Source organism: Pseudomonas sp. USHLN015 (assembly GCF_037153275.1).
Classification (GTDB): domain Bacteria; phylum Pseudomonadota; class Gammaproteobacteria; order Pseudomonadales; family Pseudomonadaceae; genus Metapseudomonas; species Metapseudomonas tohonis.
Genome location: NZ_JBBCKP010000001.1, coordinates 1 through 223,532, shown reverse-complemented (window position 1 = coordinate 223,532; position 223,532 = coordinate 1). Strand labels below are relative to the sequence as shown.

Below are 223,532 nucleotides of genomic sequence, written 5' to 3'. Positions count from 1 at the left end.
GGTGGAGCCCCGGCGTGACAGCCAGGGCAGTCCGACGAAATACACGCCCGGTTCGCTGGAGACGCCGCGCTGGTGGCGGGGCTTGCCCTGGTCGTCGAAGGCGTTCACCTGCAGCCAGCTGAAGTCCACGGAGTAGCCGGTGGCCCAGATGATCGAGGTGACGCCGGCGGCGGCCAGGTCCAGCTCGAGCAGCGGATGGGTGATGCATTCCGGGTCCGGCCGCTTGCGGCGCGCCTCGGGCTCCTCCGGCAGGTCGAGGCCGTTGCGGGCGATGTAGGCATCGGCGGCATCCAGCAGCGACAGGTAGTTCTCGTCGCCCCGGGCGATGTTCTCGGCCAGGTCGTCATTGAATTTCGCCACCCCGTTCTCGAAGGATTTCGTCAGCCCCACCAGGGTGATGCCCTGGCTGGCCAGGTCGCGGAAGTCCACGGTGTGGCCGCCCCGGGCGCCGCTGACGGCGATGGTGACGTGCTCGCGGCCCGGTTGCGCGGCTTCCGCGTCCCACAGGCCGAGTACGCCCAGCCACCAGCAGAAGTCGCGGTTGCGGTAGCTGCGCGGCGGACGGTCGTGGGCGCCCACCGAGAGGTAGACCTTGCGCCCGGCCCGCATCAGCTCGTCGGCGATCTGTACGCCGGAGGAGCCGCCCCCGACCACCAGCACGGCGCCGGCGGGCAATTGCTGCGGGTTGTAGTAGGCGGCGGAGTGGATCTGGTGGAGCGTGCCCTGCGTCGGGGCGATGGCCGGGATCACCGGGCGCTGGAAGGGGCCGGTGGCGGAGACCACGCGGTTGGCCTGGATCACGCCGATGGAGGTCTCGACGGTGAAGCCCGGGCGGTCGGGGTTGCGCACCACCTTCTTCACCTCGACGCCGGTGCGGATCGGTGCGTTGATCTGCCGGGCGTAGGCGACGAAGTAGTCCGCCACCTGCTCCTTGCCGGGGAACTCATCCGGGCCGACGTCGAATTCCATGCCCGGGAAGCGGTCGTGCCAGGCCGGGCCGTTGGCCACCAGCGAATCCCAGCGCCCGCTGCGCCAGGCTTCGGCGATGCGGCTGCGTTCCAGTACCAGGTGCGGTACGCCGAGCTTGCCCAGGTGTTCGCTCATGGCCACGCCGGCCTGTCCCGCGCCAACGACGAGCGTATCGATTTCTATGGTTTCAACGGTCATGTGTCTGTCCTTCTGCAAGGCGATTCGCGGTTGTCGGGCGGTGCTGCGGGGCGGGACGGGGGCGAGGCGCGAGGTGGCCGGGGGCGGACAGGCTGCACTTGCTCGCCGACCGTCTGCGCGGTCCGGGCTTCGTGAGTCGAGTGCAGCGGATGGTGCGATAGAGCTCGGCCGAGGAAAATTATTAAAAATATGCTCGGTGGATAAGAAAAAGCTCGGCAGCGCGGCAGCCCATGCCGCGATGCCTGGGGTATGTTTCGCAGGGACGATCCCCGCCCACAACAAGCTGCCCGGCCATGACCGCAGGTGGCACGCGACGCCGAGGTGCCCCGTGGCGAACTACACCCTGCGACAACTCAAGTACTTCGTGACGACCGTGGAGTGCGGCAGCGTGGCCGAGGCGTCGCGCAAGCTGTACATCGCGCAGCCGTCCATCTCCACCGCCATCAAGGGGCTGGAGGAGAGCTTCGGCGTGCAGTTGTTCATCCGCCACCACGCCCAGGGCGTGTCGCTCACCCCCAGCGGCTCGCGCTTCTACCGCAAGGCCCAGGACCTGCTGCGCATGGCCTGGGAATTCGAGCAGAACGCCCTGGCGGTGAACGACGTGGTGGCCGGGCAGATCGACATCGGCTGCTTCGAGACCGTGGCTCCGCTCTACCTGCCGGGGCTGATCGCGGGCTTTCGCGAGCGCTACCCGGGGGTGGAGATCCGCATCGGCGATGGCGAGCAGCAGGAGCTGGTGCAGGGGCTGACCGCCGGGCGCTTCGACCTGGCGATCCTCTACCAGCACGAGCTCGACGCCACCATCGAGACCGACCCGCTGATGCCGCCGCAGCGACCCTACGCGCTGCTGCCGGAGAACCACCGCTTCGCCCGCCAGGCCCAGGTGTCGCTGCGCGACCTGGTGCTGGAACCGATGATCCTGCTCGACGTGCAGCCGAGCCGGACCTACTTCGTCAGCCTGTTCGAGGAGCTCGGCCTGAGCCCCAACATCGGCTTCAGCTCGCCCTCCATCGAGATGGTGCGCGGCATGGTGGGGCAGGGCTTCGGCTTCTCGGTGCTGGTCACCCGGCCGCATTCCGAGTGCACCTACGACGGCAAGAAGGTGGTGATGGTGGACATCGCCGAGCCCGTCACCGGCTCCGGCCTGGTGGCCGCGTGGCTCAAGCGCGCGCAGCTGACCAAGCCGGCGCAGCTGTTCGTCGACTACTGCAAGGAACACCTGCCCGGCGGCAGCGCGCCGGTGCCCTCACCGGGCTGAAACCCGGGCCACCGGTTGACCACCGGTGGGGGCGAATTCATTCGCGAAAGCGGCGTCCTGCGATGTGTAGGATGGGTAGAGGTACGAAACCCATCGATGCGGAGCAACCCGTAACCGCATGGGTTTCGCTTCGCTCTACCCATCCTACGAAGAGCGCCGGTGCCTGGGGCTAGGCCTCAACCCGCCCCGCCTCCTTCAACAACGCCTTCAGCCGCTCGCCGTCCAGCGCCGGGCAGAGGCCGGCCGGCTTCTGCATCACGGCGTCCTCGGCGGCGAGCATGGCGTTGAGGATGGCCTCGTCGGTGCTTTCCACCGCCGCCAGGTAGAGGGCGTCGATGTGTTCATCGTTCAGGCACTCCAGGCTGAAGCGCCCGCCCGGGGTGAGCTGCGGCAGGGGGCGCGGGTTGGCCACGCTGAAGGCGAGGAAGATGTCCCCCGAGTTGTTGCCCCCCGGCGTGCCGCCCAGGCCGATGCCGAGGCCGGCGCGCTGGGCCAGGCGGCGCAGCTGGTGGGGCAGCAACGGGGCGTCGGTGGCGAGGATGACGATGATCGAGCCGCGCTCGCGGTCGAGCCCGCCGGGTTGCTCGCCCAGGGCCTTGCCCACCGGTACGCCCAGCACCTTGAGCCAGTCGCGCTGGCCATGGTTGGCCTGCACCAGGGCGCCCAGGGTATAGGCCTGGCCGTCGATCTCCAGCATCCGCGAGGCGGTGCCGGTGCCGCCCTTGAAGCCGTAGCAGATCATGCCGTTGCCGCCGCCGACGTTGCCTTCGGCGATGGCGCCGTCGCGGGCGTCCGCCAGCGCCGCCAGGGCGTCGGCCTCGGTGACGTGCTGGCCGTTGATGTCGTTGATCACCCCGTCGTAGGTCTCGGCCACCACCGGCATCGCCCACAGGTGGCTGGCATCCCAGGCCTGCGCGTAGTGGTCGATGGTCCAGCGCGTGGCGGCGTGGTGGACGATGCCGACGCTGTGGGAGTTGGTGATGCACACCGGGCCGACGAAGTAGCCGCCGTGCTCGATCCAGTGGGTGCCGGTCATCTCGCCGTTGCCGTTGAGGGCGTGGAAGCCCGCCCACACCGGCTGCGGCTCGCGCTCCAGGCCCCGGGGGAGGATGGCGGTGACGCCGGTCTTGATGCGCTTGCCGTTGGCGGCGACGGCATCGAGGGTGCGGTAGCCGACGCGCACGCCGGGCACGTCGGTGATGGCGTTGTTGGGGCCGGGCCGGCCGGGGACGGCCAGCCCGAGTTCACGGGCGCGTGGTTTAGCCATGGGCATTCTCGGCAGGGGACGTGGCGGGCTTGCGGTTGCGCAGGTAGAGCCCGAGGGAGGCGATGAGCAGCGAGGCGATCAGCAGCAGGGTGGCGATGGCATTGATCTCGGGCTTGATGCCGCGACGGATCATCCCGTAGATGAACACCGGCAGCGTGGTGGCATCGACCCCGGAGATGAAGTAGGTGATCACCAGGTCATCCATCGAGATGATGAAGGCCAGCAGGGCGCCGCCGAGCACGCCGGGAAGGATCTGCGGCAGGGTGATGCGGCGGAAGGTGGTCCAGGGCGAGGCGCCGAGGTCCGCCGAGGCTTCCTCCAGGCGCGTGTCCATCCCCGCCAGGCGGGCGCTGACGATGAGGAACACGTAGCTGATGAGGAAGGTGCAGTGGCCGATGATGATCGACGTCTTGCCCAGGGGGATGCCGCTGCCGACGAAGAAGATCAGCAGGGCGATGCCGAGGACGATGTCCGGCATCAGCATCGGCAGGAACAGCAGCACCCGGTAGAAACCCTGCAGGCGGAAGCGGTAGCGCGCCAGCGCCAGGGCGGTGAGGGTGCCGACCAGGGTGGCGATCAGTGTGGTGCTCAGGGCCACGATGAGGCTGGTGCGCAGGGCGGCCACCAGCTGGTCGGTGGATTCCACGTAGAGCGCGTTCTCGTTCAGCGCGCTGGAGAAGCCGAACAGGGTGCGGTACCAGTCCAGGCTGGCGCCGCTCCAGATCATCATGTTCACCGGGTTGGCGTTGAACGAGTAGGCGACGATCAGCGCGATGGGCAGGTACAGGAAGGCGAAGAAGGCCAGGCTGTAGCCGCCGAGCAGGCCGCGGCCGAGGCGGGCGAGGAGGGCGCTCATGCCAGGCCCTCCCTGGATTGCGAACGCGACTGCCAACGCACGTAGAGCAGCAGGAACACCAGCATCGCGGCCATGATCAGCATCGCCAGGGCGGCGCCGAAGGGCCAGTTGCGCGCGGCGAGGAATTGCTGCTCCACCAGGTTGCCGATCATCACCACCCGTGCGCCGCCCAGCAGCGAGGGCACGATGAAGTTACCCAGGCTTGGGATGAAGACGATGATCGAGCCGGCGGCGATGCCCGGCAGAGTCAGCGGGAAGACGATGCGCCAGAAGCTCTGCCAGCGGCTGGCGCCGAGGTCGGCGGAGGCTTCCAGCAGCTTGCGGTCGAGCTTCTCCACGCTGGCGTAGATGGGCATGAACATGAAGGGGATGAAGATGTAGGTCATGCCGATCAGCACGGCGGTTTCGCTGTAGATCAGGTTCAGCGGCCGGTCGGCCAGGCCCAGGGCCTGCAGGGCCAGGTTGAGGAAACCGGTGGGCCGCAGGATCAGCACCCAGGCGTAGAGCCGCACGATCAGGCTGGTGAAGAACGGCAGGGTGATCAGGAACAGGAAGAAGTTGCGCCGCCGCTCCGGCTGCCGCGCCACCCAGAAGGCCGCCGGGTAGCAGACCGCGAGCGTCAGCACCACGGTGATCGCCGCCAGCTTGAACGAGCGCAGCAGGATCTCCAGGTAGACGATGTCGAACTCTTCGTTGCTGCCGTCGGCCCATCCGAGGATGCGGCCGAAGTTGTCCGGGTAGAAAGACCATTCCACGCCGCCGTACAGGCCCGGTTCGAGCAGGCTGTAGAGCGCCATGATGGCCATGGGCACGAGGAAGAAGCCGACGATCACCAGGGTCGCCGGGCCGAGCAGGGCCACCAGGCGCAGGCGTGCGCGGGCGGCGAGGGAGAGCGCGATCACGGGTGGGCCTCCTGCGCCAGCAGCAGGTGCGGGGCATCGGTGGCGTACCACAGCTGCACCCGCGCGCCGGCCTCGAGCGTGCTCATCAGCTCCCGCGAGGGGGCGCGCAGTACCGCCTTCACCGGGCTGCCGTGCAGGGTGCGCACGCTCAGCTCGAAGTCCTTGCCGATGAACACCTGCTGCAGCACGCGGCCCTCGATGAAGGCGTGACGGGCCGGGTCGCCCGGGCAGGCGAGGTGGAACTGCTCGGGACGCAACATGGCCTGGAGCTTCTGCCCCGGCACCAGGTCGGTGCGACGCAGGCGCAGGGTGTCGCCCTGGGCGGTGAGGAACTCCACGGCGTCGCCGTGGTGGCGGGTGACGCGGCCGTCGAACAGGTTGCTCTCGCCGATGAAGCCGGCGACGAAGGCGTTGGCCGGGCGGTCGTAGATGTCTTCCGGGCTTCCCAGCTGCTGCACGTGGCCGCCATTGAGCACGACGATGCGGTCGGACATGGTCAGCGCTTCTTCCTGGTCGTGGGTGACGAAGACGAAGGCGATGCCCAGCTCGCTCTGCAGGTTCTTCAGCTCGCGCTGCATGCTCTGGCGCAACTGGCGGTCGAGGGCCGAGAGCGGCTCGTCGAGCAGCAGCAGGGCGGGCTTGTTGACGATGGCGCGGGCCAGGGCGATGCGCTGCTGCTGGCCACCGGAGAGCTGGCCGGGCTTGCGTTTCTCCAGCCCCGCCATGCCCACCAGTTCGAGGGCGTCGGCCACCTGGTGGTTGCGCTGGGCCTTGGCCACGCCACGGATGTCCAGCGCGTAGCCGACGTTGTCGCCGACGCTGAGGTGGGGGAACAGGGCGTAGCTCTGGAACACGGTATGCACCGGGCGCAGGTGCGCGGGTACGTCGTTCATCAGCTGGCCCTGGATGCGCAGCTCGCCGCCGTCGAGGCCTTCGAAGCCGCTGATCACCCGTAGCAGGGTGGTCTTGCCGCAGCCGGAGGGGCCGAGCAGGGTGACGAACTCGTTGCCGCCGACGCACAGGTCGACGCCATCGAGGGCGCGGACGGCGTGGCCTTCCGGGGCGCGGTAGTGCTTCACCGCAGCGGTGATCTGGACCACCGGTGCACTGTTGACGATGCAGGTCATGGAGAACTCCGGCGGGCGCGTCGCGCACCCGCTCTCTTGCTGGCTCAGTTGGCGGTGCGCACGCGGGTCCAGGCGCGGTCGTACTTCTTCAGGTCCTTGCCCAGGTCGTTGAAGATCTGCAGCTTGGCCATGACATCGGCCGGCGGGTTGACCTGCGGGTTGTCGCGCAGCTCGGCGGGCAGCAGCTTGAGCGCCTCGCGGTTGGGCGTGCCGTTCATCTGCTGCCGGGTGTTGAGGGCGGCGATCTCGGGGGTGAGGAAGAACTCCATGAAGCGCTTGGCGTTGGCCTTGTTCGGCGCGCTCCTGAGCACGCACATGTCTTCCTGGTACATCGTCGCGCCTTCCCTGGGGATGACGTAGGCGAGGTTCTGCGGGTCCTGCTTCACGTACATCATGGCGCCGACGAAGTAGTGTGCGGCGGCCACGTCGCCCGACTGCACCATGGGCACGCTGTCGTAGGTGAAGGCCGAGACCAGCGGCTTGCGCTCCAGCAGCCACTGCTCGGAGACCTTGAGGTCGGCGGCATCGGTGGTGTTGACCGACTTGCCGTTGACGATCAGGCCGACGCCCAGGGTCTCGCGCATGTCGTCGAGCAGGATGACCTTCTTGCCGGATTCGGCCAGGGCGAAGAAATCCGCCCAGGATTCGATGGGGCGGTCCACCTTGGTCTTGTTGTAGAAGATGCCGACGGTGCCCCAGGCGTAGGGCAGGCACTGCTCGCCCCTGGGGTCGGACTTGGCGCGGAGGAAGGCCGGGTCGATGTTGGCGAAGGCCGGGCTGGCGCCGATGTCGGTCTTCTCCAGCAGGCCCAGGGCGGACAGGGTGTCGTGCATGTGCACGGAGGGGAACACGATGTCGTAGCCGGTGGCACCGGCCTGGAGCTTGGCGAGCATTTCCTCGTTGCTGCCGTAGGTGTCCAGTGACACCTTGATGCCGGTCTCGTCGGTGAAGCGCTTGAGCACCTCGGGGTTGATGTAGTCGCCCCAGTTGTACAGGTGCAGCTCCTCGGCGGCCTGTGCGGCGCCGAGGGTGAAGGCCAGGGTGGTGGCGAGCAGCGGCGCGGCGAGGCGGCGCAAAGGATGCAGCAGGGGGTGAGCGGGCATGTTCCTGTTCTCCGTTCTGGGCCCGGCGCGGCTGGCGCGGGCCTGGCTGGGGCAGCTCTTGCATGGCCGATGGGCCGAAGGGATAGCGGAAGAAACGGTGTTTTTATTTTTTGCCTCGCCGTGGAGCATAAAGTATCTTTCTTCCAATATTCAATACAGTGACATTAATCTTCCAATATTGGGCGGGAACCGAGGCATGCTGGACAGCAAAGTGGAGCAGATCGAAGGCAAGCTCACGCCGAACGAACGCACCCTGTGGGCCTATATCCAGGCCAACCTGGAGACCATCGCCTTCGAGAACGGCGCCAGCCTGGCGGAGAAGAGCGGGGTCAGCCCCAACACCGTCAGCCGCTTCCTGCGGCGCCTCGGCTACAAGGGGCTGAAGAGCCTGAAGGAGGAGCTGCGCGACGACATCCGCGTGCAGTCGCTGCTCAATACCACCCTGATCGAGCGGGTGGAGAAGCAGCCGGATGACCTGCTGGACCACCTCAACGAAGAGATCGACGCCCTCGTCAGCTTCGGCAACCAGCTCAACAGCCAGCACTGGCAGGACATCGTCACGCGCGTCGCCGAGGCCGAGCGTGTGTTCGTCTGCGGCTTCCAGACCATCCGCGGCCTGGCCGAGGACTTCGCCAGCCGCCTGTCGCTGGTGCGCTCGGGGGTGGAGTTCCTCGACCTCTACCGGGGCGTGCTCGGCCAGTGGGTGGACAGCCGCGACGAGCGCTGCTGCGTGGTGCTGATCGACATCGCCCCCTACGCCGATGTCGGCATCGCCTTCGCCAACACCCTCAAGGAGGACACGGACCTCGTGGTGTTCACCGACGAATACGGCATCGCCCGGCACATCTCCACGCCCTGGATCGTCACCATGAAGACCAAGACCGGGCTCATCCTCGAATCCACCGGCGGCCTCACCAGCGCCCTCAACGTGCTGCTGCACTGCGTCGCCTCCAGGCGCAAGGGCGAACTCAAGGACCGCCTCGCCGCCTACCGGGCGCGGGTCGAGAGCCTGAAGCTGTATCGGAGTTGAGGGCCTTGTCCGCTGGATAGGTCTTAGTGGGCCCCCGCGTGCGCGGGGGTGACGGTGGTTGGGGGGGCGCTTCGCCTCACTCCGTCATGCTCGCGAATGCGGGGATCTTGTAGAGGCGCTGTTCAGTGGGCCCCCGCGTGCACGGGGTTGACGGTGGTGTGGGGACGTTCCGCTTCACTCCGTCACCCCCGCGAACGCGGGGATCCACTAAAAGCCCTGGCTGACCAGTTCATCCCACAGGTCTAGCCACTGAGGGTTCGTCGACTCGATCAGCTCCACCTTCCACTCCCTGCGCCATTTCTTCAGGCGCTTCTCGCGCTGGATGGCCTCCAGCATCGACCCGTGCATTTCGAAGTGGACCAGGCGTTTGATGCCATGACCTTGGGTGAAGCCGTCCACATAGCTGTTGCGATGCATCCAGATGCGCTTCACCAGGTCGGAGGTGACGCCGATGTAGAGGCTGCCGTTGAAGCGGCTGGCCAGGATGTAGACGGCGGGCTGGCGGGTGGCCATGGAATTGCTCCTCGGGATGGGAGCGGATCATGGTGCTATCAGTCGTTCTGAGAGGTTTCCGAACATCGGGTAGGGGATTTCTGGCGTGGCGGGTTCAGTGGATCCCCGCATTCGAAAGGATGACGAGGTATGCGGAACTTCGCGCCACTGCGTCACCCCCGTGAATGCGGGGGCACCCAAAGGCCCAAGGAACGGGGCCCCGCATCCGCAGGGCCCCGTCATGCCTGGTTGCGACCTACCTGGCAGGCACCAGCTTCAGCGTTCCCTGGGTATTGGCCTTCACGTCCTCTTCGCTCATGTGCATCGGCACGTACTCGCCCTTGACGTAGCGCTCGGCCTGGTCGTCGTAGTGGCGGTCGAAGACCACGCCGCTCTGGCCCACCGGGTTGATGCCGATGGCGTGGGCCGGGTCGGCCATGTCGACCAGGCGGCGGGTGGAGGGGCCGTAGACCACTTCCCAGGGTGCCGGGCCGACGCGGTTGGACAGGTTGTTGGGCACCTCGTGGCCGCCGGGGGCGGCGAAGGGGCCGACGTTGAACAGCTTGTCCAGCGGCTTCTGCATGCCCAGCGGGTGGCCGTGGGTGAGGGTGTGGGCGCGGCCCCAGGCCCATTTCGAGCTGTCCGCGCCGAGGGTCTGCTCCAGGTGGGCGAGGCTGGCCTGCCAGGCGGCCTTCACCGTATCGGCGCGGGTCTCGCGGGCGTCGGTGCTGCGCACGTCCCACCAGGGCGAGTCGGCGTCGGCGGCCAGGCGCGGCAGGCCCACGTCGAGCACGCGGGTGGACAGCAGGTTGTCGAAGAAGGCGTCGCCCAGCTCGTCGTGGAAGGCGCCACGGGCCAGCTCGTAGACCAGTTGTTCGAAGACCGTCGCGGCGGTGGAGTCCAGCGGGTGGTCGCCCTGCCAGGCGGCCAGTTGCTCGACCAGGGCGCGCTCGGCGTCGTCGGCCGCGGCGGCGCGCAGGTCGCCCAGCAGCGGGGCGAGCAGGCGCGGGCCGTAGCCGGTGGCGGTCTCCAGCTGCAGGGCGCGGCTGTTGTCCTGGTCCCACTTCACGTCCTTCTGCGCGAGCAGCTGGTCCAGGCGCTGGCCGCGGTCCGGCAGGTTGTAGTAGCCGGGGATGGCGACTCCGGTGGGCGACTGCGGCTGGTAGTTGGCCGAGACGATGTAGCCGCGCTCGGGGTTCTCCTCATGGGGGTTGGCGCTGAAGGGCAGGTAGCCGGGCTTGTCCGCCTCGCCGCTGGCACCGTCGAGGATGAAATAGGGGTTCACCCCGTCCGGGCGCTGCGGCAGCTTGGCCGAAGCCCACCAGCCGATGTCGCCGGCGGCGTTGGCCCAGACGACGTTGAGGCCGGGGGCGTGGATCTTCTCGGCGGCGCTGCGGGCCTTGTCCAGGGTGTCGGCGCGATTGAGCTGGTAGAAGGCGTCGAGGATGGGGTTCTCGGTTTCTAGGAAGGCCCACCACATGGCGATCGGGGTCTTGCCGGGGGGCGCTCCGAGGGCGTCGTTGACGATGGGGCCGTGGGGCGAGCGGCGCAGGGTCAGCTTCACCGGCTCGGCGTCCTTGACCTGGATGGTCTCCTCGCGGCTCTGGAGGTCCACCCACTGGCCCTGGTACCAGACCTGGCCGGGGTTGTCCGGGTTGACCTTTTCGGCGATCAGGTCGAGGTCGTCGTTCTGGAACATGGTCAGGCTCCAGGCGAACTGCCCGTTGTGCCCCAGCGACGCGGTGGGGTTGAGCGCCTGGTAGTGGCCGTAGAGCTCGAAGCCGGGGTAGGAGGCCTGGGCTTCGTACCACACCGCCGGGACGGCGAAGCGGATGTGCGGGTCACCGGCCAGCAAGGGCTTGCCGCTGGCGGTGCGGCTGCCGGAGACGGCCCAGGCGTTGCTGCCCTCGAACTGCGGCAGTCCGGCTTCGACCAAGGCCTGGTGGCTGAGGCGGGCGAGGCCGTTGAGGGCCTGCCAGTCGCTGGCGGCGAGCTTCTGCCCGACCACGCCCTCGGGGTGCCAGTCGAGGTCGAAGGCCTTGAGGTAGTCGGCGCCCAGTTCGTCACGCACGTAGGTCAGCACCGGCTCGGTGCGGAAGGCGGCGGCGAAGCTGTAGGCCATGTAGCCGGCGACGGAGAGGGTGTCTTCCACCGTGAAGGGGCGCTTGGGGATGCCCAGCAGGTCGAATTCCACGGGTGCCGGGCGGCTGGCCTGGTACTGGTTGATGCCGTCGAGGTAGGCGGTCAGCGCCTTGGCGGCGGGGCTGTCCATGTCCATCTTCTTCGCGTAGACGGCGGCGTGCTGGCGCAGCTCCAGGGTGCGGAACATGCGGTCGGTATCGACCAGGCGAGCACCCAGCACCTCGGCCAGTTCGCCACGGGCGAGGCGGCGCAGCATCTCCATCTGGAACAGGCGGTCCTGGGCATGGACGAAGCCCAGGGCGCGGTACATGTCGGCCTCGTTGGCGGCCTGGATATGGGGCACGCCGCGTTCGTCGTAGCGGACGCTGACCGGGGCCTGCAGGTGTTCCAGGGCCAGCTCGCCGTCGCGCAGTGGCTTCTTGCCCTGGGCGTACCAGGCGCCACCGGCGGCCACTGCGGCCACGATCACGGCGAGGGCTGTGAGGGTGCGTTTCATGGAGGGTTCTCCTTGTTGTAGTGGGCGCATTCTGCGCAGCCGGGAGCACCCTCGCATTGACCAAATGCAGCGAAGCGCGAAGCATAGGGTCAAAACCGGAGGCCCCCATGATCCCGCCCCTGCTGCCACGCACCGCGCTCACCCATTCCTCGACCCTGCGCCGCCTGCTCTACGAGGCGCTGGCCGAACTCGGCCTGGACCCGACCGATACCTACCGCCGGGTCTACGGCCAGCCGCCGTCGGTGCCCTGGCTGGACGGCCGCGAGGACCACGACAGCGCGCCGCGTTTCTGGCAGGCGCTGGCGGCCATCACCGGCGACGAGGACATCGGCCTGCACCTGGCCGAGGTGATGCGCCCGCGCCCCATGGACGTGATGGGCTACCTGCTGCAGTCGGCGCGTGACCTGCGCCAGGGCCTCGACGCCTTCGTGCGCTACCAGCACGTGGTTTCCGGGGGCTTCGCCGCGCGCCTGGAGGAGGACGGCGAGCAGGCGCGCCTGGTGATCGACCTGCACTACCGGGGCATCGGCCACCTGCGCCAGCAGGTCGAGTGCGTGGCGCTGCTGATGCAACGGACCCTCGCCAGCATCATCGGCGGCCCGTTGCCGGTGCTCGGCGTGACCTTCCGCCACCCGCGCCCGCGACGCCTGGGGGAGCACCGGCGGCTGTTCGCCATGGAGCCCTCGTTCGGCCAGCCCCACGACGCCCTGGTGCTGCCCCGCGAGCTGCTTGGCCGGCCCCTGGGCAGCGCCAGCCCGCGGGTGTTCGAGGTGCTGCTGCAGGAGGCCGCGCTGCAGCTGGAGCAACTGGTGGAGAACCAGTTGCTGGAGCGGGTGCGCTATTGGCTGGCGCTGCACATGGAGCGTGGCGAATGCACCCTGGCCGCCTGCGCCGCCGCGCTGGGGCTCGGCCGCAGCGCCCTGCAGCGCAGCCTGGCGGAGCAGGGCAGCAGTTTCCGGGCGCTGCACGACGAGGCACGGCGCATGCGCGCGCGGGAGCTGCTGGCCGAGGGGCAGGGCATTCGCGAGGTGGCGCGGGCCTGCGGCTTCGCCGAGCTGTCGCCCTTCTACCGCGCCTTCCGTCGTTGGGAAGGGGTCACTCCGCGCGGCCTGGGTCGCGACGCCTGAGCGCCTGCGCTGGACTATGCTCGGTCGACCGCTCGCGCGGTGACCCGGCGTCTCAGGGAGGGACGCCGCATGGGCAGGGAGGCGGTCGATGCCACCCGTACGAGGGTTGTCGGGATGTCCTACCGACTCATCGCAGGTTGCCTGCTGGCGGCCAGTCTCGGTCTCGAAGCTTCCGAGCCGGTGAAGATCTGCCTGGGCGACAGCAACGAATGGCCGCCCTACACCTTCTGGGAGCGCCGGGATGGCCAGGCGGACCGCGAGCGCCTCAGCGGCTCGGCGACGACCCTGGTGCTCACTGCCCTGGACCGACTCGGGCTGGCTTACCAGGTGACCTACTGGCCCTGGGCGCGGGTGCAGCAGGAGCTGGCCGGCTTCGCCGAGCGCGGCCGTTGCGAGATGACCTGGGACGCCAGCTACACCCGCGAGCGCGCCGCCTTCGCCCACTACAGCGAGCCGCTCTACCGCACCCGCCTGGGGCTGTTCTATTCGAAGCAGCGCTTCCCCCGCTCCCCCGGCATCAATGGCGCCGCTGCCCTGAGCAACTTCCGCCTGTGCGGGGTCATCGGCTACAACTACGAGCCCTACGGCCTGGTGCGCGAGCCCACGCGCTACGCCAGCGTGCAGCAGAACCTCGACCTGCTGCAGCACCTGCGCTGCGACTTCTTCCCCAGCGAGATCGAACCCCTCTACGGCGGCATCGCCTTGGGCGCGTACCAGGGGCACACCGACCTCGGCTTCGTCGAGCTGCCGGCCAGCAAGGCCTTCTACCTGCTGCTGAGCAAGGGCTCGCCCCGCGGCGAGCAGCTGCTGCAGGCACTGAACCGGGAATTGCAGGTGTTGCGCGAGAGCGGCGAGGCCGAGGCCATCTTCCAGCGCTTCCAGCCGGTGCAGTTGAAGGAGCGCTGAGTGCAGGTCAGTGCGCTGTTTCGTCGGCCCAGGCGCAGAAGCAGCCGACCGCCAGGGTATTGCTGGCTTCCACCGGGCGATCGGCCATCAGCGCTTCGAGCACCGGCTCGATGAAGCTGTTGGCGGAATTGCAGGTCAGCCCCTCGCTGTAGGGGCCGAAGTAGGCGAGGTGGCCCTGGCGGTCCCAGATCGCCACCGCAGGGCTGGCCGGCAGCTGCTCGCTGCCCGGCAGTGCCTCGATCTCGCGCAGGGCCTGGAGGTTGGCCGGCAGGTTCCCCTCGCTGCCGGGCTTGCGCACCCGGTAGAAGTCGACGCCACGTGGCCCATAGCGTTCCAGCAGTTCCGCCAGGTGCTGCTGGTTGCCGACGTTGCAGGGGCAGGCCGGGTCCCAGAAGTGCACCAGGCGGATGTGGCCCTCGCCGGCCAGCGCCGCCGGCAGCTGCAGGTTGGCGCCGGAGAACACCGCCGCTCGCTGGTCGAAGGGGCGCAGGTAGCGGCCTTCGAACCACCAGAAGGCGACGGCCATGGCCACCAGCCAGAGGGCGACGAGGATCAGGCCGAGCAGGGTCTTGCGGGTGGGGCGGCGCATGGGGGAACCGGTCAGGTGGGGGCCGATAGCTTGCCATGAGCGGCCGCTCAGCTGAATATCGGCAGCCTTCGCCGCCCGTGCTGCCGTGACCGCCCGGTCCGGCCGCGCCCCTGCACAGCCCCTTGGAAGTACCGATGCCAGACGCCCCGAACCCCGATCAGCTGCGCGCGCTCCTGCGACCCTTGGCCGCAGAGGGGGACGAGCCGGAAATGTTCAGGGCCTACCGTGCCTACTACGGGCTGGACTTCCCGGCGCGTGGGGACAGCGTGCGCAGCCGCCTGGGCTGCGTGCAGGTCGCCGGCTATTGCGTGGCCACCCAGGCCTGGTGGCCACGGGAGCCGCGCGGCACGCTGGTGTTGCTGCATGGCTACTACGACCACATGGGGCTTTACCGCCACCTGATCGACTGGGCGCTGGGGCTGGGCTTCGCGGTGATCGCCTGCGACCTGCCGGGCCATGGCCTGTCCAGCGGCGCGCCGGCGAGCATCGGCGACTTCGCCGAGTACCAGGCCACTCTCATGGCGCTGCTGGGCGAGGCCGGGCGCCTGCAGCTGCCCGCGCCCTGGCACCTGGCCGGGCAGAGCACCGGCGGGGCGATCGTCCTCGACTTCCTGCTCAACGGCGCGGTGCCCGACGGGCTCGGCCGCAGCCTGCTGTTCGCGCCCCTGGTGCGCCCCCGCGCCTGGGGCTGGTCGAAATTCAGCTACCGCATGCTGCGGCCCTTCGTGGAGTCCATCCCGCGGCGTTTCAGCGTCAACTCCAGCGACGCCGAGTTCATCGACTTCCTCCACAACCGCGACCCGCTGCAGCCGCGCAACCTGCCCACCGCCTGGGTCGGCGCACTGGCGCGCTGGGTGCCGCGCATCGAGGCGTCGGCGCCCTGTGGGCACAGCCCGCTGGTGATCCAGGGCGACGCCGACATGACGGTGGACTGGCGGCACAACCTCAGGGTGCTGGATGCAAAGTTCGCCAGCCCCGAGGTACTGATGCTGGAGGGGGCGGGGCACCACCTGGTGAACGAGGCGGCGCATTACCGGGAGCGCTATTTCGCCTTCCTGCGCGAGCGCCTGGGGCTCTAGGTCGGCGTCGAGCCGCCGCGAGGTGCGGCATGCGCACCGCGGCAGCTCGAGGAGAGGACGGGCTCAGTAACCCTGCTGCGCCGGCGCCAGGCTGGCGGCGTCCTGGCCCACGGCGAGCCCGGCACGCACGGCGGCCAGGGCGGCCTGGTAGTAGGCCTTGCCCTGTGCGGACTCGGCGAAGGTGACGAACTCCTCCAGCTCCGGATCGGACAGGTCGCGATAGACATAGAGCAGGGTGTTGTCGAGGTCGTTGCTGATCTGCTGCATCACCCGCTGGCGCTGGCTTTCCAGCAGGCCCTGGGCCTGGCCGCCGCCGAGCAGGCCGGGCAGCATCTGGCTCAGGCTGTCGGCGGCGACCCCGGCCAGGGCCAGGCTGACTTCGGCACCGGCTTCCTTGGCCGGCAGCGCCTGGGCCAGATGGCGCACCTGCAGGCGGCGGGTGGCGCTGGCGTCGATGCGCGGCAGGCCGTTGGCGTTCTTGGCCAACTGGTCGCGGCGGGTGGCGAGCACTTCGGCGGCGGTGATCTTGCGGCCCAGTTCGGACTGGAAGAAGGCCAGCGCGGGGCGTGGGTCCTGCAGCTGGCTGCGCAGGGCGGCCTGGGCGCGCTGGTCGATGGCCTGGGCCTGGAAGCGCTGGTTGCTGTTCTCCACCAGCGCCTGGTAGACGGCTGGCGGCAGGGTCTTCTGGTAGCGCTGCTGGGCGGCCGCCAGGGCGTCGTTGAAGTGCGCCCGCTGTTCCGGCCAGCCCGCCGCCTGGTACAGGCTGGCGTGGTCGTCGGCCAGCGCCGGCAGACCGATGAGCAGGAAGGTGACGGCAAGAAGCAGGCGCATGGTGACTCCTGGAGGCGCTATCCGGTGTTGTTCTAGGACCCCGGGGCTGCGGGTTCGGTTCGGCCGGGGGGATGGGCTGCATGACGGGAGGGGGCGGCTGCCGGGGCTCCGGCCATGATGGCGCGGGGGCTATTCTCCGTGCTGCTGCCGGGGCTTGTCGAGGCGCGCAGGGGGTGGAGTCAGAAATTTATCAGAACGCTGTAGGCGGCATTCTGCGGCCTGATTAGAATGCGCCGACCATGCCGAATCCCCACGCTTTCATCCCCTTCGAGCCCACCAGTGACGACATCGCCCAGCGAGGCTGGTCGTTGCAGCGGGGCGCCGTCGACGCCGATCTGGTCGCCGCCCTGGCCCGTGAATGCCGTGCCAGGGCGGCGGCGGGCGAGCTGAGCCCGGCGGGGATCGGCCGTGGCGATGGCCAGCAGGTGCGCGAAGGCATCCGTGGCGACCGCATCGACTGGCTGGAGCCCGGCCAGGCCGAGCCCTGTGATCGCTACCTGGCGCTGATGGACGAGCTGCGGCTGCGCCTGAACCGCGAACTGTACCTGGGGCTGGAGGACTTCGAGGCGCACTTCGCCCTCTATCCGCCGGGCGCCTTCTACCAGAAGCACCTGGATCGCTTCCGCGACGATGATCGCCGCGCGGTTTCGGCGGTGCTCTACCTCAATCCCGAGTGGTTGCCCGGCGAGGGCGGCGAGCTGCGCCTGTACCTGGACGACGGCTCGACGCGCGACGTGCTGCCCGAGGCCGGCACCCTGGTGGTGTTCCTCTCTGGCGAGCTGCCCCACGAGGTGCTGCCGGCCAGCCGCGAGCGCCTCTCGCTCACCGGCTGGTTCCGCCGCCGTGGTGACGGTCCGCTCTGAAGCGCACGGGGCTCAGTGGCCCCAGACCTTGATGGTGCCGCGCAGGTCGACGATGTCGCGGATCTCGATATTGCCCAGGCTGCTGTCGCCCACGTACATGTCGGCGCCGACCCGCATGCGGATGCGCTGGGCGGGCAGGCCCGACTGGAGCAGCTGGTCGTTGATGGTGGTCAGGTCCGGCAGGGTGAGCACCAGTTGGTCCTTGCCGCTGGCGTTCTTGACCACGTCGATCATCAGGGTCGGCTGGTTGACGCCGAAGATCGGCAGGGTCAGGCCGAGCTGCGCCGGCCCCAGGGCGAAGCTGCCGCCGGCGCCATTGGGGCAGGCGCTGGGGCTGTCGCAGCCGTTGTCGATGCGGATGTTGCGCAGCGAGGCGCTGTTGCCGCTGTCCGTCCAGCTCAGCTTGTCGATGCGTGCCATCACGTCCAGGCGGATGCTGATCCCGGCCTGGCCGGTGACGTCGGCCATCTGCTGGTTGTCGAGGGATTCCATGGCGGCCTGGCCGGTGGTGCAGAACAGCAGGGCGGAGCAGGCGAGGAGCGGGTGCAGGATCGTTCTTGTTATGGGCATGACGGCTGTCCTTCGCGGGTTGGCCGGCGCAGTCTGGTGAGGCCCCCGCCGCTGCGCCAGTGCCCGCTGGCGCTTCCCGCCTAAGGATGGGCCAGCCAAAGGCTGGCGCCGGCCCGCGCAGCCGGTGGGTGTTACGTGCGGTGACCGTCGCGGCGTGGCGCGCTAGGCTGGCGCCCTTCGAGGAGTGATTTCATGCAGAAGATTCTGGTCAGCCGCTGCCTGCTGGGGCAGCGGGTGCGATATGACGGCGGCGCCCACGGGCCCTTCGATTTGCTGCAGCGCTGGCAGGACGAGGGGCGCATCGTGCCGGTGTGCCCGGAAGTCGCCGGCGGCCTGCCGACGCCCCGCGCGCCGGCCGAGGTGCCCGGCGGGCAGGGGGCGCAGGTGCTGGAGGGGCGGGTGCCGGTGCTGACCGATGGCGGCGAGGACGTCACCGCCGAGTTCGTCGCCGGGGCGCGCATCGCCCTGGAGCTGGTGCGCCGCCACGGCATCGGCGTCGCGGTGCTCAAGGCGCGCAGCCCTTCCTGCGGCAACGAGGAGGCCTATGACGGCACCTTCAGCGGCACCCGCGTGCCGGGAGAGGGGGTGACGGCCGCGCTGCTGCGTGCCGAGGGCGTGCGGGTGTTCAACGAGACGCAGCTGGACGCCGCCGCCCGCTACCTGGCCACGCTGGAGGGCGCGCCGGGCTAGTACTGCTCGGAATCCCCTGGCGGCTGGGGTTGCGACGCCGGCGGTGGTGCCGGCTGCTCCGTCGGGGCGCCTGCTTCGGTCGTGGGCGCCTGGCCTTCCAGCCATTTGCGCGAGAGTTCGTCGAGACGGCCGCTGCTCTTGAGCTTGCTCAGGGCGTTGTTCAGGGCGCTGCGGAAGGCCGGGTTGTCCTTGCGGAAGGGGATCGCCTGTTCCTCTTCGCTCTTTTCGGCTGGCTGCGCGGTGGGCTTGCCCGGCGCCAGGGACTGGGTCAGGCCGCCTGCATCGGCGCCGCCGGCGAGCTGCCGGCCGCCGCCCTTGCCATAGGGTTCGCTGAAGTCCAGTTGCTGGTCCTCGCGTGCGGCCTGGGCCTCGCGGCTCAGCACGATGTCGACGTTGCCGCTGCGCAGGCCATCGAGCAGCTTGTCCCGGGGCACGGGGATGAAGTCCGCCTTGACGTTGAGTTCGTCGGCCAGGGCGTGGCCCAGTTCGACCTCGTAGCCGGTCAGCTTGTCTTCCTGGCGGAAGCTGTAGGGCGGCGCGTCCTCCACCAGGGCGATTCGCAGGCTGCCGCGCTCCCAGACGTCGTCGATCAGGTCGGCGCGGGCCAGGGGCGCGACGACCAGGGGGAGCAGGGCGAGCAGGCAGTGCAACAGGCGCATTTTCAGGTAAACCTCTGGTTCTTCTCGATGGGTGACCCGGGCTGGTCAGTTTCAGCGTAGCCATTGCCGGCTAGGCTGCAGGTGAACCTCCGCCGCCGCGAAGGGTCAGTGTGTTGCTTACCAACAAGGAGTCAGTCATGAAGCTTGCGTTCGCTCCCCTGGGCCTTGCGGCCCTGCTGGCGGTGGTTTCCACCGCGACGTTCGCCGAGATGCCGCGCACACCGGCGCCCGAAGGCGCGAAGGTCTATTTCATCGAGCCCGCCGACGGCGCCACTGTGGACAAGACGTTCAGCGTCAAGTTCGGTTTGCAGGGCATGGGCGTCGCCCCGGCCGGGGTCGATTCGCCCGCCACGGGCCACCACCACCTGCTGATCGATGTCGACAAGGAACCGGCGATGAACATGCCGCTGCCGATGACCGACAACCTGAAACACTTCGGCAAGGGCCAGACCGAAACCCAGATCACCCTGCCGCCGGGCAAGCACACCCTGCAGCTGCTGGTGGGTGACAAGAACCACGTACCGCTGGACCCGCCGGTCATCTCCGAGAAGATCACCGTCACCGTGAAATGAACGTGAAATCGCGGGCATGAAAAGGGAGGCCGAGGCCTCCCTTTTCATTGTCCAGCTCTGTCGAGCACCGTGCGGCGGTGCGCGCGGCACACCCTGCGACACGAGACGCAGCGCCAATCGCAGGTATGAAAAAGGGGAGACCGAGGTCTCCCCTTTTTATTTACCCAGCGCGCTCGTCAGGGCTCGCGAGCTAGAGCGAGACAAGGCGGGAATGGCCGAGAAGCGCGGAGTTCACCTCTGTGAATGAGCACTTCGAGGCCGTTCCCAACGCCGTATCGCCGACGCGCAGCAGCCCTGAGGGTCAGAACAGGACGCGGCTGCGAATGGTGCCGTTGACGTGCTGCAGCTTCTCCAGCGCCAGGTCCGAGTACTCGGCGTCGACGTCGATCACCACGTAGCCGACCTTGGCGTTGGTCTGCAGGTACTGGCCGGAGATGTTGATGCCATTGTCGGCGAACACCTTGTTGATCTCGCTCATCACGCCGGGAACGTTGGCGTGGATGTGCAGCAGGCGGTGCTTGCCGGGGTGCGACGGCAGGGCCACTTCGGGGAAGTTGACCGAGGACACGGAGGTGCCGTTGTCGCTGTACTTGACCAGCTTCTCGGCCACTTCCAGGCCGATGTTGGCCTGGGCCTCGGCGGTGGAGCCGCCGATGTGCGGGGTGAGGATCACGCGATCCAGGCCACGCAGCGGGCTTTCGAACTCCTCGTCGTTGGACTTGGGCTCGACCGGGAACACGTCGATGGCGGCGCCGATCAGGTGCTCGTCCTTGATGGCGGCGGCCAGGTGGTCCAGCTCGACCACGGTGCCGCGCGCGGCGTTGATCAGGATGCCGCCCTTCTTGATGGCGCGGATTTCCTTCTCGCCGATCATCCACTGGGTGGAGGGCAGCTCGGGAACGTGTAGGGAGACGATGTCGCTCATGCCCAGCAGCTCGTGCAGGTCGCCGATCTGCGTGGCGTTGCCCAGCGGCAGCTTGGTCAGGGTGTCGTAGAAGAACACCTGCATGCCCAGGGCCTCGGCCAGTACCGAGAGCTGGGTGCCGATGGAGCCGTAGCCGACGATGCCGAGCTTCTTGCCGCGGATTTCGAAGGAGTTGGCCGCCGACTTGATCCAGCCGCCACGGTGGCAGGAGGCGTTCTTCTCCGGGATGCCGCGCAGCAGCAGGATGGCTTCGGCCAGGACCAGCTCGGCGACCGAGCGGGTGTTGGAATAGGGGGCGTTGAACACGGCGATGCCGCGTTCGCGGGCGGCGTTCAGGTCGACCTGGTTGGTACCGATGCAGAAGCAGCCCACGGCGATCAGCTTCTTGGCGCAGTCGAACACTTCCTCGGTCAGCTGGGTGCGGGAGCGGATGCCGATGAAGTGGGCATCGGCGATCTTTTCCTTCAGCTCGTCATCGGAGAGCGCGCCCTTGAGGTACTCGATGTTGCTGTAGCCGGCGGCCTTCAGGGTGTCCACGGCGTTCTGGTGGACGCCTTCGAGGAGAAGGAACTTGATCTTGCTCTTGTCGAGGGAGGTCTTGCTCATCTGCGTACCTATTTGTCCCGGTAGAAAAGTTCAGAAGGCTGTGCGGCAGCTACCCCGGAAAAGGCCTGTGAGGCATGATTCACGGGGTGCGTATGCTAGCATGTTCTCCTTTTTCCTTGCTCGGTTGCGACCTGAAACGTTCTCAGGGCGACCATGAATGATTCGAGAGTTCCCTTGATGACCAACGTTGCCCTGATCGAAGAGCTGAAGACCCTGGTTGAGCCTGGCAAGGTGCTGACCGACGCCGATTCCCTGAACACCTATGGCAAGGACTGGACCAAGCATTTCGCCCCGGCGCCCACCGCCATCGTCTTCCCCAAGACCATCGAGCAGGTGCAGGCCATCGTCCGCTGGGCCAACCAGCACAAGGTCGCCCTGGTGCCGTCGGGCGGCCGCACCGGCCTTTCCGCCGCCGCCGTCGCCGCCGATGGCGAGGTGGTCGTGGCGTTCGACTACATGAACCAGATCCTCGAATTCAACGAATTCGACCGCACCGCCGTGTGCCAGCCGGGTGTCGTCACCGAGCAGCTGCAGAACTTCGCCGAGGACAAGGGCCTGTACTACCCGGTGGACTTCGCGTCTGCCGGTTCCAGCCAGATTGGCGGCAACATCGGCACCAATGCCGGCGGTATCAAGGTCATTCGCTACGGCATGACCCGTAACTGGGTCGCCGGCCTCAAGGTCGTCACCGGCACCGGCGAGCTGCTGGAGCTGAACAAGGACCTGATCAAGAACGCCACCGGCTATGACCTGCGCCAGCTGTTCATCGGCGCCGAAGGCACCCTGGGCTTCGTGGTCGAGGCCACCATGCGCCTGGATCGTGCGCCGAAGAACCTCACCGCGATGGTCCTCGGTACTCCGGACTTCGACTCGATCATGCCGGTGCTGCACGCGTTCCAGAGCAAGCTCGACCTCACCGCCTTCGAATTCTTCTCCGACAAGGCCCTGGCCAAGATCATGGCCCGTGGCGACGTGCCGGCGGCCTTCGAGACCGAATGCCCCTTCTATGCGCTGCTGGAGTTCGAGGCCACCACCGAGGAGGTGGCCAACGACGCCCTGGCCACCTTCGAGCATTGCGTCGAGCAGGGCTGGGTGCTGGACGGCGTGATGAGCCAGAGCGAGCAACAGCTGCAGAACCTGTGGAAGCTGCGCGAGTACATCTCCGAGACCATCTCCCACTGGACGCCCTACAAGAACGACATCTCGGTGACCGTTTCCAAGGTGCCGGCCTTCCTCAAGGACATCGACACCATCGTCGAAGCCAACTACCCGGACTTCGAAGTGGTCTGGTTCGGCCATATCGGCGACGGCAACCTGCACCTGAACATCCTCAAGCCGGACGCCCTGTCCAAGGACGAGTTCTTCGCCAAGTGCGCGACCGTCAACAAGTGGGTGTTCGAGACCGTGCAGAAGTACAACGGCTCGATCTCCGCCGAACACGGCGTGGGCATGACCAAGCGTGACTACCTCACCTACAGCCGCTCGGAGCCCGAGATCGCCGTGATGAAGGCCATCAAGGCGGTGTTCGATCCCAACGGGATCATGAACCCCGGCAAAATCTTCAACTGAGAGCTACTGCGCTCGGCCATGCTGCGTTGAAAACAGGTTCGGACTGCTCATTTACGGCTCGTAAACTCCGCTTCCTCACCTGTTTTCGCCTTGCCTGACCTTCGCTCGTGACGCTCTCAAGCCCGAATTTTTCAAGGAGTCGGTAAATGAGCTATCAGCACCAGTACGTCGACGGCACCCGCATCCACTTCCCCCTCGGCAAGGTCGTGTGCATCGGACGCAACTACGCCGAGCACGCCAGGGAACTGAACAACCCGGTGCCCACCGAGCCACTGCTGTTCATCAAGCCGGCGTCCAGTGTGGTGGCCATCGAGGGCGGTTTCTCCATTCCCGAGGACCGCGGCGTGGTGCACTACGAAGCGGAGATTGCCGTGCTGATCGGCAAGCCGCTGTCGCGCAACCCCAGCCTGGAAGAGGCCCGCGATGCCATTTCCGGTTTCGCCCCGGCCCTGGACCTGACCCTGCGCGACGTGCAGGCCAAGCTGAAAGAGAAGGGCTGGCCCTGGGAAGTCGCCAAGGCCTTCGACGGCGCCTGCGTGCTGGCGCCCTTCGTGCCGGGCGATGCCATCGAGGCGCTCGACGACATCGGCATCCGCCTGACCATCAACGGCGACGTGCGCCAGGACGGCAACAGCCGCGACATGCTCAACCCGGTGCTGCCGCTGCTCCAGGCCATCAGCCAGCACTTCAGCCTGCAGCCGGGCGACGTGGTGCTGACCGGCACCCCTGTCGGCGTCGGTCCGCTGAGCAAGGGCGACGCCCTGACCCTGGAACTGGTCGGCCACTCCTCGTTCGACAGCGGCGTCATCTGAGGGCCACCAGGGAACTTCGGCGGTGGCAGGCGATCTGACTGCCACCAGCTGAAGCCGTAGCCAATGGCCATGTCCTTTCCCCGCCCCAATTTCCGCACCTGTACCCTTCTGGTGCTGTTCGCGGCCTGCGTCGCCTCCATCCGCTATCTGCACCTCGATGACCGCGCCTCCCTCTGGCTCAGCGAACGCAACCTGAGCAAGGGCGAGCGTGCCGCCAGCATCTGGCTGCCGGGCTACAAGGCGGTGCTGCAGGGCAAGCCCCTGGCGGGCCTCGAGAACGACGAGACCTCCGATCTCGCCTACAACCCGGTCACCGGCACCCTGTTCACCGTCACCGGCAAGGTGCCGCAACTGGTGGAGCTGACCCGCGACGGCGACGTGCTGCGACGCATCCCGCTCAAGGGCTTCTCCAACCCCGAGGGCGTGGCGGTGCTGGAAAACGGCAACGTCGCGGTCACCGACGAGCGCCGCCGCAGCCTGTCGATCTTCCGCCTCGACCCGCTGACCCGCGAGCTGGACGTGAGCCAGGGCGACGAGTTCGACCTGGGCTTCCCGGATTCCGGCAACAAGGGCTTCGAGGGCATCGCCTGGGACCCCGCCCAGGGCCGCCTGCTGCTGGGCAAGGAGCGCACGCCGGAGATGTTCAGCCTGGCCAGCGACGGCAGCCGCCACCTGGAAGGCGCCCTGCGCCCTCTGCCGGGCTACGGACTGGGCATGCGCAACCTGTCGGCCCTCAGCGTCGACCCGCGCACCGGCCACCTGCTGGTGCTCTCCGCGCAATCGAACCTGCTGCTGGAGCTGGACGAGACCGGCGAGCCGGTGAGCTTCATCAGCCTGCTGGGCGGGCTCAATGGCCTGGCCAAGCGCATCCCCCGTGCCGAAGGCGTGGCCATGGACGAGCGCGGCGACATCTACATGGTCAGCGAGCCCAACCTCTTCTATGTATTCCGCAAGTCCGACGACATCGATGGCCCCGAGCGTGGCTGACGCGATTCAGCTTCGCTTAAGGCGCTTTTAAGCCTCGCTTCAGCGCGCGGCCCTAGCCTGATCCCGTCAACCACATCGAACGGGATCAAGCCCATGAACACCAAGTACCTCGCCCTGCTCCTCGCCCCGCTGTTCTCCACCGCCGCCCTGGCCTCCAGCTACACCGGCCCCGGCTCCACGCCCCAGGTCACCACCGTGGCCGCCGCCATGGAGGCCGCCGACGACGCCGCCGTGGTGCTGCAGGGCCAGATCGTCAAGCGCATCAAGGGCGATATCTACGAATTCAAGGACGCCACCGGCACCATCAAGGTCGAGATCGACGACGAGGACTGGCCGCCCCACGCCATCGACGACAAGGCCCAGGTCAAGCTCACCGGTGAAGTGGACCGCGACCTGATGGGCCGCGAGATCGACGTCGAGTTCGTCGAGCGGGTCAACTGATCCAACCCCCAAACGGCCCCTTTCGGGGCCGTTTTTCGTTGGGGGGATTTGCTGTTCCGAAAGAGAGGATGGCGCATGCCGGGTACGACCCGACGTGCCCGTACATGATGGGTTTCGCTTCGCTCTACGCCATCCTACGAAACCCGCCATCCGGGCCGTAACCGCGGTGACCTCACGCCACGCTCTCGAACCCCTGCAGCACGTTGATCGCGTTGATGCCGATCTCCTCCACCGCGTAACCCCCCTCCATCACGAACAGGGTCTGCAGGCCGAGCTGGCCGATGATCTCGCCCATGCGCAGGTAGTCCGGGCTGTCGAGCTTGAACTGCGAGATGGGGTCCTCCTTGAAAGTGTCCACACCCAGCGAGACCACCAGCGCATCCGGCGCGAAGGCCGCTATCTGCCGGCAGGCGTCGGCCAGGGCCTGGCTCCACACCGACCAGTCGCTGCCCTCGGCCAGCGGGTAGTTGAAGTTGAAGCCGGCCCCTGCGCCCACGCCCTTCTCGTCGGCGAAACCGAGGAAATAGGGGTACTCGAAGCGCGGGTCACCGTGGATCGAGGTGAAGAGCACGTCGGCGCGGTCGTAGAAGATGTCCTGGGTGCCGTTGCCGTGGTGGTAGTCGACGTCGAGCACCGCGACGCGCCGGGCGCCCTTGTCCAGCAGCGCCTGCACGGCGATGGCGGCGTTGTTCAGGTAGCAGTAGCCGCCCATGTAGTCGGCGGCGGCGTGGTGGCCCGGGGGGCGGCACAGGGAGAACACCCCGCGCGCGCCCCTGGCCAGTTCGGCCTGGCCGCTGAGGGCGACGTTGGCCGAGCTGGTGATGGCCTGCCAGGTGCCGGCGGTGATGGGCGCGCCGGCATCGAAGGAGTAGTAGCCCAGGCGGCCGTCGATGTCGGTGGGTTCCACCTGGCGCAGGCGCCGGGTCGGCCAGGCGATGGGCAGCATGTCGTGGCTGCGGCCCTTGGCCTGCCAGTCGGCCCAGGCGTTCTGCAGAAAGCGCACGAAGCCTTCGCCGTGCACCCGCAGGATCGGCGCGAGGCCGAAGTCCTGTGGCGCCTGGATGGCGCCGAGTTGAACGGCCTTGGCGCGGTCCAGCACCATGTCGGCGCGGCTGGGCTTCTCGAAGCAGGGGGTGAACTGGCCGCCGATGAGTTCGTGCTTGCCGTGGTGCAGGTGGTGGTCGTCGCTGTAGATGGTCAGCATGTCCGGCTCCTTGCGGGCTGGGTGGAGGGTCGGTTCGATCAGTGTTCGGAGAACTGCACCTGGGGTGCCGGCCGCCTGAAGCCGCCGGTGTGCCAGGCCAGGTAGAGCAAGCCCGTGGCGAACCACGCCAGGCCAATGCCCAGGGTCAGCGCCGAGAGGCTGGTCCACAGCCAGGCGATCAGGCCGAAGCCGATCAGTGGCAGCAGGCCGTAGCGCAGCGTGTCGCCGAGGCCGTGGGGCTGGCCGTCCAGCAGGTGGCTGCGGATCACCGCCAGGTTGACCACGGAGAAGGCCACCAGGGCGCCGAAGCTGATCATCGAGGCCAGGGTGGTGAGGTCGATGACGATGGCCAGCAGCGAGACCAGGGACACCAGCAGGATCGACAGGGTCGGCGTCCGGTAGCGCGGCGAGAGGCGGCCGAAGAGGCGGCGCGGGAGAATGCCGTCGCGGCCCATGCTGAACAGGATGCGCGACACCGAGGCCTGTGACGCCAGGGCGGACCCGGCGGCGCCGGCCACGTAGGCGGCGGTGAAGAAGGCCTCCAGCAGGCCGCCGCCGGCCTTGAGCATCACCTCGGTGGCCGCGGCGTCCGGGTCCCTGAAGGCGCTGCCGGGGAACACCAGTTGCGCCACCAGGGCCAGGAGGATGAACAGCAGGCCGGCGGTGACCGTGGTCATGACGATGGCGCGGGGGATGTCGCGGCGCGGGTCGCGGGCCTCCTCGGCCAGGGTGGACACCGCGTCGAAGCCGAGGAAGGACAGGCACAGCACCGCCGCGCCGGCCATCAGCGGCGCCAGGCCCGGCTGGGTGCCGTCGCCCAGCAGCGGGGCCAGGAGATCGACTTCGCCGCCGGCCAGGGTGCGCGCCGACATCGCCAGGAACACCACGACGAACACCAGCTGCGCGCCGACGATGGCGTTGCTCATGCCCGACACCGAGCCGATGCCGCGCAGGTTGAGCAGGGTGACCAGGGCCACCGCCGCCACCACGAAGGCCCAGGCGGGCACGGCGGGGAAGGCGATGTTGAGGAACAGGCCGATCACCAGGTAGTTGATCATCGGCAGGAACAGGTAATCGAGCAGCAGCGACCAGCCGGCGAGGAAGCCCACCGCCGGGCCGAAGCTCAGGCTGGCGTAGGAGTACGCGGACCCGGCCACCGGGTACTTGCGCACCATGAAGCTGTAGGAGAAGGCGGTGAAGAGCATCGCCGCCAGGGTGGCGACATACGCCAGCGCGGTGCGCCCGCCGGTCATCTCGGTGACCACGCCGTAGGTGGTGAACACCGTCAGCGGCACCATGTACACCAGGCCGAAGAACACCAGCGCCGGCAGGCCGAGGATGCGTCGCAGGTGGGTGCCCTGGGCGCTGTGGGTGAAGTCGTCGAAGGCTTTGCTCATGGGAATACCTCGCTGGCACCTGCCGGGCAGGCGCTGGGGTGGATCGTCGGGCGCGTCGTGCGTCGATGGGCGGGCCGGGTGGCCCGGTGTCAGCTGGCGGGTGGTCGGCCGCTGCGGGGGATGGCGCTGTGGCGGGTGATGCGGGGCATGGCGGTCACTCTCTTGTTCTTGTCGGTGGGCGCGGCAGGGCGCGGGTCGCCGGCGCATCGCTCCCATCGACGCGCCTGCTGGCTCGGGGTCGTCCGGCCCGCCGGGCGACGGGCCGGATGGTGGTCATTTCTTCAGCTTGGTCCATACCTTGCTGCGCAGGTTCAGGGCCTTGGGCGAGCAGAGCTTGAAGCTCTTCAGGCGGTCCAGCTTGTCCGGCGGGGTGTTGATCGCCGGGTCGTCGAACAGCTCTTTCTCCATGAACTTCTCGGAGCCGGCGACGGCGTTGTTGTACTTGGCGAAGTTGGAGGCGGCGGCGATGTTCTCCGGCGCCATCATCCAGTTGATGAAGGCGTGGGCCTCCGCGACGTTGGCCGCGTCCTTGGGGATCACGAAGTTGTCGATGAACAGGTGGATGCCTTCCTTCGGATAGACGTACACCAGGCTGTCGCGCTGGGCGTGGGCGCGGTGGTAGGCGCCGTTCCACTGCATGTGCATGGCCACTTCGCCCGCGGCCATGCGCTCGATGGTGCCGTCGCTGTTGTACATGGCCAGCAGGGGCTTCTGGCCCAGCAGCAGGTCCTGGATCTTCTTCGCGTCCTTCGGGTCCTCGGTGCACTGGTCGATGGACAGGTAGTGGGACGCGGCGATGTACAGGTCTTCGATGGAGTTGAGCGCCACCACCTTGCCCTTGAGTTCGGCCGGCGGCTCGAAGAAGGGTTTCCAGCTTTCTTCCAGGGCGCCGCCTGGCACCTGCTTGCTGTCGTAGCTGTAGCCGGTGGTGCCCCACAGGTAGGGCACGCTGTAGTCGTGGCCGGGGTCGAAGTCGAGGCTCTGGAAGTTGGCCTTGAGGTTCTTCAGGTTCGGCAGCTGGGCCTTGTCGAACTTCTGCAGCAGGCCGTCGGTGGCCATGATCTGGATGAAGCTGTCCGACGGCACCACCACGTCGTAGGCGCCGCCACCGGCCTTGAGCTTGGCCAGCAGCGTCTCGTTGCTGTCGTAGGCGTCGAGGGTGGCCTTGATGCCGGTGTCCTTCTCGAACTTCTTCAGCAGCTCCGGTGGGAAGTAGTCCGACCAGTTGGCCAGGTGCAGGGTGCCGGCCGCCTGGGCGGTGCCGGACAGGCCCAGGGCGAGCAGCAGGGAGAGCGCGAGCGGTGTGGTGCGGGTCATGACGGGCTCCTTTGGGCTCAGCGCTTGCGCTGGCCGATGTAGTAGGACAACGCAACAAACGCTATGGAAATCACCAGGATGATCGAGGAAATCGCGTTGATCTTCGGCGATATTCCCATCCTGATGGAGCTGAAGATGTACACCGGCAGGGTGGTCGCGCCGGCCCCGGCGACGAAGTAGGTGATGACGAAATCGTCCATGGAAATGATGAAGGCGAGCATCGCCCCCGAAAGGATGCCGGGCGTCAGCAGCGGGAAGGTGATCTTCCAGAAGGCCTTCCAGGGCGAGGCGTAGAGATCGGCGGCGGCCTCGGCCAGGCGCGGGTCCATGCCCTCCAGCCGTGCGCGGATCGGCAGGTAGGCGAAGGGGATGCAGAACACCACGTGGGCGATGAGGATGGTGAACAGCGACAGCTTCAGGCCGACGAAGGCGAAGAACATCAGCGTCGCCACCGCGGTGACGATCTCCGGCACCAGCAGCGGCAGGCCGAGCACGCCGCTCATGGCGGTCTGCCCACGGAAGGCGCGGCCGCGCATGCCCAAGGCCGCGAGGGTGGCCAGGGCGGTGGCGATCAGGGTGGCGAAGGTGGCCACCAGCAGCGAGTTCTTCGCCGCGCGGACGATCTCCGGGTCGTTGGCGACCACCGCGTACCACTTGAGGCTGAAGCTCTCCCAGATGGTCGCCGACTGGCCGCCGTTGAAGCTCAGCGCCACCAGCACCAGGATCGGCACGTAGAGGAAGGCGAAGAACAGCCAGGCGGTGGGGCGCACGCCGGTGAAGCGCCAGAGCGGGCCTTGCAGGTTCATGGGTGGCCTCCGGCGGTGCCCGGCTTGAAGCGCAGGCTGTAGAGCAGCATCGCCAGCAGCACGAAGCCGAGCAGGGCGAAGGACAGCGCCGCGCCCAGCGGCCAGTTGTGCGAGGCGCCGAACTGCAGCTGGATGAGGTTGCCGATCATCAGCGACTTACCGCCCCCCAGCAGCTCGGGAATGATGTAGTTGCCGAGCGAGGGGATGAACACCAGGATCACCCCGGCCATCACGCCCGGCATCGCCAGCGGCAGGATGATCCGCTTCAGGGCCTGGAAGCGGTTGGCGCCCAGGTCGAAGGCCGCCTCCACCAGGCGCCAGTCGAGTTTCTCCAGGCTGGTGTAGATGGGCAGCACCATGAACGGCAGGAAGGTATAGAGCAGGCCGATGATCACCGCGCCGTCGGTATAGAGGATGCCCAGCGCCTTGTCGGTGAGCCCCAGCCCGTGCAGGCCGCTGTCCACCAGCCCGCCATTGCGCAGCAGCAGGATCCACGCGTAGACCCGCACCAGCAGGTTGGTCCAGAAGGGCACCGTGACCAGGAACAGCAGCAGGTTGCGCTTGCGCTCGCTCTGCAGCGCCAGGTAGAGCGCGGTGGGGAAGCCGATCAGCAGGCAGCCGGCGGTGGTCATCACCGACAGCCAGAACGAGCGCTGGAAGATCTGCAGGTAGTCGGTGTTGAACACCAGGCTGTCGTCCAGGTCCCGCTCGTAGAGGAAGTTGACGTAGGCCTCCAGCGAGTACTCGCCCCACTTCACGCCGCCGTAGTCGCCCGGTTGCAGCAAGGACACCAGCAGCATGATGCCCAGGGGCAGCAGCAGGAACAGGCCGAGAGTGAGCATGGCCGGCGCGGCCAGCAGCAGGCGCCGACGCAGCTGGCGGGCCTCGGCCTGGGCGCGCAGGCTGCTCATCGCGGCAGTACCCGTACCGCGCTGGCGGGCACCTGCAGGCGCACGTGGGTGCCGGCCTCCAGGCAGCCACCGGCGCCGTCGCGGTTCTGCCGGCGTACGCGGAAGCCGCTCTGCCCGGCCACGCGCAGCAGGTAGAGGGTGTCGGTGCCGACGTAGACCACCGTTTCCACTTCGCCTTCGAGATTGCCGTCCCGGTCGATGGCGATGCGCTCCGGGCGGATGGCCAGGGTCACCGGGCCACGGCGTTCGCCGGGGGCATCGAGCATCTGGCCATCGGCCAGGCGCACGCCGGCGTCCAGCGCCTCGGCATCGAGGAAGTTGGTCTCGCCGATGAAGTCGGCCACGGTGCGGTCCACCGGCGCTTCGTAGATCTCGGTCGGGCTGCCGACCTGGAGGATGCGCCCCTTGTGCATCACCGCGATGCGGTCGGACATGGTCAGGGCTTCTTCCTGGTCGTGGGTGACGAAGATGAAGGTGATGCCGGTCTCGTGCTGCAGGCGCTTGAGCTCGATCTGCATGTCCTTGCGCAGCTTCTGGTCCAGCGCCGAGAGGGATTCGTCCAGCAGCAGCACCTTGGGCCGGCTGGCCAGGGCACGGGCCAGGGCGATGCGCTGCTGCTGGCCGCCGGAGAGCTGGTCGGCGCGGCGCCGGCCGACGTCCGGCAGTTTCACCAGCTCCAGCATGCGCTGCACCGTGGCCTCGATCTCGGCCTTGGGGCGGCCCTGCATCTCGAGGCCGAAGCCGATGTTCTGCGCCACCGTCATGTGCGGGAACAGCGCGTAGCTCTGGAACACGGTGTTGACCGGTCGGCGGAAGGGCGGCAGGCCCTGCATCTCCTCGCCGTAGAGGCGGATGGCACCGGCGCTGGGCTGTTCGAACCCGGCGATCAGGCGCAGGAGGGTGGTCTTGCCGCAGCCGGAAGGGCCGAGGAGGGTGAAGAACTCGTTGGCGCGGATCTCCAGGGAAACCTCGTCCAGGGCGCGGACGCCCTGCCCCGGATCGCCGAACTCCATGCAGACACGGTCGATGCTGATCGCACTGGACATGCTTATCGCAAGCTCTAAGGGATTGTTCTTATTGGGCTTTTTCGTATGACGCAAAGGCCCCTGGCGCCTTTGATTCTGTCAGCGGCGTGCGGGGCGAAGAACGATAGAAACGGTCAAAAGGGGATAATTTCGGACAATTTGCTGGCGGGTGCCGGTGGGAAGGATGGAGGCCCGGGCTCTTTCAGTGGGGCCCCGCGTTCGCGGGGATGACGGCCGGCGAAGGCACCCCGCGACAGTCGTTTTCGCGAATGCGGAAATCCGCTGGATTGCGCCAATAGGAGGCGTAGCCCGGGCTGCAGCCCGGGAATGCCCGGAGTGGGTGGTGCCGGCGAATGCGGAGCCGGATCAGCGCCGGTACTGGCTCGGCGGCTGGCCGCTCCAGCGCTGGAAGGCGTGGCGGAAGCTGGCGGTCTCGGCGTAGCCGAGCTGTTCGGCGATCAGGTAGATCGGCAGGTCGGTCTGCAACAGCAGCTGGCGGGCCTTGTCGTAGCGCACTTCATCCAGCAGCCGCTGGTAGCTGGTGTTGAGGCGCTGCAAATGGCGGCGCAGGGTGCGTTCGGAGCGGTGCAGGCTGCGGGCGACGCGGTCCAGGTTGCTGGCTTCGCTGAGGTGGCCGGCCAGGTGCTCGCGGATCTGGTCGAGCACGTCGTGGCGGCTGGTGAGCTGGGCGTCGAGCTTCTGGCACTGCTGCAGGCCGTGGTGGCAGGTCACCGGGTCGGCCAGAGGCAGGGTACGGTCGAGCAGCGCGGCGTTGAAGCAGAGCGCTGTGCGCGAATCGCCGAAGTCCACCGGGCAGCCGAGCTTCTCCGTGTAGGCGGCCGCATGCAGCGGCGGGCGGTAGGGCAGGCGCACCCGCCGCGGGCGCACGGCCTCGCCGAGCAGGTCCTGGATCACCGTGAGCAGCGAGGTGAGGCACAGCTCGCTGTTGAACACCATCAGCTCCGGCGCATAGCGGTAGCCGGTGGCGACCAGCCGGGCCTCGGCGCCGTCCTCCTCCAGGGCCAGGGTGAAGTAGCTGCCCAGCAGCGAGGCGTTGGCCAGGGCGATGTTCAGCGCATCGCGCAGGGTGCGGCTGGCGAGCATGGTGTAGCCGAGGATGCCGTAGGCGGAGACGTGCATGCGCAGGCCCAGGGACAGCCCCAGCGCCGGGTTGCGCGTGCAGCTCAGGGCGTTGGCGAAGACGCGCAGTTCCTGGGCGTGGGTGATCAGCTTGTCGGGGGTGTCGAGGTCGCTGCAGGCGACGCCGCTGCCTTCGAGCAGGCGCGGGCGCGGCACCTCCTCGGCGAGGGTCTCCACCGCCAGGGCGATGGTGTGCAGGGTGGTCATGACCCGTTCGGGTAGCAATGGCGCCGCCATGTTTCGTCCCCTTTGGTAACGGTGGGGGGCCGGGAGGGTGCATGGGCCTGTGCATTAAGTTTCGGTTCAGGCATCACAATGGCGCACTCTTGTATCCTCGGCGCGCCCCTGAACCCTAGAGTTTGTCCCGATGCGATCCTTCCTGACTCCCCGTTGGCTGGTTTCCGGCCTGTTGTTCTGTGTGCTGCTGGTGCTCGGCATCGCCGCCCAGGAGTTTCGCCTGTTCGAGCGCGGCTGGTTCATCGTGCAAGAATGGCGCCACGCTTCGGAGTGGCGCGAGCGCTCGATCTGGCTGCCGGACTACCGGGTGACCGTCGAGGCCCGGCCCATCGAGGGGCTGGACGACGATGTCTCCGCGCTTACCTACGACCCGGACCGCCACAGCCTGCTGACGGTCACCAACCAGCGCCCGCAGATCATCGAGATGTCCCTGGATGGCCACATCATCCGGCGCATCGACCTGCAAGGCTTCGGCGATCCGGAGGCCATCGAGTACATCAGCAAGGGCGTCTACGTCATCACCGACGAGCGCCTGCAACGCCTGGTCAAGGTGCGCCTGGACGAGGACACCACCCGCCTGGACGCCAGCGAGTCGCAGCAGCTCTCCCTGGGCATCGGCCTCAACGGCAACAAGGGCTTCGAGGGCCTGGCCTACGACCCCGCCGGGCAGCGCCTGTTCGTGGCCAAGGAGCGCGACCCGGTGCGCATCTACGAGGTCCACGGCTTCCCCCACACCAACCCGGACAAACCCTTCGCGGTGCACGTGGTGGACGACCCCAAGCGCGACGCCGGGCTCTTCGTCCGCGACCTTTCCAGCCTGCAATACGACGACCGCAGCGGCCACCTGCTGGCGCTGTCCGACGAGTCGCGGCTGGTGCTGGAGATCAACGCCGACGGCAAGCCCATCAGCAGCCTGTCGCTGCTGCGCGGCATGCACGGCCTGACCCGCGGCGTGCCGCAGGCGGAGGGCGTGGCGATGGATAACGACGGGAATCTGTACCTGGTCAGCGAGCCGAACCTGTTCTACAGGTTCAGCAAGCCGGCGGGGGAGTGACGCTCGATGTTCCACGGGGCGCTTCGCACGCGACGCGCCCCGTGGGCTGGGCTCAATACCAGGGACGCTCTACCTGGGGCAGGCTGAGGGTCTTGTCGCGGTAGTTGGCCTGGGCGGCCTTGATGTCGGTGCGCAGGGCTTTGGCTTCCCGCAGCAGGTCGTTCACCTCGGCTTCCGGGGGGTTGAAGCCGGCCCCTGCGAGCCGCGTGATTACCAAGGTGCCGTCACGGTTACCTTCCACCAGGGCGATGGTCGCCCAGATGAATGCCTGCTTGTACTCGCCCTTGAGCAGGTTGAGGGCGGCGACAGTGCTCTGGCCGAACGGTTCGCCCTTCCGGGCCTCGGCGTCGCACCAGGCGAGCACTTGCTGGGCTTGGGCCGGATCGCCGGCGCCATTGGCGCGTATCAGGCCCGGTGCGAAGATGCGGCAACCCAGGCTCGATGCCAGGCGATCGCCCTTGGCGGACGCGTCAGCGAGCAGCTTGCGGTAGTCCGCCTCGCTGATGAGCGCCCCCTCACCCTCACCGAAGGCCCCGGCCAGATAAAGCATCTTCACCTGGGCATTGCTCGGGCCGTATTGCTCGTAGACCGCCTTGCGCCGGGCCGGGTCCTCCAGCGCGGGGATGTGGCCGTCGAACAGCCCCATCAGCACCGACGGGTAGCCGGAAGGGCCGTGCTGAGCCAGGTACTCGTAGGCCTTCACGACCTTTTCCTGGTCGAGCTTGCCCAGGGTGGCATCGCCATACAGGGTGGCCAGGCCCTGCTGGGCATGCAGGCGATGGCCTTCGACGGCGGCTTTCTCGGCGACTTCCTGCAGCAGGCTCTCCGCCTTGTCGAGGTCCTGCTGGAAGGGGGCGTTGCCGTTGAGCAGGGCCAGGCCCAGCAGCAGCTTGGCGGTGTAGGAGCCTTGGGCGGCACCTTTCTCCAGGAAGCCCTTCGACTGCTGCAGGTCGACCTTCTGGCCGAACTGCTCGTCTTCCAGGTACCGGCTCAGCATGTAGGAGGCATCACCGTTGCCGTTGAGGGACGACTGGGTGTAGAGCGCGAAGGCCTTGTTGAAATCCTGTGCGACGCCGTCGCCGCGTTCGTACATCTTGGCCAGCATGTACTGGGCGCGGGGTTCCTTTTCCTCGGCGGCGCTTTCCAGCAGCTCATGGGCTTCCTGCATCTGCTGCGGTGCGGTGGTATCGGGGCGGTACAGGCCGATGGCCTTGTCGGTCTTCTCGACGGGGGTTTCGAAGCAGCCACTGAGCAGCAGGCACAGCGACAGCGTGATGAAGGCTTCCTTCTTCATGGCATTCCTTGATGGGAGGGGAGTGTTTCGCGGGGGCAGAGCCTATCAGAGGTGGAGGCTTGATGGCATTTTGATGCTGAGGTGCCGGACAGTGGTCGGTTGTCGCATTACAGGAGCCCGGCACGTTGCATGCCGGGCTCGGATTCTTACGCCTTCAGCGTCTTCACGCCTTCGGCTGTGCCGAGCAGCAGCAGGTCGGCGGGGCGGGCGGCGAAGAGGCCGTTGGTGACCACGCCGACGATGGCGTTGATCTGCGCTTCCAGGGTCACCGGGTCGGTGATCGAGAGGTTGTGCACGTCTAGGATGATGTTGCCGTTGTCGGTGAGCACGCCTTCGCGGTAGACCGGGTCGCCGCCCAGTTTCACCAGCTGGCGCGCCACGTGGCTGCGGGCCATGGGGATGACTTCCACCGGCAGCGGGAAGGCGCCGAGCACCGGCACCAGCTTGCTGCCGTCGGCGATGCAGATGAAGGTGCGCGCCACGGCGGCGACGATCTTCTCGCGGGTCAGTGCGGCGCCGCCGCCCTTGATCAGGTTCAGGTGTGCGTCGCTCTCGTCGGCGCCGTCGACGTAGAACTCCAGGGCGTCCACCGCGTTCAGGTCGTAGACCGGGATGCCGTGGCCCTTCAGGCGCTGGGCGGTGGCTTCGGAGCTGGCGACCGCGCCGTCGAAGGCCATCTTGTGCTGAGCCAGGGCGTCGATGAAGAAGTTGGCGGTCGATCCGGTGCCGACGCCGACGACGCTCTTGCTGTCGAGCAGCGGGAGGATATGGTCGACTGCGGCCTGGGCGACTGCCTGCTTGAGCTGGTCCTGGGTCATGCTGGTGGTCCACGTATGAAAGGAAATGCGGGCGCGGATTATAGCCGGTCGGCGCGGCAAAACCCCGCATTCTCTGTGGTCGGGCGACGAAGCCCTGGGGTAGACTCGCCCATCCCCGCATGCCCCGCCAGTGAAGCCGTGATGCTCGAAGACTACGTGAAGAAGACCCTCACCTCGCGCGTTTATGACGTGGCGGTGGAAACCCCCCTGCAACCCGCGCTGCGCCTGTCCGAACGCCTCGGCAACCAGGTGCTGCTCAAGCGCGAGGACCTGCAGCCGGTGTTCTCCTTCAAGATTCGCGGCGCCTACAACAAGCTGGCGCAGCTCACTGCCGAGGAGCTGGCGCGTGGCGTGGTCACCGCCTCGGCCGGCAACCACGCCCAGGGCCTGGCCCTGGCGGCCCGCGAGCTGGGCATCAAGGCGACCATCGTGATGCCGCGCACCACACCCGAGCTCAAGGTCCAGGGCGTGCGCGCCCGGGGCGGCAAGGTGGTGCTGCACGGCGATGCCTTCCCCGAGGCGCTGGCCTATTCGCTGAAGCTGGTGGACGAGAAGGGCTACGTCTACATCCACCCCTACGACGACCCGCACGTGATCGCCGGGCAGGGCACGGTGGCGATGGAGATCCTCCGCCAGCACCCCGGGCGCCTGGACGCCATCTTCGTGCCGGTGGGCGGCGGCGGCCTGATCGCCGGCATCGCCGCCTACGTCAAGTACCTGCGCCCCGAGGTGAAGGTGATCGGCGTCGAGCCGGACGACTCCAACTGCCTGCAGGCCGCCATGGCCGCCGGCGAGCGCGTGGTGCTGGGCCAGGTCGGGCTGTTCGCCGATGGCGTGGCCGTGGCGCAGATCGGCCAGCACACCTTCGACATCTGCCGCGAGCACGTGGACGAGGTGATCACCGTCAGCACCGACGAGATCTGCGCGGCGATCAAGGACATCTACGACGACACCCGCTCCATCACCGAGCCGGCCGGCGCCCTGGCCGTGGCCGGGATCAAGAAGTACGTGGAGCGCGAAGGCAGTACGGGGCAGACCCTGGTGGCCATCGACTCGGGCGCCAACATCAACTTCGACCGCCTGCGCCACGTGGCCGAGCGCGCCGAACTGGGCGAGAAGCGCGAGGCGATCATCGCGGTGACCATCCCCGAGCGCCCGGGCAGCTTCAAGGCCTTCTGCGAGGCCATCGGCAAGCGCCAGATCACCGAATTCAACTACCGCTACAACACCGAGGCCGAGGCGCACATCTTCGTCGGCGTGCAGACCCACCCGGAGAACGACCCGCGCGAGGCTCTGGTGCAGAGCCTGCGCGATCAGGGCTTCCCGGTGCTGGACCTGACCGAAAACGAACTGGCCAAGCTGCACATCCGCCACATGGTCGGCGGGCATGCGGCGCGGGTGGAGGACGAGTCGATCTTCCGCTTCGAATTCCCCGAGCGCCCCGGCGCGCTGTTCAACTTCCTCAACAAGCTGGGCGGGCGCTGGAACATCACCCTGTTCCACTACCGCAACCACGGCGCCGCCGACGGCCGTGTGGTGGCCGGGCTGCAGGTGCCGGCGGACGAGCGCCACCTGATCCCCGCGGCGCTGGAAGAGATCGGCTACCCCTATTGGGACGAGAGCGACAACCCGGCCTACCGGCTGTTCCTCGGCTGACGGCGGCGGCCATCTACACTTTGCTCGTCGCCCGGATGGAGTGAATGACAATGGATGACTACCTGATGCTGCAGATACTGCACGGTTTGCTGACCTTCCTGCTGTTCGCCGTCGCCGGCGGCCTGCTGTGGGGCGTGCTGCGAGCCTGGCACGGCGGCCTGGGGGGCTGGGCGCCGAACCTGCGGCAATCCGTGCTATTCGGCGTGCCGGCGTTGCTGGCCCTGGGCGTGGCCCTGCCGATCACCGGCTGGTGGCTGCTGGCCCTGGCGCAGATCCCCTTCGGCCTGACCTGGGTGCTGGGAAGCTCCATCCTCTATCTGCTGGCCGGCATCGCCTGGCTGGCCTTCACCCGGCGCCTGCTGGTGCTGCACGCCGGCGACGCGCCGAATGCCGCCCCGCGCAGCCGTTTCCTCGGCTTCAGCCTGGGTTATGGCGCGGTCGGCTTCCTGCTGCTGCTGGCCATCCTCGTACTGACTCTGGCCAAGCCGGCCTGAGCTTGACCAGGCGCATCCTGCTGGTCGGTGCCAGCGGCTTCATCGGCCGTCATCTGCTGCGTGCCCTGTCCGCCGGTGGCCACGAGGTCGTCGCCACCTCCCGCTCGGGGGCGGGTGACGACCTGCCGGGCGTGGCCTGGCAGCCGCTCGATCTGCAACGCCTGGCTGACGAACCCCTTCAATTTCCCTGGCCTGCCGGCATCGACCTGGTGATCAATGCCGCCGGTGCGCTGGACCCTGACCTGGCGCGCCAGGCCCGCCTGCAGTCCGACGGCGCCTGTGCCCTGTTCGACCTCGCCGCCCGCCATGGTGCGGCGGTGCTGCAGGTTTCCGCCCTCGGTGCCGGGGACTGCGAGGTGCCTTTCCTCGCCAGCAAGGCGCGCGCGGATGCGCACCTGCTGGCCCTGGGCATTCCCGCCGTGGTGCTGCGCCCCTCCCTGGTGTTGGGCGAAGGCGGGGCCAGCAGCGCCTGGCTGGAGCGCCTCGCGCCCCTGCCGCTGGCACCCCTGCTGGACACCCGCGCGCGAAGCATGCCGCTGCATGTGGATGACCTGGTCGGTGCGGTGCTGGCGTTGCTGCGGCGCTGGCCGGAACAACCGCAGGTGCTGGAGCTGGTCGGGCCCGAGGCGCTGACCCAGGGCGAGCTGCTCGACCGCCTGCGTGGGCGCCTGCTCTGGAGCCCGGCGCGCTATCTCCAGCTACCGGGAGCGCTGGCGGGCATCGCCGCTCGCCTGCACCTGCTCGATCCGCAACTGCTGGAGCTGGCACGGCGGGACAACCTGGGCGACGCCGCGCCGCTGGAGCGGCTCGGTGGCTATCGCCCGGCGCGGCTCGACCAGCGCCTGGATTCGGCCTGGCCGCAGAAGGCCCGTGCCGTGAACGGCTGGCTGCGCCCGGCGATGATCATCGTCCTGGCCTTGATCTGGCTGGGCACCGCGCTGGTCTGCCTCGGCCCGGGTTTCGACTGGGGGCTGAGGATCATGGCGGAGATGGGCGTCACCGGCCTGCTGGCCAAGCTGGCGGTGGTCGGGGGCGCGATGCTGGATGGGCTGCTGGGCATCGGCATGCTGCTGCGTCGCTGGCGCCGCCACGCGCTGCTCGCGCAGCTCGGCCTGATGCTGGCCTATACGGCGCTGATCAGCCTGCTGCTTCCGCACTACTGGGCCGACCCTTATGCTGCGGTCGGCAAGAACCTCGTGCTCATGGTCGCCACCCTCTGGGTGCTGTGGCTGGAGCCCTCGCAACGGAAAACCGGATGAGCCTGTACCTGCTGCTGAAGACCCTGCACATCATGTCCTCGACCCTGCTGTTCGGCACCGGCCTGGGCTCGGCCTACTACGCCCTGCGCGCCTGGCGCAGCCAGCGGGTGGAGGTGATCGCCGTGACCTTCCGCCACCTGGTCACCGCCGACTGGCTGTTCATCGCCACCACGGCGGTGTTCCAGCCGCTGAGCGGCCTGGCCCTGGCCAAGCTGGCGGGCTGGCCGCTGAACCAGGTCTGGCTGCTGTGGAGCGTGGGGCTCTATGTGTTCGCCGGGCTCTGCTGGCTGCCGGTGGTGTGGCTGCAGATCCGCGTGCGCGACATGGCGCGCGATGCGCTGGCCGGAGGCCAGGAACTGCCGGCCAGGGCCCACCTTTATATGAAGGTCTGGTTCGCCCTGGGCTGGCCAGCCTTCATCGCCTTCGTCGGCATCTTCTTCCTGATGGTGATCAAGCCGCTCTCGCTCTGAGGCGGCTCAGCGCAGGGAGATCACCGGCCAGCCGCGCCGCTCGGCCTCGGCGCGCAGCTTGGGGTCGGGGTCGACCGCCACCGGGCGGGTCACCCGCTCCAGCAGCGGCAGGTCGTTCAGCGAGTCGCTGTAGAAGCTGGCGCCTTCCAGGCTCAGGCCGGTCTCGGCGAGCCAGCGCTCGAGGCGGGTCACCTTGCCTTCGCGGAAGCAGGGCACGTCGGTGGTGCGCCCGGTGTAGCGGCCGTCCGCCATCTCGCACTCGGTGGCCAGCAGGGTCTCGACCCCCAGGCGCGCGGCGATGGGGCCGGTGACGAAGCGGTTGGTGGCGGTGATGATCACCAGCTTGTCGCCTGCCGCGCGGTGCTCGGCCAGCAATGCCTCGCCCTTGGCCAGGATGATCGGCTCGACGCAGTCGCGCATGAACTCGCGGTGCCACTGGTCCAGCTGGGCCATCTCGGTGCGGCCGAGGATCTCCAGGCTGAAGTTCAGGTAGTCGGTGATGTTCAGGCGGCCGGCCAGGTAGTCCTGGTAGAACGCGTCGTTGCGGGACTTGTAGGCATCGCCGTCGAGGATGCCGCGTTCGCACAGGTAGTCGCCCCAGGCGTGGTCGCTGTCGCCGCCGAGGAGGGTGTTGTCGAGATCGAAAAGGGCCAGGCGCACGTCAATTACCTTGGATCGAAACTACGGAGGGCGGCCAGAATAACCACTTTTCCCCGGCCTGCCCATTGCGCGAAAAGCCCGCATTGCCGCGTTTACGGGCTTTGTGGAACAATGCCGGAACATGCGTATGCGAGGTTGTTCGTCGTGATCGATCCCGATGGTTTCCGCCCCAATGTCGGCATCATTCTCGCCAATGATGCCGGGCAGGTGCTTTGGGCGCGGCGTATCAACCAGGATGCCTGGCAGTTCCCCCAGGGAGGCATCAACCCCCGCGAGACGCCGGAAGAGGCGCTGTTCCGCGAGCTGAACGAGGAAGTCGGGCTCGAGGAGCGGGATGTGAAAATACTTGCATGCACCCGGGGCTGGTTGCGCTATCGTCTGCCGCAGCGTCTGGTGCGGACCCACAGCCAACCCCTGTGCATCGGGCAGAAACAGAAATGGTTCCTGCTGCGCCTGCAGTCGGATGAGAACCGGGTACGCATGGACCTGACCGGCAAGCCCGAGTTCGATGGCTGGCGTTGGGTCAGCTACTGGTATCCGCTGGGGCAGGTCGTGACCTTCAAGCGAGAAGTCTACCGCCGTGCCCTCAAGGAATTAGCCCCGCGCCTGCTGGCGCAAGACTGACCCGGAGAAAGGCTACAAGGCCATGCTCAATACGCTGCGCAAGATCGTCCAGGAAGTGAACGCCGCCAAGGATCTGAAGGCGGCGTTGGCGATCATCGTGCTGCGGGTCAAGGAGGCCATGGGTAGCCAGGTCTGTTCCGTCTACCTGCTGGACCCCGAATCCAACCGTTTCGTGCTGATGGCCACCGAGGGCCTGAACAAGCGCTCCATCGGCAAGGTCAGCATGGCCCCCAACGAGGGCCTGGTCGGCCTGGTCGGCACCCGCGAGGAGCCGCTCAACCTCGAGCACGCCGCCGACCACCCCCGCTACCGCTACTTCGCCGAGACCGGCGAGGAGCGCTACGCCTCCTTCCTCGGCGCGCCGATCATCCACCACCGCCGGGTGATGGGCGTACTGGTCGTGCAGCAGAAGGAGCGTCGCCAGTTCGACGAGGGCGAGGAAGCCTTCCTCGTCACCATGAGCGCCCAGCTCGCGGGCGTCATCGCCCATGCCGAGGCCACCGGCTCGATCCGTGGCCTGGGTCGCCAGGGCAAGGGCATCCAGGAAGCCAAGTTCGTCGGTGTGCCCGGTGCCCCGGGCGCTGCCGTGGGCACCGCCGTGGTGGTGCTGCCGCCGGCCGACCTGGAAGTGGTGCCCGACCGCGCCGTCGATGACATCGAGGCCGAGGTCGAGCGCTTCAAGCAGGCACTGGAGTCGGTGCGCGAGGACATGCGTCGCCTGTCGAGCAAGCTGGCCACCCAGCTGCGCCCCGAGGAGCGCGCGCTGTTCGACGTCTACCTGATGATGCTCGACGACGCCTCCATCGGCCTGGAAGTCAAGAAGGTCATCCGCTCCGGCCAGTGGGCCCAGGGTGCCCTGCGCCAGGTGGTGATGGAGCACGTCAAGCGCTTCGAGCTGATGGACGATGCCTACCTGCGCGAGCGCGCCTCCGACGTCAAGGACCTCGGTCGCCGCCTGCTCGCCTACCTGCAGGAGGAGCGCAAGCAGAACCTGGTGTACCAGGACAACACCATCCTGGTCAGCGAGGAGCTGTCCCCGGCCATGCTGGGCGAAGTGCCCGAGGGCAAGCTGGTGGGCCTGATCTCCGTGCTCGGCTCCGGCAACTCCCACGTCGCCATCCTAGCCCGCGCCATGGGTATTCCCACGGTCATGGGCGTGGTCGACCTGCCGTACTCGAAGGTCGACGGCATCGAACTGATCGTCGACGGCTACCACGGCGAAGTCTTCACCAACCCCTCCGCCGAGCTGCGCAAGCAGTACAGCGAAGTGGTCGAGGAGGAGCGCCAGCTGGTCAAGGGCCTCGACGCCCTGCGCAGCCTGCCGTGCGAGACCCTCGACGGCCACCGCATGCCGCTGTGGGTGAACACCGGCCTGCTGGCCGACGTGACCCGTGCCCAGGAGCGCGGCGCCGAAGGCGTCGGCCTGTACCGCACCGAAGTGCCGTTCATGATCAACGAGCGCTTCCCCAGCGAGAAGGAGCAGCTCGCCATCTACCGCGAGCAGCTCGCCGCCTTCCATCCGCTGCCGGTGACCATGCGCACCCTGGACATCGGTGGCGACAAGGCGCTGTCCTACTTCCCGATCAAGGAAAGCAACCCCTTCCTCGGCTGGCGCGGCATCCGCGTGACCCTGGACCACCCGGAAATCTTCCTGGTGCAGGTGCGCGCCATGCTCAAGGCCAGCGAAGGCCTGAACAACCTGCGCATCCTCCTGCCGATGATCTCCGGCGTGCAGGAGCTGGAAGAGTCCCTGCACCTGATCCACCGCGCCTGGGGCGAGGTGCGCGATGAGGGCGTCGACATCCCCATGCCGCCGGTCGGCGTGATGATCGAGATCCCCGCCGCCGTGTACCAGACCCGCGAGCTGGCGCGCCAGGTCGACTTCCTCTCGGTCGGTTCCAACGACCTGACCCAGTACCTGCTGGCCGTTGACCGCAACAACCCACGCGTCGCCGATCTCTACGACTACCTGCACCCGGCGGTGCTGCAGGCGCTGGTCAAGGTGGTCAACGATGCCCACACCGAAGGCAAGCCGGTGAGCATCTGCGGCGAGATGGCCGGTGATCCCGCCGCCGCCGTCCTGCTGCTGGCCATGGGCTTCGACAGCCTGTCGATGAACGCCACCAACCTGCCCAAGGTGAAGTGGCTGCTGCGCCAGGTCAGCCTGAGCAAGGCGCGCGAGCTCCTCGATCAGCTGATGGGCATCGACAACCCGCAGGTCATCCACAGCTCCCTGCACCTGGCCCTGCGCAACCTGGGCCTGGGCCGCGTGATCAACCCGGCCGCGACCATCCAGGCCTGAGCCCCCGCCGGCGGTCGCGTCCAGCCCAACCAGATGCCATGGGCCTGCGCTGGCATCGCCGGAAAGGTGGCTTATGGACGAGCTGGCATCCGAAGAACATCCCTACGGCACGACCCGCGAAGAAATAGAGCGGACCCTCCGCCACGCCCTGGAGATCGTCAGCGACGGCATCTGGGACTGGAACATGATCACCCACCATGTGCACCGCAGCCCCGGCTGGTACGCCATGCTCGGCTTCCCCCGCGACGGCCTGCCGGAGGACGTGGACACCTGGAAGAGCGTGATCCATCCCGATGACTTCGACGGCGTGATGCAGGGCTTCCAGGCCTACCTCGACGGCCACCGCGCCGAATACGCCGAGGAGTACCGTTGCCTCTGCCAGGACGGCAGCTACCTGTGGATAAGCGATCACGGCCGTTTCGTCGAGTTCGACGACCAGGGCCGGCCGACGCGGATGATCGGCGCCCATCGCAACATCCACGAGCGCAAGCTTGCCGAGCTGGCGCTGCAGCAGCGCAACGAGGAGCTGCAGCACATCAACCGTGATCTCGAAGCCCTGATCGAACTGCGCACCGAGGCCCTGGCCGAGGCCAATCGTGCGCTCGCGGACCAGGTCAGGGCCGCGGTGCAGCTGGCCGAGACCGACCCGCTCACCTCGGTGTTCAACCGTCGCAAGTTCCAGGCCTGCCTGGAGCACGAGTGGCAGCGCTTCGTGCGCCATGGTCACCCCACCGGCCTGCTGATGTTCGACCTCGATCACTTCAAGCGCATCAACGACAGCCTGGGCCATGCCGTCGGCGACCAGGTGCTGGTGGCGGTCACCGCCTGCCTGGGCGCGATGCTGCGCGAGGAGGATTGCCTGGCCCGCTGGGGCGGCGAGGAATTCATCGTGCTGTTGCCGGACACCGGCCCCGAAGCCCTGTTGCTGCTGGCCCAGCGGCTGCACGCACGGGTGCCGGAAGCCTGCCCGCAGTTGCCCTGGCGGCTCACGGCCAGTTTCGCGGTGGCCGGCATGCAGCCGGGGGAGAGCGTCGAGGCGCTGTTGCGGCGCCTCGACGAGGGGCTCTACCGCGCCAAGGAACGGCGCGACTGCATCGAGCGCTGCTAGAGCTGAAGCGCCACATCCCCCAGGTGCCCGCCGTGGGGGCCGTAGCTGCGCTCCACCAGCTCGCGGCGCCCATCGGCATGGACGATCAGCGCGGTGCTGGCGCGGGTGCCGTAGGTGCGGGTGGCGATGAACACCGGTGAAAGCATGCGCTCGGTGTTCAGGCCCACACCGGTGTCGGGGAGGATCGCGTCCGGCGCGGCCTCGGGGTCGTGCATCAGGTTGAGCAGGGTGTCGGTGTTGACCTGTTCCAGGCATTCGGCGAGCGCCGCCTTGGCTCGCTCGACCTTCGGCCAGGGCGTGTCCAGGTCGGCGTTGGACAGCCCGTAGATGCCGGCGGCCAGCCTTCTCGGGCCGCCGCTGCGGGGGTTGAGGAAGCACAGCTCGCGGGCATCGCCCACCAGCAGATTGAAGCCGGCGTAGTCACCGGCGCGGCGCTGCGCGTCGGCGAGGAACTCGCCCGGGCCCATCTCGCCGCTGAGGAACTGCACGCACAGCTCGCCACGGGAGCGGCCCACCGGCGGCAGGCGCGGGTCGCGGATATTGGTCAGCGCGGCGAAGCGGCCATCCGGGCCGAGGCCCAGCCAGGTCCCCCCGGCTTCGAGGTCGCGTCCTGCGTACAGCCCCGGCGCGTCTTTCCATGCGGCCAGTGGCTGGGTGGGACGGGCGTAGAACTCATCACGGTTTGCGGCGAGCACCAGGGGAGTCTGGTGACCCGGTCGCCAGGCGAATGCGATCAGGCACATCTGGAGTGGTCTCCTTGTTTGTCGGCGAGTCTAGCAGCCCGCTGCAGGACATCCATCGTCCCGATTGGAGCGCGACGCGGGCTTCCGTTACCATGCCGCTTTGCTCTCGGGGGTGTCGATGGAATTCCTGCTGTACCTGGTACTCGGCGCCTGCGCCGGCGTGCTCGCGGGGCTGTTCGGCGTCGGTGGCGGCATGATCATCGTGCCGGTCCTGGTGCTCAGCTTCACCGCCCAGGGATTCGACCCCAGCGTCCTCACCCACATCGCCGTGGGCACCTCGCTGGCGACCATCATCTTCACGTCGGTCAACGCCGTGCGCGAGCACCATCGCAAGGGCGCCGTGCGCTGGCACATCTTCGCCTGGATGACCCTCGGCATCCTCCTCGGCGCCGCGCTGGGTTCGCTCACCGCCAAGGCGATCCAGGGGCCCATGCTGCAGAAGATCATCGGCAGCTTCGCCATCCTGGTTTCCATCCAGATGGCCCTGGACCTCAGGCCCAAGGCCAGCCGCGAGGTGCCCGGCAAACCCGGGCTGACCGGCGCCGGCGTCTTCATCGGCTGGGCCTCGGCGATCTTCGGCATCGGCGGCGGCTCGCTGACCGTGCCCTTCCTCACCTGGCGCAGCGTGCCCATGCAGCAGGCGGTAGCGACCTCCTCCGCCTGCGGGCTGCCCATCGCCCTGGCCAGTGCCCTGTCGTTCATGGTGCTGGGCTGGAACGAGCCGCACCTGCCGCAGTGGAGCCTCGGCTTCGTCTATCTCCCCGCGCTGGCCGGCATCGCGCTGACCAGCATGTTCTTCGCCCGCTTCGGCGCGCGCCTGGCCCATCGCCTGTCGCCGCGTCTGCTCAAGCGCCTGTTCGCCCTGCTGCTGTTCGCGGTCGGGCTGAGTTTTCTGATCTAAGGAGTCGTGATGCTGGCTTATCCCCAGATCGATCCGGTGGCCCTGAGCCTCGGACCCCTGAAAATCCACTGGTACGGGTTGATGTACCTGATCGGCATCGGCGGTGCCTGGTGGCTGGCCTCGCGCCGGCTCAAGGCCTTCGACCCGACCTGGACCCGCGAGAAGCTCTCCGACCTGGTGTTCTGGGTCGCCCTCGGCGTGATCGCCGGCGGGCGCCTGGGCTACGTGCTGTTCTACGACCTGCCGGCCTACGTCGCCAACCCGCTGCTGATCCTCGAGGTGTGGAAGGGCGGCATGTCGTTCCACGGCGGTCTGATCGGCGTGATGCTGGCGACCCTGTGGTTCGGCCGGCGCAACGGCAAGAGCTTCTTCCAGCTGATGGACTTCATCGCCCCGCTGGTGCCGATCGGCCTGGGTGCCGGGCGCATCGGCAACTTCATCAACTCCGAACTCTGGGGCAAGGTCACCGACGTGCCCTGGGCGATGATCTTCCCCAACGGCGGCCCGCTGCCGCGCCACCCGTCGCAGCTGTACCAGTTCGCCCTGGAGGGCGTGGCGCTGTTCGCCATCCTCTGGTTCTACTCGCGCAAGCCGCGCCCGACCATGGCCGTTTCCGGCATGTTCGCGCTGTGCTACGGCATCTTCCGCTTCATCGTCGAGTTCGTCCGCGTGCCGGACGCCCAGCTCGGCTACCTCGCCTTCGGCTGGCTGACCATGGGCCAGGTCCTCTGCGTGCCGATGATCCTCGGCGGCATCGGCCTGATCGTCTGGGCCTACCGCCGCCAGCCCGTCCAAGGAGTCGCTTCGTGAAACAGTACCTCGACCTGATGCGCCTGGTGCGCGAGACCGGCACCTTCAAGAGCGACCGCACCGGCACCGGCACCTACAGCGTGTTCGGCCACCAGATGCGCTTCGACCTGGCCGACGGCTTCCCCTTGGTGACCACCAAGAAGTGCCACCTGAAATCCATCATTCACGAGCTGCTGTGGTTCCTGCAGGGCGACACCAACATCCGCTACCTGAAGGAAAACGGCGTCTCCATCTGGGACGAATGGGCCGACGAGAACGGCGACCTGGGCCCGGTCTACGGCTACCAGTGGCGCAGCTGGCCGGCGCCCAACGGCGAGTCGATCGACCAGATCGCCAAGCTGATCGAGATGATCCGCAAGAATCCTGACTCGCGCCGCCTGATCGTCTCCGCCTGGAACCCGGCCCTGGTCGACCAGATGGCCCTGCCGCCCTGCCACGCGCTGTTCCAGTTCTACGTGGCCGACGGCAAGCTCAGCTGCCAGCTGTACCAGCGCTCGGCGGACATCTTCCTCGGCGTGCCCTTCAACATCGCCAGCTACGCCCTGCTGACGCTGATGGTGGCGCAGGTCTGCGGCCTGGCGCCCGGCGATTTCGTCTGGACCGGCGGCGACTGCCACCTCTACGCCAACCACATCGAGCAGGCCGACCTGCAGCTCACCCGCGAGCCGCTACCCCTGCCGACCATGAAGCTCAACCCCGAGGTGAAGGATCTGCTGGCCTTCAAGTTCGAGGACTTCGAGCTGGTGGGCTACCAGGCGCACCCGCACATCAAGGCCCCGGTCGCGGTCTGACCCCGCCACGCTTCCGCAGGCGCGGCTCCCTGGCTGGGAGCCCGCCTTGTGGGAGCGAATTCATTCGCGAAAGGGCACCCCGGGCTGGTACGAACAGGCTCGTGTAGGGGCGAATTCATTCGCCCAGGGCGGCGCAGCCGCCTCTCTCCATCACCCCAGCTCCGCCGCCAGCGCCTTCACCTGTTCCTGCCGCTCCGCCTGCTCCAGCTCCGCCCCGGGGTTCAGCGATGACCATTCCGGGTGCGCCCGTGCCTTGCCCAGGGCCGGGGGCAGCTTGCCCTGGCGCCATTGCTTCTCGTCCGGTGCCGCGACCCGTATGGCGTCGACGGCGGCGTGCCCGCGCGCGTCCAGGGCCTGCAGCAGCTGGCGCTGGCGCAGGGCGAGCAGTCGCAGGATGGCATCGTCCACGGTCAGCTCGCGCTGGCCCCTGATCTTGCCCAGCAGGCGTTCGCCGTAGTGGCCGACGGTCTGCCAGGCACCGCCGGCGATGGCGCCCAGGGCCGCCGCCGCGCCCAGGGTCAGGCCGCCCACCAGCAGGTCGACGCCGGCGCCGGCAGCCGCCCCCGCCGCCATGCCGCCCCCCAGGCGCACGCCGAGTTGCTTGAGGGTCTCGGGGTTGAACAGGTCGTCGCCCCAGCGCCCATCCAGCAAAGGGAGGTCTCCGGCGGCGGCATCTTCCGGGCGGAAGGCGTGCAGGCGCAGCAGGGCGTCGACGCAGGCCTGCTCGCGGGCGCGTACCTGCTGGCGCAGGGCCTCGGTGGCACGGGCCAGGCTGGCCTCGTCGGCCGCCACGCTGCGCCGGCAGGCGGCGACATCCAGCAGCAACTCGGCGATCAGTCGCGCCCCGGCCCGCTGGCGCAGGCCGCGCTGGGCCTCGTGGTCCTCGATCAGCCGTTGCAGTTGTGGCCGTGCCCGTTCCAGCAGCAGGGCCAGGCTCTCGTAGAGGCGGCGCTCGCCATCCAGCGGCGGCGCCACGCTGTCGAAGCGCACCAGCGCATGCAGGCCCAGGCGGGCCAGGGCTTCGCGCCATTCGGCCTCGCGGTGGTCGTCGACCGCGACGAAATTCAGCACCGGCAGCAGCGGCCGGCCGCACATGGCCAGCACCGCCAGCTCGTCGCGGTACTTGGCCAGCACCGGCTCGCGGGCGTCGATCACGTAGAGGCCGGCATCGGAGGCCAGCAGCTGGCGCAGCACCTTGGCCTCCTGCTCGAAGCGCTGGCGCGCCTCGCTGCCGTCGAGGAAGCGTGCCAGCCGCGCCGGGCCGTCCAGGCGCTCGCCGGGGCGCTCCAGGCGTTCGAGGTAATCCAGCAGCGCGATGGCGTCTTCCAGGCCGGGGGTGTCGTAGAGCTCCAGCAGCGGCTGGCCGTCCACCGACAGGCGCGCGCCCTCGACATGGCGGGTGGTGCTGGGGCGGTGGGACACCTCGCCGAAGCCGCGGTCGCGCAGCAGGGTGCGCAGCAGCGAGGTCTTGCCGACGTTGGTGTGGCCGACCACGGCCAGTTTCAGTGCGTCAGTCATGGCCCTTCTCCAGCCAGGCGAGGGGCGAGCTGTCGGCATGCTCCAGCTCCAGGCGCGAGAGGGCCTGGTGCCATTCGCCCAGGCGCAGGCTGTCCAGCGCCGCGCCCGGTGGGGCCGGCAGCAGCCAGATGCGCGTGGCGGCGGCGCAGCGCGCCAGTTCGCCGATCAGCGCCAGGGTGCCGCGGTCCGGCGAGCGGCGCGGGTCGCAGGCGATGGCCAGGCGTTGCGGGGGGAAGCGGGTGAGCTGCTCCAGCAGGCGCTGGCGTTGCTCGCGGCTGTCGAGGATGCCGGCATCGCCCACGCCGCGCGGCAGGCTGGGCGGCCAGGGGCGGCTGTCGTCCAGCTCGATGGCCACCAGCAACGCACCACTGCCGCTCTCCGGCAGGGCGGATGTCGTTCCGGGCGGCGAAAGGCCCGGATCGGCATCCAGCACGCCGAGGCGTTCGCTGGCCGGCTGCAAGCGCTCGCGCAGCAGGCCGTAGCCGGGCAGGGTGAGGTCCAGGTCGAGCCGCTCGCGGCCGCTGTGCCAGCGCCACAGGCACAGCGCCGTCAGCAGCAGGCGGGGCAGCAGGCCGTAGACCAGGGTCACCCCCAGCAGCCAGCCGGACCAGGCCTGGCGCGCATCGGCGGCGGCCACCACGTCGCTGCTGGCGCGGATGGTGCCGGCGTCCGGCAGGGCGAAGCCGAGCAGGGCGGGCAGGGCGCCCAGGGCCTGGGTCAGGGTGACGAAGGTATCGCTGCCGAGGATGGTGGTTTCCCAGACGAAGCCGTAGCGCCGGGTGGCCAGCAGTGCCAGCAGGCACAGCAGGGCGGTGCCCAGGCTGAGGCTCCAGAGCCCGTTGACCAGTGTGCCCAGCCCCCAGCGGGCGAGGCGGCGGCGTTGCAGCAGCACCATCAGTGCCGGGCCCAGCTGCGCGGCGGCGGCATCCCGGGCGAGCTTGGTGCTGAGCCACCACCAGAGGCGGCCGAGGATGCTGGAGTGGCCGCCGAAGACCAGCCCCAACAACCAGCCGAGCAGCATCAGCAGGTGCAGGCCGAGCAGGCTGCCCAGGGCCCAGAACACATTGACCGGGCGCTGGCCGTCGCCCAGGGCGGCCACCGCCAGCGTGGCGCCGGTGGCAAGCGCCACCAGCAGCAGCGCGGCGAATGCCAGGCGTGCACCTTGCAGCCAGTGCAGCAGGGCAGCCAGTTGGCCGTCGCGTTCGGCGAGCCACAGGGCGCGGGTCTGGATGCGCTGGGCGAGGTCGCCGCCGGCGGCATTGGCGCGGCGGTTGGCTTCGCCGTCCTCCAGGGGGCCGGCATGTTCTTCGCGCAGGCGCACGGCTTCGGTCAGCCAGAGGCGTTGCAGGGGAGTGAGGTTGGGCGGCGGGCTCTCGGTCACGCGGGTTCTCTTCCGGTGGGACGAGGCAGAAGCATAACCGCTGAACGGCAGGAGGGTGGAACCCCGGCCGCTGGGCCGGGGCGTCGCTGGGGGCGGTCAGGGGGCGGCCCGTTGCGCCCTCACGCGCACGGCGATGTCCGGCTGGTCGATGAACAGGCCGTCGATGCCGGCATCGAGAAAGGCGTTGATCTCCGCCTCGATGTCGCCGCGCACCTGCGGGTCGCTGCCGTTGCGCAGGTTGGCGGGGAGGAAGGCGTTCTCCGCGCGGAAGGTGTAGGGGTGCACCTTGAGCCCGGCGGCGTGGGCATCGGCGACGAAGCGCGTGGGCTGGCCCAGGTTGCCGGCGGCATCGCGGGGGATCACGTAGCTCTTGTCCGGGCCCACGCCGGCGGCGTAGCGGGCCACGGCCTTGAGGCCGGCGGCGCTGGCCATCCGGGCGTAGGTCAGGCCGCTGCCCAGCACCTGCTGGTCATAGGGCTGGCCGGCGCCGTAGAGCTGGATCAGGCGGATGCTGCTCTGCCGGGCGATGCGCTGCAGGTTGTCCACCTCGAAGGACTGGATGTACACCGCCGAGCGGCGGTCGGTGTAGCCGTTGCGCTGCAGGGTGCGCAGCAGCGGCTTCTCCATGGCCAGGCCGAGCTGCTGGAAGTGGGTGGGGTGCTTGGTCTCGATGTACAGGCCGATACGGCGCTGCTGGCTGAGTTGCAGGCTTTTCACCAGGTCGATGATCTCCTGCAGCGTGGGGATCTCGAAGGCGCCGTCCAGACGCGCATTGCCCGGGCGTACCTGGGGGATGCGCTCGATGGCCTTGAGGGTCTTCAGCTCGGCCAGGGTGAAATCCTCGCTGAACCAGCCGGTGAGCGGTACGCCGTCGACGTTCCGGGTGCGCTTGCGGTCGGCGAACTCGGGGTGCTTGCCGACGTCGGTGGTCAGTCCCAGCTCGTTGTCGTGGCGGGCCACCAGCTGGCCGTCGCGGGTCATCACCAGGTCGGGCTCGACGAAGTCGGCGCCCTGCAGGGCGGCCAGGGCGTAGGAGGCCAGGGTGTGCTCCGGCACGTAGCCGCTGGCGCCGCGATGGCCGACCACCAGCGGCTTGCCCTCGCCCTGGGCGTGGCCCTGGGTGGCGCGGGGCTGCTGGGCGGCCCAGTCGATGGCGGATTGCACCGGGTCCGGTGCGGCGAACGAACAGAGGGGCAACGTCAGGCTGCAGACCGCCAGCCAATGCCGCAGGGTAGAAGTGGATGCCATGGGGCGTCTCCTTGCGGTGGGGAAAGCGCAAGCCTGCCGCAGGATAGATGACGGTTTGTGGTGCGCCGCGCGGCAAGTGTTGCCGGGCGTGACCGACACGACAGGCAGAAAGAAAGGCCGGCTGGCCTGGCTGCCGTGCTCTGGTATTCTCGCCGCCATGAAAAAGACCCTGCCCCTCGCCCTCATCGCCGCCCTCGCGCAGAACCGCGTGATCGGCCGCGACAACCAACTGCCCTGGCACCTGCCGGCGGACCTCAAGCACTTCAAGGCCCTGACCCTGGGCAAGCCGATCATCATGGGTCGCAAGACCTGGGATTCCCTCGGCCGCCCGCTGCCGGGTCGCCTCAACCTGGTGGTCAGCCGCCAGGCCGGCCTGCAGCTGGAGGGCGCCGAGGTGTTCGCCAGCCTGGAAGACGCCGTGGCCCGCGCCGAAGCCTGGGCCCGTGAGGAAGACGCCGAGGAAGTGATGCTGATCGGCGGTGCCCAGCTCTACACCCAGGGCCTGGAGCATGGCGATCGCCTGTACCTGACCCGCGTGGAACAGGCCCCGGAAGGCGATGCCTTCTTCCCCGAGGTGCCGGATGCCGATTGGCACCTGGCCTCCAGCATCGAGCACGAGGCCAGCGACACCACTCCCGCCTATGCCTTCCAGGTGTGGGAGCGGCGCTGAGCCGGCGAGAACATCGTCGGTGGACGCAAGACGCGCCGTCCGCCCTGCGCCCGGATCGACCGCCACAGGCGGGCCGGGCGATACCCCGTTCGGATCTTCATCCCTGCAGGACGGGTAGCGGTACGAAACCCATCGATGCGGCGTGCCCCGTGACCGCATGGGTTTCGCTCCGCTCTTCCCATCCTACGGATGGGAGCTCGCCACCTCATAATTCCTGGCGTTCAGACTTCCAGCTCGAGCAGCTCCGCGCGGATTCGCCCGTCCTCGATCAGCAGCAATCCCACCGATATCGGCAGCTTGAAGCGCCGTGGCCCGGCGCTGCCCGGGTTGATGTGGAGGATGCCGTCGCGGCGGGCGATCAATGGCTTGTGGGAGTGGCCGGTGATGATGGCGTCGACGCCGCGCGTGGCGAGGTCGGCGGGGATGTCCGCCTGGTCGTGGATCAGGTAGAGGCAGGTGCCGCCGGAGCGCAGGGTGGCGTCGTGAGGGATGCGTTGCGCCCAGTGCTCGGTGTCGTTGTTGCCGCGCACCACGGTCAGTGGCGCCAGGCGGCGCAGGGTGTCGAGGATCTCGGGCTTGCCGATGTCGCCGGCATGCAGGATGTGGTCGCAGCCTTCAAGGGCCGCCAGGGCCTGGGGCCGGAGCAGGCCGTGGGTGTCGGCGATCAGGCCGATGCGCAGGGTCATGGAAGGGGCCTCGTGGGAATGCGAGGCCCATTCTGCATCACTGGGGCGTGCGCGGGGATTCCGGCAGGAACCAGTTCAGCAACAGTGCGCAGATGCCGCCGGTGGCGACACCGGATTCCAGCACGTTGCGCAGCGCCGCCGGCATGTGCGCGAGGAACTCGGGCACCTGCGACACGCCCAGGCCGAGGGCCAGGGACACGGCGATGATCAGCAGCGCGCGGCGGTCCAGCTCGATGCCGGCGAGGATGTTGATGCCCGAGGCGGCCACCGCGCCGAACATCACCATGGCCGCGCCGCCGAGCACCGGCTCGGGCACGGCCTGGATCACGCCGGCCACCGCCGGGAACAGGCCGAGGATCACCAGCACCACGGCGATCCACAGGCCGACGTGGCGGCTGGCGATGCCGGTGAGCTGGATCACGCCGTTGTTTTGTGCGAACACCGAACTGGGGAAGGTGTTGAACACGCCGGCCAGCAGCGAGTTGGCGCCGTTCACCAGCACGCCGCCCTTGATGCGCTGCATCCACAGCGGGCCTTCCACCGGCTGGCGCGAGACCTTGCTGGTGGCGGTGACGTCGCCGATGGCTTCCAGCGAGGTGACCAGGTAGATCACCAGCATCGGGACGAACAGGCTCCAGGAGAAGCCGAGCCCGAAGTGCAGCGGCATCGGCACCTGGAACAGTTCGGCCTGGTGCATGCCGGTGAAGTCCAGGCGGCCCAGGTAGCCGGCCAGGAGGTAACCCACGGCCAGGGCGATGACGATGGCGCAGCTGCGCAGCCACACCACGGGGATGCGGTTGAGTACGACGATGATCGCCAGCACGGTGCCGGACAGCAGCAGGTTCTCGCCGTTGGCGAAGGTGCCGTTGGCCATGGCGCCGAAGCCGCCGCCCATGCTGATCAGGCCGACCTTGATCAGGGTCAGGCCGATCATCAGCACCACGATGCCGGTCACCAGCGGGGTGATCAGGCGTTTGACGAAGGGCAGGATGCGCGAGATGCCCATCTCCACGAAGGAGCCGGCGATCACCACGCCGAAGATGGCGGCCATCACCGCTTCCACCGTGGTGCCCTGCTTGACCATCAGTGCGCCGCCGGCGATCAGCGGGCCGACGAAGTTGAAGCTGGTGCCCTGGACGATCAGCAGCCCGGCGCCGAATGGGCCGAAGCGCTTGCACTGGACGAAGGTGGCGATGCCGGAGATCACCAGCGACATGGAGACGATCAGGTTGGTGTCGCGCGCCGAGACGCCGATGGCCTGGCAGATCAGCAGGCCGGGCGTGACGATGGGCACGATGATCGCCAGCAGGTGCTGCAGCGCGGCGAGCAGCGCCACCAGCGGGCGCGGTTTGTCGTCGAGGCCGTAGACCAGCTCGTTGCGGGACTCGGGGGCGGAGGGGTTTTCCAGTGTGGTCATGGTGGGGGCCGGCGAAAAAGCGGCGATTCTACCTGAATGGTCAAGTGCGGCGAGGGGCGTTGAGCGCTTCGTAGGAGCGAGCTCTGCTCGCGAATCGCCTGCTGCGGACGCGTTTGTGCAGGGGCGAATTCATTCGCCCGCTTCGGGCCGGGCATGGGGCCGCTGCACGGCCTTGGGCGACTGAAGTCGCCCCTACATGACAGGCGCACCCTACGGAGCACTGAAGGCGCGAATGATCAGGCTCGTTTCGCGGTTATCGATGGAGCGTTGGCACCGGTCCAGTGCATCGATCATGCGTTGTAGCGTGGGCTGTGGGTCTATGCCGAGTTCGGCCAGGGCGTCGAGCTCGTCGAAGCCTTCCAGAACCTCCATCAACTCCGTGCTGATAGAGGTGATTGCCAAGGCGTTGCGCAATACAGGGCGGCCCAGGGACCAGATTCCGGTCTCCGCAGTCAGGGCGCCGCTCTTGATGCCTTCGAGAATTCCTCTCGCAAGTGAGGCGATGTAGAACTCGGCGGCGTTCTCTTCGAATTCGAGCTTCAGGTTCTGCATGAGGTCCGGCGGGCTCCTGATGAACAGCAATGGGAATAAAAAGCCCGGCACGAGGCCGGGCTTTTCCGTTCGCAGGCAGCGCTTACAGGTCTTCCAGCATCGCCTTGTTGCGCACGGCGCCCTTGTCGGCGCTGGTGGCGAGCAGGGCGTAGGCCTTGAGGGCGGTGGTCACCTTGCGCGCGCGCGGGGCGGCGGGCTTCCAGCCTTTCTTGTCCTGCGCGGCGCGGCGGGTGGCCAGCTCTTCATCGGAGACCAGCAGGTTGATGCTGCGGTTGGGGATGTCGATCAGCACCTTGTCGCCGTCCTGCACCAGGCCGATGGCGCCACCGGCGGCGGCTTCCGGGGAAGCGTGGCCGATGGACAGGCCCGAGGTGCCGCCGGAGAAGCGGCCGTCGGTGAGCAGGGCGCATTGCTTGCCCAGGCCCTTGGACTTCAGGTAGCTGGTGGGGTACAGCATTTCCTGCATGCCCGGGCCGCCTTTCGGGCCTTCGTAGCGGATGATGACGATGTCGCCGGCCTTCACTTCGTCGGCGAGGATGCCCTTGACGGCGCTGTCCTGGCTCTCGAAGATCTTCGCGGTGCCTTCGAACACGTGGATGGACTCGTCCACGCCGGCGGTCTTCACCACGCAGCCGTCGAGGGCGATGTTGCCGTAGAGCACGGCCAGGCCGCCTTCCTGGGAGTAGGCGTGCTCGACGCTGCGGATGCAGCCTTCGGCGCGGTCGTCGTCCAGGGTGTCCCAGCGGGTGCTCTGGCTGAACGCGACCTGGGTCGGGATGCCGGCCGGGCCCGCCTTGAAGAAGGTGTGGACCTTCTCGTCATCGGTCTGGGTGATGTCCCACTGCGCGATGGCATCGCTCATGCTCGGGCTGTGCACGGTGGGCACGTCGGTGTGCAGCAAGCCGCCACGGGCCAACTCGCCGAGGATGCTGAAGATGCCGCCGGCACGGTGCACGTCTTCCATGTGGTACTTCTGGATGTTCGGCGCCACCTTGCACAGCTGCGGCACCTTGCGCGACAGGCGATCGATGTCGCGAAGGTCGAAGGCGATCTCCGCCTCCTGGGCGGCGGCCAGCAGGTGCAGGATGGTGTTGGTGGAACCGCCCATGGCGATGTCCAGGGTCATGGCGTTCTCGAAGGCCTTGAAGCTGGCGACGTTGCGCGGCAGCACGGACTCGTCGCCCTCGCCGTAGTAGCGCTGGCACAGCTCGACGGCCAGGCGGCCGGCACGCAGGAACAGCTGCTCGCGATCGCTGTGGGTGGCCAGGGTGGAGCCGTTGCCGGGCAGCGACAGGCCCAGGGCCTCGGTCAGGCAGTTCATCGAGTTGGCGGTGAACATGCCGGAGCAGGAACCGCAGGTGGGGCAGGCGCTGCGCTCGTACTCGGCGACCTTCTCGTCGGAGCAGGAGTCGTCGGCGGCCACCACCATGGCGTCCACCAGGTCCAGGCCGTGGTTGGCCAGCTTGGTCTTGCCGGCTTCCATCGGGCCGCCGGAGACGAACACCACGGGGATGTTCAGGCGCAGGGCGGCCATCAGCATGCCGGGGGTGATCTTGTCGCAGTTGGAGATGCAGACGATGGCGTCGGCGCAGTGGGCGTTGACCATGTATTCCACGGAGTCGGCGATGATCTCGCGGCTCGGCAGGGAATAGAGCATGCCGTCGTGGCCCATGGCGATGCCGTCGTCGACGGCGATGGTGTTGAATTCCTTGGCCACGCCACCGTGCTTCTCGATCTCGCGGGCGACCAGCTGGCCCAGGTCCTTCAGGTGCACGTGGCCGGGCACGAACTGGGTGAAGGAGTTGGCGATGGCGATGATCGGCTTCTTGAAGTCTTCGTCCTTCATCCCGGTGGCGCGCCAGAGGGCACGGGCGCCGGCCATGTTGCGGCCGTGGGTGGAGGTCTTCGAGCGGTAATCGGGCATGTCTTCTGTCCTGCAGGCTGATCAGGTTATAGGTCGTATCGTGAGCGCGGTGGGTGCCGTTGGCAAACGGATGTGGTCGTCGCGTCCGGAGGTGGCGTGAGGGCATCGCGGGATCACCGCGCGCTCGGCCGGGGCTCACTGGCCCGCCTGAGGGTGTGGCAGGGAAGCGGGGATTCTAATCCCAGGTGCGCTCCGGGCGGAAGGCCGGGGGCCGAGCGGTCGGCGCGCACCTGGGTGACGAGCGGTCAGTCGACGCGGAAGTTCAGCTCATCGGCGAAGGGGAAACCCGCGCCGCTGCCCTTCTCGAAGCGCAGCTCGACCTCGACCGACGTGGCCCCGGCCGGCACCGTGCCGTAGAGGTTGCGCGCCAGGGCCTGGCCGTTGCGCTCGGCGGCGCCCAGGGAGGGCGTGGCGAAGGCGCTGCCGGCCTCGACGAAGCCATCGAGCCCCGGCCAGGTGGCACCATCCACCGGGCGTGGGTAGCCGCTCTCGGCCTTGTCGGTGATCAGGTTGTAGCGCACGTACTCGCCGCCGTTGAACAGGTAGGCGATGGATGCGTTGCGCTTGACCGCCGCGTCCAGGCCCAGGGGCCACTGCTGCACGCCCGACCAGGTGGCGCCGGAGAGGTCCAGCGGGTAGTTCTTGTCCGCCTTGTCGCCGGTGGTCAGGTTGTAGCGGATGTACTGGCTGCCCTTGAAGAAGTAGAGCCTGGAGCCGCTGACTTCGAGCACGTCGTCGATGTCGCGGGCGCCGCCGGTGAAGCGCTCCAGGCCCGCCCAGTTGCTGGCGATGGGCTTGGGGTAGCCGGGGTCGACGCGGTCGCTGGCGATGTCGAAGCGCACGTACTGGGTGCCCTTGAAGAAGTACGCCTTGCCGTTGCCGGCGTTGAAGCCGGCGTCGATGTCCCGCGCGCCGCCCTCGAAGCCTTCGAAGCCCATCCAGTTGCCGGCTATGGGCTGTGGATAACCGGCGTCGACCTTGTCGTCGCGGTAGTTGTAGCGGTAGTAGCGGTCGCCGGCGAAGAAGTAGCCGGTGTCGTCGTTCCAGTACACCGAGCTGCGCTTCTCGGCGGTGTGGAAGCGCACCAGCACGCGGGCGTCATGGCTGCTGCCGGCGCTGGCGCCGAGCAGGGCGTCGAGCTGGAAGGGGCGACCGGCGGCTTCGGGCGGCAGCGCGATGCGCTGGGTCAGCGAGCCCTTGCCCTGGCCGACGAAGAGTTGGCCCTGGCCGGCCGGCAGTTCGCTGCGGGCGCCGTAGCGCATCACCGTCTGCAGGCCGCCCTTGGTCCAGCCGGCGATGTCCGGGTCGTAGGCCAGGTCGGTATGGGCCGCGCCGTACTCGGCGCCGGGGTTGGCCAGGAGGTTCTGGCCGAAGGCGAAGGTGCGCGGCACGGGGTGCAGGCGCGAGCGGCCGTCGAGGGCCAGGCCCTGGGTGGAGACGCCCAGGTGCTCGAACAGGGTGGGCACCACGTCCACCTGGCGCAGCGGCGTGGCCAGTCGGTTACGGCCGAGGGCGGGGATGCCGGCGCCACTCATCACCACGGCCACCTTGCGATGCTCGGGGCGGTTGGCTCCGTGACCGGTGCTGGTGCCGCCGTGGTCGGTGCTGACCACGATCAGCCAGTTCTCCTGGGCGTAGGTCGGGCGCGACTTGATCGCTTGCAGCAGCCGGCCGAGGGCGGCGTCGGCCTGGCCCATGGCCTGGACGTATTGCGGGGTATCGGAATGGAAGCCATGGCTGTGGCCGGCTTCGTCGACGCCGTAGTAGTACGCGCTGAGCACATCGAGGTCGGCGCGGTTGCGCAGCCAGTCCTCGGCCTGGGCGATGAGAACCGGGTCGTTGGCCTCGGGGCCGTCGAACCTGAGGTCGGCCTGGGGCTTCATCTGCGCGTACAGCGGCGACCAGTTGTAGGCGTAGGCGGTGACCAGCTGGGGCTTGCGCTGCTCCAGCAGGGTGAGGAAGTGCGGGTACTGGGCGTAGTTCTGCCCGGTGAAGTTGTTGTCGCGCACGCCGTGCTTGTCGCGCTCGACGCCCATGAACAGGGTCGACCAGCCCGGGCCGCTCATGGAGGTGTCCGGCGACCAGCCGCCGTCGGTGTACACGCCGCTGGCGATCAGCTGTTCGAGGTTGACCATGTTGCCGGCGGGAATGGCATCGGCCTTGAAGCCGTCGATGCCGAAGAACAGCACCTTGTTGGCCCCGGCCTGGGCCTGCAAGGCGAGCAGCGAGGCGGTTGCGAAGGCGAGCAGGCGCCCCGCGCGTTTCATCGTTGTCATGACGCATCCTTGATTGTTGTGGTTGCAGCGATGCGATGCAGACGGCTGGCTTGCCTCGCGGTGGTCTATACCAGCGTGGCCGGATTGCGGGGGAATGACAGCGAAGCGGGAGGGGATGAAATTTTGGTGAAGGGAATGCGGCAGGCGGATGACGACGCCCCGGCACAAGGGCCGGGGCGTGGTCGGAACCTCAGCTGTTGGGCAGCAGGCGGCAGGTGATGCTCTTGATGTAGCGGGTTTCCGGGATGGCCGGGTGCACCGGGTGGTCCGGGCCCTGGCCGCCGCGTTCCAGCAACTGGATGTTGCGGTCCAGGTGGCGGGCGCTGCCGAGCAGGATGTTCTGCAGGTCGTCCTCGGGCAGGTGCATGGAGCAGGAGGCGCTGACCAGGATGCCGTCCTTGTTGAGCAGGCGCATGGCCTGTTCGTTGAGGCGGCGGTAGGCGGCCTCGCCGTTCTTCAGGTCCTTCTTGCGCTTGATGAAGGCGGGCGGGTCGGCCACGACCACGTCGAAGCGTTCTTCGGCGGCCTTCAGCTCCTTCAGGGCTTCGAAGACATCGCCTTCCACGCAGGTGACCTGCTCCGCCACGCCGTTGAGGGTGGCGTTGCGCTCGACGCCGTCGAGGGCGAAACCGGAGGCGTCGACGCAGAACACTTCGCTGGCGCCGAAGGCCGCGGCCTGCACGCCCCAGCCGCCGATGTAGCTGAACAGGTCGAGCACGCGCTTGCCTTTGACATAGGGCGCCAGGCGCGCGCGGTTCATGCGGTGGTCGTAGAACCAGCCGGTCTTCTGGCCTTCCAGCACCGGGGCTTCGAACTTCACGCCGTTCTCTTCCAGGGCGACCCACTCGGGCACCACGCCGAAGGCGGTGTCGACGTAGCGCTCCAGGCCCTCGGCGTCACGGGCGGCGGAGTCGTTCTTCCACAGTACGCCACGGGGCTTGAGCACTTGCACCAGGGCATCCAGCACAGCGTCCCTGTTGCGCTCCATGGCGGCGGAGGCCAGTTGCACCACCAGGTGGTCGCCGAAGCGGTCCACCACCAGGCCGGGGAGGAGGTCGGAGTCGCCGTAGACCAGGCGGTAGAAGGGCTTGTCGAAGAGGCGCTCGCGCAGGCTCAGGGCGACGTTGAGGCGGTGCACCAGCAGGGATTTGTCCAGCACGTGCTTGACGTCGCGGGACACCAGGCGGGCGCAGATCAGGTTGTTCGGGCTCAGCGCGACCACGCCCAGGGGCTTGCCGCCAGCGGCTTCGAGGATGGCCTGGTCGCCGGGCTGGAAGGCGTTCAGCGGAGTGGCGACCACGTCGATCTCGTTGCTGTAGACCCACAGGTGGCCGGCGCGCAGGCGTCGATCGGCGTTGGCTTTGAGGCGCAGGCTGGGCAGGGACATGGGTCGCTCTCCGGAAAAAGAGCGGGATTATAACCGAAGGCGCCCGCCGATCCTGCTACCGGCGGGCGCTCGTGCTCAGGCCGCGAGGGCCTCGATCAGCTTGCGGTTGAAGGCCGGGAGGTCGTCGGGCTTGCGGCTGCTGATCAGTTTGCCGTCGACCACCACTTCCTCGTCCACCCAGTTGGCACCGGCGTTCTTCAGGTCGTCGGTGAGGGAGGGCCAACTGGTCAGGGTCTTGCCCTTGACCAGGTCGGCGCTGGCCAGCAGCCAGGCGCCATGGCAGATCACAGCAATGGGCTTGTTGGCGCGAGCGGCGTCGCGCACCAGTTCCTGGGCCATTTCGTCCAGGCGGATGGTGTCGGCGTTGACCACGCCGCCGGGCAGCACCAGGGCGTCGTAGTCGTCGATGCGGGCGGTGTCGAAGGTGCGGTCGACGGCGAAGCTGTCGGCCGGGGTGGTGTGGTTCCAGCCGGTGACCTTGCCGGTGCTGGCGGACACGATCTCGGCGATGGCGCCGGCGTCTTCGAGGGCCTTCTTCGGCCCGGTCAGCTCGACCTGCTCGAATCCGTCGGTCACCAGCAGGGCCACGCGCTTGCCCTTGATGGACTGGCTCATTGGGGGTCTCCCGTCGTTGTGGGGTGTTCAGTTTCCGAGCCGACCGTTAGGCGAAAGTTCAGGTAAATCGATGGCCTCTTCACCAGCGGCTGGAGTTAGACTGTCACCCCAACTCCCCGCCTCAGTCTCGCTGTCATGGCCCAAGAACTCTCTGCAGAACAGATTCGCCATTTCCTCCAGGGCATCAGCGTGCCGCCCCAGCCGCAGATCATGGTCGACCTGCAGATGGAGCAGGTCATGCCCAGCCCGGACCTGCGCACCATCGCCAAGCTCATCAGCCAGGACCCGGGCCTGTCGGGCGCACTGCTGAAGATCGTCAACTCGCCGTTCTACGGGCTGACCAACCGCATCGCCTCGATCCAGCAGGCGGTCAACCTGCTGGGCTGCAACACGGTGATCAACCTGATCAACGCGCAGTCGATCAAGGGCGAGATGACCGACGAGACCATCGTCACCCTCAACCGTTTCTGGGACACCGCCCAGGACGTGGCCATGACCTGCCTGACCCTGGCCAAGCGCATCGGCCACCAGCAGGCGGACGAGGCCTACGCGCTGGGGCTGTTCCACAACTGCGGCATCCCGCTGATGCTCAAGCGCTTCCCGGACTACATGACGGTGCTGGAGGAGGCCTATGCCAGTGCCAACGCCGAGCGCCGCATCGTCGACACCGAGAACCGCCTGCTCAATACCAACCACGCGGTGGTGGGCTACTTCACCGCGCGCTCCTGGCGCCTGCCGGAGCACCTCTGCGAGGCCATCGCCAACCACCACAACGCGCTGTCGATCTTCAGCGACGACTCCGGGCGCGATGCGCCGCTGAAGACGCTGCTGGCGATCCTGAAGATGGCCGAGCACGTCTGTGCCTCGCACCTGGTGCTGGGCAACCAGGCCGATGACCACGAGTGGAACAGCGTCAGGGCGCTGGTGCTCGACTACGTCGGCCTCTCGGAGTACGACTTCGAGAACCTCAAGGAAAGCATCCGCGAACTGGGCGCCAACTGATCGCCCGCAACGCTGCACGTCGAGACATCCATGCCTGAACTACCTGAAGTCGAAACCACGCGGCGGGGCATCGCGCCCTACCTCGAGGGCCAGCGCGTGAGCCGCGTGGTGGTGCGTGAGCGCCGCCTGCGCTGGCCCATCCCGGAGGACCTCGACGTGCGCCTGTCCGGCCAGCGTTTCGTGGTCGTCGAGCGCCGCGCCAAGTACCTGCTGCTGCAGGCCGAGGCGGGCACGCTGATCAGCCACCTGGGTATGTCCGGCAACCTGCGCCTGGTGGAGACGGGGACGCTGGCGGCCAAGCACGAGCATGTGGATATCGAGCTGGAGTCGGGCCTGGCGCTGCGCTACACCGATCCGCGGCGCTTCGGCGCGCTGCTATGGAGCCCGGATCCGCACAACCACGAATTGCTGCGCAACCTCGGCCCCGAGCCGCTGACGGACCTGTTCGACGGTGACCGCCTGTACCAGCTCTCCCGCGGGCGCAGCATGGCGGTCAAACCCTTCATCATGGACAACGCCGTAGTGGTGGGCGTGGGCAACATCTACGCCACCGAGGCGCTGTTCGCCGCCGGCATCGACCCGCGCCGCGAGGCGGGCAGCGTGTCGCGGGCGCGCTACTTGAGGCTCGCCGAGGAGATCAAGCGCATCCTCGCCCACGCCATCGAGCGCGGTGGCACCACGCTGCGCGACTTCGTCGGCGGCGACGGCCAGCCGGGTTATTTCCAGCAGGAGCTGTTCGCATATGGGCGCGGCGGCGAGTTCTGCAAGGTCTGTGGTTCCACCCTGCGCGAGGTCAAGCTGGGGCAACGGGCGAGCGTCTACTGCCCGCGCTGCCAGCGTTAGCGGGGCGCACTCTCCCGTACCGTGCCGAGAACAATAAGAAGAGGTGAAGGATGTCCGGCAACTACCTGCCCCGCAACGCGGTTGCGGAGGCCATCGGCCATGGGGTCTTCCGGCTCCTGGGCTGGCGCATCGAGGGGCAGCTGCCGCCCCTCGACAAGTTCGTGGTGATCGGCGCGCACCACACGTCCAACTGGGATTTCGTGCTGTTCATCGCGGCCAAGTTCATCCTCCGCCTGAACGCCCGCTGGTTCGGCAAGCACAGCATCTTCCGCTGGCCGTTCGCCGGGCTGATGGAGCGCTGGGGCGGCATTCCCATCCAGCGCCACCTCAAGCTCAACCAGGTCGAGCAGGCCGTGCAGGTCTTCGCCGAGAACCGCGAATTCATCCTCGTGCTGTCGCCGGAAGGCACGCGCAAGCGGGTGGAGCGCTGGAAGATGGGCTTCTACCACATCGCCCGTGGCGCGCAGGTCCCGGTGGTGCCGGCGGCACTGGACTACCGCAACCGGCGCATCGTCATCGGCGAGCCGTTCTGGACCACCGGCGATGCCGCGGCCGATCTGCGCCGCCTGCTGGCGTTCTACCTGCCGTACGAGCCGAAAAAACCCGACTACGCTTTTAACGGCGATTGAAGGCCGTCACGCTGAAAAGCGCGCGGGCACTGTTATAGTTAGCCGCATTACTCCTCTAATAGCCGAAGGATTGCATCATGAACCTGTTCCGCACTTCCGCTGCTGTCTTGGCGCTGACCACTGGCCTCATGGCGCTGCAGGCGCAGGCTGAGGTGGTGCAGCAGAACGCCAGCGGCGACCCGATGTACACCGCCGACGCGCCGCCCGCCTATTCCATGGTCGGCGACCTGCTGATCGCCCGTCCGCTGCTCATCGGTGCGACCGTCGTCGGTGCCGGACTGTTCGTGGTGAGCCTGCCCTTCAGCGCCCTGGGCGGCAATGTCGGTGCCGCCGGCAAGGCCCTGGTGGTCGATCCGGGCAAGGAAGCCTTCGTGCGTTGCCTGGGCTGCACCAGCAGCGGTTACCAGAAAGACTGATCGCGCTATTCTCGGCTCCTCGAGCCGGAGACGGCCCCTTGCCCAGCGATGAGCAAGGGGCCGTTTGCATTTATGGCGCCCCGTTCGGCGCCTGCCAGGGAGGGGGATGAGGTGAAGGGTTTTCCAATTACCGCGCTGCTGGTGCTGGCGGCCGTCGGGCTTGCCGGCAGCTTCTGGATGAGTGCCGGCTGGCTGCAGCTTTGCGCGGGGCTGGCGCTGTTCCTCTTCGGCATGCAGTGCCTGGAGGAGGGGCTGCGTGACCTGGCCGGCGGCAAGCTCGAGCAGTTGCTGGGGCGTAGCACCTCGACGCCGTTCAAGGGCCTGATGTTCGGTGTCTGCGGGACGCTGCTGCTGCAGTCCAGCACCCTGGTTTCCCTGCTCACCATCGCCTTCATCAGTACCGGGCTGATCCAGCTGGCCGGCGGCATCGCCATCCTCTTCGGCGCCAACCTCGGGGCCACCAGCGGCATCTGGCTGCTGGCCATGGCTGGGCAGAACCTCAGCCTCAGCCCCATGGCCCTGCCGCTGCTGGTGTTCGGCGTGCTCGCCGGCTTCGTCGGCCCGCGCAGCAAGGCGGCCGGGCGCATCGTGCTGGGCATCGCCTTCATCTTCCTCGGCATCGACCAGATCAAGGATGGCTTCGCCAGCTTCGGCGGTGGCTTCGACATGAGCGGCCACCAAGTCGACGGGCTGGCCGGAAGCCTGATGTTCGCGGTCATCGGCCTGCTGGTCACCGTGGTGCTGCAATCGAGCCATGCGGCCCTGATGCTGACCCTCGCGGCCCTGGCCGGCGGCCAGCTGGAGCTGGGTCAGAGCCTGGCGATCGCCATCGGCTCCAACATTGGCAGCAGCGTCACCACCGCCTTCGTCGGCTCGCTCGGCGGCAACCGCAGCGGCCAGCGTCTGGCATTGGCCCATGTGCTGTTCAACGTCGTCACCGGCGTGCTCGCCTTCGCCCTGCTCGGCCCCCTGACCTGGCTGGTGCATGCCCTGGCGGAGCCGATGGGTCTGGGAGACAACCCGCTGATCCAGCTGGCGATGTTCCACACCCTGTTCAACGCGTTGGGCGTGATGCTGTTCTGGCCCGGGCAGGCGCTTCTTGCGACCCTGCTGGTGCGCTGGCTGCCCGAGCGCAGCGAGCCCCAGGTGCTGATCACCGAACTGGCGGTGGGGCCGGCGGAGGCGGAGCGGATCCGCGCGCGCTACCTCAGCGAACGCGCCCTGGATTCGGCCGACGCGGCGGCCAGCGCGGTGGTGCAGGAGCTGCGCCATCTCGGGCGCCTGAGCCTGGAGGTGATCTGCCACGCGCTGTTTTTGCCGGTGGACCTGCTGGGCAAGGACCGCCCCGACGAGGCCGCGTTGCAGGCACCGCCCGTGCGCCATCACCTGGATGCCGAGACGCTCTACCAGCGCCACATCAAGGGTGTGTACGGCGACCTGCTGAGCTTCATGGGGCGCCTGGAGGTGACGCTGGACGAGGCGCACCAGCAGTTCTGGGTCAGCTGCCAGGTGGCGGCGCTGCAGCTGGTGGATGCGGTGAAGGATGCCAAGCACCTGCAGAAGAACCTCGGCCATTACCTGGAGGGCGGGCCGTCGGCGACGCGGGATGCCTACGTGGAGCTGCGCCGCCACTTGCTGGCGACCTTGCACCAGGTGCGCGAGCTGAGCCGTTCGGAGCTGCCGGACGAAGTCTGGTCGCAGCACCTGCAATGGCTCGACGAGAAGGCCGCGGATTTCGATGGCGACTTCCGTGACCGCCTGTTCGCCGCGGTGCGCAGTGGCCAGCTGGATGGCCTGCAGATGAGTTCGCTGATGAACGACCTGGGCTATGCCAGCCGCATCATCCAGAGCCTGCGCAACGTGCTGATGATCGGCCAGGGCCAGGGGCTGTTCCGCAAGGCTGCGGCGATGGACGACGAAGGGGTGATCGAGCTGCCCTGAGCCGCGAGGCTCAGCGCCGCTCCTCCTCCAGCGTCTTGGCCAGGCCCACGCCGCGCGGGTCGCTGGCGGCTTCGATACGGCCGCCGTCCTTGTCCCAGAACAGCACTTGCTGGTTGCCGTAGCCGCGCTCGACGCGTTTCAGGCTGTAGCCACGCGACTGCAGTGCGGCGATCTCGGCGTCGCTGAAGGTGCTCGGCTCGTGCTCGATGACGTCGGGCAGGTACTGGTGGTGGTAGCGCGGCACCGCCGGCCAGCGGGCGACGGGCTGGCCGTCGAGGTATTCCAGTATCGACAGCAGCACCATGCTGGGGATGCGGCTGCCGCCCGGGGTGCCGAAGGCGGTGAATTCCTTCGCGCTCTCGATGAAGGTGGGGCTCATGCTCGACAGCGGGCGCTTGCCGGCGGCCACCGCGTTGGCCTGGCTGCCGGCCAGGCCATAGGCGTTGGCGCCGTGGGTGTCGGCGGCGAAGTCGTCCATCTCGTCGTTGAGCAGCACGCCGGTGCCCGGGGCGACGAAGGCGGCGCCGAAGGGCAGGTTCACCGACAGCGTGGCGGCGACGGCGTTGCCGTCCTTGTCGATCACCGCGAAGTGGGTGGTGTGGTCGCCCTCGCGCCAGGCGGGGGCGGGCGGCAGGCTGGCGCTGGGGGTGGCGCGCTGCGGGTCGATGCCGGCGGCCAGGCGCTTCAGGTAGTCCGGCGCGAGCAGCTGGCTCACCGGGTTGGCGATGAAGTCGGGGTCGCCCAGCAGGCCACGGTCGCGGTAGGCACGGCGCAGCGCCTCGACCACGTAGTGGGTGCGCTGCAGCTTGTCGCCTTCACGCCAGGGCAGCTGCTGCAGCATCGCCAGGCTCTGGGCCAGGGCCACGCCGCCGGCCGAGGGCGGCGGTGCGCTGATCAGTTCGCGGCCGTCGGCCAGGGCGTAGCGCAGCGGTTGGCGTTCCACCACGCGGTAGCTGTCCAGGTCCTGCTGGGTCCAGATGCCACCGGCATCGCGCACGCCCTTCACCAGCTTTGTGGCGGTCTCGCCGGCATAGAAACCGGCCTTGCCGTAGCGGGCGATGCGCTCCAGGGTGCGCGCCAGGTCGGGTTGGCGCAGCAGGCTGAATTCATCGGGCACCTCGCCCTTGTCGTCGAGGAAGATGCGCGCCGTCTCGGGGTCGTCGCGCATCGCCGCGAGGCGGAAGCCGGCGCGCTCGATGTACACGCGATCGACCGAGATGCCGTCGCGGGCCAGGCGGATGGCCGGGGCGAGGGCGTCACCGAGGGGCAGGCGGCCGTGGTGCTGGGACAGGTCCACCAGCGCGGCGGGCAGGCCGGGAATGGCGGCGGCCAGCGGGCCGTTGATGGACAGCTGCGGCTGTACCTTGCCGTCGCGCATGTAGAGATCAGGGCGCGCGGCGAGGGGCGCGCGTTCGCGGGCGTCGAGGAACAGGTAGGTGGGTTGCTTGTCGCCGGCCTTGCGCAGGAGGAAGAAACCGCCGCCGCCGAGGCCGGAGCCGTGGGGCTCGGCCACTGCCAGGGCGGCGCTGATGGCCACCGCGGCGTCGAAGGCGTTGCCGCCCATGGCCAGGGTCTCCAGGCCGGCCACGGTGGCCGAGGGCTGGGCGCTGGCCACGGCCGCCTGGTCGGGAGGCGCCGCCCGCAGTGCGACGCTGAACAGCAGCAGCGCCGCGAGCAGGGCGGGGCGCCAGGCCGTGTCACGGAGCTGGCGGCCCATGGCGTCAGGCCTTGCCCGTGAGCTTCAGGTACTTGTCCATCAACTGCTCGCGGGTTTCGACACGGGCGTCGTCGAGGGGGATGCAGTCCACCGGGCAGACCTGCTGGCACTGCGGCTCGTCGTAGTGGCCGACGCACTCGGTACACAGGTTCGGGTCGATGACATAGATCTCCTCGCCCTGGGAGATGGCCCCGTTGGGGCACTCGGGTTCGCAGACGTCGCAGTTGATGCAGTCGTCGGTGATCTTGAGGGACATGGAACAACTCCTACCGTCGCCGTGCGGCGGCGGTGCTCAGCAGACAATGGCGGAATTGTGCCGGAATGGCGCGGTCGGCGCACCTTTTGCGCGCGCCGACCGCCGTATCGCGGGGCTCAGCGCTTGAAGCGCTCGGCCAGGGCCTCGGCCACCGCGGGGTGGACGAACTTGGTGATGTCCCCGCCCAGGGCCGCTATTTCGCGCACCAGGGTGGAGGAGATGAAGGAGTACCGCTCCGACGGGGTGAGGAACATGCTCTCCACGTCCGGCGCCAACTGGCGGTTCATGTTGGCCAGCTGGAACTCGTACTCGAAATCGGAGACGGCGCGCAGGCCACGGAGGAAGACATTGGCCTTCTGCTCCTTGACGAAGTGCGCCAGCAGGGTGGAGAAGCCCACCACCTCGACGTTGGGCAGGTGCTTGGTGACTTCCCTGGCCAGCTCGACGCGTTGCTCCAGGGAGAACAGCGGGTTCTTCTTGGGGCTGGCGGCCACCGCGATGATCACGGTGTCGAACAGGCGGGAGGCACGTTCGATCAGATCGCCGTGGCCTTTGGTGATCGGGTCGAAGGTGCCCGGATACAACACTCGGTTCATCGCTACGTCCTGGCAGGGGTCCGTAAGGGAATCGGATGGTAGCGCAGCATGCCCCGGCGGCCAAGACGCCGGAGCATGCCGGTTTATCCCGCTCAGGCGCTCTTGAGGCGCTCGGCGAGGGCGGTGGATAGCTGTGCGGTCAGCCCGTAGACCGACAGCTGCGGATTGGCGCCGATGCTGGTGGGGAACAGCGAGCCGTCGTGGATCGACAGGTTGGCCAGCTGGTGGTGACGGCCGAGGCTGTCGGTGACCGCCTGCTTGGGGTCCTCGCCCATGGCGCAACCGCCCATCACGTGGGCGCTGCCCAGGCGGGTGCGGTACAGCTCGAGCGACAGGCCGTCGATCAGCGTGCGCGCCTCGGCGGCGGTCTTCACGTAGCCGGCGTCGGCATGCAGCGGCAGCACGGCCTTGGCCCCGGCGGCGAACTGGATCTCGGCCATCACCTGGAAGGCGCGGCGCACGCCGTCCCAGGTGTAGTCGGTCATGCGGTAGTCGAGCACCGGGCTGCCGTCGCCGCGCAGTTCCACCGTGCCTTCGGCGCTGTCCGGGTGGAAGCCGTCGCGCAGCAGGGCGAGCATCACGTTGGTGTGCGGCAGCTGCTCCATGCGCAGGGCGTTGTCGATGCCGAAGCGGCCGAGCAGGGTGGCGGTGAGCGCAGGCTGCAGTGGCGGCACTTCGAGCTTGTAGGACATGCGCCCGGTGGTGCCGTCGTCCCACTGGTAGTGGTCGGAGTAGATGGATTGCGGCGCGCCATAGAACGGGTTGATCACCTGCTCGAACTGGGCGGCGGAGAAGTTCACCAGGTGCAGGAAGGTGCGCTTGCCGGTGCGGCCGTGCGGGTCGGGCGCGTCGGAGCGCAGCAGCAGGCCGGGGGTGTTGATGCCGCCACCGGAGAGCACGTAGTGCCGCGCCTTGACGGTGATGGTACGGCCGGTGGGCGCCACGCAGCGCTCGTCCATGCCCTGGCATTCGATGCCGGTGACCTTGTCGCCGTCGATCAGCAGGCGATGGGCGCGGGCCAGGTAGAGCAACTCGCCGCCCTTGTCGAGGGTCGCGGGGATGGTGGTGACCAGCATCGACTGCTTGGCGTTGGTCGGGCAGCCCATGCCGCAGTAGCCGAGGTTCCAGCAGCCGCGCACGTTGCGCGGGATGACCTTCCAGTGCAGGCCGAGCTTCTCGCAACCGCTGCGCAGCACGTCGTTGTTGGGGTTCGGCGGAATGGCCCAGGGCGCGACGCCCAGGCGCTGTTCCATCTTCTCGAACCAGGGGGCCATCTCTGCCGGGCTGTGGCCCTTGACGCCGTGCTCCCTGGCCCAGTGCTCCAGGGTCGGGTCGGGGGTGCGGAAGCTGGAGGTCCAGTTGATCAGGGTGGTGCCGCCCACGGCCCGGCCCTGGAGGACGGTCACCGCGCCGTCCTTGGTCATGCGGCCGATGCCTTCCTGGTAGAGGCTCGGGTAGGCCTCGGCTTCCTGCATCTTGAAGTCGCTGCTGGTCTTCAGCGGGCCTTCCTCGATGATCAGCACCTTGTAGCCGGCGGCGCTGAGTATCTCGGCGGTGGTGCCGCCGCCCGCGCCGGAGCCGACGATGGCGACATCGGCCTCCAGGGTCAGGTCCTGCTCGAGTCGCGAGCCATTGTGGGTCTTCCAGCCGCGGGCCATGCCGTCGGCGAACAGATCGGGTACGGGCATCAGTCAATCCTCGGTCTCGCCGAAAGCGGCCGGTCGTCGCCGGCGCCTGGTCGAGTGGTGCTTCTTGTCGTTGTGGTGGGCGCGGTCAGACGGTCGGCGGACCGGGATAACCGCAATGCGCCCAGGCTTCCTGCCTGCTGTACCAGGCCATCATCACCAGCTGCAGCAGGGAGGCGTGCCCCATCTTCAGCAGGCCGATGAAGCTGTTCTGCCAGCGGTCGAGGAAGTTGCGCACATCCTCGGCGCTGGCGTTCTCCCAGCTGCCCCAGACGCCGGTCAGCGGACCCCGGGTGATGGGCAGGGCGAGCACGTCGAAGAGCTGCACGGTGAGCTTGAGCATCTCCGGGGACAGCCGGTCCAGGGCGTAGTCCAGGCTCTGGATGGTGCCGGCCACGGCTTGCGGCATCTGCTCGGCACTGACCGCGCCATCGAGCATCACCGGGATCAGGGCGCGCAGGAAGGGCAGGTCGGAGTCGCGCAGGATCGCCAGGCCGTTGGCCGGGACGCTGGCGGAGCAGCCGGAGAGGGTGGCGGTGACGCCGGCCGTGGCGAGGAAGGCAGAGCCGAACAGGCCGACTTTGAGCAGGCTGCGCCGGGAAAGTCCCGGCGCGTTCAGGGTGGTCTCGGTCATTGTTGTTATGTACCCGTCTGATCCTTAGGGGGGCGTTAGCGGACGAACAGCTTGTAGACCAGCTTCTGGATCGATTTGCCGTAGGGCGGGTAGATCATCCGCGCGGCGTTGAAGCGCTGCTTGATGAACACGCCCTTGGCCTTGCTGAAGGTGAGGAACCCTTCATGCCCGTGGTAGTGGCCCATGCCCGAGGGGCCGACGCCGCCGAAGGGCATGTCGTCCTGGGCCACGTGCAGCAGGGTGTCGTTCAGGCACACGCCGCCGGAGTGGGTTTCATGCAGCACGCGCTGCTGCTCGCGCTTGTCGTAGCCGAAGTAATAGAGCGCCAGCGGGCGCGGGCGCTGGTTGATATAGGCGAAGGCCTGGTCGAGGCGCTCGTAGGGGACGATGGGCAGCAGCGGGCCGAAGATCTCGTCCTGCATCAGCTTCATGTCGTCCTTCACATCGAGCACCAGGGTGTGCGGCAGGCGGCGGCCCTGGGCCTCGGGGAACAGCGGCACCAGGCGCGCGCCCTTGGCCTCGGCATCCTGCAGGTAGCCGTTGAGACGCTGCAGCTGGCGTTCGTTGATGATCGCGGTGTAGTCCGGGTTGTCCTTCAGTTGCGGGTAGAAGGATTTCACCGCGGTGCGGTAGGCCTCGACGAAGCCTTCGACGCGATCCCTGGGCACCAGCACGTAGTCGGGGGCGACGCAGGTCTGCCCGGCGTTCATGGTCTTGCCGAAGGCGATGCGTTCGGCGGCGTGGTCCAGCGGCACCTCGTGGGAGACGATGGCCGGCGACTTGCCGCCCAGCTCCAGGGTCACCGGGGTCAGGTTCTCGGCGGCGGCACGCATGACGTGGCGGCCGATGCTGGTGGCGCCGGTGAACAGCAGGTGGTCGAAGGGCAGCTTGGAGAAGGCGACACCGACATCGGCCTTGCCCAGGCAGACGGCGACGAGGTCCTCGGGGAAGATGCGCGCCATCAGCTCCTTGAACAGCTGGGAGGTGGCGGGGGTGGATTCGCTCATCTTCACCATCACGCGGTTGCCCGCGGCCAGGGCGCCGACCAGCGGGCCGATGGCGAGGAACAGCGGGTAGTTCCACGGCACGATCACGCCGACCACGCCCAGGGGCTGGTAGATGACCTTGGCCGATGCCGGCTGGAAGGCCATGCCGACGGCGCGGCGCGAGGGCTTCATCCAGCGGCGCACGCGGTTCTTGGCGTAGTGGATGCCGTGCAGGCTGGGCATGATCTCGGCCAGCAGGGTTTCATCCGCCGAGCGGTTGCTGAAGTCCTGGCTGATGGCGCGGATCAGCGCGTCCTGCTCGTCGAAGATCAGGTCGCGCAGGGATTTGAGCCACTGGATGCGCTGGTCGGCACTGGGCATCGGGTTGTCGCCATAGGCGGCACGTTGGCGGGCGAACAGCTCCTCGAGCTGGTTGATCTGCTGCTGGGCCTGCTGCAGATAGGCTACGTCGGCGACCATGAGCGACACCTCTCTAATTATTGTTGAAAACCGCTGCTGGATTTTTAGAGTAATTGCTCTAGTGTGTCAAATAGCATGGCGCGACAGGGCTCGCCCTGCCTACCGAACGAAAAGTTGGGCCGGCCTCCGGGCGGCCTGTAGATGGGGCAGGGAGGCCACACGAACAGGGTGCGATACGGAACGCGGAGCGCCGTGGAGGCACTCTCTGTTCCGGGACTCTGTGTAGTTTTGTTACCCTCGCCGGCTCCCCGGCAGCAGTGAGACCGATCCGCGCATGGCCCCACGTATCAAGACCCGCGAGCGAATCGTGCAATCCAGCCTGGAGCTGTTCAATGCCCAGGGGGAGCGCAACGTCACCACCAACCACATCGCCGCTCACCTGGGGATGTCGCCGGGCAACCTCTATTACCACTTCCGCAACAAGCAGGTGATCATCGCCGAGCTGTTCGCCGAGTACGAATCACGGGTCGACGCCTTCCTGCGCCTGCCTGGGGACCGCGCGCTGACGGTGGAGGACAAGACCTTCTACCTGGAGGCGTTGCTGGCGGCGATGTGGCACTACCGCTTCCTGCACCGCGACCTTGAGCACCTGCTGGAATCCGACGCCGAGCTGGCGGCGCGCTACCGGGTCTTCGCCCAGCGCTGCCTGGGGCATGCCCAGGCCATCTACCGGGGCTTCGTCGAGGTCGGCATCCTGCTGATGAACGATGCGCAGATCGAGGCCCTGGCCCTCAACAGCTGGATCATCATGACCTCCTGGGTGCGCTTCCTCTGCACCACCCGGGGCGACCCGGGCGACCTCAACGAGGAGATGCTGCGCCGTGGCATCTACCAGGTGCTGGCGCTGGAGGGGGGCTATATCGCCGCGGAGGCGCAGGAGGCGGTGGCGGCGCTCTACGAGAAGCTCTACGTGCCTCTCGACCTGGTGGTGCAGGGCTAGCGGGCGAGCCCCGCCAGCCACTGCGGTATGCGCCGTTCCAGGTAGTAGTCGGGCTTGCCCGGCGTACCGCCGATGAAGCCGACGTGACCGCCTTTCTCGTGCAGCTCCAGGCGCGTGCTGGCGGACAACTCGTGGGCCTCGGGGATGCTGTGGCGGAACACGAAGGGGTCGTCGGCGGCTTGGATCAGCAGCGCGGGCACGCGGATCTCACCGAGGAAGTAACGGCTGGAGGCGCGGCGGTAGTAATCGTCGGCGTCGGCGTAGCCGTGCAGGGGCGCGGTGATGCGGCCGTCGAAATCCCAGAAGGTGCGCATGCCGTCCAGCGGGCCTAGTTTTTCCAGCACCGAGAGGCGATCGGCCTGGCCCTGGTGGGCGAACAGGCGCTGCTTGTCGCGCACGTAGGCGACCATCTCGCGCATGAAATGGCGCTGGTAGACCCGCGAGAAGCCGGCGCCGATGCGGTCGGCGCACTGGTCCAGGCGGAAGGGCACCGAGACCGCGACGGCCCCGCGCAGGACACACGCCTCGCCGCTTTCACCCAGGTACTTGAGCAGCACGTTGCCGCCCAGCGAGTAACCGACGGCGAACAGCGGTGCCAGCGGGCGCACGCGGCGCAGGTGTTCGACGGTGGCGGCCAGGTCCTCGCTGGCGCCGGAGTGGTAGCCCCGGGGCAGCAGGTTGGGTTCGCCCGAGCAGCCGCGCCAGTTGATCGCCACGCTGGACCAGCCGCGCCCGGCCAGTTGCTGTTGCAGGCCGAGCACGTAGAGCGAGCTGGATGAGCCGGTGAGGCCGTGGAGCACCAGCACCAGCGGCGACTCGGCGTCGTGCGGGCCGTGCCAGTCGAGGTCGAGGAAGTCGCCATCCTCCAGCCACAGGCGCTCGCGCCGACGCTCCAGCTGCGGTGGTTTGCGGCAGAAGGGCGACCAGAGGGTCTGCAGGTGCGGGCCCGGCAGCCACCAGGCGGGGTTGAAGTCGCTCACGCCTGGCGATGCCACAGGGCGTAGTGCACGGTGCTGGCCTTCTTCTCCCGGTGCAGGCGCCAGTTGCCCGGCAGGCCGAGGCTGGAAGGGGCGCTCTCGCTCTCGGTGTAGATCCAGGCGTCGGCGGCCAGCCAGCCATTCTCTTCCAGCAGTGCGCAGGCCGGCTGCAGCAGCGCGAGGTTGAAGGGCGGGTCGAGGAACACCAGGTCATAGGGGCGTGGCGTCTGGGTGGCCAGGTAGCGCAGCGCGTCGGCCTGAAGCAGTTGGCCGGCGCCGCAGCCGAGGGTGTCCAGGGTGCCGCGCAAGGCGGCGATCGAGTCGGGGTTCAGGTCCAGCGCCAGGGCTTCCTGGGCGCCGCGGGACAGCGCCTCCAGGTACAGGGCGCCGCTGCCGGTGAAGGGGTCGAGCACCCGAGCGCCCTCCACGTAGGGCGCGAGCCAGTTGAACAGGGTTTCGCGCACCCGGTCCGGCGTCGGGCGCAGGCCCGGGCCGTTGGGGAAGGCGAAGCGGCGCGAACGCCACTCGCCACCGATGATGCGCAACTGGCCCTGGCCCCCGTGGGGAGCCGGGGCTTTCTTCGGTGAACGTGCGGCCATCAGTGCTCCGGGATGCCAAAGCTGGGTTTGAAACGCTTCTCCGTCGGCGCCGGCAGTTCCTTCTGGGGAACGGTCGGGCCGGCGGTGACGATGACGAAGCTGTCCGGGTTCAGGTGCTTGTCCATGGCGGCCTTGACCTGTTCGACACTGAGCCCCTGCACCTGTTTCATGAAGTCTTCCAGGTAGGTCAGCGGCAGGCCGTAGAAGCCGATGGCGCCGAGCTGGCCGACGATGTCGGCGTTGCTCGCGGTGGACAGCGGGAAGCTGCCGGCCAGTTCGCGCTTGGCATCGTCCAGCTCCTTCTGCGTCGGGCCCTTGGCCAGGTAGTCGCGGACGATGTCCTTGACCAGCTTGAGGGTGCCGTCGCTCAGTTCGGCGCGGGTCTGCAGGCCGATCATGAAGGGGCCGGCGACCTGCATGGCGGTGAAGCCGGAGCTGACGCCGTAGGTCAGGCCGCGCTTCTCGCGCACCTCTTCCATCAACCGGGTGCCGAAGCCGCCGCCGCCGAGGATCTGGTTGCCCAGGTAGAGCGCGGCGTAGTCGGGTTCGTTGCGGTCGATGCCGAGCTGGGCCAGCAGCAGGTGGGTCTGCGCCGACGGGAACTCGATGTGGGTGGTGCCCGGCTTGGGCGTCTCGGGCGTCGCCACCTTGGCCAGCTTCGGCCCTTTCGGCAGGGCTTCGGAGACACGCTTGGCGATGGCCTCGGCTTCCTCGCGGGAAAGGTCGCCGACCAGTGCGATCACCACGTTGCCGGCGGCGTAGGCCTTCTTGTGGAAGGCCTGCAGCTGGGCGACGCCGATGGCGGGGATGGATTTCTCGTCACCCTCGCTGGAGTGGGCGTAGGGGTGTTTGCCGTAGAGCTTGTCGAACAGTGCCAGGCCGGCGAGCTTGCCGGGGTTCTGCTTCTGGTACTCGAAGCCGGCGAGCATCTGGTTCTTGATGCGCGCCAGGGAGTCCTCGGGGAAGGTCGGCGCGCCGATGACCTGGGTGAACAGGTCCAGGGCCGGGTCGCGCAGCTTCGGGTCGGTCAGGCTGCGCAGGCCGGCCACGGCCATGTCGCGGTAGGCGCCGTTGCTGAAGTCGGCCCCCAGGCCTTCGAAGCCCTGGGCGATGGCGGTGACGTCCTTGCCCTTCACGCCTTCGTTGAGCATGGCGTTGGTCAGGGTGGCCAGGCCGGGGGCGTCGCCGTCCTGGCTGCTGCCGGCGGCGAAGGTCAGGCGCAGGTCGAACATCGGCAGCTCGGGGGCGGCGACGAAGAGCACCTTGGCGCCTTCGGCCGTGTCCCAGGTCTGGATGTCCAGGTCTCGGCGGGCCGGGGCCTTGCCGTCCAGTTCGGTGATGGATTCGAGTTTCGGCGGCTCATCGGCCTCGGCGGCCTGGGCCGGCGGGGTGCGGTCGACGACGATGAACAGCAGGACGCCCAGCAGGGCGATCAGGGCCAGGCCGAGCAGGCCGTATCGCAGGCCGTTGCGCTCACTCATGGCTAGCCTCCTCGGGCAGGACGTGGGCGACGCTCAGGCGGTCGCGGGTGAAGAAGGTCTTGGCGGCGGCCTGGATGTCGGCCGGGGTCACGGCTTCCAGGGCGGCGAGGTCCTGGTCCATCAGCTTCCAGGACAGGCCGACGGTTTCCAGCTGGCCGATGGTGGTGGCCTGGCTGGTGATGGAGTCGCGTTCGTAGACCAGCCCGGCGATCACCTGGGCACGCACGCGCTTGAGTTCCTCGTCGCTCGGCGGGTTTTTCTTCAGGTCTCCCAGCTCCTTCCACAGGCCGGCTTCGGTCTGCTCCAGGGTCTTGCCCTTCTGCACGTTGGGCGTGGCGCTGAGCATGAACAGGCTGTCGCCGCGCGCGTAGCCGTCGTAGTTGGCCGAGGCGCCGCTGACCAGCTCCTCGCCACGCTCCAGGCGGCTGGGCAGGCGGGCGCTGTAGCCGCCATCGAGCAGGGCGGAGATCAGGCGCAGGGCGTGGACCTGGCGGGGCTCCTTGGCGGTGGCGAGGCCGGGGACGTTGAAGCCCATGATCAGGCTCGGCAGCTGGGTCTTCACGTGCAGGACGATGCGGCGCTCACCCGGTGCGGCGAGCTCCAGGGGCTTCTTCGAGGGCGGTACGGCGCGGCCGGGGATGCCGCCGAACCAGCGCTGGGCCAGGGCCTTGACCTCTTCGCCCTTGACGTCGCCGACCACCACCAGGGTGGCGTTGTTGGGCACGTACCAGGACTCGTACCAGTGGCGCAGTTCCTCGACCTTCATGCGGTCCAGGTCGGCCATCCAGCCGATGGTGGGGGTGTGGTAGCCGCTGGCGGGATAGGCCATGGCCTTGAAGCGCTCGAAGGCCTTGGCGGTGGGGCGGTCGTCGGTGCGCAGGCGGCGCTCTTCCTTGATCACCTCGATCTCGCGCTCGAACTCTTCCGGCGGCAGGCGCAGGCTGGCCATGCGGTCGGCCTCCAGCTCGAAGGCGACGCTCAGGCGGTCGCGCGCCAGGACCTGGTAATAGGCGGTGTAGTCGTCGCTGGTGAAGGCGTTCTCCTCGGCACCGAGGTCGCGCAGCACCAGGGAAGCCTCGCCCGGGCCGAGCTTGCGGCTGCCCTTGAACATCATGTGTTCGAGGGCGTGGGAGAGGCCGGTCTGGCCCGGGGTCTCGTAGCTGGAGCCGACCTTGTACCAGAGCTGGGAAACTACCACCGGGGCCCTGTGGTCTTCTCTGACGACGATTTTCAGGCCGTTTTCGAGGGTGTATTCATGGGTGGGTTGGGATTCTGCGGCATGGGCGGCTATCGGCAGACAAAGGGCGCCGAACAGCAAGCCGACGGCGTGGCGGGCAATCGCTTTCATCGATGTTTTTGACCTTTCGGACGGCCCCGGCGGACGTACCGCCTGCGGGCGAAGAGGTGCTAGGATACTCCATCCCTTTCCGGCACGGCGACGCTACCGGGCCAGGCCCAGAGCGGCCGCTCCTTGAGATACAAGCTACCCATGTTTGGTTCCAACGACGACAAGAAGACGCCGGCCGAGGCCGCTGAGAAAAAATCACTGTTCGGCTGGCTGCGCAAGAAACCGCAGGAAGCGGCTCCCGTGCCGCCCGCAGAACCCGTCCCATCCGAGCTGCCTCCCGTCGAGGCGGAGCCCGTGGCACCCGCGCCCGTGGCGGAACCCGTTGCCGAGGTGGCGCCCGCCGCCCCGCCGGTCGAGCCGCAGCCCGAGCCCACCCCCGCTGCGCCGCAGCCGCCGGTGGACCTGGCGCCGGTCCCGGCCGAGCCTGTCGCACCCGCACCCGCACCCGCACCCGCACCCGCACCCGCACCTGCACCTGCACCCGCACTTGCACCTGCAGCGCCGGTCGAGCCTGTCGTCAGTGCCCCCGCGCCGACCGCCGAGGCCGCCCCGGCGCCGGTTGTCGAGGCTCCTGTTCCGGCTGCCGAGCCCGCCGTCGACGCGCCCGCCGCCGCACCGGCCCAGCCGCAGCCCGTGGCCGAAGCCGCCAAGGCCGGTTTCTTCGCCCGCCTCAAGCAGGGCCTGTCGAAAACCAGCGCCAGCCTGGGCGAGGGCATGGCCAGCCTGTTCCTCGGGCGCAAGGCCATCGACGATGACCTGCTCGACGAGATCGAGACCCGCCTGCTGACCGCCGACGTCGGCGTCGAGGCCACCACCGCCATCGTCCAGAGCCTGACCCAGAAGGTCGCGCGCAAGCAGCTGGCCGACAGCGACGCCCTGTACCAGGCCCTGCAGGACGAACTCGCCGCGCTGCTCAAGCCGGTCGAACAGCCCCTGCGGATCGATGCCGGTAAGCGTCCCTACGTGATCCTCGTGGTCGGCGTGAACGGCGTCGGCAAGACCACCACCATCGGCAAGCTGGCCAAGAAGCTGCAGCTCGAAGGCAAGAAGGTCATGCTCGCCGCCGGCGACACCTTCCGCGCCGCGGCCGTTGAGCAGCTGCAGGTCTGGGGCGAGCGCAACAACATCGCCGTCATCGCCCAGCACACCGGTGCCGATTCCGCCTCGGTGATCTTCGATGCCGTGCAGGCCGCGAAGGCCCGTGGCATCGACGTGCTGATCGCCGACACCGCCGGCCGCCTGCACACCAAGGACAACCTCATGGAGGAGCTTAAGAAGGTGCGCCGCGTGATCGGCAAGCAGGACGAGAGCGCCCCCCACGAGGTGCTGCTGGTGCTGGATGCCGGCACCGGCCAGAACGCCATCAACCAGGCCAAGCAGTTCCACCAGGCGGTCAGCCTTTCCGGCCTGGTGCTGACCAAGCTCGACGGCACCGCCAAGGGCGGGGTGATCTTCGCCCTGGCCAAGCAGTTCGGCCTGCCGATCCGCTACATCGGCGTCGGCGAAGGCATCGACGACCTGCGCGATTTCGAGGCCGAGTCCTTCGTTCGCGCGCTGTTCGCGGAGCGGGAGCGCGCATGATCCGTTTCGAGCAGGTGGGCAAGCGGTACCCCAACGGCCACGTCGGCCTGCATGAACTGAGCTTCCGCGTACGCCGTGGCGAGTTCCTCTTCGTCACCGGCCACTCCGGCGCCGGCAAGAGCACCCTGCTGCGCCTGCTGCTCGCCATGGAGCGTCCGACCACCGGCAAGCTCCTGCTGGCGGGCCAGGACCTGTCGCAGATCACCACCTCGCAGATCCCCTTCCTGCGCCGGCAGATAGGCGTGGTGTTCCAGAACCACCAGCTGCTGTTCGACCGCACCGTGTTCGACAACGTCGCCCTGCCGTTGCAGATCCTCGGCCTCGCCAAGCCGGAGATCGCCAAGCGCGTCGGTGTGGCGCTGGAGCGTGTCTCCCTGGCCGACAAGGCCGAGCTCTACCCGGCCGATCTTTCCACCGGCCAGCAACAGCGCGTCGGCATCGCCCGCGCCGTGGTGCACCGCCCGGCCCTGCTGCTGGCGGACGAGCCCACCGGCAACCTCGACCCGCGCCTGGCGGCCGAGATCATGGGCGTCTTCGAGGACATCAACCGCTTGGGCACCACGGTTCTGATCGCCAGCCACGACCTGGCGCTGATCGCCCGCATGCGCCACCGCATGCTCACCCTGCAACGTGGCCGCCTGATCGGCGATGGGGAGGCCGGCTGATGAGTGCGACCCGCATGCCGCCACCCAAGCCCGCCGAGCGGGTGGGCGCCACCGCCAAGCCAACCGAGCCGCAGAAGGGCGGCGACGACGGCCCTGATTTCAGCGCCCTGCTGCACGCCTGGCTGGAGGCGCATCGCGCAAGCCTGGTGGACAGCCTGCGTCGACTGGGCCGCCAGCCCATCGGCAGCTTCTTCACCAGCCTGGTGATGGCCATCGCCCTGAGCCTGCCCATGGGCCTGTCGCTGCTGCTCAACAACGTCGAGCGCCTGGGTGGTTCCTGGCAGCGCGCCGCGCAGATCTCGCTGTTCCTGCAGATGGACGCCGGCGAGGCCGACGGCCAGAAGCTGCGCGAGGAGATCAGCGGCATGGCGGATGTCGCCGAGGTCGAGTGGATCAGCCGCGAGCAGGCGCTGGACGAATTCCAGCAGCAGTCCGGCCTGGGCCAGGCGCTCAAGGAACTGCCGGAGAACCCGCTGCCCGGGGTGATCCTGGTCACCCCCAGGGAAGTCGACAAGACCACCCTCGAGGCCCTGCGCCTGCGCCTGGCCGAGCTGCCCAAGGTGCAACAGGCCCAGCTCGACCTGGTCTGGGTGGAGCGCCTGTCGGCGATCCTCAAGCTGGGCGAGCGCTTCGTCTTCGGCCTGACCCTGCTGCTGGTGTCGGCGCTGCTGCTGGTGATCGGCAACACCATCCGCCTGCACATCGAGAATCGCCGCACCGAGATCGAAGTCATCAAGCTGGTAGGTGGAACCGATGCCTACGTTCGGCGTCCCTTCCTTTATATGGGGGCGCTCTACGGCATCGGTGCCGGCCTGCTGTCCTGGCTGGTGCTGGCCTTCGGCCTGGACTGGCTGAATGATGCGGTGGTCCGACTCGCCGGCCTGTACGGCAGCGACTTCGCCCTTGGCGGCGTGCCATTGGCCGATGGTCTATCCCTGCTTCTGGGCGCGGTGCTGCTGGGGTACATTGGCGCCTGGCTGGCCGTGGCGCGCCATCTCAGCGAGCTGGCGCCGCGCTAGAAATCCCTTGAAAGGACTGCTAATGGACGGGGTGTAACGAAACTTTTACGCCCCCTTGCAGTCATAAAAGCCAGTGCTAAACTGCGCGAGCTTAGTGAATCGGAGGATTCGCATGACCACTTCCCTGCAACCTGTCTATGCCCTGGCTCCCGGTGCGAACCTGGATGCCTACGTGCATGCGGTCAATGGCATCCCGCTGCTGACCCCCGAGCAGGAGCGCGAACTGGCCGAACGCCTCTTCTACCAACAGGATCTGGAAGCGGCGCGGCAAATGGTGTTGGCGCACCTGCGCTTCGTTGTACACATCGCCAAGAGCTACTCCGGCTATGGTCTGGCCCAGGCCGACCTGATCCAGGAAGGCAACGTCGGCCTGATGAAGGCCGTGAAACGCTTCAACCCGGAAATGGGCGTGCGTCTGGTGTCTTTCGCGGTGCACTGGATCAAGGCCGAGATCCACGAATTCATCCTGCGCAACTGGCGCATCGTCAAGGTCGCCACCACCAAGGCACAGCGCAAACTGTTCTTCAACCTGCGCAGCCAGAAGAAACGCCTGGCCTGGCTGAACAACGACGAAGTCCATGCCGTGGCCGAGAGCCTGGGCGTGGAGCCGCGTGAAGTGCGGGAGATGGAAAGCCGGTTGACCGGCCACGACATGGCGTTCGACCCGGCGGCGGATGCCGACGACGATGCCGCCTACCAGTCGCCGGCCCACTACCTTGAGGACCACCGCTACGATCCGGCCCGACAGCTGGAGGAAGCGGACTGGAGCGACAGCTCCACCGCCAGCCTGCACGAAGCGCTGGAAGGCCTGGACGAGCGCAGCCGTGACATCCTAAACCAGCGTTGGCTGGCCGAGGAGAAAGCGACCCTGCATGACCTGGCCGCGAAGTACAACGTCTCCGCCGAGCGTATCCGCCAGCTGGAGAAGAATGCGATGAACAAGCTCAAGGGCTTCATCCAGGCGTAAGCCAGCCACCCCATCCAAGCCGCCCCCTCGGGCGGCTTTTTTCTGCCCGGAGCGAACCATGCCGATGCCCCCACTCCGTCCGCGACACTGGCTGTTGTTCGTCCTGATCGCAGCGGCCTTCTTCTCCCTGGCGCTGTGGATGCAGCGCGGTGGCGAGTCCGGCACGCCGCTGGCCTGGGTGAGCGCCTGGCAGCAGCCGTTGCTGGAACCCATGGCCGAGGGCGAACTGACCCTGGGGGCGCTGAACCGCGAGTCACCGGGTGAATTGTGGTTGCAGCCCGGCAGCGACGGGCCGCGCCTGCTGTTCCGCAGCACCGGTGACGGTGCGGATGCCTGCAACCTGGAAGCGGAGCTGGCCCTGGACGCGGGCGAGCGCGAGAGCCTGCTCAAGGCCCTGGGGACCGGCGCTGGCCAGGGCGACCAACCATTGAGCCCGCAGATGCTGGAGCAACTGGCCGGGCACCGCCTGGCCGCGCTGGAATTGCGTCCGCAGCAACCACCGGCGGCCTCGCGCCTTGCCGCCAGCATCGGCCAGCCGCGCCTGCGCCTGCAGTTGGGGGAGGGCGAGGCCTGGGTCTATCCGGCCGAGGGGCTGACCGCCCATGTGCTCGACGAGCAGGTGCATCAGGTTCGCGTGGTGCCGCGCAGCACGCTCAGGCACTGATCAGATCGGTGTGGCCGGCTTGAGCTGCTCGAGGTAGTGGGTGCCGCCGAGCTGGGCCATCTGCCGGCGGATCCAGCCGGCGCGGCGCGCGACGTAGTTGCCTGGGCGCCCGGCATGCCACTCGCGCGGGTTGGGCAGCACGGCGGCCAGCAGGCTCGATTGCTGGCGTGACAGGTAGGGCGCGCCGATGCCGAAATGGTACCTGGCCGCCGCCTCGGCGCCGAACACGCCATCGCCCCATTCCACGCTGTTGAGGTAGACCTCGAGGATGCGCTGCTTCGACCAGAACAGCTCGATCAGCGCGGTGAACCAGGCCTCCAGCCCCTTGCGCAGCCAGCTGCGGCCGGACCAGAGGAAGACGTTCTTGGCCACCTGCTGGCTCAGGGTGCTGGCGCCGCGCAGCGAGCCGCCGCGCTCATTGTGGGCGAGCGCGGCGCGGATCGCCGGGACATCGAAGCCCCAGTGCTCGGCGAACTTCTGGTCCTCGGCGGCGATCACCGCGATCTTCAGGTCGTCCGGCAGCTCCTTCCAGGGACGCCAGCTGCGCTTGAGGTCGATGGGTTCGCCGTCGATCCAGGACTCTATCTTGCGCTCCACCATCAACATGGTCCCGGGCGGCGGCACCCAGCGGAACAGCAGGACCAGCAGCACCGAGCCGGCGACGAACCAGAGCAGCAGTTTGAACAGGCGACGGCTGAGGGATCGGAACATGCGTGGCTTGGCCGGGGGATGGTTTGCGCGCCATTATAGCGACCGCTTCCTACTTGTCTGGAGTCTTCGATGGCCCGTCTGTTCCTGCTGCTCTCCGCCTTCGCCGGATTCACCGGCGTCGCCCTCGGCGCCTTCGCCGCCCACGGCCTCAGGGCCCGCCTCACGCCCGAGCACCTGGCGGTATTCCAGACCGGCACCCACTACCAACTGATCCACGCACTCGCCCTGTTCGGCGTCGGCCTGCTGTCCCTGCACCTGCCCGGGCGCCTGGTCAGTGCCGCCGGCGGCCTGTTCGCCCTCGGCATCCTGCTGTTCTGCGGGAGCCTCTACGCGCTCACCCTCAGTGGTGTCGGCAAGCTCGGCATCATCACGCCCTTCGGTGGCGTGGCCTTCCTCGGCGGCTGGCTGTGCCTGGGTCTGGCGGCCTGGCAACTGGCGGCACGCTGATCGTCCCAAGTCTGACCCTGGCGTCAAAAATGAGGACGAATGGCGCCATTCAGCCTTGGTCATCGGCATGGATCGGGCTAGAATGCCGACCCCTCAAGTTGTGACCGCATCGTCATGCACATTCAGTTGAACGGCGAACCTTTCGAGCTGCCCGACGGCCAGACCGTCGCGGACCTGATCGCGCGCCTGGACCTGACTGGCCGCCGTGTCGCGGTCGAACTCAACCTCGATATCGTGCCGCGCAGCCAGCATGCCGCCACCGCGCTCAGCGAAGGCGACCGGGTCGAAGTGGTACACGCCATCGGTGGCGGCTAGGCCGCCCGCTAGGAGTCCTCATGAGCCATACGCCGATCGACAAGCCGTTCACCCTGGCTGGTCGTACCTATGAGTCGCGCCTGCTGGTCGGCACCGGCAAGTACAAGGACCTCGACGAAACCCGCCGCGCCATCGAGGCCTCGGGTGCCGAGATCGTCACCGTCGCGGTGCGCCGCACCAACATCGGCCAGAACCCCGGCGAGCCCAACCTGCTCGACGTGATCCCGCCGAGCCGCTACACCATCCTGCCGAACACCGCCGGCTGCTACGACGCGGTGGAAGCCGTGCGCACCTGCCGCCTGGCCCGCGAGCTGCTGGATGGGCACAACCTGGTCAAGCTGGAAGTCCTGGCCGACCAGAAGACCCTCTTCCCCAACGTGATCGAGACCCTCAAAGCCGCCGAAGTGCTGGTCAAGGAAGGTTTCGACGTGATGGTCTACACCAGCGACGACCCCATCATCGCCCGCCAGCTGGCCGAGATGGGCTGCATCGCGGTGATGCCTCTGGCCGGCCTGATCGGCTCGGGCCTGGGCATCTGCAACCCCTACAACCTGCGCATCATCCTTGAGGAAGCCAAGGTACCGGTGCTGGTGGATGCCGGCGTGGGCACCGCCTCCGATGCCACCATCGCCATGGAACTGGGTTGCGAGGCCGTGTTGATGAACACCGCCATCGCCCACGCCCAGGACCCGGTGATGATGGGCGAGGCCATGAAGCACGCCATCGTCGCCGGCCGCCTCGCCTACCTGGCCGGGCGCATGCCGCGCAAGCTCTACGCCAGCGCCTCGTCGCCGCTGGATGGTCTGATCCGCTGAGATAAACCATGACTGAACAGCAGGACTCGCCGGCAGAAGCCGGCGAAGTGCGTCACCGCACCATCAAGAGTTTCGTGATGCGCGCCGGGCGCATGACCGAAGGCCAGCAACGTGGCCTCGACCAGGGCTGGCCGAAATTCGGCCTGGACCTGGCCGACGGCCCGCGTGACTTCGACGCGGTATTCGGCCGCAGCGCCCCGCGCACCTTCGAGATCGGCTTCGGCATGGGCCACGCCACCCTGGAGATGGCCGCCGCCGCGCCGGACCAGGATTTCATCGGTGTCGAGGTTCACCGCCCCGGCGTCGGCGCGCTGCTCAACGGCGCCATGACCCAAGGCCTGACCAACATCCGCGTCTACAGCTGCGACGCCCTGGAAGTGCTGCGCGACTGCGTGGCCGATGACAGCCTCGAGCGCGTGCTGCTGTTCTTCCCGGACCCGTGGCACAAGTCGCGCCACCACAAGCGTCGCATCGTCCAGCCGGCCTTCGCCGAACTGGTACGCAGCAAGCTGCGCATCGGGGGCGTGCTGCACATGGCCACCGACTGGGAGCACTACGCGGAACACATGCTGGAGGTGATGAACGCCGCGCCCGGCTACCGCAACCTGGCGGAAGACGGTCGCTACGTACCGCGCCCGCAAGAGCGCCCGATCACCAAGTTCGAACGCCGCGGCGAGCGCCTCGGCCACGGCGTATGGGACCTCAAGTTCCAGCGCATCGACTGATACACCTTCGCGGCCCAGGCCGCGAACGCCACGGACGAGCACAACCCTAGACCGGGACCACCCGGCGCCAGGACGGCACCCTCACCTGATCCGACGTAGATAAAGAGCCCCGCCTATAGTGGTGGTGGCACAAGAACAATAGCGGTGCGACTCGAACGCACCGCGAGGAGAAGGCTGTGTTGAGAAAGTTTGCAATTCTGCTTCTGGCCTCCTGTGCCCTGCAGGCGCAGGCCAAGGTCGGTGCCGACGATGCCGCGCGGCTCGGTGGGGAGCTGACGCCGCTGGGCGGTCAGCGCGCGGGCAATGCCGAGGGCTCGATCCCGGCGTGGGACGGCGGCCTGTCGACGCCGCCGGCGGGCTACCAGCCCGGCATGCACCACCCCGACCCCTTCGGGGCCGAGGCCCCCAAGTACGTCATCAACAGCAAGAACGTCGGCCAGTACGCGGCGCAGCTGCCGGCCGGCCTCAAGGCGCTGGTGGAGACCTACCCGGACTACTCCGTGCGCGTGTTCCCCACCCATCGCAGCGCCGCGGCGCCGCAGCGCATCTATGACGCCACCCGCTTCAACGCCCTCAACGGCGAGCTGATCGCCGGCGGCAACGGTGTGCAGGGCGTGGCGGCGGGAATCCCCTTCCCGATCCCTTCCAGCGGCCTGGAAGTCATCTGGAACCACATCCTGCGTTACCGCGGCGACCAGATCCACTTCGTCACCAACCAGGCGGCGGTGCTGGCCAACGGCAGCTACAACCTGCTCAAGCTGGATCGCAACATCTACTTCGTGTACGGCCGTGACGGCGTGCAGCCGAAGGACCTGGAAAACACCATCTTCTATTACAAGTACGCCGTCGTGGCGCCTGCCAAGCTGGCCGGTTCCGCGCTGGTGGTGCAGGAGACCCTCGACCAGGTGCTGTCGATCCGCAAGGCGTGGCGCTTCAACCGTGGCGAACGCCGCGTGCGTCGCCTGCCGATGCTGGCCTACGACACCCTGCAGCCGGACACCAACGGCATGGCCACCGCCGACGTCGTCGACTCCTACAACGGTGCCCCGGAGCGCTACGAGTGGAAGCTGGTGGGCAAGCAGGAAACCCTGGTGCCGTACAACAGCTACGCCGTGCACCAGAAGGGCATCCCCTACGATCAGATCCTCAAGACCAAGTTCGTCAACCCGGACCTGCTGCGCTACGAGCTGCACCGCACCTGGGTGGTCGAGGCGACCCTGCGCAAGGGCTTCGCCCACCCCTACGCCAAGCGGCGCTTCTACATAGACGAGGACAGCTGGCAGATCCTCGCGGTCGACCTGTACGACAAGGACGGCCAGTTGATCGGCCTGCAGGAAAGCCACCCGATCAGCTACTACGATGTACCGATGTTCGGCAGCACCCTGGAGACCATCTACGACTTCAAGGGCGGCCGCTACTTCGCCGATGGCCTCGACAACAACGAGCCCATGTACGACTTCAACGCGCCACTGAGCCCGCGTGACTTCACGCCGCAGGCCCTGCGCCGCGAAGGCAACTGATATTCCGGCCTGCCTGGCCACTCCAGCCGCCCTTCGGGGCGGCTTTTTATTGGGCGCGAAAGCGTCGTCCGGGTGCGCGGGGCAGGCCGAGTCCGCGCGGCGCTAGTTGATCATCTCCGCGCCGATGATGGTCTGCTCCGGCAGGGCTGGCGGGGCAGGGCTGATCTGCATGTACTTGATGCTCTCGCGGGGGATGAGCAGCAGGTCGCCGTCCACTTCGATGCTGACGAAGGCCGATTCCATCTGCTTGCGCAGCCCGCGTGCGACCTCGACCGGGTCGCTGGACTGTTGGGGAAAGCGCAGCGCCAGGCGCTGGCCGTCCTGGAAGTGCATGTAGAGATGCTTGATCGGCTTCATGGCGTGCTCCGTGTCGATGACGTGGCGGCCAGTGGCCGCCGGAGCGTGCCCTGGGCCTCAGTTGCGGTCGGCGAGGACGCCGATCAGGAAGAAGACTAGTAGCAGGACGGGCGCCAGGGTGTAGTTGTTGAAATAACCCAGGCCCTTGGCCAGCCAGGGGGTGAGGAAGATCATCGCCAGGCCGTAGCCCAGCGCGCACAGGGCGACGAACAGCAGCGTGCGGAAGAGGAAGTTGAGACCGCCGATGCGTTGCTGGATCCAGGCGTTGATACCGGGGCCGAGCAGCACCAGCAGGGTCGCCATGATGGCCAGGGAGATGTCGTAGAGGTGGCTGCGGCTCCAGCGGGAGAGTGTCGCGACCAGGTCCAGAAACAGGTCCATCCGTTGTCCTTAGCCCCTCAGGGCAGGAAGTGTTGCAGCAGGTCGTTGAGGAACAGCTGGCCTTCCCGGGTCGCCACCAGGCGTGCCGGGTCGGCGTCCAGCAGGCCACGAGCCTCGGCTTCGCGGCGTGCTTCGGCGAGGCCGGACAGCGGCAGGCCGGTGCGCGTGGTGAACAGCTCGGCCTGTACGCCATCGGTGAGGCGCAGCACGTTCATGAGGAATTCGAAGGGCAGCTCGCCGGCGTCCAGCACCCGCTCGCCAGCCTGGAAGGCCTTGGCCGGGTCCAGGTAGTCCTTGGGCAGGCGGGTCTTCCAGGTGCGCACGATGTGCCCGGCCGGATCGCTCAGCTTGGCATGGGCACCGGCGCCGATGCCGAGGAAGTCGCCGAAGGTCCAGTAGTTGAGGTTGTGCCGCGCGCGCCGGCCTTCCCGGGCATAGGCGGAGACCTCGTACTGGGCGTAGCCGTGCTCGGCCAGTAGCGCCTGACCGGCCTCCTGGATGTCCCAGAGGATGTCGTCCTCGGGCAGCTCCGGCGGCTGGGTCCAGAACACCGTGTTCGGCTCCATGGTCAGCTGGTACCAGGACAGGTGCGTCGGCGCCTGCTCGATGGCGATGCGCAGGTCGTCCAGGGCGTCCTCGATGGATTGCTCCGGCAGGCCGTGCATCAGGTCGAGGTTGAAGTTGTCGAAGCCGGCCTTGCGCGCCATGTCGGCGGCGCGGATCGCCTCGCCGCCGTCGTGGATGCGGCCCAGGGCCTTGAGCTTGGCTTCCTGGAAGCTCTGCACACCGATGGACAGGCGATTGATGCCCAGCTGCCGGTAGGCGGAGAACTTGGCCTGCTCGAAGGTGCCTGGGTTGGCTTCCAGGGTGATCTCGATGTCGCGGGCGAAGGGCACGCGCCGCTCGACGCCATCCAGCAGGCGGCCAAGGGCACTGGCGCTGAACAGGCTGGGCGTGCCGCCACCGAAGAAGATCGAAGTCAGCTCGCGACCGTGGACGTGGCGCAGGTCCGCGTCCAGGTCCGCCAGCAGCGCGTCGACATAGGCCTCTTCGGGCAGCTCGGGGCCTGCGGCATGGGAGTTGAAGTCGCAGTACGGGCACTTGCGCACGCACCACGGGATGTGGATGTAGGCCGCCAGAGGCGGCAGCTGGAAGCTCGAAGCTGCAAGCGGCAAGTTTGGAGCTTCTTCGCTTGTGGCTTGCAGCTCGTGGCTTGCAGCTTCCTTCTTCATATCCCCAACCGCTGCTTCAACAGGGCCATGGCGCGGGCGCGATGGCTGAAGCGGTTCTTCTCGGCGGGCGGCATCTCGGCGCTGGAGCAGTCGCCCTCCGGCACCCAGAACAGCGGGTCGTAGCCGAAGCCGTGCTCGCCCCGGGCCTCGAAGAGGATGCGGCCGCGCCAGACGCCTTCGCAGAGGATCGGCAGCGGGTCGTCGGCGTGACGCATCAGCGCCAGGGAGCAGATGAACTGCGCGCCGCGCTCGGCTTCCGGCACGTCCTTCAGTGCGGCCAGCAGCTTGGCGTTGTTGGCCGCGTCACCCTGGCCGTCGGCGTAGCGTGCCGAGTAGATGCCGGGGGCGCCGCCGAGGAAGTCCACGGCCAGACCGGAGTCGTCTGCCAGGGCCGGCAGGCCGGACACGCGGGCGGCGTTGCGCGCCTTGAGGATGGCGTTCTCGACAAAGGTCAGGCCGGTTTCCTCGGGTTCGACGTCGCTGAACTCGCCGATCGAGCGCACGCGCACGCTGTCGCCGAGCATGGATTGGAGTTCCTTGAGCTTGCCGGCGTTGTGGCTGGCCAGCACCAGTTCTTTGAAGGGCATCATTCGTCTGGGAAGAATTCCTGGTCGAAGTTGAAGGTGTTCGGCGCGTTGTCGCCCTGCTGCACCGTCAGGGTGAAGTTGAGCATCTCGCGCTGGCTGAAGGGGAACTGCGCCAGGTAGTAGATGGCGCCGCCCTCGTTGACCTGCTTGAAGGTGAGCGGGGTGACCTTGCCGAGCAGGTCCTTGACCTGGCCGCTGACCTGGGCGGTGCTGGCCTTGCCGGCCTTGAGCACCGCGATGTTGACCACGCCCTGGGTCTTGCTGCGGATCAGGCCGACGGCGGCGGCGACATCGGGCTGCAGGAAGCTCGAGTTGAACGCGCTGTAATGCACGTCCAGGTCACCGAAGGTCTGCTTGCGTTCGGCTGCGGCCGGCAGGGCCAGGCACAGGGCGAGGAGGAAAAGGGTCAGGCGGCGCATGGTGGCGGTCTCCAGTCAGATCGCGATACGGCTTTCCAGCACGCTGGGGCCGCTGACGCGATAGATGCCGATCTCACCCAGGAGATTAGGCCATAGACGGCTTCCCAGGTTGTGGCGGTGCTCATGGTCGACCGCCAGGCGGTCGAGCACCTTCATTTTCATTTCACGGCACAGGGCCTCGAAGTCCTTGAAGGTGCAGAAGTGGATGTTCGGCGTGTTGTACCAGGTGTACGGCAGGAACTCGGACACCGGCATGCGGCCGTTGCGCGCGAGGTACCAGCGGCAGCGCCAGTGGCCGAAGTTGGGGAAGGTGATGATGCACTGGCGGCCGACGCGCAGCATCTCTTCGAGGATGCGGTCGGGGTAGTGCACGGCCTGCAGCGCCTGGGTCATCACCACCACGTCGAAGCTGTTGCTGGCGAAGTTGCCAAGGCCCTTGTCCAGGTCCTGCTCGATGACGTTGACGCCCTTGCCGATGCACTGGGCGATGTTGTCCGGGTCGATCTCCAGGCCGTAGCCGGTGACCTGCTTGTGGTCACGCAGCCAGGCCAGCAGTTCGCCGTCGCCGCAGCCGAGGTCGAGCACGCGGCTGCCGGCGGGGATCCAGTCCTGGATGATTTCGAGGTCGGCGCGCACGGTGTCTCCCTTAGACGGCGATGCGGTTCATGTAACCGCTGAAGGCTTGCAGGTAACGCGGGATCGGCATGAGGAAGGCGTCGTGGCCCTGCGGCGCGTCGATCTCCAGGTAGCAGACGTTCTTCCGCGCGGCGGTGAGGGCGTCGACGATCTCCCGCGAGCGGGCCGGAGAGAAGCGCCAGTCGGTGGTGAAGGACATCACGCAGAAGTCTGCCGTGGCGCCGGCCAGGGTCCTGGCCAGGTCACCGTCGTGGGCCGCGGCCGGGTCGTAGTAGTCCAGGGCCTTGGTCATCAGCAGGTAGGTGTTGGCGTCGAAGCGGCCGGAGAACTCCTCGCCCTGGTAGCGCAGGTAGCTTTCCACCTGGAACTCGACGCTGTGGAAGTCGTAGTTGAGCTTCTCGCTTTTCAGGCCGCGGCCGAATTTCTCACCCATGGCATCGTCGGAGAGGTAGGTGATGTGGCCGACCATGCGCGCCAGCATCAGGCCGCGCTTGGGGATCACGCCCTGGTCCTGGAAGTGGCCGCCGTGGAACTCCGGGTCGGTGAGGATGGCCTGGCGCGCCACCTCGTTGAAGGCGATGTTCTGCGCCGAGAGCTTTGGCGCCGAGGCGATGGCCAGGCAGTGGCGCACGCGCTCGGGGTAGCTGATGGTCCATTGCAGGGCCTGCATGCCGCCGAGGCTGCCGCCGACCACCGCGGCCCACTGGCTGATGCCCAGGGTGTCGGCCAGGCGTGCCTGGCTGTGCACCCAGTCCTCCACCGTCATCACCGGGAAGTCGGCGCCGAAGGGCTTGCCGGTGGCCGGGTTGATGCTGGAGGGACCGGTGGAGCCGTTGCAGCCGCCGAGGTTGTTCAGGCTGACGACGAAGAAGCGGCGGGTGTCGATGGCCTTGCCGGGGCCGATGCAGCTGTCCCACCAGCCCGGCTTGCGGTCTTCCATGCTGTGGTAGCCGGCGGCGTGGTGATGGCCCGAGAGGGCGTGGCAGATCAGCACGGCGTTGCTGCGGCTGGCGTTCAGCTCGCCGTAGGTCTCGTAGACCAGCTCGTACTCGGCCAGGCTGCGACCGCAAGCCAGCGGCAGCGGTTCGCTGAAACGCTGCACCTGGGGCGTGACCAGGCCGACGGAATCTTCGGGGATGACGGTGGGCATCGCAGCCGCTGCTCTTTATCTGGGAAGGGCGCCAGTCTAAAGAGCACCGTCCCACCCGGCAAGCAGGCGGAACGGCGGCCAAACCCTTGAATCGAAAGGCTCAGGCCTCGTGCTGCTGGCGCACCAGGCCGGGCAGGCTGACCACCTTGCCCTGGCGCTGGATGGGCGCCGGGCGACGCAGCGCGCGGAGCATGTCGTTGGCCTGGGCCAGCTGCTTCTCCAGCTCGTCGGTGTAGCGCGACAGCTGCAGCACGCGCTGGCGCGCCTGCTGGGTGTCCTGGGCCAGGGCCTTGAGGCGCAGCATGTGGGTTTCCAGCAGCTGCTTGTGCTCCAGGGTGTTCTGCATCAGCGGCATCAGCGCCTCGTTGGCCCACTGCGCGGCGTCCTGGCGCAGGCGCTGGTGCATGCCGATCACTTCCTGGACCAGGGTGGCGAAGAAGCGGCGGGTGAGCAGGCGCTGCTCGGTGAGCAGGGTCTTGAGGTGCAGGCGGAACTGGTCGGCCTTGCCGCGCAGCTGGCGCAGCTCGCGCTGGTAGCGGAAGACGTCGAACTGCGGAGCGTCGACGCCTTGCAGCGGGTTTTCCTCGTTGTGCCGGCGGTAGATGGCCAGGACCATCTTGTTGGCCATGTCGGCCTCGTGTTCGAGGCTGTGCAGGTCGGCCTCCACCGAACGGAAGAAATGCAGGATGGCCTGGTTGATGCCGACCGTCGTCCAGCTGCTGGTGAGGTTGCGCCGCACCTTGGCCAGGTGTTCCTCCAGGCGTTCGGGGCGCGCGGCGGCGCGCAGCGTGTCGCCCTGGCGCTTGAGCAGGCGCTGGTTGGTCTTCAGGCCGAGCAGCCGGCGGTGGTGGCGGGCATGGTCTTCCTTGGTGCGGGCGGTCAGCTCGAAGAGCATCTGGCCATTGTCCTGCTGGTGGTTGCTGAGCAGCTCCTGCTGCTCGCGCACCTTCTCCAGGCGCAGGCTCAGGACGTGCTGGCTGTTCTGCAGCAGGGCCAGCACCTGGTTGACCACGCGGGTTTCAAGCAGGCGCTCCTTCTGCGCGACGATGCGCTCGCAGAGCAGGGTCTCGAGGTTGGCCATCTGGCTGCGCTCGAGCAGTTCATGGTCCTTGCGCACCTTGGCCAGCAGCGCCTGCTTGGCCGACAGCGGCAACACGTCCTCGCGGCGGATGCCGAGCTGGCGGGCGGTGGACTCCTGGATCTGGCGGATCGCGTTCTGCACGAAGGTCTCGCCGGCCAGGTCGTCCCAGAGCACGTCGATCTTGTTCAGCACGGCGAACAGGCTGGTCTGGGTGTCCTCGTCGAGCTGGCGGATGTGCTGCTGCCAGATGTCCATGTCGCTGGCGGTGACGCCGGTGTCGGCGGCCAGCAGGAAGATGATCGCCTGGGCGCTGGGCAGCATCGACAGGGTCAGCTCCGGCTCGCTGCCCAGGGCGTTGAGGCCCGGGGTGTCGAGGATGCGCAGGCCCTGGCGCAGCAGCGGGTGGTCGAAGTTGACCATCGCGTGGCGCCACGCCGGCACCAGCACCATGCCGGGGCGGCCGGCGGATTCGAGGGCGTCGGGGTGGAAGCCAAGCTGGATCGCCTGCTCCACCGGCATCGGCTTGGTCTTGGCCACCTGGGTGAAGGCCTGGACCATGTTGTCCGGGTCGCTGGTGTCCAGCGGGATGTTCACCCAGTGCCGGGGGATGCGCTTGAACTGCGCGACGCTGGCCGAGGCGGTGCGCGTCTCGATCGGCAGCAGGCGGATATAGGAGCGTTCCGAGCGCGGGTCGAAGAACAGCTCGGTGGGGCACATGGTGGTGCGCCCGGCGTGGGACGGCAGCATGCGCTGGCCGAACTCGGAGAAGAACAGGCTGTTGATCAGCTCGGTCTTGCCGCGGGAGAACTCGCCGACGAAGGCCAGGGTGATGTGGTCGGTGCGCAGCAGGCGCAGGGCGCGCTCGAGCTTGTCCTGCACCGCTGCGGAGTTGAGGCGGTTGTGCTCCAGCCAGCTGCGGTAGCGAGTGATCTCGCGGACCAGCTCGCGTTTCCAGGCCACGTAGGCATCGACCTGTTGACTGAGACGTTCCATGCTCATCCTGGCTCTCCTTCCGGTAGCGCGTCCTGCGTACAGAAATGTGGGAACTCGATATCGATGCGACGGCGACCTGGCGGCTGCCGCTTGCCCTGGCCGGGCGGCCCGCCCCTGAATGGCGCGAGCGGAGGAATGTCTCGCATTATCCGGGGCCCGGCAGCGCCGTCAATCGGCTCGCCCCGCCTCCCGCCTTAAGGTCTGTCAGAGGGGGCGAGCGGTCAGTCCGGGCAGGTCCGGGAGCTTCTGCGGGTGGCGGATGCGCACGCGCTTCTGCCGGTTCAGCTCGCCGCTTTCCAGGCTCACCAGGCTCTTGGCGACGCCGAAGGCCTGGCCGAGGAAGGCCAGCAGGTGGGCGTTGGCCTTGCCTTCGACCGGCGGCGCGGTGAGGCGGATCTTCAAGCGTTCGCCATGCAGCCCGGCGAATTCGTCGCGGCTCGCCTTGGGCTGCAGGTGGACGTCGAGGAGCAGGTCCTCGCCGTCCCAGCGAAAGAAGCTCATCACATGAAGGGGCTGAGGATCTTCGGCATCCCGGTCATCACCGCCAGGTTGCCGATCACCAGCATGTCGATCAGGCGCAGGGCGATGAAGGCGAAGATCGGCGAGATGTCCAGGCCACCCAGGTTGGGCAGCAACTTGCGGAAGGGCGCCAGCAGCGGTTCGCAGATCTGGTTCACCAGCTGGGCGCCGGGGTTGTAGCTGTTGGGGGCGACCCAGGAGAGGATCACGCTGATGATCATGGCGAAGAAGAACACCTTGATGAACAGCGAGGTCACCGCGATCAGCGACCAGACCAGCAGTTGCAGGACGTAGCCGGCGACGCCGTAGCCCATCAGGACCAGGGTGACGATCATCAGCAGCAGCTGGATCAGGATGGCCAGCACCAGGGAGGCCAGGTCCAGCCCGCCGAAGCCGGGGATGACCTTGCGCAGGGGGTTCAGCAGCGGCTTGGTGGCGCGCACGATGAACTGGCTGAGGGGGTTGTAGAAGTCGGCGCGCACCAGTTGCAGGATGAAGCGCAGCAGGACGATCAGCAGGTACAGGCTGCCGAGGGTCTGGATGACGTAGATGGCGGCGGTGGAAAGTCCGGTCATTAGGCGTTCCTTGTGGGCGTTGGGACCCCATGGACGAGCACGGGGCGCATGGCGCGATCGGCGTGCCACGGGGTTGCGTGGGAATAATGTAGGGAATTCGTCGCCGGCAGTCGCGAAAATCTGTTGCGGGCTGTATGCATGGCGGTTTTCTCAGCGCCCCGCCATCAGGTCGGGCCCCTGGCAACCCGGGTCCGCCGCGTCGCTCACCGCCAGCAGGGTGAAGCCGCCGGGCTCCTGGCGGATCGTCAGGTAGCGGTGGTCGCCGTCCTCCAGGGGCTGCTCGCTGCTCAGCTCCACTTCCACCTGGAAGCGCTCCGGCGCGGCCTTGCAGCCACGCACGGCGCCGTAGTTGAGGGTCACGTCGCGCCGCGCTTCCAGGGCCAGCAGGCGCTCGCGGGCGGCGAGGGTGTCGCTGGCGGTGTCCGGGTCGCTCCATTCACGGGCGGTTTCCGCACCCACCTGCAGCCACTCGTCGACGAAGTCGCGGCCGCTCCTGGCGGCGGGCTGCACCCGGTGCAGCGCCCCGCCGTCCAGGCGGTAGCGGAGGATGCCGGGACGGGTGAGCAGGTCCACATCCAGCATGCCCACTTCGGTACGCAGCTCGAAGCCATCCGGGGTGGGCTTGAGGCGGGTCTCCACCTCGTCGCGCACATAGCCGTGCTCGAGGTGGTCGAGGACGCGCTGGGGCTCACCGCCCTGGCGCGGCTGGACGACGTCGATGGCCAGGCGGCTCCAGCGCGAGGTGCACCAGGGCGTGCCGTGGGCGATCACCAGCTGCCCGCCGGAAAGGCGCAGGAAGCGGAAGAAGTCGCCATTGGCCCCGGAAATCTCGGTATAACCCTTGCTGCGCCAGTCCAGGCTGCGCACCCAGCGGCCGTCCTCGCGGCTGTAGCCGAGCAGCAGGTTGTCGTCGCCGCAGGGGATGCCGAAGCCGGCGTTGACCAGCAGCATGGGATCGGGCGCGTCCTCGCGGCGCACCACGAAAACAGTGCCTTCGTCGTCCGTCCCGGTTTCGCCGTCGCCGGGTGCCAGGTGCGAGGCGAGTTGCGCCTGCAGGGCCGCAGGCTCGACGGCTTCGTCGCTGCAGGCCAGTTGCGCGTCGATCGCGCTGGTGAGCGCTTCCTTGTAGGCGTCCAGTGCCGCCACCAGGGGCGCGGCGAGGGCGTCGTCGAGTTCGCCGGTGCGCTCGTCGAGGCGGCGTTGCAGTTCCTGCTGGGCGGCGGCCACCGTCTGTTCCGATGCCACGGGGGCGGGGCAGTCGGCAGCCTGTGCGGCGTTGCCGGAAAAGAGGGCCAGGGCCAGCAAGGCTGCGCCCGCAGTGGCGCGCTCCAGCGGGGAGCGCAGGTGTCGCAGCGACGGCGGGCGCATGGCGGTCACTGGCCCAGTTGTTCCGCCAGCTCGGCGGAGCGCTGGTCGGCGGCTTGCAGCGCCTGCTCCACCAGGGACTCGAAGGCGTTGCCCTGGAAGGACTTGATGGCCGCCTCGGTGGTGCCGTTGGGCGAGGTCACGCGGCGGCGCAGTTCGGCCGGGCCGACATCGCTGGCCACCGCCATGCGCGCGGCGCCGAGGGCGGTCTGCAGGGTCAGGCGGGCGGCGACGTCCGGGCTCAGGCCGAGCTTCTCGCCGGCGGCGGTCATGGCTTCCATGAGCAGGAAGAAATAGGCCGGGCCGCTGCCGGAAACCGCGGTGACGGCGTCGATCTGCTTCTCTTCGTCCAGCCACAGGGCGATGCCCACGGCGTTGAGCAACTGCTCGGCCTGCTGGCGCTGTTCGGCGCTGACCGCGGCGGTGGCGTACAGGCCGCTGGCGCCCTCACCCAGCAGCGCCGGGGTGTTGGGCATGCAGCGCACGATGGAGTCGACGCCCAGCCAGCGCGCGAGGCTGGCGCAGGGGATGCCGGCGGCGATGGAAACGATCAGCTGCCCGGCGGACAGGCTCGGCGCGAGGGCTTCGCACACGGCCTTCATCACCTGGGGCTTGGTGGCCAGGACCACCACGTCGGCGTCACGCACCGCCTCGGCGTTGCTTTCCACCACCTCGATGCCGTGCTCGGCGGCCACCTTGGCGCGCTGCTCGGCGCCGGGATCGCTGGCGCGGATATGGCTGGCCGGGACGCCCTGGGCGCGCAGGCCGCCGATCAGGCTGGCGGCCATGTTGCCGGCGCCGATGAACGCGATGCGGGTAGTGCTCATGAATGCTTCCTTCCTTATTGCTGTGCGGGCTGGCCGTAGTCGCGGGCGCCGAACAGGGCCGTACCGATGCGGACCCAGGTGGCACCTTCGGCTATGGCCGCTTCGAGATCGTGGCTCATGCCCATGGACAGGGTGTCCAGTGGCAGGTCCAGTGAGTGTGCAAGCTGCCGGAGGCGGGCGAAGGCGGCGTGCTGCTCGGCCCGGTCCTCCGTGGGTTCGGGGATGGCCATCAGCCCGCGCAGGCGCAGGTTCGGCAGGGTCGAGACCGCCGCCGCCAGGGCCGGCAGCTCCTCGGGGGCGCAGCCGGACTTGCTCGCCTCGCCGCTGACGTTCACCTGCAGGCAGACGTTCAGCGGCGCGGAGCCGGCCGGGCGCTGCGCAGAGAGGCGTTCGGCGATCTTCAGACGGTCCACCGAGTGCACCCAGTGGAAGTGCTCGGCGATGGGCTTGGTCTTGTTCGACTGGATGGGGCCGATGAAATGCCAGGTCAACGGCAGGTCGGTGAGTTCCTGCTGCTTGGCCAGGGCCTCCTGCAGGTAGTTCTCGCCGAAATCGACGACGCCACAGGCGTGCGCTTCGCGGATCGCGGCCGCCGGTTTGGTCTTGCTCACGGCCAGCAGGCCGATGGCGGAAAAATCACGCTCCGAGGCTTGCGCCGCCTCACGGATACGCGTGCGAACCTTTGCAATATTCTCTGCTATCGTGGACATTACCTGCGCTCTACAGCCCGGCCTGAGTGGGTCTGCGGCATTCTAACCGCTTGGAATTGGGGAGTCCCATGGATATTACTGAGCTGCTCGCCTTCAGCGCGAAGCAGGGCGCATCCGACCTGCATCTCTCTGCCGGCCTGCCGCCGATGATCCGCGTCGATGGTGACGTGCGCCGCATCAACCTGCCGGCCATGGACCACAAGCAGGTGCACGCGCTGATCTACGACATCATGAATGACAAGCAGCGCAAGGACTACGAGGAGTTCCTCGAGACCGACTTCTCCTTCGAAGTCCCTGGCGTGGCGCGTTTCCGGGTCAACGCCTTCAACCAGAACCGTGGCGCCGGCGCCGTGTTCCGTACCATTCCCTCGAAGGTACTGAGCATGGAGGACCTGGGCATGGGCGAGATCTTCAAGAAGATCTCCGACGTGCCGCGCGGGCTGGTGCTGGTGACCGGGCCGACCGGTTCGGGCAAGTCCACCACCCTGGCGGCGATGCTCGACTACCTCAACGGCACCAAGTACCACCACATCCTCACGGTCGAGGACCCCATCGAATTCGTCCACGAATCGAAGAAGTGCCTGATCAACCAGCGCGAGGTGCACCGCGACACCCTCGGCTTCAACGAAGCCCTGCGCTCGGCCCTGCGGGAAGACCCGGACATCATCCTGGTGGGCGAGATGCGCGACCTGGAGACCATCCGCCTGGCGCTGACCGCCGCGGAAACCGGCCACCTGGTGTTCGGCACCCTGCACACCACCTCCGCCGCCAAGACCATCGACCGGGTGGTCGACGTGTTCCCGGCCGAGGAGAAGTCGATGGTCCGCTCGATGCTTTCCGAATCCCTCCAGTCGGTCATTTCCCAGACCCTGCTGAAGAAGATCGGTGGCGGTCGCGTGGCGGCCCACGAAATCATGATCGGCACCCCGGCCATCCGTAACCTGATCCGCGAGGACAAGGTGGCGCAGATGTATTCCGCCATCCAGACCGGCGGTGGCCTTGGCATGCAGACCCTGGACAGCTGCCTCAAGGGGCTGGTGGCCAAGGGCCTGGTGAGCCGCGAAAGCGCTCGCGAGAAGGCCAAGAGCCCGGAAAACTTCTAACCAGCGGCGGGTACCCCGGTCGGGGCGCCCGTTTCGCCGTAGCGCGGCCCCGCGCCGCGACGGCAACCCCGGTCATCGGGGCTTTCGGCGTCGCCCCAGGCGACCGGCACGTTCACTGCGAGAAAGACCATGGAATTCGAGAAACTGTTGCGCCTGATGGTCGAGAAGGGCGGCTCCGACCTGTTCATCACCGCCGGCGTCCCCCCGTCGATGAAGGTCAACGGCAAGATCATGCCCGTGACCAAGAACGCCATGTCCCCGGAGCAGACCCGCGAGACCGTCCTCGCGGTGATGAACGAGCAGCAGCGCCGCGACTTCGCCGAGAACCACGAGTGCAACTTCGCCATCAGCGCCCGTGGCATCGGTCGTTTCCGCGTCAGCGCCTTCTACCAGCGCAACCTGGTGGGCATGGTGCTGCGCCGCATCGAGACCAACATCCCCACCCTGGATGACCTCAAGCTGCCGGAGATCCTCAAGAAGCTGGCGCTGACCAAGCGTGGCCTGGTGCTGTTCGTCGGCGCCACCGGCACCGGCAAGTCCACCTCGCTGGCGGCGATGATCGGCTACCGCAACAAGAACAGCAGCGGCCACATCATCTCCATCGAAGACCCGATCGAATACATCCACCAGCACCAGAACTGCATCGTCACCCAGCGCGAGGTGGGCATCGACACCGAGTCCTTCGAGGTGGCGCTGAAGAACACCCTGCGCCAGGCGCCGGACGTGATCCTCATCGGCGAGGTGCGGACCCGCGAGACCATGGACCACGCCGTGGCCTTCGCCGAGACCGGCCACCTGTGCCTGGCCACCCTGCACGCCAACAACGCCAACCAGGCGCTGGACCGGATCATCAACTTCTTCCCCGCCGACCGGCAGCAGCAGGTGTGGATGGACCTGTCCCTCAACCTCAAGGCCATCGTCGCCCAGCAACTGGTGCCGACCCCGGACGGCAAGGGCCGCCGCGCGGTGATCGAGGTGCTGATCAACACCCCGCTGGCCGCCGACCTGATCCGCAAGGGCGAGGTCCACGAGCTCAAGCCGCTGATGAAGCGTTCCACCGAGCAGGGTATGCAGACCTTCGACCAGGCGTTGTACACCCTCTACTCCCAGGGCGAGATCACCTACGAAGACGCACTGCTCTACGCCGACTCGGCGAACGACCTGCGCCTGATGATCAAGCTCGGTTCCGAGACCGACGGCGACCACCTCACGAGCATGAGCGGTGGCCTGTCGCTGGAAGTATCGGAGGAAGACCCGGGCCGTCGCTTCCGCTGACCGGCCCATCGCCCTGCCGCGCCTGCCGCAGGGCGTTCACCAACTCCTCGTACAGCTGCTGGCCGCCCTCGCGGCTGCGCAGCACCGCCGCAGGGTGCGGCGCCACCACTATCCACCGGTCTCCATGGCGCAGCGGCCTGCCGACGAAGTCCGCCAGGCGTACGCGCTGTGGGTCGTGCAGGCCCAGCAGCGAGGCCAGGGCGGTGCGCCCCAGCGCCACCACCCACTGTGGTTGCCGTTCGTCCAGCTCCTGGGCCAGCCAGTGGTGGCAGGCGCGGATCTCCGCCGGCTTGGGCGTGGCGTGCCAGCGGGTCGCCGACCGGCCCAGCGCGCCGCCCCGCGGCTCCCACTTGAAGTGCTTCACCGCGTTGGTCAGGTAGAGGTCCTGCCGTGACAGCCCGGCTTCGGCCAGGGCGCGTTGTAGCACTTGCCCTGCGGGGCCGATGAAGGGGCGCCCGGCCAGGTCCTCCTGGTCGCCGGGTTGTTCGCCCACCAGCATGATCCGCGCCTGCGCCGGCCCCTCGCCCGGCACCGCGCAGGTGGCGTTGCGCCAGATATCGCAACGCCGGCACTGGTCCAGGTTCGTGTCGGCCGCCCGCTCCGGCTGCGCGGCATCGCTGGCGATCAGCACCTCCTTGCCCTGCCGGGCGCCGACCTCGGGGGCCTGTGCCAGACGCTGCCGGCCGCTGCGCGCATCGGCCACCAGTTGCGGAATCAGCGGGCCTTCGGCCAGGTGCTTCCAGAAGCGCGCCGGCATATGGCTGCGCATCACTTCGGGATTCAGCCGGGCGGGGTTGAAGGTGCTGCGGTAGTAGGCCGTCCATAGTGCCTCGCTCGGGTCGTCGTGGCCTTCGATGGCCTCGCGCAGCCCGGGCGGGCAGGGCGACTGGTAGACCAGCCGTTCGCCATCGAAATGCGCCAGCCCCTCGGGGGTGCCGATCAGCCAGCTGTGGCGGCCCATGCGCGGCACGAAGTGTTCGGCGCCCAGGTCCAGCACGTCGTGGGCCGGTTCGTGCCAGGCCAGGTAGTCCGGTGCGCCCCGTGCCTTGTCACTCGGGCGGAAGCGCAGGAAGGCGTGCATGTGGTGGGCTTCGCGGCGCACCGCCTTGATCCGCCGCTGCAACTCGGAGCCGTCGCGGTCGCCGGCCAGCATGGCGCTGCGATCCCCCTGGGCCACGCGCCAGAGCACCTGGTAGAGCAATGCCCAACGGTCGCCCGCGCGAAAGCGCGCGGCATCGGCCAGCAACCCCGGCAGCTCGCGGGGAATGGACACCGTGGCGGTACCGGCGGGAGCGGGCATCGGCTCGGTGCCGTCGAACAACCCGGGCGTCCAGTCGACGGCCTGGGGCTCCACGCCTTCGAGCAGCAACTGCCGGGCCTGCTCGCGCCAGCCGGCGAAGCTGCCGTCGAAGCGGATGGCGCGCATCACCAGAGCGCCATCTGCTGTGCAGGCGCATCGCCCAGGCGCTGGCGCAGCACGGCGGACTCCAGGGTGGCGTCGCGGGGGCGGTAGTCCTGGGTGACGATGAAGGGCCGGGCCTTTTCCATGGCGCAACGCAGGCGGGCCACGTCGGCGTAGCGGATGCGCCGCTCGCGCCGCAGCTCCACCAGGCGGTTGGCGCTGAGCACGCCGATGCCGGGCACGCGGGCGATCATCGCGGGTTCCGCGCGATTCAGGTCGAGCGGGAACTGCGCGCGGTTGGCCAGGGCCCAGGCCAGCTTGGGGTCGATGTCCAGCGGCAGGTTGCCGGGGGTGGCGATCAGCTCGTTCACCGCGAAGCCGTAGCCGCGCAGGAGGAAGTCGGCCTGGTACAGGCGGTGCTCGCGCAGCAGCGGCGGTGCCTCGAAGGGCACGGTCTTCGGGCTCTGCGGGATGGGGCTGAAGGCGGAGTAGTAGACACGCTTGAGGCGATAGGCGCCGTACAGCGTCTGCGCCGTGTCGAGGATGGTGCGGTCGTCGGTGTCGTCGGCGCCGACGATCATCTGCGTGCTCTGCCCGGCGGGGGCGAAGGCCGGGGCGCGCTTCTCCGCGCTGGCCTCCTCGACGCCCAGGCGGATGCGCCCCATGGCGCGGCGGATCGGTGCGCCGCGTTTCTCCGGGGCCAGGCGGGTGAGGCCGTCCTCGGTGGGCAGCTCGATGTTGACGCTGAGGCGGTCGGCGTAGCGCCCGGCCTCGGCGATCAGCTCCGGCGCGGCGTCGGGGATGGCCTTGAGGTGGATGTAGCCGCGGAACTGGTGCTCCTCGCGCAGCAGGCGGGCGACGCGGATCAGTTGCTCCATGGTGTAGTCGGAGGAGCGGATGATCCCGGAGCTGAGGAACAGCCCGCTGATGCAGTTGCGCCGGTAGAAGTCCAGGGTCAGGGTCACCACCTCCTCGGGGGTGAAGCGCGCCCGGGGCACGTCGCTGGAGCGGCGGTTGACGCAGTACTGGCAGTCGTAGAGGCAGAAATTGGTCAGCAGGATCTTCAGCAGTGCCACGCAGCGCCCGTCGGGCGTGAAGCTGTGGCAGATGCCCATGCCGTTGGTGGCGCCGACGCCGGCCTTGCCTGCCGAGCTGCGTTTGGGGGCGGCGCTGCTGGCGCAGGAAACGTCGTACTTGGCGGCGTCGGCCAGCACGGTTAGCTTGTCGATGAGTTCCATGGAGGGGGCTATGGATTGCTGTATGTGCATACAGTATTTTCCGCCCCTGCAACCTGCGCAAGTCCGTCAACGACGGATGGTCGCGACCTTGAGGAGTAGACATGCAACGCCCAGACACGCACAGCACGTTCATCGGCTATCTGCTGTGGATTTTCGGCTTCCTCGGCGCTCACCGTTTCTACTACGGCAAGCCGGTGAGCGGCACGATCTGGTTCTTCACCTTCGGCCTGTTCTTCATCGGCTGGATCATCGACCTGTTCCTGATCCCGTCCATGGACCGTGAGGCTTCGCTGCGCTTCAACGCCGGCTCCTACGACTACACCGTGGCCTGGATCCTGCTCACCTTCCTCGGCGTCTTCGGCGTGCACCGCATGTACCAGGGCAAGTGGATCACCGGCATCCTCTACCTGTTCACCGGCGGCTTCTTCCTGCTCGGCGTGCTCTACGACTTCTGGACCCTGAACACCCAGGTCTCGGTGCTCAACGCCCGTCGCTGAACCTGCGCCCCGCTTTGCGGGGCTTTCTTCGGGCGTCTATGTTCAGCAATCCCTGAACCTGCGTGCGACCGCCTCGTCCAAACCGATGTGGCCGTCCCATGAGGAGACGAGAATGGCTGGGCAGAGCGCGACGCGTCCCGCAGTGCTGGACCTGATCGGCAACACACCGCTGGTGCGGGTCAGCCGGTTCGATACCGGCCCCTGCACCCTGTTCCTGAAGCTCGAATCGCAGAACCCCGGCGGCTCGATCAAGGACCGCGTCGGCATCGCCATGATCAACGCTGCCGAGCGCGACGGGCGGCTGAAGCCGGGCGGCACCATAGTCGAGGCCACCGCCGGCAACACCGGCCTGGGGCTGGCCCTGGTGGGGCGCGCCAAGGGCTACCGGGTGGTGCTGGTGGTGCCGGACAAGATGTCCACCGAGAAGGTGCTGCACCTCAAGGCCATGGGGGCCGAGGTGCACATCACCCGCTCCGACGTCGGCAAGGGCCACCCCGAGTACTACCAGGACCAGGCCGCGCGCCTGGCGGCGGAGATACCCGGCGCCTTCTTCGCCGACCAGTTCAACAACCCCGCCAACCCCCTGGCCCACGAGAGCACCACCGGGCCGGAGATCTGGCAGCAGACCGGCCAGGATGTCGACGCCATCGTGGTCGGGGTCGGCTCGGCGGGCACCCTTACCGGGCTCAGCCGCTACTTCCGCCGGGTGCAGCCGGCGCTGGAGATGGTGCTGGCGGACCCGCAAGGCTCGATCGTCGCCGAGTACAGCCGCAGCGGCGAGCTGGGCACGCCCGGCTCCTGGGCGGTGGAAGGCATAGGCGAGGATTTCATCCCGGCCATCGCCGATCTCTCCAGCGTGCGCCGTGCCTACACCGTCAGCGACGAGGAGAGCTTCGCCCACGCCCGCGAGCTGCTGCGCAACGAGGGCATCCTCGGCGGCTCCTCCACCGGCACGCTGCTGGCCGCCGCACTGCGCTACTGCCGCGAGCAGACGACGCCCAGGCGCGTGGTCAGCTTCGTCTGCGACACCGGCACCCGCTACCTGTCGAAGGTCTACAACGACCAGTGGATGAGCGACCAGGGGCTGCTGGCGCGCAAGCGCTACGGCGACCTGCGCGACCTGATCTCGCGGCGCTTCGAGGAGGGGCGGGTGGTCAGCGTCAGCCCGGGCGACACCCTGCTCACCGCCTTCCAGCGCATGCGCCTGGCCGATGTCTCGCAACTGCCGGTGCTGGAGGGCGCGCGCCTGGTGGGGGTGATCGACGAGTCGGACATCCTGCTCAGCGTGCACGCCGACGCCGAACGCTTTCGCGCACCGGTCGCCGATGCCATGACCGACGCGCCGCAGACCCTGGCGCCGGGCGCCAGCCTGGTGGAACTGGAGGCGGTGCTGGATCGCGGCCTGGTGGCGATCGTCGCCGATGCCGCCGGCTTCCACGGCCTCATCACCCGTTTCGACTTGCTCAACCACCTGCGGAGGACACTGCCATGAGCCACGACCACGAGGACGCCGGGCGCGCCTTCGCCACCCGGGTGATCCATGCCGGGCAGGCACCGGACCCCTCCACCGGGGCCATCATGCCGCCGATCTACGCCAACTCCACCTTCATCCAGGAGAGTCCCGGCGTGCACAAGGGCCTGGACTACGGGCGCTCGCACAACCCCACGCGCTGGGCCCTGGAGCGCTGCGTGGCGGACCTGGAGGGCGGCGCCCAGGCCTTCGCCTTCGCCTCGGGGCTGGCGGCCATCTCCACGGTGCTGGAACTGCTGGATGCCGGCTCGCACGTCGTCTCCGGCAACGACCTCTACGGCGGCACCTTCCGCCTCTTCGACAAGGTGCGCCAGCGCAGCGCCGGGCACCGCTTCGCCTTCGCCGACCTCACCGACATCGGTCGCCTGGAAGCGGCCCTGCGCGAGGACACGCGCATGGTGCTGATCGAGACACCGAGCAACCCGTTGCTGCGCCTGGCGGACCTGGAAGCCATCGCCGCGCTGTGCCGCGAGCGCGACATCATCAGCGTCGCCGACAACACCTTCGCCAGCCCCTGGGTGCAGCGCCCGCTGGAGCTGGGCTTCGACGTCGTGGTGCACTCCACCACCAAGTACCTCAACGGCCACTCGGACGTGATCGGCGGGGTGGCGGTGGTCAGTGGTGCTGCCCGCGCCGATGCGCTGCGCGAGCGGCTGGGCTTCCTGCAGAACGCGGTGGGTGCCATCGCTGGGCCCTTCGATGCCTTCCTCACCCTGCGTGGGGTCAAGACCCTGGCCCTGCGCATGGAGCGCCACTGCGCCAACGCCCTGGAGCTGGCGCGCTGGCTGGAGCGCCAGCCCCAGGTGGCGCGGGTGCACTACCCGGGCCTGGAGAGCCACCCGCAGCACGAACTGGCGCGGCGGCAGATGCGCGGCTTCGGCGGGATGATCTCCCTGGAACTGGCCACCGACCTGGCCGGTGCACGGCGCTTCCTCGAGGCCGTCGAGCTGTTCGCCCTGGCCGAGAGCCTGGGGGGTGTGGAAAGCCTGATCGAGCATCCGGCGATCATGACCCACGCCACCATCCCCGCCGAGACCCGCGCCGAACTGGGCATCGGCGACAGCCTGGTGCGCCTCTCGGTGGGCGTGGAGGATGTCCTGGACCTGCGCGCCGACCTGGCCCGGGCGCTGGCGCGGGTCTAGCGGCCAGGAACGAAGAAGCCCGCCGGATGGCGGGCTTCTTCATGCTCGGGCGGTCAGGCCTGGTAGGTGAGGTGCCCGTCCATCAGGGTGTAGCGCACCTTGCCCGGCAGCTCCTGGCCGATGAAGGGGCTGTTGCGGCCCCTGGACAGCCACTGCTCGCCGGCACGGGTGCGGGCGGCCGGGTCGAACAGCACCAGGTCGGCCGGGGCGCCCACGGCGAGGCGGCCCACCGGCAGGCGCAGGGCACGGGCCGGGCCGGCGGTGAGGCGGGCGAGCAGGGTGGGCAGGTCGAGCAGGCCGTCCTCCACCAGGCTCAGGGCCAGCGGCAGCAGCAGTTCGACGCTGCTGATGCCCGGCTCGGTGGCGGCGAAGGGCGCCAGCTTGGCGTCGGCTTCGTGGGGCTGGTGGTGGCTGGCGATGGCGCCGATCACGCCGCTCTTCACCGCTTCGCGCAGGCCGTCGCGGTCGGCGCGGGTGCGCAGCGGCGGTTGCACGTGGTAGAGGCTGGAGAAGTCGATCAGCGCCTCGTCGGTGAGCAGCAGCTGGTACAGCGCGACGTCGGCGGTCACCGGCAGGCCGCGGGCCTGGGCGTCGGCGATCATCTGCGCGCCACGGGCACTGGTGAGCTGGCTGAAGTGTGCACGCACGCCGCTCTGCTCCACCAGCAGCAGGTCCCGGGCCAGGGCCACGGTCTCTGCGCTCTCGGGGATGCCGGCCAGGCCGAGGAAGCCGGCGGTGGCGCCCTCGTGGGCCATGCCGCCGTCGGCAAGCGAGGCGTCCTGGGCATGGAACACCAGGGTCAGGTTGAACGTGGCCGCGTATTCCATGGCGCGACGCAGGGTGCGGTTGCTGTCGAAGCTGGCCAGGCCGTTGGAGAAGGCGACGCAGCCGGTGTCGCGCAGGGCCACCAGTTCGGCCAGCTGTTCGCCGGCCAGGCCCTTGCTCAGTGCGCCGATGGGGAAGACCTTGGTGTGGCCTGCCTCGCGGGCGCGGTCGAGGATCAGCTCGGCCACGGCGGGGGTGTCCAGCACCGGGCGGGTCAGTGGCGGGCAGCACAGGCTGGTGACGCCACCGGCCGCGGCGGCGCGGGTCTCGCTGTCGATGTTGCCCTTGCGGCTGTAGCCCGGCTCGCGCAGGGCGGCGTTGAGGTCCACCAGGCCGGGCGCGGCGACCAGGCCCTTGGCGTCGATGCTGCGCTCGGCCTCGTAGCCGGCGGGCGCCTGGCCGATGCCGGCGACCTTGCCGGCCTCCAGGTAGAGGTCGGTGACCTGGTCGGTACCGCTGGCGGGATCGATGAGGCGGGCGCCGATGATGTGGGTACGCATCAGTTCTGCACCTCGGCTTCCTGGTTGATCTGGCGTTGGGTGTTCTGGCCGCTCATGGCCATGGACAGCACGGCCATGCGGATGGCGATGCCGTAGGTGACCTGGTTGAGGATCACCGAGTGGGCGCCGTCGGCCACCGCCGATTCGATCTCCACGCCACGGTTGATCGGGCCGGGGTGCATGACGATGGCGTCCGGCTTGGCCAGCGCCAGGCGCTGGGTGCTGAGGCCGTAGAGGCGGTAGAACTCGCCCTCGCTGGGCAGCAGGCCGCCCTGCATGCGTTCACGTTGCAGGCGCAGCATGATCACCACGTCGACGTCCTTGAGGCCTTCGGCCAGGTCGGTGTAGACGCTGACGCCGTACTGCTCGATGCCGATGGGCAGCAGGGTCTTGGGCGCGACCACGCGGATGTCCGGGCAGCCCAGGGCCTTGAGCGCGAGCATGTTCGAGCGCGCCACGCGCGAATGCAGGATGTCGCCGACGATGGCCACCGAGAGGTTCTCGAACCCGCCCTTGTGGCGGCGGATGGTGAGCATGTCGAGCATGCCCTGGGTCGGGTGCGCGTGGCGGCCGTCGCCGCCGTTGATGATGGCCACGTCCGGGCACACGTGCTCGGCGATGAAGTGGGCGGCGCCGGAGTCGGCGTGGCGCACCACGAACATGTCGGCGGCCATCGCCTCCAGGTTGCGCAGGGTGTCGAACAGCGTCTCGCCCTTGCTGGTGGAGGAGGTGGAGACGTTGAGGGTGATCACGTCCGCCGACAGCCGCTGGGCCGCCAGTTCGAAGGTGGTGCGGGTGCGCGTGGAGTTCTCGAAGAACACGTTGCACACGGTCTTGCCGCGCAGCAGCGGGACCTTCTTCACGGCACGGGCGCCGACTTCGAGGAAGGAGTCGGCGGTGTCGAGGATTTCCGTCAGCAGCTCGCGGGGCAGGCCGTCGAGCGAGAGGAAGTGGCGCAGCTGGCCCTGGTCGTTGAGCTGCAGCGGGCGCTTGGCGTCTGTCGGCATGGGGCAGGCCCTGGGGGTCGGGAGTTTCAGGAAGCGGGGGTGAGGACCTGGCGCTCGAGGGCGAGCGGCGCGGGGCCGAGCAATTTTACCCGTTCATCGGCGGCGAGCGACAGGGTGGCGCCGACCACGTCCGGGCGGATCGGCAGCTCGCGGGCGTTCAGGTCCAGCAGGCTGACCAGGGTCACGCTGGCCGGGCGGCCGTAGTCGAACAGCTCGTTCATGGCGGCGCGCACGGTGCGGCCGCTCATCAGCACGTCGTCGATGAGGATCAGGTGCTGGCCTTCGATCTCGAACGGCAGCTCGGAGGGGCGCACCTGCGGGTGCAGGCCGTTCTGGGTGAAGTCGTCGCGGTAGAAGGAGACGTCCAGAGTGCCCAGGGGCTCGTCGCTGCCCAGTTCCGCCAGCAGGGCCTGGGCGACCCAGACACCGCCGGTGCGGATGCCGATGAAACGGGGTGTGGCGATGCCGCGCGCGGCCAGGTGGGTGTTCAGCGCGCGGGCCATCTGCGGCAGCAGTTCGGCCGGGTTGGGCAGGGTCATGGGCGTTCCTCGCTATTCGTGTCCGGGGTGTTCCGCCAGCCAGCCTTCCAGCAGGAGGGCGGCGGCCAGGGCGTCGACGGGGTTCTCGCGGTAGCCGCCGCGTTGGCCCTGGGCGAGCCGCTGGCCCTTGGCTTCGAAGGTGGTCAGGCGTTCGTCATGGGTGAAGACCGGCAGGTTGAAGCGGCCGTTGAGGCGCCGCGCGAACTTCTGTGCGCGCTCGCTCATGTCGCTGGGGGTGCCGTCCATGTTCAGGGGCAGGCCGACGACGATGGCGTCCGGCTGCCATTCCTTGAGCAGGGCTTCGACCTTCTGCCAGTCCGGCACGCCGTTCTGCGCTTTGAGCACGCAGAGTTCGCGGGCCTGGCCGGTGACGGCCTGGCCGACGGCGACGCCGATCTGCTTGGTGCCGTAGTCGAAACCCAGCAGCAGGCGCAGGGGCTTGGCGGCCATCAGGCGTGCCCGGCCTGGGCGGTGAGCAGGTTGAGGTTGACGCCGAGGCGCGCCGCGGCAGCGGCCAGGCGCTGGTCGGCGGCGGTGTCGAAGAGGATGGCCGGGTCGGCGGGGCAGGTGAGCCAGGCGTTGTCGGCGAGCTCGGCTTCGAGCTGGCCGGCGTCCCAGCCCGCGTAGCCGAGGGTGATCAGGCTCTTTTCCGGGCCCTGGCCATCGGCGATGGCGAAGAGCACGTCCTGGGAGGTGGAGAGCGCCAGTTCGCCCAGTTCCAGGGTGGCCTGGAAGCTCAGGCCGCTGGGATGGAGGACGAAGCCGCGGTCGGTCTGCACCGGGCCGCCGGCGTAGATCGGCAGGGCCTGGCAGCGGGCGGGCGGGTCGACGTCCGGGCGCAGCTGTTCGAGCACGTCGCTGAGGCTGAGGCCGTTGGGACGATTGATCACCAGGCCCATGGCGCCTTGCTCGTTGTGTTCGACGAGGTAGGTGACGGTCTGGGCGAAGTTGGGATCGTCCATGTGCGGCATGGCGATCAGGAAATGGTGCTTGAGGTAGCTGGGCGCGGTGCTTTTCATGGGCGCTAGTTTCGACCTTCGCGCCGCAAGCTTCAAGGGCGGGTGAGCCCGCCCGGGCCTGTCAGTTGCTCGACAGGCGGTCGCCGCGCTCGAAGCGCCAGGTGCGGATGATTTCCAGGCGGTCGATATCGGCCAGATCGCCCGTGAAGGGGGCGAAGGGGGCGGCGAGGCGGACGATGCGCATGGCGGCCTGGTCCAGCACCGGCTGGCCGGATGACTCCAGGAGCTGCACTTCATAGAGGGTGCCGTCGCGGTTGATCGACACCAGCAGGCGCAGGCTGCCGTAGAGGCGCTGGCGACGGGCTTCCTCGGGGTAGTTGAGGTTGCCGACGCGTTCGATCTTCTTGCGCCAGTCGTCCTTGTACCAGGCACCCTTGTCACGCATGGTCGAGGCCGCGTTGAGGCGGTGGATGCGCGGGCGCTTGGCATAGAGCTGGCGCTCCTGGGACAGCTCGGCCTCGAGGCTGGCGATCTCCGAGGACAGCTGGGTGCTGTCGAATACCGGCGCCGGGCGGGCCTCGGGCTCGGGCTTGGCTTCCTCGTGCTTGACCGGGGTCTTCTGCACCTTGGGCGCAGTGGTGGCGACGGCGGCCTTGGGGGCTTCCTGGCGTGCGGCCTGCTGCGGCGCGGCCGGTGGCGTGACCTTCTTGATCTCCTGGTCCTGGAACGGCGCCTGCTCGGTGGTCTTGGGCGTGTCCTTGTGCTCCAGGGTGCCGCTGCCCTGCTGGTTCATCTGCGCCAGGTAGTCGGCCTTCTCGGGCTTCTTGTCGCTCTTGAAGGTGGCGAGGGTGACTTCCAGCGTCTTGCTGATCTGGCTGGGGTCGGCAAAGGTGAAGCCGACCCCGAGGATAAGGGCGACGTGCAGGACGACCGCGAGGAACAGGGTGAAACCCAGCCGGTCCGCCGGGCGCACGCCGGAGGACGGGAAGTCGGGAAAGTCAGCGGCTGCGTTCATCGCACATCGGGTCTGCTCAGGATGGCGCGCAGTCTGCCGAACTGGGGCGGCAGGCTGCAAGTTGCATGTCCAAAGCTGTTAGCTGCATCAAGCTTGGGGCTTGCGCCCGTTCGCGGAGAGCTTGCTGGCGATGGCGTCCATCAGGCGTTCGCCGATGCGCGTGTCGTAGGCGGCGTCGATCTCGCGGATGCAGGTCGGGCTGGTGACGTTGATCTCGGTGAGGCTGTCGCCGATCACGTCCAGGCCGACGAACAGCAGGCCCTTCTCGCGCAAGACGGGCCCCACGGTGGCGGCGATCTCGCGGTCGCGCTCGGACAGCGGGCGGGCCTCGCCGCGGCCGCCGGCCGCCAGGTTGCCGCGGGTCTCGCCGGCGGCAGGGATGCGCGCCAGGCAGTAGGGCACCGGTTCACCGTCTATCATCAGGATGCGCTTGTCGCCGTCCTTGATCGCGGGCAGGTAGCGCTGCGCCATGATCTGCTCGGCGCCATGGCGGGTGAGGGTCTCGAGGATGACGGAAAGGTTCGGATCCCCTTCGCGGTGACGAAAGATCATCGATCCGCCCATGCCATCAAGGGGTTTGAGAATGATGTCACGCTGCTCTTTCGCAAACTCGCGCAGAATATCAGCCCTGCGACTGACCAGTGTCGGTGGGGTCAGTTGAGGGAACAGGGTGGCGAAGAACTTCTCGTTGCAGTCGCGAAGACTCTGCGGGCGGTTCACCACCAGCACGCCGGCTCGTTCGGCCTGTTCCAGCAGGTAGGTCGAATAGACGAACTCGTTGTCGAAGGGCGGGTCCTTGCGCATCAGGATGACGTCCAGTTTGCTCAGCGGAGCGTCGCTCTCGTCTTCCAGCTCGTACCAGTGTTGCGGATCGGCGAACACCTTCAGCGGCCGCATGCGGGCGCGGGCCTCGCCGGCTTTCTGGTACAGGTCCTGCTGCTCCATATAGTAGAGGGACCATCCGCGGGCCTGGGCTGCCAGCAGCATGGCCAGGGAGCTGTCCTTCTTGAAGGAGATGTGCGCAATGGGGTCCATGACGATCCCGAGGCGAACGCTCATGGGTGTGTTCTCCGCGACTGGTAATAGATGAGGGGCGCTGGAGAATTCCAGGCCCGGTAACGAGGCGCTCAGGTTGGCGCTGGAGGTTGTCGCGGTCAAGGGAAACCTCGCCGTATGAACTAGGATTCCCGGAGGCTGGCGCTTTGTAGCTTGCGTCCGGAGAGTGTGCTAAAAAGGCCCGACGATTGGGTCGTAGCCCGTCGCTGACAGGGCCTCAGGCGCACTGAACTAAGCAAAATAACGACTCACCGAGGCGATGGTAGGGCGAACATGGAACAGCATTCCGAGGGTTTGAAGGTCATGGTGATCGACGATTCGAAAACGATTCGTCGCACCGCTGAAACTCTGCTGAAGAAGGTGGGTTGTGAAGTCATCACGGCCGTCGACGGTTTCGACGCGCTGGCAAAGATCGCCGACACCCACCCCAATATCATCTTCGTCGACATCATGATGCCGCGGCTCGATGGCTATCAGACCTGCGCCCTGATCAAAAACAACAGTGCTTTCAAGTCCACCCCGGTGATCATGCTGTCCTCCAAGGACGGCCTGTTCGACAAGGCCAAGGGTCGCATCGTCGGTTCCGATCAATACCTCACCAAGCCTTTCAGCAAGGAAGAGTTGCTCGGCGCGATCAAGACTCACGTGCCTGATTTCACCCCGGTGGAACAAGCCTCCTGAAGTCCGGCCTCCCATGGCCGGTGATGCCTTTCCGTATTGGGGACAAACATGGCTCGTATTCTGATTGTTGATGACTCGCCGACCGAGATGTACAAACTGACCGCCATGCTCGAGAAGCACGGCCATCAGGTACTCAAGGCCGAGAATGGCGCCGACGGCGTAGCCCTGGCACGCCAGGAAAAACCCGATGCCGTGCTGATGGACATCGTCATGCCCGGCCTCAACGGCTTCCAGGCCACGCGCCAGCTGACCAAGGACGCCGAGACCAGCCACATCCCGGTGATCATCGTCACCACCAAGGATCAGGAAACCGACAAGGTCTGGGGCAAGCGCCAGGGCGCGAAGGATTACCTGACCAAGCCGATCGACGAAGACACCCTGCTGAAAACCCTCAATGCGGTGCTGGCCGGCTGATGCCGGCTCAGCCTGCTGATAACTAGAACAAAGAAGGCCCTGGCCGGCATGTCGGACGCGCAGACCCCTTTCCAGCTTCTCCTCGAGATCGACCAGCGTTGCCGTGCGCTGGCGGCGGGCCTTCCTGCGCAGCAGGAAACCGTGCAGACCTGGAGTGGCATCGGTTTTCGCATGGGCGAGCGCCTGTTCGTGGCGCCCATGGGTGAAGTCGGCGAAGTGCTTCACGAGCCGCGGCACACGCTGCTGCCGGGTGTGAAGACCTGGGTCAAGGGCGTGGCCAACGTGCGGGGCCGACTGCTGCCGATCATGGACCTGTGCGGCTTCTTCGGTGGCGAGCTGTCGCCCCTGCGCAAGCAGCGCCGGGTGCTGGTGGTGGATCACCAGGAGATATTCGCCGGCCTGATCGTCGACGAAGTCTTCGGCATGCAGCATTTCCCGGTGGATGCCTTCTCCGAGGAGCTGCCTCCGCTGGAAGCGTCCATCCAGCCGTTCATCCATGGCGTGTTCCAGCGTGAACAACCCTGGCTGGTGTTCAGCCCACACGTGCTGGCGCAGCACCAGGTGTTCCTCGACGTGGCGGTATAGCTTCATCCGCGCCAGGCTCAACGGCCTGGCGCGGCGGATCGTTACCGGGAGGGGCGATCCAGCGTGGCGGGGCGACTCCCCGTTGCGTGCGGCACCGATGGTGCCGCTGATTCAAGGTTGGGCCGGTTCATGCCGGCCCTTTGGCGTTACATGGAAATCGTTGTGTTGTTGGTCCAGGCGGGGGCCCGATAATGAAAAAACTTAACGCAGGCAATCTACTTGCGGGAACGCGCAGTAGTACGTTGATCGCGGGGCTCTTCGTAGTCCTGATCGTGTCCATCGTGCTGCTGTTCGCCAACTTCGCATACCTGAACACCCAGGCGAACTACGACAAGGAATACCTCGGTCACTCCGGTGAACTGCGCGTACTGTCCCAGCGTATCGCCAAGAACGCCACCGAAGCGGCGGCGGGCAAGGCGGAAGCCTTCGCCCTGTTGAAGGACGCCCGGAACGACTTCGAGAAGCGCTGGAACATCCTCCTCAACGGCGACGAGAGCACGGGGCTGCCGCCCGCTCCCGAAGGCGTCAAGGCCGAGATGGATGCGGTGCAGGCCGACTGGAACAGCCTGCGCCAGAACTCCGACGCCATCCTCGCCAGCGAGCAGACCGTTCTGTCCCTGCACCAGGTAGCCGCCACCCTGGCGGAAACCATTCCGCAGCTGCAGGTCGAGTACGAGGAAGTGGTCGACATCCTGCTGGAAAGCGGCGCGCCCGCCGACCAGGTCTCGGTCGCCCAGCGCCAGTCGCTGCTGGCCGAACGTATCCTCGGCTCGGTGAACAAGGTGCTTGCCGGTGACGAAGACTCCGTCCAGGCCGCCGACATGTTCGGCCGCGACGCCAGCCTCTTCGGTCGCGTACTGAACGCGATGCTGGAAGGCAACGCGGCGATGGAAATCTCCAAGGTGACCGACAACGAGGCCCTGGAGCGTCTGCAGGAAATTTCCGAGCTGTTCGAGTTCGTCTCCGGCTCCGTGGACGAGATCCTCGAAACCTCGCCCGAACTGTTCCAGGTCCGTGAATCCGCCAACACCATCTTCACCGGCTCGCAGACCCTGCTGGACAAGGCTTCCACCCTGGCCGGCGGCTTCGAGAAGCAGGCCGAAGGCCGTAGCTTCAACACCCTCGCCGGTTACGTGCTGGGCGCCCTGGCCCTCGGCTCGATCATCCTGATCGGCCTGGTCATGGTTCAGACCACCCGCAGCCGACTGGCCGAGACCGCCGAGAAGAACGAACGCAACCAGGCGGCGATTCTGCGACTGCTCGACGAAATCGCCGACCTCGCGGACGGTGACCTGACGGTGGCCGCGACCGTGACCGAGGACTTCACCGGTGCGATCGCGGACTCGATCAACTACTCGATCGACCAGCTCCGCGACCTCGTAGAGACCATCAACCTGACCGCCGTGCAGGTAGCGGCGGCGGCCCAGGAAACCCAGGCCACCGCGATGCACCTCGCCGAAGCGTCCGAGCACCAGGCGCAGGAAATCGCCGGCGCCTCCGCGGCGATCAACGAGATGGCGGTGTCCATTGACCAGGTATCGGCGAACGCCTCGGAATCCTCCGCGGTAGCGGAACGTTCCGTAGCCATCGCCAACAAGGGCAACGAAGTGGTGCACAACACCATCACCGGCATGGATAACATCCGTGAGCAGATCCAGGACACCTCGAAGCGGATCAAGCGCCTCGGTGAATCGTCCCAGGAGATCGGTGACATCGTTAGCCTGATCAACGACATTGCCGACCAGACCAACATCCTCGCACTGAACGCCGCGATCCAGGCGTCCATGGCCGGTGATGCGGGCCGCGGCTTCGCCGTGGTAGCGGACGAGGTACAGCGACTCGCGGAACGTTCCTCCGCCGCGACCAAGCAGATCGAGGCCCTGGTAAAGACCATTCAGACCGACACCAACGAAGCGGTTATCTCCATGGAGCAGACCACTTCCGAAGTGGTCCGTGGTGCGCGCCTGGCGCAGGACGCCGGTGTGGCACTGGAAGAGATCGAGAAGGTATCCAAGACCCTCGCGGCCCTTATCCAGAACATCTCCAACGCCGCTCGTCAGCAAGCCTCCTCGGCGGGCCATATCTCCAACACCATGAACGTGATCCAGGAGATCACCTCGCAGACTTCCGCAGGTACCACTGCTACCGCCAAGAGCATTGGTAACCTGGCCAAGATGGCCAGCGAGATGCGCAAATCGGTATCCGGCTTCAACCTGCCGGACGCTCCGGAACAGGCCTGACCAAGGGAGGTGCCGCGGCTTGAAGCCGCGGCGCAGCGGCCATGAGCGAGAGGCACGACAGCATGCAGCCAAGCGGCGTGTGGGCCTTGAAACCCCTGGCCGACATGACGCCCGCGCAGTTCCACGACTGGCAATCGCTGCTCGAGGAACGCACGGGCGTGGTGATCAACGAACAGCGTCGCTCCTTCCTGCAGACCAATCTCACTGCACGGATGCGCGAGCTGGGCATGGATGACTACAGCAGCTACTACCGGCAGGTCACCGATGGCCCGCGTGGTGCTGTCGAGTGGTCGACCCTGCTGGATCGCCTCACCGTTCAGGAAACCCGGTTCTTTCGCCACCGCCCCTCCTTCGACCTGCTCGACGCCTACCTGCGTGAGCGGGTCGCTGCGGGCCTGGAAAACCCGCTGGCGCTCTGGAGCGTCGGCTGTTCCAGCGGCGAGGAACCCTATTCGCTGGCGATTGCCGCCGCCGAAGCGCTGCAGGGCAGCGACCGGCCGGAATTCTTCGGTGTGACCGGTACCGACATCAGCCTCAGCGCCCTCAACAAGGCGCGGCAGGGTGTCTTCGCCGCACGCCGCCTGGAACAGCTGGACGCTGACCAGGCCGAACGTTATTTCCAGGTCATGGACGATGGCCGCTTGAAAGTTGTTGAGAGCCTGGCCGCGCGCGTTTGCTGCGCCCGGCTCAATGTGCTGGAACTGGCGAAGGCGCCAATGTCCGGCATGGACGTAATCTTCTGTCAGAACCTGTTGATCTATTTTCGCCGCTGGCGTCGCCGTGAAATCCTCAATCGCCTGGCCGAGCGCCTGGCGCCGGGGGGCCTGATGGTGGTGGGCGTGGGCGAAGTAGTGGGTTGGCATCACCCGGACCTGGTTCCGGTCGCCGACGATCAGGTTCTGGCATTCACCCGGAAGGGATAGCAGACGGCTATGAGTGATCGGCACGATTATGTCGCCCTTGAGTGGGTCAAGGGCGAGATCGCGGAAACCCTGAAGCAGGCGCGACAGGCCCTGGAGGCGTTCGTCGAGAACACCCAGGACCCGACGCGCATGCGTTTCTGCCTGACCTACGTGCACCAGGTCCACGGCACCCTGCAGATGGTCGAGTTCTACGGCGCGGCCCTGCTCGCCGAGGAAATGGAGCAGCTCGCCCAGGCGCTGATGGAAGGCCGCGTGACCAACCAGGGCGAAGCCCTGGAAGTGCTGATGCAGGCCATCCTGCAACTGCCGGTCTACCTCGACCGCATCCAGAGCGCGCGCCGCGACTTGCCCATGGTGGTGCTGCCGCTGCTCAACGACCTGCGCGCCGCGCGCGGCGAGAAGCTGCTGTCGGAAACCAGCCTGTTCTCCCCGGACCTCTCCGGTCGCCTGCCCGCGCTGTCCATGGACGCCCTGGCGCAGATGCGCACCGCCGAGCTGCCGGTGCTGCTGCGCAAGCTGCGGCAGATGCTGCAGCTGGCCCTGGTCGGGATCATCCGCAACCAGGACCTGGCCACCAACCTCGGCTACATGGCGCGCGTCTTCGCCCGCCTCGAGTCCCTGTGCAAGGAGGCGCCGCTCGGCCCGCTCTGGCCCATCGCCTCCGGCATGGTCGAAGGCCTGGCCAACGGCAGCGTGGTGAACGGCACCTCCGTGCGCACCCTGCTGCGGCAGATCGACAAGGAACTCAAGCGCCTGCTCGACCAGGGCGCCGACGGCATCAACCAGCCGGCTCCCGAGGAGCTGGTGAAGAACCTGCTGTTCTACATCGCCAAGGCCCCCGCGCAGTCGCCGCGCATCCGCGCGCTGAAGGAGCAGTACCGCCTCGACGAAGCGCTGCCCGACACCGACGTGGTGGACGAGGAGCGTGCACGGCTCGCCGGCCCCGACCGCGATGCCATGCGTTCCGTCGTCGCCGCCCTGTGCGAGGAACTGGTGCGGGTCAAGGACAGCCTGGACATCTTCGTGCGCAGCGACCGTCGCGGCGTTACCGAGCTGGATGGCCTGCTGGCCCCGCTCAAGCAGATCGCCGACACCCTCGCCGTGCTCGGCTTCGGCCAGCCGCGCCGGGTGATCCTCGACCAGATCGACGTGGTCCACAGCCTCTCCCTCGGCCAGCGCGAGCCCAATGACGCCGTCCTCATGGACGTCGCCGGCGCGCTGCTGTACGTCGAAGCCACGCTCAACGGCATGGTCGGCCCGGCCGATGATGGCCGCGCCGAAGAAAGCCACCTGCCCACCACCGACGTGGCGCAGATCCACCAGCTGGTGATCAAGGAAGCGCGCAATGGCCTGGAGCAGGCCAAGGACGCGATCATCGAGTTCATCGCCTCGCAGTGGAACCACGAGCACCTGGCTCGCGTCCCCGAGCTGCTGACCCAGGTCCGTGGTGGCCTGGCGATGATTCCGCTGAGCCGCGCGGCGACCCTGCTGGAAGCCTGCAACCGCTACATCCAGGAACAGCTCCTGGCGCGCAAGGCCGTGCCCAACTGGCAGAGCCTGGACACCCTCGCCGACGCCATCACCAGCGTCGAGTACTACCTCGAACGCCTCTCCGAGGACCATGCGACCCAGGGCGACCTGATTCTCGACGTGGCCGAGGAAAGCCTGGAGGCCCTGGGCTACCCGCTCAAGGAAAAGCCCTCGATCCTCGATCGCATCGAGCCGGAAGAAGAGCCGCTGCCCCTGGCCGACCCGCTGCAGGAAATCGAAGTGCTGGCCGCCGAGGAGTCGGAGCTGGCGGAGCCGCTGGACCTGGAGCCCCTGAAGCCGCACGAAGACGTGACGGTCGCTGCCGAGTTCGCCGAGCCGGTGGTCGCCGAAGAGGCGCCCCTGGCCAGCCTCGATGCGCTGCCGGAACTCGACCCCCTCCCCGAGCTGGAGCCGGTCGCTGCCTTCGAGTCCCAGCCCGTTGCCGCTTCGATCCCGGCCGCCGACGAGCTGCCGGACCTCGAACCCTTGCCCGAGCTGGATGCCCTGGATGAGCCCGCTGCACTGGGCGATCTGGAATCCCTGCCGGCCCTCGACGAGCTCACCCTCGAAGAGACGGCTGCCGATGCCGGCGAGCTGCTGGTCTCGGACGACAACTGGAACCTCGGCGAGCTGCCGGCCGAGGCGCCCGAGGTCATCGACTTCAGTCTCGACGTGCCGCTGGAACTGCATGCTGCCCAGGAGCCCCAGGACAGCCTGGAGCCCCTGCAGAGCTTCGACCTCGACGACCTGGAGCCGCTGCCGGACGCCACGCCGCTGGAAAGCCTCGAACCTCTCGAAGGTGAAGTCCTCAGCCTGGAGCCGCTGCCCGAGTCCTCCCTGAGCTGGGACGACGTGGAGCTCGCCGGGCTCGACCTGCCGGAAGTCGAGCTGCCCGTCGCCCCCGTCGAGCAGCCGGCGCCCGCGGTCGAGGAAGACAAGCCGCTGTCCATGGCCGATGTCATGGCGGCGCCGACCCAGGCCATCAACCCGCCCGCCCGCGACGTGCCGCCCAGCCTGCTGCCGCCGCCCGCCGACGAAGAGCCGGTCGACGACGAACTGCTGGAAGTCTTCATCGAAGAGGCCGGCGAAGTCCTGGAGACCATCGGCGACTTCCTGCCCCAGTGGCTGGCCGACACCGAGAACAAGGACGCCCTGACCGAGATCCGCCGCGCCTTCCACACCCTCAAGGGCAGTGGTCGCATGGTGCGCGCGCTGGTCATCGGCGAACTGTCCTGGGCCATCGAGAACCTGCTCAACCGCGTGCTGGATCGCAGCATCCAGCCCGATGACGATGTCCGTGGCGTGATCCAGGACGTGGTCGCCCTGCTGCCGCAACTGGTGGACGAATTCGCCGCCAAGGCCCAGCGCCAACGCGACGATGTCGACCACCTCGCCGCCGAGGCCCATGCCCTGGCGAAGGGGCAGCGACTCCCAAAATCTGACGCCCCGGACTCAGCACAGCCAGTCGAGCCCGAGGGCGAGCCGGAAGCGCCGGTCGTCGAAGAGCCCGCCGTCGTCGCGCAAGCCCCCGTTGCCGTCGAAAGCGACGAGGAGCCGCTCGACCCGCAGTTGCTGGAGATCTTCCGCAACGAAGCCGAGACGCACCTCGACAGCCTGGTGGGCTTCCTCGCCGATTGCGCCCAGTCCCTGCCGCAGCCGGTGACCGACAGCCTCCAGCGCGCCCTGCACACCCTCAAGGGCAGTGCGCACATGGCGGGCATCCTGCCGATCGCCGAGATCGCCACGCCCCTGGAGAAGCTGGCCAAGGAATACAAGACCAACCTGGTGCAGATGGACCTGGCCGAGGCCGAGCTGCTGCGTGACGCCGAGCACCTGTTCCGTGCCGGCCTCGAACAGCTCGAGACCACGCCCCTGGTACGCATCCCCGGCACCGCCGAATTCCTCGAGCGCGTGCAGCAGCTGCACCTGGATCGCCTCGGCGCCGCCGAAGCGGCGCGCCTGGGCGAGCAGGGCGAGACGGTGCGCGACCCGCAGCTGATCTCCATCTTCCTCGCCGAGGGCATGGACATCCTGCTGGACGCCGAGGACCTGCTGCGCCGCTGGCGCGAGCACCCGTCCGAGCGCCAGGAGCTGGGCGCCCTGCTGGAAGAACTGAACACCCTCGGCCGTGGCGCCGAGATGGCCGAGCTGCCGCAGATCGAAGAGCTCTGCGAAGCCCTGCTGGACACCTATGGTGCGGTGGAAGAAGGCAGCCTCGCCGTCAGCGAGCGCTTCTTCGCCGAAGCCGAGCGTGCCCACGAGGCGCTGATCGGCATGATGGACCAGGTGGCCGCCGCCCTTCAGGTCACCCCCCAGCCCGAGCGCGTGCAGGCCCTGCGCGAGCTGCTGCAGGAGGTGGTCGACCCCGCCGCCCTGGCGCTGCTCGACCCCAAGCTGACCAGCGGCCTGACCGTTGAAGAGCTGGACGACGCCCCGCTGGCGGACCTGATCGACTGGAACGCCACCGACACCGAGCTGCCACCCCTGGCCGAGCTGGTGGAAGAGCCGCCGGTGTTCGACGAGGTCTCCCTGCCCGAGCTGACCGGTGCCGGCCTGGAGGACGACCTGTCCGCCCCGCCTGCCGAGCCGGCTCCCGTGGTGGTGGCGGACGCCGTCGCCGCGCCCAGCGTGTACGAATCCCTCGACGAGGAGATGGTCGCCATCTTCCTCGAGGAGGCCGTGGACATCCTGGAAAGCGCCGGCCAGTCCCTCGACCGCTGGCTGGGCGAGCCCGACAACCACACCTCGCTGCTCTCGCTGCAGCGTGACCTGCACACCCTCAAGGGTGGTGCGCGCATGGCCGAGATCGCCCCGATCGGTGATCTCGCCCATGAGCTCGAATCCCTCTACGAAGGCCTGGTGGATCGCCGCTTCAGCTATTCGCCGGCGCTCGGCGGCCTGCTGCAGCAGAGCCACGACAGCCTCGCGGTACTGCTCGACCAGTTGCAGGCGCGCCTGCCCCTGGACGATCCCCAGCAACTGATCCAGGCCATCCGCACCTTTCGCCAGAACGGTGGGCTGAGCCTGTCCGCCGCAGCGGCCGCGCTGCCGCCCGGGGACATCGAAGAGGTCGCCGAGGCCGAGGAGATCGATCTGGCCGGAGACGACGCCCCCGGCGCCGAGCTCGGCGAGAGCATCGTCATCGACGAAGAACAGCCGCCCCTGGCGCTGCTCGACGAAACCGACCCGCTGGACACCGTCGAGGCCCTGGAGGCCATCGAAACGGTGGTGGAGGATCTGCCGGCGCAAGCCGTGGCCGAACCGCTTGCCGAAGCGCCGCTGGATGTCGACCCCGAGCTGCACGTGTTGCATGCCGAACCGGTGCACGACGACGAGCCCGAACTCGACCAATGGCTGCTGGACGAGGCGCTGGAAAGCACGCCCGCTGCCCCTGAAGCCGAAGCCGAAGCCGAAGCCGAAGCCGAAGCCGAGCCGGAGGTGCTTGACCTGTCCGACATCGAAGCGCCCGCTGCCATCGAGCCCGAGCCCGAGCCCGAGCCCGAGCCCGAGCCGGTGGCCGCCTCGATGATCGAGCCGCCGCGTGCCGCCGAGCCCGCGACCAGTGCCTTCGACGATCGCGATCCGGAGCTGGTGGAGATCTTCCTCGAGGAAGGGTTCGACATCATCGACAGCGCCGGTGCGTCGCTGCAGCGCTGGATGGACGACGTCAACAACATCCTCGAAGTCGAAGCGCTGCAGCGCGACCTGCACACCCTCAAGGGTGGTGCGCGCATGGCCGAGATCCGCGAGATCGGCGACCTCGCCCATGAGCTGGAATTCCTCTACGAAGGCCTGTGCGGCGGGCGCCTGCGCGCCAGCCCCGGCCTGTTCACCCTGCTCCAGGCCTGCCATGACCGGCTCGCCGAAATGCTCGAGGCGGTGCGTGACAAGCGCGGCGTGCCCAGTGGCGACACGCTGATCGAGGCGATCAAGCGTTTCCGCGCCAACCCGGACGAGCAGCTGAGCATGCCCTCCAGCGTGCACCTGCAGCCGGCCGCCCAGGTCGTCGAGGATGACGCGGGCGAGAGCGACGACATCCTCGACATCTTCCTCGAGGAGGCCGACGACCTGCTCGAAGCCATGGAACGCACCATCGGCCGTTGGGAAGAGCGTCGCGAAGACGCTGCCCAGATCGACGAACTGCTGCGCCTGCTGCACACCCTCAAGGGCGGCGCGCGCCTGGCCGGGCAGAAGCGCCTGGGTGACCTCAGCCATGACCTGGAACAACACCTGACCGAGGCGCAGCAGCAAGGTTCGCCCTGGCCGGACAGCCTGTTCCTCGACGTGCAATCGGGCTTCGAAGGCCTGCAGGCCGAACTCGACCAGCTGCGCGAGCGTCTCGACGCCGTGCTCGCCGAAGAGACCCGGGAGCCCGAGGCCACCGAGCCGGCACCGGCCGCCCAGACGCCGGCGCCGAGCCTGGCCGCGCCCATAGTCGCCGCCAGCGCATTACCGCAGGCGGTCGCCGAGTACAAGGTCCTGCCCTTCGTCCGCAAGGCCCAGGAAGCCGCCCAGGACGCCGCGTCCCGTCGCGCGCCCCAGGAGCTGGTCAAGGTCCCGGCGGACCTGCTGGAAGGCCTGGTCAACCTGGCCGGTGAGACCTCGATCTTCCGTGGTCGGGTCGAACAGCAGGTGAGCGACTTCAGCTTCACCCTGAGCGAGATGGAAGCCACCATCGAGCGGGTCCGCGACCAGCTGCGCCGCCTCGACACCGAGACCCAGGCGCAGATCCTCAGCCGCTACCAGGCCGAGGCCGAGCGTGCCGGCTACGAGGACTTCGACCCGCTGGAGATGGACCGTCACTCGCAACTGCAGCAGCTTTCCCGTGCGCTGTTCGAGTCCGCGTCCGACTTGCTGGACCTCAAGGAAACCCTGGCGGCGCGTAACCGCGACGCCGAAACCCTGCTGCTGCAACAGGCACGGGTGAACACCGAGCTGCAGGAAGGCCTGATGCGCACGCGCATGGTGCCCTTCGACCGCCTGGTGCCGCGCCTGCGCCGGATCGTCCGCCAGGTGGCGAGCGAGCTGGGCAAACAGGTCGAATTCGTTGTCGGCAACGCCGAGGGCGAGATGGACCGTACCGTGCTCGAACGCATCGTCGCGCCGCTGGAGCACATGCTGCGCAACGCCGTCGACCATGGCATCGAGCCGGCCGAGGTGCGCCGCGCCGCCGGCAAGCCCGAGGCTGGCACCATCCGCCTGACCCTCGGCCGCGAGGGCGGCGACATCGTCCTCGCCCTGGCCGATGACGGCGGTGGCATCCGCCTCGACGCCGTGCGCCGCAAGGCCATCGAGCGCGGGATGATGGACGCCGATTCCGACCTCTCCGACTACGACGTGCTGCAGTTCATCCTCGAGGCCGGTTTCTCCACCGCCGAGAAGGTCACGCAGATCTCCGGTCGTGGCGTGGGCATGGACGTGGTGCACTCCGAGGTGAAACAGCTCGGCGGCTCCATGAGCATCGACTCGACGCCGGGCGAGGGCACCCGCTTCCTCATCCGCCTGCCGTTCACCGTGTCGGTGAACCGTGCGCTGATGGTGCTTTCCGGCGAGGACCTCTACGCCATCCCGCTGAACACCATCGAAGGTATCGTGCGGGTCTCCCCGTACGAGCTGGAGGCCTACTACCAGCCGGACGCACCGCGCTTCGAATACGCCGGCCAGGCCTATGAACTGAAGTACCTGGGCGACCTGCTGAACAACGGCCAGCAACCCAAGCTGGTGGGCCAGAGCCTGCCGCTGCCGGTGATCCTGGTGCGCTCCACCGATCACGCCGTGGCGGTCCAGGTGGACTCTTTGGCGGGCTCCCGCGAGATCGTGGTGAAGAGCCTCGGCCCGCAGTTCGCCGGGGTGCATGGCATCTCCGGCGCGACCATCCTCGGCGACGGCCGCGTGGTGGTGATCCTCGACCTGCTGGCGACCATCCGCGCCATGCACGCGCACCTGGTGCAGATGCTCCCGCGTTCCGCGACCCAGGCCGCGCTGCCGGCGGAGCTCGACCACGACCGTCCGCCGCTGGTGATGGTGGTGGACGACTCGGTCACCGTGCGCAAGGTCACCAGCCGCCTGCTGGAACGCAACGGCATGAACGTGCTGACCGCCAAGGATGGGGTGGACGCGATCTCGCAACTGCAGGAGCACCGTCCGGACATCATGCTGCTGGACATCGAGATGCCGCGCATGGACGGTTTCGAGGTGGCCACCCTGGTGCGCCACGACGAGCGACTGAAGGACCTGCCGATCATCATGATCACCTCGCGTACCGGTGAGAAACACCGCGAGCGGGCCATGACCATCGGCGTCAACGACTACCTGGGCAAGCCGTACCAGGAGTCCCTGCTGCTTGAAACCATCCAGCGACTGGTCAAGGGAAATGACTGAGAAAACCTCTGCGCGTATCGCCGTCATCGCCGACACCTCGCTGCAGCGCCATGTGCTGCAGCAGGCGCTGGCGGGCAACGGCTACCAGGTGGTGCTCAACAGCGATCCGGCCAGGCTGGACGAGGAAACCCTGAGCGCCTGTGAAGTGGACCTCTGGCTGGTGGACCTGGCGCAGTCGGATGACTCGCCCCTGGTCGACAACCTGATGGAGCGCGCCAGCGCACCGGTGCTGTTCGGCGAGGGGCACGCCCCCGAGCGGCATTCGGAGAACTACCCGCGCTGGGAGCGCCGCCTGTTCGGCAAGCTCAAGCGCCTGGTCGGCGACCCGGCGGTGGCCGTCGGCCCCAGCCTTGAGGCACTGCTCGCCGAGGCCCAGCGCCCGGCGCGCCTGGACCTGCCCCGGGCCCTGGCCGACACGCCCCTGGTGGCGGGCGAGCCGGCGCGCCAGGTGTGGCTGCTGGCCGCCTCCCTCGGTGGCCCGGCGGCGGTGAAGGCATTCCTCGATGCCCTGCCCGGTGGCCTGCCCATCGGCTTCATCTACGCCCAGCACATCGACCCGACCTTCGAGACGGCGCTGCCCCAGGCCGTCGGCCGTCACAGCCAGTGGCCGGTCAACCTGGCCCGTCCCGGTGATGCGGTACGCGCCGGTGAAGTGGTGGTGGTGCCGATCAGCCACGAACTCAGCTTCGCCGAAGGCGGCGCCATGCAAGTCGGCGAGCGCCCCTGGCCGGAGCCCTACAGCCCGTCCATCGACCAGGTGATGCTCAACCTCGCCCAGCACTACGGTGCCCAGTGCGGCGTCATCGCCTTCAGCGGCATGGGCAGCGACGGCAGTGCCGCCGCCGCCTACGTGCGCCGCCAGGGCGCGCCGATCTGGACCCAGCGCGGCGACAGCTGCGCCTGCGCGAGCATGCCCGACAGCCTGCGCGAGGGCGGCTACAGCACGTTCAGCGCCGACCCCCGCGAACTGGCCCAGGCGCTGGTGAACCACCTGGCGGAGCAGTGCGCCTGAGCCCATGGGGCTCCGGGCGGCTGCGCCGGGAATGAAGAATCGTTGAAGGAAGAACCATGAGCCAAGCCGTCGCCAACCAGAACAGCGCCAACAGCCTCACCGGCCTGCTGGTGCCGCTGTCCGATCGCACCCTGCTGGTGCCCAACGTGGCGGTGGCCGAGCTGATCCCCTATCGCGCGCCGCAGGTGTCGGCGGGCATGCCGGCCTGGTTCCTCGGCCAGGTGGCCTGGCGCGACCTGCGCCTGCCGCTGCTGTCCTTCGAAGCCGCCTCCGACGGCCAGCCCCAGGTCGGCGCCGGCGCCCGCGTGGTGGTGCTCAACGCCCTCGGCGGGCGCGGCCACGTGAAATTCATCGCCCTGCTGGTGCAGGGCATCCCGCGCTCGCTCAAGGTCGACTCCGACCTGCCCCGCGCCGCCGTTCCCCTGGCTCCTCTGGAGCTGGACGCCGTGCAACTGGGCGAGGACGTCGCCCGCATCCCCGACCTGATTGCACTCGAGCAGATGCTCGAAGATGCTGGGATTATCTAGGGGCAGCTGCAAGCGGCAAGTCACAAGCTGCAAGATGGAGCACGTTCCACGGCTTGAGGCTTGCAGCTTGAAACTTGCCGCTGCTTCCTAGAAATCCCCCCACAACTGCTGCGCCACGCTCAGCGCCACCACCGGCGCTGTCTCCGTCCTCAACACCCTGGGTCCCAGGCGTGCCGAATGGAAGCCGGCGGCTTGCGCCTGGGCGACTTCGGCGTCGCTGAGGCCGCCTTCGGGGCCGATGAGGAAGGCCAGGGTCTGCGGCTTGGCGTGGCTGGCCAGGGGCTCGGCGACCGGGTGCAGCACCAGCTTGAGGTCGGCCTGGGCCTGGGCAAGCCAGTCGGCGAGGGTGATGGGCGCATGGATCACCGGCAGCACGGAGCGGCCGCACTGCTCGCAGGCGCTGATCGCCACCTGGCGCCAGTGGGCCAGGCGCTTGTCGGCGCGCTCGTCCTTCAGCCGTACTTCGCAGCGTTCGCTGACGATGGGGGTGATCTCGGCGGCGCCCAGCTCAGTGGCCTTCTGGATCGCCCAGTCCATGCGCTCGCCCCGCGACAGCCCCTGGCCCAGGTGCACCCGCAGCGGCGACTCGGCCTGGCCGGCGAAGGCCTCGCGCAACTCGACGCTCACGGTCTTCTTGCCCACTTCGACCAGCTCGCCCAGGTACTCCTGGCCGGAACCGTCGAACAGCTGAATGGCATCGCCCACGGCGAGGCGAAGCACGCGCCCGATGTAGTGGGCCTGGGCTTCGGGCAGCGCGTGCTGGCCGAGGGAAAGGGGAGCGTCGATGAAGAAGCGGGAGAGGCGCATAAGGGAGCTAGAAGCCTGAAGCTGAAAGCCGGAAGTTTAACTGTGCGGTGCTTCCAGCTTCCAGCTTCCAGCTTCCGGCTGCGTCAGCCTGGATCCCTGTGGTTCGGATGCAGGTCGTTGGCGACGCTGACGCTCACCGAGTCGCGGGTGGCGATGTCGATGCCTTCGCTGGCCACTTCGGCGAGGAAGTCGATCTGCTCCGGGGTGATCACGTAGGGCGGGAGGAAGTACACGACGTTGCCCAGCGGGCGCAGCAGGGCGCCGCGTTCCAGGGCGTGCTGGAAGACCTTGAGGCCGCGCCGCTCCTGCCAGGGGTAGGGCGCGCGGCTGGCCTTGTCCTGGACCATCTCGATGGCCAGCACCATGCCGGTCTGGCGCACTTCGGCGACGTGCGGGTGGTCGACGAGGTGAGCGGTGGATTGCGCCATGCGCACCGACAGCGCGCGGTTGGCCTCGATCACCCTGTCCTGCTCGAAGATGTCCAGGGTCGCCAGGGCGGCGGCGCAGGCCAGCGGGTTGCCGGTGTAGGTGTGCGAGTGGAGGAAGGCGCGCAGGGTCTGGTAGTCGTCGTAGAAGCCCTGGTAGATGGCCTCGCTGGTGAGCACCGCCGCCATCGGCAGGTAGCCGCCGGTGAGGGCCTTGGACAGGCAGAGGAAGTCCGGCGCGATACCGGCCTGCTCGCAGGCGAACATCGTGCCGGTGCGGCCGAAGCCGACGGCGATCTCGTCGTGGATCAGGTGCACGCCGTAGCGGTCGCAGGCCTCGCGCAGCAGCTTGAGGTAGACCGGGTGGTACATGCGCATGCCGCCGGCGCCCTGGATCAGCGGCTCGACGATCACCGCGGCCACCTCCGCGTGGTGTTCGGCGAGGGTGCGCTCCATGTGGGCGAACATGTTGCGCGAGTGCTCTTCCCAGCACATGCCTTCGGGGCGCAGGTAGCAATCGGGGCTGGGCACCTTGAGGGTGTCCATCAGCAGCGACTTGTAGGTCTCGGTGAACAGCGCCACGTCGCCCACGGACATCGCGGCGATGGTCTCGCCGTGGTAGCTGTTGGTCAGGGTGACGAAGCGCTTCTTGCCTTCGCGGCCCTGGTTGCGCCAGAAGTGGTAGCTCATCTTCAGCGCCACCTCGATGCCCGAGGAGCCGTTGTCGGCGTAGAAGACGCGGTCCAGGCCCTGGGGCGTGATCTTCACCAGGCGCTCGGACAGTTCGATGACCGGCTGATGGCTGAAGCCCGCGAGGATCACGTGCTCGAGCTGGTCGACCTGGTCCTTGATGCGCTGGTTGATGCGAGGGTTGGCGTGGCCGAAGACGTTGACCCACCAGGAGCTGACCGCGTCGAGGTAGCGCTTGCCCTCGAAGTCTTCCAGCCAGACACCCTCGCCACGGCGGATCGGCACCACCGGCAGGCGTTCGTGGTCCTTCATCTGGGTGCAGGGATGCCAGAGCACGGCGAGGTCGCGCTGCATCCAGTCGGCGTTTTGGCCCATGGGGTGGTCTCCGGAAAGGGTCGGGGAAGACTATGCAATAGGGGTGAGATGGACAAGCGCGCCGCGCCGGCACAATGACGGGCGCCGACGGGCATCTCTGGTGGCTGCCGGGTGCCTGGCGTATCCTGCGCGCCATCCAAGAAACACGACCATTCCTCGGGGGGAATCCATGTCTGCTGCCTGGCTGCGCACCTGCGCGCTGATTCTGTTGGGAGTGCTCAGTGCGGTTGCGCAGGGCAAGGAAAAGCAACCGGCCGCCATCGTGGTCGGCGGTGGCATGGCCGGCCTCACCGCCGCCTACGAATTGCAGCAGCAGGGCTGGCAGGTGACCCTGCTGGAGGCCAAGCCGAGCATCGGCGGGCGCTCGGGCCTGGCCAGCACCGAGTGGATCGGCTCCGGCAAGCTGCAGCCGACCCTGCATGCCTACCTCAAGGACTTCAAGCTGGCGACCGTGGCCGCGCCTGACTACGTGCGCACCCCCGGCTACCTGATCGCCGGTCGCTACTTCAACGAGGCCGACCTGCTCAAGGAAGCACCCACCACGATCGAGGGGCTCAAGCGCTTCGACAAGAGCCTGGACGACCTCGCGGCCTCCATCGAGGACCCGCTGCAACCGCTGGTCAACACCACCCTGAAGACCCTCGACTCCATCAGCGTGGCGCGCTGGCTGGACAAGCTGGCGCTGCCGCCGACCGCCCGCGCCCTGGTGGACCAGCGCATCCGCTCGCGCTACGACGAGCCTTCGCGCCTGTCGCTGCTCTACCTCGCCCAGCAGGGCCGGGTCTATCGCGGCCTGCCTGAAGGCGACCTGCGCGCCGCCCGCCTGCCTGGCGGCAGTGCGGCCCTGGCCCAGGCGTTCGCCAAGAAGATCAAGACCATCAAGACCAACGCGCGGGTCTCCGCCATCGTCCAGGACAAGGACAGCGTCACCGTGAAAGTGGGCGGCGCCGGCTACAGCGCTGACTACGTGGTGCTCGCCGTGCCGCTGCCGGCCCTGGACAAGATCAGCCTGACACCTTCCCTGTCGGCCCTTCAGCTGCGCTCGCTGAAGGACATCAACTACGGCTGGCGCGACCAGATGCTGCTCAAGTTCAAGAAGCCCGTGTGGGGCAAGTCGCGCCTCTCCGGCGAGGTCTACAGCGACCAGGGCCTGGGCATGATGTGGGTCGAACCCGCGCTCAAGGGCGGCGCCAACCTGCTGGTCAACATTTCCGGTGACAACGCCCGCCTGCTGCAGGCCTTTGGCGATCGGCAGATGGTCGACCAGGTGCTGATCCGCTTCGACAAGCTGTTCCCCGGCGCCCGCGAGCAGTTCTCCGGCTACGAGCTGCGCCGCTACGGCAAGGACTCCCTGGTGGGCGGTGCCTACCTGGCCTATGGTCCCGGCGAGATCAGCCTCTACTGGCGCATGTGGGAGAAGCCCCTGGGCCGGGTGATCTTCGCCGGCGAGCACACCGATGCGCTGTACCCGGGCACCCTCGAAGGCGCCCTGCGCAGCGGCCAGCGCGCCGCCGGCCAGGCCCGCGACCTGTTCGCCGGCAAGACGCTGGAGCCGGTCGAGCAGGTCGCCGTCGCCACGCCCGAGGCGCCGGCCAAGGCCGAAGCCAAGGACGAGAAGAAGGGTTTCTTCTCCCGCCTGTTCAACTGACGGGGACGCGGGCGCAACGCCCGTGACCTCCAGTCGCCTCCCGGGTGCCGTTCGTGCACCCGGGATCGAACTTCCCGCTCGTCACCCCGCCTAATTCGCGCTTAGCGCCGTTCGTTATATCTATCGTTTTACTCGATATTTCAAAGCGACATTTTCTACTTTTATTCGATATTTTTGCCGCTAGGCTTGGTCAATCCGATTTTCAAGGAACCCTCCTGATGCAGTGGCGCAATACCTCCAACCGCTTCGGCCTCGTCAGCATCGTCCTGCACTGGGGTGTCGCCCTGGTCGTCTTCGGCCTGTTCGGCCTGGGGCTGTGGATGGTCGGCCTCGACTACTACAGCGGCTGGTACAAGACCGCCCCGGACATCCACAAGGGCATCGGCATCCTGCTGTTCCTGGTGATGCTCGCGCGGGTCGGCTGGCGCTTCGTCAGCCCGCCGCCGCCGGCCCTGCCCAACCACGACCGCCTGACCCGCCTGGGCTCCAAGCTCGGCCACCTGGCGCTCTACCTGGGCCTGTTCGCCATCATGGTCTCGGGCTACCTGATCTCCACCGCCGACGGTCGCGGCATCGCCGTGTTCGGTCTGTTCGAGGTGCCGGCGACCCTGACCAGCATCCCCGACCAGGAAGACGTCGCCGGCGCCATTCACGAGTACCTCGCCTGGGGCCTGGTGATCTTCGCCGGCATCCATGCGCTCGCTGCGCTCAAGCACCACTTCATCGATCGCGACGCCACCCTGACCCGCATGTTCGGGCGCGCCGCCAAATAAGCCGCACCCTCACAAGGAGAAATACCGATGCTGAAGAAATCCATCGCTGCGCTGACCCTCGGTGCCGCCCTGTTCGCCGGCCAGGCCATGGCTGCCGACTACGCCATCGACAAGCAAGGCCAGCACGCCTTCGTCAATTTCAAGATCAGCCACCTGGGCTACAGCTGGCTGTACGGCACCTTCAAGGACTTCGACGGCTCCTTCAGCTTCGACGCCAAGGCGCCGGAAGCGAGCAAGATCAAGGTCACCCTGCAGACCGCCAGCGTCGACACCAACCACGCCGAGCGCGACAAGCACATCAAGAGCGGCGACTTCCTCAACGTGAGCAAGAACCCGACCGCCACCTTCGAGTCCACCGGCGTGAAATCCACCGGCAACGGCACCGCCGACGTGACCGGCAACCTGACCCTGAACGGCGTGACCAAGCCGGTCGTGGTCAAGGCCAAGTTCATCGGTGAAGGCGACGACCCGTGGGGCGGCTACCGCGCCGGCTTCGAGGGCACCACCACCCTGAAGCTGAAGGACTTCGACATCCAGAAGGACCTCGGCCCGGCTTCCCAGGAAGTCGAGCTGATCATCTCCTTCGAGGGTGTGCGCAAGTAACGCTGCGCGGATGACGAAGAACGCCGGCTGATGCCGGCGTTTTTCTTTTTGTGAGGCAGCGCCGTGTCGGAGCTGAGCCCTTCCCGGGCTGAAGCCTGCTTATGGCGCTCCGGGATCACAAATGAAAACGCCGGCCCTGGGGCCGGCGTTCTTCATCGTCTTGCAGCTCAGCGGTTGCGGGTCAGCAACGCCGGCTTCTCGCCACGGGGGCGGCTGTTGGACAGCTGGTCCAACTGCTCCGCAGTGGGGAAGCGATCACCCTTGGATTCCTTGTGGATGATCTTCGGTTGCGGCTTGCGCGGCTCCTGCACGGCGGGTTCTTCGCGGGAGCGGGAGGTACGTGGCTCGTCGCGACGGCCCTGGCCACCACCGGTGCCGCGGCCCTGGCCCTGACCATTGCGGCGCTGGCCGTTGCCGGCACCCTGGCCGGAACCACCGGCACCGACGCTGCGGGCCTTGCCCTGGCCTGCACCCTGGCGCGCACCGGCGCCCTGGCCCTGGCTTCTGCCCTGGGGCTGGCCCTGAGCTTGGCCGCCACGGCGGTTACGGCTTTGGGATTTGTCCGGATAGGGGCTGACGTAGTCAGCGCGGTTGCCGAAGTTGTCCACCTCATCGTCGAGGAATTCTTCCGGATCGCGATCACGTGCGGGTTGCGGCGGGCGTACCGGACGCGCCTGCTGCTGGACGGCGGGTGGTTGGGCGTTCTCGCCTTCCTTGCCTTTGCCCTTGCCGCGGCGGTTGCGGCTCTTGCGCGGTTTGCCCTCGCCGTCGGCGGCGGGCGGGGTGGTTCCTTCGCGCTTCGGTCGATCGGCACGCGGCTGGCGAGCCGGTTGTGGCGGACGTACGTCAGGGCGTTCGGCTTCCACCGTGGAGGCGTCGAAGCCCTGCATGTCGCCATCGGGGATGCGTTGCTTGGTCAGGCGCTCGATGGCCTTGAGCAGCTTCTCTTCGTCGGGGGCGACCAGGGAGATGGCTTCGCCGCTACGACCGGCACGACCGGTACGGCCGATGCGGTGCACGTAGTCTTCCTCGACGTTGGGCAGCTCGTAGTTGACCACGTGGGGCAACTGGTCGATGTCCAGGCCGCGTGCGGCGATGTCGGTAGCGACCAGGATGCGTACGTTGTTGGCCTTGAAGTCGGCCAGGGCCTTGGTGCGCGCGTTCTGGCTCTTGTTGCCATGAATAGCGGCGGCCGGCAGGCCATGCTTGTCGAGGTACTCGGCCAGGCGGTTGGCGCCGTGCTTGGTGCGGGTGAACACCAGCACCTGCTCCCAGGCGCCGACGGTGACCAGGTGGGCGAGCAACGCGCGCTTGTGGTTGGCCGGGAGGCGGAACACCCGCTGCTCGATGCGCTCGACCGTGGTGTTCGGCGGTGTCACTTCGATGCGCTCGGGGTTGTGCAGGAGCTTGCCTGCGAGGTCGGTGATGTCCTTGGAGAAGGTCGCCGAGAACAGCAGGTTCTGGCGCTTGGCCGGGAGGCGCGCGAGGACCTTCTTCACATCGTGGATGAAGCCCATGTCGAGCATGCGGTCGGCTTCGTCCAGCACGAGGACTTCCACGTGGGATAGGTCGATGCTGCCCTGGCCCACGAGGTCCAGCAGGCGCCCGGGGCAGGCCACCAGGACGTCGACGCCCTTGGCTACGGCCTGGACCTGCGGGTTCATGCCGACACCGCCGAAGATGCAGGCGCTGGCCAGCGGCAGGTCACGTGCATAGACCTTGAAGCTGTCGTGCACCTGGGCGGCGAGTTCGCGCGTCGGGGTCAGGACCAGAACGCGAGCCTGGCGCGGGCCATGGCGGTGCGACTTGTCCGGGTGGCCGTTGGGGAAGAGGCGCTCGAGAACCGGGAGGGCGAAACCGCCGGTCTTGCCAGTGCCAGTCTGCGCCGCAACCATCAGGTCGCGACCTTGCAACACGGCGGGGATGGCCCGCTGTTGCACCGGAGTGGGCTGGTTGTAGCCGGCTGCTTCCACAGCACCGACTAAAGCCTCGGAGAGACCGAGGGAGGCAAAGGACATGGGAGATCCTGTCTAGTTAGGGCTTGGCCCGGGGGAGTGTCTGCCTGGCTAGAAAATCGCAGCGGGGAGGCGCGATTCCCGTCCGGTCCTGCTGGCCTGGGGGGCCAACATCCGGGCGTATGCCTGGCGGGAGCCGGGAGTATAACAGAGCATTTCCGGCGTGCAGCCTATCGACTGCTCAACGGCGTTCGCGCCGCGACGGCCTGGCCGGGCGCGAGGTAGCGGGCCTGCAGCGCGGCGTAGCCCGGCTCCTCTTTGAAACGGCGCAACTCCTCGGCGAAGCGCCGGGCCAGTTCCTGCAGTTCCGGAGCCCGGCGGAAGGCGATGTAGAGGGCGTCCTCGCCCACGGCCAGGGGATGGTGGGCGATCTGTCGCGACAGCCCCAGCCGCTCGGCGAGGTAGAGCCCGGCGCGGCGGTCGTTGACCACCAGGTCGACGCGGTCGCGCACCAGCTTGCCGAAGTTGGCCTCGTGGCTGGGGGCGGGCTCGCGGGTGAACAGCGGCGAGGTGCGGAAGGCCGTGTCGCCATACCAGTAGCCGGGCGAGACGCCGACCTTCAGGCCCTGCAGATCCTGCAGGCCCGTGAAGGGGTAGGGCCGCGAGCGGTCGTAGAAGAGCACGAACTCGGTCTGCGACAGCGGCTCCTCGGCGAAATGCATGCGCGTGCGGCGTTCGGCGGTCATGAAGATGTCCAGGATCGCGTCGGCCTGGCCGTTCTCCATCTCGGTGAGGCAGCGCTTCCAGGGCATGAACTGCCACTGCACCTCCACGCCCAGGCGGCGAAACACTTCCTCGGCGGCGCCATGGTCCAGGCCGCGTGCCTGTCCGTCTTCCTCGAACACGTAGGGCGCCCAGGGGGCGGTGACGATGCGCAGCGGCTCCGCCTGGGCGAGGGGGCCAAGGCAGGTGATCAGCAGCAGGACGAGAAGGTGGCAGAGTGCTGGCATAGGGCCAGAATACGCGGCGCTTCCCGGGCTGGGAAGTGATTGCCGGTGCCGCTCGATGGCTCAGGGATTGAGCAGGAACACCACGTAGCCGCGGAACCAGGGGCTGTCTTCCAGATACTCCGGGGCCTTCCATTCGCCGCCCTGGACCAGGCCGATGCGGTAGGGCAGCTGCAGCCTGGCGACGCGGGGCAGGTAGCGGGCGTTGTCGGGGATGCTGTGGCGGCCCTGGTAGGTCTGCACCACCACCTCGTCGAGCACCTTGCCCAGGCGGTTGAGCACCGCCGGGTCGCCGTTGCTGCCCCAGTCGAGCAGCCCGGTGATGCCGAGGCGGTACTGGCGGGGCAGGCGCTGGCGCAGCTGCTCGAGGAAAGCGGCGTAGCCGTCCAGGTGCAGGGTGCGGGCGTCGAAGTCGATCTGCACGCCGACCACCGGGTTGCCCGCGCGGCGCCAGCGCTCGAGCTGGGCGAGGAGGGTGGCGTAGACGGGCTCGGTCCAGCGCAGGGTATGGGCGCGGTACACCACCCAGACCTCGCCTTGCGACAGGCGCGGCACTGCCATGCCCTGGGCGATGAAGCGCGCCTGCGGGTCGCCGCTCTGGCGCGGCCCGTCGATCTGGCCCTGAAGGATGTAGAGCGTGCGCGCCTCGGCCAGCACCGCCTGGGAACGCACGCCGCTCCAGACCCAGAAGGCATCGTAGTCGGCGGCATCCACCCGTTCCGCGGCGAGGCCGGGAAGGCTCGCCAGGGCCAGCAGCAGGGCCAGCGCCCTGGCGATCACGCGTCGCTTACCAGTAGTACTTGAGCTTCTGCGCCCAGGGGTTGCCCGGGTAGTTCTTCTTCAGGTCCTGGAACCACTGCTTGCGCTGGGACTTGGCGATGTCCTGGCCGTCGCAGGTGTTGTAGCCGGAGGGGGCGAAGCAGTTCACCGCGCGGAATAGCGCATAGGCCATTTCGTCGGCGCTGGCGTGGGGATCGTCGATGGTCCGCTGGTAGCCGGCCAGGCGCGACCAGGGCGAGCCGGGGAAGTCGGTGGTCGAGCCGCCCAGCTCGTCTTTCGGCGGCTGGTCATTGAGGCTGAAACCGTCCAGGCCGTTGGTGCGGATGAAATCGCCCAGGCAGTTGAGTGCCAGGCCGTCGCCGTCGTTCTCCTGCAGCCGCTCGGCGACCTTGGCCAGTGATGGGCAGGCGTACTCGCCGGCGCCGGACTGGCCGGCCCAGGCGAAGCGGCCGACGGCCCAGGTGGCGCCTTCCTCTACCTTGGGCGCCGGGTCCGGCAGCAGGGCCAGGTCTTGCTGGAAGTGGGCGTAGTCGCCGAACACCAGCTCCTTGTAGAGCAGGGTGAACAGGGCGGTGTCACGCTCGGCGGCGGGCGCGGCGCTGTCCTTGGCCTGCTGGCGCAGCAGGTCGGCGGAGGCGAGGTTGCGCAGGACGATCTCGCGGATCGGCGCGGTGCGGATCGGTGAGTCGGCGGCGAAGATCTCGGCCACCTTGCCAGTGCGCGAGAGGTTCAGTGCCAGGGCCAGTTCGAGCTGGCCGCGCTGCAGCGCGGACGGCTGGCGGGATAGCAGCTGCAGCCAGAGCTCGCGTGCCGCGTCGGGTTTGCCGGTGGCTTCCAGTGCCAGGCCACGCAGGGTTTCCTGGCTGAACACCAGCAGGCTCATGGGGGCCTGGGTGTCGCCGGCGGGCAGGGCCCCCAGGGCCTTGGCGGCATCGCCACCGCGGTAGAAGTGCCAGGCGGCGACGAGGTAGTCGTGCAGGCCGGGTTGGCTGGCGAAGCGCTGCTTCTGCGCCTGCAACTGTTCCAGGCTGATGCTCGGGCTGAGCTCGCTGCCGGGCTTGCGCAGGCGGATCAGGTCCATCACCGCGAGCAGGGTCGGGTCCTGCACGTCCTCGGGCTTGAGCGCCGGCAGCAGCTTGACATCGAGCTCCTCGATCAGCGCGCGGCCGTTCATGTTGCGCTGGGCGCTGTCCTCGTCCTGGGCGAACTGCCAGGCGTACTCGGCGGCGAACTTGCGCGGGTCGTCCAGCAGCCAGTAGACCTTGCGCAGCAGGCCGCGCGCGGAGGCGTGGTAGAGCCCTTCGGGGTAGGCCTGCAGGTAGGCCTTGAGGCCGGACTCGGCGCTGGCCATGGCGTTGCGGTCGATCTTGGCCAGGTCGGGGATGCCGTACTCGTCGAAGGCGTCCTGCTGGGCCTGGTTCAGTTCCACGCGCGCCTGCATGTACAGGGCGGTTTCCTTGAGCCAGGGCTGCTCGCTGCTGGCGAGGCCGGCGAACTGCTGGCGGGCGCCGGCGAAGTCGCCCCGGTAGAACGCGTCGGCACCGGCCAGGTAGTTGGCGAAGGCCTGGGCGACGGGGGAGGTGAGCAGGGTCGCGGCGGGCAGTACGTCTTCGGGTTGCGGGTCGCCCTCGCCGCAGACGGTGAGCAGGTTGACGCGGCTGTCGGCCAGCGCCTTGCGCTCGCGGGCCGAAAGCGCCTCGGTGCCGGCCAGTTGGTCGACGAAGGCATGGGCGCTGTCGAAGTCGTTGCTGCGGCAGCGATTGCCCTCGCCTTCGGCGAAGTAGTGCTCGGCCAGGTCGGTCTCGCCCAGTTCGACACCCAGCTGCTCGAGCGCCAGGGACAGGTTTTCCTTGCGCGGGTCTTCCTGTTCGGTCTCGGTGTTCTCGGTGTCGTTCTCCTGGCCTTCGCTGGCCTTTTCACGCTCGGCCGCCTCGGCCACGGCTGGGTCGAGCATCTCCAGGGTGAAGGGCACCTGGGCGTAGCCGTCCTCGTAGCCGCTGGTGGACTTCAGCGTCTGTGGCAGGCGCAGGCGGCCGGCGTCGGCCAGCAGCAACTGCAGGTTGGCGCGGCTGTCGTTGCCGGGGCTGAGGAAGGGCAGGTTGCTGCACCCCATCAGCTGGTCGCCGGCGATGGCCCAGGTCGGGCTGCAGACGAAGTCGAAGCTGGCGAAGGCGCTGGGGCTGGCACAGCCGATCAGGAGGGCGAGCGGGGCAAGGCGGAGGGTGGTCTTCATGGTGTCTTCCTTGAGTGAAGGGGCCGGCGCATCCTGCCGCCGGCCCTTCGCCTCAACGTGGCAGTTTGAGGTTGTTCCAGATGGCCAGGCTGGGTTCGGCCTGGTTCAGGGTGTAGAAGTGCAGCCCCGGTGCGCCACCCTGGAGCAGGCGCTCGCACATCTCGCTGACCACCTGCTCGCCGAAGGCCTGGATGCTTTCCAGGTCGTCGCCGTAGGCTTCCAGCTGCTTGCGGACCCAGCGCGGGATCTCGGCGCCGCAGGCATCGGAGAAGCGCGCCAGCTTGCTGTAGTTGGTGATCGGCATGATGCCCGGGACGATCGGCAGGTCCACGCCCAGCTTGCGCACGCGGTCGACGAAGTAGAAGTAGCAGTCGGCGCTGAAGAAGTACTGGGTGATGGCGCTGTCGGCACCGGCTTTCGCCTTGCGGGCGAAGTTGGCCAGGTCGTCTTCGAAGTTGCGTGCCTGGGGGTGTACTTCCGGGTAGGCGGCGACTTCGATGTGGAAGTGATCGCCCGTCTCGGCGCGGATGAACTCGACCAGTTCGTTGGCGTGGCGCAGCTCGCCGCTGGCCATGCCCATGCCCGAGGGCAGGTCGCCGCGCAGCGCGACGATGCGCTTGATGCCGGCGGCCTTGTACTGCTCGAGCAGGCTGCGCAGGTCGGCCTTGCTGTCGCCGACGCAGGAGAGGTGCGGCGCGGTCGGCACCTTCACGTCGCCATCGAGCTGCAGCACGGTGTTGAGGGTACGGTCGCGGGTCGAGCCACCGGCACCGTAGGTGCAGGAGAAGAAGTCCGGCTTGTAGGTGGCCAGCTGACGCGCGGTGTTCAGCAGTTTTTCATGCCCGGCTTCGGTCTTGGTGGGGAAGAACTCGAAGCTGTAGCGGCGTTCTTGAGACATGGAGAAGGGTTCCTTCTCAGCTGCAAGGTGCAAGCTGCAAGCTGCAAGAGGGCGTTGCCGGCCCTTTCTTGCCGCTTGCAGCCTGAAGCTTGCCGCTGCTGATTAGTAGCGATAGCTGTCCGGCTTGAACGGGCCGGAGGCGTCGACGCCGATGTAGTCGGCCTGCTGCTTGGTCAGCTGGGTGACGACGCCACCGAAGCCCTTGACCATTTCCAGCGCCACTTCCTCGTCCAGTTTCTTCGGCAGGACTTCCACGGTCAGGCGCTCGGCTTTCTTCTCGGCGGGGAGGTCGGCGAACTTCTGTTCGAACAGGAAGATCTGCGCCAGCACCTGGTTGGCGAAGGAGCCGTCCATGATGCGGCTCGGGTGGCCGGTGGCGTTGCCCAGGTTCACCAGGCGGCCTTCGGCCAGCAGGATCAGGTAGTCGTCGTTGGCCGGATCGAAGCTGCCGGCGCCGGTGCGGTGGACCTTGTGCACCTGCGGCTTGACCTCTTCCCAGGCCCAGTTCTTGCGCATGAAGGCGGTGTCGATCTCGTTGTCGAAGTGACCGATGTTGCACACCACGGCGCGTTTCTTCAGGGCTTTGAGCATGCCGGCGTCGCAGACGTTGACGTTGCCGGTGGTGGTGACGATCAGGTCGATCTTGCCCAGCAGGGCGGCGTCGATGCTGGCTTCGGTGCCGTCATTTATGCCGTTCTTGTAGGGGGAGACCAGCTCGAAGCCGTCCATGCAGGCCTGCATGGCGCAGATCGGGTCGATCTCGGAGACCTTCACGATCATGCCTTCCTGGCGCAGGGACTGGGCGGAGCCCTTGCCCACGTCGCCGTAGCCGATCACCAGGGCCTGCTTGCCGGACAGCAGGTGGTCGGTGCCGCGCTTGATGGCGTCGTTCAGGCTGTGGCGGCAGCCGTACTTGTTGTCGTTCTTGCTCTTGGTCACGGCGTCGTTGACGTTGATCGCCGGGACTTTCAGGGTGCCGGCCTTGAGCATGTCGAGCAGGCGGTGCACGCCGGTGGTGGTCTCTTCGGTGACGCCGTGGATGCGCTCGAGCATCTGCGGGTATTTCTTGTGCAGGATCTCGGTCAGGTCACCGCCGTCGTCCAGCACCATGTTGGCGTCCCAGGGCTGGCCGTCCTTGAGGATGGTCTGCTCGATGCACCACTCGTACTCCTGCTCGGTCTCGCCCTTCCAGGCGAACACCGGGATGCCGGCGGCGGCGATGGCGGCAGCGGCCTGGTCCTGGGTGGAGAAGATGTTGCAGGACGACCAGCGGACTTCCGCGCCCAGGGCGGTCAGCGTCTCGATCAGCACGCCGGTCTGGATGGTCATGTGGATGCAGCCGAGGATCTTCGCGCCCTTGAGCGGTTGGCTGGCCGCGTACTTGCGACGCAGGCCCATCAGGGCGGGCATTTCGGACTCGGCGATGATCAGCTCGCGACGGCCCCAGGCGGCCAGGGAAATGTCGGCGACCTTGTAATCGTTGAAATCGGCAGGCGTGATGACAGCGCTCATGCGTACTCTCCATTCGTTGTGTGCGAATGGGCGCCGTTGATGCGTTTGGATAACGCCCCATCCGAGCCTGACAGACCCCTTGGAGAACAGGCCTGCTGCAGCGCCCCTCGGACAGGTGGCGGGCGCGGCCGGTGGCCGCGTGAAGCCGGGGGATTATAGCTGCGCGAGGCGATCTGCCCAAGGTTTTCCGTCGTCCGGCGCGCGAACTATCAGGGTGATCGATTTCGTTGCGGGGACAGCGCGTCGGGCCTCTGCCATCATCCCCGGCGTCATCGACGCAAGGAGAAGGACGCATGAATTTCCATACGCGCAAATGGGTCAAGCCCGAGGACCTCAACCCCAACGGCACCCTCTTCGGCGGCAGCCTGCTGAAGTGGATCGACGAGGAGGCGGCGATCTACGCCATCATCCAGCTCGGCAGCCAGCGCGTGGTGACCAAGATGATGTCGGAGATCAACTTCGTCAGCTCGGCCCGCCAGAGCGACATCATCGAGCTGGGCATCACCGCCACCGAGTTCGGCCGCACCTCCATGACCATGCGTTGCGAGGTGCGCAACAAGATCACCCGCAAGAGCATCCTCACCATCGACCGCATGGTCTTCGTCAACCTGGGCGAGGACGGCAAGCCCGCGCCGCACGGCAAGACGGAGATCACCTACATCCGCGACCAGTTCAAGGATTGACCGCTACCAGCGGCCGGAGGCTCCGCCACCGCCGCTGGAACCACCGCCACCGCTGAAGCCGCCGCCGGAGCTGCCGGACGAGCTGCTCGAGCTGCTGTCCGACGAACCGCCGGAGGAGCCCGAGCCGCTGCCGAACTGCCAGGTCGACAGTGGCGCGACGATGAAGATGAACGCGAACAGGCCGATGAAACCCGCCGTGAGGGTGAAGAACAGCAGCAGGTCGGTGGGCGTGAGGGTGACCAGGCAATACGCCAGGGTCGCCACCGTCACCAGGCCGACGCAGGCGAAGTAGCGCTGCCCGTTGGGCTGCCGCGCCCAGGGCCTGGGAATGCGTTTGACCAGGGCCGGTGCGATGAAGAACTGGGCGAAGAACAGTATCAGGCTGAACAGGTTGATGCTGTCCGCCTGGCGGTTGCCGCCAACCGGTTCCGGCAGCGCCTCGCCGCGCACCAGGCCCGATAGGGCATCGGTGCCAGCCTGGATGCCGCCAAAGAAATCGCCCTCGCGGAAGGCCGGGGTGATGCGCTCGCGGATGATGCGCGAGGCCAGCACGTCGGACACCGCGCCCTCCAGCCCGTAACCCACCTCGATGCGCAGCGCTCGGTCGTCCTTGGCCACCAGCAGCAGGATGCCGTCGTCCACGCCTTTGCGCCCCAGCTTCCACTGCTCGAACACGCGGATGGCATAGGCCTCGATGCTTTCCTCGCCGGTGCTGGGGATGATCAGCACCGCGAGCTGGGCACCTTTCTCCTTCTCCAGGGCAGCGAGCTGGTGTTCGAGGGCGGCACTCTGGCCGGCGTCCAGGGTGGCGGTGAGGTCGGTAACCCGCTGCGTGAGGGCCGGCACCGGCTGCGCGGCGCCGGCGCCGAGGCTGACCAGCACCAGCAGCAGGCTGAACAGTGAGGCGCGCATGGTCAGCCCTCGCGATGCGGCGTGGCGAAGTCGACCTTGGGTGCGACCGAGACCTCCGCCTCGTTGGCGACGCTGAAGTTGGCCTTGGGCTCGTAGCCGAACGCCATGGCGGTCAGGTTGCCGGGGAACTGGCGCACCAGCACGTTGTAGGCCTGCACGGCCTTGACGTAGCGCGAGCGCGCCACGGTGATGCGGTTCTCGGTGCCCTCCAGCTGCGCCAGCAGGTCCTGGAACAGCCCGTCGGCCTTCAGCTGCGGGTAGTTCTCGCTCACCGCGAGCAGGCGCGAGAGCGCGGAGCTGAGCTGGCCCTGGGCGTTCTGGAAGTTCTTCACCGCCTGCTCGTCCGTGAGCTGGCCGGCGTCGAGGTGGACGCTGCCGACCCGCGCGCGGGCCTCGCTGACCTGGGCGAGCACGGCCTGTTCGTGGGCCGCGTAGCCCTGCACGGTGCTGACCAGGTTGGGGATCAGGTCGGCGCGGCGCTGGTACTGGTTGAGCACCTCGGCCCAGTCGGCCTTGACCTGCTCGTCGGCGCTCTGCATGGCGTTGTAGCCACAGCCGCTGAGCAGCAACAGGGAAATCAGGAGGATGGCGAATCGAGGCATGGGAGTTTTCTCGTCCATGAAAAACACGCATTAGTACAGGCGATGCGCCCGACGGACAATCGTGGCCATTGGCCGATGTGCCGATTGCCACGTTTTTGGCGGCCATGGACGCCGAACGTCGGAATCACCAGGCTCTACGCTCACCCTTCGTCCTTGGAGCCCCCATGACCCTCGCCTACTGGTGCGTGCTGATCGCGCTGTTCCTGCCCTACCTGTCCACCGCTGCGGCGAAGTTCACCGGAGGCGACTTCGGCCCTCGGCAGAACCATGATCCGCGCACCTTCCTCGCCGGGCTCGAAGGCTGGCGCAAGCGTGCCAACAACGCCCAGCTCAACGCCTTCGAGGTCACCCCGGCATTCGCCATCGCCGTGGTCATCGGTCATCTCGCCGGGGGTGCCGAGCAGGGGACGCTGGATGCCCTGGCCATCGCCTTCGTGGCCAGCCGCATCGCCTACTTCATCTGCTACCTGGCAGACTGGGCGGCGTTGCGCTCGCTGGTCTGGTTCGCCGGCATGGGGCTGATCGCCAGCTTCTTCTTCGTCGCTGCCTGATCGGTCGCGCCGGGGCTCAGCGTTGCAGCTGCGCCTCGGCGGCGTTCAATTCGCGACGGGCCTCGGCCAGCTTGGCCTCGCGCTTGGCGATCTTCTCCACGTCGCCCTTGGCCCGGGCTTCGCGCAGGTCGGCTTCGCGCTCCCGGACCTCGGCGCGGTGCTTGGCGATGGCGTCCTCGCGCTGCTGGCGCAGGCCGGCGTCGGTGCAGTGGGCCGTCACTTCGTCCAGGGCCTTCTGCAGGCCCGCGACCTGTGCATCGTTGCCGTGGACGCGCGCCTGTTCGATGCGGGCTTCGAGGGCCTGGCGCTTCGCCGCGCAGCCGGTGGGCGGCGCCTCGGCCGCGTGGGCGATGCCCGCCAGGGCCAGGCCGGCGGTGAGCAGCAACAGCGTGGGAAGGTGCATGGGTTCGCCTCGTTCGGGTGGTTTCGGTCGTCGTCCAGTGTGGCCGTGAATGACTGCTCGTGCCTGGCTGATCGGGCTTTCAATGATCTGCGACAAACTGTCGCCACCCTTGGTATTTGCCGGGCATCTATCGATACTGTGCGCCCCGCCCGTCGCAGTACCCCGTGATCCGCCATGAAAAGAACGACCGTCCTGACCCTGCTTTGCGCCTGCCTGACTCTCGCCGCCTGCGGTGGCGTCGACCCCAATTCGCCGCTGGGCAAGCGCCAGGCGATCTTCAAGCAGATGCTGCACACCAGCGAGGATCTTGGCGGCATGCTGCGTGGCCGCGTCGAGTTCAACGAGCAGAAGTTCGCCGAGAACGCGGTGAAGCTCGACCAGCTGTCCCATGAGCCCTGGCAGCACTTCCCCAAGGTGCGTGACGAAGGCGACAGCGACGCCCGTGATGACGTCTGGCAGCGCCAGGAGCGTTTCCAGAGCCTGGCCCGCGAGCTGGAAGCCGCTACCGGTCAACTGGCCGCCGCCACGGCGAAGCGCCCCCTGGACCCGGACGCCATGGCTCCGCTGGTGCAGAAGGCCGAGGACGCCTGCGAGGCGTGCCACAAGGAATTTCGCGCCTACTGAGGCGCGGCCCCGAAGCCATCCACCTGCGCTTTCGCCAGGCGCTCTTGCAGCGCCTGGACTTCCGGGTGGTGGAAAAACGCCCGCAGCTGTCGCGCGCGCTCGGGCCCCAGGCCTGGCACGGCTTGCCATTGCGCCTCCGAGCGGCCGGCCAGTTTCTCCCAGCCGCCCTTCAGGTCGGCGTTGCCGCTGGGCGGCAGGCCGAGGGCTATCAGCCAGCGGGCGAAGGGTTGCCGCCTGGCTTCGGTCGCCGCCTCCCGGAAGCGCCGGGCATTGCGTTGAGCGAAGCCCGGTAGCCTGGCCAACTCTTCTTCTTCCAGCTCCAGCCAGTCCAGCAGGCCGTCCATCCTGCCGGCCGCCAGTAGCCGCTCCCAGGTACCGCGGCCGACGCCGCGCATCGCCAGGCCACCGCTGCCGGACAGCCACTCCAGGCGTGCACGGAACTGCGCCTCGCAGCCGGGCGTCGGGTGCCAGCAGCTCAGGGCGTGCAGGGCGGTCGGGTCCGGCACCTCCAGTTCCACGCGCTCGCCCGCCCGCAGCACCACCGACTCCAGGCGCGGGATGGTCAGCCCGGCCAGGGCGACGGCGACCTGGTCGCCGGGGCGGATATCCAGCTCGCGCCAGTGCTCCAGGGAGCCCAGGCTGACCCGCTGGATGCGCCGGTCCTCCAGGGTCACCGGCGAGAGCAGCAGGCGCGGGGTGATGCGCCCGGTGCGACCGACGAGGAATTCCACCCGCCGCACCTCGGCCAGGGCCTGGGCGAAGGGGTACTTCCAGGCGATGGCCCAGTGCGGCGGTCGTGCTTCCCAGTTGCGTGCGGCGGGCACCACACCCTGGCGGACCACCACGCCATCGCTGGCGAAAGGCAGGCCGCTGCGATACCAGTGCTCGCGCCAGTGCGCCACCTGGTCGGCGCTTCGCACCGGCAGGGTATGGCGCTGGGTGTCGGCGAAGCCCAGGCGGGTCAGCCCGTCCAGGCGTTGCAGCATGCCCCCGGGGCCGCCGGGCCAGTCCCAGACGAACAGCCCGATGCCGCGCGCCTCCTCATCCCCCAGGTGCTGCCTGGCCATCAGCCCGGCGACCCTGCCCCGGGCGCCGCGCCCTCCGGCCTGTGCCTGCACGTGCCCGGGCAATGACCAGTAGAGCTCGCCCTGCAGCACCAGGTCGCCCGGGTCGGCGAGGCGCTCGGGGATGGCCGGGATGCGCCGGGCGTTGGCCGTCCAGTCTTCGCCGCGCTCGCCATCACCGCGGCTGATGGCTTGCTGCAGGCGGCCGCCGCGGTAGACCAGGGTCACCGCCACGCCGTCCACCTTGGGCTGCACCCAGAGGTCGTCGCGGCCGCGCATCCAGGCGCGCAGCGCCTTGGCGTCCTCCAGCTTGTCGAGGCCGGTCTGGGCGACGGGGTGCGTGTGCTTGCCGCCTACCGTCGACAGGGGCTGCGTTTCCTGCGCCTCGGCCTGGGGGAAGCACTGGCGCAGTTCGGCGAAGCGCGAGCGCACCTGGTCATAGATCTCGTCGGGGACCGGCGAGAGGCGGTCGCGGTGGTAGCTGTGCTCCCAGCCCGACAGCTGTTCATGCAGGGCGTGCAGCTCGCGCTTGGCGCGGGCATCGCTCCAGGGCGGGCAATCGCCAGCGGCCAGGGCGAGGCCGGGCAGGCAGAGGGCCAGGGCGAGCAGGTGGGTAGACAGGGGGTTGGGCATGCGGGCCTCCGTGCGAACGATCCGGGCTCCATGCCCGGGGGACGCAGGAATACACCCTGGGCGGCGTCATCGCGCTCGCGAACCGCCGGGGCCCTGGGCGGGACCTTGGCAGGTGGGAGGGCGTTGCGGCGCCGGGGTGGGCAGGTGGCTGGCAGGGGCGGGGGCGGCTGCCCTGTGCTGCGACGGCAAGGGGGAATGCGCCAATGCGATGGATTCGACGGGCTGGTGCTGCGTGCGGGAAGGGGGGAGGGCGACGGCGTCCTACAGGAAGGGCCGACTCTCGCCGGCCCCCCTCTACTCAGCCCTTGTTGGCTTGGTCGAGCTTCTCGCAGCCTTCGGACAGCTGCTTCTCGGCCTTGTCGGCCACCGAGCCGAGCAGGCTGGCGCCCAGGCCGTTCTGTTCCTTCTTGGCCTCGTCCAGCTTGGCCTGTGCTTCCGCGCTCTTTTCCTCGCAGCCCTTGTTGAGCTTGTCGCCAAGGGGGTTGCCCAGGTCGACGGCCTGCGCCTGGACGGCGAACAGGGCTGCGAAGAGGGCGGCGGGAAGAATGGAGGTGATGCGCATGGGTATCTCCTTGGGCTCCAGCGCCAATGCTTGCTCGCCCCGGGCGCTCGAGTCATCCGTGAGGGAGGGGCGAGAGGGCGCGGATTCTAGCAGCGGCGCCCCTTTGGAGGGGCAGGGGAAAGCTCGACCGATTCACGAATGCGGCGAATGGCCATTCCCCAGGCGTTGCGACTAGCTGTTGTGCCTAGGACCAGGCCGCACGTTACAGGCCGGGTTCTGGGCTACGCAGTCGAACTGGAGGCTGGTAGCATCGCGCTCTTTCTCACAGGGAGTGGCAAATGGCTACGATAGGCTTTTTCCTCGCTTTGGCCGGCTGGATCTGGTCGGTGGCGCGAGGTATCCAGGTTTCCATGCTTTGCGCGGTGTTCAACTTCATCTTCCCGCCGATCTCGCAGATCATCTTCGCGGTCAACGAGCCGGTACAGCGCTCTCCGTTGCTGATCATGGCCGCTGGCCTGGGGCTGATGTACCTCGGAGGCGGCCTGAAGATTTCGTAAGCGCGATAGCGTCTCACCCAAGAGAAAGCCCCGCATCTGCGGGGCTTTCTCGTATCGCGTGGACCTTACAGGCCGGCGGCAGCACGCAGGGCGTCGACCTTGTCGGTCTTCTCCCAGGTGAAGGTGCTGAAGGTGTCGTTGCCGACGGTCTTCTGCTCCGGGGTACGGCCGAAGTGGCCGTAGGCCGCGGTGTCGCGGTACATCGGGTGGAGCAGGTCGAGCATCTTGGTGATCGCGTAGGGACGCAGGTCGAACACGTCGCGCACCAGCTTGATGATCTTCTCTTCGGCGATCTTGTGGGTGCCGAAGGTGTTGATCGAGATGGAGGTGGGCTCGGCCACGCCGATGGCGTAGGAGACCTGGATCTCGCAACGCTCGGCCAGGCCGGCGGCGACGATGTTCTTGGCCACGTAGCGGCCGGCGTAGGCGGCGGAGCGGTCGACCTTGGACGGGTCCTTGCCGGAGAAGGCGCCGCCACCGTGGCGGGCCATGCCGCCGTAGGAGTCGACGATGATCTTGCGGCCGGTCAGGCCGCAGTCGCCCACCGGGCCACCGATCACGAAGTTGCCGGTCGGGTTGATGTGGAACTGGGTGCCCTTGTGCAGCAGTTCGGCCGGCAGGGCGTGCTTGATGATCAGCTCCATCACCGCTTCGCGCAGGTCAGGCAGCGAGACCTCGGGGTTGTGCTGGGTGGACAGCACCACGGCGTCGATACCGACGACCTTGCCGTTCTCGTACTGGCAGGTGACCTGGGACTTGGCATCCGGGCGCAGCCACGGCAGCAGGCCGGACTTGCGGGCCTCGGCCTGGCGCTCGACCAGGGCGTGGGAGAAGCGGATCGGGGCCGGCATCAGCACGTCGGTCTCGTTGCTGGCGTAGCCGAACATCAGGCCCTGGTCGCCGGCGCCCTGGTCTTCCGGCTTGGCGCGGTCGACACCCTGGTTGATGTCGGGGGACTGCTTGCCAATGATGTTCATCACGCCGCAGGTGGCGCCGTCGAAGCCGACGTCGGAGCTGGTGTAGCCGATGTCGCAGATGACGTCGCGGACGATCTGCTCGAGGTCGACCCAGGCGCTGGTGGTGACTTCGCCGGCGACGATGGCGACGCCGGTCTTGACCAGGGTTTCCACGGCCACGCGGGCGTGCTTGTCCTGCTCGATGATGGCGTCGAGGACGGCATCGGAGATCTGGTCGGCGATCTTGTCCGGATGGCCTTCGGACACGGACTCGGAGGTAAAGAGGGAGTATTCGCTCATCTAACGGTTCCTTTAATACCGGTGGGTGAGGTCGCTTCGCGAATCCGGCTTGGCGAAGTGCCGTACCTGAATCTGAAAGCCGTTTCTTAAACCAATGTAGAGGCTCTCGCCGGGCGCAAGCCCTGCTGCGGCGGCCCACTGGGCCAGGTCGTCCTGTTCGAAGCCGAGCCAGAGATCGCCGCAGGCCTCCCTGGCCCAGCTCTGGTTGTGGCTGCACAACTCGGTGATCAGCAGGCTGCCACCCGGAAGGAGGTGGTGGGCCAGCTGCTTCAGGGCCTCGGCCGGGGCGGCGAAATGGTGCAGGACCATGTTCAGCACCACGCAGTCGGCGGCCTCGTGTTCGTCATCCAGGGCGTCGGCGAGCTTGAGCTCGACATTGCCCAGTCCTTCGGCAGCGCAGCGGTTGCGTGCCAGATCCAGCATCGCCGGGCTGTTGTCCAGCGCGGTGACGCGGGCGAAGCGCCGGGCCAGGTCGGGGAGGAAGCCCCCGTCGCCCGGGCCCACTTCCAGCGCGCAGGCGCTGGCCGGCAGGTTCAGCGCGTCCAGCAGGGCCAGCACGCTGTCGCGGTACTGCGGCAGGCCGGCGATCAGGTCCTGCTGGGCCTGGAACTTCTCCGCCGAGCGGGCGAAGAACTCGCGGCTCACCGCCTCGCGCTGGGCATGGACCTCGGCGATCCGCGCCTGCACCTCCAGCGGCAGATGCAGCGCATCGACCTCCTCCAGCAGCGCCCCGTGCAGGGTGCCGCCCAGGCGATCGCCCTGGGCGATGGCGCGGCGATAGAAGATCGCGTTGCCTTCGCGGCGCGTGGCCACCAGCCCGGCCTGGGACAGCACCTTGAGGTGGTGGCTCATGCCGGACTGGCCGATGGCGAAGATCTGCGCCAGCTCCAGCACCCCGAACGAATCGTTGGCCAGGGCGCGCAGCACGTTCAGGCGCAGCGGGTCGCCCCCGGCCTTGCACAGGGCGGCCAGCTCGTCGCAGTCGTCGTGGCGGATCTGGGGTACGCGCAGGTTCATAGGTGGCGCAGTCTAGTCCCCGCTCCTGCGGCTCGCAACGGCAATATCAAAAAGTTTTGATATTGCCGATGGGTGGTTATTTTTTGTCCAGGATCATCGCGAGGAAGGCGGCCGGCGCGGGGCTCAGGGTGCGCGTGGGGTGCCAGAGCAGGTGCATCTCGCGCTCGATATGCAGGTCGTGCACCTCGAGTGCCAGCAGGCGGCCGGCGGCGAGATCGTCCTCGATGACCCGCTGCGACAGCCAGGCGATGCCCTGGCCGTCGCGCACCAGGCGTTTCAGCGCCTCGGTGCTGGCGATGGCCATGCGCGGGCGTGCCTCCAGGCCCTGGCGGGCGTAGGCCTGCTCGATGCTGGCGCGGGTGCCGGAGCCTTCCTCGCGCAGGTACAGCGACTGGTCGGCCAGCTCGGCCGCGTGCAGGCGGCCCCGGGCCGCCAGGGGGTGGCCGGGACCGCAGACGGGCAGCAGGCGGTCGCGCTCCAGGAGGCTGAAGGCATGGCTCGCGCGATCGAAGTCGCCTTCGACGAAGCCCAGGGCGATGCGTTCGTCGGCCAGTGCCTGGGTGATCTCACGGGTGTTGCTCACCTGCAGGTCGACGCGGATCTCCGGATGGCGGGCGTGGAAGCGGGCGATCAGGTCGGGCAGCAGGTAGCTGCCCAGGGTGGCGCTGGCGCCCAGGCGCAACTCACCGTCATCGAGCCCGGCGAAGCTGCGCAGGTCCGCTTCGGCCGCCTGTTCGAGGGCGAAGATGCGTTGTGCATAACGGTGCAGGCGCTGGCCGCCTTCGGTGAGGGTCACGCCGCGTGGCTGGCGATCGAAGAGGGTGATTCCCAGGCGCGCTTCCAGCTCGCGCACTTCGCGGGTGACCGCCGGCTGGCTGATGTGCAGGCGCTCGGCGCCGGCGCTGATGCTGCCGCTCTCGGCGACGGCGAGGAACACCTTGAGGTGATGGAGATTCATAAATGAAATGCATGCCTTGCATATCTAGGATGTATTTTTCGTATAGCACGCCCGGGGTTTACCGTGCAGTCATCTTCTGCAACGGGTCCACCCGACCGGAGCCATCATGCCTCGTCCCCTTTCCCGACTCGTCGAACCGCGCGCCCTGGTTCGCCACTTCATTCCCGGCTGGTTCGCCGTGACCATGGGCACCGGCGTACTGGCGCTGGTGCTGGGCGCCCTGCCCTGGCAGGTGCCGGCGCTGCACCGCCTCGGCGAGGTGCTGTGGCTGTTCAATGCCCTGCTGTTCGCGGCCTGCGCCGGGCTGTTCGTGGCCCGCCTGCTGCTGCACCCGGATACCGTCGCGCCGATGCTGGCGCACCCGGTGCAATCGATGTTCCTCGGCGCCATCCCCATGGGGCTGGCGACCCTGGTCAACGGCCTGGTGCTCTATGGCGGTCCGCGCTGGGGGGAGACCGCCCATGCCGTCGCCCACGCCCTCTGGTGGCTGGATGTGGCGCTGGCCCTGGGGGCGGCGCTGCTGGTGCCCTACCTGATGTTCACCCGCCAGGAGCACGCGCTGGAGAAGCTCACCGCCGTCTGGCTGCTGCCCATCGTCGCGCCCGAGGTGGCGGCCGCCAGTGCCGGCGTCATCGCCCCGCACCTGGAGGCCGGCGATGCCCGCCTGCTGCTGGTGATGGGCTACCTGCTGTGGGGCCTGTCGATGGCCCTGGCCTTTTCCCTGATCACCCTGGTGCTGCTGCGCCTGGCACTGCACAAGCTGCCCGATACCGATTTCGCCGCCACCAGCTGGTTGCCCCTGGGGCCGCTGGCCACCGGGTGCCTGGGGCTGCTGGCGCTGGGCCGCGCCGCGCCCGCTGCGTTCGCCGGCTCGCCCTTGCAGGGCGTGGCCGAGCTGCTGCCGGCCATCGGCCTGGTGGGCGGCCTGGTGCTCTGGGGGGCGGGCCTCTGGTGGCTGGTCACGGCCTGCCTGTTCACTCGTCGCTACATCCGCCAGCGCATGGCCTTCAACCTCGGCTGGTGGGGCTTCACCTTCCCGCTCGGGGTGTTCGCCCTGGCGACCTTCGAGTTGCAGCGCCAGACCGGCCTGGCGTTCTTCGGTGCCATCGGTGCCCTGCTGGCGCTGCAACTGGCCACCGTCTGGGTCCTGGTGATGCGTCGCACCCTGGCCGGTATCTGGCATGGCGAGCTGTTCCGCGCGCCCTGCCTGTGCGCCCTGGCGGGCCCGGCGCGGGGTTGAAAACGGGCGGCGGCGCATCTTCGACCATCTGTCATTGCCCGAAGCCTGCCCGCTGGGCGAAAATAGCCGCCTTTTTTCGTTCAGCGTCTTTTCAGACCCGCAGGAGATCAGCGATGCCCAGCCGTCGTGAGCGTGCCAATGCCATTCGTGCCCTCAGCATGGATGCGGTGCAGAAAGCCAACAGCGGCCACCCCGGCGCCCCGATGGGCATGGCCGATATCGCCGAAGTGCTGTGGCGGGATTACCTGCAGCACAACCCGAACAACCCGCAGTGGGCCGACCGCGACCGTTTCGTGCTGTCCAACGGCCACGGCTCGATGCTGATCTACTCGCTGCTGCACCTCACCGGTTATGACGTCACGGTCGATGACCTGAAGAACTTCCGCCAGTTGCACAGCCGCACCCCGGGCCACCCGGAATACGGCTACACCGCCGGCGTCGAGACCACCACCGGCCCGCTGGGCCAGGGCATCGCCAACGCCGTGGGCTTCGCTCTCGCCGAAAAGGTGCTGGGTGCGCAGTTCAACCGTGAAGGCCACGAGATCGTCGACCACTACACCTACGCCTTCCTGGGCGACGGCTGCATGATGGAAGGCATCTCCCACGAGGTCTGCTCCCTGGCCGGCACCCTGGGCCTGGGCAAGCTGATCGCCTTCTACGACGACAACGGCATCTCCATCGACGGCGAGGTCCATGGCTGGTTCACCGACGACACCCCGAAGCGCTTCGAAGCCTACGGCTGGCAGGTGATCCGCAATGTCGACGGCCATGACGCCGACGAGATCCGCACCGCCATCGAGACTGCCCGCAAGAGCGCGCAGCCGACCCTGATCTGCTGCAAGACCATCATCGGCTTCGGTTCGCCCAACAAGCAGGGCAAGGAAGAGTGCCACGGCGCTGCCCTGGGCAACGACGAGATCGCCCTGACCCGCGCCAACCTGGGCTGGAACCACGCGCCCTTCGAAATCCCGGCCGACATCTACGCCGAGTGGAGCGCCAAGGAAGCCGGCGCCGCCCGTGAAGCCGCGTGGAACGAGCGCTTTGCCGCCTACGCCGCCGCCCACCCCGAGCTGGCCGCCGAATTCCAGCGCCGCATCAAGGGCGAGCTGCCTGCCGACTTCGCCGAGCAGGCCGCCGCCTACATCGCCGAAGTCGCCGCCAAGGGCGAGACCATCGCCAGCCGCAAGGCCAGCCAGAACGCCCTGAACGCCTTCGGCCCGCTGCTGCCCGAGTTCCTCGGCGGCTCCGCCGACCTGGCCGGCTCCAACCTGACCCTGTGGAAAGGCTGCAAGGGCGTCTCCGCCGAGGATGCCGCCGGCAACTATCTGTTCTACGGCGTCCGCGAGTTCGGCATGAGCGCCATCATGAACGGCGTCGCCCTGCACGGCGGCTTCATCCCCTACGGCGCGACCTTCCTGATCTTCATGGAATACGCCCGCAACGCCGTGCGCATGTCCGCCCTGATGAAGCAGCGCGTGCTCTACGTCTTCACCCACGACTCCATCGGCCTGGGCGAGGACGGCCCGACCCACCAGCCCATCGAGCAACTGGCCAGCCTGCGTTCGACCCCGAACCTGGACACCTGGCGCCCCGCCGACGCGGTGGAATCCGCCGTGGCCTGGAAGGCTGCCATCGAGCGCAACGACGGCCCGAGCGCGCTGATCTTCTCCCGCCAGAACCTGCCCCACCAGGCGCGCGATGCGGCCCAGCTGGCCAACATCGCCCGTGGCGGCTACGTGCTCAAGGACTGCGACGGCGAGCCCGAGCTGATCCTCATCGCCACCGGCTCCGAAGTCGGCCTGGCGGTACAGGCCTTCGAGCAACTGAGCGCCGCCGGCCGCAAGGTGCGTGTGGTCTCCATGCCGTCCACCAGCCTGTTCGACCAGCAGGATGCCGCCTACAAGCAATCCGTGCTGCCGCTGGAAGTCGGTGCGCGCATCGCCATCGAAGCCGCCCACGCCGACTACTGGTACAAGTACGTGGGCCTGGAAGGCCGCGTGATCGGCATGACCAGCTTCGGCGAATCCGCCCCGGCCCCGGCCCTGTTCGAACACTTCGGCTTCACCGTCGAGAACATCGTCGCCACCGCTGAAGAATTGCTGGAGGACTGACGCCAGCTGCAAGCTGCAAGCCTCAAGCGGCAAGCGAGAGCCCCTTTGCCGCCGCGTGACTTGCAGCTTGCCGCTTGCGGCTTGCGGCTATGTCCAATCCTCGTTTCCGCGTTGCCCTGAACGGCTACGGCCGTATCGGTCGTTGCGTCCTGCGTGCGCTGCATGAGCGTGGCGGGCGTGATGGCTTCGAGATCGTCGCCCTCAATGACCTGGCCGACCAGGCCAGCATCGAGTACCTGACGCGCTTCGACTCCACCCATGGCCGCTTCCCGGGGGACGTGAAGGTCGACGGCGATTGCCTGCACATCAACGGCGACTGCGTGAAGGTGCTACGCAACCCGGCGCCCGAGGGCATCGACTGGGCGGCGCTGGGCGTCGACCTGGTGCTCGAGTGCTCCGGCCAGTACACCAACCGCGCCCAGGCCGAGCGCTTCCTGCGCGCCGGCGCGCCACGCGTGCTGTTCTCCCAGCCGATGGCCAGCGAGGCGGACATCGACGCCACCATCGTCTACGGCGTCAACCAGGACAGCCTGGTGGGCACCGAGACACTGGTCTCCAACGCCTCCTGCACCACCAACTGCGGCGTGCCCTTGCTGAAACTTCTCGACGAGTCCGTGGGTCTGGAATACGTCTCCATCACCACCATCCACTCCGCGATGAACGACCAGCCGGTAATCGACGCCTATCACCATGAGGACCTGCGCCGCACGCGCTCGGCCTTCCAGTCGGTGATCCCGGTCTCCACCGGCCTGGCCCGGGGCATCGAGCGCCTGTTGCCGGAACTGACCGGGCGCATCCAGGCCAAGGCCATCCGCGTGCCGACGGTGAACGTGTCCTGCCTGGACATCACCCTGCAGACCGCCCGCGACACCAGTGCCGCCGAGATCAACCGCGTGCTGCGCGAGGCCGCCGAAAGCGGCCCGCTCAAGGGCCTGCTGGCCTACACCGAGCTGCCCCACGCCAGCTGCGATTTCAATCACGATCCCCATTCCGCCATCGTCGACGGCAGCCAGACCCGCGTGTCCGGGCCGCGCCTGGTCAACCTGCTGGCCTGGTTCGACAACGAGTGGGGCTTCGCCAACCGCATGCTCGACACCGCAGGCCACTACCTGCGGGTTTCCGCTGTTTCCACAACATCCAGCCCCGTGAAGGACTGACCCCATGACCGTGTTGAAAATGACCGACCTCGACCTCCAGGGTAAGCGCGTACTGATCCGCGAAGACCTCAACGTCCCGGTGAAGGACGGTGTCGTGAAGAGCGATGCGCGCATCCTCGCCTCCCTGCCGACCATCAAGCTGGCACTGGAGAAGGGCGCGGCGGTGATGGTCTGCTCGCACCTGGGTCGTCCCACCGAAGGCGAGTTCTCCGACGAGAACAGCCTCAAGCCGGTCGCCGACTACCTGGCCAAGGCCCTGGGCCGCGACGTGCCGCTGGTGGCCGACTACCTGGACGGCGTCGACGTCGCCCCCGGCCAGGTGGTGCTGTTCGAGAACGTGCGCTTCAACAAGGGCGAGAAGAAGAACGCCGACGAGCTGGCGCAGAAGTACGCCGCGCTGTGCGACGTGTTCGTGATGGACGCCTTCGGCACCGCCCACCGCGCCGAGGGCTCGACCCACGGCGTGGCCAAGTTCGCCAAGGTCGCCGCCGCCGGCCCGCTGCTGGCCGCCGAACTGGACGCGCTGGGCAAGGCCCTGGGCAATCCGGCCCGCCCGATGGCCGCCATCGTCGCCGGCTCCAAGGTCTCCACCAAGCTCGACGTGCTCAACTCCCTGAGCCAGATCTGCGACCAGCTGATCGTCGGTGGCGGCATCGCCAACACCTTCCTCGCCGCGGCCGGCTACAAGGTCGGCAAGTCGCTGCACGAGGCCGACCTGATCGACACCGCCAAGGCCATCGCCGCCAAGGTCAGCGTGCCGCTGCCGGTGGACGTGGTGGTCGCCAAGGAGTTCGCCGAGACCGCCGAGGCCGCCGTCAAGCTCATCGCCGACGTGGCGGATGACGACATGATCCTCGACATCGGCCCGCAGACCGCCGCCCAGTTCGCCGAGCTGCTGAAGTCGTCGAAGACCATCCTCTGGAACGGCCCGGTCGGCGTCTTCGAGTTCGACCAGTTCGGCAACGGCACCCAGGTGCTGGCCCAGGCCATCGCCGAGAGCCCGGCCTTCTCCATCGCTGGCGGTGGCGACACCCTGGCGGCCATCGACAAGTACGGCGTCGGCGAGCGCATCTCCTATATTTCCACTGGCGGCGGCGCTTTCCTCGAATTCGTCGAGGGCAAGGTCCTGCCGGCCGTGGACGTGCTGGAACAGCGCGCCAAGGCCTGAAATAGCGGCTAAACCATGGCGGCGGCCCGTGGTCCCTTGAACAGGACCCGAGAAAAGGAGTTGCCGCCATGCGTACCAACCTGATCCTGCTGTCGTTGTTCGCAATGCTCACCGGTTGTGCGGGTGGTTCTTCCCCCGCCACCTGCGAGGTGATGAGCCCGCCCCAGGTCGTCCTGCCGCAATCCCAGGACGACCAGCGCGTCGAGGCCCAGAGCAGCGGTGATCCGACCGTCAACGGCAGCCAGGAACGGCACTGTCCATGACCCTCGATGGGTGAACGGCCTTCTGGCCAAGGGAGTGAAAGGATGAAAGGCATGTTCGCCCTTGCGGCGCTGTTGGCGCTGGGCGGTTGTGCGGGCGCCCAGGCGCCGGCCGACGACTGGACCCGCTGGGTCTGCGACAGCCAGGCCGAGGTGCTGTGGCGCTTCGTCGACGCCGACCGGGAGCAGGTGGACCTGCGCCTGGGCGGCGGCGATATCGTCTACCGCCTCAAGCAAGAACCTTCGGGGTCCGGCGCGCTCTATAGCGACAGCCGCCTGGCCTTCCACACCAAGGGTGACGAGGGGCTGGTGTACTGGGTCGCCACCGATGACCTGATCGGTCGCGGCTGCAAGGCGCCCTGAACCGGCGCCGATGATTGCACCGGGCCGGCGTCATCGCCGGCCGGTTTTTACGGGAGGACGCTCGCCGTCCTTCATGGAACTTGAACCTGGCCTGCCCCTGCGGCAGGCTTCGCATTTCGAATGCCCACCCACTCGGGAGACTGAAACACCATGGCACTCATCAGCATGCGCCAGATGCTGGACCACGCCGCCGAATTCGGCTACGGCGTACCGGCCTTCAACGTCAATAACCTGGAACAGATGCGCGCCATCATGGAAGCGGCCGACAAGACCGATTCCCCGGTGATCGTCCAGGCTTCCGCCGGTGCCCGCAAATACGCCGGCGCGCCCTTCCTGCGCCACCTGATCCTGGCGGCCATCGAAGAATTCCCGCACATCCCGGTGTGCATGCACCAGGACCACGGCACCAGCCCGGACGTCTGCCAGCGCTCCATCCAGCTGGGCTTCTCCTCGGTGATGATGGACGGCTCCCTGCGTGAAGACGGCAAGACCCCGGCCGACTACGAATACAACGTCCGCGTGACCCAGCAAACCGTGGCCTTCGCCCATGCCTGCGGCGTGTCGGTGGAAGGCGAGCTGGGCTGCCTGGGCAGCCTGGAAACCGGCATGGCCGGTGAAGAGGACGGCGTCGGTGCCGAGGGCGTGCTGGACCACAGCCAGCTGCTGACCGACCCGGAAGAGGCCGCGGACTTCGTCAAGAAGACCCAGGTCGACGCCCTGGCCATCGCCATCGGCACCAGCCACGGCGCCTACAAGTTCACCAAGCCGCCGACTGGCGACGTGCTCTCCATCGAGCGCATCAAGGAGATCCACAAGCGTATCCCCAACACCCACCTGGTGATGCACGGCTCCTCTTCGGTGCCGCAGGAGTGGCTGAAGGTGATCAACGAATTCGGCGGCGACATCAAGGAGACCTACGGCGTGCCGGTCGAGGAGATCGTCGAAGGCATCAAGCACGGCGTGCGCAAGGTCAACATCGACACCGACCTGCGCCTGGCCTCCACCGGTGCCATCCGCCGCATGATGGCCGAGCAGCCGAGCGAGTTCGACCCGCGCAAGTTCTTCGCCAAGACCATCGTCGCCATGCGTGATATCTGCATCGCCCGCTACGAAGCCTTCGGCACCGCCGGCAACGCCTCGAAGATCAAGCCGATCTCCCTCGAAGGCATGTACCAGCGCTACGCCAAGGGCGAGCTGACCGCCAAGGTCAACTGAGTTCTGGCGCTGTAAACGGAAAGCCCCGCATTCGCGGGGCTTTCTGCTTTCCGGGGCCTGGAACCCGCATGCGGCGTCCTTACTGGGCGGTGCTGGTCGCCAGGGCCCGGTGCTCGAGCTTCAGGTTGTAGAAGGTGGCGCTGCCGGCTTCGGTGGCCTCGCCGACGTTGTCCTGGGCATAGACCCCGGCCTTGAAGTACAGCGGCTTGGGCGCCCAGGTGGGGTCCAGTTGCTGGGTGAACATCGTGCTGTTGACCAGGATGCTCAGCTGCCCGGTGGGCGACATGTTGATGACGTAGGTGAAGCGCTGGTTGAGCTTCACGCCGCTGAGCAGGGTGACCACCGCACCGTCCGCGTCGCTCGGGGTGTTGCGCACCTTGGCGACGATGTTGCCGGTGCCGGTCTTGGTCTTGAACTGGTACTCCAGCTTGAGCAGCGGGCTGGTGCTGCCGTAGGCATGGATCTGACCGATCACGATCTTGCCCGTGGACGGGACCTGGCCGACCGCCAGGTTGGCGCTCATGTAGTTGTCGGCGGCGCCGTAGGTCCAGTTGCGCAGCTTGCCATCGGCGTAGGTTTCGCGCAGCTCGCTGCGCGGGTAGACGGCGTTGGCGGTGGCGCTGCCGTTCACCGGGGTCCAGAAGAACAGGGTGCCGTTGGCCGCCTTGAAGTAGTTGTCCTGATAGCCACCCATCAGGGCGGGGGTTTCGATGGTCACCGAGGGGCTGCCGACGGGGATGGTGAGGTTCCAGGTTCCAAGATCGATCATTTTGACTGAGTTCTCTAAGAGAACTTTCAGTCGGGTGCTATCTCATCCACGAGACGTAATCACTTACTTCGGCATCCGGCCAACTGCACACGAACTAAAAGTGAAAGCTAGGTAATGGCAGGGGGCTGCCGTGTCGTCCGAAGGCATTTACGCCGTCTCGCGGAACGCTTTATAGGGTTGCGCAAGCCCCTTGTTAATCACCGATCGTCGCCGTCGGACCTGTCAAAAAGCCGTCTGGAACGGGCTTTGCCATCAAGGTGCAATCGCCAAAACTAACCAGGTGGTTCATGTCCGGAATGCCGCCCTCAGGTGGAATGCGGCTTGCGCCGAATCATTGGCGTCATTTTTCTGTAAGCGCAGCGGCAGACCCGTTTCGCTGGGGGCGGGCAGGTGCTGGGAGGGCATCCGATGAACGGTCGCCGGGCTTCTGCCGCTGCGCTGACAGGCTGCGTCGCAAACTGTCACCGGCGGTAGAATGCGGGCTTTCTCCCGGCCACATCGATCCCCCATGAACCCGCTCCGCTACATCCAGTCCTACCCCGCCCACCTGCAGGAGCAGATCCGCCTGCTGGTCGAGCAGCGCCGCCTGGGCGAATACCTCGCCAAGCGCTACCCGGATCGTCATGAGGTGCAAAGCGACAAGGCCCTCTATGGCTACACCAACGCCCTGCGCCAGGAGCACCTGCGCAATGCACCGGCCATCGACAAAGTGGTCTACGACAACAAGCTGGACGTCGTGCAGAAGGCGCTCGGGCTGCACACGGCGATCTCCCGGGTGCAGGGCGGCAAGCTGAAGGCGAAGAAGGAGATCCGCGTGGCCTCGCTGTTCAAGGAGGCGGCGCCGGAATTCCTGCGGATGATCGTGGTGCACGAGCTGGCGCACCTGCGCGAGCGCGACCACAACAAGGCGTTCTACCAGCTCTGCGAACACATGCTGCCGGGTTATCACCAGTTGGAGTTCGACCTGCGCCTGTACCTGATCCAGCGTGAGCTGGAGGCAGGGAACTGAAGGGGAATGGGTGGGGGCGGGAGGGAGAGTGTCATGCCCAACCCCAGCTGTGGAGGGCTGCAGGATGAGCGCAGTCCTGAGGCGGGCATGACGGGACCGACTATACCCATGCGCCCCGTGTGGTCGATGTAGGCCCCATCCCAAAGGCTCCGCCGAATGCTCCGGCGAGGTCCCCCGTACCTGCTCGCGTACGCCGGAAAAAGCCTGCTAGGCTCTCCCCATCCCTGTCGTCGAGTATTCGCGGGCATGAGCCGCTACCTACGGATGTTGTGTCCAGTGCTGCTGTGCCTGGCGTTCGCGCCATCCGCGCCGGCCCGCGAATGGCTGGCCGTGGGGGCCGAGTTCCCGCGCCTGTTCGGGCAGACGGTGGAAGGTCGTTTCATCGGCCTCGGCCCTGACGTGCTGCGCGAGGTGGTGCAGCGCATGGGCGACTCGGTGCGCTTCGAACTCTACCCCTGGGCCCGGGCGCAGAAGATGGTGGCGCAGGGGCGCGCGGACATCCTCATAGGCCCCTATCGCACGCCGGAGCGCGAGGGACTGTTCCTCTTCAGCCAGCGCCCCTTCTACCGCGACCGCATCGTGTTCTTCGCCCGTTCCGGCCTTGCCGTGACCTGGCAGGGCGACTATGCCGCCCTGGCCGGCAGGCGCGTCGGGGTCATCCGGGGCTGGACCTACGGGCCGCGCTTCGACCGGGGCCGTCAGGCGATGGACCTGCACAGCATCGAGAGTGTCGACAACGCCCTGCGCATGCTGGTGATGGGGCGCATCGACCTGCTGGCGAGCAACGAGCGCAATACCCGGCCGCGCATCGACGCCCTCGAACACGGCACGGTCAGCCAGTTGCAACCGATCATCGACACCCAGGACGGCTACTTCGCCTTCCCCAGGACCGATGAACATGCCGCCTTGCGCGAGGATTTCGACCGCGCCTTCGCCAGCCTGATCGCCGAGGGTCGGCTGAACACGCTTGCCGTGCGCCAGGGGGTCACCATTCCCTGAGAGGTTTCACGGATCGTTGCGTGGCTGGGCCCGGAACTGCGCGTCGATGTCCCGCTTCAGGCGCTGGACCAGGTGCAACGCTTCGGCTTTGCCGCAGGTTGCTGAGAAGGGTATGCCGGCGGTTTCCAGGATGGTCTGGCGGGTGCGTTGATCGAAGATGAGCACATGCAGGCTGCGATCGCTGTCCATGTGCCCGGAGAACCCAAGTGGCAGCAACTGGGTACGCATGTAGTCCAGGGTTCTGGACAGTCGTTCGGTGTTCACGGGAATGGCCTCGGCGCTATGGATCGGGAAGGTGGACGGTATCCACCAACCGAGTGGAACCTGCCGGTAGGCGTTCGGTTCCCCGCGCCTGCGTGTCGCTCGTCGGCGGAGTGGTACGGCACTGTCTGCCGGCAGCGCCGATGGCTACACTGGCACAAGGCCATGTGGGGACTGTCGTGAGTACTGAAGAGTCGGGTTATTCGATCTATAGGCGTCTGGTTTCGCAATTGATGAACGGTGAAGAGCAGCTCCCCAGCCTGCCCATGATCACCATGGAGATCCGCCGGGCCCTGGCCAATCCGGATGCCAGCACCTCTTCCCTGGCGCGGGTCATCAACAAGGACCCGGCGCTCAGCGCAACGCTGGTCAAGCACGCGGCCAGCACGCGCCTGCGCACCGCCTTGCCGCCCAAGACCCTGGAGGACGTGATCCGCACCCTGGGCATGCTGGAGGTGGACCGCATCACCATGGTCCACAGCATCAAGAGCCTGTTCACCCTGCACAGCGCCTCGCACAAGAAGCTCTTCGTCGACACCTGGAGCCGCCTGGCCCGGCGCGGCAGCATCAGCGCCGTGCTCGCGCGCCTGCTCGGGCACGCCTCTTCCGAGCACGTGCTGCTGGCCAGCGTGCTCAGCGACATCGGTGCCCTGGCGATCCTTTCCGCGTTCAAGGACGCCCAGCAGATCCCCTCGCCCGAGCTCTACTCGCGCCTGTGCCGGGAGTACGGCAAGTCCCTCGGCGTCATCGTCCTGAAGAAGTGGGCGGTGGACGACAGCTATATTGCAGTGGTGCGCGGCCTGGGCGCCTGGGACGAATCCAGCGGCCCCGGCGTCGAGCTCGTCGACCTGATCAACCTCGGCCTGTTCCACGCGCTCCGCGAGGCCGGGCCCACCGCCCTGCTGCCGCCGCTGCGGGAGTTGGCTGCCTATCGCAAGTTGCAGCCGCCCCTCAACGCCCTGGACCCCAGCGGCAATGGCCTGGCCTTGGTAGCCAGCCAGCGTGCCGAGATCCAGCGGGTGGAGTCGCTGCTCCAGTAGTTGCACCGTTCGGGTGCGTTGCCTTCCCGTCGCAGGGCCGCTGCGGGGTTCCGCTGGCCGGAGAGCCTCGTGATGCGCCGTGCGCAGCCTTCCCGGCGGCATCGGCGTTCTTGGGTACCACCCCGGGTTCGGCTTTTGCATGATGCAGGCTTTCGGCCTACCCGCCGATCCGGGTCCAATGAGGTGTCGTCATGACAGCATTACTCACGCCGGGCGTGCGCCTGCTCGAAGGGTTCAGCTTCGCGCGCAAGTTCCAGCTGCTCTTCCTCCTGTTCATCCTGCCGCTGGGCTATGCCCTGTGGGTGATCACCGCGTCCTACCTGGACCGCCTCGGCCTGGTCGATGGCGAACTCAGCGGCATGCGGGTGATCGCCACCCTGGCCGACGCCCAGCACGAAGTGGGCGCCCAGCGCCTGCTGCTGGCCCGCTGGAAGGGCACCGAGGACGCCGCCAAGGCGCAACTCGAACAACGCGGCGGCCGCCTGCAGGAAGCCCTGGCCAAGGTCGAGGCGCAGTTGCAGGCGGAGGGGCTCGGCGAGCAGAGCCGCAAGCTGTTCGAGGAGGCCCGTTCACGCAGCGCGCGCATCAGCTTCCAGGCGCTGGCGCCGCTGGCCCTGCCCGACGCCCTGGAGCGCTTCCAGGACGTGTTGCAGAGCCTGCAATCCCTGCGCGAGCAGGTGGCCACCGAGACCGGCCTCATCCTCGACCCGGGGATGGACACCTACCTGATGATGGAGCAACTCACCTACGTGCAGCCGCGCGCCCAGGAGCTGCTCGGCAGCTTCGCCGCCAACGCCCATGGCGCCGTGGTGTCGCAGCACTTCACCCTGCAGAGCCGTGTCGCCGTGCGTGACCTGCGCCGCTCGCTGGACGACACCGCGCGGCAGCTGCGCAAGGCCCAGGACGCCATCGCCCAGGCGTCCGACGTCAATGCCGCGCTGGGCGGCCCGCTCCGCCAGGCCGACCAGGCCATGAGCGATTTCCTCGCCCGGGTCGACAAGGGCATGTTCGAGGCCAACCCCTTCACCCTCGGCACCGCCGAATTCGTCCAGCAGGTCGAGCGCCTCGATGGGCAACTGGTGGCGCTGCAGCAGGCGCTGACCGAGCGCTTCCAGGCGCGCCTCGGCGATTTCCGGACCCAGGCGCTGCGCAGCATGGTCCAGGTGATCGGCGCCTTCAGCCTGCTCACCCTGCTGGCCCTGTACATGCTGCTGTGCCTGAACGCCGCCATCCGCCGTGGTACTGCTGCCATCACCGAGGCCGCCGAAGGCCTGCGTGCCGGCGACCTGCGGGTGGCGGCCACCGTGCATGGCCGCGACGACCTGGCGCAGATCGCCGAGGCGCTCAACGCCGCCCTGGTGCAATTGCGCGGCTCGCTGGCCGGGGTCAACCAGGAGAGCAACCAGCTCGGCGGCACCGTGCTGCAGCTCAATGCCCAGGCCCAGGAGACCCTCACCTCGGTGGAGCAGCAACAGGGCCAGGTCAGCCAGATCGCCGCGGCCGCGCACGAGTTGGCGGCCACCGCCCAGAGCGTGGCGGAGAGCTGCGAGGGGGCGGCCCAGGATGCCCAGCAGACCCGGGAGATCGCCATGCAGAGCAACCAGCGCAGCGCCCGCACCGGAGCCAGCATGCGCGAACTGAGCACGCGCCTGGGCGACACCGTCTCCGCGTTGCAGCAGCTGCGTGACCAGGCGCAGCAGATCAACCGCGTGGTGGACGTGATCAAGGGCATCGCCGAGCAGACCAACCTGCTGGCGCTCAATGCCGCCATCGAGGCGGCGCGCGCCGGGGAGCAGGGCCGTGGCTTCGCCGTGGTGGCCGACGAGGTGCGCAGCCTGTCGCAGCGCACCCAGGACTCCACCAAGGAGATCGGCGACACCGTCGCCAGCCTGCAGGGCGTGGTCGGCCAGGCCGTCGCCCTGATGGAGGCCGCCTTCAAACAGGCCGAGGGCGACGTGGGCAGCGTGCTGAGCATGGGCGAGGACCTGTCCGGTATCGCCGATGCGGTGCAGCGGGTCAGCGACCGCCTGGCGCAGATCGCCACCGCCGCCGAGGAACAGGCCGCAACGGCGGACGAGGTCAGCGGCAATATCCAGCAGGTCGACCAGGCCGCCAGCCTGCTGTTGCAGGGGGCCCAGTCGGTCCAGGCCGCCGCCGAGCAACTGCATCGCGGCAGCCAGGCGCTGAACCAGAACACCTCGCGTTTCCGCCTGGCCTGATCGCCGGGCAACCGGCCGCCTGCGGGCGGCCGGCCTCGCTCAGAGCTTCCAGAACGGTTTCAGCGCCTCGTCGCGGGCCTGTTCGCGGGTCAGGCCGATGTCGCGCAGTGCCTGCTCGTCCAGGTCCAGCAACGCCTTGCGCGTCTGCAGGCGGCGCCAGAAGCGATGCCAGCGGCCATCTCCCGCGGAGCGGGTGCTCGCGCGGACGCGCAGGTGGTCCAGCTCCAGCTCTTTCGCGTGGAGGCTCAGCCGCGTATCGCTCAGGCCGTTCATGTCGATCTCCTCGTGCCGGGGTGTATGGAGGCCATGATGCGCGGCGGGCAAAAAGCATTACAGATTCAAGGCGTGGATATTTTTTTCATACAGATTGCGCGATGGATCTTCTGAATCCACAATTTGCCCGTCATCTGTACCGGTCCGTGCAAAGCGGGCTCCGCGCAAGGGGAACTGTCATGAAGCTCTACACCCAGCTCGCCGAAACCCTCGCCGCCCGCATCGAGCAGGGCTACTACCGGCCCGGCGACCGCCTGCCCTCGGTCCGCGCCCTGAGCCAGGAGCACGGCGTCAGCCTCAGCACCGTCCAGCAGGCCTACCGCCTGCTGGAGGATGGCGGCCTGGCCGTGCCCCGGCCCAAGTCCGGCTACTTCGTGCCGCCCCGTCGCGCGGCCCCGGCGCTGCCGGCCATGACCCGCGCGGCGCAGCGCCCGGTGGACGTGTCGCAATGGAGCGATGTGCTGGAGCTGGTCAAGCGCGGTGCCCGCGACGGCCTGGTGCAACTGGGCCGGGGCATGCCCGATGTCACCAGTCCGACCCTGCGACCGCTGCTGCGCAGCCTGGCGCAGGTCGCCCGGCGTCCGGACCTGGGCGGCCTGTACTACGACGCCATCCAGGGCTCGCTGCCCTTGCGCGAACAGATTTCCCGGCTGTTGGTGGATGCGGGCTGCCAGATACCCGCCAGCGACCTGATCATCACCACCGGCTGCCACGAGGCGTTGTCCGCCTCCATTCGCGCCATCTGCCAGCCGGGGGACATAGTCGCGGTGGATTCGCCGAGCTTCCATGGCGCCATGCAGGCGCTGAAGGGCTTCGGCATGAAGGCCCTGGAACTGCCCACCGACCCGATCAACGGCATCAGCCTGGAGGCGCTGGAGATGGCCCTGGAGCAGTGGCCGATCAAGCTCATCCAGCTCACCCCCAACTGCAACAACCCGCTGGGCTACATCATGCCGGAGGCCCGCAAGCGCGCCCTGCTGACCCTGGCCCAGCGCTACGACGTGGCGATCATCGAAGACGACGTCTATGGCGACCTGGCCTACCGCTACCCGCGGCCGCGCACCATCAAGTCCTTCGACGAGGACGGCCGCGTGCTGCTGTGCAGCTCCTTCTCCAAGACCGTGGCGCCCGGTATCCGCATCGGCTGGATCGCCCCCGGTCGCTACTTCGACCGGCTGCTGCACATGAAGTACATCTCCACCGGCGCCACCGCCACCCAGCCGCAGATCGCCCTGGCCGAATTCCTCGCCAGCGGCGCCTACGAGCCCCACGTGCGGCGCATGCGCAGCCAGTACCAGAACGGCCGCGACCAGATGATCGACTGGGTGATGAAGTACTTCCCCGAAGGCACCCGCGCCAGCCGGCCCCAGGGCGGCTTCATGCTCTGGGTCGAGCTGGACGAGGGCTTCGACACCCTGCGCCTGAATCGCGCCCTGCTCGACAAGGGCGTACAGATCGCCTCCGGCAGCCTGTTCTCCGCCTCCGGCAAATACCGCAGCTGCCTGCGCATGAACTACTCGCGCAAACCCGACGCCGAACAGGAAGCCGCCGTGCGCAAGGTGGGCGAGACGGTGAAGGCGTTGATGGCGGAGATGGAGGGGAATCGCGAGCAGGACCCTGTGGGAGCGAATTCATTCGCGATGACCTGAGCCCGGTGGCGTCCAGCTACGCCGCTCCCGGATTTTTCCTGTGGTTGAGCGCGCGGTTGCATCTCGCCCCTCTGGTTAGAGTCGCTTCTTTCCATGGAGGGAGGGGCGGCCCATGGGCAGCCGCGATCTGCGCAAGGGACGTGTTTCTGAAGCTGGCAGGGTCTATCTCATCACCGCGACAACGGCCCAGAGGCGTCCGCTCTTCGCCGATTTCACGCACGCTCGGTTATTGATAAGTGAACTGAGGCGTCTGGAGCGGAGCAACCTGGCGCACTCTATGGCCTGGGTGGTGATGCCCGATCATTTCCACTGGCTGATGCGGCTCAACGGGCCAATGCCCTTGTCATCGGTGGTCAAGGCGCTGAAAGGGCGGACCGCCAGGCGACTGGGACCGTTGCTGGAGAATGGCGGCGAGGTCTGGCAGCCAGGCTTTCACGACCGTGCGCTGAGGCGCGAGGATGAATTGCTGCCGATTGCGCGCTATGTGGTTGCCAATCCGCTTAGGGCGGGGCTGGTGCGGCGTATTGGTGATTACCCGCATTGGGACGCGGTGTGGCTGTGAGGGGGTGGCAGTCCTGCGGACTGCTTCGCGAATGAATTCGCTCCCACGGTGCATCGTGCTCTTCTGTGGGAGCGAATTCATTCGCGATTGTCCGAGCGCAGGTTTCCTTGAACGGTAGGGGCGAATGTATTCGCCCCTACAGGTGTGCAGGTCCCGAACGGATTACCTCACCCCACCTTCTTCCCACTCGCCAGGTGCGCCGCCAGGGTACGCAGGGCGCCGAGCTGGCGGCAGATCAGGCCGAGCTCGGTCTGCACCAGGCGGGCGCGTTCGTTCATGTCCTCGGGGAGCTGTTCCAGCTCCTTGGCCAGGGCTTCCTCGCTGTCGCTGTGGATGGTCACCGGCTTGCGCGCGGCGAGGTCGGTGGCGATCTCTTCCAGGGTCGTGGCGATGCGTTCGGCGGCATCGCCCAGCAGGCTGCCTTCCAGGGCCATGGGTTCGCTTGCGCGATGCGCGCCGAGGGCGGACAGGTAGCTGAGCAGGGTGTGGGAGAGCACCAGGAAGCGGAAGCCGATGTCCGCCTCCTTACGGAAGTGGCCGGGCTCCATGAGCATGTTGGCCAGCGTCGTGGACAGCGCCGCATCGGCGTTGTGGGCGTTGCGCCGGGCCAGGCGGTAGGCCAGGTCGTCGCGCTTGCCGGCGTTGTACTGCTGCACCAGCTGGCGCAGGTAGCGGGCGTTGCAGGCCAGGGTGTTGGCCACCACGCGGTGCAGGCCGCGGCCCTGCCAGTCGGGGAGGATGAAGATCACCGCCAGCGCGGCGATCAGGCTGCCCAGCAGGGTGTCCACCAGGCGCGGCACGAAGAGGCCGTAGCTGTCGCCGATCTGGTTGAAGCAGAACAGCACCATCAGGGTGATCGACGCCGTCGCCAGGGTGTAGCGGGTGGCCCGGTTGGCGAAGAAGATCACCCCGGCGACCACGGCGAACAGTGATTGCACCAGGGCGCTGGGGAACAGGTCGAACAGCGCCCAGCCCAGGGCCAGGCCGATGACGGTGCCGATGATCCGCTGCACCAGCTTGCGCCTCGTGGCGCCGAAGTTCGGCTGGCAGACGAAGACCGTGGTGAGCAGGATCCAGTAGCCCTGGCTGGGGTGGATCAGGTGCAGCACGCCGTAGCCGACGCACAGGGCGATGGCCATGCGCAGGGCGTGGCGGAACACCAGGGAGGTCGGGGTGACGTTCTGCTTCAGGCGTTCCCAGACGTCCTTCAGGCCCTTGGGCGAGCGATCCAGCAGGCTGCTGTCCTGGGCTTCGGCGAGGGCGTCGGGGTTGCTGGCGTCGGTCAGCAGGCGATCGAGGGTGGAGAGGTTGCCGGCCAGCGCGTTGAGCGAACGCAGCAGGCCGCGCCAAGCCGGGTTGCTCTGGATGCGCAGGTGCTCCAGGGAACGGTGCAAATCGTCCAGGGCCTGGGTGCCGTCGTTGTAGTCGAATGGCTGGCGCATCTGGATGGCCTGGCCGAGCGCCTGGCAGGCGCCCCCCTGCTGGCGCAGCAGGCGCTGGCAGCGGAACAGCACGTCGCTGTGGAAGAACGCCTCGGCCAACTGGTTGTACGGATAGTGGGAGGAGCTGGCGCGTTCGTGGATGTCCTGGGCGAGGAAGTACAGCTTCAGGTAGCGGCTCACCTTGGGACCGGGACGGGCGTTGCCGACGCGGTGCAGGATGATTTCCTTGGCCGCGTTCAGCGCCGCCACCACCTTGCCGTTCTGCTGTGCCAGCTCCAGTCGCTTGGCCTCCACGTCCAGCTCGCGCAGCGGCTCGAAGAGGTTGGCCTTGAGCTTGAGGTAGCGCCCCAGCTCACGGTACAGCCGGGCGAGGCTCTGCTGCACCGGCTGGTGGGTGAACAGCGCCTGCCAGATCACCGAGAGCAGGCCGTACCAGGCCGCGCCGCCCACCAGCAGCGCCGGCTCGCGCCAGAGGTCGTGGCCGATGCCGTCGCGCTGGTCGACGCCGATCATGCTGTAGATCGACAGGATCAGGGTCGCCGAGGCGATGGTGGCGTAGCGCTCGCCGAGGGCGCCGAGCATGGTCAGGCCGAAGGCCGCCAGCGCCAGTGCGCAGACGAACAGCCAGGGATAGGGGAACAGCAGCTCCACCGAGAAGGAGGCGATGCTGAAGCAGCCCAGGGTGACCAGCAGCGCATTGAGGCGGCCCTGCCAGCTGTCGTCGGTCTCGGCCAGGGCGCTGGCGATGATGCCGAGGAACAGCGGGATCAGCAGGTCCATGCGGTCCTGCTGCCAGCAGAGTGCCATGCTGCCGGTGAGGGCGACGAACACCCGCAGGCTGTAGCTGAACTTGTCCTGGGCCCAGAGGCGGCGCAGGGAGTGACGGAGCGAGGTCGATGGCATAACGGCCTTGTGGGCGTGCGGTCCGGGGGCTCGGCCCGCGCGGGTGTGCGTGGGCCGATGGCGAAAGGTTACCGCTTGGATGCCGCCCGGGCGAGGCGGGTTACACCCGCTGGCGTGAATGCGCAGGCGCTGGCGCCGTCAGGCATGCCGTCGCTCAGGCGAACTGCGCGGCGGCGTGCGCCGAGGCCCAGGCCCACTGGAAGTTGAAGCCGCCGAGGTGGCCGGTGATGTCCAGCACTTCGCCGATGAAGTACAGCCCGGGGGACTTCTGCGACTCCATGGTCTTGGACGAGACCTCGTGGGTGCTGACGCCGCCCAGGGTGACTTCGGCGGTGCGATAGCCCTCGGTGCCGGACGGGGTCACCTGCCAGTCGCCGAGGGCTTCGGCGATGGCCTGCAGCTCGGCCAGGCTGTACTGCTTCATCGGCCGCGAGACGAACCAGCGCTCGGCCAGCAGGCCGGCGAACTTGCGGGTGAACAGCTCGCCCAGCAGGGTCTTCAGCTCGGCATTGGGGCGCTCGCCCTGCTGCTGCACCAGCCAGGCGGGCACGTCGAGATGGGGCAGCAGGTTGATCGACACCGTGTCGCCCGGGTTCCAGTAGGAGGAGATCTGCAGGATGGCAGGGCCGCTGAGGCCGCGATGGGTGAACAGGATGTTCTCGCGGAAGCTGGCGCCGTTGCAGCTCACCAGGGCGTCCACCGAGGTGCCGGAGAGCTCGGTGCACATCTCCTTGAGCTGGTCGGTGATGGTGAAGGGCACCAGGCCGGCGCGGGTCGGCAGCACTTCGTGGCCGAACTGGCGGGCGACCTGGTAGCCGAAGCCGGTGGCGCCCAGGGTGGGGATCGACAGGCCGCCGGTGGCGATCACCAGGGACTGGCAGCGCACGGGGCCGATGCCGGTCTGCAGCGCGTAGCCGGCGTCGTCGCGGGCGATGCTGGTGACGGCGGTGTCCAGGCGCAGGTCGACGCCGTGTTCGTCGCACTCGGCCAGGAGCATGGCGAGGATGTCGCTGGCCTTGTGGTCGCAGAACAGCTGGCCGAGCTTCTTCTCGTGGTAGGCGATGCCGTGCTTGTTGACCAGCTCGAGGAAGTCCCACTGGGTGTAGCGGGCCAGGGCCGACTTGCAGAAATGCGCGTTGGCGGAGAGGAAGTTGGCCGGCTCGGTGTAGAGGTTGGTGAAGTTGCAGCGCCCGCCGCCGGACATGAGGATCTTCTTGCCGGCCTTGTTCGCGTGGTCGAGCAGGAGCACCTTGCGTCCGCGCGCGGCGGTCTTGGAGGCGCACAACAGACCGGCGGCGCCGGCCCCGATAATCACCACGTCAGTCACGAACAAGAAACCACCCTCAGAAGTCGAATCGGCCAAGGCGCGCGCCGGTGGCGAAGTCTACCCTATGGAGGTGCCGCGACCAGCGCTCTCCGCTGGCTGGCAAGGGAAATGCGTGCAGTCCGGCGATGCCGACCGTCCCAGCCCCAGTGGAAGCCATGGATGAAAAAGACTTGCAGTGTCCTGTTGTTGCTCGTTCTGCTGTGCTCGGGCCCGCTGCGTGCCGAGCACCTGCGACTGGTGGCCAACACCTGGCCGCCGTTCACCGATGCGAGCCTGCCCGAGGGCGGCCTGGCGGTGGACCTGGTGGTCACGGCACTGAAGCGCGCCGGGCACAGCACCGAGTACGTCGAGGTTCCCTGGGCGCGGGCACTGCGCGGGCTGGAGGTGGGCGACTACGACGTGGTGATCAACGCCTGGTATGACCAGGCCCGCGCCGTCTATGGGCTCTATTCCAGGCCCTACCTGGTCAACCGCGTGCGCTTCCTGCGCCACCGCGGCGCCAAGGTCGACTTCCAGACCCTGGCCGACCTGCGCCCCTACAGCATCGCCGTGGTGCGCGGCTATGCCTATTCAGCGGAGTTCGACCAGGACCCGACCCTCGACCGGGTGCCGGTGATGGGCTTCGAGATGGGCGCGCGCATGCTCGCCGCCGGGCGCGTGCAGCTGACCCTCGAGGACGAGCTGGTGGCGCGCTATCACCTCAACCGCGAGCTGAAGGAGCTGAAGGGCCAGCTGGAGTTCCTGCCGCGCCCGCTCAGCGAGAACGACCTGGCGATCCTGGTGCGGCGCAGCCACCCGATGCATCGCCAGGTGGTGGAGGACTTCGACCGGGCGATGCAGTCGATGCGCGACGACGGGACCTACCAGCGCATCTTCGCCCGCCACGGTTTCTAGCGGTTGGCGATGGTCCGCCCGCGACCCTCGTGCTTGGCCTGGTAGAGGCGCTGGTCGGCCTCGTGCAGCAGGCTTTCCAGGTCTTCCGGTACGCCTTGATAGACGCCTGCGCTGAATGAGAGCGGTGGCGCGTCGGCGGCGTACTTCAATCGGGCGCAGTTGCGCCGCAGCTGGTCGAGCGCGGCCTTGACGGTGGGCGCGTCGCCCTTGCTGACCAGGGCGAACTCCTCGCCGCCGAGCCGGCCTAGCAGGGCGTCCGGGAAGGCGTGTGCCAGGACCCGCGAGAACATCACCAAAGCGGTGTCGCCGCTGGCGTGGCCGAACTTGTCGTTGATCTGCTTGAAGAAATCGAGGTCGAGCATCGCCACGCTCAGTTCCTGGCCGGCGCGTTGCGCCTGCTGGAACAGCTGCAGGCCCTGCTCGTAGAAGGCGCGGCGGTTGTAGAGGTTGGTCAGCGAGTCGAACAGCGCCGCCTGCTTCAGCGCGCGCATCAGGTCGCGGCGCTCCAGGGTCGACATCACCCGGCAGTTCAGTTCCTCGGTGCAGAAGGGCTTGCGCAGGAAGTCGTCGGCGCCGTGCTTGATGAACATGGCGCTGAGCGAGCCTTTCTGGTCCGCCGAAAGGCCGAGGATGATCAGCTCGGTGCGGTGCAGCTTCTGTCGCAGCATCTTCACCAGGTCGAAGCCGCTGATGCCGGGCATGCCGTGGTCCACCAGCAGCAGGTCGATGTCCGGCTGCTCCTGGAGGATGTGCAGGGCTTCGTCGCCGTCGCGGGCCTCGATGATCTGGTAGAGGTGCGGGGTCAGCACGCGGCGCACGAAGTTGCGCGTGGCCTCCGAGTCCTCGGCCACCAGGATCTTCACCCCGCAGTTGCGCACCAGGCGGTGCAGCAGGCGGAAGACGTATTCGTAGGAGTGCTGGCTTTCCTTGAGCACGTAGTCGACCACGCCCTTGAACAGGAGCTCGTCGCGGCGCTGCTCCTTGTAGGAGCCGGAGAGCACCACGCAGGGCAGTTCGTAGCGCAGCACCAGGTCGACGATCTCGCCGTCGGGTGCGTCCGGCAGGTTGAGGTCGACGATGGCGGCGAAGAACAGGGCGGCGGAGGTTTCCAGCAGCACCTCGGCTTCGGCGCAGGAGGCGCAGAACACGGGCTGCAGGTCCGGCTCCTGACGGAACAGGTGCTCGAGGATCTTCAGGACCAGCGGGCTGTCTTCGACGACCAGAATATTGCGCACGACCTACTCCATTGCTGCGTGGCGGGTGTCCCCGCCTGCGCTGTCATACAGGGCGAACCTTTCCGGGGCGTTACTGGAGTGCCCGCACCTTGAACGAGCGACCCTTGATCTTGCCGTCGCTCAGGCGCTTGAGGGCCTGTTTGACGATACTCCTGTCCACGGCCACGAAGGCCTGGAAATCGAAGATGGCTATCTTGCCAACCTGCGCCCCCGGAATACCAGCATCACCGGTCAGGGCGCCGAGGATGTCGCCCGGGCGGACCTTCTCCTTGCGCCCGCCGCTGATGCATAGCGTAGCCATCGGTGGCATCAGCGGGTCGCGATTGCGCAGCACCAGTTCGTCCAGGCGCTGCCAGTTCAAGGGGGCCTTCTGCAGGTCCTCGATGGCCTGGGCGCGGCTGGCCTCGGCGGGGGCCACCAGGCTCAGGGCCAGGCCCTTCTCGCCGGCGCGGCCGCTGCGGCCGACACGGTGCACGTGGATTTCCGGATCGCGCGACAGCTCGACGTTGATCACTGCCTCCAGGCCGGCGATGTCCAGGCCGCGCGCCGCCACGTCGGTGGCCACCAGCACGCTGCAGCTGCGGTTGGCGAAGAGGGTCAGCACCTGGTCGCGCTCGCGTTGTTCCAGTTCGCCGTGCAGGGTCTGTGCCGAGATACGGTTGGCCTGCAGGTGCTCGACCAGTTCCTGGCACTGCTGGCGGGTGTGGCAGAAGGCGACGCTGGACTGCGGGCGGTAGTGCAGGAGCAGGTGGACCACGGCGTCCATGCGCTGGGCCGGGTCGATCTCGTAGAAGCGCTGTTCGATCTGGCTGTCGTCGTGCAGGGCCTCGACCTTCACCTGCTGCGGGTCGCGCAGGAAGCGCCCGGCCAGCTCGGCGATGCCCTTGGGGTAGGTGGCGGAGAACAGCAGGGTCTGCCGCTTGGTCGGGGTCTGCTCGATGATCTCGGCGATGCTGTCGTAGAAGCCCATGTCGAGCATGCGGTCGGCTTCGTCCAGTACCAGGGTGTTGAGCCCGTCGAGCTTCAGGGTGCCCTTGCGCAGGTGCTCCTGGATGCGTCCCGGGGTGCCGACGATGATGTGGGCGCCGTGCTCCAGCGAGCCGATCTGCGGGCCGAAGGGCACGCCGCCGCAGAGGGTCAGCACCTTGATGTTGTCGGCGGCGCGGGCCAGGCGGCGGATTTCCTTGGCCACCTGGTCGGCCAGTTCGCGGGTCGGGCACAGCACCAGTGCCTGGCAGCCGAAGAAGCGCGGGTTGAGCGGGTCGAGCAGGCCGATGCCGAAGGCCGCCGTCTTGCCGCTGCCGGTCTTGGCCTGGGCGATCAGGTCGCGGCCCTTGAGGATCACCGGCAGGCCAAGGGCCTGGATGGGGGTCATCTCGTGGTAGCCGAGGGCATCGAGGTTGGCCAGCATGGCGGCCGACAGGGGCAGGGTGGAGAAGGCGTTGGTGGTCACGGGTGGGGCCTGGCAATCGGATTGGCGCGCAGTTTAGCAGGATGGCGCGCGGCCACCCTGCCGTCCCGGTGTGGCAGCGACGGTTATTCCTCCATATCGCCGGGCACCCGACGCACGGCGCGCCCGCTGTCCGGGGGCAGCTGGAAGAAGATCGCCGCCGCCAGCAGGGTGAGGGTGCCGACGCACAGGTAGGTGGCCTGGAACGCCGCCAGCACGCTGGGCGTATCGGGCTTGCCGAAGCCGCCGAGCAGGGCGGCGGCCACCGCCACGCCCAGGCTCATGGACAGCTGCATGACCACCGAGAGCAGGCTGTTGCCGCTGCTGGCCTGGTGGTCGTCGAGGTCGAGCAGGGTGACGGTGTTCATCGCGGTGAACTGCATGGAGTTCACCGCCCCCAGGGCTGCCAGGTGCAGGAGCAGCAGCGGATAGGGCGTGTCGCCGTCGATCAGGCCGAGGCTGGCGATCATCGCGCCCAGCAGCAGCGTGTTGCCGAGCAGCAGTCGGCGGTAGCCCAGGCGGTCCAGCAGCGGCTTGGCCAGGGGCTTGGCGATCATCGCCGAGAGCGCGAGCGGGATCATGGTCATCCCCGCCTGGGCCGGCGGGAAGCCCAGGGCCACCTGCAGCAGCAGGGGCGTGAGGAAGGGCAGGGCACCGCTGCCCAGGCGCGAGAAGAGGTTGCCGAGGATGCCGGCGGCGAAGGTGCGGGTACGGAACAGCGAGGGCGCGAACAGGGGCTGCTCGACCTGCACGGCATGCAGCCAGTAGGCGGCGAGGCAGGCGAGGCCGCCGAGCAGCAGGAGCATCACCCGCACGTGGGGCAGGCGCAGCTCGCCCAGGCCTTCCAGGGCGATGGTGATCAGCACCATGGCGGTGCCGAACAGCAGGAAGCCGTAGACGTCCAGGCGAACCGGGCCGCTGCTGCGCAAGTCGGGCATGAAGCGCCAGGCGGCCCAGCCGCCGATCAGGCCGACGGGCAGGTTGATGAGGAAGATCCAGTGCCAGCTGGCGTATTCCACCAGCCAGCCGCCGAGGGTGGGGCCGATCAGCGGGCCGAACAGGCCGGGCAGGGTGATGAAGCTCATGATCCGCACCAGCTCGGTACGCGGGTAGGCGCGCAACACCACCAGGCGCCCCACCGGCATCATCAGCGCGCCGCCCAGGCCCTGCACCACGCGGGCGGCGACCAGTTGCGGCAGGGTGGCGGAGAGGGCGCAGAACAGCGAGCCCAGGCTGAACAGGACGATGGCGCCGAAGAATATGCGCCGAGTGCCGAAGCGATCGGCGATCCAGCCGGAGGCGGGGATCAGCAGGGCCACGGTGAGCATGTAGGCGATGATCACCGACTGCATGCGCAGCGGGTCTTCGGCCAGGTCGCGGGCCATGGCGGGCAGGGCGGTGTTGAGGATGGTGCCGTCGAGGGCCTGCATGAAGAAGGCGACGGCCACCAGCCAGGGCAGCAGGCGGGCGGTACGGGCGTCCAGGCTGGGCAGGTCGGGCATGGGATTCCTCGGGCGTCAGACCCTGCGGACTTTAGGCGCAGGCGGGCGGGCTGTCACCCCGCCGGCACCTGTCGCCGGCTGCTAGGCTGTGCTCACTCCCCTGCTCCTCGTTGCGGAATGGCCTCTATGCGGATCTGCTGTGCGCTGCTGCTCCCCCTGCTGGCCCTGGTGCCCTGCCATGCGACGGAGTGGTTCCCGGTGCCGGTGATCGCCGACGGGAAGGCCCGTGACTACGTGCCCCTCGCCCACGCCAGCCGCCCCTGGCGCATCTGCACGCTGCTGCCCCATGGCATCGACCGCTATTGGTGGGGGGTGGCCTGGGGGCTGGACGAGGAGGCCCGGCGCCAGGGCGTCCTGCTGGGCATCTACGAGGCCGGCGGCTACCAGTTCCCGGCGATGCAGCGCGCCCAGCTGGCCCGCTGCATCCAGCTCGGCGCCGACGCCTTCGTCATCGGCGCCATCGAGGCGCGGGGGCTCTGCCATGAGATCGACCAGTTGAAGCGGCGCGGCACGCCGGTGATCGACCTGGTCAACGGTATCGACTGCGCGGGCGTGACCGCACATTCACGGGTGGATTTCGCCGATATGGCGCGTGAGGCGCTGGGCTTCATTCGCGAGCGGGCCGGGGGCGGCCCGATCAACCTGGGCTGGTTGCCGGGCCCCAGGGACGCCGGCTGGGTGCTGGACGCCGAGCGCGGGTTGCGCACGGCCATGGACGGCGCGCCGGTGCGCCTCGCCGACGGTGGCTACGGGCCGGTGGATCGATCGACCCAGGCGGCCCTGGTGCGTGGGCTGCTGGGGCGCGAGTCGCGGCTGGACTATCTGCTGGCCAATGCCGAGGCGGCGGCCTTCGCCGGGCAACTGGTCAGCGGCTCGCCGTCGCGCTTCCAGACGCAGGTGGTATCGCTCTACGCCACCGAGCGGGTGGTGGAGGCGATCCGCCAGGGGCGGGTGCTGGCCGCGCCGACGGACTCGCCGGTGACCCAGGCGCGTATCGCCATCGACCTGGCGGTGCGGGCACTGGAGCAAAAGGTTGAGGCGCAGTGGGTCAGCCCGCGCATCCAGATGCTCGATCGGGAAAGCCTGGAGGCTTTCGATATCAGCCGGCTGATGCCGCCGAACGGGCACTGGATGATCCGCCAGGAGCTGCCGGAGTAGTTCGTGCGAGTCGCGGGCCGACGCCCGGGCCAGGAGGGAAGCGGGGGCGGTGCGAGCCGCCCCCGGGGGGTCAGCCGGCCTTGCGCTGCGGCTGGGTGCGTACCGGGGCGTCGCCGGCCACGTAGTAGCTGGCGGTGCTGCGGGGCAGCGGCTGGCGGCCACGGATCCGGTCGGCGATCTTCTCGGCGATCATGATGGTGGTGGCGTTGAGGTTGCCGGTGATGATCTCCGGCATGATCGACGCATCCACCACGCGCAGCCCCTGCATGCCGTGCACACGGCCCTGGCCATCGACCACCGCCATCTCGTCGCTGCCCATCTTGCAGGAGCAGGAGGGGTGGAAGGCGGTCTCGGCGTGGGTGCGGATGAACTCGTCCAGCTCGGCATCGGTCTGCACGTGGGCGCCGGGGCTCAGCTCGCGGCCGCGGTACTTGTCCAGCGCCGGCTGCGCCATGATCTCGCGGGTGATGCGGATGCCGTCGCGGAACTCCTGCCAGTCCTGCTCGGACGCCATGTAGTTGAACAGGATGCTCGGGTGCTGGCGCGGGTCGCGGGACTTCAGGCGGATGCGGCCGCGGCTCGGCGAGCGCATGGAGCCCATGTGCGCCTGGAAGCCGTGCTCCTGCACGCCCTTGCTGCCGTTGTAGTTAATCGCCACCGGCAGGAAGTGGTACTGGATGTTGGGCCAGGCGAATTCGGGGCGGGTGCGGATGAAGCCGCCGGCCTCGAACTGGTTGCTGGCGCCCAGCCCCTTGCCGCGGAACAGCCAGTTGGCGCCGATGGCGGGCTGGTTCCACCACTTGGTGGCCGGGTAGATGGAGACCGGCTCCTTGCAGGCGTACTGCAGGTACAGCTCGAGGTGGTCCTGCAGGTTCTCGCCGACACCGGGCAGGTCGTGCACCACGGGGATGTCGAATTCGCGCAGCACGGCGCTAGGGCCGACGCCGGAGCGCTGCAGGATCTGCGGCGAGGCGATGGCGCCGGCGCACAGCAGCACTTCACGGCGGGCGTTGACGATGATCGGCTCGTTGCCGTCGCCGTGCAGGTAGGCGACGCCGCTGGCGCGCTTGCCGCTGAAGAGGATGCGGTCGGTGGTGGCGTGGGTGACGATGGTCAGGTTGGGCCGGCCGCGGGCCTGGTCCAGGTAGCCGCGACCGGTGGCAGCACGACGACCCTGCGGGGTCACGGTGCGGTCCATCGGGCCGAAGCCTTCCTGCTGGTAGCCGTTGAGGTCTTCGGTACGCGGGAAACCGGCCTGTACCCCGGCCTCGACCATGGCGTGGAACAGCGGGTTGTTGCCGTTCTTGGGCGTGGTGACGCTCACCGGGCCGTCGCCGCCGTGGTAGTCGTTGGGGCCGATGTCGCGGGTCTCGGCCTTGCGGAAGTAGGGCAGGCAGTCGAGGTAGGTCCAGTCTTCCAGGCCGGGCGCCTTGGCCCAGTTGTCGAAGTCCAGGGCGTTGCCGCGGATGTAGCACATGCCGTTGATCAGCGAGGAGCCGCCAATGCCCTTGCCGCGACCGCATTCCATGCGGCGGTTGTTCATGTGCGGCTCGGGGTCGGTCTCGTAGGCCCAGTTGTAGCGGCGGCCCTGCAACGGATAGGCGAGGGCGGCGGGCATCTGGGTGCGGAAGTCCAGGCGGTAGTCGGGGCCGCCGGCTTCGAGCAGCAGGACGCTGGTGCCGGCGTCCTCGGTCAGGCGGGTGGCCAGTACGTTACCGGCGGAGCCGGCACCGATGATGATGTAGTCGAATTCTTGAGACATGAGGCTCTCTCTTTAAATGGCTGGGGGCTGGAAGCCAGGGCGCTTAAGGCTCCTGGCTTCCCGCTTCGGGCTGCCGTTTAGAAGACGGAGAAGTAGTCGCCGAGCTCGACCTGCACCGACTTGATGCGGGTGTAGTGGGCGAGGGTGGTGAGGCCGTTCTCGCGGCCCACGCCGGACTGCTTGTAGCCACCGACGGGCATCTCGGCGGGCGACTCGCCCCAGGTGTTGATCCAGCAGATGCCGGCTTCCAGCTTGTGGATCACGCGGTGGGCGCGGGCCAGGTCGCGGGTGACGATGCCGGCGGCCAGGCCGTAGTCGGTGTCGTTGGCGCGGCGGATGGCTTCTTCCTCGGTGTCGTAGACGAGGATGCTCATCACCGGGCCGAAGATCTCCTCGCGGACGATGGTCATCTCGTCCGTGCAGTCGGTGAACACGGTCGGAGCCACGTAGGCGCCCTTGGCGTATTCGCCGTCGGTGACGCGCTCGCCGCCGATCAGCAGGCGCGCGCCTTCCTTGCGGCCGGACTCGATGTAGCCGAGCACGCTCTCCATGTGCGGGAAGCTGGTGAGCGGGCCGAAGTTGGTGTTCTCGTCCTGCGGGCTGCCCAGGCGGATGCGCTTGACGCGCTCGACCACCTTGGCCTCGAAGCGGGCCTGCAGCACGCGCGGGATGAACACGCGGGTGCCGTTGGTGCAGACCTGGCCGGAACTGAAGAAGTTGGCCATGACGGCGATGTCGGCGGCGCGATCGAGGTCGGCGTCCTCGAAGATGATCAGCGGCGACTTGCCGCCCAGCTCCATGGTCACTTCCTTGAGGGAGGAGCTGGAGGCGCTGGCCATCACCTTCTTGCCGGTGGCGGTGCCGCCGGTGAAGGAGATCTTCTCGATCTGCGGGTGCTCGGTCAGCCACTGGCCGACCTCACGGCCGCTGCCGGTGAGGACGTTGAACACGCCATCCGGCACGCCGGCCTCGGTGTAGATCTCGGCCAGCTTGAGGGCGGTCAGCGGGGTGACTTCGCTGGGCTTGAAGATCATCGCGTTGCCGGCGGCCAGGGCCGGGGCGGATTTCCACATGGCGATCTGGATCGGGTAGTTCCAGGCACCGATGCCGGCGACCACGCCCAGGGGCTCACGGCGGGTATAGACGAAGCTGGTTTCGCGCAGGGGGATCTGCTCGCCCTCGATGGCGGGCACGAGGCCTGCGTAGTACTCGATCACGTCGGCACCGGTGACGATGTCCACGGCACGGGTCTCGGCCAGGGGCTTGCCGGTGTCCAAGGTCTCCAGGGCGGCCAGCTCGTCGTTGCGCTCGCGGAGGATCTCCACGGCACGGCGCAGGATGCGCGAGCGCTGCATGGCGGTCATCGCGGCCCAGATCTTCTGCCCTTCGATGGCGCTGGCGACGGCGCGCTCGACGTCTTCCTTGCCGGCGCGCTGGACGTTGGCGAGGACCTCACCGTTGGCCGGGTTGATGCTCTCGAAGGTGGCGCCGCTGGTGGAGTCGACGTAGCGACCGCCGATGTAGAGCTTCTGGTCTTCGAATCGGGCCATGGGGTTCGTCCTCTCAGGTCTCGTTTACGCAAGGCGGGCCGCGCTCGGGGCGGGCCCTTTGTCGGAGTCCCGGGCACGGTGGAGCCGCCCGGATGCATGAAAACGAGCCTACTTTATTTTTATTGAACGTTCAAACAACAAAGAATAAGCTGCGCTCCATGAACGGGGCTGCGGCACATCGCCGCATCTCTTCAGGCCGCATTGCAGAGGCTTCGCCGGGTTACATGAGCGGGTCGGCAGGGCGGCGCGGGTCTGTCGTTGCGCCGTCAGGCGCGTGCTTTCACTGCCCTGGAGCTCTTCTCCACATGAGTACCGCTTCCCTTGCGCTGCATCCCGAGTCGCGTGCGCGGCTCAACCCCGTGGTGTTCTTCGGTTCCACCGCGTTGATCCTGATCCTCACCGTCGCCCTGATCCTCTTCCCCGAGGGGGCCGGGCTCTGGCTGAACAAGGCGCAGACCTGGCTCTCGCGCAGCTTCGGCTGGTACTACATGCTGGCGATCGGGGCCTACCTGTTCTTCGTGCTCTACGTGGCCTTCTCCCGCTACGGCAACCTGCGCCTGGGCGCGGACGGCGACCGGCCGGACTTCAGCTACGGCGCCTGGGCGGGGATGCTGTTCTCCTCGGGCATCGGCATCTCGCTGCTGTATTTCGCCGCGTCCGAGCCCATCGACCATCTGTACAACCCGCCGGAGGGCGAGGCGGGCACCGAGCAGGCGGCGCGCCAGGCATTGCAGCTGACCTTCCTCCACTGGGGCGTGCACGGCTGGGCGATCTATGCGCTGGTCGGCCTGGCCGTGGGCTACTTCGCCTACCGCCACAAGCAGCCGCTGGCGCTGCGCTCGGCGCTCTACCCGCTGTTCGGCGAGCGCCTGATGAAGGGCTCGGTGGGCAACGCGGTGGATTGCTTCGGCATCTTCGTCACCCTGCTGGGCCTGGTGACCAACCTCGGCATTGGCTCGCTGCAGGTCTCCTCGGGCCTGGAGTACCTGTTCGGCTATCCCCACAGCCAGGGCGCGCTGCTGACGGTGATCCTGGTGATGAGCGCGGTGGCGACGCTGGCCGCCGTATCGGGGATCGAGAAGGGCATCCGCCGCCTGTCGAACCTCAACATCATCCTGTTCAGCGGCCTGCTGCTGTTCGTGCTGCTGGCCGGCGACACCCTGCACCTGCTCAATGGGCTGGTGCAGAACCTCGGCGACTACCTCAACGGCCTGGTGCTGAAGACCTTCGACCTCTACGTCTACACCGGCCAGTCCGGCAAGAGCGAGGCGTGGATGGGCCTGTGGACCCTGTTCTACTGGGCCTGGTGGATTTCCTGGGCGCCCTTCGTCGGCATGTTCATCGCCCGCATCTCCCGTGGGCGCACGGTGCGCGAGCTGGTGTGCGGCGTGCTGCTGATCCCGCTCGGCTTCACCCTGGCCTGGCTGTCGGTCTTCGGCAACAGCGCGCTGGACCTGGTGATGGACCAGAACGCGACCGAACTGGGCAAGGCCGCGCTGGAGCAGCCGGCGATGTCCATCTACCTGCTGCTGGAGCACTACCCCTGGGCCAAGGCTGTGATCGGCCTGTCGATCTGCGTGGGCTTCGTGCTGTTCCTGACGCCGGCGGATTCCGGCTCGGTGATGCTCGCCAACCTCTCGCGCAAGGGCGGCGAGCTGGACGAGGACGCGCCCAACTGGCTGCGCATCTTCTGGTCGGTACTGATCACCCTCGTGACCATCGGCCTGCTGTTCGCCGGCAACTTCACGGCGATGCAGACGGTGGTCGTGCTCGCCGGCCTGCCGTTCTCGGTGGTGCTGCTGCTTTACATGTTCGCCCTGCTCAAGGCCATGCGCATCGACATGGAGGCGCAGGAGATGAACCGGCACTCACCGGTGATCGCGCCCGGGCCCGTCTGACTGGCCCGCAATGAACAACGCCCCGGGGGAAACCCCGGGGCGTTGTTCATTGCGGCGGATGAAGGATGACTTGTAGGGGCGATTTCAATCGCCAAGCGGCGCGCAGCGCCGCCATTACGCCCGTGAGTCGGTAGCCTTGGCCAGTTGCAGGTCGAGGTAGTCGTAGGCGATCTGCAGGGCCTGCCTGGCGTTGAAGGCATCGCCGGAGAGGGCGCTGCGCAGCCACAGGCCGTCGATCAGGGCGGCGAGGCCACGGGCGGCGGCGCGGGCGGCTTCCAGGGGCAGTTCCCGGCGGAATTCGCAGCACAGGTTGGAGTAGAGGCGGTGGTCGTTGACCCGCTGCAGGCGACGCAGGGCGGGCTGGTGCATGCTCGTGGCCCAGAACGCCAGCCAGGTCTTCATCGCCGGGCCATTGACCTGGCTGTCGTCGAAGTTGCCGTCGATGATGGCGCGCAGGTGGGCCCGGGCGGAGTCGTCGACCAGGGCGGCGCGACGCTCGCGCACGGCGGTGCTCAGGGCCTGCATCAGGTGGCGCATGGTGGCTTCGAGCAGGCCGTTCTTGTCCTGGAAGTAGTGGCTGATGATGCCGTTGGAGACGCCGGCGAGGCGGGCGATGTAGGCGATGCTGGCGTCGCCCATGCCGACCCGGTCGACGGCTTCGAGGGTCGCGTTGATCAGTTGCGAACGGCGGATCGGCTGCATTCCGACCTTGGGCATCAGTCACTCCAGATGGCGAATTCGAGCGAGGGAAAGCGCGCAGTCTAGGGCGTATCAAATTGATCGATCAATCAAGAAGGTCGCTTCAGGGATGACCTGTCGGTCAAAGGCATGCGCCGTGAAGCGCCGGGAAAGGCGGGATGCAGAACGAAAAACGGCGATGCGCACCGGGGGCACGCATCGCCGTGGCGGAGCCGCCAGCGCTTATTTAAGCCATTCGGCCACGCGCTCGGGGTTCTTGGCGATCCAGGCCTTGGCGGCCTCCTCGGGCTTGGCGCCCTCGCGGATGGCCAGCATCACGGCGCCCACTTCCTCGCCGCTCCAGGAGAATTTCTTGAGGAAGGCGGTGGCTTCCGGCGCCTTGGTTTCCAGGCCCGGGTTGGCCACGGTGTCGACGTGCTCGTCGTCGCCGAAGACCTTCTTCGGGTCCTCGAGGAAGCGCAGCTTCCACTTGGCGAACATCCAGTGCGGGATCCAGCCGGTGACGACGATGGGCTTCTGCGCCTTCTCGGCGCGGGTCAGCGCGGTGGCCATGGCCGGGCCGGAGCTGGGCATCAGCTTGATGTCGAGGTTGTACTGCTTGATGGCGTCCTCGGTACGGCGCATCACGCCGGCGCCGGCGTCGATGCCGGTGATCTTGCCGTCGAAGTCCTTGCTGTAGGTGTTCAGGTCCTCGATGGACTTGGCCTGGACGTAGTCGGGCACGATCAGGCCGATCTTGGCGCCCTTGTAGTTGGAGCCGAGGACCACGACCTTGTCCTTGAGCTTCTCGAAGTATTCGCCGTGGGTGGCGGGCAGCCAGGCGGAGAGGGTGGCATCCAGGTCACCGCGGGCGATGCCCTGCCACATGATGGCGGGCTCCACCGGCTTGAGCTCGACGCCGTAGCCGAGCTTCTCCTTGAGGATCTCGCCGGCGACGTGGGTGGCGGCGACGCTGTCGTCCCAGCCGTTGACGTAACCGATCTTCAGGGTGGGCTTGTCAGCGGCGTGGGCGCTGCCGAGGCCGATGGCCAGGGCGGCGATGCCGATGGATTGCAGACACAGGGACTTCAGCTTTCGCATACGTAATGCTCCATCAGGTGGGATTGGCAGCTAGCTACGTTGGATGCCACGGGCCCGTTCTCGGGCGGGCTGGGTGGCGCTGCACGCCATGGCCCGGCCGGGCCATGGCAGCAGGAGACGGGAAGCGGAAAATCAGAGGCCGACGTGTTTCTTCACGGCGGCGGCGCCGTCCTGGCCGTCGAGGGTGGTGACGCCTGCCAGCCACTTGTCGAGGATCGCCGGGTTGGCCTTGATCCAGTCCTTGGCGACCACCACCGGGTCTTCCTTCTTCAGGACGCGGTCCATCAGTTGGCTTTCGATCTCGACGCTGAACTGCAGGTTGTTCAGCAGCTTGCCGACGTTGCCGCAGCGCGCCTCGTAATCCGGCGGTACCACGGTGTAGACCTTGGCGGCGCCGAAGTCCGGGCCGAACACGTCATCGCCACCGGCGAGGTAGGTGATGTCGAACTGGGTGTTCATCGGGTGCGGGGCCCAGCCGAGGAAGACCACCGGCTCCTTCTTCTTCACCGCGCGCTGCACCTGGACCAGCATGCCGGCCTCGCTGGACTCGACCATGCGGAAGCCGCCGAGGCCGAACTGGTCGCCCTTGATCATCTTGTCGATCAGCAGGTTGCCGTCATTGCCCGGCTCGATGCCGTAGATCTTGCCGCCCAGCTGGTCCTTGAACTTGGCGATGTCCTGGAAGCTCTTCAGGCCCGCTTCGGCGGCATAGGTGGGCACGGCGAGGGTGTACTTGGCGCCTTCGAGGTTGGCGGTCGGCAGCACCTTCACGCCATTGTCCTTGGTGAAGGGCTCGATCACGGCGTCCATGGAAGGCGCCCAGTAGCCGAGGAACACGTCGATCTGCTTGTTCTTCACGCCGGTGAAGGCGATCGGCACCGAAGCCATGATCTTGCGCGGGGTGTAGCCCAGGCCCTCGGTGAGGACCATCGCGACGCCGGTGGTGGCCGAGATGTCGGCCCAGCCGATCTCGGCGAAACGCACCTGTTTGCAGCTCTCCGGATCCTGTGCCCACGCGCCTTGCACCAGCGCGCAGGCCAGCAAGCCGGCACCCGCGATCTTCTTCATGTTCATCATCTGCAACTCCCTGCTACTGGAAAGTGATGGCTATCGTTTCTAGGTATACGTTACTGCCGTTGCAGCTTGGCCCGTGCGCTCAGCCAGCCGAACAGGCGGCCGCGGGAAGCGGTCTGCGGGGTCCCGAAGCTCTCGGTGATGCGGTCGAGGATGATCGCCAGCAGCACCACGGCCATGCCGCTCTCGAAGCCCAGGCCGATGTCCAGGCGCTGGATGCTGGCGAGCACGTCGTTGCCCAGGCCACCGGCGCCGACCATCGAGGCGATGATCACCATCGACAGCGCCATCATGATGGTCTGGTTGACCCCGGCCATGATCGAGGGCATCGCGTTCGGCAGCTGCACCTTGTATAGCAGCTGCCAGCTGGTGCAGCCGAAGGATTGCCCGGCTTCGACGATTTCCTTGTTCACCTGGCGGATGCCGAGGCTGGTCAGGCGCACCGCCGGGGGCATGGCGAAGATCACCGTGGCGATGATCCCCGGCACGCGGCCGAGGCCGAAGAGCATGGCGGCGGGAATCAGGTAGACGAACGCCGGCATGGTCTGCATGAAGTCGAGGATGGGACGGATGATGTAGGCCACCCGCTCGCTCTTCGCCGCCCAGATGCCCAGGGGCACGCCGAGCAGCAGGCTGATCAGGGTCGAGGAGAAGGTCAGCCCGAGGGTCACCACCGTCTGTTCCCAGAAGCCGGTGAGCACGATGAGCACGAAGGCGGCGGCGGTGAACAGGGCGAACTTGACGCCGATGCGCCACAGCCCGAGGCCGGCGAACACGGCGATCACCAGCCAGGCCGGCGGCCACATGAGGAAGCGTTCGATCAGCTCGGAAAAGCCGCTGACCACGGCGCCGATGTTCTCGAAGGCGCCGCTGTAGTTGTCCAGCAGGTGCTGGACGACATCGTTGACCCAGCTGCCCAGATCCAGTTTCTCGCTCATGGTCATTCTCCCTGCAGGCGGCTAAGCAGGCGGCCCTTGCTGATGGCGCCGCAGTAATGGCCGTCCTGGTCGACGACTGGGATGGGACCTTCGTTGTCCACCAGGCGCTCGATCACCTGCTCCAGGGGGAGGTCCTCGGGCACCGGCACGATGTGCTTGAGCAGCTCGGGCTCCAGGCTCCTGGTCTGGCCTTCCTCCACCAGCAGGGCGATCTTCTCCAGGCTGATGGAGCCGCGGAACTTGTTGTCCTCGTCGACGATGAAGGCGTAGTGCTTGTCCAGCGCCTGCAGCTCCTGGCACACCTGCTGGGCGTCGGGCGCCTTGCCGTTGTGCACGTACAGCGGGACGCTGTCGGCCTTGAGCTGGCCGGCGGTGAGGTAGCGGCTGGTGTCGACGGTGTCGAAGAAGTTGCGCACGTAGTCGTTGGCGGGTTTCTCGATCAGCTCCTGCGGGGTGCCGACCTGGACCAGCTTGCCGCCTTCCATGATGCCGATGCGGGTGCCGATGCGCATGGCCTCCTCGATATCGTGGGAGACGAAGATGATGGTGCGGCGGTGGGTCTTCTGCAGCTGCAGGAGCACGTCCTGCATCTCGCGGCGCTTGAGCGGGTCGAGGGCCGAGAAGGCCTCGTCCATGATGATCATCGAAGGGTCGACCGCCAGGGCGCGCGCCAGGCCGACGCGCTGCTGCATGCCGCCGGACAGTTCGTGCGGGTACTTCTGGGCGAAGGGCGCCAGGCCCACCTGCTCCAGCACTTCCATGGCGCGGCGCTCGCGCTCCTTCTTGCTCTTGCCGGCCACTTCGAGGCCGAAGGCGGCGTTGTCCAGCACCGTGCGCGAGGGCATCAGGGCGAAGGACTGGAAGACCATGCTCATGTCGCGGCGACGCAGGTCGATCAATTGCGCCTTGGGCAGCTTGGCGACGTTCTGCCCGTCGATGAACACGTCACCGGCGGTGGGCTCGATCAGGCGGTTGATCAGGCGGATGAGGGTGGACTTGCCCGAGCCGGAGAGGCCCATGAGCACGAAGATCTCGCCCTCCTCGACGCTGAAGGACACGTCGCTGACGCCGATCACCGCGCCACGTTCGGCGAGGATCCTCTCCTTGCTCCAGCCTTGCTTGAGCAAGTCGATGGCTTCTTGTGGCTGTTGGCCGAAAACCTTGTAGAGGTTCTGGACCACGATTTTTCCAGACTGCATGGGATGGTTCCCCTTCAGTAGACATCCAGATCAGCTACACGGGACCCGGCGGGCGCCACGGAGACGCGCCGACAGGCGATGCCGACTGTTATTGCCTGTGTGGGTTTACTGGTTCCAGGGTGTGGCAGGGAGATCGCGCAACGGGCGGTGGGGGCGCGGCACGACACGGGTTCGGCGGTCCGCCATGACACCTCGGGTGTATGGACGACCGTTCGATTCCTTGAGTTCCTGACCTTCATTCCGCTGTATTGCAAACCGCTTTCCAAACCCTCTGGCAGTGCTACGAAACCCGATCCTTGGGTCGTTCAACACCTCGACCGGAGGTGCGCGTACATCCGAAATTTCTTGTAGGGCGGAGGCCTGTGACAGGGGGCTCCGCCGTTTTCTGTTCTTCGGTCCGGGGCTGAGGGCCCCGGTCTGTCAGTTCTGGCTTGAAGCGACAGCGACGAAATCGGCTGAGTCAACGATATAGCCTCGGTGGCCGGGCAATTGTCGGTTTACGACTCTGACGTGTTGGGCGACGACACCAGGCCGGTTGCCGAAAAAAACCATAACAGAAATTTCTTACCGGATAGAAATGCTGGAACCCGCGCGGGGCGCGGGTTTCAGGGGTTGACATGGCCATAGGCAAGAGCTGCCGGGGGCTTCAGCGTAATCGCAAAAAGGCGAAATTCATGGCGCTGCGGCGAGCCCGAGCGCGGCATTCGCCATTTTCCCGTCACGGGTGGTGACGCCGTCGAGCCACTTCTGCAACTGCTCGGGGTGCGCCTTCAGCCAGGCCTTGGCTTCGCGCCGGCGGTTGGTGCTCTGGTTGAGGATCGCCCCCATCAGGTGGTTCTCCATTTCCAGGCTGAATTGCAGGTTGCCGAGCAGCCTCCCCAGGTTCGGGCATTCCTTGGCAAGGCCGGCGCGGGTGTTGGTGTAGACGGTGGCGCCGCCGAAATCGGGGCCGAAATAGTCGTCGCCTCCGGCCAGGTAGTGCATCTGGAATTGGTTGTTCATCGGGTGTGGCTCCCAGCCCAGGAACACCACCCACTGCTTGAGGTGCTCGGCACGCTTGACCTGGGACAGCATGCCGCTTTCGCTGGATTCCACCAGCTTGAAGTCGGCGAGGCCGAACGCCTTGTCGTCGATCATCTTCTGGATCAGCTTGTTGCCGTCGTTGCCGGGCTCGATCCCGTAGAGCTTCCCGCCCAGCTCGTTCTTGAACCGGGCCAGGTCGGCGAAGCTCTTCAGCCCCCCGTCATAGGCCGCCTGGTTCACCGCCAGGGTGTACTTGGCGCCCTTGAGGTTGGCGCCCAGGGTGTCCACCGAGCCGTTCTCGCGGTACGGCTTGATGTCGTTCTCCATGCTCGGCATCCAGTTGCCGAGGAACACGTCGATCTTCTTCTCCGACAGCGCCTTGTAGGTGTCGGGCACCGAGAGGCGTTTGACCTGCGTGCTGTAGCCCAGCTCGGTCAGCACGTAGCGGGTGACGGCGGTGGTGGCGGTGATGTCGGTCCAGCCGACATCGGCGAAACGGACGGTCTTGCAGGATTCCGGTTCTACGGCCTGGGCCAGCAGCGGGGTGCAGAGCGCTACGGCCAGGAACCGGTTGATCAATGGGTTCATGGGGACTTCCACAGCAGTGTCGAGGGTGGGCGATCGCCTGTCCGCGCGGCGAACGGACTGCTGCTGGCCGGTGCGGGTGCGCCCGGATCATGTGACGAAGTCGCGCCTGCTTCTACGAAGCAGGTCGCAAGCAGGAAGGTGCTGTCGCTTTTTTCGCCTGGGCGTCGCCGCGACGTATTTGGACACGAGCGGGTCGGTGTGGGACGTCGGGGGCGTCCGGAAATGCCGATCATGTGGCCGAAGCCCCACCACCTCTCGCGGAGACCATCGTGGCCATCAGCGTGTTCGACCTGTTCAAGATCGGGATCGGTCCCTCCAGCTCCCATACCGTCGGCCCCATGCGGGCGGCCGTGCTCTTCGTCGGCGCCTTGCGCGAGCGGCAGCTGCTGGAGCGGGTGACGCGCCTGGAGGTGAACCTCTACGGCTCGCTCTCCGCCACCGGCGTCGGCCACGGCACCGATCGCGCCGTGGTCATGGGGCTGATGGGCGAGTGGCCGGACCGCATCGACCCCAGGCAGATCGCCCCGCGCATCGCCGAGCTGCTCGCCAGCGGGGTCCTGCCGCTCGACGGTCGCCAGCCGGTGCCCTTCGACTGGCAGCGCGACATGCGCCTGCTCGAGGAGAACCTGCCGTATCACCCCAACGCCATGACCCTGGTGGCCTTCGGTGAGAGCGGCGAGCTGCACCGCGATACCTACTATTCGGTCGGCGGCGGTTTCGTCGTCGACGCCGAGCAGGCCGCCGCCGGCCAGCTCGACCAGGACCACACCCGGCTGCCCTACGACTTCTCCAGTGCCGAGGAGCTGCTGCGCCTGTGCAAGCGCCATGGCCTGCGCGTCTCCGAACTGATGCTGGCCAACGAGAAGGCCTGGCGCAGCGAGGCGGACATCCGCAGCGGCCTGCTGCGCCTGTGGGCGGCCATGCGCGAATGCGTGGACAACGGCCTGAGCCAGGAAGGCATCCTGCCCGGCGGGCTCAATGTCCGGCGCCGCGCCGCGCGGCTGCACCGCAGCCTGCTGGAGCTGGGCAAGCCCAACGTCATCGGCTCGACCATGAGTGCCATGGAATGGGTCAACCTGTTCGCCCTGGCGGTGAACGAGGAGAACGCCGCCGGCGGGCGCATGGTCACCGCCCCCACCAATGGCGCCGCCGGCATCATCCCGGCGGTGCTGCACTACTACATGAAGTTCAATCCGGAAGCCTCCGACGACGACGTGGTGAACTACCTGCTCGGGGCCGCCGCGGTGGGCATCCTGTGCAAGAAGAACGCCTCCATCTCCGGCGCCGAGGTCGGCTGCCAGGGCGAGGTGGGCTCGGCGTGCGCCATGGCCGCCGCCGGCCTGGCCGAAGTGCTCGGCGCCACCCCGGAGCAGCTGGAGAACGCCGCCGAGATCGGCCTGGAACACAACCTCGGGCTGACCTGCGACCCGGTGGGCGGGCTGGTGCAGGTGCCCTGCATCGAGCGCAACGCCATCGCCGCGGTGAAGGCCATCAACGCCGCGCAGATGGCCCTTCGTGGCGATGGCGAGCATTTCATCTCCCTCGACCGGGTGATCCGCACCATGCGGGACACCGGCGCGGACATGCACGACAAGTACAAGGAAACCTCGCGCGGCGGCCTGGCCGTCAGCGCCATCGAATGCTGACCCGCTTTCGCTCCCCGGCGCGTCCGCCTGCCAGCTTTTGGTGCGACGCCCGGGGACGCGATGCGAACCCGGCGTGACCGTTCGGTCACCCGTCCTGCCGCTCGTCTGTTACGCCCGGTATTCCCGGATGTAGCGGGGTGACAACCGCACCGCCGACAGGTGCTACCTAATGCCCCAGAGCCCACGAACCACGCGGCCTGGCGGTCGCTAACAGAATGTTTCTGTCGCTCTCGCCTAGCCCCGCTGGCATGGGGTTTGGATGCGCTTATGCATTTTTATTGAACGCGCGAACAATTTAGGCATGACCTTTGCCTCGTATCAGGGGCAACTCATCTGGGTCAGTCGCCGTACCAGAACCATAAGAAGAGAACCTCGCAACGAAGGTTCACAGCGTGTTTAGCGTGAGGGTTTTCAGATGTCACAGTCCAACCAGGGCTCCCAGCCCCAGAACCGCGCTCCCCAATCCATCGGCTTCCTGCTGCTGGACAACTTCACCCTGATCTCCCTGGCCTCTGCAGTGGAGCCGCTGCGCATGGCCAACCAGCTCTCCGGCAAGGAGCTGTACCGCTGGTTCACCCTGACCCAGAGCGGCCTGCCGGTGAGCGCCAGCGACGGCCTGCAGATCACCCCCGACGCCAGCCTGGAGAACGCCCCGGCACTGGACGCGGTGATCGTCTGCGGCGGTGTCGACATCCAGCACAGCGTCACCCGCGAACACCTGCAGTGGCTGCAATCGCAAGCCCGCCAGGGGCGCCAGCTCGGCGCCGTGTGCACCGGCAGCTGGGCGCTGGCCAAGGCCGGGCTGCTCGACGGCTACGACTGCAGCGTGCACTGGGAATGCCTGGCCGCGATGCAGGAGGCCTTCCCCCGCGCCGCCATCACCACCCGCCTGTTCTCCATCGACCGCAATCGCAACACCTCGTCCGGCGGCACCGCGCCGATGGACATGATGCTGCACCTGATCGCCCGCGAGCATGGCCGCGAACTGGCGGCGGCGATCTCCGAGATGTTCATCTACGAACGCATCCGCAACGAGCAGGACCACCAGCGCGTGCCGCTCAAGCACATGCTCGGCACCAACCAGCCGAAGCTGCAGGAAATCGTGGCGCTGATGGAGGCCAACCTGGAGGAGCCCATCGACCTCGACGAGCTGGCCTGCTACGTCGACGTGTCGCGCCGCCAGCTCGAGCGGCTGTTCCAGAAATACCTGCACTGCTCGCCCTCGCGCTACTACCTGAAGCTGCGCCTGATCCGTGCGCGCCAGCTGCTCAAGCAGACCGCCATGTCGATCATCGAAGTGGCCTCGGTATGCGGCTTCGTCTCCACGCCGCACTTCTCCAAGTGCTACCGCGAGTACTTCGGCATCCCGCCGCGTGACGAGCGCGCCAACCAGAACGCCAACGTGGTGGCGCTGGTGCCCATGCCCGAGGACCTGATGCGCCCCTCGTCCTCCACCGCCATGGCGGCCCTCACCCGCGCCCAGGGCGAGTCCACCTTCGCCAGCGTGCGTCTGTAACCCTTGCACCGGGGCCGCCTGGCGGCCCGGTCATTTCAATCGAACCGCCTGCTTCGGCTCTTCGCGGTTGAAACCGCTCCCACAAGGTGACGCCAATGCAGGGTGGCGGACTCCAGTCTTGTGGGAGGGAATTCATTCGCGATGCTTTTCGAGCAGCCCGGCCGGCGCCAGGGTCATGTCCGTGCCTGGAATCGATGGGTTTCGCTTCGCTCTACGCCATCCTACGGGGCGTTGTGCAGCGCTTGACGGGCATGAAAAAAGGGCGCCATCGGCGCCCTTTTTTGTTGGGTGGAATCAGCGCGGTACCAGCGCCGGCAACAGGGTGCGGGAAATGGCCTCGCGCACGTTTGGCAGCAGGGTGGCGCTGCCGCCCAGCAGCTCCTCCACCAGGCGGCGCAGGGCCACGGCGCGTTCGGGGCTGAGGCCGCTCACGGCGTGCTCGCAGGCCTGCTCGGCGCTCACCCCCGAGGGAATGGCCAGCCCCAGCGCCACCAGGCGCTCGCGGAAATCTTCCTGGTCGATCAGATCGGCATGCATCATGGCCTGTCTCCTCCGGTCATCGGGCTGCGCGTCAGCGCAGCACTCCTTCTTCCATCAACAGCTTGAAGATAGCCTCGGCACCCTCGGCTGGCGACAGGTCCTTGAGCACCTTGCCGCCCCCGCCGGAAGCCTTGGCCGTGGCCGCCTTCATCCGCTCGGCGCCGGTCTTGGCCTTGATCACCTTGAGCCGCTTGGGCCTCGGCCGGGCCGGTTGCAAGCGTGCCTCGGCCAGCAGCGTGTCTTCAACCACCTCGACGTCGCAAGCCTCGAGCGTGCCGCGCCGCGCCGGGCCGAAGGCGCTCTGGCGCGCCACCGGGGCGGCGTTGTCGACGCTGGCGAGGAAGGGCAGGCGCACCCGCAGGCGGCGTCGCTGGCCACGGGGCAGAGCCTGCAGCACCTGGGCCACGCCGTTCTCCACCTTCTCCACTTCCGCGAGCCCGACCACCAGCGGCCAGCCGAGCTTCTCGGCCAGCAGGAAGGGCAGCATCCCCGAGCCTTCGCCGGTTTCCGCCTGGCTGCCGGTGAGCACCAGCTGCGCGCCGGCTTCGGCGAGGTACTCCGCCAGTGCCGGCAGGGCGTCTGCCTGGGCGGGCTGTTCGAGCACGGCGATTTCCGCCAGGCCCATGCCCAGGTAGGCGCGCAGGGCTTCCTCGCGCGGGTTGCCGGCGTGCAGCACCTGCAGGCGATCACCGCCCAGGCGCAGGCCCAGCTCGACGGCGCGGGCGTCCTGCTCCGCACGGCGGGCGCGACCGGAGGTCGGGTGAGCGCCGACGGAGACCAGGGTGATGATGTTCAGTTGGTCATGCGGCATCGCGTGCGCCCCCCTGACGGTATGCGGTGATCCGCTCGATCAGCGCGGCGAGGATGGCGCCGGAGTCGCCGATCACCGAGAGGTCTGCGCGCTTGATCATGTCGCAGCCCGGGTCCATGTTCACCGCCACCACCTTGTCGCAGGCGCCGATGCCCTGCAGGTGCTGGATGGCGCCGGAGATACCCACGGCCAGGTACACCCGCGCGGTGACCCAGGTGCCGGTGGCACCGACCTGGCGGTTGCGCGGCATGTGGCCGTCGTCCACCGCCACGCGGGAGGCGCCTTCGGTGGCGCCCAGGACCCTGGCGGCCTCGTGGAACAGCGCCCAGTCCTTCACGCCGTTGCCGCCGGAGAGGATGAACTCGGCCTCGGCCATGGGGATCTGCGCCGGGTCCACGGCCACTGCACCGAGGTCCTCGATGCGTGGCAGGCTGCGGGCGATGTTGGCTTGCAGTTCGATGGGGCGGGCTTCGTGGCGGGTCTCGCTGACCGGCTCGGCGCATTCGGCGGCGGCCAGGATCAGCCGTGGCGTGGCGCGCACCAGGTCCTCGCGACCGGCACCGGCACGGCCGCTGCACTGCTCGCCGTCCACCTGCCAGACGCGTGTGGCAGGGCGTTCGCCGAGCTTGGCGGCCAGGCGCCGGCCCAGCTCGCCGCCCCCGCTGCGGCTGTCGGGCAACAGCCAGTGGCGCGGGGCCAGCTGGCTTTCCACGGCGCTCAGGGCCAGCACCCGTGCTTCCGGCGCGTAGCCGTCGAAGGCCTCGCCCTGGATGCGCAGGATGCGATCGACACCGGCGTTGTCGAAGGCGGTTTCCTTGTCCTCTCCGAACAGCACCGCGACCACCGCGCCGCCCGATCCGGCGAGCCTGTTGGCCAGGCCGAGCAGGTCCTTGTCGTGGCTGCCGAGGCGGCCGCCGACCATGTCCGGGACCACGGCGATGTAGAAGGCCGGTTGCGCCACCACATGCAGCGGCAGTTGCACGGCCTCGCTGCTGCCACTGCGCTTGCCGGCGGTGCCCTGCTGGGCGCCGCTGCGATCGATGCGCTTGATGCCGGCAGGACCGATGAAGCCGGCGGCGATGGCATGGGGATTCTTGCGGATGACGCCGTTGGGCCCCATCCAGGTGGTCTGGCCCTGTTGCTGCAACGTGGCGTGCAAGGGGTGCAGGCGGTTGCGGGCGATACGCTCGGCGCGCGGGTCGCGGCGGATGATGTCGCTCATCGTTGAGTCTCCGTGCGAGAGGGGCGCTGGCGGCGAAGGCACTTCATCAGTGCACCTCCGCCACGTCTTCACGCTTGGCCGCCGCCGGCTTCCTGGCCTCCACCGGTGCTTCGATGAGCACCTCGGCGACCAGCTCGGCGATGTCCTTGATCTCCGGGCGCGGGGCGACCACGCCTTCGAGCATCGCGGTGCACTGCGGGCAGCCCACGGCCACCACTTCGGCACCGGTCTCCTTGATGTCCACCATGCGCATGTCGGGGATGCGCTGCTTGCCGGGGATATCGGTGATCGGCGCGCCGCCACCGCCGCCACAGCAGCGGGAACGGAAGCCGGAGCGTTGCATTTCCTTCACCTCGATGCCGATGGCCTTGAGCACGGCGCGCGGGGCTTCGTACTCGCCGTTGTAGCGGCCGAGGTAGCAGGGATCGTGGTAGGTCACGCTGCCGGCCTTGCTCTGGCCGAGCTGCAGCGTGCCGCCGCGCACCAGCTCGTCGATGAAGGTGCTGTGGTGCAGGACCTGGTAGTTGCCGCCGAGCTCGCCGTATTCGTTCTTCAGCACATGGAAGCTGTGGGGATCGCAGCTGACGATGCGCTTGAAGCGATACTGCGAAAGGGTGGCGATGTTGCGTCGGGCGAGCTGCTGGAAGGTGGCTTCGTCACCCAGGCGACGGGCCACGTCGCCGCTGTCGCGCTCTTCCAGGCCGAGTACGGCGAAGTCGACGTTGGCGGCCTTGAGCACTTTCACGAAGGCGCGCAGGGTGCGCTGGTTGCGCATGTCGAAGGCACCGTCGCCGACCCAGAACAGCACGTCGGCCTGCTTCTTCTCGCTCATCAGCGGCAGGTTCAGGTCCGCCGCCCAGTTCAGCCGCCCCCCGGGGGCGAAGCCGCCGGGGTTGTCGGTGGCGATGAGGTTTTCCAGCACCTCGGCACCCTTGTTCGGGGTCGCGCCCTTCTCAAGGGTGAGGTGGCGGCGCATGTCGACGATGGCGTCGACGTGCTCGATCATCATCGGGCACTCCTCGACGCAGGCGCGGCAGGTGGTGCAGGACCACAGGGTGTCGGCGTCCACCAGGGCCTTGCCCTGCAGGGCGACGATGGGCTGGTGCGGACCGCCGCTGTGCTCGCCCAGCGGCTTGCCGGGGTAGGGCGAGCCAGCGAAGGAGGCGTCGTTGCCGCCGGCCAGGCCGATGACCATGTCCTGGATCAGTTTCTTCGGGTTCAGCGGCTGGCCGGCGGCAAAGGCCGGGCACATGGCCTCGCACTTGCCGCACTGCACGCAGGCGTCGAAGCCGAGCAACTGGTTCCAGGTGAAGTCGGTGGGTTTCTCCACGCCCAGCGGCGCGCTCGGGTTAGCCAGGTCCAGGGCCTTGAGGCCGGTGGAGCGGCCGCCACCGAAGCGTTCGGCGCGGCGGTGCCAGGCCAGGTGCAGGGCCCCGGCGAAGGCGTGCTTCATCGGCCCGCCCCAGGTCATGCCGAAGAACAGCTCGGACACGCCCCAGGCCACGCCCACGGCGAGGATGGCCGCGAGGAACCAGCCGCCGAAGCCGGCCGGGAGGATGCCGGCCACCGGCAGGGTGGCGATGAAGAAGCTCGCGGAGAACATCAGCAGGCTTTTCGGCAGGCGCATCCATGGGCCCTTGGACAGCCGCGCCGGCGGGTTGCGCCGGCGCTTGGCGACGAACAGGGCGCCGACGAACATCAGCGCCGTGGCCGCCAGCAGGGCGAAGCCGAGGATGCGGCTGTGCAGCCCGAAGCCATGCACCAGGATGGCCAGCAGCGCCGCCAGGACGAAGCCACCGGCGGTGGCGACGTGGGTCTTGGACATGTACGTGTCGCGCTCGACCACGTGGTGCAGGTCCACCAGGTAGCGGCGCGGCATCTTCATCAGCCCGCCGAGCCAGTCGACCTGCGACGGACGGCCCCGGCGCCATATGAGGAAGCGCCTGGCGGCGCCCAGGGCGGCCAGTGCCAGGGTGGTGAAGAGAAGGATGGGGAGGATAGTGTTCAGCATTGCAGCTCACCCGGTTGGGGAGCCGGAAGCCTAAAGCCGGAAGCTGGAAGCGGTTGGTGCCGCTCCTGGCTTCGGGCTTCAGGCCTCCAGCTTCAAGCTTCTTAGAAGTCCTTGCACAACCGCAGGGCGTCGTAGATCGCCGCGTGCACGTTGCGCGGGGCGCCGCAGTCGCCGATGCGGAACAGCAGGTAGCCGTCGCCGGGTTCGGACAGGCAGGGTTGCGGCCTGATCTCGAACAGCGCGTCGACGTCGATCTGGCCCTTGTTGCGCGAGCCCTGCTTGAGTGCGTAGTACAGGCTCTCGTCGGGGCGCACGCCGTTCTCGATGACGATCTGGTCGACCACGCGCTCCTCGCGGGCGCCGGTGTATTCGTTCTCCAGCACGGCCACCACCTTGTCGCCCTCGCGGTAGACCTTCTCCAGCATCAGGTCGCCGGTCATGATCACGTCCTTCGGGTACATGCTGCGGTAGTAGGTGGGGAAGGTGGTGCCGCCCATGGCGACGCCGGGCTTGGTGTCGTCGGTGACGATCTCCACCTGGGCGCCCTTCTCGGAGAGGTAGTCCGCCGCCGACATGCCGCCGAACTCGCAGATGGTGTCGTAGACCAGCACGTTCTTGCCGGGCTCGACCTTGCCTTCGAGGATGTCCCAGGCGCTGACCACCAGGCCCTCTGCCGCCCCCCAGTGCTCGTTCTGCTCGATGAAGGGATGGCCGCCGTTGGCCAGCACCACGATGTCGGGCTTGAGGTCGAGGATGGTGTCGGTGTCGGCACCGGTGCCCAGGCGCAGGTCGACGCCGAGGCGGGCGATCTCCAGCTGGTACCAGCGGGTGATGCCGGCGATCTGGTCGCGTTGCGGGGCCTTGGCGGCGATGCTGATCTGGCCGCCGAGCTGGTCCTTCTTCTCGAACAGGGTCACGTCGTGGCCGCGCTCGGCCGCCACGCGGGCCGCTTCCATGCCGGCGGGGCCGCCGCCGACGATGACCACCTTGCGCTTGACGCCGGTGGTCTTCTCGATGATGTGCGGCAGGCCCATGTACTCGCGGGTGGTGGCGGCGTTCTGGATGCACAGCACGTCCAGGCCCTGGTACTGGCGGTCGATGCAGTAGTTGGCGCCGACGCACTGCTTGATCTGGTCCACCTGGCCCATCTTGATCTTGGCGATCAGGTGCGGGTCGGCGATGTGGGCGCGGGTCATGCCGACCATGTCCACGTAGCCGCCTTCGAGGATGCGCGTGGCCTGGTTCGGGTCCTTGATGTTCTGCGCATGCAGCACCGGGACGTTGACCACTTCCTTGATGCCGGCCGCCAGGTGCAGGAAGGGCTCCGGCGGGAAGCTCATGTTGGGGATGACGTTGGCCAAGGTGTTGTGGGTGTCGGCGCCGGAGCCGACCACGCCGATGAAGTCGAGCATGCCGGTGTCGCAGTAGTACTTGGCGATCTGCTTCATGTCCTCGTGGGACAAGCCGTCGGGGTGGAACTCGTCGCCGGAGATGCGCAGGCCCACGCAGAAGTCGGGGCCGACTTCCTCGCGCACCGCCTTGAGCACTTCCAGGCCGAACTTCATGCGGCCTTCGAAGGTGCCGCCCCATTCGTCGGTGCGCTTGTTGACGCGCGGGCTCCAGAACTGGTCGATCATGTGCTGGTGCACGGCGGAGAGCTCGACGCCATCCAGCCCGCCGGCCTTGGCGCGGCGCGCGGCCTGGGCGAAGTCACCGATGACGCGCCAGATCTCTTCCACCTCGATGGTCTTGCAGGTGGCGCGGTGCACGGGCTCGCGGATGCCCGACGGCGACATCAGGGTCGGCCAGTTGAAGCCGTCCCAGCGCGAGCGCCGGCCCATGTGGGTTATCTGGATCATGATCTTGGCGCCGTGCTTGTGCATGGCGTCGGCGAGGTTCTGGAAGTGCGGGATGATGCGGTCGGTGGACAGGTTCACCGAGCTCCACCATTGCTGGGGGCTGTCGCTGGACACCACGGACGAGCCGCCGCAGATGGCCAGGCCGATGCCGCCCTTGGCCTTTTCCTCGTAGTACTTCACGTAGCGCTCGGTGGTCATGCCGCCATCGGTGGCGATGACCTCGGCGTGGGCGGTACTGAGCACGCGGTTGCGGATGGTCAGTTTGCCGATCTGGATCGGCTGGAACATTGCTTCGAACGCCATGATGCCGTGCCTCGCCTCAGAGGGGTTTCACGATGAACAGGCCATCGTCGTGGCCTTCTTCCGAGCCGCTGTAGACCTGCTCGGCGACGGTGCGGATGCTGCTGCCGCGGGCCTGGAGGATCTGGTCCATGGCCCCGGCGAACCAGCCGGTGAACATGTAGTCGACCTTGCGCCCGACCTTGCCGTAGACGTAGACGAAGGCGGAGTGCTCGAGCTTGACGCTGGCGGTGCCCTTGTCGAGGTCGATGTCCTGGATCTTGAACAGGCCCCAGCCGCGCTGGGACAGGCGCTTCATGTAGTGCTCGAACACCGCCACGCCTTCCAGGCCGTGGCATTCGGCTTCCTTCTCGCACCAGTGCCAGGCGGACTTGTAGCCGGCCTTGTAGAGGATCTCGGCATAGGCGTCGGCACCCAGCACCTCTTCGATGCCGATGTGGTTGTTGACGAAGAAGTGGCGCGGCACATAGAGCATCGGCAGTGCGTCGGTTGTCCAGACGCCGGTCTCGCTGTCGACTTCGATGGGCAGTTCGGGGGCGTGTTTGGCCATGTGGATAACTCCGAATTCAGGTCAGATATCGGGCGGATGGCGCTTCAGTCATCCGCCGCAGAGATGAGCCACCGCGCGGTGGGATGGTGGATGAAAAGAGCGTCATCCACCCTACGATTCGTGTTCGGTCGGGGTTGGCGATCGGTGCTACTCGCCCCAGACGTCCTTGAGGACGTTTACCCAGTTCTCGCCCATGATCTTGCGCACCACGCGTTCGCTGTGGCCGCGCCCCAGCAGGGTCTCGGTGAGGTTGGGGAATTCGCCCACGGTGCGGATGCCCAGGGGGTTCACGATCTTGCCGAAGTTGGTCAGGCGCCGGGCGTAGCCCTTGTCGTGGGTCAGGTACTCGAAGAAGTCCTGGCCGTGGCCCTGGGTGAAGTCGGTGCCGATGCCGATGGCGTCTTCGCCGACGATGTTCATCACGTATTCGATGGCTTCGGCGTAGTCGTCGATGGTGGAGTCGATGCCCTTGGCCAGGAACGGCGCGAACATGGTCACGCCGACGAAGCCGCCGTGGTCGGCGATGAACTTCAGCTCTTCATCGGACTTGTTGCGCGGGTGTTGCTTCAGGCCGGACGGCAGGCAGTGGGAGTAGCAGACGGGCTTCTTCGATTCGAGGATGACTTCCTCGGAGGTCTTGGAACCGACGTGGGAGAGGTCGCACATGATGCCGACGCGGTTCATCTCGGCGACGATCTCGCGACCGAAGCCGGAGAGGCCGCCGTCGCGCTCGTAGCAGCCGGTGCCCACGAGGTTCTGGGTGTTGTAGCACATCTGCACGATGCCCACGCCGAGCTGCTTGAACACCTCGACGTAGCCGATCTGGTCCTCGAACGCGTGGGCGTTCTGGAAGCCGAAGAGGATGCCGGTCTTGCCCTGTTCCTTGGCCTTGCGGATGTCGGCCGTGGTACGCACGGGCATCACCAGGTCGCTGTTCTCGCGGATCAGCTTCTGGCTGGCGGCGATGTTGTTGACCGTGGCCTGGAAGCCCTCCCACACGGAGACGGTGCAGTTGGCCGCGGTGAGGCCGCCCTTGCGCATGTCCTCGAAGAGTTCACGGTTCCACTTGGCGATGATCAGGCCATCGATGACGATGCTGTCGGCGTGAAGTTCGGCTGGGCTCATCAGGCTGTCCCCTTTGATTCTTGGTGCGCCGAATCTTCTGCCGGCGCTTTGAACCGAGCATATCGCCGGGGCTTTCGGCGCTATCGCGCAAAAACGACGGGGGGATTGCCGAAAGCGTCAATGCGGGGTCGTGGATGGGCAAGCCGGGTGGGCGGCACGGCCGGTCGACAAGTGCTGGTGTGTTGGGGAGATAGGGCGTAAATAGCGGCTATCTGCGCTCAAGCTCTTTGATCTGAAGGTGATCGTGCATGAGACCGCGTGCGCGTGCTGGGCAGTGCCACGTCGCCGGTGGGGTGTTCGTGGCGGTCCTGGCTGGGACAGGCGGCGAAGCGGTTGCGGTAGCAGCGGGAGAAGTAGGAGGAGGATTCGAAGCCGCAGGCGAGGCCGATCTCCAGCACGCTCATGTCGGTCTGGCGCAGCAGCTGGCGGGCCTTTTCCAGGCGCAGGGCCAGGTAGAAGCCCGATGGCGTGTCGTCCAGGTGCAGGCGGAACAGGCGCTCCAGCTGGCGCGGGGTGACGCCCACCAGGGCGGCCAGATCACAGGAGCCAAGGGGTTGTTCGCAGTGGCGCTCCATCTCGCCGATCACCTGCACCAGCTTGCGATTGTGCACGCCGTAGCGGCGGGTGATCTGCATGCGCTGGTGGTCCTGGCGGGTGCGGATGCGACCGAGGACGAACTGCTCGGACACCTCCACCGCCAGCTCGTCGCCGTGGTCGCGGCCGATCAGGGTGAGCATCAGGTCGAGGGTGGCGGTGCCGCCGGCGCTGGTGATGCGGCGGCCGTCGATCTCGAACAATTCCTGGGTCGGCAGCAGGCCGGGGTAGCGCTCCTGGAAGGCTTCGATGGCTTCCCAGTGCAGGGTCAGGCGCTGGCGGGCGAAGAGGCCCGCCTCGGCGAGGACGAAGCTGCCGGTGTCGATGCCGCCCAGGGTGGCGCCGTCGAGGTCGGCGCGCTTGAGCCAGTGGGCCAGGCGTGGCGTGTAGCTGGCCAGCGGATCGAAGCCGGCGACCACGAACAGGCTGTCGCCGGCGCCGGGGCGTTCCAGCGCGGCGTCGACGTTCAGCGACATGCCGTTGCTGCCTTCCACAGGGCCGCCTTCCAGGCTCAGCAGGCGCCAGCGGTAGAGTTCGCCGCGAAAGCGGTTGGCCACGCGCAGGGGTTCGATGGCGGACATCAGCCCCATCATGGAGAAACCGGGCAGCAGGAGGAACCACAGGGTCTGGGGCATGGGCAGGCGTCCTCGCGAAGGCGTCGCCACACTAGAAGGCAGGACGCGGCGCAAGGCAATGCAGGTGGTCGTTCTCGTTCAACATTCGGTCGTTTTAGTTCGATTTGCCCCCGGGCGCGCTGCGTAATCTGGCTGCCACGGGTGCAGCAGGGCCCGCGAACGGCGGGGCGTGACTGGCCCCGGCACAACAACAGACGGGCCACGCGGCCCGATAACCGTATGGCTGTAGGGGAGCATTCGATGAAAGGTCTCAACGCATTCGCGGGTTGCTGTCTTCTCACCCTGTTCAGTTCCACCCTGATGGCGGCGGACGACGCCAGTTGCCAGAAGATCCGCATCGGTGCGGTCGGCTGGACCGACGTGGTCGCGACCACCGCCGTGGCTTCCGAGCTGCTGGCCGGCCTCGGCTACGAAACCACCCAGACCCAAGCGTCGCAGCAGATCATCTTCGCCGGCATCCAGAAGAAGCAGGTGGACGTGTTCCTCGGCTACTGGAAGCCGATCATGGATGACAACATCCAGCCCTTCCTCGACAGCGGCTCGGTCAAGGTGGCGCCGCAGCCGTCCCTGGACGACGCCGTGGCGGTGCTGGCCGTGCCCACCTACACGGCGGAGGAGGGGCTCAGGACCTTCGCCGACATCGCCCGCTACAAGGACCAGCTGGGCGGCAAGATCTACGGCATCGAGTCGGGGTCCGGCGCCAACACGGCGATCAAGAAGATGATCGACGAGAACCAGTTCGGCCTCGGCGGCTTCAAGCTGGTGGAGTCCAGCGAGGCGGCGATGCTCACCGCCGTGTCGCGCGCGGTGAAGAACCACAAGCCGGTGGTGTTCTTCGGCTGGAAGCCGCACCCGATGAACATCCAGATGCCGATCACCTACCTCACCGGCAGCAATGACGTGTTCGGCCCCAACGACGGCGCCGCCACGGTCTCCACCGTCACCGCACCGGACTTCGCCCAGCGCTGCCCCAACGCCGATCGCCTGCTGACCAACCTGCGCTTTTCCAGCGAGCAGGAGAGCCGCCTGATGCAGCCGATCATGGAGCGCGAGGCGCCGGCCAAGGTCGCCCGCGACTGGCTCAAGGCCAACCCCGAGGTGGTCAAGGCCTGGCTGGCCGGGGTGACCACCTTCGACGGCAAGGACGGCGCCGAGACGGTCATCGCCTCGCTCAAGTAAGACCCGACGCATCACAACAGTCATCGACCCACGCCCGTGCGCGGCCCGCCGCGCACGGCACCCGATCGCCCCGAGAAAGGATGTTGCAACCGTGAACCATGAAGTCATCGTCACCTGTGCGGTAACCGGCGCCGGCGATACCGTCGGCAAGCACCCGGCCATCCCGGTCACCCCGAAGGAGATCGCCGCCTCCGCCATCGAGGCGGCCAAGGCCGGCGCCACGGTCGCCCACTGCCACGTGCGCGACCCGCGCACCGGCAAGCCCAGCCGCGACGTGGCGCTCTACCGCGAGGTGGTCGAGCGCATCCGTGAAAGCGACACCGACGTGATCATCAACCTCACCGCCGGCATGGGCGGGGACCTGGAGATCGGCAAGGGCGAGCAGCCCCTGGAGTTCGGCGCCGGCACCGACCTGGTGGGCCCGCTGGAGCGGCTCAAGCACGTCGAGGAGCTGTTGCCGGAGATCTGCACCCTGGACTGCGGCACGCTCAATTTCGGCGATGGCGACTTCATCTACGTCTCCACCCCGGCGCAGTTGCGTGCCGGGGCCAAGCGCATCACCGAGCTGGGCGTGAAGGCCGAACTGGAAATCTTCGACACCGGCCACCTGTGGTTCGCCAAGCAGATGCTCAAGGAAGGGTTGCTGGACGACCCGCTGTTCCAGATCTGCCTGGGCATCCCCTGGGGTGCACCGGCGGACACCACCACCATGAAGGCCATGGCCGACAACCTGCCGCCGGGCGCCACCTGGGCCGGCTTCGGCATCGGCCGCTCGCAGATGCCGATGGTGGCCCAGGCCATGTTGCTGGGCGGCAACGTGCGCGTCGGCCTGGAGGACAACATCTGGCTGGACCGTGGCGTGCACGCCAGCAACGGCCAGTTGGTGGAGCGCGCGGTGGAGATCATCGAACGCCTCGGCGGCCGCGCTCTGAGCCCGGCCGAGGGCCGCGAGAAGATGAACCTCAAGCGTCGCGGCTGACGTTTCCCCCGTAGCCGGGCTTCGGCCCGGGAACCCCATAGCGGACACAGACCAGGAGCCACCATGGCCTTCATCACCCACATCAAGACCTTCGCCGCCCTTGGCAGCGGCGTCATCGGCAGCGGCTGGGTCGCCCGTGCCCTGGCCCACGGCCTCGACGTCGTCGCCTGGGACCCGGCCCCCGGCGCCGAGGCCGCCCTGCGTGCGCGCATCGCCAACGCCTGGCCGGCGCTGCAGAAGCAGGGGCTGGCGCCCGGCGCCTCCCAGGAGCGGCTGCGCTTCGTCGAGACGGTCGAGGAATGCGTGCGCGATGCCGATTTCATCCAGGAAAGCGCGCCCGAGCGGCTTGACCTGAAGCTCGACCTGCACGCCCGCATCAGCGCGGCGGCGCGCCCGGAGGCGATCATCGGCTCCAGCACGTCCGGGCTGCTGCCCAGCGAGTTCTACGCCGACGCCGTGCACCCGGAGCGCTGTGTGGTGGGGCACCCGTTCAACCCGGTCTACCTGTTGCCGCTGGTGGAGGTGGTGGGGGGCGAGAAGACCGCGCCCGAAGCCGTGCAGGCGGCGATCGAGGTCTACACCGCACTGGGCATGCGCCCGCTGCACGTGCGCAAGGAGGTGCCGGGCTTCATCGCCGACCGCCTGCTGGAGGCGCTGTGGCGCGAGGCGCTGCACCTGGTCAACGACGGCGTGGCCAGCACCGGCGAGATCGACGATGCGATCCGCTTCGGCGCGGGGTTGCGCTGGTCCTTCATGGGCACCTTCCTCACCTACACCCTGGCGGGCGGCAACGCGGGCATGCGCCATTTCATGGCGCAGTTCGGTCCGGCGCTGCAACTGCCCTGGACCTACCTGCCGGCCCCGGAGCTGACCGAGTCGCTGATCGACAGCGTGGTGGAGGGCACCCGCGAGCAGCAGGGTTCGCGCAGCATCGCCGAACTGGAGCGTTATCGTGATGACTGCCTGCTGGCGGTGCTGGACGCGGTGAAGGCGACCAAGGAAAAACACGGCTTCGCCTTCGCCGACTGAGGCGCCAACCGCTTCCCGCCCCTACCCAACGGCCCTTCCCTCACGGAGGGCCTATCGCCAGGAACCGCCCCATGAGCCACGCCTTGACCACCTATAGCACCCTCATCTCCGCCGAGTGGGTGGACTACAACGGCCACCTGCGCGACGCCTTCTACCTGCTGATCTTCAGCTACGCCACCGACGCGCTGATGGAGCGCATCGGCCTCGACGAGGCGGGGAGGGCTTCGACCGGGCATACGCTCTATACCCTGGAGTGCCACCTCAACTACCTCGCCGAGGTGAAGCTGGGTGCACGTGTGGAGGTGCGCACCCAGGTACTGGCCAGCGACGCCAAGCGCCTGCACATCCACCACGGGTTGTACTACCCCGGCGGCGATGAGCTGCTGGCGGCGAGTGAGCAGATGCTGATGAACGTGGACAGCGAGAGTGCGCGATCGGCGCCCTTCGCCGAAGCGGTGGCCGGGTGCGTGGCGGGGTTGGTGGAGGCGCACCGGCAGTTGCCACTGCCGGTGCATGTCGCGCGGGTCATCGGCCTGCCACCCGCGCGTTGAGCCCGGGCCGCCCGGTTAGGCCGTGGGAAGGGCGTAGCGGCGGGCGAAGTCGATGAGGTCGACCAGGTTGCGGGTCTTCAGCTTGTCCATCAGGCGGGACTTGTAGGTGCTCACCGTCTTGTGGCTGATGAACAGCTGCTCGGCGATCTCCTTGTTGTTCTTGCCGTTGGCGAGGTTCTGCAGCACTGCGAGCTCGCGGTCTGACAGGCTGTCGAGCAGCTGGGTGTCCTCGCCGGCCTGGGACGGCACGGGCAGGTGCACGGTGCTGGGGAACAGGCTGTAGCCGGAAAGCACCGACTTGGTCGCGGCGATCAGGCTGACGGCCTGTTCCTGCTTGGACAGGTAACCGGTGGCGCCGGCCTGCAGGCAACGGTTGGCATAGAGCGCCGCGGGCAGTGAAGTCAGCACCAGCAGCTTGAGGTTGACGTCCATCGCCGCCAGGCGGGTGAGTACCTCCATGCCGTCCAGCTTGGGCACGGCGATATCGAGGATGACCAGGTCCGGTCTGAGCGAACGGGCCAGGCTCAGGCCTTCCACGCCGTTCTCGGTCTCGCCGACGATGTCGTAGCCCTCACGCTCCAGCAGGACGCGTGTGGCGAAGCGGATCATGGGCTGGTTGTCGATAAGCAGGATCTTACTCATCCGTTCATTTCTCCTTGGTGAGTTTCCCGTTGCTCCACGGCACGCACACAAAGCCGTTCGAAACAGGGTTGGCACTTCTTCCGATTGGTTTTCTTGCTATTACCGGTAGAGGCGGTGCGAACAAGTTATCCATAGCCGGCGGTAGTCCGTATCGGACTGTCTTTGCATATGGGATATTTCTTCAGAAGTTATGTTGATGTCGTTCAGACAATTCCTAATGTTTATTGCGTACGCCAGACGAGGCGACACGAGCTGCCATAGGCTTTTAGGCTTGGCCGCTCATGGAATTGGCTGAATATGTGAGGCGAGAAGTATATTCGCGGTGCGCGCCGTGATCGGTTGTTTGGGAAGTTTCCTACAATTCATGTAGGCAAGTTTTTAAGCTTCCTCAGTCATTGAATATCAGTCACTTCCTGTAACGGGCATTGTTCCAACCCAGCAGGCAGAAGGAGGTCGCCACGTTGCGCCGCATTTCGTGGTTTTGCGTATCCGCCCGGGCGCTCCTGCTGGGTCTCTTTCTGCTGTCACCGATGGCGGTTGAATCCGCCCCCGTGGGAGCTGCGCCCCTGCATCTGTCGAGCCAGTTGCAGGTCGACCAGCAGGAGCTGGCCGTATCCGAGAGCGACTGGCACTGGTTGCGGCAGAAGCGCGACCTGGTGCTCGGGGTGGCCGGCGACGCCGAGGCGCCGATGGCGATGCTGCAGCGCGACGGCAGTTTCGAGGGCATCACGGCGGACACCACCGCGCTGGTCGGGCAAATGCTGGGCATGCGCATCGTCCTGCGCGAGCTGCCGGACCAGGCCGCCCTCGCGCGGGCGCTGGAGTCGGGCGAGATCGACATGACGACCGCGTCCAGCCACGGCCTGCGTGGTGCCAGCGTGGCGCGCAGCCAACCTTTCGCCATCGAGCACGCGGCGCTGTTCCGACGCCAGGAGGACACGCGCGAGTTTCCCGCCGACCTGGCCGGGCTGACCGTGGTCACCACCACCGAGTACCTGGGCGACCCGGCGCTGCACCGGGGATTTCCCAGCGCGCGCCTGGTGGCCGCGGATTCGGTGGACGGGGCGATGGCCGCGGTGGCCTTCGGCAAGGCCGACCTGTACCTCGGCGATGTGCTCGCCGCCTACTACCGGATCAACCGGGGCTTCCACGGGATGGTGCGCTTCGAGCGCTTCGCCGAACTCAAGGCCGATGGCGTGGCCTTCATCGTGCGCTCGGGCGATGCCCCGCTGCTGCGCGGCCTGGACGCCACGCTCCATGCCCTTGGCCGCTCGCGCCTGGATGAGATCACCCGGCGCTGGATCGGCAGCGGCGTGATACCGGCGCTGGAGCCCCTGCCCCTGACGCAGGAAGAGCGCCGCTGGGTGGAGCGTCACCCGGTGGTGCGCCTGGTGATCGACGACGACATGGCGCCCATGGCCTTCTTCGATGCCCAGGGCCAGTTCCGCGGTATCACCGCCGACCTGCTGGAAATGACCTCCCTTCGCACCGGCCTGCGCTTCGAGGCGATCAGCCGTCGTGGTGGCTTTACCGACCAGATCAGCAGCCTGCAGCAAGGCAGCGCCGACCTCGCGATCCTCAGCCAGGGGCGCGAACGCGAGGCACTGCTGCGCTTCACCCGCCCGGTGATGACCAACCCCTTCGTGCTGGTGGCGCCGCGCGGCGACGACGGCCTCGCCGAACCGCTCGACGGCATGGAGGGCAAGCGGCTCGCCATCGCCAGGGGGCACGTGGCGTTGGCGGAGGTGCGGGACACCTACCCCGGTGCCGAAATCGTCGAGGCGGGCTCGACGCTGGATGCGATGAACCTGGTCTACGGCGGCGGTGCCGATGCGGCCCTGGTGTCGCTGCCCACGGCCCGCTACTACGTGGTCCGGCTGTTCCGCAATCGCCTGGCGGTGGCTGAGCTGGTGCCCATCGAGCCGGCCACGGCGAACTTCGCCATGCGCCGGGCCGATGTCGAGCTGCAGTCGATCCTCGACAAGGCCCTGGCGAGCCTGGCCCCGGACGAGCTGAACGCTGCCGCCAATCGCTGGCGCGGCAGCCCGGCCATGAGTGCGCAGACCTGGCGTGACTACAACCAGTTGATCCTGCAGATCGTGATCGGTGCGCTGGTGCTGCTGGCCCTGGCCCTGGCCTGGGGCCTGCGCCTGCGCCGCGAGGTGCGCAAGCGCATGACGGCGGAGCGGCAGCTGAACGACGAGCTGCGCTTCATCGAGACGCTGATCGATTGCATGCCGCAACCGGTCTTCGTGCGTGATGTCGAGGGCCGCCTGCTGTCGTGCAACCGCAGCTACCTGGACACCCTGGGGTTGGCACGCGAAGACATTCTGGGGACGACGGCCCCGGAGCTGCCCCTGGCCTTCGAGGCGGCGCCGCTCTTCCACCAGGGCTACCTGAAGGCGATGGTCGACGGGCAACTGGTGCGTGGCGTGCACGAGTTGGAACTGGGCGGGCGCAGGCTGTGGATCGAGCACTGGACCCAGCCCTTCCAGGACTCGACCGGCGCGGTCAAGGGCGTGATCTGCGGCTGGATCGACATCACCGAGCACCATCATCTGGTCCGTGAGCTGGAGGAGGCGAAGAACCTGGCCGACGACGCCAGCCGAGCCAAGACCGCCTTCCTCGCGACCATGAGCCACGAGATCCGCACCCCGCTGAACGCGGTGATCGGCATCCTCGAATTGGCCCTCAAGCGCGCGGAGCACGGCCCGATCGACCCGGCCGGCATCCAGGTGGCCTATGGGTCGGCCCGCAGCCTGCTGACCCTGATCGGCGACATCCTCGACATCGCCCGCATCGAGGCGGGACGCCTGAGCCTGGCCCCGGCGCGCGCCAACCTGCGCGAGCTGGTGGAGTCGGTGGCCCGGGTGTTCGACGGCCTGGCCCGGCAGAAGCGCCTGGAGCTGGTGCTGGACATCGATTCGAGCATCCAGGGCGATGTCCTAGTCGATGCCATGCGCTTCAAGCAGATCCTCTCCAACCTGGTCAGCAATGCCATCAAGTTCACCCCTGAAGGGCGGGTCGGCGTGCGGGTCACGGGGGACCTCGCCGAGCCCGGGATGCTGCGGATGGTGCTGGTGGTGGAGGACAGCGGCGTCGGCATCGCGCCCGAGGACCAGGCGCGGCTGTTCCAACCTTTCTCCCGGATCGAGCAGGCCGATCAACTGGCCGAAGGCACTGGCCTGGGCCTGGTCATCTGCCGCTCGCTCTGCACGATGATGGGGGGGCGGCTGGCCCTGGACAGCGAGCCGGGGCGCGGTACGCGGGTCGAGGTGGAGTTGCGCCTGCACCGCCTCGACCCCGTTCCCGAGCCCGTGCCCACGCCGAGCCCCCTGGCCGGCCCGGCGCGGCGCCTGCGGGTGCTGGTGGTCGACGATCACCCGGTGAACCGGCAGATTCTCCAGCAGCAACTGGTTTTCCTCGGTCACGAGGCCGAGGAGGCGGCGGATGGCCAGGACGCCCTGCAACGCTGGCGCGCCCGGCACTTCGACGCGGTGGCCACCGATTGCCACATGCCCCGCATGAGCGGGGCAGAACTGACGGCGGCGATACGCCGCGAGGAGCGCGAAGGCGTTCGGCCTCGCACGCTGGTCCTCGGGCTCACCGCCGATGCGCAGGCCGACGAGATCGAGCGGGGCCTGGCTGCCGGGATGGACGAGTGCCTGGCCAAGCCCATCGGGCTCGCCGCCCTGCAGCGGGTCTTCGGTGTCGGCGAAGGGGAGTTGCTCGAGGCGGAGGGCCCTTCGGTCACCGGCTTGTTCGACCTGTCCCCGTTGCAACCCCTGACCGGCGGCGACCCGCTGCTGGTGCGCAACCTGCTGGGCGAACTGATGGCGACCAACGGCAAGGACCTCGCCCTGCTCGGCATGTTGCTGGAGCGGGGTGATAGCGCGGGCCTGTCCGAGCTGGCGCATCGGTTGATTGGCGCGGCCCGCGTAGTACGGGCCGAGGAGGTCATCGCGGCGTGCCAGCGGCTGATGGCGGCCTGCGCGGTGCCCAGTACCCCTGATGGCCTGCGCCGGGGTGTCGAAGACCTGGTGCGCGCGCTGGAACGTCTGCAACTGGAGTTGAGTGATTACCTGACCGAAGGGGCTGCGGCACCCGCGCCCTGAGCCGTCGAGGGCGTCAGGACGAAAGCTGGGTGGTCGCCGGTGGGCGGGTATCGCCGATCCATCGACGGAGGGCCGACCCATCCATGGGCCGGGCGAAGTAGTAGCCCTGGGCCTGGACGCAACCCAGTTCCATCAACAGTGTCTTCTGCTCCAGGGTCTCCACGCCCTCGACCACCAGGGAAATACCCATCGCCTCGGCCAGGGTCACGCTGCTGCGGATGACCGCGCCGCAGCGGGGCTGGCTTTGCAGCTTGCGGATGAACGAGGCGTCGAGCTTGATCTGGCTGAAGGGCAGCGCACACAGCCGGTCGAGCGAGGAGTAGCCGGCACCGAAGTCGTCCATGGCCAGGCCGCAGCCCATCAGGCGCAGGCGCACGAGGTTCTCCAGGCTGGTCGCCGGCGCGCGCAGCAGGCCCGTCTCGGTCACCTCGAAGGTCAACCCCTCGCCGGGCAGGCCGCTGTCCATCAGTCGCCGGGCCACCCGCTCGACCATCTGCCGGTCGCCCAGCTGGATGGGCTGGATGTTGATGGCCAGCTCGACCTGCCGGCCCTCCTGCGCCAGCTCCTGCTGCACCGCCAGTCCCTGGTCCAGCAAGCGCCAGAACAGGCGATCCACCAGGCCGCTGGCCTCCATCTGCGGCAGGAACTGAGCCGGTGACAGGATGCCGTGCTGGGGGTGGCGCCAACGAGCGAGCATCTCGGCACCACGCAACGCACCATCGTTCATGTCGACCTTGGGCTGGAACCAGGCTTCGAACTCGTCGCGCTCGAAGCCTTCGGCTATCTCCGCCAGGGACGGCAGCTCCATCACTTCGGGGGATGCGGGCAACTGCTCCTGCTCGGGCGCGAAGCCGCGCAGCAGGCGGGCGGCCCGGTTAATGTCGAAAGGCTTGCCGAGATCGCCGAGGAATTCCACGCCGAGGCAGCGGATCATCGAGATGGTGGCCTGGCGCAGCACCGGCTCGACCGCGCTGGCGAGCATCACCGCGCGCAACAGGCCTCGCTGGCTGGCATGGCGGAGGAAGGCCAGGCCATCCATGCCGGCCATGCGCAGGTCGCAGAGCACGATGTCGACACCGCCGCAGGCTTGTAGCATGGCCAGCGCCTGGTCGCCGTCCTCCGCTCCATGGATCCGGTCCAGACCCATTCTCTCCAGTGCGGCTATCGCCAGCAGGCGCTGGAAGGGTTCGTCTTCCAGCACCAGAATGCTTATGTTCTTCATCGGGTTTCGCTCGGCAGATTTGTGATGCCGGTCACGTTACTTAGGAGGCTTGGTAACGAGCTAGGCGAAGATTCCCGGAAATTTGTAGGAAATTTCATCAGTGCTTGGGCGTGGCCATGGTTGCCGTGCTTCGGCGTCGAGCCCGCGTCGCCCCGGAAGAGACCGACATGAGAAGTGCCCTGATAGTCGACGATCATCCCGTCATCCGCCTCGCCGTGCGCATGCTGCTGGAACGCAATGGCATGCAGGTGCTTGCGGAGACGGACAACGGTGTCGATGCGCTGCAACTGATCCGCCAGCATGAGCCCGACATCGTCATCCTCGATATCGGCATTCCGCGCCTGGATGGGCTCAAGGTGATCGCCCGCATCCGCGCCCTGGGGCTCGACAGCCATGTGCTGGTGCTCACCTCGCAACCCGCCGAGAGCTTCTGCCAGCGCTGCATGCAGGCGGGCGCCAAGGGATTCGTCAGCAAGGAAGAGGACCTGCAGAACCTCGTGATTGCGATCAACTCGATCAGCGCGGGGTTTTCCTTCTACCCGGCCGATGCATTGCAGGCGGGCCAGACCGCGCTGACCAGCGAGGCCGAGCTGGTCGCACGTCTGTCCAACCAGGAGCTGATGGTGCTGCAGTACCTGGCGGCGGGCCTCTCCAACAAGCAGATCGGCGACCTGATGCTGCTCAGCAACAAGACCGTCAGTACTTACAAGAGCCGCATCCAGCAGAAGCTCAACCTCGGCTCGTTGCTGGAACTGATCGAATTCGCCCGGCGCAACGACCTGGCCAACGGCACCGCTTCCTAGCCGGGCCCTCCCTGGCGAAGGGCCTCCCCTGCGTACTCCCGCGCCCTGACTTTGCGCATCCCCGGATCCGACCCCTGCCTCGTTTTTGGAGTTGACGGCCTTTTCCTGGCTTTTTGAGGATTTTTCCTACGGTTTTCCCTGGCGCTCGATGCCGGATTGCGGGTGTGTCGCTCGATATCATCCTCCCCCGGGAAAAGGCGCGCCGCCACTGCGGCCTTAGTTCCCGCCTTCCCCGCCACGAATCAGGACCCATCGCCACCCGCCCGGCCCCCCCGGGCGGCGGCCATTCAGGAAAAACCGATGCATCCCACCGCAAGGATCACCCGATTGATCGCCGCACTCTTCATCGCCTCCTTCCTGCCGAGCGTGCAGGCCGGCATGGTGGTGAACGGCACCCGTTTCATCTATCCCGCCAAGCAGCAGGAAATCAGCGTACGGGTGAGCAACGACGGCAAGGAGCCGTCCCTGGTGCAGGCCTGGATCGATCGCGGCGACCCGTCGAGCAAGCCGGACCAGGCCGATGCGCCCTTTTTGCTCACGCCGCCGATCTTCCGCCTCGACCCGGGCAAGGGGCAGAGCCTGCGCCTGGCGTTCACGGGCGAGGCACTGCCCACTGACCGCGAGACGGTGTTCTGGCTCAACCTCCTGGATGTCCCGCCACAACCCGCGGCGGACAGCGGCAACTCCATGCAGTTCGCCATCCGCACCCGCCTGAAACTCTTCTATCGACCGTCCGGCTTGCCGGGCAGCGCGTCCGGAGCGGCCCAGCAGATCAGTTGGCGACTGGTCCAGAACGGCGCGCAAAGCGTGCTGCGAGCGAGCAACCCCAGCGCCTTCCATGTGTCGTTCAGCGATGTCTCGCTGAACGTCGGCGGGCGGGCGCACCAGGCCGGCGATGGGATGGTGCCGCCGCTCGGAAGCCGCGACTTCCCCCTGCCGGGCGCGGTGCAGCGGGGAGCGGCCGCCACGGTGGTGACGAAGTGGATCAACGACTACGGCTCATCCATTGGGCACGAGGCGAGGCTGGAGCCGTGAGCAGGCGGCTCGTGCGCGCAAGGCGCTGACGCTGCTCGATCGTTCGCGCGCCATTCATCGATGCGCCAGGTACGACTATGAAAGCCCTTTCAGACAGGTATCCGGGATCGGCTACGCGTGGCACTCGCAGGGTGCGTCTCGCGCCCCGTGGCGGACGGCTCAAGGTCATGGCCGTGGTCCTTGCCTCCCTGGCGCTCAGCGACTGGAGCCAGGTGGACGCGGACGAAGGCGTTTCCCCGGCCCGTTATGCCGTGTTCAACCCGGCGTTCTTCGGTAGCGGTGCGGAAGAGGCCGTCGACCTGTCGCGCTTCGCCAACGCAAACGCCCTGCCTCCCGGCACCTATCTCCTGGATATCTATGTCAACCAGACCTGGAAGGGGCGGCACGAGTTGCGGGTTGTCAGCGAGGGCGAGGGCGCTGCGGTCATCCAGCGCTACTGCTTCAAGCCCGAGCACGTCGGCGCCTTCGGCATCGAGCTGGCGAACCTTCCGGACCCCCAGGCCGCTCGGCAGTCGATTACGGACAACGAGGATTGCGTCGAGCTGGATCGCCTGGTGCCCCAGGCGCAGGTCGAGGTCGATCTGTCCGAGCTGAGCGCCCACCTGAGCATCCCGCAGGCGTACCTGGGGCGACAGGCACGCGGGCACGTGGACCCCCGTGACTGGGATGCCGGCGTCACGGCCGGCTTCATCGGCTACAACGCCAGCGGCTACCGCAGCCACAGCGGCGGCCTCGGTTCTAACCAGCTGTCCCTGGGCCTCAACAACGGTCTCAACATCGGTGAGTGGCGCCTGCGCTCCAACGGCTACTACAACCGCTCCAGCCAGGATGGCGGCCCTACCCGCAGCCACTACAGCAACGCCAGCACCTATGCCCAGCGCGACCTCACCGGCCTGCGTTCGCAACTCACGGTCGGCGACTACTACACGCCTGGCGAGCTGTTCGAGAGCGTGCCTTTCAGAGGCGTGCAGATCAGTTCCGACGACCGCATGCTCCCCGACTCCCAGCGCGGTTTCGCCCCCGTGATCCGGGGCGTGGCGGAAACCAACGCCAAGGTCACCGTGCGCCAGGGGCAATCGGTGCTTTACGAGGCGACGGTGGCGCCTGGCCCCTTCAGCATCGACGACCTCTACGACTCCGGTTACTCCGGTGACATCGAGGTGACGGTGACCGAGGCCGATGGCCGCCAGCGCTCCTTCGTCGTGCCCTACGCCTCGGTGGCGCAGTTGCTGCGCCCCGGTGTATCGCGCTTCAGCGTGACCGCAGGCGAGTACCGGGACCGCAGCCTGGACGCATCGCCGAAGTTCGCCATGGCCACCTACCAGCGCGGTGTGACCAACGCCTTCACCGGCTACCTGGGCAGCATCGTGGCCGAGAAGTACATGGCCGCCCAGGGCGGTGTCGCGATCAGCACCGGGCTTGGGGCCGTCGCGTTCGATGTCACCCGCTCGCATGTCGCCGAGCGTCCCGTCGCCGACTCCGCCCCCAGGAGCGGCCAAAGCTACCGGGTCACCTACAGCAAGCTGCTGGACAGCACCCAGACCAACTTCACCCTGGCTGCCTACCGCTTCTCCAGCGAGGGATATCTCGAGTTCGGTGACTACGCGCAGTCCGTCGGCAACCCCGAAAGCCGCCTCTACCGCCAGCGCAGCCGATTGCAGGCCAACATCAGCCAGCCCCTGGGGGCGAACTTCGGCAGTCTTTACCTGAGCGGGTCGGCACAGAACTACTGGAACGCCGGGCAGCGCAGCGACATGACCTTCCAGGCCGGCTACTCCAACGGTTTCAGCTGGGGAACCGTGAGCACCTCGGCAGGCCGGACGCGCATGGGCTCGGGATACGAGAACCAATACCTGCTGTCCTTCAGCCTGCCCCTGGGGCGCGATGTACGCTCGCCCTTCCTCAGTAGCTCGGTCAGCTACGCCGGCAAGCGCAGCAACACCCAGGCCAGCCTCAGTGGCGTCGCGGGCGAGCGCTCGCAGATGAACTACAGCCTCTACGGCTCGCGCAGCAGCGACCAGGGCGACCGGTCCAGCAGCGCCGGCGGCAGCGTCCACTACTTCGCACCGGCGGCGTCGCTCAACGCCAGCTACAGCGAGGGCACCGGTTACCGCCAGCAGAGCGTCGGCATCGGTGGCAGCCTGGTGGCCCACCCAGGTGGGATCAACTTCACCCAGAGCCAGAGCGAAACCTATGCCGTCGTCGAGGCCAAGGGGGCGGAAGGGGCCTATGTCAGCAACGACTTGAACGCCCGTGTCGGCAGCAACGGTTACGCGGTGGTCGGCGGCCTCGCCCCCTACCGCCACAACCAGGTGGCGATCGACCCGGTCGGCACCCTGCGCAACGTCGAGTTGCAGATCACCGAGCAGGCGGTGGCTCCGCGCCATGGTGCCGTGGTGATGCTCAGCTACCCCACCATCACCGGCGTGCCGGTGTTGCTGCGCATCCTTCGCGAAGATGGCCAGAACCCGCCGCTGGGCTCCGACGTCATCGATGCCCAGGGCGTGTCCCTGGCCATGGTGGGGCAGGGGGGGCGGGCATTCCTGCGCGGGCTCCCCCGTGAGGGCGTGCTGATCGTCCGTTGGGGCGAAGGGCCGGACAAGGCCTGTCGGGTCGACTACCACCTGCCGGCGCAGGACCCGGACGACCCCAGCTACCAACAGGTCGAGGTGCGCTGCGTCACGCTCGGTGGGCGGACCGAGATCGCGCTAGCCGAATGATCCCGCCGGCCGTGCGGCTCGCCATGCCTATGCGCGGGCGCTCGGGCCGGTGCTGATGCAACCCTGGTCGGCACGCGATCCCTCACCACTGGGTTCCGAGTCGGCGTCCCCGCCACTCGATCGCAGGCGCGCCAGCCTCATCCCGCCTCCTGGACCATCCCCGCTCGGTCTCGACCGGCGTGCAAGCAGGCGTGCCCCCGCAGGTCGATGGTCGCGGACTCCAGCTGTCGTGCCGGCTTGCTGGTCGGTCAAGCGAGTCTTTCCTGCCTTGCCGCCATGCACGACCCTGTGTGATGGCGGCTCGCAGTCCCGCGTACCGGATCGGCGTTCGCGGTGTGCTCGGCATGCGGCCTCAGTTGTAGACCACCGTGATGATCCCGGCGTCGCCGGTGCGGGACGCAATGGTGCTCATGCTGACGGAAGTGGTTTCACCCAGGCCGGCGCAGTTGCCACGCGCTCCGGGTTCCGATCGGCCGATGGGGCTGAGGCCGCTGCGGCGTCCTACATGCTCGAGCCAGGTGCTTGTAGGGGTATCGCAAAGGTCCTTGCAGATGCTTCCTACGAAAGTGATCTGTCCTAGGGCCGGTGACGCGTTTTCCGCTTGGGCCAGGCCGGCGACGCAGATGAGGGCGAGGAGGGGAATATTCAGTAGTCGTTTCATCTCAGCACTCCTTACAGGCTGAACTGAGTAAAAATCAGATGGCTCCTACGATCCACACTTTGGCGATCCGGATTTTTTGTAGGTTCTAACTGTAGGAGCCTGATGATTTCGCATTATCCCCGTCCTTTGGCGCGAGGCTGTGAACCCGGTCCGGTTCGGTGGTGAGTCGGACTAATCCGACCTACAAACTTCCTTGTGGCACGTGGGATACTCGACCATCCGCTTTGCCGAAATTTCCGCCGGGCTTCCGGTCTTTCTGCACATCCACACCTCGTTTCCTGCCGGCTTTTCGCGGGTGCCTTCACCCGAAGCACGGGCCGGATTCGCCTGCCACGGTAAATAGACCGGGAATCTTCCCCGGAAGGCCCTGTTCCAAGCCTCTGCGCGAGGCAAATATCGCCAAGGGCGCCTAACGTTAGATACAGGCGCGTCCTCGTGTGGGGGCCGGCCATGTCTGGCGCCCTTCTTGCTTTGGTTACGAGGGTTTTCGTGACCGTTCCGGTCTTTCGATGCAGTGGCAGGGGGGAGCAGATGGGCAGGGCAATCAAAGAACGGGCGACCGTCATCTGCCGCATGGAAGACAAGATCCTCTTCGTGCGCAAACCCAAGTCGAAGTGGACGTTGCCAGGCGGCCGGATCGAGGCGGACGAAGCGCCCGGGCAGGCGGCGTTCCGCGAACTGGTGGAGGAGACCGGGCTCGCGGTCGAGACCCTCGACTACATCGCGCCCCTGGAGCTGTACACGACCCTTCACTACGTTTTCGAAGCGCCGATCCCGGAATCCCAGCAGCCCACGCCGCTGAACGAGATCGCCGACTGCCGCTGGTTCTCCGTCGAGGACCTGGGCAAGCGCAGCATCAACAAGGCCATCCGCCGCCTGCTCAAGACCTGCCAGCGGCCAGGCGCATAGGCTCACGCCGTTCGAGGGTGTCTCGTGTGCCTGTTTTCCGGGCTGAGGCCCGGGCCATGGGTACTTGGTGCCCTGGCGTGGGGCGTACGGGACCTGGGCAAAAAAAGCCCCCGCCAGGGCCGACGACCTGATGGGGGCGAGTGTGTCCCTTGCGGGACCTCAGTGTGTTGCCTCGTGGCGCCGTCCCTTGCGACAGGCCAGCGCCGTGTAGAGGGTGAGCAGCAGGACGAACCCGAGGCTCAGGCTCATCGCCTTATTCGCCGACCTGGCGCAGGCGGGTGGCGGGGACGTCGCCCAGGTTGTTGAGCAGGCGCTCGCTGTACCAGTCGAGGAAATTGATCACGCCGAACTCGTAGGTCTTGGAGTAGGGCCCCGGCTGGTAGGCGGTGGAGTTGATCCCGCGCTGGTTCTCCTCGGCGAGGCGACGATCCTGGTCGTTGGTCGCGTCCCACACCTCGCGCAGGCGCGCCACGTCGTAGTCCACGCCTTCCACCGCGTCCTTGTGCACCAGCCACTTGGTGGTGACCATGGTTTCCTGCGCGCTGATCGGCCACACGGTGAAGACGATCATGTGGTCGCCCATGCAGTGGTTCCAGGAGTGCGGCAGGTGGAGGATGCGCATGGAGCCCAGGTCCGGGTTCTTGATGCGCCCCATGAGTTTCTTGCTGCCCTGCTTGCCGTCCATGGTCATTGACACGGTGCCCTGCAGCAGCGGCATGCGCACGATGCGGTTGCGCAGGCCGAAGCTGGCGTGGGCATAGGGGATTTTCTCGGCGTCCCAGGCGGTGGTGCAGGCGGCTACCTGGTCCTTGAAGGCCTGGCTGGCACGCGGGTCGGTGACGTCATCCCATTCCAGCAGGGTGTTGAGCAACTCGGGGTGCGAGCCGTTGCAGTGGTAGCACTCGCGGTTGTTCTCGATCACCAGCTTCCAGTTGGCCTTCTCCATCAGGGTGGTCTGCACGGCCACCTTGGTGTTCTCCATGTCGTAGGGCTCCATGTAATGGGCCAGGGTGGAGAGGAAGTCGTCGATGGCTGGCGGGTTCTCGGCCAGGGAGATGAAGATGTAGCCGCCGGCGGTCTTCACCTTCACCGGCTTGAGGCTGTAGTCCTTCAGGTCGAAGTCGGCCCCCATCTCGGTGCCGGCGAACAACAGGCGGCCGTCCAGCTCGTAGGTCCACTGGTGGTAGGGGCAGACCAGCTTGGCGACCTTGCCCTTGTCGCTGACGCACAGGCGCGAGCCCCGGTGGCGGCAGACGTTGTGGAAGGCATGCACCTGCCCCTCGGCGCCGCGCAGCACGATGATCGGGTTGTCGCCGATCTGCAGGGTCAGGTAGTTGCCCTTGGCGGGGATCTCGCAGGTCATGCCTGCGATCAGCCACTCCTTGTGGAAGATCTCCTGCATGTCGATCTGGAACAGGCGCTCGTCGTTGTAGAACGGCTGCGGCAGGGAAAAGCTGTGGTCGCGCTCGCGGAGCATCTCGGCGGTGGCCTTGCGCGCCGGGTCCAGCGGATCGCCCAGACTCAGGGTGGAAGTGATATCCATCGTTGACTCCTCAGTGGCGGGGCGCGCTGGGCGGCCTCCGCGAAAATGGCTTTCGGTCGTGACGCAAGGCGGCTTCACCTCCCCTTCCGACGCTGCCGATAGCGCGCTGATAGAGGGGGGAATGTCGCTCGTTTGCTTGTGTTCGGCTGGGGCTGAGTGTGGCGTCGGGGACTGACCCGACCTTATCCATGGACGACACGGCCACATCCGTTTCCGACTCCGCAGCCCTTGGCGTTGCTGGCAGGTCGCGATAAGCATGTGAATGTCGCTGGCAGGTAAGTGGGCGCTTTTTCGCTTACGCAGAATCCGTTCCATTGGGGCCGATTTCCGGCCGCGCGGAGATGCGTTATGAGCAGCAACAGCTTCCTGAATCCGGTGACGACACAGACCTGGGCCAACGGCCGTCATCTGGTGCGCTGCGTGAAGGTCATCCAGGAGACCTGGGATGTCCGCACCTTCTGCTTCATGGCCGACCAGCCTATGGTGTTCTTCTTCAAGCCCGGGCAGTTCGTGACCCTGGAGCTGGAGATCGACGGCCTGCCGATCATGCGCTCCTACACCATCTCCAGCTCGCCGTCGGTGCCCTACAGCTTCTCCATCACCATCAAGCGCGTGCCGGGTGGCAAGGTCTCCAACTGGCTGCACGACAACCTCAAGGAAGGCGATGTCATCCCGGTGCACGGCCCGGTCGGCCTGTTCAACGCCATCGACTTCCCGGCCGACAAGGTGCTCTACCTCTCCGGCGGCGTCGGCATCACCCCGGTGATGTCCATGGCGCGCTGGTTCTTCGACACCAACGCCAACGTCGACATGGTCTTCGTTCACAGCGCGCGCACGCCGAAGGACATCATCTACCACCGCGAGCTGCGCCACATGGCCTCGCGCGTCGGCAACTTCAAGCTGCACCTGGTCTGCGAGAAGTACGACATCGGCGAGACCTGGTCCGGTTATCGCGGCTACCTCAGCCAGCCGATGCTGCAATTGATCGCACCGGATTTCATGGAGCGCGAGATCTTCTGCTGCGGCCCCACCCCCTACATGAGCGCGGTCAAGCGCCTGCTCGAAGCCAACGGCTTCGACATGCAGCGCTACCACGAGGAGGCCTTCGGCCCCACCCCGCCGGAAATCCGCGCCGAGGTGAAGGAGCATGCGGCCGAAGCGGCGGAGGCACCGGCGGTGCCGGCGGCCGACCTCAACCTGGTGGAGTTCATCAGCACCGGCAAGAGCATCCGCGTGGCGCCGGGCGAGACCGTGCACACTGCGGCCGCCAAGCTCGGCCTGCATATCCCCAAGGCCTGCGGCATGGGCATCTGCGGCACCTGCAAGGTCATGAAGACCGCGGGGGAGGTGGAGATGGAGCACAACGGCGGTATCACCGACGACGATGTCGCCGAGGGCTACATCCTCTCCTGCTGCAGCGTGCCCAAGGGTGATGTCGCCATCGACTATTGATCAGTAATTGACCGATCGCCCAGGGGGCCCGGCACGCGGGGCTCCTGGCGTTTGGCGAACAGCTTGTCCACAGGCTGGTGCACGGCTTCTGTGGGTTTGTCACCAGGCTGCGAGGCCCGGCTGGCAAGGGTTCGGCAGCGCGCGAGGCGTTGATCAAGGATTGACCGCTCGCTTGTATCCACCGTGGGCCGGGCGCTGCAGAGGGTTATGCACAGGCAGGCCACAGCTCCTTGCACAGAGGCTGTGCACAAGATCGCCGCCATCCCTCTGAAATCGTTCGATAAATAGCCTGTAAGCCACGCCCCACGGGGTGCAAGGCATGCAGGCGACGCTGCACAGCTTGTCCACAGAAGCCTCCACCGCAGCAGGGGACAAATTCAGGCATGGCGTTGCCAGGCTGCATGTGTCGCATCCGGGCTGCCCCAGGCGCCACGCGGCCTGCAGCGCTGCTCATTATCTGATCGATTCCCTGCAGCGGCCGTACCCCGTGGCCTGCAGCCTCTTATCCACAGGTTGCCTACAGATCGCCGCACAGAAATTGTGCGCCGAATATTCATAACGCTTTGAATACGCTCATAAAACGACCTGTTCTGCACAGGTGCCGTCCTGCCTGGCGCCTGGCCGTCGCTCTACAGCTTGTCCACAGGGTGATGCACCGAAATCGAGGATAAGCCGCGGCCTGAGGATATCTCTGGCGGAACCTCATCCAGGGTGTGGGGCGCGTATGTAGAAAGGCGCCCGCTTTCGCGGGGCGCCTCGGACGGAGGGAGGGGGAGTGCGGCCCAGGGCCCCGGGCCGGAGGGAGGTGTCAGGTGTTGGCCATGGCGGCGCGGATGTCGGCAGCGAGCTCGCGCACGCGCTCCTTCTCGGTGTCCCAGGAGCACATGAAGCGCGCGCCGCCGGCCCCGATGAAGGTGTAGAAGCGCCAGTTGCGGGCGCGCAGGTAGTCCAGCGCCGGCTCGGACATCTGCAGGAACACGCCGTTGGCCTCCACCGGGAACATCAGGCTCACACCCGGCACGTCCGCCACCAGCTCGGCCAGCAGTTGGGCACAGCTGTTGGCGTGCCGGGAATAGCGCATCCAGGCATCGTCCTGCAGCAGGCCGACCCAGGGAGCGGAAAGGAAGCGCATCTTCGAGGCCAACTGGCCGGCCTGCTTGCAGCGGTAGTCGAAGTCCTCGGCCAGCTCGTGGTTGAAGAACAGGATGGCCTCGCCCACCGCCATGCCGTTCTTGGTGCCGCCGAAGCAGAGCACGTCGACGCCGGCCTTCCAGGTCAGCTCCGCCGGGGTGCAGCCGAGGAAGGCGCAGGCGTTGGAGAAGCGCGCACCGTCCATGTGCAGGCGCAGGCCCAGCTCCTTGCACACGGCGCTGATCGCGCGCACTTCCTCCGGCCGGTACACGGTGCCCACTTCGGTGGCCTGGGTCAGCGTCACCACGCGCGGCTTGGGGTAATGGATGTCCTGGCGCTTGAGGGCGATCTCGCGTACCGCTTCGGGCGTCAGCTTGCCCTGCTCGGTGCGGGCCAGCAGCAGCTTGGAGCCGTTGGAGAAGAACTCCGGCGCGCCGCATTCGTCGGTCTCGACGTGGGCCGTCTCGGAGCAGATCACGCTGTGGTAGCTCTGGCACATCGAGGCGAGGGCCAGGGAGTTGGCGGCGGTGCCGTTGAAGGCGAAGAACACCTCGCAGTCGGTCTCGAACAGCTGGCGGAAGTGATCGGCGGCGCGTGCCGTCCACTGGTCGTCGCCATAGGCGCGCTCGTGGCCGCGGTTGGCCTCGGCCATGGCGGCCCAGACTTCGGGGCAGATGCCGGAATAGTTGTCGCTGGCGAATTGCTGGGTCTGGTCGGTCATCTCGGGTCCTTGGTCCTGTCGCCCGGGTCCCCGGCAGGGGCGGGCGGATGGGAACTAACTTTACGACAGGATGGACGCCCGCAAATGACTCCAGGCGACATCCTTTTTAAACCAGGCGCTGTCCCCGGTCCGGTGACGGGGATGCCTGGAGGAACTCGCCGGGGTCTTTGCCGCTCACAACATAACCGTGCCTGCACGGGGACGGACTTTGCCATCAATGAGGAGTGTCACAGATGCGCTATTCCTACCTGATCGCCCTTGCCGCGCCCTGGCTCGTGAGCCTTTCCGCACAGGCGGCCGAATGGCCCGCAGGCGAGCGTGATCATTTCGTCAAGGAGTGCATGGCGGGGGCCCAGGCCCAAGTCGGCGCGGACAAGTTGCAGAAATATTGCGGCTGCGCGGCCGACCGGGTCAGCGCCGAATTCAGCCAGGCCGAACTGGACGAACTGAAGGCCCAGAAGACGCCGTTGCCCAAGGCCACCCACGAGCGGCTGCTGAGCGTCACCAACAAGTGCCTCACCCAGCTGAACTGACCCACCGGGCCGCCAGGCCCTGAGCAAAAAAGAGCCAGGCGGCGCCAGCCGGCGCCGTGCCTGGCCCTGCGCGTTCGTCGCACAGCTTATCCACAGGGTGGTCCACGGTCTTTGTGGGCGGTTTCCCCTTGGGCGTGGCCCGGACTTCAGCCCGGGTTCTCAGCTGAATACCGGACGGAAGAAGCTGCGCTCGTAGCTGAGGATGCAGCGGGTTTCCTCGGCATAGCCGAAGGCCGCGATGCACTCGGCGTCCGCCATGGAGCGGGTACGGTAGTCCTCGTAGGCCGCCAGGCTGGGGAAGCTGAACATCGCCAGCGCGACATTGTTCGCGCCTTCGGAGGGCAGGAAGTAGCCGTGGTGGGTGCCGCCGAATTTCTCCACCAGGGGAATCCAGAGTTTTCCGTAGTGCTCGAATTCGGCCAGCTTGTACGGATCGATGATGTAGCGCAGGTAGCAGGTGATCATGGAGTCGCTCGTCCAGGCGCATGCGAAATGCTGCGGGGAGTCGAAACTATCCACTGCCACCCTCGCTGTCCAGGCGCGTCGCTGTGGGCATCTTCGCCTGCCGACGGCTGATCGGTTCACGTACAGCCGGGCGAGAGCCCCGGCTTGCCTGGCGTTGCGCCATCCACGCACAGCTTGTCCACAGATCGCTGCACAACTTCTGTGCGTAAGAATTTCGCTAACCCTCTGATATCGCACAATAAATGCGCAATGGGCCGCAGCCTGCGCGGGCCCTGGCCGGTAGCGCGGGGTCTACAGCTTATCCACAGCTTGCTCCACGGAAACTGTGGGTTACCGGGTCTGCCGCATGGATGTTCGATTGCGACCCTTTGCATGTCGCAAACGCATTCTCCCGTGGCGTCCGTAGGCATCTGGCAAGGCAGGGCGAGTCATACCATCGCTGCAAACGGGAAGCCCCCGTACCAAACGATAGGCGCCACCGCAGGCGCGTCAGGAGATCAGCGATGTTCAGCAAGCACGACCAGATCCAGGGCTACGACGACGAACTGTTCAGCGCCATGCAGGAAGAGGAGCGCCGCCAGGAAGACCACATCGAGCTGATCGCCTCCGAGAAC

The 223,532-nt window shown here is 67.6% G+C and carries 202 protein-coding genes, 1 pseudogene and 1 riboswitch (1 of these 204 running past the window's edge); of the genes and pseudogenes, 90 read left to right on the top strand and 113 right to left on the bottom strand.

Annotated elements, in window-relative coordinates; translation table 11 throughout:
- Window positions 1-1,167: the 5' portion of a flavin-containing monooxygenase gene (locus WFQ67_RS01015; RefSeq protein WP_337055977.1), read on the bottom strand. Its footprint begins 180 nt before the window's first position; only the first 1,167 of its 1,347 coding nucleotides appear in the window; the start codon lies at window positions 1,165-1,167; the stop codon falls past the left edge of the window.
- A 328-nt stretch (window positions 1,168-1,495) separates the two neighbouring features.
- Between WFQ67_RS01015 and WFQ67_RS01010 the strand changes: the two genes are divergently transcribed.
- Window positions 1,496-2,425 carry a LysR substrate-binding domain-containing protein gene (locus WFQ67_RS01010; RefSeq protein WP_263152110.1) on the top strand — a complete coding sequence of 310 codons (930 nt, stop codon included), beginning with the start codon at window positions 1,496-1,498 and terminating at the stop codon, window positions 2,423-2,425.
- 169 nt (window positions 2,426-2,594) lie between these two features.
- Here the strand turns inward: WFQ67_RS01010 and WFQ67_RS01005 are convergent, their stop codons facing one another.
- From WFQ67_RS01005 to WFQ67_RS00985, 5 genes are read right to left on the bottom strand one after another with little or no spacing between them, the layout of a single operon-like run.
- A complete protein-coding gene (locus tag WFQ67_RS01005; RefSeq protein ID WP_337055976.1) occupies window positions 2,595-3,692 on the bottom strand; it encodes a DmpA family aminopeptidase in 1,098 nt (365 codons plus the stop codon).
- On the bottom strand, window positions 3,685-4,548 hold the full coding sequence (locus tag WFQ67_RS01000) for an ABC transporter permease (RefSeq protein WP_173175257.1): 864 nt from the start codon (window positions 4,546-4,548) through the stop codon (window positions 3,685-3,687). Before WFQ67_RS01000 ends, WFQ67_RS01005 begins: the two co-directional genes overlap by 8 nt.
- Window positions 4,545-5,450, bottom strand: a complete 906-nt coding sequence (locus tag WFQ67_RS00995; RefSeq protein WP_244862966.1) for an ABC transporter permease — start codon at window positions 5,448-5,450, stop codon at window positions 4,545-4,547. Before WFQ67_RS00995 ends, WFQ67_RS01000 begins: the two co-directional genes overlap by 4 nt.
- The gene (locus WFQ67_RS00990; protein WP_337055975.1) at window positions 5,447-6,577 is read right to left on the bottom strand and encodes an ABC transporter ATP-binding protein; all 1,131 of its coding nucleotides are present in this window, start codon (window positions 6,575-6,577) and stop codon (window positions 5,447-5,449) included. Before WFQ67_RS00990 ends, WFQ67_RS00995 begins: the two co-directional genes overlap by 4 nt.
- Before the next feature lie 44 nt (window positions 6,578-6,621).
- Window positions 6,622-7,680 (bottom strand): polyamine ABC transporter substrate-binding protein, encoded by a 1,059-nt coding sequence (locus WFQ67_RS00985; RefSeq protein WP_213627798.1) that lies wholly within the window; start codon window positions 7,678-7,680, stop codon window positions 6,622-6,624.
- A gap of 196 nt (window positions 7,681-7,876) precedes the next feature.
- Here WFQ67_RS00985 and WFQ67_RS00980 point away from each other — a divergent pair, with 196 nt between their 5' ends.
- Complete coding sequence (locus WFQ67_RS00980; protein ID WP_173175243.1) at window positions 7,877-8,710, top strand: MurR/RpiR family transcriptional regulator; 834 nt, start codon at window positions 7,877-7,879, stop codon at window positions 8,708-8,710.
- A 207-nt stretch (window positions 8,711-8,917) separates the two neighbouring features.
- On the opposite strand, the gene WFQ67_RS00975 is transcribed toward WFQ67_RS00980, so the two are convergent.
- Together WFQ67_RS00975 and WFQ67_RS00970 are read right to left on the bottom strand one after the other, a co-directional pair.
- Window positions 8,918-9,223 (bottom strand): GIY-YIG nuclease family protein, encoded by a 306-nt coding sequence (locus tag WFQ67_RS00975; protein WP_337055974.1) that lies wholly within the window; start codon window positions 9,221-9,223, stop codon window positions 8,918-8,920.
- Between the two features lie 235 nt (window positions 9,224-9,458).
- Window positions 9,459-11,840, bottom strand: a complete 2,382-nt coding sequence (locus tag WFQ67_RS00970; RefSeq protein WP_213627800.1) for a penicillin acylase family protein — start codon at window positions 11,838-11,840, stop codon at window positions 9,459-9,461.
- Between the two features lie 107 nt (window positions 11,841-11,947).
- Between WFQ67_RS00970 and WFQ67_RS00965 the strand changes: the two genes are divergently transcribed.
- Both WFQ67_RS00965 and WFQ67_RS00960 read left to right on the top strand, forming a co-directional pair.
- On the top strand, window positions 11,948-12,967 hold the full coding sequence (locus tag WFQ67_RS00965) for an AraC family transcriptional regulator (RefSeq protein ID WP_337055973.1): 1,020 nt from the start codon (window positions 11,948-11,950) through the stop codon (window positions 12,965-12,967).
- A 114-nt stretch (window positions 12,968-13,081) separates the two neighbouring features.
- Window positions 13,082-13,873, top strand: coding sequence for a substrate-binding periplasmic protein (locus WFQ67_RS00960; RefSeq protein WP_213627802.1), 792 nt, complete (start codon window positions 13,082-13,084; stop codon window positions 13,871-13,873).
- Between the two features lie 7 nt (window positions 13,874-13,880).
- Here the strand turns inward: WFQ67_RS00960 and WFQ67_RS00955 are convergent, their stop codons facing one another.
- Complete coding sequence (locus WFQ67_RS00955; protein ID WP_213627804.1) at window positions 13,881-14,462, bottom strand: DUF6436 domain-containing protein; 582 nt, start codon at window positions 14,460-14,462, stop codon at window positions 13,881-13,883.
- A gap of 134 nt (window positions 14,463-14,596) precedes the next feature.
- Between WFQ67_RS00955 and WFQ67_RS00950 the strand changes: the two genes are divergently transcribed.
- Window positions 14,597-15,541, top strand: a complete 945-nt coding sequence (locus WFQ67_RS00950; protein ID WP_337055972.1) for an alpha/beta hydrolase — start codon at window positions 14,597-14,599, stop codon at window positions 15,539-15,541.
- Window positions 15,542-15,604: 63 nt separating this feature from the next.
- Here the strand turns inward: WFQ67_RS00950 and WFQ67_RS00945 are convergent, their stop codons facing one another.
- A complete protein-coding gene (locus WFQ67_RS00945; protein ID WP_111264507.1) occupies window positions 15,605-16,372 on the bottom strand; it encodes a DUF2059 domain-containing protein in 768 nt (255 codons plus the stop codon).
- Window positions 16,373-16,611: 239 nt separating this feature from the next.
- Between WFQ67_RS00945 and WFQ67_RS00940 the strand changes: the two genes are divergently transcribed.
- A complete protein-coding gene (locus WFQ67_RS00940) occupies window positions 16,612-17,235 on the top strand; it encodes a 2OG-Fe(II) oxygenase (RefSeq protein WP_337055971.1) in 624 nt (207 codons plus the stop codon).
- A 12-nt stretch (window positions 17,236-17,247) separates the two neighbouring features.
- Here WFQ67_RS00940 and WFQ67_RS00935 read toward each other — a convergent pair whose 3' ends face one another.
- Window positions 17,248-17,805 (bottom strand): DUF6160 family protein, encoded by a 558-nt coding sequence (locus WFQ67_RS00935; RefSeq protein ID WP_213627809.1) that lies wholly within the window; start codon window positions 17,803-17,805, stop codon window positions 17,248-17,250.
- 192 nt (window positions 17,806-17,997) lie between these two features.
- On the opposite strand from WFQ67_RS00935, the gene WFQ67_RS00930 reads away from it, so the two are divergent.
- A complete protein-coding gene (locus WFQ67_RS00930; protein WP_213627811.1) occupies window positions 17,998-18,495 on the top strand; it encodes a DUF523 domain-containing protein in 498 nt (165 codons plus the stop codon).
- On the opposite strand, the gene WFQ67_RS00925 is transcribed toward WFQ67_RS00930, so the two are convergent.
- Window positions 18,492-19,154, bottom strand: coding sequence for a substrate-binding periplasmic protein (locus tag WFQ67_RS00925; protein WP_213627813.1), 663 nt, complete (start codon window positions 19,152-19,154; stop codon window positions 18,492-18,494). The two genes, WFQ67_RS00930 and WFQ67_RS00925, sit on opposite strands and share 4 nt — an antisense overlap.
- 137 nt (window positions 19,155-19,291) lie before the next feature.
- On the opposite strand from WFQ67_RS00925, the gene WFQ67_RS00920 reads away from it, so the two are divergent.
- On the top strand, window positions 19,292-19,726 hold the full coding sequence (locus WFQ67_RS00920; protein WP_173175223.1) for a DUF4399 domain-containing protein: 435 nt from the start codon (window positions 19,292-19,294) through the stop codon (window positions 19,724-19,726).
- Window positions 19,727-20,027: 301 nt separating this feature from the next.
- On the opposite strand, the gene serA is transcribed toward WFQ67_RS00920, so the two are convergent.
- Window positions 20,028-21,257 (bottom strand): phosphoglycerate dehydrogenase, encoded by a 1,230-nt coding sequence (serA, locus tag WFQ67_RS00915; protein ID WP_111263505.1) that lies wholly within the window; start codon window positions 21,255-21,257, stop codon window positions 20,028-20,030.
- A gap of 177 nt (window positions 21,258-21,434) precedes the next feature.
- On the opposite strand from serA, the gene WFQ67_RS00910 reads away from it, so the two are divergent.
- From WFQ67_RS00910 to WFQ67_RS00895, 4 genes are all read left to right on the top strand, one after another.
- On the top strand, window positions 21,435-22,826 hold the full coding sequence (locus tag WFQ67_RS00910) for an FAD-binding oxidoreductase (RefSeq protein WP_337055970.1): 1,392 nt from the start codon (window positions 21,435-21,437) through the stop codon (window positions 22,824-22,826).
- Between the two features lie 146 nt (window positions 22,827-22,972).
- On the top strand, window positions 22,973-23,638 hold the full coding sequence (locus tag WFQ67_RS00905; RefSeq protein WP_213627818.1) for a fumarylacetoacetate hydrolase family protein: 666 nt from the start codon (window positions 22,973-22,975) through the stop codon (window positions 23,636-23,638).
- Window positions 23,639-23,701: 63 nt separating this feature from the next.
- Window positions 23,702-24,625 (top strand): SdiA-regulated domain-containing protein, encoded by a 924-nt coding sequence (locus tag WFQ67_RS00900; protein ID WP_373874687.1) that lies wholly within the window; start codon window positions 23,702-23,704, stop codon window positions 24,623-24,625.
- Window positions 24,626-24,718: 93 nt separating this feature from the next.
- The gene (locus WFQ67_RS00895; RefSeq protein ID WP_213627820.1) at window positions 24,719-25,066 is read left to right on the top strand and encodes a NirD/YgiW/YdeI family stress tolerance protein; all 348 of its coding nucleotides are present in this window, start codon (window positions 24,719-24,721) and stop codon (window positions 25,064-25,066) included.
- A 172-nt stretch (window positions 25,067-25,238) separates the two neighbouring features.
- On the opposite strand, the gene WFQ67_RS00890 is transcribed toward WFQ67_RS00895, so the two are convergent.
- From WFQ67_RS00890 to WFQ67_RS00860, 7 genes are all read right to left on the bottom strand, one after another.
- Window positions 25,239-26,270: a histone deacetylase family protein gene (locus tag WFQ67_RS00890; RefSeq protein WP_213627822.1), complete on the bottom strand. Its 1,032-nt coding sequence runs from the start codon at window positions 26,268-26,270 to the stop codon at window positions 25,239-25,241.
- Window positions 26,271-26,308: 38 nt separating this feature from the next.
- Window positions 26,309-27,667, bottom strand: coding sequence for an APC family permease (locus tag WFQ67_RS00885; RefSeq protein ID WP_337055969.1), 1,359 nt, complete (start codon window positions 27,665-27,667; stop codon window positions 26,309-26,311).
- Window positions 27,668-27,940: 273 nt separating this feature from the next.
- Entirely contained in the window at window positions 27,941-28,984 is a 1,044-nt protein-coding gene (locus WFQ67_RS00880; protein ID WP_337055968.1) for an ABC transporter substrate-binding protein, read from the bottom strand.
- Window positions 28,985-29,001: 17 nt separating this feature from the next.
- Window positions 29,002-29,790 (bottom strand): ABC transporter permease, encoded by a 789-nt coding sequence (locus tag WFQ67_RS00875; RefSeq protein ID WP_213627828.1) that lies wholly within the window; start codon window positions 29,788-29,790, stop codon window positions 29,002-29,004.
- Window positions 29,787-30,701 carry an ABC transporter permease gene (locus WFQ67_RS00870; protein ID WP_213627830.1) on the bottom strand — a complete coding sequence of 305 codons (915 nt, stop codon included), beginning with the start codon at window positions 30,699-30,701 and terminating at the stop codon, window positions 29,787-29,789. The genes WFQ67_RS00875 and WFQ67_RS00870 overlap by 4 nt, the downstream gene beginning before the upstream one ends.
- Window positions 30,698-31,747: an ABC transporter ATP-binding protein gene (locus WFQ67_RS00865; RefSeq protein ID WP_337055967.1), complete on the bottom strand. Its 1,050-nt coding sequence runs from the start codon at window positions 31,745-31,747 to the stop codon at window positions 30,698-30,700. Before WFQ67_RS00865 ends, WFQ67_RS00870 begins: the two co-directional genes overlap by 4 nt.
- Window positions 31,748-32,092: 345 nt before the next feature.
- Complete coding sequence (locus WFQ67_RS00860; protein ID WP_244862967.1) at window positions 32,093-33,073, bottom strand: AraC family transcriptional regulator; 981 nt, start codon at window positions 33,071-33,073, stop codon at window positions 32,093-32,095.
- A gap of 160 nt (window positions 33,074-33,233) precedes the next feature.
- Here WFQ67_RS00860 and WFQ67_RS00855 point away from each other — a divergent pair, with 160 nt between their 5' ends.
- The gene (locus WFQ67_RS00855) at window positions 33,234-34,157 is read left to right on the top strand and encodes an SdiA-regulated domain-containing protein (RefSeq protein ID WP_337055966.1); all 924 of its coding nucleotides are present in this window, start codon (window positions 33,234-33,236) and stop codon (window positions 34,155-34,157) included.
- Between the two features lie 52 nt (window positions 34,158-34,209).
- Here the strand turns inward: WFQ67_RS00855 and WFQ67_RS00850 are convergent, their stop codons facing one another.
- Together WFQ67_RS00850 and rpiA are read right to left on the bottom strand one after the other, a co-directional pair.
- Window positions 34,210-35,451 (bottom strand): tetratricopeptide repeat protein, encoded by a 1,242-nt coding sequence (locus tag WFQ67_RS00850; RefSeq protein ID WP_213627838.1) that lies wholly within the window; start codon window positions 35,449-35,451, stop codon window positions 34,210-34,212.
- Between the two features lie 146 nt (window positions 35,452-35,597).
- Window positions 35,598-36,269 (bottom strand): ribose-5-phosphate isomerase RpiA, encoded by a 672-nt coding sequence (gene rpiA / locus WFQ67_RS00845; protein WP_213627840.1) that lies wholly within the window; start codon window positions 36,267-36,269, stop codon window positions 35,598-35,600.
- Window positions 36,270-36,344: 75 nt separating this feature from the next.
- On the opposite strand from rpiA, the gene ilvA reads away from it, so the two are divergent.
- Genes ilvA through WFQ67_RS00825 form a run of 4 tightly spaced genes read left to right on the top strand, consistent with a single transcriptional unit; the run spans window position 36,345 to window position 40,148 of the window.
- On the top strand, window positions 36,345-37,925 hold the full coding sequence (ilvA, locus tag WFQ67_RS00840) for a threonine ammonia-lyase, biosynthetic (RefSeq protein WP_337055965.1): 1,581 nt from the start codon (window positions 36,345-36,347) through the stop codon (window positions 37,923-37,925).
- Between the two features lie 50 nt (window positions 37,926-37,975).
- Complete coding sequence (locus WFQ67_RS00835; RefSeq protein WP_337055964.1) at window positions 37,976-38,419, top strand: DUF2269 family protein; 444 nt, start codon at window positions 37,976-37,978, stop codon at window positions 38,417-38,419.
- 2 nt (window positions 38,420-38,421) lie between these two features.
- Window positions 38,422-39,678, top strand: coding sequence for an SDR family oxidoreductase (locus WFQ67_RS00830; protein WP_337055963.1), 1,257 nt, complete (start codon window positions 38,422-38,424; stop codon window positions 39,676-39,678).
- Window positions 39,675-40,148 carry a DUF2269 family protein gene (locus WFQ67_RS00825; protein ID WP_173175186.1) on the top strand — a complete coding sequence of 158 codons (474 nt, stop codon included), beginning with the start codon at window positions 39,675-39,677 and terminating at the stop codon, window positions 40,146-40,148. The genes WFQ67_RS00830 and WFQ67_RS00825 overlap by 4 nt, the downstream gene beginning before the upstream one ends.
- Window positions 40,149-40,154: 6 nt before the next feature.
- Here WFQ67_RS00825 and WFQ67_RS00820 read toward each other — a convergent pair whose 3' ends face one another.
- Window positions 40,155-40,808, bottom strand: a complete 654-nt coding sequence (locus tag WFQ67_RS00820) for an HAD family hydrolase (protein ID WP_213627850.1) — start codon at window positions 40,806-40,808, stop codon at window positions 40,155-40,157.
- A 144-nt stretch (window positions 40,809-40,952) separates the two neighbouring features.
- Between WFQ67_RS00820 and WFQ67_RS00815 the strand changes: the two genes are divergently transcribed.
- The 3 genes from WFQ67_RS00815 (at window position 40,953) to WFQ67_RS00805 (ending at window position 44,842) form a co-directional block, all read left to right on the top strand.
- A complete protein-coding gene (locus WFQ67_RS00815; protein WP_111263513.1) occupies window positions 40,953-41,432 on the top strand; it encodes an RNA pyrophosphohydrolase in 480 nt (159 codons plus the stop codon).
- Between the two features lie 22 nt (window positions 41,433-41,454).
- Window positions 41,455-43,734, top strand: a complete 2,280-nt coding sequence (gene ptsP, locus WFQ67_RS00810) for a phosphoenolpyruvate--protein phosphotransferase (RefSeq protein ID WP_111263487.1) — start codon at window positions 41,455-41,457, stop codon at window positions 43,732-43,734.
- A 73-nt stretch (window positions 43,735-43,807) separates the two neighbouring features.
- Window positions 43,808-44,842: a sensor domain-containing diguanylate cyclase gene (locus tag WFQ67_RS00805; RefSeq protein WP_337055962.1), complete on the top strand. Its 1,035-nt coding sequence runs from the start codon at window positions 43,808-43,810 to the stop codon at window positions 44,840-44,842.
- On the opposite strand, the gene WFQ67_RS00800 is transcribed toward WFQ67_RS00805, so the two are convergent.
- Window positions 44,839-45,585: an NRDE family protein gene (locus WFQ67_RS00800; protein ID WP_173175173.1), complete on the bottom strand. Its 747-nt coding sequence runs from the start codon at window positions 45,583-45,585 to the stop codon at window positions 44,839-44,841. The two genes, WFQ67_RS00805 and WFQ67_RS00800, sit on opposite strands and share 4 nt — an antisense overlap.
- Window positions 45,586-45,703: 118 nt before the next feature.
- Between WFQ67_RS00800 and WFQ67_RS00795 the strand changes: the two genes are divergently transcribed.
- Genes WFQ67_RS00795 through WFQ67_RS00785 form a run of 3 tightly spaced genes read left to right on the top strand, consistent with a single transcriptional unit; the run spans window position 45,704 to window position 48,087 of the window.
- Window positions 45,704-46,486: a sulfite exporter TauE/SafE family protein gene (locus WFQ67_RS00795; RefSeq protein ID WP_337055961.1), complete on the top strand. Its 783-nt coding sequence runs from the start codon at window positions 45,704-45,706 to the stop codon at window positions 46,484-46,486.
- Window positions 46,487-46,495: 9 nt separating this feature from the next.
- The gene (gene lgt / locus WFQ67_RS00790; protein ID WP_173175163.1) at window positions 46,496-47,296 is read left to right on the top strand and encodes a prolipoprotein diacylglyceryl transferase; all 801 of its coding nucleotides are present in this window, start codon (window positions 46,496-46,498) and stop codon (window positions 47,294-47,296) included.
- Window positions 47,293-48,087, top strand: a complete 795-nt coding sequence (locus tag WFQ67_RS00785; protein ID WP_263152148.1) for a thymidylate synthase — start codon at window positions 47,293-47,295, stop codon at window positions 48,085-48,087. The genes lgt and WFQ67_RS00785 overlap by 4 nt, the downstream gene beginning before the upstream one ends.
- A gap of 150 nt (window positions 48,088-48,237) precedes the next feature.
- On the opposite strand, the gene WFQ67_RS00780 is transcribed toward WFQ67_RS00785, so the two are convergent.
- The 3 genes from WFQ67_RS00780 to WFQ67_RS00770 all read right to left on the bottom strand — a co-directional run bounded on the left by WFQ67_RS00780 (window position 48,238) and on the right by WFQ67_RS00770 (window position 52,234).
- Window positions 48,238-49,605, bottom strand: a complete 1,368-nt coding sequence (locus WFQ67_RS00780; protein ID WP_213627854.1) for a GTPase/DUF3482 domain-containing protein — start codon at window positions 49,603-49,605, stop codon at window positions 48,238-48,240.
- Complete coding sequence (locus WFQ67_RS00775; protein ID WP_337055959.1) at window positions 49,598-50,986, bottom strand: DUF2868 domain-containing protein; 1,389 nt, start codon at window positions 50,984-50,986, stop codon at window positions 49,598-49,600. Before WFQ67_RS00775 ends, WFQ67_RS00780 begins: the two co-directional genes overlap by 8 nt.
- Window positions 50,987-51,082: 96 nt before the next feature.
- Complete coding sequence (locus tag WFQ67_RS00770) at window positions 51,083-52,234, bottom strand: glycerophosphodiester phosphodiesterase (protein ID WP_213627858.1); 1,152 nt, start codon at window positions 52,232-52,234, stop codon at window positions 51,083-51,085.
- 157 nt (window positions 52,235-52,391) lie between these two features.
- Here WFQ67_RS00770 and WFQ67_RS00765 point away from each other — a divergent pair, with 157 nt between their 5' ends.
- The gene (locus WFQ67_RS00765) at window positions 52,392-52,904 is read left to right on the top strand and encodes a dihydrofolate reductase (protein WP_337055958.1); all 513 of its coding nucleotides are present in this window, start codon (window positions 52,392-52,394) and stop codon (window positions 52,902-52,904) included.
- Between the two features lie 221 nt (window positions 52,905-53,125).
- Here WFQ67_RS00765 and WFQ67_RS00760 read toward each other — a convergent pair whose 3' ends face one another.
- The 7 genes from WFQ67_RS00760 to WFQ67_RS00730 form a co-directional block, all read right to left on the bottom strand.
- Window positions 53,126-53,584: a metallophosphoesterase family protein gene (locus tag WFQ67_RS00760; RefSeq protein WP_337056135.1), complete on the bottom strand. Its 459-nt coding sequence runs from the start codon at window positions 53,582-53,584 to the stop codon at window positions 53,126-53,128.
- Window positions 53,585-53,627: 43 nt separating this feature from the next.
- Window positions 53,628-55,007 carry a nucleobase:cation symporter-2 family protein gene (locus WFQ67_RS00755; RefSeq protein WP_337055957.1) on the bottom strand — a complete coding sequence of 460 codons (1,380 nt, stop codon included), beginning with the start codon at window positions 55,005-55,007 and terminating at the stop codon, window positions 53,628-53,630.
- Between the two features lie 210 nt (window positions 55,008-55,217).
- Entirely contained in the window at window positions 55,218-55,559 is a 342-nt protein-coding gene (locus tag WFQ67_RS00750; protein WP_337055956.1) for a hypothetical protein, read from the bottom strand.
- Window positions 55,560-55,641: 82 nt separating this feature from the next.
- On the bottom strand, window positions 55,642-57,483 hold the full coding sequence (ilvD, locus tag WFQ67_RS00745; protein WP_173175144.1) for a dihydroxy-acid dehydratase: 1,842 nt from the start codon (window positions 57,481-57,483) through the stop codon (window positions 55,642-55,644).
- Window positions 57,484-57,728: 245 nt separating this feature from the next.
- Window positions 57,729-59,759, bottom strand: a complete 2,031-nt coding sequence (locus WFQ67_RS00740; RefSeq protein WP_337055954.1) for a hemopexin repeat-containing protein — start codon at window positions 59,757-59,759, stop codon at window positions 57,729-57,731.
- 190 nt (window positions 59,760-59,949) lie between these two features.
- Window positions 59,950-61,146 (bottom strand): class I SAM-dependent rRNA methyltransferase, encoded by a 1,197-nt coding sequence (locus WFQ67_RS00735; protein WP_337055953.1) that lies wholly within the window; start codon window positions 61,144-61,146, stop codon window positions 59,950-59,952.
- Window positions 61,147-61,221: 75 nt separating this feature from the next.
- The gene (locus WFQ67_RS00730) at window positions 61,222-61,761 is read right to left on the bottom strand and encodes a type 1 glutamine amidotransferase domain-containing protein (RefSeq protein WP_213627871.1); all 540 of its coding nucleotides are present in this window, start codon (window positions 61,759-61,761) and stop codon (window positions 61,222-61,224) included.
- Between the two features lie 189 nt (window positions 61,762-61,950).
- On the opposite strand from WFQ67_RS00730, the gene WFQ67_RS00725 reads away from it, so the two are divergent.
- The 5 genes from WFQ67_RS00725 (at window position 61,951) to WFQ67_RS00705 (ending at window position 66,592) form a co-directional block, all read left to right on the top strand.
- Window positions 61,951-62,763, top strand: a complete 813-nt coding sequence (locus WFQ67_RS00725; RefSeq protein ID WP_213630383.1) for an HDOD domain-containing protein — start codon at window positions 61,951-61,953, stop codon at window positions 62,761-62,763.
- Window positions 62,764-62,793: 30 nt separating this feature from the next.
- A complete protein-coding gene (gene mutM, locus WFQ67_RS00720; RefSeq protein WP_213627873.1) occupies window positions 62,794-63,606 on the top strand; it encodes a bifunctional DNA-formamidopyrimidine glycosylase/DNA-(apurinic or apyrimidinic site) lyase in 813 nt (270 codons plus the stop codon).
- Between the two features lie 50 nt (window positions 63,607-63,656).
- Window positions 63,657-64,235: a lysophospholipid acyltransferase family protein gene (locus tag WFQ67_RS00715; RefSeq protein ID WP_337055952.1), complete on the top strand. Its 579-nt coding sequence runs from the start codon at window positions 63,657-63,659 to the stop codon at window positions 64,233-64,235.
- 77 nt (window positions 64,236-64,312) lie between these two features.
- On the top strand, window positions 64,313-64,651 hold the full coding sequence (locus tag WFQ67_RS00710; RefSeq protein WP_173175126.1) for a multidrug transporter: 339 nt from the start codon (window positions 64,313-64,315) through the stop codon (window positions 64,649-64,651).
- Window positions 64,652-64,762: 111 nt separating this feature from the next.
- Window positions 64,763-66,592: a Na/Pi cotransporter family protein gene (locus WFQ67_RS00705; RefSeq protein WP_337055951.1), complete on the top strand. Its 1,830-nt coding sequence runs from the start codon at window positions 64,763-64,765 to the stop codon at window positions 66,590-66,592.
- 10 nt (window positions 66,593-66,602) lie between these two features.
- Here WFQ67_RS00705 and ggt read toward each other — a convergent pair whose 3' ends face one another.
- The 6 genes from ggt to WFQ67_RS00675 form a co-directional block, all read right to left on the bottom strand.
- Entirely contained in the window at window positions 66,603-68,309 is a 1,707-nt protein-coding gene (ggt, locus tag WFQ67_RS00700; protein WP_337055949.1) for a gamma-glutamyltransferase, read from the bottom strand.
- 4 nt (window positions 68,310-68,313) lie between these two features.
- Window positions 68,314-68,565, bottom strand: a complete 252-nt coding sequence (locus WFQ67_RS00695) for a YfhL family 4Fe-4S dicluster ferredoxin (RefSeq protein ID WP_111264445.1) — start codon at window positions 68,563-68,565, stop codon at window positions 68,314-68,316.
- Between the two features lie 116 nt (window positions 68,566-68,681).
- A complete protein-coding gene (coaD, locus tag WFQ67_RS00690) occupies window positions 68,682-69,161 on the bottom strand; it encodes a pantetheine-phosphate adenylyltransferase (RefSeq protein WP_213627881.1) in 480 nt (159 codons plus the stop codon).
- Between the two features lie 92 nt (window positions 69,162-69,253).
- Window positions 69,254-70,849, bottom strand: coding sequence for a GMC family oxidoreductase (locus tag WFQ67_RS00685; protein ID WP_111264447.1), 1,596 nt, complete (start codon window positions 70,847-70,849; stop codon window positions 69,254-69,256).
- 85 nt (window positions 70,850-70,934) lie between these two features.
- On the bottom strand, window positions 70,935-71,480 hold the full coding sequence (locus WFQ67_RS00680) for a twin-arginine translocation pathway signal protein (protein WP_173175119.1): 546 nt from the start codon (window positions 71,478-71,480) through the stop codon (window positions 70,935-70,937).
- Window positions 71,481-71,515: 35 nt separating this feature from the next.
- Window positions 71,516-72,946 (bottom strand): coniferyl aldehyde dehydrogenase, encoded by a 1,431-nt coding sequence (locus WFQ67_RS00675; RefSeq protein ID WP_337055946.1) that lies wholly within the window; start codon window positions 72,944-72,946, stop codon window positions 71,516-71,518.
- A gap of 274 nt (window positions 72,947-73,220) precedes the next feature.
- On the opposite strand from WFQ67_RS00675, the gene WFQ67_RS00670 reads away from it, so the two are divergent.
- A complete protein-coding gene (locus tag WFQ67_RS00670; protein ID WP_111264450.1) occupies window positions 73,221-73,886 on the top strand; it encodes a TetR/AcrR family transcriptional regulator in 666 nt (221 codons plus the stop codon).
- Here WFQ67_RS00670 and WFQ67_RS00665 read toward each other — a convergent pair.
- Genes WFQ67_RS00665 through WFQ67_RS00650 form a run of 4 tightly spaced genes read right to left on the bottom strand, consistent with a single transcriptional unit; the run spans window position 73,883 to window position 78,291 of the window.
- Window positions 73,883-74,866: a hydrolase gene (locus WFQ67_RS00665; protein WP_337055943.1), complete on the bottom strand. Its 984-nt coding sequence runs from the start codon at window positions 74,864-74,866 to the stop codon at window positions 73,883-73,885. The genes WFQ67_RS00670 and WFQ67_RS00665 overlap by 4 nt on opposite strands.
- A complete protein-coding gene (gene rsmD / locus WFQ67_RS00660; protein ID WP_213627889.1) occupies window positions 74,863-75,462 on the bottom strand; it encodes a 16S rRNA (guanine(966)-N(2))-methyltransferase RsmD in 600 nt (199 codons plus the stop codon). Before rsmD ends, WFQ67_RS00665 begins: the two co-directional genes overlap by 4 nt.
- The gene (locus WFQ67_RS00655) at window positions 75,462-76,943 is read right to left on the bottom strand and encodes a M16 family metallopeptidase (protein ID WP_285960262.1); all 1,482 of its coding nucleotides are present in this window, start codon (window positions 76,941-76,943) and stop codon (window positions 75,462-75,464) included. Before WFQ67_RS00655 ends, rsmD begins: the two co-directional genes overlap by 1 nt.
- Window positions 76,936-78,291 (bottom strand): M16 family metallopeptidase, encoded by a 1,356-nt coding sequence (locus tag WFQ67_RS00650; RefSeq protein WP_337055937.1) that lies wholly within the window; start codon window positions 78,289-78,291, stop codon window positions 76,936-76,938. The genes WFQ67_RS00655 and WFQ67_RS00650 overlap by 8 nt, the downstream gene beginning before the upstream one ends.
- Window positions 78,292-78,432: 141 nt before the next feature.
- On the opposite strand from WFQ67_RS00650, the gene ftsY reads away from it, so the two are divergent.
- From ftsY to WFQ67_RS00625, 5 genes are all read left to right on the top strand, one after another.
- Complete coding sequence (ftsY, locus tag WFQ67_RS00645) at window positions 78,433-79,872, top strand: signal recognition particle-docking protein FtsY (protein WP_337055935.1); 1,440 nt, start codon at window positions 78,433-78,435, stop codon at window positions 79,870-79,872.
- Window positions 79,869-80,537, top strand: coding sequence for a cell division ATP-binding protein FtsE (gene ftsE, locus WFQ67_RS00640; RefSeq protein ID WP_021218338.1), 669 nt, complete (start codon window positions 79,869-79,871; stop codon window positions 80,535-80,537). The genes ftsY and ftsE overlap by 4 nt, the downstream gene beginning before the upstream one ends.
- The gene (gene ftsX, locus WFQ67_RS00635; RefSeq protein ID WP_173175105.1) at window positions 80,537-81,556 is read left to right on the top strand and encodes a permease-like cell division protein FtsX; all 1,020 of its coding nucleotides are present in this window, start codon (window positions 80,537-80,539) and stop codon (window positions 81,554-81,556) included. The genes ftsE and ftsX overlap by 1 nt, the downstream gene beginning before the upstream one ends.
- 112 nt (window positions 81,557-81,668) lie before the next feature.
- On the top strand, window positions 81,669-82,523 hold the full coding sequence (rpoH, locus tag WFQ67_RS00630) for an RNA polymerase sigma factor RpoH (protein WP_213627899.1): 855 nt from the start codon (window positions 81,669-81,671) through the stop codon (window positions 82,521-82,523).
- 58 nt (window positions 82,524-82,581) lie between these two features.
- The gene (locus WFQ67_RS00625; RefSeq protein ID WP_213627901.1) at window positions 82,582-83,187 is read left to right on the top strand and encodes a hypothetical protein; all 606 of its coding nucleotides are present in this window, start codon (window positions 82,582-82,584) and stop codon (window positions 83,185-83,187) included.
- Here the strand turns inward: WFQ67_RS00625 and mtgA are convergent, their stop codons facing one another.
- Entirely contained in the window at window positions 83,188-83,898 is a 711-nt protein-coding gene (gene mtgA, locus WFQ67_RS00620; protein ID WP_213627902.1) for a monofunctional biosynthetic peptidoglycan transglycosylase, read from the bottom strand. It abuts the gene before it with no gap.
- A gap of 69 nt (window positions 83,899-83,967) precedes the next feature.
- On the opposite strand from mtgA, the gene WFQ67_RS00615 reads away from it, so the two are divergent.
- The 5 genes from WFQ67_RS00615 to WFQ67_RS00595 all read left to right on the top strand — a co-directional run bounded on the left by WFQ67_RS00615 (window position 83,968) and on the right by WFQ67_RS00595 (window position 87,720).
- Window positions 83,968-84,345 carry a DUF423 domain-containing protein gene (locus WFQ67_RS00615; protein WP_337055930.1) on the top strand — a complete coding sequence of 126 codons (378 nt, stop codon included), beginning with the start codon at window positions 83,968-83,970 and terminating at the stop codon, window positions 84,343-84,345.
- Between the two features lie 114 nt (window positions 84,346-84,459).
- Entirely contained in the window at window positions 84,460-84,660 is a 201-nt protein-coding gene (gene thiS / locus WFQ67_RS00610) for a sulfur carrier protein ThiS (RefSeq protein ID WP_111262615.1), read from the top strand.
- A 20-nt stretch (window positions 84,661-84,680) separates the two neighbouring features.
- A complete protein-coding gene (locus tag WFQ67_RS00605; protein WP_213627906.1) occupies window positions 84,681-85,475 on the top strand; it encodes a thiazole synthase in 795 nt (264 codons plus the stop codon).
- Between the two features lie 8 nt (window positions 85,476-85,483).
- A complete protein-coding gene (gene trmB / locus WFQ67_RS00600) occupies window positions 85,484-86,200 on the top strand; it encodes a tRNA (guanosine(46)-N7)-methyltransferase TrmB (RefSeq protein WP_213627908.1) in 717 nt (238 codons plus the stop codon).
- Window positions 86,201-86,376: 176 nt separating this feature from the next.
- A complete protein-coding gene (locus WFQ67_RS00595) occupies window positions 86,377-87,720 on the top strand; it encodes a DUF1329 domain-containing protein (protein WP_213627910.1) in 1,344 nt (447 codons plus the stop codon).
- A gap of 102 nt (window positions 87,721-87,822) precedes the next feature.
- On the opposite strand, the gene WFQ67_RS00590 is transcribed toward WFQ67_RS00595, so the two are convergent.
- The 13 genes from WFQ67_RS00590 to WFQ67_RS00530 form a co-directional block, all read right to left on the bottom strand.
- The gene (locus tag WFQ67_RS00590; RefSeq protein ID WP_213627912.1) at window positions 87,823-88,077 is read right to left on the bottom strand and encodes a hypothetical protein; all 255 of its coding nucleotides are present in this window, start codon (window positions 88,075-88,077) and stop codon (window positions 87,823-87,825) included.
- Between the two features lie 57 nt (window positions 88,078-88,134).
- A complete protein-coding gene (locus WFQ67_RS00585) occupies window positions 88,135-88,458 on the bottom strand; it encodes a DUF3392 domain-containing protein (RefSeq protein WP_213627914.1) in 324 nt (107 codons plus the stop codon).
- Between the two features lie 17 nt (window positions 88,459-88,475).
- Entirely contained in the window at window positions 88,476-89,633 is a 1,158-nt protein-coding gene (gene hemW, locus WFQ67_RS00580; RefSeq protein WP_337055927.1) for a radical SAM family heme chaperone HemW, read from the bottom strand.
- A gap of 53 nt (window positions 89,634-89,686) precedes the next feature.
- Window positions 89,687-90,280 carry an RdgB/HAM1 family non-canonical purine NTP pyrophosphatase gene (gene rdgB / locus WFQ67_RS00575; RefSeq protein WP_213627918.1) on the bottom strand — a complete coding sequence of 198 codons (594 nt, stop codon included), beginning with the start codon at window positions 90,278-90,280 and terminating at the stop codon, window positions 89,687-89,689.
- The gene (locus tag WFQ67_RS00570; protein ID WP_213627920.1) at window positions 90,277-90,696 is read right to left on the bottom strand and encodes a DUF4426 domain-containing protein; all 420 of its coding nucleotides are present in this window, start codon (window positions 90,694-90,696) and stop codon (window positions 90,277-90,279) included. Before WFQ67_RS00570 ends, rdgB begins: the two co-directional genes overlap by 4 nt.
- A 15-nt stretch (window positions 90,697-90,711) precedes the next feature.
- Window positions 90,712-91,332, bottom strand: a complete 621-nt coding sequence (gene metW, locus WFQ67_RS00565) for a methionine biosynthesis protein MetW (protein WP_213627922.1) — start codon at window positions 91,330-91,332, stop codon at window positions 90,712-90,714.
- 10 nt (window positions 91,333-91,342) lie between these two features.
- On the bottom strand, window positions 91,343-92,482 hold the full coding sequence (gene metX / locus WFQ67_RS00560) for a homoserine O-succinyltransferase MetX (RefSeq protein WP_213627924.1): 1,140 nt from the start codon (window positions 92,480-92,482) through the stop codon (window positions 91,343-91,345).
- 100 nt (window positions 92,483-92,582) lie between these two features.
- Window positions 92,583-94,562 carry a dynamin-like GTPase family protein gene (locus WFQ67_RS00555; protein ID WP_173175080.1) on the bottom strand — a complete coding sequence of 660 codons (1,980 nt, stop codon included), beginning with the start codon at window positions 94,560-94,562 and terminating at the stop codon, window positions 92,583-92,585.
- 198 nt (window positions 94,563-94,760) lie between these two features.
- Complete coding sequence (locus tag WFQ67_RS00550; protein WP_213627928.1) at window positions 94,761-95,057, bottom strand: DUF167 domain-containing protein; 297 nt, start codon at window positions 95,055-95,057, stop codon at window positions 94,761-94,763.
- Window positions 95,057-95,650, bottom strand: coding sequence for a YggT family protein (locus tag WFQ67_RS00545; RefSeq protein ID WP_173175076.1), 594 nt, complete (start codon window positions 95,648-95,650; stop codon window positions 95,057-95,059). The genes WFQ67_RS00550 and WFQ67_RS00545 overlap by 1 nt, the downstream gene beginning before the upstream one ends.
- Window positions 95,651-95,800: 150 nt before the next feature.
- Window positions 95,801-97,018, bottom strand: a complete 1,218-nt coding sequence (locus WFQ67_RS00540) for a hypothetical protein (protein ID WP_337055924.1) — start codon at window positions 97,016-97,018, stop codon at window positions 95,801-95,803.
- Between the two features lie 5 nt (window positions 97,019-97,023).
- Window positions 97,024-97,842 (bottom strand): pyrroline-5-carboxylate reductase, encoded by an 819-nt coding sequence (gene proC, locus WFQ67_RS00535; RefSeq protein WP_213627932.1) that lies wholly within the window; start codon window positions 97,840-97,842, stop codon window positions 97,024-97,026.
- 14 nt (window positions 97,843-97,856) lie between these two features.
- Window positions 97,857-98,552, bottom strand: coding sequence for a YggS family pyridoxal phosphate-dependent enzyme (locus WFQ67_RS00530; protein ID WP_213627934.1), 696 nt, complete (start codon window positions 98,550-98,552; stop codon window positions 97,857-97,859).
- Between the two features lie 68 nt (window positions 98,553-98,620).
- Here WFQ67_RS00530 and pilT point away from each other — a divergent pair, with 68 nt between their 5' ends.
- Window positions 98,621-99,655, top strand: coding sequence for a type IV pilus twitching motility protein PilT (gene pilT / locus WFQ67_RS00525; protein WP_111262598.1), 1,035 nt, complete (start codon window positions 98,621-98,623; stop codon window positions 99,653-99,655).
- A 129-nt stretch (window positions 99,656-99,784) separates the two neighbouring features.
- Window positions 99,785-100,930 (top strand): PilT/PilU family type 4a pilus ATPase, encoded by a 1,146-nt coding sequence (locus WFQ67_RS00520; RefSeq protein WP_111262597.1) that lies wholly within the window; start codon window positions 99,785-99,787, stop codon window positions 100,928-100,930.
- Here the strand turns inward: WFQ67_RS00520 and WFQ67_RS00515 are convergent.
- Both WFQ67_RS00515 and WFQ67_RS00510 read right to left on the bottom strand, forming a co-directional pair.
- Window positions 100,863-102,356 (bottom strand): UdgX family uracil-DNA binding protein, encoded by a 1,494-nt coding sequence (locus tag WFQ67_RS00515; protein WP_337055923.1) that lies wholly within the window; start codon window positions 102,354-102,356, stop codon window positions 100,863-100,865. The two genes, WFQ67_RS00520 and WFQ67_RS00515, sit on opposite strands and share 68 nt — an antisense overlap.
- Entirely contained in the window at window positions 102,356-103,570 is a 1,215-nt protein-coding gene (locus WFQ67_RS00510) for a putative DNA modification/repair radical SAM protein (RefSeq protein WP_337056134.1), read from the bottom strand. Before WFQ67_RS00510 ends, WFQ67_RS00515 begins: the two co-directional genes overlap by 1 nt.
- Before the next feature lie 101 nt (window positions 103,571-103,671).
- Here WFQ67_RS00510 and WFQ67_RS00505 point away from each other — a divergent pair, with 101 nt between their 5' ends.
- The 3 genes from WFQ67_RS00505 to WFQ67_RS00495 all read left to right on the top strand — a co-directional run bounded on the left by WFQ67_RS00505 (window position 103,672) and on the right by WFQ67_RS00495 (window position 106,740).
- The gene (locus tag WFQ67_RS00505; RefSeq protein ID WP_173175068.1) at window positions 103,672-104,067 is read left to right on the top strand and encodes an NINE protein; all 396 of its coding nucleotides are present in this window, start codon (window positions 103,672-103,674) and stop codon (window positions 104,065-104,067) included.
- Between the two features lie 112 nt (window positions 104,068-104,179).
- Entirely contained in the window at window positions 104,180-105,559 is a 1,380-nt protein-coding gene (locus WFQ67_RS00500) for a pyridoxal-phosphate dependent enzyme (protein ID WP_213627940.1), read from the top strand.
- A complete protein-coding gene (locus tag WFQ67_RS00495) occupies window positions 105,556-106,740 on the top strand; it encodes a trans-sulfuration enzyme family protein (RefSeq protein WP_337055922.1) in 1,185 nt (394 codons plus the stop codon). The genes WFQ67_RS00500 and WFQ67_RS00495 overlap by 4 nt, the downstream gene beginning before the upstream one ends.
- Before the next feature lie 53 nt (window positions 106,741-106,793).
- On the opposite strand, the gene WFQ67_RS00490 is transcribed toward WFQ67_RS00495, so the two are convergent.
- The 7 genes from WFQ67_RS00490 to gshB all read right to left on the bottom strand — a co-directional run bounded on the left by WFQ67_RS00490 (window position 106,794) and on the right by gshB (window position 112,644).
- On the bottom strand, window positions 106,794-108,065 hold the full coding sequence (locus tag WFQ67_RS00490; protein ID WP_337055921.1) for a dihydroorotase: 1,272 nt from the start codon (window positions 108,063-108,065) through the stop codon (window positions 106,794-106,796).
- Window positions 108,065-109,072, bottom strand: a complete 1,008-nt coding sequence (locus WFQ67_RS00485) for an aspartate carbamoyltransferase catalytic subunit (RefSeq protein WP_173175060.1) — start codon at window positions 109,070-109,072, stop codon at window positions 108,065-108,067. Before WFQ67_RS00485 ends, WFQ67_RS00490 begins: the two co-directional genes overlap by 1 nt.
- 26 nt (window positions 109,073-109,098) lie before the next feature.
- Window positions 109,099-109,611 carry a bifunctional pyr operon transcriptional regulator/uracil phosphoribosyltransferase PyrR gene (gene pyrR / locus WFQ67_RS00480; RefSeq protein WP_213627946.1) on the bottom strand — a complete coding sequence of 171 codons (513 nt, stop codon included), beginning with the start codon at window positions 109,609-109,611 and terminating at the stop codon, window positions 109,099-109,101.
- 12 nt (window positions 109,612-109,623) lie between these two features.
- Window positions 109,624-110,064: a Holliday junction resolvase RuvX gene (gene ruvX / locus WFQ67_RS00475; RefSeq protein WP_213630385.1), complete on the bottom strand. Its 441-nt coding sequence runs from the start codon at window positions 110,062-110,064 to the stop codon at window positions 109,624-109,626.
- The gene (locus tag WFQ67_RS00470; protein ID WP_173175056.1) at window positions 110,061-110,630 is read right to left on the bottom strand and encodes a YqgE/AlgH family protein; all 570 of its coding nucleotides are present in this window, start codon (window positions 110,628-110,630) and stop codon (window positions 110,061-110,063) included. The genes ruvX and WFQ67_RS00470 overlap by 4 nt, the downstream gene beginning before the upstream one ends.
- Window positions 110,631-110,691: 61 nt before the next feature.
- A complete protein-coding gene (locus tag WFQ67_RS00465; protein ID WP_337055920.1) occupies window positions 110,692-111,585 on the bottom strand; it encodes an energy transducer TonB in 894 nt (297 codons plus the stop codon).
- Between the two features lie 87 nt (window positions 111,586-111,672).
- Window positions 111,673-112,644: a glutathione synthase gene (gshB, locus tag WFQ67_RS00460; protein ID WP_213627950.1), complete on the bottom strand. Its 972-nt coding sequence runs from the start codon at window positions 112,642-112,644 to the stop codon at window positions 111,673-111,675.
- Between the two features lie 270 nt (window positions 112,645-112,914).
- On the opposite strand from gshB, the gene pilG reads away from it, so the two are divergent.
- The 8 genes from pilG (at window position 112,915) to WFQ67_RS00420 (ending at window position 126,934) form a co-directional block, all read left to right on the top strand.
- Window positions 112,915-113,322 carry a twitching motility response regulator PilG gene (pilG, locus tag WFQ67_RS00455; RefSeq protein ID WP_021218373.1) on the top strand — a complete coding sequence of 136 codons (408 nt, stop codon included), beginning with the start codon at window positions 112,915-112,917 and terminating at the stop codon, window positions 113,320-113,322.
- Between the two features lie 48 nt (window positions 113,323-113,370).
- Window positions 113,371-113,736: a twitching motility response regulator PilH gene (gene pilH / locus WFQ67_RS00450; RefSeq protein ID WP_003458790.1), complete on the top strand. Its 366-nt coding sequence runs from the start codon at window positions 113,371-113,373 to the stop codon at window positions 113,734-113,736.
- 48 nt (window positions 113,737-113,784) lie between these two features.
- Window positions 113,785-114,321: a chemotaxis protein CheW gene (locus WFQ67_RS00445; RefSeq protein WP_173175050.1), complete on the top strand. Its 537-nt coding sequence runs from the start codon at window positions 113,785-113,787 to the stop codon at window positions 114,319-114,321.
- A 191-nt stretch (window positions 114,322-114,512) separates the two neighbouring features.
- A complete protein-coding gene (locus WFQ67_RS00440) occupies window positions 114,513-116,561 on the top strand; it encodes a methyl-accepting chemotaxis protein (protein ID WP_111262586.1) in 2,049 nt (682 codons plus the stop codon).
- 62 nt (window positions 116,562-116,623) lie between these two features.
- Window positions 116,624-117,484 carry a CheR family methyltransferase gene (locus WFQ67_RS00435; protein WP_111262621.1) on the top strand — a complete coding sequence of 287 codons (861 nt, stop codon included), beginning with the start codon at window positions 116,624-116,626 and terminating at the stop codon, window positions 117,482-117,484.
- A gap of 9 nt (window positions 117,485-117,493) precedes the next feature.
- Complete coding sequence (locus WFQ67_RS00430) at window positions 117,494-125,395, top strand: Hpt domain-containing protein (RefSeq protein ID WP_337055918.1); 7,902 nt, start codon at window positions 117,494-117,496, stop codon at window positions 125,393-125,395.
- The gene (locus WFQ67_RS00425; RefSeq protein ID WP_337055917.1) at window positions 125,388-126,407 is read left to right on the top strand and encodes a chemotaxis protein CheB; all 1,020 of its coding nucleotides are present in this window, start codon (window positions 125,388-125,390) and stop codon (window positions 126,405-126,407) included. The genes WFQ67_RS00430 and WFQ67_RS00425 overlap by 8 nt, the downstream gene beginning before the upstream one ends.
- A gap of 56 nt (window positions 126,408-126,463) precedes the next feature.
- Window positions 126,464-126,934 (top strand): chemotaxis protein CheW, encoded by a 471-nt coding sequence (locus tag WFQ67_RS00420; protein ID WP_213627956.1) that lies wholly within the window; start codon window positions 126,464-126,466, stop codon window positions 126,932-126,934.
- Between the two features lie 87 nt (window positions 126,935-127,021).
- Here the strand turns inward: WFQ67_RS00420 and WFQ67_RS00415 are convergent, their stop codons facing one another.
- Together WFQ67_RS00415 and WFQ67_RS00410 are read right to left on the bottom strand one after the other, a co-directional pair.
- Entirely contained in the window at window positions 127,022-127,741 is a 720-nt protein-coding gene (locus WFQ67_RS00415; RefSeq protein ID WP_213627958.1) for a 16S rRNA (uracil(1498)-N(3))-methyltransferase, read from the bottom strand.
- Between the two features lie 83 nt (window positions 127,742-127,824).
- On the bottom strand, window positions 127,825-129,231 hold the full coding sequence (locus WFQ67_RS00410) for an adenosylmethionine--8-amino-7-oxononanoate transaminase (RefSeq protein ID WP_337055916.1): 1,407 nt from the start codon (window positions 129,229-129,231) through the stop codon (window positions 127,825-127,827).
- Between the two features lie 169 nt (window positions 129,232-129,400).
- On the opposite strand from WFQ67_RS00410, the gene WFQ67_RS00405 reads away from it, so the two are divergent.
- From WFQ67_RS00405 to WFQ67_RS00395, 3 genes are all read left to right on the top strand, one after another.
- Window positions 129,401-130,879, top strand: a complete 1,479-nt coding sequence (locus WFQ67_RS00405) for a flavin monoamine oxidase family protein (protein ID WP_173175038.1) — start codon at window positions 129,401-129,403, stop codon at window positions 130,877-130,879.
- Between the two features lie 218 nt (window positions 130,880-131,097).
- On the top strand, window positions 131,098-131,652 hold the full coding sequence (locus WFQ67_RS00400) for a cytochrome b (RefSeq protein ID WP_173175036.1): 555 nt from the start codon (window positions 131,098-131,100) through the stop codon (window positions 131,650-131,652).
- Window positions 131,653-131,679: 27 nt separating this feature from the next.
- On the top strand, window positions 131,680-132,255 hold the full coding sequence (locus WFQ67_RS00395; RefSeq protein ID WP_021218384.1) for a YceI family protein: 576 nt from the start codon (window positions 131,680-131,682) through the stop codon (window positions 132,253-132,255).
- A gap of 167 nt (window positions 132,256-132,422) precedes the next feature.
- On the opposite strand, the gene WFQ67_RS00390 is transcribed toward WFQ67_RS00395, so the two are convergent.
- The 6 genes from WFQ67_RS00390 to ahcY all read right to left on the bottom strand — a co-directional run bounded on the left by WFQ67_RS00390 (window position 132,423) and on the right by ahcY (window position 140,640).
- Window positions 132,423-134,273: a DEAD/DEAH box helicase gene (locus tag WFQ67_RS00390; protein WP_337055912.1), complete on the bottom strand. Its 1,851-nt coding sequence runs from the start codon at window positions 134,271-134,273 to the stop codon at window positions 132,423-132,425.
- Window positions 134,274-134,440: 167 nt separating this feature from the next.
- Window positions 134,441-135,220, bottom strand: a complete 780-nt coding sequence (locus WFQ67_RS00385) for a substrate-binding periplasmic protein (RefSeq protein ID WP_337055910.1) — start codon at window positions 135,218-135,220, stop codon at window positions 134,441-134,443.
- A gap of 60 nt (window positions 135,221-135,280) precedes the next feature.
- A complete protein-coding gene (locus WFQ67_RS00380) occupies window positions 135,281-135,997 on the bottom strand; it encodes a DUF3142 domain-containing protein (protein ID WP_213627966.1) in 717 nt (238 codons plus the stop codon).
- A gap of 7 nt (window positions 135,998-136,004) precedes the next feature.
- A complete protein-coding gene (locus WFQ67_RS00375; RefSeq protein WP_337055908.1) occupies window positions 136,005-138,230 on the bottom strand; it encodes a hypothetical protein in 2,226 nt (741 codons plus the stop codon).
- Between the two features lie 52 nt (window positions 138,231-138,282).
- Window positions 138,283-139,128: a methylenetetrahydrofolate reductase [NAD(P)H] gene (gene metF / locus WFQ67_RS00370; protein ID WP_213627970.1), complete on the bottom strand. Its 846-nt coding sequence runs from the start codon at window positions 139,126-139,128 to the stop codon at window positions 138,283-138,285.
- Window positions 139,129-139,230: 102 nt separating this feature from the next.
- Window positions 139,231-140,640 carry an adenosylhomocysteinase gene (ahcY, locus tag WFQ67_RS00365; RefSeq protein WP_213627972.1) on the bottom strand — a complete coding sequence of 470 codons (1,410 nt, stop codon included), beginning with the start codon at window positions 140,638-140,640 and terminating at the stop codon, window positions 139,231-139,233.
- Between the two features lie 21 nt (window positions 140,641-140,661).
- Window positions 140,662-140,755, bottom strand: a riboswitch (S-adenosyl-L-homocysteine riboswitch).
- Between the two features lie 178 nt (window positions 140,756-140,933).
- On the opposite strand from ahcY, the gene WFQ67_RS00360 reads away from it, so the two are divergent.
- Window positions 140,934-141,323, top strand: coding sequence for an acyl-CoA thioesterase (locus WFQ67_RS00360; RefSeq protein WP_173175022.1), 390 nt, complete (start codon window positions 140,934-140,936; stop codon window positions 141,321-141,323).
- Between the two features lie 3 nt (window positions 141,324-141,326).
- Here WFQ67_RS00360 and WFQ67_RS00355 read toward each other — a convergent pair whose 3' ends face one another.
- Complete coding sequence (locus WFQ67_RS00355) at window positions 141,327-142,235, bottom strand: TPM domain-containing protein (protein ID WP_337055907.1); 909 nt, start codon at window positions 142,233-142,235, stop codon at window positions 141,327-141,329.
- A gap of 2 nt (window positions 142,236-142,237) precedes the next feature.
- Window positions 142,238-142,837 (bottom strand): LemA family protein, encoded by a 600-nt coding sequence (locus WFQ67_RS00350; RefSeq protein WP_213627976.1) that lies wholly within the window; start codon window positions 142,835-142,837, stop codon window positions 142,238-142,240.
- 164 nt (window positions 142,838-143,001) lie between these two features.
- Here WFQ67_RS00350 and WFQ67_RS00345 point away from each other — a divergent pair, with 164 nt between their 5' ends.
- The gene (locus WFQ67_RS00345; protein WP_173175016.1) at window positions 143,002-143,388 is read left to right on the top strand and encodes an MAPEG family protein; all 387 of its coding nucleotides are present in this window, start codon (window positions 143,002-143,004) and stop codon (window positions 143,386-143,388) included.
- Window positions 143,389-143,404: 16 nt separating this feature from the next.
- On the opposite strand, the gene WFQ67_RS00340 is transcribed toward WFQ67_RS00345, so the two are convergent.
- A complete protein-coding gene (locus tag WFQ67_RS00340; RefSeq protein WP_271104562.1) occupies window positions 143,405-143,791 on the bottom strand; it encodes a DUF1090 domain-containing protein in 387 nt (128 codons plus the stop codon).
- 174 nt (window positions 143,792-143,965) lie between these two features.
- Here WFQ67_RS00340 and WFQ67_RS00335 point away from each other — a divergent pair, with 174 nt between their 5' ends.
- Complete coding sequence (locus WFQ67_RS00335; protein WP_173175012.1) at window positions 143,966-144,415, top strand: c-type cytochrome; 450 nt, start codon at window positions 143,966-143,968, stop codon at window positions 144,413-144,415.
- Here the strand turns inward: WFQ67_RS00335 and ligB are convergent.
- On the bottom strand, window positions 144,409-146,112 hold the full coding sequence (gene ligB, locus WFQ67_RS00330; protein WP_337055906.1) for an NAD-dependent DNA ligase LigB: 1,704 nt from the start codon (window positions 146,110-146,112) through the stop codon (window positions 144,409-144,411). The genes WFQ67_RS00335 and ligB overlap by 7 nt on opposite strands.
- A 298-nt stretch (window positions 146,113-146,410) precedes the next feature.
- Window positions 146,411-146,674, bottom strand: a complete 264-nt coding sequence (locus tag WFQ67_RS00325; RefSeq protein WP_173175008.1) for a hypothetical protein — start codon at window positions 146,672-146,674, stop codon at window positions 146,411-146,413.
- A 278-nt stretch (window positions 146,675-146,952) separates the two neighbouring features.
- Between WFQ67_RS00325 and WFQ67_RS00320 the strand changes: the two genes are divergently transcribed.
- Window positions 146,953-147,171 (top strand): hypothetical protein, encoded by a 219-nt coding sequence (locus tag WFQ67_RS00320; protein ID WP_337055904.1) that lies wholly within the window; start codon window positions 146,953-146,955, stop codon window positions 147,169-147,171.
- A gap of 65 nt (window positions 147,172-147,236) precedes the next feature.
- Here the strand turns inward: WFQ67_RS00320 and metK are convergent, their stop codons facing one another.
- The 3 genes from metK to WFQ67_RS00305 form a co-directional block, all read right to left on the bottom strand.
- The gene (metK, locus tag WFQ67_RS00315; RefSeq protein WP_173175006.1) at window positions 147,237-148,427 is read right to left on the bottom strand and encodes a methionine adenosyltransferase; all 1,191 of its coding nucleotides are present in this window, start codon (window positions 148,425-148,427) and stop codon (window positions 147,237-147,239) included.
- A 12-nt stretch (window positions 148,428-148,439) separates the two neighbouring features.
- Window positions 148,440-149,444: an ArsR/SmtB family transcription factor gene (locus WFQ67_RS00310; protein WP_213627982.1), complete on the bottom strand. Its 1,005-nt coding sequence runs from the start codon at window positions 149,442-149,444 to the stop codon at window positions 148,440-148,442.
- Window positions 149,445-149,520: 76 nt separating this feature from the next.
- Window positions 149,521-150,402 carry a LysR family transcriptional regulator gene (locus tag WFQ67_RS00305; protein ID WP_337055903.1) on the bottom strand — a complete coding sequence of 294 codons (882 nt, stop codon included), beginning with the start codon at window positions 150,400-150,402 and terminating at the stop codon, window positions 149,521-149,523.
- Between the two features lie 106 nt (window positions 150,403-150,508).
- Between WFQ67_RS00305 and WFQ67_RS00300 the strand changes: the two genes are divergently transcribed.
- From WFQ67_RS00300 to fba, 7 genes are all read left to right on the top strand, one after another.
- Window positions 150,509-151,642, top strand: coding sequence for a TDT family transporter (locus tag WFQ67_RS00300; RefSeq protein WP_213627986.1), 1,134 nt, complete (start codon window positions 150,509-150,511; stop codon window positions 151,640-151,642).
- 113 nt (window positions 151,643-151,755) lie between these two features.
- Window positions 151,756-153,753 (top strand): transketolase, encoded by a 1,998-nt coding sequence (tkt, locus tag WFQ67_RS00295; RefSeq protein WP_213627988.1) that lies wholly within the window; start codon window positions 151,756-151,758, stop codon window positions 153,751-153,753.
- Between the two features lie 89 nt (window positions 153,754-153,842).
- Window positions 153,843-154,910, top strand: coding sequence for an erythrose-4-phosphate dehydrogenase (epd, locus tag WFQ67_RS00290; protein ID WP_337055902.1), 1,068 nt, complete (start codon window positions 153,843-153,845; stop codon window positions 154,908-154,910).
- Between the two features lie 4 nt (window positions 154,911-154,914).
- Window positions 154,915-156,078, top strand: a complete 1,164-nt coding sequence (locus tag WFQ67_RS00285) for a phosphoglycerate kinase (RefSeq protein ID WP_337055901.1) — start codon at window positions 154,915-154,917, stop codon at window positions 156,076-156,078.
- A gap of 68 nt (window positions 156,079-156,146) precedes the next feature.
- Window positions 156,147-156,341: a hypothetical protein gene (locus WFQ67_RS00280; protein WP_213627994.1), complete on the top strand. Its 195-nt coding sequence runs from the start codon at window positions 156,147-156,149 to the stop codon at window positions 156,339-156,341.
- Between the two features lie 42 nt (window positions 156,342-156,383).
- Window positions 156,384-156,701 (top strand): MliC family protein, encoded by a 318-nt coding sequence (locus WFQ67_RS00275; protein ID WP_173174991.1) that lies wholly within the window; start codon window positions 156,384-156,386, stop codon window positions 156,699-156,701.
- Window positions 156,702-156,851: 150 nt separating this feature from the next.
- On the top strand, window positions 156,852-157,916 hold the full coding sequence (fba, locus tag WFQ67_RS00270) for a class II fructose-bisphosphate aldolase (protein WP_173174988.1): 1,065 nt from the start codon (window positions 156,852-156,854) through the stop codon (window positions 157,914-157,916).
- A 79-nt stretch (window positions 157,917-157,995) separates the two neighbouring features.
- Here the strand turns inward: fba and WFQ67_RS00265 are convergent, their stop codons facing one another.
- Window positions 157,996-158,685 (bottom strand): polysaccharide lyase family 7 protein, encoded by a 690-nt coding sequence (locus WFQ67_RS00265; RefSeq protein WP_213627996.1) that lies wholly within the window; start codon window positions 158,683-158,685, stop codon window positions 157,996-157,998.
- Window positions 158,686-159,193: 508 nt separating this feature from the next.
- Here WFQ67_RS00265 and WFQ67_RS00260 point away from each other — a divergent pair.
- Window positions 159,194-159,694 (top strand): M48 metallopeptidase family protein, encoded by a 501-nt coding sequence (locus WFQ67_RS00260; RefSeq protein ID WP_213627998.1) that lies wholly within the window; start codon window positions 159,194-159,196, stop codon window positions 159,692-159,694.
- A 246-nt stretch (window positions 159,695-159,940) separates the two neighbouring features.
- Window positions 159,941-160,693, top strand: a complete 753-nt coding sequence (locus WFQ67_RS00255) for a substrate-binding periplasmic protein (protein WP_213628000.1) — start codon at window positions 159,941-159,943, stop codon at window positions 160,691-160,693.
- 6 nt (window positions 160,694-160,699) lie between these two features.
- Here WFQ67_RS00255 and WFQ67_RS00250 read toward each other — a convergent pair whose 3' ends face one another.
- Window positions 160,700-160,957 (bottom strand): DUF1652 domain-containing protein, encoded by a 258-nt coding sequence (locus WFQ67_RS00250; protein ID WP_213628002.1) that lies wholly within the window; start codon window positions 160,955-160,957, stop codon window positions 160,700-160,702.
- Window positions 160,958-161,187: 230 nt separating this feature from the next.
- Here WFQ67_RS00250 and WFQ67_RS00245 point away from each other — a divergent pair, with 230 nt between their 5' ends.
- Window positions 161,188-161,994 (top strand): HDOD domain-containing protein, encoded by an 807-nt coding sequence (locus WFQ67_RS00245; protein WP_244862971.1) that lies wholly within the window; start codon window positions 161,188-161,190, stop codon window positions 161,992-161,994.
- Window positions 161,995-163,682: 1,688 nt separating this feature from the next.
- A pseudogene (locus tag WFQ67_RS30295) lies at window positions 163,683-164,213 on the top strand (methyl-accepting chemotaxis protein); the annotation flags it as partial.
- 39 nt (window positions 164,214-164,252) lie between these two features.
- On the opposite strand, the gene WFQ67_RS00235 reads toward WFQ67_RS30295, so the two are convergent.
- Entirely contained in the window at window positions 164,253-164,486 is a 234-nt protein-coding gene (locus WFQ67_RS00235) for a DUF1127 domain-containing protein (RefSeq protein WP_213628012.1), read from the bottom strand.
- A gap of 179 nt (window positions 164,487-164,665) precedes the next feature.
- Here WFQ67_RS00235 and WFQ67_RS00230 point away from each other — a divergent pair, with 179 nt between their 5' ends.
- Together WFQ67_RS00230 and WFQ67_RS00225 are read left to right on the top strand one after the other, a co-directional pair.
- Window positions 164,666-166,135: an aminotransferase-like domain-containing protein gene (locus WFQ67_RS00230; RefSeq protein WP_213628014.1), complete on the top strand. Its 1,470-nt coding sequence runs from the start codon at window positions 164,666-164,668 to the stop codon at window positions 166,133-166,135.
- A 112-nt stretch (window positions 166,136-166,247) separates the two neighbouring features.
- A complete protein-coding gene (locus tag WFQ67_RS00225) occupies window positions 166,248-166,697 on the top strand; it encodes an REP-associated tyrosine transposase (RefSeq protein ID WP_213628016.1) in 450 nt (149 codons plus the stop codon).
- Between the two features lie 167 nt (window positions 166,698-166,864).
- Here WFQ67_RS00225 and yccS read toward each other — a convergent pair whose 3' ends face one another.
- Both yccS and WFQ67_RS00215 read right to left on the bottom strand, forming a co-directional pair.
- On the bottom strand, window positions 166,865-169,042 hold the full coding sequence (gene yccS, locus WFQ67_RS00220; protein WP_337055898.1) for a YccS family putative transporter: 2,178 nt from the start codon (window positions 169,040-169,042) through the stop codon (window positions 166,865-166,867).
- A 154-nt stretch (window positions 169,043-169,196) separates the two neighbouring features.
- The gene (locus WFQ67_RS00215) at window positions 169,197-170,375 is read right to left on the bottom strand and encodes an NAD(P)/FAD-dependent oxidoreductase (protein ID WP_337055897.1); all 1,179 of its coding nucleotides are present in this window, start codon (window positions 170,373-170,375) and stop codon (window positions 169,197-169,199) included.
- A 153-nt stretch (window positions 170,376-170,528) separates the two neighbouring features.
- On the opposite strand from WFQ67_RS00215, the gene WFQ67_RS00210 reads away from it, so the two are divergent.
- On the top strand, window positions 170,529-171,263 hold the full coding sequence (locus WFQ67_RS00210) for a substrate-binding periplasmic protein (protein WP_173174964.1): 735 nt from the start codon (window positions 170,529-170,531) through the stop codon (window positions 171,261-171,263).
- On the opposite strand, the gene WFQ67_RS00205 is transcribed toward WFQ67_RS00210, so the two are convergent.
- The 3 genes from WFQ67_RS00205 to mdtD form a co-directional block, all read right to left on the bottom strand.
- Entirely contained in the window at window positions 171,260-172,498 is a 1,239-nt protein-coding gene (locus WFQ67_RS00205) for a GGDEF domain-containing response regulator (protein WP_337055896.1), read from the bottom strand. The two genes, WFQ67_RS00210 and WFQ67_RS00205, sit on opposite strands and share 4 nt — an antisense overlap.
- A gap of 70 nt (window positions 172,499-172,568) precedes the next feature.
- The gene (gene dbpA / locus WFQ67_RS00200; RefSeq protein WP_337055895.1) at window positions 172,569-173,951 is read right to left on the bottom strand and encodes an ATP-dependent RNA helicase DbpA; all 1,383 of its coding nucleotides are present in this window, start codon (window positions 173,949-173,951) and stop codon (window positions 172,569-172,571) included.
- 83 nt (window positions 173,952-174,034) lie between these two features.
- On the bottom strand, window positions 174,035-175,450 hold the full coding sequence (mdtD, locus tag WFQ67_RS00195; RefSeq protein ID WP_173174951.1) for a multidrug transporter subunit MdtD: 1,416 nt from the start codon (window positions 175,448-175,450) through the stop codon (window positions 174,035-174,037).
- A 126-nt stretch (window positions 175,451-175,576) separates the two neighbouring features.
- On the opposite strand from mdtD, the gene torT reads away from it, so the two are divergent.
- Window positions 175,577-176,608, top strand: coding sequence for a TMAO reductase system periplasmic protein TorT (torT, locus tag WFQ67_RS00190; RefSeq protein WP_337055894.1), 1,032 nt, complete (start codon window positions 175,577-175,579; stop codon window positions 176,606-176,608).
- 70 nt (window positions 176,609-176,678) lie between these two features.
- Here the strand turns inward: torT and betA are convergent, their stop codons facing one another.
- Together betA and betB are read right to left on the bottom strand one after the other, a co-directional pair.
- Entirely contained in the window at window positions 176,679-178,370 is a 1,692-nt protein-coding gene (gene betA, locus WFQ67_RS00185) for a choline dehydrogenase (protein ID WP_173174947.1), read from the bottom strand.
- Between the two features lie 77 nt (window positions 178,371-178,447).
- The gene (betB, locus tag WFQ67_RS00180) at window positions 178,448-179,920 is read right to left on the bottom strand and encodes a betaine-aldehyde dehydrogenase (RefSeq protein ID WP_213628027.1); all 1,473 of its coding nucleotides are present in this window, start codon (window positions 179,918-179,920) and stop codon (window positions 178,448-178,450) included.
- A 362-nt stretch (window positions 179,921-180,282) separates the two neighbouring features.
- Here betB and WFQ67_RS00175 point away from each other — a divergent pair, with 362 nt between their 5' ends.
- On the top strand, window positions 180,283-181,818 hold the full coding sequence (locus WFQ67_RS00175) for a BCCT family transporter (RefSeq protein WP_213630387.1): 1,536 nt from the start codon (window positions 180,283-180,285) through the stop codon (window positions 181,816-181,818).
- A 114-nt stretch (window positions 181,819-181,932) separates the two neighbouring features.
- On the opposite strand, the gene betI is transcribed toward WFQ67_RS00175, so the two are convergent.
- From betI to WFQ67_RS00145, 6 genes are all read right to left on the bottom strand, one after another.
- Window positions 181,933-182,535 (bottom strand): transcriptional regulator BetI, encoded by a 603-nt coding sequence (betI, locus tag WFQ67_RS00170; RefSeq protein WP_173174936.1) that lies wholly within the window; start codon window positions 182,533-182,535, stop codon window positions 181,933-181,935.
- A gap of 204 nt (window positions 182,536-182,739) precedes the next feature.
- On the bottom strand, window positions 182,740-183,597 hold the full coding sequence (locus tag WFQ67_RS00165) for a glycine betaine ABC transporter substrate-binding protein (RefSeq protein ID WP_173174934.1): 858 nt from the start codon (window positions 183,595-183,597) through the stop codon (window positions 182,740-182,742).
- A gap of 132 nt (window positions 183,598-183,729) precedes the next feature.
- Entirely contained in the window at window positions 183,730-184,674 is a 945-nt protein-coding gene (locus WFQ67_RS00160) for a choline ABC transporter substrate-binding protein (protein WP_111259628.1), read from the bottom strand.
- A gap of 50 nt (window positions 184,675-184,724) precedes the next feature.
- On the bottom strand, window positions 184,725-185,609 hold the full coding sequence (locus WFQ67_RS00155; protein ID WP_213628029.1) for an ABC transporter permease: 885 nt from the start codon (window positions 185,607-185,609) through the stop codon (window positions 184,725-184,727).
- Between the two features lie 2 nt (window positions 185,610-185,611).
- On the bottom strand, window positions 185,612-186,808 hold the full coding sequence (locus WFQ67_RS00150) for a quaternary amine ABC transporter ATP-binding protein (RefSeq protein WP_111259626.1): 1,197 nt from the start codon (window positions 186,806-186,808) through the stop codon (window positions 185,612-185,614).
- A 672-nt stretch (window positions 186,809-187,480) separates the two neighbouring features.
- Window positions 187,481-188,419, bottom strand: coding sequence for a choline ABC transporter substrate-binding protein (locus tag WFQ67_RS00145; protein WP_213628031.1), 939 nt, complete (start codon window positions 188,417-188,419; stop codon window positions 187,481-187,483).
- Between the two features lie 269 nt (window positions 188,420-188,688).
- On the opposite strand from WFQ67_RS00145, the gene WFQ67_RS00140 reads away from it, so the two are divergent.
- Both WFQ67_RS00140 and WFQ67_RS00135 read left to right on the top strand, forming a co-directional pair.
- Complete coding sequence (locus WFQ67_RS00140) at window positions 188,689-190,065, top strand: L-serine ammonia-lyase (protein ID WP_337055893.1); 1,377 nt, start codon at window positions 188,689-188,691, stop codon at window positions 190,063-190,065.
- 415 nt (window positions 190,066-190,480) lie between these two features.
- The gene (locus tag WFQ67_RS00135) at window positions 190,481-191,581 is read left to right on the top strand and encodes a GlxA family transcriptional regulator (protein ID WP_111259623.1); all 1,101 of its coding nucleotides are present in this window, start codon (window positions 190,481-190,483) and stop codon (window positions 191,579-191,581) included.
- Between the two features lie 294 nt (window positions 191,582-191,875).
- On the opposite strand, the gene WFQ67_RS00130 is transcribed toward WFQ67_RS00135, so the two are convergent.
- From WFQ67_RS00130 to WFQ67_RS00095, 8 genes are all read right to left on the bottom strand, one after another.
- Entirely contained in the window at window positions 191,876-192,121 is a 246-nt protein-coding gene (locus WFQ67_RS00130; protein ID WP_111259622.1) for a hypothetical protein, read from the bottom strand.
- Between the two features lie 31 nt (window positions 192,122-192,152).
- Complete coding sequence (gene etfB, locus WFQ67_RS00125) at window positions 192,153-192,932, bottom strand: electron transfer flavoprotein subunit beta (RefSeq protein ID WP_213628033.1); 780 nt, start codon at window positions 192,930-192,932, stop codon at window positions 192,153-192,155.
- On the bottom strand, window positions 192,922-194,154 hold the full coding sequence (gene etfA, locus WFQ67_RS00120) for an electron transfer flavoprotein subunit alpha (protein WP_271104580.1): 1,233 nt from the start codon (window positions 194,152-194,154) through the stop codon (window positions 192,922-192,924). Before etfA ends, etfB begins: the two co-directional genes overlap by 11 nt.
- Before the next feature lie 46 nt (window positions 194,155-194,200).
- Window positions 194,201-196,165: a dimethylglycine demethylation protein DgcB gene (gene dgcB / locus WFQ67_RS00115; protein ID WP_337055892.1), complete on the bottom strand. Its 1,965-nt coding sequence runs from the start codon at window positions 196,163-196,165 to the stop codon at window positions 194,201-194,203.
- A gap of 101 nt (window positions 196,166-196,266) precedes the next feature.
- Entirely contained in the window at window positions 196,267-198,327 is a 2,061-nt protein-coding gene (gene dgcA / locus WFQ67_RS00110) for a dimethylglycine demethylation protein DgcA (protein WP_173174921.1), read from the bottom strand.
- A 16-nt stretch (window positions 198,328-198,343) separates the two neighbouring features.
- The gene (locus WFQ67_RS00105) at window positions 198,344-198,874 is read right to left on the bottom strand and encodes a 4-vinyl reductase (protein WP_111259617.1); all 531 of its coding nucleotides are present in this window, start codon (window positions 198,872-198,874) and stop codon (window positions 198,344-198,346) included.
- Between the two features lie 147 nt (window positions 198,875-199,021).
- Window positions 199,022-199,999: a dipeptidase gene (locus WFQ67_RS00100; RefSeq protein WP_213628039.1), complete on the bottom strand. Its 978-nt coding sequence runs from the start codon at window positions 199,997-199,999 to the stop codon at window positions 199,022-199,024.
- 218 nt (window positions 200,000-200,217) lie between these two features.
- A complete protein-coding gene (locus WFQ67_RS00095) occupies window positions 200,218-201,228 on the bottom strand; it encodes a GlxA family transcriptional regulator (protein WP_213628041.1) in 1,011 nt (336 codons plus the stop codon).
- A gap of 240 nt (window positions 201,229-201,468) precedes the next feature.
- Between WFQ67_RS00095 and choX the strand changes: the two genes are divergently transcribed.
- The 4 genes from choX (at window position 201,469) to WFQ67_RS00075 (ending at window position 204,966) form a co-directional block, all read left to right on the top strand.
- Window positions 201,469-202,407 carry a choline ABC transporter substrate-binding protein gene (gene choX / locus WFQ67_RS00090; RefSeq protein ID WP_263152272.1) on the top strand — a complete coding sequence of 313 codons (939 nt, stop codon included), beginning with the start codon at window positions 201,469-201,471 and terminating at the stop codon, window positions 202,405-202,407.
- A gap of 91 nt (window positions 202,408-202,498) precedes the next feature.
- Window positions 202,499-203,386, top strand: coding sequence for a 3-keto-5-aminohexanoate cleavage protein (locus tag WFQ67_RS00085; protein ID WP_213628044.1), 888 nt, complete (start codon window positions 202,499-202,501; stop codon window positions 203,384-203,386).
- A gap of 63 nt (window positions 203,387-203,449) precedes the next feature.
- On the top strand, window positions 203,450-204,415 hold the full coding sequence (locus WFQ67_RS00080) for an L-carnitine dehydrogenase (RefSeq protein WP_337055890.1): 966 nt from the start codon (window positions 203,450-203,452) through the stop codon (window positions 204,413-204,415).
- 71 nt (window positions 204,416-204,486) lie between these two features.
- The gene (locus tag WFQ67_RS00075; protein ID WP_337055889.1) at window positions 204,487-204,966 is read left to right on the top strand and encodes a thioesterase family protein; all 480 of its coding nucleotides are present in this window, start codon (window positions 204,487-204,489) and stop codon (window positions 204,964-204,966) included.
- Window positions 204,967-204,981: 15 nt separating this feature from the next.
- On the opposite strand, the gene WFQ67_RS00070 is transcribed toward WFQ67_RS00075, so the two are convergent.
- On the bottom strand, window positions 204,982-205,608 hold the full coding sequence (locus tag WFQ67_RS00070) for a response regulator transcription factor (protein ID WP_111259609.1): 627 nt from the start codon (window positions 205,606-205,608) through the stop codon (window positions 204,982-204,984).
- Window positions 205,609-206,138: 530 nt separating this feature from the next.
- Here WFQ67_RS00070 and WFQ67_RS00065 point away from each other — a divergent pair.
- Complete coding sequence (locus WFQ67_RS00065) at window positions 206,139-209,723, top strand: transporter substrate-binding domain-containing protein (protein ID WP_337055888.1); 3,585 nt, start codon at window positions 206,139-206,141, stop codon at window positions 209,721-209,723.
- A 13-nt stretch (window positions 209,724-209,736) separates the two neighbouring features.
- Here the strand turns inward: WFQ67_RS00065 and WFQ67_RS00060 are convergent, their stop codons facing one another.
- A complete protein-coding gene (locus WFQ67_RS00060; RefSeq protein ID WP_337055887.1) occupies window positions 209,737-210,945 on the bottom strand; it encodes an EAL domain-containing response regulator in 1,209 nt (402 codons plus the stop codon).
- A 167-nt stretch (window positions 210,946-211,112) separates the two neighbouring features.
- Between WFQ67_RS00060 and WFQ67_RS00055 the strand changes: the two genes are divergently transcribed.
- The 3 genes from WFQ67_RS00055 to WFQ67_RS00045 all read left to right on the top strand — a co-directional run bounded on the left by WFQ67_RS00055 (window position 211,113) and on the right by WFQ67_RS00045 (window position 215,503).
- Window positions 211,113-211,748 (top strand): response regulator transcription factor, encoded by a 636-nt coding sequence (locus WFQ67_RS00055; RefSeq protein ID WP_337055886.1) that lies wholly within the window; start codon window positions 211,113-211,115, stop codon window positions 211,746-211,748.
- Window positions 211,749-212,048: 300 nt separating this feature from the next.
- Window positions 212,049-212,783 carry a fimbrial biogenesis chaperone gene (locus WFQ67_RS00050; RefSeq protein ID WP_337055885.1) on the top strand — a complete coding sequence of 245 codons (735 nt, stop codon included), beginning with the start codon at window positions 212,049-212,051 and terminating at the stop codon, window positions 212,781-212,783.
- Between the two features lie 167 nt (window positions 212,784-212,950).
- The gene (locus WFQ67_RS00045; protein ID WP_337055884.1) at window positions 212,951-215,503 is read left to right on the top strand and encodes a fimbria/pilus outer membrane usher protein; all 2,553 of its coding nucleotides are present in this window, start codon (window positions 212,951-212,953) and stop codon (window positions 215,501-215,503) included.
- 352 nt (window positions 215,504-215,855) lie between these two features.
- Here the strand turns inward: WFQ67_RS00045 and WFQ67_RS00040 are convergent, their stop codons facing one another.
- On the bottom strand, window positions 215,856-216,164 hold the full coding sequence (locus WFQ67_RS00040) for a hypothetical protein (RefSeq protein ID WP_337055883.1): 309 nt from the start codon (window positions 216,162-216,164) through the stop codon (window positions 215,856-215,858).
- Window positions 216,165-216,695: 531 nt separating this feature from the next.
- On the opposite strand from WFQ67_RS00040, the gene WFQ67_RS00035 reads away from it, so the two are divergent.
- Entirely contained in the window at window positions 216,696-217,073 is a 378-nt protein-coding gene (locus WFQ67_RS00035; protein ID WP_337055882.1) for an NUDIX hydrolase, read from the top strand.
- Window positions 217,074-217,326: 253 nt separating this feature from the next.
- On the opposite strand, the gene gbcA is transcribed toward WFQ67_RS00035, so the two are convergent.
- Window positions 217,327-218,616: a glycine-betaine demethylase subunit GbcA gene (gbcA, locus tag WFQ67_RS00030; RefSeq protein ID WP_173174892.1), complete on the bottom strand. Its 1,290-nt coding sequence runs from the start codon at window positions 218,614-218,616 to the stop codon at window positions 217,327-217,329.
- A 348-nt stretch (window positions 218,617-218,964) separates the two neighbouring features.
- On the opposite strand from gbcA, the gene gbcB reads away from it, so the two are divergent.
- Window positions 218,965-220,068 carry a glycine-betaine demethylase subunit GbcB gene (gene gbcB, locus WFQ67_RS00025; RefSeq protein ID WP_337055881.1) on the top strand — a complete coding sequence of 368 codons (1,104 nt, stop codon included), beginning with the start codon at window positions 218,965-218,967 and terminating at the stop codon, window positions 220,066-220,068.
- Window positions 220,069-220,876: 808 nt separating this feature from the next.
- Here gbcB and WFQ67_RS00020 read toward each other — a convergent pair.
- Window positions 220,877-221,920: a threonine aldolase family protein gene (locus WFQ67_RS00020; RefSeq protein ID WP_337055880.1), complete on the bottom strand. Its 1,044-nt coding sequence runs from the start codon at window positions 221,918-221,920 to the stop codon at window positions 220,877-220,879.
- Window positions 221,921-222,153: 233 nt separating this feature from the next.
- On the opposite strand from WFQ67_RS00020, the gene WFQ67_RS00015 reads away from it, so the two are divergent.
- Window positions 222,154-222,453 carry a hypothetical protein gene (locus tag WFQ67_RS00015; protein ID WP_173174886.1) on the top strand — a complete coding sequence of 100 codons (300 nt, stop codon included), beginning with the start codon at window positions 222,154-222,156 and terminating at the stop codon, window positions 222,451-222,453.
- Between the two features lie 159 nt (window positions 222,454-222,612).
- On the opposite strand, the gene WFQ67_RS00010 is transcribed toward WFQ67_RS00015, so the two are convergent.
- Entirely contained in the window at window positions 222,613-222,918 is a 306-nt protein-coding gene (locus WFQ67_RS00010; RefSeq protein ID WP_173174884.1) for an NIPSNAP family protein, read from the bottom strand.
- A gap of 503 nt (window positions 222,919-223,421) precedes the next feature.
- Here WFQ67_RS00010 and WFQ67_RS00005 point away from each other — a divergent pair.
- On the top strand, window positions 223,422-223,532 hold a 111-nt coding region (locus WFQ67_RS00005), incomplete at its 3' end, for a hypothetical protein (protein WP_337056133.1).

Bases quoted from the DNA above. Each gene is read 5' to 3' on its own strand.
- WFQ67_RS00655 (WP_285960262.1), bottom strand. From the start codon at position 76,943: ATGAGTGAGCGCAACGGCCTGCGATACGGCCTGCTCGGCCTGGCCCTG.
- WFQ67_RS00895 (WP_213627820.1), top strand. From the start codon at position 24,719: ATGAACACCAAGTACCTCGCCCTGCTCCTCGCCCCGCTGTTCTCCACC.
- WFQ67_RS00960 (WP_213627802.1), top strand. From the start codon at position 13,082: ATGTCCTACCGACTCATCGCAGGTTGCCTGCTGGCGGCCAGTCTCGGT.
- WFQ67_RS00730 (WP_213627871.1), bottom strand. From the start codon at position 61,761: ATGAGCCAGTCCATCAAGGGCAAGCGCGTGGCCCTGCTGGTGACCGAC.
- WFQ67_RS00305 (WP_337055903.1), bottom strand. From the start codon at position 150,402: ATGAATCTCCATCACCTCAAGGTGTTCCTCGCCGTCGCCGAGAGCGGC.
- WFQ67_RS00605 (WP_213627906.1), top strand. From the start codon at position 84,681: ATGAGCCATACGCCGATCGACAAGCCGTTCACCCTGGCTGGTCGTACC.
- WFQ67_RS00300 (WP_213627986.1), top strand. From the start codon at position 150,509: ATGCCTCGTCCCCTTTCCCGACTCGTCGAACCGCGCGCCCTGGTTCGC.
- WFQ67_RS00275 (WP_173174991.1), top strand. From the start codon at position 156,384: ATGAAAGGCATGTTCGCCCTTGCGGCGCTGTTGGCGCTGGGCGGTTGT.
- ftsX (WP_173175105.1), top strand. From the start codon at position 80,537: ATGAGTGCGACCCGCATGCCGCCACCCAAGCCCGCCGAGCGGGTGGGC.
- WFQ67_RS00675 (WP_337055946.1), bottom strand. From the start codon at position 72,946: ATGGTCGCCGACGTAGCCTATCTGCAGCAGGCCCAGCAGCAGATCAAC.
- WFQ67_RS00515 (WP_337055923.1), bottom strand. From the start codon at position 102,356: ATGCGCGCCATCCGCTTCGACGGCAGCTTCGCCGGCTGGCGCGAGCAG.
- WFQ67_RS00805 (WP_337055962.1), top strand. From the start codon at position 43,808: ATGGACGAGCTGGCATCCGAAGAACATCCCTACGGCACGACCCGCGAA.
- WFQ67_RS00160 (WP_111259628.1), bottom strand. From the start codon at position 184,674: ATGATGAACATGAAGAAGATCGCGGGTGCCGGCTTGCTGGCCTGCGCG.
- WFQ67_RS00260 (WP_213627998.1), top strand. From the start codon at position 159,194: ATGAACCCGCTCCGCTACATCCAGTCCTACCCCGCCCACCTGCAGGAG.
- WFQ67_RS00320 (WP_337055904.1), top strand. From the start codon at position 146,953: ATGGCTACGATAGGCTTTTTCCTCGCTTTGGCCGGCTGGATCTGGTCG.
- WFQ67_RS00520 (WP_111262597.1), top strand. From the start codon at position 99,785: ATGGAATTCGAGAAACTGTTGCGCCTGATGGTCGAGAAGGGCGGCTCC.
- WFQ67_RS00860 (WP_244862967.1), bottom strand. From the start codon at position 33,073: ATGACCACCCTGCACACCATCGCCCTGGCGGTGGAGACCCTCGCCGAG.
- WFQ67_RS00355 (WP_337055907.1), bottom strand. From the start codon at position 142,235: ATGCGCGCCTCACTGTTCAGCCTGCTGCTGGTGCTGGTCAGCCTCGGC.
- WFQ67_RS00135 (WP_111259623.1), top strand. From the start codon at position 190,481: ATGTCACAGTCCAACCAGGGCTCCCAGCCCCAGAACCGCGCTCCCCAA.
- WFQ67_RS00880 (WP_337055968.1), bottom strand. From the start codon at position 28,984: ATGACCCGCACCACACCGCTCGCGCTCTCCCTGCTGCTCGCCCTGGGC.
- yccS (WP_337055898.1), bottom strand. From the start codon at position 169,042: ATGCCATCGACCTCGCTCCGTCACTCCCTGCGCCGCCTCTGGGCCCAG.
- WFQ67_RS00425 (WP_337055917.1), top strand. From the start codon at position 125,388: ATGACTGAGAAAACCTCTGCGCGTATCGCCGTCATCGCCGACACCTCG.
- WFQ67_RS00325 (WP_173175008.1), bottom strand. From the start codon at position 146,674: ATGCGCATCACCTCCATTCTTCCCGCCGCCCTCTTCGCAGCCCTGTTC.
- WFQ67_RS00385 (WP_337055910.1), bottom strand. From the start codon at position 135,220: ATGCCAGCACTCTGCCACCTTCTCGTCCTGCTGCTGATCACCTGCCTT.
- WFQ67_RS00395 (WP_021218384.1), top strand. From the start codon at position 131,680: ATGCTGAAGAAATCCATCGCTGCGCTGACCCTCGGTGCCGCCCTGTTC.
- WFQ67_RS00530 (WP_213627934.1), bottom strand. From the start codon at position 98,552: ATGTCCACGATAGCAGAGAATATTGCAAAGGTTCGCACGCGTATCCGT.
- WFQ67_RS00020 (WP_337055880.1), bottom strand. From the start codon at position 221,920: ATGACCGACCAGACCCAGCAATTCGCCAGCGACAACTATTCCGGCATC.
- WFQ67_RS00235 (WP_213628012.1), bottom strand. From the start codon at position 164,486: ATGAACGGCCTGAGCGATACGCGGCTGAGCCTCCACGCGAAAGAGCTG.
- WFQ67_RS00510 (WP_337056134.1), bottom strand. From the start codon at position 103,570: ATGGAACTCATCGACAAGCTAACCGTGCTGGCCGACGCCGCCAAGTAC.
- WFQ67_RS00695 (WP_111264445.1), bottom strand. From the start codon at position 68,565: ATGTCCCTCAAGATCACCGACGACTGCATCAACTGCGACGTCTGCGAA.
- WFQ67_RS00555 (WP_173175080.1), bottom strand. From the start codon at position 94,562: ATGAGCATGGAACGTCTCAGTCAACAGGTCGATGCCTACGTGGCCTGG.
- WFQ67_RS00400 (WP_173175036.1), top strand. From the start codon at position 131,098: ATGCAGTGGCGCAATACCTCCAACCGCTTCGGCCTCGTCAGCATCGTC.
- fba (WP_173174988.1), top strand. From the start codon at position 156,852: ATGGCACTCATCAGCATGCGCCAGATGCTGGACCACGCCGCCGAATTC.
- WFQ67_RS00910 (WP_337055970.1), top strand. From the start codon at position 21,435: ATGACCAACGTTGCCCTGATCGAAGAGCTGAAGACCCTGGTTGAGCCT.
- etfB (WP_213628033.1), bottom strand. From the start codon at position 192,932: ATGCCGCATGACCAACTGAACATCATCACCCTGGTCTCCGTCGGCGCT.
- WFQ67_RS00225 (WP_213628016.1), top strand. From the start codon at position 166,248: ATGGGCAGCCGCGATCTGCGCAAGGGACGTGTTTCTGAAGCTGGCAGG.
- ptsP (WP_111263487.1), top strand. From the start codon at position 41,455: ATGCTCAATACGCTGCGCAAGATCGTCCAGGAAGTGAACGCCGCCAAG.
- WFQ67_RS00710 (WP_173175126.1), top strand. From the start codon at position 64,313: ATGAACCTGTTCCGCACTTCCGCTGCTGTCTTGGCGCTGACCACTGGC.
- ilvD (WP_173175144.1), bottom strand. From the start codon at position 57,483: ATGCCCGATTACCGCTCGAAGACCTCCACCCACGGCCGCAACATGGCC.
- WFQ67_RS00955 (WP_213627804.1), bottom strand. From the start codon at position 14,462: ATGCGCCGCCCCACCCGCAAGACCCTGCTCGGCCTGATCCTCGTCGCC.
- WFQ67_RS00970 (WP_213627800.1), bottom strand. From the start codon at position 11,840: ATGAAACGCACCCTCACAGCCCTCGCCGTGATCGTGGCCGCAGTGGCC.
- WFQ67_RS00430 (WP_337055918.1), top strand. From the start codon at position 117,494: ATGAGTGATCGGCACGATTATGTCGCCCTTGAGTGGGTCAAGGGCGAG.
- WFQ67_RS00590 (WP_213627912.1), bottom strand. From the start codon at position 88,077: ATGAAGCCGATCAAGCATCTCTACATGCACTTCCAGGACGGCCAGCGC.
- coaD (WP_213627881.1), bottom strand. From the start codon at position 69,161: ATGAACCGAGTGTTGTATCCGGGCACCTTCGACCCGATCACCAAAGGC.
- WFQ67_RS00750 (WP_337055956.1), bottom strand. From the start codon at position 55,559: ATGCAGAACCTGAAGCTCGAATTCGAAGAGAACGCCGCCGAGTTCTAC.
- WFQ67_RS00715 (WP_337055952.1), top strand. From the start codon at position 63,657: ATGTCCGGCAACTACCTGCCCCGCAACGCGGTTGCGGAGGCCATCGGC.
- WFQ67_RS00130 (WP_111259622.1), bottom strand. From the start codon at position 192,121: ATGATGCATGCCGATCTGATCGACCAGGAAGATTTCCGCGAGCGCCTG.
- WFQ67_RS00890 (WP_213627822.1), bottom strand. From the start codon at position 26,270: ATGCTGACCATCTACAGCGACGACCACCACCTGCACCACGGCAAGCAC.
- WFQ67_RS00075 (WP_337055889.1), top strand. From the start codon at position 204,487: ATGAGCCACGCCTTGACCACCTATAGCACCCTCATCTCCGCCGAGTGG.
- ggt (WP_337055949.1), bottom strand. From the start codon at position 68,309: ATGGGCCGCCAGCTCCGTGACACGGCCTGGCGCCCCGCCCTGCTCGCG.
- WFQ67_RS01000 (WP_173175257.1), bottom strand. From the start codon at position 4,548: ATGAGCGCCCTCCTCGCCCGCCTCGGCCGCGGCCTGCTCGGCGGCTAC.
- tkt (WP_213627988.1), top strand. From the start codon at position 151,756: ATGCCCAGCCGTCGTGAGCGTGCCAATGCCATTCGTGCCCTCAGCATG.
- WFQ67_RS00465 (WP_337055920.1), bottom strand. From the start codon at position 111,585: ATGAACGCAGCCGCTGACTTTCCCGACTTCCCGTCCTCCGGCGTGCGC.
- WFQ67_RS00735 (WP_337055953.1), bottom strand. From the start codon at position 61,146: ATGTCCCTGCCCAGCCTGCGCCTCAAAGCCAACGCCGATCGACGCCTG.
- WFQ67_RS00375 (WP_337055908.1), bottom strand. From the start codon at position 138,230: ATGAAGACCACCCTCCGCCTTGCCCCGCTCGCCCTCCTGATCGGCTGT.
- WFQ67_RS00045 (WP_337055884.1), top strand. From the start codon at position 212,951: ATGGCCGTGGTCCTTGCCTCCCTGGCGCTCAGCGACTGGAGCCAGGTG.
- epd (WP_337055902.1), top strand. From the start codon at position 153,843: ATGTCCAATCCTCGTTTCCGCGTTGCCCTGAACGGCTACGGCCGTATC.
- WFQ67_RS00040 (WP_337055883.1), bottom strand. From the start codon at position 216,164: ATGAAACGACTACTGAATATTCCCCTCCTCGCCCTCATCTGCGTCGCC.
- betA (WP_173174947.1), bottom strand. From the start codon at position 178,370: ATGTCTCAAGAATTCGACTACATCATCATCGGTGCCGGCTCCGCCGGT.
- WFQ67_RS00340 (WP_271104562.1), bottom strand. From the start codon at position 143,791: ATGCACCTTCCCACGCTGTTGCTGCTCACCGCCGGCCTGGCCCTGGCG.
- pilH (WP_003458790.1), top strand. From the start codon at position 113,371: ATGGCTCGTATTCTGATTGTTGATGACTCGCCGACCGAGATGTACAAA.
- proC (WP_213627932.1), bottom strand. From the start codon at position 97,842: ATGAGCACTACCCGCATCGCGTTCATCGGCGCCGGCAACATGGCCGCC.
- WFQ67_RS00010 (WP_173174884.1), bottom strand. From the start codon at position 222,918: ATGATCACCTGCTACCTGCGCTACATCATCGATCCGTACAAGCTGGCC.
- WFQ67_RS00165 (WP_173174934.1), bottom strand. From the start codon at position 183,597: ATGCGAAAGCTGAAGTCCCTGTGTCTGCAATCCATCGGCATCGCCGCC.
- WFQ67_RS00850 (WP_213627838.1), bottom strand. From the start codon at position 35,451: ATGAAGAAGGAAGCCTTCATCACGCTGTCGCTGTGCCTGCTGCTCAGT.
- WFQ67_RS00670 (WP_111264450.1), top strand. From the start codon at position 73,221: ATGGCCCCACGTATCAAGACCCGCGAGCGAATCGTGCAATCCAGCCTG.
- rdgB (WP_213627918.1), bottom strand. From the start codon at position 90,280: ATGATGCCCTTCAAAGAACTGGTGCTGGCCAGCCACAACGCCGGCAAG.
- WFQ67_RS00855 (WP_337055966.1), top strand. From the start codon at position 33,234: ATGCGATCCTTCCTGACTCCCCGTTGGCTGGTTTCCGGCCTGTTGTTC.
- WFQ67_RS00245 (WP_244862971.1), top strand. From the start codon at position 161,188: ATGAACGGTGAAGAGCAGCTCCCCAGCCTGCCCATGATCACCATGGAG.
- WFQ67_RS00145 (WP_213628031.1), bottom strand. From the start codon at position 188,419: ATGAACCCATTGATCAACCGGTTCCTGGCCGTAGCGCTCTGCACCCCG.
- WFQ67_RS00550 (WP_213627928.1), bottom strand. From the start codon at position 95,057: ATGAGCTTCTTTCGCTGGGACGGCGAGGACCTGCTCCTCGACGTCCAC.
- WFQ67_RS00285 (WP_337055901.1), top strand. From the start codon at position 154,915: ATGACCGTGTTGAAAATGACCGACCTCGACCTCCAGGGTAAGCGCGTA.
- metX (WP_213627924.1), bottom strand. From the start codon at position 92,482: ATGCCCACCGTCATCCCCGAAGATTCCGTCGGCCTGGTCACGCCCCAG.
- metK (WP_173175006.1), bottom strand. From the start codon at position 148,427: ATGAGCGAATACTCCCTCTTTACCTCCGAGTCCGTGTCCGAAGGCCAT.
- WFQ67_RS00210 (WP_173174964.1), top strand. From the start codon at position 170,529: ATGAAAAAGACTTGCAGTGTCCTGTTGTTGCTCGTTCTGCTGTGCTCG.
- pilT (WP_111262598.1), top strand. From the start codon at position 98,621: ATGGATATTACTGAGCTGCTCGCCTTCAGCGCGAAGCAGGGCGCATCC.
- WFQ67_RS00050 (WP_337055885.1), top strand. From the start codon at position 212,049: ATGCATCCCACCGCAAGGATCACCCGATTGATCGCCGCACTCTTCATC.
- ahcY (WP_213627972.1), bottom strand. From the start codon at position 140,640: ATGAGCGCTGTCATCACGCCTGCCGATTTCAACGATTACAAGGTCGCC.
- WFQ67_RS00685 (WP_111264447.1), bottom strand. From the start codon at position 70,849: ATGCCCGTACCCGATCTGTTCGCCGACGGCATGGCCCGCGGCTGGAAG.
- WFQ67_RS00415 (WP_213627958.1), bottom strand. From the start codon at position 127,741: ATGCGCCTCTCCCGCTTCTTCATCGACGCTCCCCTTTCCCTCGGCCAG.
- WFQ67_RS00150 (WP_111259626.1), bottom strand. From the start codon at position 186,808: ATGCAGTCTGGAAAAATCGTGGTCCAGAACCTCTACAAGGTTTTCGGC.
- dgcA (WP_173174921.1), bottom strand. From the start codon at position 198,327: ATGGCGTTCGAAGCAATGTTCCAGCCGATCCAGATCGGCAAACTGACC.
- WFQ67_RS00350 (WP_213627976.1), bottom strand. From the start codon at position 142,837: ATGCCTCGATTCGCCATCCTCCTGATTTCCCTGTTGCTGCTCAGCGGC.
- torT (WP_337055894.1), top strand. From the start codon at position 175,577: ATGCGGATCTGCTGTGCGCTGCTGCTCCCCCTGCTGGCCCTGGTGCCC.
- WFQ67_RS00965 (WP_337055973.1), top strand. From the start codon at position 11,948: ATGATCCCGCCCCTGCTGCCACGCACCGCGCTCACCCATTCCTCGACC.
- WFQ67_RS00945 (WP_111264507.1), bottom strand. From the start codon at position 16,372: ATGCGCCTGCTTCTTGCCGTCACCTTCCTGCTCATCGGTCTGCCGGCG.
- WFQ67_RS00060 (WP_337055887.1), bottom strand. From the start codon at position 210,945: ATGAAGAACATAAGCATTCTGGTGCTGGAAGACGAACCCTTCCAGCGC.
- WFQ67_RS00570 (WP_213627920.1), bottom strand. From the start codon at position 90,696: ATGCGCCGCCTGACCCTTTTCCTCCTCGCCCTGTGCCTGGCCCTGCCG.
- WFQ67_RS00540 (WP_337055924.1), bottom strand. From the start codon at position 97,018: ATGCGCCCGCCGTCGCTGCGACACCTGCGCTCCCCGCTGGAGCGCGCC.
- etfA (WP_271104580.1), bottom strand. From the start codon at position 194,154: ATGAGCGACATCATCCGCCGCGACCCGCGCGCCGAGCGTATCGCCCGC.
- WFQ67_RS01005 (WP_337055976.1), bottom strand. From the start codon at position 3,692: ATGGCTAAACCACGCGCCCGTGAACTCGGGCTGGCCGTCCCCGGCCGG.
- gbcA (WP_173174892.1), bottom strand. From the start codon at position 218,616: ATGGATATCACTTCCACCCTGAGTCTGGGCGATCCGCTGGACCCGGCG.
- serA (WP_111263505.1), bottom strand. From the start codon at position 21,257: ATGAGCAAGACCTCCCTCGACAAGAGCAAGATCAAGTTCCTTCTCCTC.
- WFQ67_RS00920 (WP_173175223.1), top strand. From the start codon at position 19,292: ATGAAGCTTGCGTTCGCTCCCCTGGGCCTTGCGGCCCTGCTGGCGGTG.
- WFQ67_RS00940 (WP_337055971.1), top strand. From the start codon at position 16,612: ATGCCGAATCCCCACGCTTTCATCCCCTTCGAGCCCACCAGTGACGAC.
- rpiA (WP_213627840.1), bottom strand. From the start codon at position 36,269: ATGACCCAGGACCAGCTCAAGCAGGCAGTCGCCCAGGCCGCAGTCGAC.
- WFQ67_RS00740 (WP_337055954.1), bottom strand. From the start codon at position 59,759: ATGACAACGATGAAACGCGCGGGGCGCCTGCTCGCCTTCGCAACCGCC.
- WFQ67_RS00985 (WP_213627798.1), bottom strand. From the start codon at position 7,680: ATGCCCGCTCACCCCCTGCTGCATCCTTTGCGCCGCCTCGCCGCGCCG.
- WFQ67_RS00900 (WP_373874687.1), top strand. From the start codon at position 23,702: ATGGCCATGTCCTTTCCCCGCCCCAATTTCCGCACCTGTACCCTTCTG.
- WFQ67_RS00310 (WP_213627982.1), bottom strand. From the start codon at position 149,444: ATGAACCTGCGCGTACCCCAGATCCGCCACGACGACTGCGACGAGCTG.
- WFQ67_RS00080 (WP_337055890.1), top strand. From the start codon at position 203,450: ATGGCCTTCATCACCCACATCAAGACCTTCGCCGCCCTTGGCAGCGGC.
- rpoH (WP_213627899.1), top strand. From the start codon at position 81,669: ATGACCACTTCCCTGCAACCTGTCTATGCCCTGGCTCCCGGTGCGAAC.
- lgt (WP_173175163.1), top strand. From the start codon at position 46,496: ATGCTGGCTTATCCCCAGATCGATCCGGTGGCCCTGAGCCTCGGACCC.
- gshB (WP_213627950.1), bottom strand. From the start codon at position 112,644: ATGAGCGTTCGCCTCGGGATCGTCATGGACCCCATTGCGCACATCTCC.
- WFQ67_RS00280 (WP_213627994.1), top strand. From the start codon at position 156,147: ATGCGTACCAACCTGATCCTGCTGTCGTTGTTCGCAATGCTCACCGGT.
- WFQ67_RS00765 (WP_337055958.1), top strand. From the start codon at position 52,392: ATGAAAAAGACCCTGCCCCTCGCCCTCATCGCCGCCCTCGCGCAGAAC.
- betB (WP_213628027.1), bottom strand. From the start codon at position 179,920: ATGGCCCGATTCGAAGACCAGAAGCTCTACATCGGCGGTCGCTACGTC.
- WFQ67_RS00155 (WP_213628029.1), bottom strand. From the start codon at position 185,609: ATGAGCGAGAAACTGGATCTGGGCAGCTGGGTCAACGATGTCGTCCAG.
- WFQ67_RS00755 (WP_337055957.1), bottom strand. From the start codon at position 55,007: ATGACCACACTGGAAAACCCCTCCGCCCCCGAGTCCCGCAACGAGCTG.
- WFQ67_RS00100 (WP_213628039.1), bottom strand. From the start codon at position 199,999: ATGAGCCCAGCCGAACTTCACGCCGACAGCATCGTCATCGATGGCCTG.
- gbcB (WP_337055881.1), top strand. From the start codon at position 218,965: ATGAGCAGCAACAGCTTCCTGAATCCGGTGACGACACAGACCTGGGCC.
- WFQ67_RS00990 (WP_337055975.1), bottom strand. From the start codon at position 6,577: ATGACCTGCATCGTCAACAGTGCACCGGTGGTCCAGATCACCGCTGCG.
- WFQ67_RS00105 (WP_111259617.1), bottom strand. From the start codon at position 198,874: ATGGCCAAACACGCCCCCGAACTGCCCATCGAAGTCGACAGCGAGACC.
- WFQ67_RS00925 (WP_213627813.1), bottom strand. From the start codon at position 19,154: ATGCGCCTGTTGCACTGCCTGCTCGCCCTGCTCCCCCTGGTCGTCGCG.
- WFQ67_RS00975 (WP_337055974.1), bottom strand. From the start codon at position 9,223: ATGGCCACCCGCCAGCCCGCCGTCTACATCCTGGCCAGCCGCTTCAAC.
- WFQ67_RS00505 (WP_173175068.1), top strand. From the start codon at position 103,672: ATGCAACGCCCAGACACGCACAGCACGTTCATCGGCTATCTGCTGTGG.
- mdtD (WP_173174951.1), bottom strand. From the start codon at position 175,450: ATGCCCGACCTGCCCAGCCTGGACGCCCGTACCGCCCGCCTGCTGCCC.
- WFQ67_RS00980 (WP_173175243.1), top strand. From the start codon at position 7,877: ATGCTGGACAGCAAAGTGGAGCAGATCGAAGGCAAGCTCACGCCGAAC.
- betI (WP_173174936.1), bottom strand. From the start codon at position 182,535: ATGCCCAAGGTCGGAATGCAGCCGATCCGCCGTTCGCAACTGATCAAC.
- pyrR (WP_213627946.1), bottom strand. From the start codon at position 109,611: ATGACCCTGCCCAACCCGGCCGAACTGCTGCCGCAGATGGCCCGCGCG.
- WFQ67_RS00265 (WP_213627996.1), bottom strand. From the start codon at position 158,685: ATGATCGATCTTGGAACCTGGAACCTCACCATCCCCGTCGGCAGCCCC.
- WFQ67_RS00770 (WP_213627858.1), bottom strand. From the start codon at position 52,234: ATGGCATCCACTTCTACCCTGCGGCATTGGCTGGCGGTCTGCAGCCTG.
- WFQ67_RS00930 (WP_213627811.1), top strand. From the start codon at position 17,998: ATGCAGAAGATTCTGGTCAGCCGCTGCCTGCTGGGGCAGCGGGTGCGA.
- WFQ67_RS00780 (WP_213627854.1), bottom strand. From the start codon at position 49,605: ATGACTGACGCACTGAAACTGGCCGTGGTCGGCCACACCAACGTCGGC.
- trmB (WP_213627908.1), top strand. From the start codon at position 85,484: ATGACTGAACAGCAGGACTCGCCGGCAGAAGCCGGCGAAGTGCGTCAC.
- WFQ67_RS00800 (WP_173175173.1), bottom strand. From the start codon at position 45,585: ATGTGCCTGATCGCATTCGCCTGGCGACCGGGTCACCAGACTCCCCTG.
- WFQ67_RS00545 (WP_173175076.1), bottom strand. From the start codon at position 95,650: ATGACCGGACTTTCCACCGCCGCCATCTACGTCATCCAGACCCTCGGC.
- WFQ67_RS00950 (WP_337055972.1), top strand. From the start codon at position 14,597: ATGCCAGACGCCCCGAACCCCGATCAGCTGCGCGCGCTCCTGCGACCC.
- WFQ67_RS00875 (WP_213627828.1), bottom strand. From the start codon at position 29,790: ATGAACCTGCAAGGCCCGCTCTGGCGCTTCACCGGCGTGCGCCCCACC.
- WFQ67_RS00015 (WP_173174886.1), top strand. From the start codon at position 222,154: ATGCGCTATTCCTACCTGATCGCCCTTGCCGCGCCCTGGCTCGTGAGC.
- thiS (WP_111262615.1), top strand. From the start codon at position 84,460: ATGCACATTCAGTTGAACGGCGAACCTTTCGAGCTGCCCGACGGCCAG.
- WFQ67_RS00870 (WP_213627830.1), bottom strand. From the start codon at position 30,701: ATGAGCAGCCTGCGCGCCCAGGCCGAGGCCCGCCAGCTGCGTCGGCGC.
- WFQ67_RS00345 (WP_173175016.1), top strand. From the start codon at position 143,002: ATGACCCTCGCCTACTGGTGCGTGCTGATCGCGCTGTTCCTGCCCTAC.
- ftsE (WP_021218338.1), top strand. From the start codon at position 79,869: ATGATCCGTTTCGAGCAGGTGGGCAAGCGGTACCCCAACGGCCACGTC.
- choX (WP_263152272.1), top strand. From the start codon at position 201,469: ATGAAAGGTCTCAACGCATTCGCGGGTTGCTGTCTTCTCACCCTGTTC.
- WFQ67_RS00865 (WP_337055967.1), bottom strand. From the start codon at position 31,747: ATGTCCAGTGCGATCAGCATCGACCGTGTCTGCATGGAGTTCGGCGAT.
- metF (WP_213627970.1), bottom strand. From the start codon at position 139,128: ATGTCTCAAGAACGCCGCTACAGCTTCGAGTTCTTCCCCACCAAGACC.
- WFQ67_RS00095 (WP_213628041.1), bottom strand. From the start codon at position 201,228: ATGCCCCAGACCCTGTGGTTCCTCCTGCTGCCCGGTTTCTCCATGATG.
- WFQ67_RS00905 (WP_213627818.1), top strand. From the start codon at position 22,973: ATGAGCTATCAGCACCAGTACGTCGACGGCACCCGCATCCACTTCCCC.
- WFQ67_RS00435 (WP_111262621.1), top strand. From the start codon at position 116,624: ATGCAGCCAAGCGGCGTGTGGGCCTTGAAACCCCTGGCCGACATGACG.
- WFQ67_RS00405 (WP_173175038.1), top strand. From the start codon at position 129,401: ATGTCTGCTGCCTGGCTGCGCACCTGCGCGCTGATTCTGTTGGGAGTG.
- WFQ67_RS00825 (WP_173175186.1), top strand. From the start codon at position 39,675: ATGAGCCTGTACCTGCTGCTGAAGACCCTGCACATCATGTCCTCGACC.
- WFQ67_RS00230 (WP_213628014.1), top strand. From the start codon at position 164,666: ATGAAGCTCTACACCCAGCTCGCCGAAACCCTCGCCGCCCGCATCGAG.
- WFQ67_RS00470 (WP_173175056.1), bottom strand. From the start codon at position 110,630: ATGAAAAGCACCGCGCCCAGCTACCTCAAGCACCATTTCCTGATCGCC.
- WFQ67_RS00650 (WP_337055937.1), bottom strand. From the start codon at position 78,291: ATGAAAGCGATTGCCCGCCACGCCGTCGGCTTGCTGTTCGGCGCCCTT.
- dgcB (WP_337055892.1), bottom strand. From the start codon at position 196,165: ATGCTGAACACTATCCTCCCCATCCTTCTCTTCACCACCCTGGCACTG.
- WFQ67_RS00680 (WP_173175119.1), bottom strand. From the start codon at position 71,480: ATGACCGAGACCACCCTGAACGCGCCGGGACTTTCCCGGCGCAGCCTG.
- mutM (WP_213627873.1), top strand. From the start codon at position 62,794: ATGCCTGAACTACCTGAAGTCGAAACCACGCGGCGGGGCATCGCGCCC.
- WFQ67_RS00795 (WP_337055961.1), top strand. From the start codon at position 45,704: ATGGAATTCCTGCTGTACCTGGTACTCGGCGCCTGCGCCGGCGTGCTC.
- WFQ67_RS00935 (WP_213627809.1), bottom strand. From the start codon at position 17,805: ATGCCCATAACAAGAACGATCCTGCACCCGCTCCTCGCCTGCTCCGCC.
- WFQ67_RS00485 (WP_173175060.1), bottom strand. From the start codon at position 109,072: ATGCCGACAGACGCCAAGCGCCCGCTGCAGCTCAACGACCAGGGCCAG.
- WFQ67_RS00420 (WP_213627956.1), top strand. From the start codon at position 126,464: ATGAGCCAAGCCGTCGCCAACCAGAACAGCGCCAACAGCCTCACCGGC.
- WFQ67_RS00410 (WP_337055916.1), bottom strand. From the start codon at position 129,231: ATGGGCCAAAACGCCGACTGGATGCAGCGCGACCTCGCCGTGCTCTGG.
- WFQ67_RS00440 (WP_111262586.1), top strand. From the start codon at position 114,513: ATGAAAAAACTTAACGCAGGCAATCTACTTGCGGGAACGCGCAGTAGT.
- WFQ67_RS00255 (WP_213628000.1), top strand. From the start codon at position 159,941: ATGAGCCGCTACCTACGGATGTTGTGTCCAGTGCTGCTGTGCCTGGCG.
- WFQ67_RS00065 (WP_337055888.1), top strand. From the start codon at position 206,139: ATGGCGGTTGAATCCGCCCCCGTGGGAGCTGCGCCCCTGCATCTGTCG.
- WFQ67_RS00500 (WP_213627940.1), top strand. From the start codon at position 104,180: ATGGCTGGGCAGAGCGCGACGCGTCCCGCAGTGCTGGACCTGATCGGC.
- WFQ67_RS00490 (WP_337055921.1), bottom strand. From the start codon at position 108,065: ATGCGTACCCACATCATCGGCGCCCGCCTCATCGATCCCGCCAGCGGT.
- WFQ67_RS00835 (WP_337055964.1), top strand. From the start codon at position 37,976: ATGGATGACTACCTGATGCTGCAGATACTGCACGGTTTGCTGACCTTC.
- WFQ67_RS00585 (WP_213627914.1), bottom strand. From the start codon at position 88,458: ATGGACCTGTTTCTGGACCTGGTCGCGACACTCTCCCGCTGGAGCCGC.
- WFQ67_RS00495 (WP_337055922.1), top strand. From the start codon at position 105,556: ATGAGCCACGACCACGAGGACGCCGGGCGCGCCTTCGCCACCCGGGTG.
- rsmD (WP_213627889.1), bottom strand. From the start codon at position 75,462: ATGGCCGCACGTTCACCGAAGAAAGCCCCGGCTCCCCACGGGGGCCAG.
- WFQ67_RS00885 (WP_337055969.1), bottom strand. From the start codon at position 27,667: ATGAGCAAAGCCTTCGACGACTTCACCCACAGCGCCCAGGGCACCCAC.
- ftsY (WP_337055935.1), top strand. From the start codon at position 78,433: ATGTTTGGTTCCAACGACGACAAGAAGACGCCGGCCGAGGCCGCTGAG.
- WFQ67_RS00445 (WP_173175050.1), top strand. From the start codon at position 113,785: ATGTCGGACGCGCAGACCCCTTTCCAGCTTCTCCTCGAGATCGACCAG.
- WFQ67_RS00615 (WP_337055930.1), top strand. From the start codon at position 83,968: ATGGCCCGTCTGTTCCTGCTGCTCTCCGCCTTCGCCGGATTCACCGGC.
- ligB (WP_337055906.1), bottom strand. From the start codon at position 146,112: ATGCCCAACCCCCTGTCTACCCACCTGCTCGCCCTGGCCCTCTGCCTG.
- WFQ67_RS00625 (WP_213627901.1), top strand. From the start codon at position 82,582: ATGCCGATGCCCCCACTCCGTCCGCGACACTGGCTGTTGTTCGTCCTG.
- WFQ67_RS00390 (WP_337055912.1), bottom strand. From the start codon at position 134,273: ATGTCCTTTGCCTCCCTCGGTCTCTCCGAGGCTTTAGTCGGTGCTGTG.
- WFQ67_RS00055 (WP_337055886.1), top strand. From the start codon at position 211,113: ATGAGAAGTGCCCTGATAGTCGACGATCATCCCGTCATCCGCCTCGCC.
- WFQ67_RS00360 (WP_173175022.1), top strand. From the start codon at position 140,934: ATGAATTTCCATACGCGCAAATGGGTCAAGCCCGAGGACCTCAACCCC.
- mtgA (WP_213627902.1), bottom strand. From the start codon at position 83,898: ATGTTCCGATCCCTCAGCCGTCGCCTGTTCAAACTGCTGCTCTGGTTC.
- pilG (WP_021218373.1), top strand. From the start codon at position 112,915: ATGGAACAGCATTCCGAGGGTTTGAAGGTCATGGTGATCGACGATTCG.
- WFQ67_RS00070 (WP_111259609.1), bottom strand. From the start codon at position 205,608: ATGAGTAAGATCCTGCTTATCGACAACCAGCCCATGATCCGCTTCGCC.
- WFQ67_RS00035 (WP_337055882.1), top strand. From the start codon at position 216,696: ATGGGCAGGGCAATCAAAGAACGGGCGACCGTCATCTGCCGCATGGAA.
- WFQ67_RS00335 (WP_173175012.1), top strand. From the start codon at position 143,966: ATGAAAAGAACGACCGTCCTGACCCTGCTTTGCGCCTGCCTGACTCTC.